At 44.6% G+C, this 230686-nt stretch carries 222 protein-coding genes, 2 pseudogenes and 1 riboswitch (1 of these 225 running past the window's edge); of the genes and pseudogenes, 44 read left to right on the top strand and 180 right to left on the bottom strand.

Annotated features, from left to right (window positions below):
• Positions 1–598, top strand: the 3' portion of a protein-coding gene (locus CYJ37_RS02010; RefSeq protein ID WP_101547708.1) for a two-component system sensor histidine kinase NtrB. 539 nt of this gene lie to the left of the window's left edge; only the last 598 of its 1137 coding nucleotides appear in the window; its start codon lies off the left edge, out of view; its stop codon occupies positions 596–598.
• A 244-nt stretch (positions 599–842) separates the two neighbouring features.
• Here the strand turns inward: CYJ37_RS02010 and CYJ37_RS02005 are convergent, their stop codons facing one another.
• Entirely contained in the window at positions 843–1427 is a 585-nt protein-coding gene (locus CYJ37_RS02005; protein ID WP_101547707.1) for a GNAT family N-acetyltransferase, read from the bottom strand.
• A 718-nt stretch (positions 1428–2145) separates the two neighbouring features.
• Positions 2146–2406: a hypothetical protein gene (locus CYJ37_RS02000; RefSeq protein ID WP_129612246.1), complete on the bottom strand. Its 261-nt coding sequence runs from the start codon at positions 2404–2406 to the stop codon at positions 2146–2148.
• A gap of 236 nt (positions 2407–2642) precedes the next feature.
• Here CYJ37_RS02000 and CYJ37_RS01995 point away from each other — a divergent pair, with 236 nt between their 5' ends.
• Entirely contained in the window at positions 2643–2933 is a 291-nt protein-coding gene (locus tag CYJ37_RS01995; protein ID WP_101547705.1) for a HesB/YadR/YfhF family protein, read from the top strand.
• A gap of 40 nt (positions 2934–2973) precedes the next feature.
• Here the strand turns inward: CYJ37_RS01995 and CYJ37_RS01990 are convergent, their stop codons facing one another.
• The 10 genes from CYJ37_RS01990 to acnA all read right to left on the bottom strand — a co-directional run bounded on the left by CYJ37_RS01990 (position 2974) and on the right by acnA (position 12012).
• Positions 2974–3264 (bottom strand): hypothetical protein, encoded by a 291-nt coding sequence (locus CYJ37_RS01990; RefSeq protein WP_101547704.1) that lies wholly within the window; start codon positions 3262–3264, stop codon positions 2974–2976.
• Positions 3265–3272: 8 nt separating this feature from the next.
• Positions 3273–3707, bottom strand: a complete 435-nt coding sequence (locus CYJ37_RS01985) for an acyl-CoA thioesterase (protein ID WP_101547703.1) — start codon at positions 3705–3707, stop codon at positions 3273–3275.
• On the bottom strand, positions 3682–6045 hold the full coding sequence (locus CYJ37_RS01980) for an AAA family ATPase (RefSeq protein ID WP_101547702.1): 2364 nt from the start codon (positions 6043–6045) through the stop codon (positions 3682–3684). The genes CYJ37_RS01985 and CYJ37_RS01980 overlap by 26 nt, the downstream gene beginning before the upstream one ends.
• Before the next feature lie 157 nt (positions 6046–6202).
• Positions 6203–6439: a small acid-soluble spore protein Tlp gene (gene tlp / locus CYJ37_RS01975; protein WP_101547701.1), complete on the bottom strand. Its 237-nt coding sequence runs from the start codon at positions 6437–6439 to the stop codon at positions 6203–6205.
• A gap of 176 nt (positions 6440–6615) precedes the next feature.
• Positions 6616–6759, bottom strand: coding sequence for an acid-soluble spore protein N (locus tag CYJ37_RS01970; protein ID WP_009790921.1), 144 nt, complete (start codon positions 6757–6759; stop codon positions 6616–6618).
• A 56-nt stretch (positions 6760–6815) separates the two neighbouring features.
• On the bottom strand, positions 6816–6947 hold the full coding sequence (locus CYJ37_RS01965; RefSeq protein ID WP_022543828.1) for an FbpB family small basic protein: 132 nt from the start codon (positions 6945–6947) through the stop codon (positions 6816–6818).
• A 136-nt stretch (positions 6948–7083) separates the two neighbouring features.
• Complete coding sequence (locus CYJ37_RS01960; RefSeq protein ID WP_101547700.1) at positions 7084–7596, bottom strand: peroxiredoxin family protein; 513 nt, start codon at positions 7594–7596, stop codon at positions 7084–7086.
• Between the two features lie 24 nt (positions 7597–7620).
• Positions 7621–8037 carry a hypothetical protein gene (locus CYJ37_RS01955; protein WP_101547699.1) on the bottom strand — a complete coding sequence of 139 codons (417 nt, stop codon included), beginning with the start codon at positions 8035–8037 and terminating at the stop codon, positions 7621–7623.
• Positions 8038–8121: 84 nt separating this feature from the next.
• The gene (gene mtnA / locus CYJ37_RS01950; RefSeq protein ID WP_101547698.1) at positions 8122–9171 is read right to left on the bottom strand and encodes an S-methyl-5-thioribose-1-phosphate isomerase; all 1050 of its coding nucleotides are present in this window, start codon (positions 9169–9171) and stop codon (positions 8122–8124) included.
• Positions 9172–9303: 132 nt separating this feature from the next.
• Complete coding sequence (acnA, locus tag CYJ37_RS01945) at positions 9304–12012, bottom strand: aconitate hydratase AcnA (RefSeq protein ID WP_101547697.1); 2709 nt, start codon at positions 12010–12012, stop codon at positions 9304–9306.
• A gap of 331 nt (positions 12013–12343) precedes the next feature.
• Between acnA and sspO the strand changes: the two genes are divergently transcribed.
• A complete protein-coding gene (gene sspO, locus CYJ37_RS01940; RefSeq protein ID WP_101547696.1) occupies positions 12344–12493 on the top strand; it encodes a small acid-soluble spore protein O in 150 nt (49 codons plus the stop codon).
• 71 nt (positions 12494–12564) lie between these two features.
• Here the strand turns inward: sspO and CYJ37_RS01935 are convergent, their stop codons facing one another.
• Positions 12565–12825, bottom strand: a complete 261-nt coding sequence (locus CYJ37_RS01935) for a hypothetical protein (RefSeq protein WP_101547695.1) — start codon at positions 12823–12825, stop codon at positions 12565–12567.
• 110 nt (positions 12826–12935) lie between these two features.
• Between CYJ37_RS01935 and CYJ37_RS01930 the strand changes: the two genes are divergently transcribed.
• Entirely contained in the window at positions 12936–13079 is a 144-nt protein-coding gene (locus CYJ37_RS01930; protein ID WP_101547694.1) for a small acid-soluble spore protein P, read from the top strand.
• 23 nt (positions 13080–13102) lie between these two features.
• On the opposite strand, the gene selA is transcribed toward CYJ37_RS01930, so the two are convergent.
• The gene (gene selA, locus CYJ37_RS01925; protein ID WP_101547693.1) at positions 13103–14527 is read right to left on the bottom strand and encodes an L-seryl-tRNA(Sec) selenium transferase; all 1425 of its coding nucleotides are present in this window, start codon (positions 14525–14527) and stop codon (positions 13103–13105) included.
• Positions 14528–14623: 96 nt separating this feature from the next.
• Between selA and CYJ37_RS01920 the strand changes: the two genes are divergently transcribed.
• Positions 14624–14995, top strand: a complete 372-nt coding sequence (locus CYJ37_RS01920; RefSeq protein ID WP_101547692.1) for an Hsp20/alpha crystallin family protein — start codon at positions 14624–14626, stop codon at positions 14993–14995.
• A gap of 67 nt (positions 14996–15062) precedes the next feature.
• Here CYJ37_RS01920 and CYJ37_RS01915 read toward each other — a convergent pair.
• Positions 15063–15242: pseudogene (locus tag CYJ37_RS01915) on the bottom strand (Rdx family protein); the annotation flags it as partial.
• 337 nt (positions 15243–15579) lie between these two features.
• Between CYJ37_RS01915 and CYJ37_RS01910 the strand changes: the two are divergent.
• Positions 15580–16320 (top strand): arylamine N-acetyltransferase family protein, encoded by a 741-nt coding sequence (locus tag CYJ37_RS01910; RefSeq protein ID WP_101547691.1) that lies wholly within the window; start codon positions 15580–15582, stop codon positions 16318–16320.
• A gap of 57 nt (positions 16321–16377) precedes the next feature.
• Here the strand turns inward: CYJ37_RS01910 and CYJ37_RS01905 are convergent, their stop codons facing one another.
• From CYJ37_RS01905 to CYJ37_RS01890, 4 genes are all read right to left on the bottom strand, one after another.
• Entirely contained in the window at positions 16378–17325 is a 948-nt protein-coding gene (locus CYJ37_RS01905) for an L-threonine 3-dehydrogenase (protein WP_101547690.1), read from the bottom strand.
• 46 nt (positions 17326–17371) lie between these two features.
• Complete coding sequence (locus CYJ37_RS01900) at positions 17372–18562, bottom strand: glycine C-acetyltransferase (protein ID WP_101547689.1); 1191 nt, start codon at positions 18560–18562, stop codon at positions 17372–17374.
• Between the two features lie 625 nt (positions 18563–19187).
• Entirely contained in the window at positions 19188–19508 is a 321-nt protein-coding gene (locus CYJ37_RS01895) for an 8-amino-7-oxononanoate synthase (RefSeq protein WP_165352537.1), read from the bottom strand.
• Positions 19509–19523: 15 nt separating this feature from the next.
• On the bottom strand, positions 19524–20420 hold the full coding sequence (locus tag CYJ37_RS01890; protein WP_101547688.1) for an HD domain-containing phosphohydrolase: 897 nt from the start codon (positions 20418–20420) through the stop codon (positions 19524–19526).
• A 388-nt stretch (positions 20421–20808) separates the two neighbouring features.
• On the opposite strand from CYJ37_RS01890, the gene arcA reads away from it, so the two are divergent.
• The gene (gene arcA, locus CYJ37_RS01885; RefSeq protein ID WP_101547687.1) at positions 20809–22038 is read left to right on the top strand and encodes an arginine deiminase; all 1230 of its coding nucleotides are present in this window, start codon (positions 20809–20811) and stop codon (positions 22036–22038) included.
• Between the two features lie 31 nt (positions 22039–22069).
• On the opposite strand, the gene pdxR (CYJ37_RS01880) is transcribed toward arcA, so the two are convergent.
• Positions 22070–23446: a MocR-like pyridoxine biosynthesis transcription factor PdxR gene (pdxR, locus tag CYJ37_RS01880; RefSeq protein WP_101547686.1), complete on the bottom strand. Its 1377-nt coding sequence runs from the start codon at positions 23444–23446 to the stop codon at positions 22070–22072.
• A 106-nt stretch (positions 23447–23552) separates the two neighbouring features.
• Here pdxR (CYJ37_RS01880) and CYJ37_RS01875 point away from each other — a divergent pair, with 106 nt between their 5' ends.
• Positions 23553–24101, top strand: coding sequence for a pyridoxamine 5'-phosphate oxidase family protein (locus tag CYJ37_RS01875; RefSeq protein ID WP_101547685.1), 549 nt, complete (start codon positions 23553–23555; stop codon positions 24099–24101).
• A gap of 77 nt (positions 24102–24178) precedes the next feature.
• Here the strand turns inward: CYJ37_RS01875 and trhO are convergent, their stop codons facing one another.
• A complete protein-coding gene (trhO, locus tag CYJ37_RS01870) occupies positions 24179–25144 on the bottom strand; it encodes an oxygen-dependent tRNA uridine(34) hydroxylase TrhO (protein WP_101547684.1) in 966 nt (321 codons plus the stop codon).
• Positions 25145–25387: 243 nt separating this feature from the next.
• Between trhO and CYJ37_RS01865 the strand changes: the two genes are divergently transcribed.
• The 4 genes from CYJ37_RS01865 to CYJ37_RS01850 all read left to right on the top strand — a co-directional run bounded on the left by CYJ37_RS01865 (position 25388) and on the right by CYJ37_RS01850 (position 29011).
• Positions 25388–26947, top strand: coding sequence for an ABC-F family ATP-binding cassette domain-containing protein (locus CYJ37_RS01865; RefSeq protein ID WP_101547683.1), 1560 nt, complete (start codon positions 25388–25390; stop codon positions 26945–26947).
• Between the two features lie 179 nt (positions 26948–27126).
• Positions 27127–27342: a YuzF family protein gene (locus CYJ37_RS01860; protein WP_101547682.1), complete on the top strand. Its 216-nt coding sequence runs from the start codon at positions 27127–27129 to the stop codon at positions 27340–27342.
• Positions 27343–27363: 21 nt separating this feature from the next.
• Positions 27364–28254, top strand: coding sequence for a manganese catalase family protein (locus tag CYJ37_RS01855; RefSeq protein ID WP_101547681.1), 891 nt, complete (start codon positions 27364–27366; stop codon positions 28252–28254).
• A 67-nt stretch (positions 28255–28321) separates the two neighbouring features.
• Positions 28322–29011, top strand: a complete 690-nt coding sequence (locus tag CYJ37_RS01850) for a DUF421 domain-containing protein (protein ID WP_101547680.1) — start codon at positions 28322–28324, stop codon at positions 29009–29011.
• A gap of 39 nt (positions 29012–29050) precedes the next feature.
• On the opposite strand, the gene CYJ37_RS01845 is transcribed toward CYJ37_RS01850, so the two are convergent.
• Genes CYJ37_RS01845 through CYJ37_RS01830 form a run of 4 tightly spaced genes read right to left on the bottom strand, consistent with a single transcriptional unit; the run spans position 29051 to position 33794 of the window.
• Positions 29051–30610 carry a fatty acid--CoA ligase gene (locus tag CYJ37_RS01845; protein ID WP_101547679.1) on the bottom strand — a complete coding sequence of 520 codons (1560 nt, stop codon included), beginning with the start codon at positions 30608–30610 and terminating at the stop codon, positions 29051–29053.
• A gap of 42 nt (positions 30611–30652) precedes the next feature.
• Complete coding sequence (locus CYJ37_RS01840) at positions 30653–31801, bottom strand: thiolase family protein (RefSeq protein ID WP_101547678.1); 1149 nt, start codon at positions 31799–31801, stop codon at positions 30653–30655.
• Positions 31802–31829: 28 nt separating this feature from the next.
• A complete protein-coding gene (locus tag CYJ37_RS01835) occupies positions 31830–32981 on the bottom strand; it encodes an acyl-CoA dehydrogenase family protein (protein WP_101547677.1) in 1152 nt (383 codons plus the stop codon).
• A 45-nt stretch (positions 32982–33026) separates the two neighbouring features.
• Positions 33027–33794 (bottom strand): 3-hydroxyacyl-CoA dehydrogenase, encoded by a 768-nt coding sequence (locus CYJ37_RS01830; protein ID WP_101547676.1) that lies wholly within the window; start codon positions 33792–33794, stop codon positions 33027–33029.
• Positions 33795–34005: 211 nt separating this feature from the next.
• Here CYJ37_RS01830 and CYJ37_RS01825 point away from each other — a divergent pair, with 211 nt between their 5' ends.
• Positions 34006–34857 (top strand): DegV family protein, encoded by an 852-nt coding sequence (locus CYJ37_RS01825; RefSeq protein ID WP_101547675.1) that lies wholly within the window; start codon positions 34006–34008, stop codon positions 34855–34857.
• Between the two features lie 100 nt (positions 34858–34957).
• A complete protein-coding gene (locus CYJ37_RS01820; RefSeq protein ID WP_101547674.1) occupies positions 34958–35704 on the top strand; it encodes a metallophosphoesterase family protein in 747 nt (248 codons plus the stop codon).
• A gap of 421 nt (positions 35705–36125) precedes the next feature.
• On the opposite strand, the gene CYJ37_RS01815 is transcribed toward CYJ37_RS01820, so the two are convergent.
• The 15 genes from CYJ37_RS01815 to CYJ37_RS01745 all read right to left on the bottom strand — a co-directional run bounded on the left by CYJ37_RS01815 (position 36126) and on the right by CYJ37_RS01745 (position 51626).
• Positions 36126–37262, bottom strand: coding sequence for a homogentisate 1,2-dioxygenase (locus CYJ37_RS01815; RefSeq protein ID WP_180827256.1), 1137 nt, complete (start codon positions 37260–37262; stop codon positions 36126–36128).
• Between the two features lie 29 nt (positions 37263–37291).
• A complete protein-coding gene (locus CYJ37_RS01810) occupies positions 37292–38209 on the bottom strand; it encodes a fumarylacetoacetate hydrolase family protein (protein WP_101547672.1) in 918 nt (305 codons plus the stop codon).
• A 4-nt stretch (positions 38210–38213) separates the two neighbouring features.
• Entirely contained in the window at positions 38214–38834 is a 621-nt protein-coding gene (locus CYJ37_RS01805; protein WP_101547671.1) for a flavin reductase family protein, read from the bottom strand.
• A gap of 3 nt (positions 38835–38837) precedes the next feature.
• Entirely contained in the window at positions 38838–39929 is a 1092-nt protein-coding gene (gene hisC / locus CYJ37_RS01800) for a histidinol-phosphate transaminase (protein WP_257964154.1), read from the bottom strand.
• 28 nt (positions 39930–39957) lie between these two features.
• The gene (hppD, locus tag CYJ37_RS01795; RefSeq protein WP_101547670.1) at positions 39958–41073 is read right to left on the bottom strand and encodes a 4-hydroxyphenylpyruvate dioxygenase; all 1116 of its coding nucleotides are present in this window, start codon (positions 41071–41073) and stop codon (positions 39958–39960) included.
• Positions 41074–41174: 101 nt separating this feature from the next.
• A complete protein-coding gene (gene lpdA, locus CYJ37_RS01790) occupies positions 41175–42605 on the bottom strand; it encodes a dihydrolipoyl dehydrogenase (RefSeq protein WP_101547669.1) in 1431 nt (476 codons plus the stop codon).
• On the bottom strand, positions 42605–43774 hold the full coding sequence (locus CYJ37_RS01785) for a dihydrolipoamide acetyltransferase family protein (protein ID WP_101547668.1): 1170 nt from the start codon (positions 43772–43774) through the stop codon (positions 42605–42607). The genes lpdA and CYJ37_RS01785 overlap by 1 nt, the downstream gene beginning before the upstream one ends.
• Before the next feature lie 39 nt (positions 43775–43813).
• Positions 43814–44809 carry an alpha-ketoacid dehydrogenase subunit beta gene (locus CYJ37_RS01780; protein WP_101547667.1) on the bottom strand — a complete coding sequence of 332 codons (996 nt, stop codon included), beginning with the start codon at positions 44807–44809 and terminating at the stop codon, positions 43814–43816.
• A gap of 2 nt (positions 44810–44811) precedes the next feature.
• Positions 44812–45876, bottom strand: a complete 1065-nt coding sequence (pdhA, locus tag CYJ37_RS01775; RefSeq protein ID WP_101547666.1) for a pyruvate dehydrogenase (acetyl-transferring) E1 component subunit alpha — start codon at positions 45874–45876, stop codon at positions 44812–44814.
• Between the two features lie 34 nt (positions 45877–45910).
• The gene (locus CYJ37_RS01770) at positions 45911–47017 is read right to left on the bottom strand and encodes a Leu/Phe/Val dehydrogenase (protein WP_101547665.1); all 1107 of its coding nucleotides are present in this window, start codon (positions 47015–47017) and stop codon (positions 45911–45913) included.
• Between the two features lie 55 nt (positions 47018–47072).
• Entirely contained in the window at positions 47073–47471 is a 399-nt protein-coding gene (locus tag CYJ37_RS01765; RefSeq protein ID WP_180827226.1) for a thioesterase family protein, read from the bottom strand.
• Between the two features lie 161 nt (positions 47472–47632).
• The gene (locus tag CYJ37_RS01760; protein WP_101547664.1) at positions 47633–48427 is read right to left on the bottom strand and encodes an ABC transporter ATP-binding protein; all 795 of its coding nucleotides are present in this window, start codon (positions 48425–48427) and stop codon (positions 47633–47635) included.
• A complete protein-coding gene (locus CYJ37_RS01755; RefSeq protein ID WP_101547663.1) occupies positions 48411–49433 on the bottom strand; it encodes an ABC transporter permease in 1023 nt (340 codons plus the stop codon). Before CYJ37_RS01755 ends, CYJ37_RS01760 begins: the two co-directional genes overlap by 17 nt.
• Before the next feature lie 19 nt (positions 49434–49452).
• A complete protein-coding gene (locus tag CYJ37_RS01750; RefSeq protein WP_101547662.1) occupies positions 49453–50460 on the bottom strand; it encodes an ABC transporter substrate-binding protein in 1008 nt (335 codons plus the stop codon).
• 170 nt (positions 50461–50630) lie between these two features.
• Entirely contained in the window at positions 50631–51626 is a 996-nt protein-coding gene (locus CYJ37_RS01745; RefSeq protein WP_101547661.1) for an NAD(P)H-dependent flavin oxidoreductase, read from the bottom strand.
• 653 nt (positions 51627–52279) lie between these two features.
• Between CYJ37_RS01745 and CYJ37_RS01740 the strand changes: the two genes are divergently transcribed.
• Complete coding sequence (locus CYJ37_RS01740; RefSeq protein ID WP_101547660.1) at positions 52280–53791, top strand: glycine betaine uptake BCCT transporter; 1512 nt, start codon at positions 52280–52282, stop codon at positions 53789–53791.
• Positions 53792–54280: 489 nt separating this feature from the next.
• Here the strand turns inward: CYJ37_RS01740 and paaX are convergent, their stop codons facing one another.
• The 13 genes from paaX to CYJ37_RS01675 form a co-directional block, all read right to left on the bottom strand.
• Entirely contained in the window at positions 54281–55156 is an 876-nt protein-coding gene (paaX, locus tag CYJ37_RS01735; RefSeq protein WP_101547659.1) for a phenylacetic acid degradation operon negative regulatory protein PaaX, read from the bottom strand.
• A 126-nt stretch (positions 55157–55282) separates the two neighbouring features.
• Entirely contained in the window at positions 55283–56482 is a 1200-nt protein-coding gene (locus CYJ37_RS01730) for an acetyl-CoA C-acyltransferase (protein WP_101547658.1), read from the bottom strand.
• Positions 56479–57342 (bottom strand): 3-hydroxyacyl-CoA dehydrogenase, encoded by an 864-nt coding sequence (locus CYJ37_RS01725; RefSeq protein ID WP_101547657.1) that lies wholly within the window; start codon positions 57340–57342, stop codon positions 56479–56481. The genes CYJ37_RS01730 and CYJ37_RS01725 overlap by 4 nt, the downstream gene beginning before the upstream one ends.
• 71 nt (positions 57343–57413) lie before the next feature.
• A complete protein-coding gene (locus CYJ37_RS01720; RefSeq protein WP_101547656.1) occupies positions 57414–58187 on the bottom strand; it encodes an enoyl-CoA hydratase/isomerase family protein in 774 nt (257 codons plus the stop codon).
• Positions 58188–58200: 13 nt separating this feature from the next.
• Positions 58201–58509, bottom strand: a complete 309-nt coding sequence (locus tag CYJ37_RS01715) for an EthD family reductase (protein WP_101547655.1) — start codon at positions 58507–58509, stop codon at positions 58201–58203.
• A gap of 36 nt (positions 58510–58545) precedes the next feature.
• Positions 58546–59046, bottom strand: a complete 501-nt coding sequence (paaD, locus tag CYJ37_RS01710; protein WP_101547654.1) for a 1,2-phenylacetyl-CoA epoxidase subunit PaaD — start codon at positions 59044–59046, stop codon at positions 58546–58548.
• A 16-nt stretch (positions 59047–59062) separates the two neighbouring features.
• Entirely contained in the window at positions 59063–59881 is an 819-nt protein-coding gene (gene paaC / locus CYJ37_RS01705) for a 1,2-phenylacetyl-CoA epoxidase subunit PaaC (RefSeq protein ID WP_101547653.1), read from the bottom strand.
• Positions 59859–60224, bottom strand: coding sequence for a 1,2-phenylacetyl-CoA epoxidase subunit PaaB (paaB, locus tag CYJ37_RS01700; protein WP_101547652.1), 366 nt, complete (start codon positions 60222–60224; stop codon positions 59859–59861). The genes paaC and paaB overlap by 23 nt, the downstream gene beginning before the upstream one ends.
• Before the next feature lie 15 nt (positions 60225–60239).
• On the bottom strand, positions 60240–61196 hold the full coding sequence (paaA, locus tag CYJ37_RS01695) for a 1,2-phenylacetyl-CoA epoxidase subunit PaaA (RefSeq protein ID WP_101547651.1): 957 nt from the start codon (positions 61194–61196) through the stop codon (positions 60240–60242).
• 18 nt (positions 61197–61214) lie between these two features.
• Positions 61215–62549 carry a phenylacetate--CoA ligase family protein gene (locus CYJ37_RS01690; protein WP_101547650.1) on the bottom strand — a complete coding sequence of 445 codons (1335 nt, stop codon included), beginning with the start codon at positions 62547–62549 and terminating at the stop codon, positions 61215–61217.
• A 254-nt stretch (positions 62550–62803) separates the two neighbouring features.
• Entirely contained in the window at positions 62804–63232 is a 429-nt protein-coding gene (locus CYJ37_RS01685; RefSeq protein ID WP_101547649.1) for a hypothetical protein, read from the bottom strand.
• Between the two features lie 840 nt (positions 63233–64072).
• Positions 64073–64828, bottom strand: a complete 756-nt coding sequence (locus tag CYJ37_RS01680) for a TraR/DksA C4-type zinc finger protein (RefSeq protein ID WP_101547648.1) — start codon at positions 64826–64828, stop codon at positions 64073–64075.
• Positions 64829–64948: 120 nt separating this feature from the next.
• The gene (locus CYJ37_RS01675; protein WP_101547647.1) at positions 64949–68362 is read right to left on the bottom strand and encodes a hypothetical protein; all 3414 of its coding nucleotides are present in this window, start codon (positions 68360–68362) and stop codon (positions 64949–64951) included.
• 217 nt (positions 68363–68579) lie between these two features.
• Here CYJ37_RS01675 and CYJ37_RS01670 point away from each other — a divergent pair, with 217 nt between their 5' ends.
• Entirely contained in the window at positions 68580–69956 is a 1377-nt protein-coding gene (locus CYJ37_RS01670) for a dipeptidase (protein ID WP_101547646.1), read from the top strand.
• 35 nt (positions 69957–69991) lie between these two features.
• Here CYJ37_RS01670 and CYJ37_RS01665 read toward each other — a convergent pair whose 3' ends face one another.
• The 9 genes from CYJ37_RS01665 to CYJ37_RS01625 all read right to left on the bottom strand — a co-directional run bounded on the left by CYJ37_RS01665 (position 69992) and on the right by CYJ37_RS01625 (position 79521).
• Positions 69992–70183, bottom strand: a complete 192-nt coding sequence (locus CYJ37_RS01665) for a hypothetical protein (protein ID WP_009790816.1) — start codon at positions 70181–70183, stop codon at positions 69992–69994.
• Positions 70184–70252: 69 nt separating this feature from the next.
• Positions 70253–70600: a hypothetical protein gene (locus CYJ37_RS01660; protein WP_101547645.1), complete on the bottom strand. Its 348-nt coding sequence runs from the start codon at positions 70598–70600 to the stop codon at positions 70253–70255.
• Positions 70601–70726: 126 nt separating this feature from the next.
• Positions 70727–73048 carry an RNA polymerase recycling motor HelD gene (gene helD, locus CYJ37_RS01655; protein ID WP_101547644.1) on the bottom strand — a complete coding sequence of 774 codons (2322 nt, stop codon included), beginning with the start codon at positions 73046–73048 and terminating at the stop codon, positions 70727–70729.
• A 273-nt stretch (positions 73049–73321) separates the two neighbouring features.
• Positions 73322–74020 (bottom strand): tryptophan 2,3-dioxygenase family protein, encoded by a 699-nt coding sequence (locus CYJ37_RS01650; RefSeq protein WP_101547643.1) that lies wholly within the window; start codon positions 74018–74020, stop codon positions 73322–73324.
• A gap of 15 nt (positions 74021–74035) precedes the next feature.
• Entirely contained in the window at positions 74036–74659 is a 624-nt protein-coding gene (kynB, locus tag CYJ37_RS01645; RefSeq protein WP_101547642.1) for an arylformamidase, read from the bottom strand.
• Between the two features lie 13 nt (positions 74660–74672).
• A complete protein-coding gene (kynU, locus tag CYJ37_RS01640) occupies positions 74673–75944 on the bottom strand; it encodes a kynureninase (protein WP_101547641.1) in 1272 nt (423 codons plus the stop codon).
• Positions 75945–76061: 117 nt separating this feature from the next.
• Complete coding sequence (locus CYJ37_RS01635; RefSeq protein WP_101547640.1) at positions 76062–77660, bottom strand: MDR family MFS transporter; 1599 nt, start codon at positions 77658–77660, stop codon at positions 76062–76064.
• Positions 77661–77689: 29 nt separating this feature from the next.
• Entirely contained in the window at positions 77690–78088 is a 399-nt protein-coding gene (locus CYJ37_RS01630) for a MarR family winged helix-turn-helix transcriptional regulator (RefSeq protein WP_022543799.1), read from the bottom strand.
• 152 nt (positions 78089–78240) lie between these two features.
• Positions 78241–79521: an MFS transporter gene (locus tag CYJ37_RS01625; RefSeq protein ID WP_101547639.1), complete on the bottom strand. Its 1281-nt coding sequence runs from the start codon at positions 79519–79521 to the stop codon at positions 78241–78243.
• Between the two features lie 142 nt (positions 79522–79663).
• On the opposite strand from CYJ37_RS01625, the gene CYJ37_RS01620 reads away from it, so the two are divergent.
• The 3 genes from CYJ37_RS01620 (at position 79664) to CYJ37_RS01610 (ending at position 82801) form a co-directional block, all read left to right on the top strand.
• Entirely contained in the window at positions 79664–80089 is a 426-nt protein-coding gene (locus CYJ37_RS01620) for a VOC family protein (protein ID WP_101547638.1), read from the top strand.
• 148 nt (positions 80090–80237) lie between these two features.
• Positions 80238–81812: a histidine kinase N-terminal 7TM domain-containing diguanylate cyclase gene (locus CYJ37_RS01615; protein ID WP_101547637.1), complete on the top strand. Its 1575-nt coding sequence runs from the start codon at positions 80238–80240 to the stop codon at positions 81810–81812.
• Between the two features lie 71 nt (positions 81813–81883).
• Positions 81884–82801, top strand: coding sequence for a nuclease-related domain-containing protein (locus CYJ37_RS01610; RefSeq protein WP_101547636.1), 918 nt, complete (start codon positions 81884–81886; stop codon positions 82799–82801).
• A 744-nt stretch (positions 82802–83545) separates the two neighbouring features.
• Here the strand turns inward: CYJ37_RS01610 and CYJ37_RS01605 are convergent.
• The 21 genes and pseudogenes from CYJ37_RS01605 to CYJ37_RS27950 form a co-directional block, all read right to left on the bottom strand.
• Entirely contained in the window at positions 83546–84010 is a 465-nt protein-coding gene (locus CYJ37_RS01605; protein WP_101547635.1) for an SRPBCC family protein, read from the bottom strand.
• 241 nt (positions 84011–84251) lie between these two features.
• The gene (locus tag CYJ37_RS01600; protein WP_101547634.1) at positions 84252–84620 is read right to left on the bottom strand and encodes a hypothetical protein; all 369 of its coding nucleotides are present in this window, start codon (positions 84618–84620) and stop codon (positions 84252–84254) included.
• Between the two features lie 62 nt (positions 84621–84682).
• On the bottom strand, positions 84683–85162 hold the full coding sequence (locus CYJ37_RS01595; protein WP_101547633.1) for an NUDIX hydrolase: 480 nt from the start codon (positions 85160–85162) through the stop codon (positions 84683–84685).
• Between the two features lies 1 nt (position 85163).
• Entirely contained in the window at positions 85164–85643 is a 480-nt protein-coding gene (locus CYJ37_RS01590; protein WP_101547632.1) for an NUDIX hydrolase, read from the bottom strand.
• A 73-nt stretch (positions 85644–85716) separates the two neighbouring features.
• On the bottom strand, positions 85717–86973 hold the full coding sequence (locus CYJ37_RS01585) for an MFS transporter (protein WP_101547631.1): 1257 nt from the start codon (positions 86971–86973) through the stop codon (positions 85717–85719).
• A 17-nt stretch (positions 86974–86990) separates the two neighbouring features.
• Positions 86991–87476: an ArsR/SmtB family transcription factor gene (locus CYJ37_RS01580; RefSeq protein ID WP_257964153.1), complete on the bottom strand. Its 486-nt coding sequence runs from the start codon at positions 87474–87476 to the stop codon at positions 86991–86993.
• Positions 87477–87616: 140 nt separating this feature from the next.
• Positions 87617–88870, bottom strand: coding sequence for an MFS transporter (locus CYJ37_RS01575; protein ID WP_148949579.1), 1254 nt, complete (start codon positions 88868–88870; stop codon positions 87617–87619).
• 54 nt (positions 88871–88924) lie between these two features.
• Positions 88925–89332, bottom strand: a complete 408-nt coding sequence (locus CYJ37_RS01570; protein WP_101547628.1) for a GNAT family N-acetyltransferase — start codon at positions 89330–89332, stop codon at positions 88925–88927.
• A gap of 146 nt (positions 89333–89478) precedes the next feature.
• Positions 89479–89925 carry a GNAT family N-acetyltransferase gene (locus tag CYJ37_RS01565; protein ID WP_009790796.1) on the bottom strand — a complete coding sequence of 149 codons (447 nt, stop codon included), beginning with the start codon at positions 89923–89925 and terminating at the stop codon, positions 89479–89481.
• Positions 89916–90845 carry an aminoglycoside phosphotransferase family protein gene (locus CYJ37_RS01560; protein WP_101547627.1) on the bottom strand — a complete coding sequence of 310 codons (930 nt, stop codon included), beginning with the start codon at positions 90843–90845 and terminating at the stop codon, positions 89916–89918. Before CYJ37_RS01560 ends, CYJ37_RS01565 begins: the two co-directional genes overlap by 10 nt.
• Positions 90846–90904: 59 nt before the next feature.
• Positions 90905–91753, bottom strand: coding sequence for a GNAT family N-acetyltransferase (locus CYJ37_RS01555; RefSeq protein ID WP_101547626.1), 849 nt, complete (start codon positions 91751–91753; stop codon positions 90905–90907).
• 23 nt (positions 91754–91776) lie between these two features.
• Positions 91777–92724, bottom strand: a complete 948-nt coding sequence (locus CYJ37_RS01550) for a Gfo/Idh/MocA family protein (RefSeq protein ID WP_101547625.1) — start codon at positions 92722–92724, stop codon at positions 91777–91779.
• A gap of 109 nt (positions 92725–92833) precedes the next feature.
• Positions 92834–93724: a phosphotransferase family protein gene (locus CYJ37_RS01545; RefSeq protein ID WP_101547624.1), complete on the bottom strand. Its 891-nt coding sequence runs from the start codon at positions 93722–93724 to the stop codon at positions 92834–92836.
• Positions 93725–93734: 10 nt separating this feature from the next.
• Positions 93735–94451: a class I SAM-dependent methyltransferase gene (locus CYJ37_RS01540; RefSeq protein ID WP_101547623.1), complete on the bottom strand. Its 717-nt coding sequence runs from the start codon at positions 94449–94451 to the stop codon at positions 93735–93737.
• 13 nt (positions 94452–94464) lie between these two features.
• The gene (locus CYJ37_RS01535) at positions 94465–95517 is read right to left on the bottom strand and encodes an ArsR family transcriptional regulator (protein ID WP_101547622.1); all 1053 of its coding nucleotides are present in this window, start codon (positions 95515–95517) and stop codon (positions 94465–94467) included.
• A gap of 222 nt (positions 95518–95739) precedes the next feature.
• Positions 95740–96612, bottom strand: a complete 873-nt coding sequence (sdaAA, locus tag CYJ37_RS01530) for an L-serine ammonia-lyase, iron-sulfur-dependent, subunit alpha (protein ID WP_009790789.1) — start codon at positions 96610–96612, stop codon at positions 95740–95742.
• A gap of 26 nt (positions 96613–96638) precedes the next feature.
• Positions 96639–97298: an L-serine ammonia-lyase, iron-sulfur-dependent subunit beta gene (gene sdaAB / locus CYJ37_RS01525; RefSeq protein ID WP_094767293.1), complete on the bottom strand. Its 660-nt coding sequence runs from the start codon at positions 97296–97298 to the stop codon at positions 96639–96641.
• A 29-nt stretch (positions 97299–97327) separates the two neighbouring features.
• The gene (locus CYJ37_RS01520) at positions 97328–98371 is read right to left on the bottom strand and encodes a PTS sugar transporter subunit IIC (protein ID WP_101547621.1); all 1044 of its coding nucleotides are present in this window, start codon (positions 98369–98371) and stop codon (positions 97328–97330) included.
• 39 nt (positions 98372–98410) lie between these two features.
• Positions 98411–99067 (bottom strand): helix-turn-helix transcriptional regulator, encoded by a 657-nt coding sequence (locus CYJ37_RS01515; protein WP_224951842.1) that lies wholly within the window; start codon positions 99065–99067, stop codon positions 98411–98413.
• Positions 99068–99290: 223 nt separating this feature from the next.
• Complete coding sequence (locus CYJ37_RS27955) at positions 99291–99785, bottom strand: methyl-accepting chemotaxis protein (RefSeq protein ID WP_232217730.1); 495 nt, start codon at positions 99783–99785, stop codon at positions 99291–99293.
• A 48-nt stretch (positions 99786–99833) separates the two neighbouring features.
• Positions 99834–100226 (bottom strand): annotated as a pseudogene (locus CYJ37_RS27950) (PAS domain-containing protein); the annotation flags it as partial.
• Between the two features lie 703 nt (positions 100227–100929).
• On the opposite strand from CYJ37_RS27950, the gene CYJ37_RS01505 reads away from it, so the two are divergent.
• Complete coding sequence (locus tag CYJ37_RS01505) at positions 100930–101556, top strand: FMN-dependent NADH-azoreductase (protein WP_101547620.1); 627 nt, start codon at positions 100930–100932, stop codon at positions 101554–101556.
• A 46-nt stretch (positions 101557–101602) separates the two neighbouring features.
• Here the strand turns inward: CYJ37_RS01505 and CYJ37_RS01500 are convergent, their stop codons facing one another.
• The 9 genes from CYJ37_RS01500 to CYJ37_RS01455 form a co-directional block, all read right to left on the bottom strand.
• Complete coding sequence (locus CYJ37_RS01500) at positions 101603–102238, bottom strand: FMN-dependent NADH-azoreductase (protein WP_009791632.1); 636 nt, start codon at positions 102236–102238, stop codon at positions 101603–101605.
• 86 nt (positions 102239–102324) lie between these two features.
• A complete protein-coding gene (locus tag CYJ37_RS01495; RefSeq protein WP_101547619.1) occupies positions 102325–102699 on the bottom strand; it encodes a permease in 375 nt (124 codons plus the stop codon).
• Positions 102700–102703: 4 nt separating this feature from the next.
• The gene (locus tag CYJ37_RS01490) at positions 102704–102919 is read right to left on the bottom strand and encodes a helix-turn-helix transcriptional regulator (protein WP_101547618.1); all 216 of its coding nucleotides are present in this window, start codon (positions 102917–102919) and stop codon (positions 102704–102706) included.
• A 794-nt stretch (positions 102920–103713) separates the two neighbouring features.
• A complete protein-coding gene (locus CYJ37_RS01485; RefSeq protein WP_101547617.1) occupies positions 103714–104898 on the bottom strand; it encodes an alanyl-tRNA editing protein in 1185 nt (394 codons plus the stop codon).
• A 34-nt stretch (positions 104899–104932) separates the two neighbouring features.
• A complete protein-coding gene (locus tag CYJ37_RS01480) occupies positions 104933–105655 on the bottom strand; it encodes a nucleotidyltransferase domain-containing protein (protein WP_101547616.1) in 723 nt (240 codons plus the stop codon).
• A gap of 22 nt (positions 105656–105677) precedes the next feature.
• Complete coding sequence (locus CYJ37_RS01475) at positions 105678–106049, bottom strand: VOC family protein (protein ID WP_101547615.1); 372 nt, start codon at positions 106047–106049, stop codon at positions 105678–105680.
• A 91-nt stretch (positions 106050–106140) separates the two neighbouring features.
• A complete protein-coding gene (locus CYJ37_RS01470) occupies positions 106141–107103 on the bottom strand; it encodes an RNA polymerase sigma factor (protein WP_101547614.1) in 963 nt (320 codons plus the stop codon).
• 444 nt (positions 107104–107547) lie between these two features.
• Positions 107548–107781 (bottom strand): hypothetical protein, encoded by a 234-nt coding sequence (locus CYJ37_RS01460; RefSeq protein ID WP_009791624.1) that lies wholly within the window; start codon positions 107779–107781, stop codon positions 107548–107550.
• A 133-nt stretch (positions 107782–107914) separates the two neighbouring features.
• Entirely contained in the window at positions 107915–109885 is a 1971-nt protein-coding gene (locus CYJ37_RS01455) for an LTA synthase family protein (RefSeq protein WP_094767303.1), read from the bottom strand.
• A gap of 369 nt (positions 109886–110254) precedes the next feature.
• Between CYJ37_RS01455 and CYJ37_RS01450 the strand changes: the two genes are divergently transcribed.
• Complete coding sequence (locus tag CYJ37_RS01450) at positions 110255–110869, top strand: YczE/YyaS/YitT family protein (protein ID WP_094767304.1); 615 nt, start codon at positions 110255–110257, stop codon at positions 110867–110869.
• Positions 110870–111444: 575 nt separating this feature from the next.
• On the opposite strand, the gene CYJ37_RS01445 is transcribed toward CYJ37_RS01450, so the two are convergent.
• The 4 genes from CYJ37_RS01445 to CYJ37_RS01430 form a co-directional block, all read right to left on the bottom strand.
• A complete protein-coding gene (locus CYJ37_RS01445; protein ID WP_101547613.1) occupies positions 111445–112410 on the bottom strand; it encodes an ATP-grasp domain-containing protein in 966 nt (321 codons plus the stop codon).
• 14 nt (positions 112411–112424) lie between these two features.
• Positions 112425–113471, bottom strand: coding sequence for an LLM class flavin-dependent oxidoreductase (locus CYJ37_RS01440; protein ID WP_009791620.1), 1047 nt, complete (start codon positions 113469–113471; stop codon positions 112425–112427).
• An 80-nt stretch (positions 113472–113551) separates the two neighbouring features.
• A riboswitch (SAM riboswitch) is annotated at positions 113552–113658 on the bottom strand.
• A 102-nt stretch (positions 113659–113760) separates the two neighbouring features.
• Positions 113761–116052 carry a helicase C-terminal domain-containing protein gene (locus CYJ37_RS01435; protein ID WP_101547612.1) on the bottom strand — a complete coding sequence of 764 codons (2292 nt, stop codon included), beginning with the start codon at positions 116050–116052 and terminating at the stop codon, positions 113761–113763.
• Positions 116053–116155: 103 nt separating this feature from the next.
• Positions 116156–116602 carry a C40 family peptidase gene (locus CYJ37_RS01430; RefSeq protein ID WP_009791082.1) on the bottom strand — a complete coding sequence of 149 codons (447 nt, stop codon included), beginning with the start codon at positions 116600–116602 and terminating at the stop codon, positions 116156–116158.
• A gap of 215 nt (positions 116603–116817) precedes the next feature.
• Here CYJ37_RS01430 and CYJ37_RS01425 point away from each other — a divergent pair, with 215 nt between their 5' ends.
• Positions 116818–117009: a hypothetical protein gene (locus tag CYJ37_RS01425; protein WP_009791081.1), complete on the top strand. Its 192-nt coding sequence runs from the start codon at positions 116818–116820 to the stop codon at positions 117007–117009.
• Between the two features lie 47 nt (positions 117010–117056).
• Here the strand turns inward: CYJ37_RS01425 and CYJ37_RS01420 are convergent, their stop codons facing one another.
• Positions 117057–118091 (bottom strand): mechanosensitive ion channel family protein, encoded by a 1035-nt coding sequence (locus CYJ37_RS01420; protein ID WP_094767308.1) that lies wholly within the window; start codon positions 118089–118091, stop codon positions 117057–117059.
• Positions 118092–118256: 165 nt separating this feature from the next.
• On the opposite strand from CYJ37_RS01420, the gene CYJ37_RS01415 reads away from it, so the two are divergent.
• Positions 118257–119342 carry an AI-2E family transporter gene (locus CYJ37_RS01415; protein ID WP_101547611.1) on the top strand — a complete coding sequence of 362 codons (1086 nt, stop codon included), beginning with the start codon at positions 118257–118259 and terminating at the stop codon, positions 119340–119342.
• Between the two features lie 63 nt (positions 119343–119405).
• Here CYJ37_RS01415 and CYJ37_RS01410 read toward each other — a convergent pair whose 3' ends face one another.
• Complete coding sequence (locus CYJ37_RS01410; RefSeq protein ID WP_101547610.1) at positions 119406–120830, bottom strand: PAS domain-containing sensor histidine kinase; 1425 nt, start codon at positions 120828–120830, stop codon at positions 119406–119408.
• A gap of 156 nt (positions 120831–120986) precedes the next feature.
• On the opposite strand from CYJ37_RS01410, the gene CYJ37_RS01405 reads away from it, so the two are divergent.
• Complete coding sequence (locus tag CYJ37_RS01405) at positions 120987–122036, top strand: M42 family metallopeptidase (protein WP_101547609.1); 1050 nt, start codon at positions 120987–120989, stop codon at positions 122034–122036.
• A 35-nt stretch (positions 122037–122071) separates the two neighbouring features.
• Here CYJ37_RS01405 and CYJ37_RS01400 read toward each other — a convergent pair whose 3' ends face one another.
• Together CYJ37_RS01400 and CYJ37_RS01390 are read right to left on the bottom strand one after the other, a co-directional pair.
• A complete protein-coding gene (locus tag CYJ37_RS01400) occupies positions 122072–122581 on the bottom strand; it encodes a M15 family metallopeptidase (protein WP_232217729.1) in 510 nt (169 codons plus the stop codon).
• 471 nt (positions 122582–123052) lie between these two features.
• Positions 123053–124042: a C40 family peptidase gene (locus CYJ37_RS01390; protein ID WP_101547606.1), complete on the bottom strand. Its 990-nt coding sequence runs from the start codon at positions 124040–124042 to the stop codon at positions 123053–123055.
• A gap of 417 nt (positions 124043–124459) precedes the next feature.
• Between CYJ37_RS01390 and CYJ37_RS01385 the strand changes: the two genes are divergently transcribed.
• On the top strand, positions 124460–125854 hold the full coding sequence (locus CYJ37_RS01385) for a M28 family peptidase (RefSeq protein ID WP_101547605.1): 1395 nt from the start codon (positions 124460–124462) through the stop codon (positions 125852–125854).
• A 30-nt stretch (positions 125855–125884) separates the two neighbouring features.
• On the opposite strand, the gene selB is transcribed toward CYJ37_RS01385, so the two are convergent.
• The 7 genes from selB to CYJ37_RS01350 form a co-directional block, all read right to left on the bottom strand.
• Complete coding sequence (gene selB, locus CYJ37_RS01380) at positions 125885–127768, bottom strand: selenocysteine-specific translation elongation factor (protein ID WP_101547604.1); 1884 nt, start codon at positions 127766–127768, stop codon at positions 125885–125887.
• A gap of 36 nt (positions 127769–127804) precedes the next feature.
• A complete protein-coding gene (locus tag CYJ37_RS01375) occupies positions 127805–128641 on the bottom strand; it encodes a type II pantothenate kinase (RefSeq protein WP_257964152.1) in 837 nt (278 codons plus the stop codon).
• Positions 128642–128771: 130 nt separating this feature from the next.
• Positions 128772–128993 carry a hypothetical protein gene (locus tag CYJ37_RS01370; protein WP_009791070.1) on the bottom strand — a complete coding sequence of 74 codons (222 nt, stop codon included), beginning with the start codon at positions 128991–128993 and terminating at the stop codon, positions 128772–128774.
• A gap of 60 nt (positions 128994–129053) precedes the next feature.
• A complete protein-coding gene (locus tag CYJ37_RS01365) occupies positions 129054–129806 on the bottom strand; it encodes a hypothetical protein (RefSeq protein WP_101547602.1) in 753 nt (250 codons plus the stop codon).
• Between the two features lie 671 nt (positions 129807–130477).
• Positions 130478–131185 carry a YwaF family protein gene (locus CYJ37_RS01360; RefSeq protein ID WP_101547601.1) on the bottom strand — a complete coding sequence of 236 codons (708 nt, stop codon included), beginning with the start codon at positions 131183–131185 and terminating at the stop codon, positions 130478–130480.
• Between the two features lie 24 nt (positions 131186–131209).
• Positions 131210–131887 carry a hypothetical protein gene (locus tag CYJ37_RS01355; protein WP_101547600.1) on the bottom strand — a complete coding sequence of 226 codons (678 nt, stop codon included), beginning with the start codon at positions 131885–131887 and terminating at the stop codon, positions 131210–131212.
• A gap of 99 nt (positions 131888–131986) precedes the next feature.
• Positions 131987–132868, bottom strand: a complete 882-nt coding sequence (locus CYJ37_RS01350; protein ID WP_101547599.1) for a TetR/AcrR family transcriptional regulator — start codon at positions 132866–132868, stop codon at positions 131987–131989.
• A gap of 174 nt (positions 132869–133042) precedes the next feature.
• On the opposite strand from CYJ37_RS01350, the gene CYJ37_RS01345 reads away from it, so the two are divergent.
• Both CYJ37_RS01345 and CYJ37_RS26985 read left to right on the top strand, forming a co-directional pair.
• Entirely contained in the window at positions 133043–136096 is a 3054-nt protein-coding gene (locus CYJ37_RS01345; protein ID WP_101547598.1) for an efflux RND transporter permease subunit, read from the top strand.
• 63 nt (positions 136097–136159) lie between these two features.
• Positions 136160–136381, top strand: coding sequence for a hypothetical protein (locus CYJ37_RS26985; protein WP_180827224.1), 222 nt, complete (start codon positions 136160–136162; stop codon positions 136379–136381).
• 425 nt (positions 136382–136806) lie between these two features.
• Here CYJ37_RS26985 and CYJ37_RS01335 read toward each other — a convergent pair whose 3' ends face one another.
• Positions 136807–139947 carry an SbcC/MukB-like Walker B domain-containing protein gene (locus CYJ37_RS01335; RefSeq protein WP_101547596.1) on the bottom strand — a complete coding sequence of 1047 codons (3141 nt, stop codon included), beginning with the start codon at positions 139945–139947 and terminating at the stop codon, positions 136807–136809.
• The gene (locus CYJ37_RS01330; protein ID WP_009791061.1) at positions 139944–141089 is read right to left on the bottom strand and encodes an exonuclease SbcCD subunit D; all 1146 of its coding nucleotides are present in this window, start codon (positions 141087–141089) and stop codon (positions 139944–139946) included. The genes CYJ37_RS01335 and CYJ37_RS01330 overlap by 4 nt, the downstream gene beginning before the upstream one ends.
• A gap of 255 nt (positions 141090–141344) precedes the next feature.
• Between CYJ37_RS01330 and CYJ37_RS26980 the strand changes: the two genes are divergently transcribed.
• Entirely contained in the window at positions 141345–141497 is a 153-nt protein-coding gene (locus CYJ37_RS26980) for a hypothetical protein (protein WP_009791060.1), read from the top strand.
• 69 nt (positions 141498–141566) lie between these two features.
• Here the strand turns inward: CYJ37_RS26980 and CYJ37_RS01325 are convergent, their stop codons facing one another.
• From CYJ37_RS01325 to CYJ37_RS01285, 8 genes are all read right to left on the bottom strand, one after another.
• The gene (locus CYJ37_RS01325; protein ID WP_009791059.1) at positions 141567–141767 is read right to left on the bottom strand and encodes a cold-shock protein; all 201 of its coding nucleotides are present in this window, start codon (positions 141765–141767) and stop codon (positions 141567–141569) included.
• Positions 141768–141967: 200 nt separating this feature from the next.
• Positions 141968–142135, bottom strand: coding sequence for a YvrJ family protein (locus CYJ37_RS01320; protein WP_101547595.1), 168 nt, complete (start codon positions 142133–142135; stop codon positions 141968–141970).
• Positions 142136–142223: 88 nt separating this feature from the next.
• Positions 142224–142442, bottom strand: a complete 219-nt coding sequence (locus tag CYJ37_RS01315; protein WP_094767324.1) for a DUF2922 domain-containing protein — start codon at positions 142440–142442, stop codon at positions 142224–142226.
• A gap of 30 nt (positions 142443–142472) precedes the next feature.
• Positions 142473–142691 carry a DUF1659 domain-containing protein gene (locus tag CYJ37_RS01310; RefSeq protein ID WP_094767325.1) on the bottom strand — a complete coding sequence of 73 codons (219 nt, stop codon included), beginning with the start codon at positions 142689–142691 and terminating at the stop codon, positions 142473–142475.
• Positions 142692–143168: 477 nt separating this feature from the next.
• Positions 143169–143462 (bottom strand): DUF3817 domain-containing protein, encoded by a 294-nt coding sequence (locus tag CYJ37_RS01300; RefSeq protein WP_022543779.1) that lies wholly within the window; start codon positions 143460–143462, stop codon positions 143169–143171.
• A gap of 96 nt (positions 143463–143558) precedes the next feature.
• Complete coding sequence (locus tag CYJ37_RS01295) at positions 143559–144512, bottom strand: ArsA family ATPase (protein WP_180827223.1); 954 nt, start codon at positions 144510–144512, stop codon at positions 143559–143561.
• Between the two features lie 10 nt (positions 144513–144522).
• Positions 144523–144786 carry a cory-CC-star protein gene (locus CYJ37_RS01290; RefSeq protein ID WP_180827222.1) on the bottom strand — a complete coding sequence of 88 codons (264 nt, stop codon included), beginning with the start codon at positions 144784–144786 and terminating at the stop codon, positions 144523–144525.
• Positions 144787–144841: 55 nt separating this feature from the next.
• Complete coding sequence (locus CYJ37_RS01285; RefSeq protein WP_009791052.1) at positions 144842–146587, bottom strand: carbon starvation CstA family protein; 1746 nt, start codon at positions 146585–146587, stop codon at positions 144842–144844.
• A gap of 204 nt (positions 146588–146791) precedes the next feature.
• Here CYJ37_RS01285 and CYJ37_RS01280 point away from each other — a divergent pair, with 204 nt between their 5' ends.
• Both CYJ37_RS01280 and CYJ37_RS01275 read left to right on the top strand, forming a co-directional pair.
• The gene (locus CYJ37_RS01280; RefSeq protein WP_371931605.1) at positions 146792–147085 is read left to right on the top strand and encodes a phage holin family protein; all 294 of its coding nucleotides are present in this window, start codon (positions 146792–146794) and stop codon (positions 147083–147085) included.
• Between the two features lie 322 nt (positions 147086–147407).
• Positions 147408–147650: a hypothetical protein gene (locus tag CYJ37_RS01275; protein WP_094767328.1), complete on the top strand. Its 243-nt coding sequence runs from the start codon at positions 147408–147410 to the stop codon at positions 147648–147650.
• Between the two features lie 54 nt (positions 147651–147704).
• Here the strand turns inward: CYJ37_RS01275 and CYJ37_RS01270 are convergent, their stop codons facing one another.
• From CYJ37_RS01270 to CYJ37_RS01250, 5 genes are all read right to left on the bottom strand, one after another.
• Positions 147705–148010, bottom strand: a complete 306-nt coding sequence (locus CYJ37_RS01270; RefSeq protein ID WP_101547593.1) for a DUF3219 family protein — start codon at positions 148008–148010, stop codon at positions 147705–147707.
• Positions 148011–148352: 342 nt separating this feature from the next.
• Positions 148353–149363, bottom strand: coding sequence for a VanW family protein (locus CYJ37_RS01265; protein WP_224951806.1), 1011 nt, complete (start codon positions 149361–149363; stop codon positions 148353–148355).
• A gap of 249 nt (positions 149364–149612) precedes the next feature.
• Positions 149613–150560 (bottom strand): aldo/keto reductase family protein, encoded by a 948-nt coding sequence (locus tag CYJ37_RS01260; protein WP_101547592.1) that lies wholly within the window; start codon positions 150558–150560, stop codon positions 149613–149615.
• Between the two features lie 111 nt (positions 150561–150671).
• Positions 150672–151436, bottom strand: a complete 765-nt coding sequence (locus tag CYJ37_RS01255; RefSeq protein WP_101547591.1) for a Nif3-like dinuclear metal center hexameric protein — start codon at positions 151434–151436, stop codon at positions 150672–150674.
• Positions 151437–151644: 208 nt separating this feature from the next.
• Positions 151645–152340 carry an aspartate/glutamate racemase family protein gene (locus CYJ37_RS01250; protein ID WP_094767333.1) on the bottom strand — a complete coding sequence of 232 codons (696 nt, stop codon included), beginning with the start codon at positions 152338–152340 and terminating at the stop codon, positions 151645–151647.
• A 107-nt stretch (positions 152341–152447) separates the two neighbouring features.
• Between CYJ37_RS01250 and pdxR (CYJ37_RS01245) the strand changes: the two genes are divergently transcribed.
• A complete protein-coding gene (pdxR, locus tag CYJ37_RS01245; protein ID WP_374703145.1) occupies positions 152448–153851 on the top strand; it encodes a MocR-like pyridoxine biosynthesis transcription factor PdxR in 1404 nt (467 codons plus the stop codon).
• 42 nt (positions 153852–153893) lie between these two features.
• Here pdxR (CYJ37_RS01245) and CYJ37_RS01240 read toward each other — a convergent pair whose 3' ends face one another.
• The 6 genes from CYJ37_RS01240 to CYJ37_RS01215 all read right to left on the bottom strand — a co-directional run bounded on the left by CYJ37_RS01240 (position 153894) and on the right by CYJ37_RS01215 (position 160785).
• Positions 153894–155579, bottom strand: a complete 1686-nt coding sequence (locus CYJ37_RS01240; protein WP_101547589.1) for a methyl-accepting chemotaxis protein — start codon at positions 155577–155579, stop codon at positions 153894–153896.
• Between the two features lie 284 nt (positions 155580–155863).
• On the bottom strand, positions 155864–156667 hold the full coding sequence (locus tag CYJ37_RS01235) for a zinc-dependent metalloprotease (protein WP_022543762.1): 804 nt from the start codon (positions 156665–156667) through the stop codon (positions 155864–155866).
• 332 nt (positions 156668–156999) lie between these two features.
• On the bottom strand, positions 157000–157269 hold the full coding sequence (locus CYJ37_RS01230; protein ID WP_374703138.1) for an SDR family oxidoreductase: 270 nt from the start codon (positions 157267–157269) through the stop codon (positions 157000–157002).
• Between the two features lie 143 nt (positions 157270–157412).
• On the bottom strand, positions 157413–158855 hold the full coding sequence (locus CYJ37_RS01225; RefSeq protein WP_101547588.1) for a YcdB/YcdC domain-containing protein: 1443 nt from the start codon (positions 158853–158855) through the stop codon (positions 157413–157415).
• A gap of 121 nt (positions 158856–158976) precedes the next feature.
• On the bottom strand, positions 158977–159438 hold the full coding sequence (locus CYJ37_RS01220; RefSeq protein WP_257964151.1) for a FixH family protein: 462 nt from the start codon (positions 159436–159438) through the stop codon (positions 158977–158979).
• A 12-nt stretch (positions 159439–159450) separates the two neighbouring features.
• Positions 159451–160785: a PepSY-associated TM helix domain-containing protein gene (locus CYJ37_RS01215; RefSeq protein WP_257964150.1), complete on the bottom strand. Its 1335-nt coding sequence runs from the start codon at positions 160783–160785 to the stop codon at positions 159451–159453.
• 229 nt (positions 160786–161014) lie between these two features.
• On the opposite strand from CYJ37_RS01215, the gene CYJ37_RS01210 reads away from it, so the two are divergent.
• Positions 161015–162010, top strand: a complete 996-nt coding sequence (locus CYJ37_RS01210) for a linear amide C-N hydrolase (RefSeq protein WP_101547586.1) — start codon at positions 161015–161017, stop codon at positions 162008–162010.
• An 80-nt stretch (positions 162011–162090) separates the two neighbouring features.
• Here the strand turns inward: CYJ37_RS01210 and CYJ37_RS01205 are convergent, their stop codons facing one another.
• The 21 genes from CYJ37_RS01205 to CYJ37_RS01105 form a co-directional block, all read right to left on the bottom strand.
• Complete coding sequence (locus CYJ37_RS01205; RefSeq protein ID WP_101547585.1) at positions 162091–163296, bottom strand: YecA family protein; 1206 nt, start codon at positions 163294–163296, stop codon at positions 162091–162093.
• Between the two features lie 637 nt (positions 163297–163933).
• A complete protein-coding gene (locus CYJ37_RS01200) occupies positions 163934–164509 on the bottom strand; it encodes a class I SAM-dependent methyltransferase (protein ID WP_101547584.1) in 576 nt (191 codons plus the stop codon).
• A gap of 23 nt (positions 164510–164532) precedes the next feature.
• Positions 164533–165444, bottom strand: coding sequence for an NAD(P)/FAD-dependent oxidoreductase (locus CYJ37_RS01195; RefSeq protein WP_101547583.1), 912 nt, complete (start codon positions 165442–165444; stop codon positions 164533–164535).
• Between the two features lie 34 nt (positions 165445–165478).
• Positions 165479–165880, bottom strand: a complete 402-nt coding sequence (locus CYJ37_RS01190) for an Rrf2 family transcriptional regulator (RefSeq protein ID WP_009791002.1) — start codon at positions 165878–165880, stop codon at positions 165479–165481.
• Between the two features lie 235 nt (positions 165881–166115).
• Positions 166116–167246: a sensor histidine kinase gene (locus CYJ37_RS01185; RefSeq protein WP_101547582.1), complete on the bottom strand. Its 1131-nt coding sequence runs from the start codon at positions 167244–167246 to the stop codon at positions 166116–166118.
• Complete coding sequence (locus CYJ37_RS01180; RefSeq protein ID WP_141195005.1) at positions 167236–167943, bottom strand: response regulator transcription factor; 708 nt, start codon at positions 167941–167943, stop codon at positions 167236–167238. The genes CYJ37_RS01185 and CYJ37_RS01180 overlap by 11 nt, the downstream gene beginning before the upstream one ends.
• Positions 167897–168499, bottom strand: a complete 603-nt coding sequence (locus CYJ37_RS01175) for a VanZ family protein (RefSeq protein WP_094767344.1) — start codon at positions 168497–168499, stop codon at positions 167897–167899. Before CYJ37_RS01175 ends, CYJ37_RS01180 begins: the two co-directional genes overlap by 47 nt.
• Before the next feature lie 218 nt (positions 168500–168717).
• A complete protein-coding gene (locus tag CYJ37_RS01170; protein WP_180827221.1) occupies positions 168718–169182 on the bottom strand; it encodes an NUDIX hydrolase in 465 nt (154 codons plus the stop codon).
• Between the two features lie 99 nt (positions 169183–169281).
• On the bottom strand, positions 169282–170871 hold the full coding sequence (locus tag CYJ37_RS01165) for a malate:quinone oxidoreductase (RefSeq protein WP_094767346.1): 1590 nt from the start codon (positions 170869–170871) through the stop codon (positions 169282–169284).
• A 307-nt stretch (positions 170872–171178) separates the two neighbouring features.
• Positions 171179–171826, bottom strand: a complete 648-nt coding sequence (locus CYJ37_RS01160) for an SGNH/GDSL hydrolase family protein (RefSeq protein ID WP_101547580.1) — start codon at positions 171824–171826, stop codon at positions 171179–171181.
• A gap of 70 nt (positions 171827–171896) precedes the next feature.
• Positions 171897–173432, bottom strand: a complete 1536-nt coding sequence (locus CYJ37_RS01155; RefSeq protein WP_101547579.1) for a hypothetical protein — start codon at positions 173430–173432, stop codon at positions 171897–171899.
• Between the two features lie 18 nt (positions 173433–173450).
• Positions 173451–175295 carry a hypothetical protein gene (locus CYJ37_RS01150; protein ID WP_142385210.1) on the bottom strand — a complete coding sequence of 615 codons (1845 nt, stop codon included), beginning with the start codon at positions 175293–175295 and terminating at the stop codon, positions 173451–173453.
• 15 nt (positions 175296–175310) lie between these two features.
• Positions 175311–176888, bottom strand: a complete 1578-nt coding sequence (locus tag CYJ37_RS01145) for an FAD-dependent oxidoreductase (RefSeq protein ID WP_101547577.1) — start codon at positions 176886–176888, stop codon at positions 175311–175313.
• Positions 176889–176911: 23 nt separating this feature from the next.
• Positions 176912–177829 (bottom strand): ROK family protein, encoded by a 918-nt coding sequence (locus CYJ37_RS01140; RefSeq protein WP_101547576.1) that lies wholly within the window; start codon positions 177827–177829, stop codon positions 176912–176914.
• 13 nt (positions 177830–177842) lie between these two features.
• Entirely contained in the window at positions 177843–178526 is a 684-nt protein-coding gene (locus CYJ37_RS01135) for an N-acetylmannosamine-6-phosphate 2-epimerase (RefSeq protein ID WP_101547575.1), read from the bottom strand.
• Positions 178527–178577: 51 nt separating this feature from the next.
• Positions 178578–179549, bottom strand: a complete 972-nt coding sequence (locus CYJ37_RS01130) for a Gfo/Idh/MocA family protein (RefSeq protein WP_101547574.1) — start codon at positions 179547–179549, stop codon at positions 178578–178580.
• Positions 179546–180556, bottom strand: coding sequence for a Gfo/Idh/MocA family protein (locus CYJ37_RS01125; RefSeq protein WP_101547573.1), 1011 nt, complete (start codon positions 180554–180556; stop codon positions 179546–179548). Before CYJ37_RS01125 ends, CYJ37_RS01130 begins: the two co-directional genes overlap by 4 nt.
• Before the next feature lie 71 nt (positions 180557–180627).
• Positions 180628–182508: a beta-N-acetylhexosaminidase gene (locus CYJ37_RS01120; RefSeq protein WP_101547572.1), complete on the bottom strand. Its 1881-nt coding sequence runs from the start codon at positions 182506–182508 to the stop codon at positions 180628–180630.
• A gap of 148 nt (positions 182509–182656) precedes the next feature.
• Positions 182657–183664 (bottom strand): zinc-dependent alcohol dehydrogenase, encoded by a 1008-nt coding sequence (locus CYJ37_RS01115; protein WP_101547571.1) that lies wholly within the window; start codon positions 183662–183664, stop codon positions 182657–182659.
• Positions 183665–183682: 18 nt separating this feature from the next.
• On the bottom strand, positions 183683–184738 hold the full coding sequence (locus CYJ37_RS01110; RefSeq protein ID WP_180827220.1) for a dihydrodipicolinate synthase family protein: 1056 nt from the start codon (positions 184736–184738) through the stop codon (positions 183683–183685).
• Positions 184738–185754 (bottom strand): NAD-dependent epimerase/dehydratase family protein, encoded by a 1017-nt coding sequence (locus CYJ37_RS01105; protein ID WP_101547570.1) that lies wholly within the window; start codon positions 185752–185754, stop codon positions 184738–184740. The genes CYJ37_RS01110 and CYJ37_RS01105 overlap by 1 nt, the downstream gene beginning before the upstream one ends.
• A gap of 202 nt (positions 185755–185956) precedes the next feature.
• Between CYJ37_RS01105 and CYJ37_RS01100 the strand changes: the two genes are divergently transcribed.
• Entirely contained in the window at positions 185957–187327 is a 1371-nt protein-coding gene (locus tag CYJ37_RS01100; RefSeq protein ID WP_101547569.1) for a hypothetical protein, read from the top strand.
• 65 nt (positions 187328–187392) lie between these two features.
• Here CYJ37_RS01100 and CYJ37_RS01095 read toward each other — a convergent pair whose 3' ends face one another.
• The 4 genes from CYJ37_RS01095 to CYJ37_RS01080 all read right to left on the bottom strand — a co-directional run bounded on the left by CYJ37_RS01095 (position 187393) and on the right by CYJ37_RS01080 (position 191505).
• Positions 187393–188292, bottom strand: a complete 900-nt coding sequence (locus tag CYJ37_RS01095) for a Gfo/Idh/MocA family protein (protein ID WP_101547568.1) — start codon at positions 188290–188292, stop codon at positions 187393–187395.
• Positions 188293–188319: 27 nt separating this feature from the next.
• Positions 188320–189126 carry a carbohydrate ABC transporter permease gene (locus CYJ37_RS01090; RefSeq protein WP_101547567.1) on the bottom strand — a complete coding sequence of 269 codons (807 nt, stop codon included), beginning with the start codon at positions 189124–189126 and terminating at the stop codon, positions 188320–188322.
• Between the two features lie 33 nt (positions 189127–189159).
• Positions 189160–190095: a carbohydrate ABC transporter permease gene (locus tag CYJ37_RS01085; protein WP_257964181.1), complete on the bottom strand. Its 936-nt coding sequence runs from the start codon at positions 190093–190095 to the stop codon at positions 189160–189162.
• Positions 190096–190239: 144 nt separating this feature from the next.
• Positions 190240–191505 carry a sugar ABC transporter substrate-binding protein gene (locus CYJ37_RS01080; RefSeq protein WP_180827219.1) on the bottom strand — a complete coding sequence of 422 codons (1266 nt, stop codon included), beginning with the start codon at positions 191503–191505 and terminating at the stop codon, positions 190240–190242.
• A gap of 335 nt (positions 191506–191840) precedes the next feature.
• On the opposite strand from CYJ37_RS01080, the gene CYJ37_RS01075 reads away from it, so the two are divergent.
• From CYJ37_RS01075 to CYJ37_RS01065, 3 genes are all read left to right on the top strand, one after another.
• Positions 191841–192470, top strand: coding sequence for a YesL family protein (locus CYJ37_RS01075; RefSeq protein ID WP_101547566.1), 630 nt, complete (start codon positions 191841–191843; stop codon positions 192468–192470).
• Positions 192471–192660: 190 nt separating this feature from the next.
• Complete coding sequence (locus tag CYJ37_RS01070; protein WP_101547565.1) at positions 192661–194253, top strand: FAD-dependent oxidoreductase; 1593 nt, start codon at positions 192661–192663, stop codon at positions 194251–194253.
• A gap of 244 nt (positions 194254–194497) precedes the next feature.
• Positions 194498–197539 (top strand): FIMAH domain-containing protein, encoded by a 3042-nt coding sequence (locus CYJ37_RS01065; RefSeq protein WP_101547564.1) that lies wholly within the window; start codon positions 194498–194500, stop codon positions 197537–197539.
• A gap of 86 nt (positions 197540–197625) precedes the next feature.
• On the opposite strand, the gene CYJ37_RS01060 is transcribed toward CYJ37_RS01065, so the two are convergent.
• The 20 genes from CYJ37_RS01060 to CYJ37_RS00965 form a co-directional block, all read right to left on the bottom strand.
• The gene (locus tag CYJ37_RS01060; protein WP_022543758.1) at positions 197626–198066 is read right to left on the bottom strand and encodes a cell wall hydrolase; all 441 of its coding nucleotides are present in this window, start codon (positions 198064–198066) and stop codon (positions 197626–197628) included.
• A 131-nt stretch (positions 198067–198197) separates the two neighbouring features.
• Positions 198198–199301, bottom strand: coding sequence for a 5-methyltetrahydropteroyltriglutamate--homocysteine S-methyltransferase (locus CYJ37_RS01055; protein ID WP_101547563.1), 1104 nt, complete (start codon positions 199299–199301; stop codon positions 198198–198200).
• A 140-nt stretch (positions 199302–199441) separates the two neighbouring features.
• On the bottom strand, positions 199442–200359 hold the full coding sequence (locus tag CYJ37_RS01050; protein WP_101547562.1) for a LysR family transcriptional regulator: 918 nt from the start codon (positions 200357–200359) through the stop codon (positions 199442–199444).
• A gap of 211 nt (positions 200360–200570) precedes the next feature.
• Positions 200571–201899 carry a 6-phospho-beta-glucosidase gene (locus CYJ37_RS01045; RefSeq protein WP_101547561.1) on the bottom strand — a complete coding sequence of 443 codons (1329 nt, stop codon included), beginning with the start codon at positions 201897–201899 and terminating at the stop codon, positions 200571–200573.
• On the bottom strand, positions 201896–202225 hold the full coding sequence (locus tag CYJ37_RS01040) for a PTS lactose/cellobiose transporter subunit IIA (RefSeq protein WP_101547560.1): 330 nt from the start codon (positions 202223–202225) through the stop codon (positions 201896–201898). Before CYJ37_RS01040 ends, CYJ37_RS01045 begins: the two co-directional genes overlap by 4 nt.
• A gap of 83 nt (positions 202226–202308) precedes the next feature.
• Positions 202309–202623 (bottom strand): PTS sugar transporter subunit IIB, encoded by a 315-nt coding sequence (locus tag CYJ37_RS01035; RefSeq protein ID WP_022543756.1) that lies wholly within the window; start codon positions 202621–202623, stop codon positions 202309–202311.
• A gap of 132 nt (positions 202624–202755) precedes the next feature.
• Entirely contained in the window at positions 202756–203499 is a 744-nt protein-coding gene (chbG, locus tag CYJ37_RS01030) for a chitin disaccharide deacetylase (protein ID WP_101547559.1), read from the bottom strand.
• Between the two features lie 12 nt (positions 203500–203511).
• Positions 203512–204861, bottom strand: a complete 1350-nt coding sequence (gene celB / locus CYJ37_RS01025) for a PTS cellobiose transporter subunit IIC (protein ID WP_101547558.1) — start codon at positions 204859–204861, stop codon at positions 203512–203514.
• 14 nt (positions 204862–204875) lie between these two features.
• Positions 204876–205181 (bottom strand): PTS sugar transporter subunit IIB, encoded by a 306-nt coding sequence (locus CYJ37_RS01020; protein WP_022543755.1) that lies wholly within the window; start codon positions 205179–205181, stop codon positions 204876–204878.
• A 240-nt stretch (positions 205182–205421) separates the two neighbouring features.
• Positions 205422–207362 (bottom strand): BglG family transcription antiterminator, encoded by a 1941-nt coding sequence (locus tag CYJ37_RS01015; protein ID WP_101547557.1) that lies wholly within the window; start codon positions 207360–207362, stop codon positions 205422–205424.
• A 306-nt stretch (positions 207363–207668) separates the two neighbouring features.
• Positions 207669–207947 (bottom strand): hypothetical protein, encoded by a 279-nt coding sequence (locus tag CYJ37_RS01010; protein ID WP_101547556.1) that lies wholly within the window; start codon positions 207945–207947, stop codon positions 207669–207671.
• A 95-nt stretch (positions 207948–208042) separates the two neighbouring features.
• Positions 208043–208783 carry a GntR family transcriptional regulator gene (locus CYJ37_RS01005; protein WP_094767352.1) on the bottom strand — a complete coding sequence of 247 codons (741 nt, stop codon included), beginning with the start codon at positions 208781–208783 and terminating at the stop codon, positions 208043–208045.
• 65 nt (positions 208784–208848) lie between these two features.
• Positions 208849–209670: a PfkB family carbohydrate kinase gene (locus CYJ37_RS01000; protein WP_101547555.1), complete on the bottom strand. Its 822-nt coding sequence runs from the start codon at positions 209668–209670 to the stop codon at positions 208849–208851.
• Entirely contained in the window at positions 209670–210560 is an 891-nt protein-coding gene (locus CYJ37_RS00995; protein ID WP_094767354.1) for a carbohydrate ABC transporter permease, read from the bottom strand. The genes CYJ37_RS01000 and CYJ37_RS00995 overlap by 1 nt, the downstream gene beginning before the upstream one ends.
• Positions 210560–211444, bottom strand: coding sequence for a carbohydrate ABC transporter permease (locus CYJ37_RS00990; RefSeq protein WP_101547554.1), 885 nt, complete (start codon positions 211442–211444; stop codon positions 210560–210562). The genes CYJ37_RS00995 and CYJ37_RS00990 overlap by 1 nt, the downstream gene beginning before the upstream one ends.
• 64 nt (positions 211445–211508) lie before the next feature.
• Positions 211509–212789, bottom strand: coding sequence for an ABC transporter substrate-binding protein (locus tag CYJ37_RS00985; protein WP_101547553.1), 1281 nt, complete (start codon positions 212787–212789; stop codon positions 211509–211511).
• Between the two features lie 56 nt (positions 212790–212845).
• Entirely contained in the window at positions 212846–213820 is a 975-nt protein-coding gene (locus CYJ37_RS00980; protein ID WP_094767357.1) for an SIS domain-containing protein, read from the bottom strand.
• 315 nt (positions 213821–214135) lie between these two features.
• Positions 214136–214393 carry a hypothetical protein gene (locus CYJ37_RS00975; protein WP_009790976.1) on the bottom strand — a complete coding sequence of 86 codons (258 nt, stop codon included), beginning with the start codon at positions 214391–214393 and terminating at the stop codon, positions 214136–214138.
• Between the two features lie 220 nt (positions 214394–214613).
• Entirely contained in the window at positions 214614–215582 is a 969-nt protein-coding gene (locus tag CYJ37_RS00970) for a tRNA dihydrouridine synthase (RefSeq protein ID WP_101547552.1), read from the bottom strand.
• Positions 215583–215786: 204 nt separating this feature from the next.
• Positions 215787–217481, bottom strand: coding sequence for a M3 family oligoendopeptidase (locus CYJ37_RS00965; protein ID WP_101547551.1), 1695 nt, complete (start codon positions 217479–217481; stop codon positions 215787–215789).
• 427 nt (positions 217482–217908) lie between these two features.
• Here CYJ37_RS00965 and CYJ37_RS00960 point away from each other — a divergent pair, with 427 nt between their 5' ends.
• Entirely contained in the window at positions 217909–218739 is an 831-nt protein-coding gene (locus tag CYJ37_RS00960) for a protein-glutamine gamma-glutamyltransferase (RefSeq protein ID WP_101547550.1), read from the top strand.
• Between the two features lie 189 nt (positions 218740–218928).
• Positions 218929–219087 carry a YjcZ family sporulation protein gene (locus tag CYJ37_RS27890; RefSeq protein WP_101548383.1) on the top strand — a complete coding sequence of 53 codons (159 nt, stop codon included), beginning with the start codon at positions 218929–218931 and terminating at the stop codon, positions 219085–219087.
• 1052 nt (positions 219088–220139) lie between these two features.
• Here CYJ37_RS27890 and CYJ37_RS00945 read toward each other — a convergent pair.
• Entirely contained in the window at positions 220140–221120 is a 981-nt protein-coding gene (locus CYJ37_RS00945; protein WP_374703144.1) for an SDR family oxidoreductase, read from the bottom strand.
• A gap of 1081 nt (positions 221121–222201) precedes the next feature.
• On the opposite strand from CYJ37_RS00945, the gene CYJ37_RS00940 reads away from it, so the two are divergent.
• Genes CYJ37_RS00940 through CYJ37_RS00920 form a run of 5 tightly spaced genes read left to right on the top strand, consistent with a single transcriptional unit; the run spans position 222202 to position 224517 of the window.
• Positions 222202–222447 (top strand): spore gernimation protein GerQ, encoded by a 246-nt coding sequence (locus CYJ37_RS00940; RefSeq protein ID WP_094767369.1) that lies wholly within the window; start codon positions 222202–222204, stop codon positions 222445–222447.
• 16 nt (positions 222448–222463) lie between these two features.
• Positions 222464–222832 carry a spore coat protein gene (locus CYJ37_RS00935; protein ID WP_094767370.1) on the top strand — a complete coding sequence of 123 codons (369 nt, stop codon included), beginning with the start codon at positions 222464–222466 and terminating at the stop codon, positions 222830–222832.
• An 18-nt stretch (positions 222833–222850) separates the two neighbouring features.
• Positions 222851–223987: a zinc-dependent alcohol dehydrogenase gene (locus CYJ37_RS00930; protein WP_094767371.1), complete on the top strand. Its 1137-nt coding sequence runs from the start codon at positions 222851–222853 to the stop codon at positions 223985–223987.
• A gap of 17 nt (positions 223988–224004) precedes the next feature.
• Entirely contained in the window at positions 224005–224199 is a 195-nt protein-coding gene (locus tag CYJ37_RS00925) for a hypothetical protein (protein ID WP_094767372.1), read from the top strand.
• A gap of 18 nt (positions 224200–224217) precedes the next feature.
• A complete protein-coding gene (locus CYJ37_RS00920) occupies positions 224218–224517 on the top strand; it encodes a spore coat protein (RefSeq protein WP_094767373.1) in 300 nt (99 codons plus the stop codon).
• Between the two features lie 166 nt (positions 224518–224683).
• Here the strand turns inward: CYJ37_RS00920 and CYJ37_RS00915 are convergent, their stop codons facing one another.
• Positions 224684–225556 (bottom strand): SDR family oxidoreductase, encoded by an 873-nt coding sequence (locus CYJ37_RS00915; RefSeq protein ID WP_101547549.1) that lies wholly within the window; start codon positions 225554–225556, stop codon positions 224684–224686.
• A gap of 173 nt (positions 225557–225729) precedes the next feature.
• On the opposite strand from CYJ37_RS00915, the gene CYJ37_RS00910 reads away from it, so the two are divergent.
• A complete protein-coding gene (locus CYJ37_RS00910) occupies positions 225730–226167 on the top strand; it encodes an Rrf2 family transcriptional regulator (RefSeq protein ID WP_101547548.1) in 438 nt (145 codons plus the stop codon).
• A 220-nt stretch (positions 226168–226387) separates the two neighbouring features.
• Here the strand turns inward: CYJ37_RS00910 and CYJ37_RS00905 are convergent, their stop codons facing one another.
• From CYJ37_RS00905 to CYJ37_RS00885, 5 genes are all read right to left on the bottom strand, one after another.
• Entirely contained in the window at positions 226388–226723 is a 336-nt protein-coding gene (locus tag CYJ37_RS00905) for an IDEAL domain-containing protein (RefSeq protein ID WP_101547547.1), read from the bottom strand.
• Positions 226724–226803: 80 nt separating this feature from the next.
• Positions 226804–227826: an LLM class flavin-dependent oxidoreductase gene (locus tag CYJ37_RS00900; RefSeq protein ID WP_101547546.1), complete on the bottom strand. Its 1023-nt coding sequence runs from the start codon at positions 227824–227826 to the stop codon at positions 226804–226806.
• Between the two features lie 37 nt (positions 227827–227863).
• Positions 227864–228829 carry a TIGR03571 family LLM class oxidoreductase gene (locus CYJ37_RS00895; protein WP_101547545.1) on the bottom strand — a complete coding sequence of 322 codons (966 nt, stop codon included), beginning with the start codon at positions 228827–228829 and terminating at the stop codon, positions 227864–227866.
• A gap of 11 nt (positions 228830–228840) precedes the next feature.
• Positions 228841–229092: an ArsR/SmtB family transcription factor gene (locus CYJ37_RS00890; RefSeq protein WP_374703143.1), complete on the bottom strand. Its 252-nt coding sequence runs from the start codon at positions 229090–229092 to the stop codon at positions 228841–228843.
• Between the two features lie 416 nt (positions 229093–229508).
• Positions 229509–230603: an L-dopachrome tautomerase-related protein gene (locus CYJ37_RS00885; protein ID WP_101547543.1), complete on the bottom strand. Its 1095-nt coding sequence runs from the start codon at positions 230601–230603 to the stop codon at positions 229509–229511.
• Between the last annotated feature and the right edge of the window lie 83 nt (positions 230604–230686).

The following is a 230686-nucleotide window of genomic DNA, read 5'->3' as shown; positions in this document are numbered from 1 at the left end:
AGAGGAATATGCCAGTATCGCTTTAGGGGAAATCAGCCGTGCTAATGAAATTATCGGCAGTTTCCTGAATGCCAATAAACCTTCCGAGAATAAAATAAAAAAAGTGCATATCAATCAGATTGTCAGAGAAATTGTCATGCTTTACGAAAGCGAAGCTGTTTTAAGGGGAAGCCTGCTTATATTCGAACCTTCCCCCGATGATCCCACATTGGCGGCTGTTCCAGGCGAGCTGAAGCAGGTGCTTTCCAATCTGTTCAAAAATGCAATGGAAGCAATGACAATTGAGAGCACGGCCGGCTCTGTCCAGGCAAAGGTCGAATGCTTCAGCCAGCATGCTGTCATTACGATTCAGGATAATGGATGCGGCATGTCGGAAGAAACACTGCAAAGGATTTATGAGCCGTTTTATACGACAAAAGAAACCGGCACAGGCATCGGCATGTCGGTCTGCAAGAAAATTGTCGAGGAACTGGGCGGAAGCATTGAAATATCAAGCAGGCCGGGAGAAGGGACATTGGTGAAGCTTATTCTTCCTGCAGATACTGCAGATACGGATAAAGAGGTGAAGCCTGAAGCTGATTTGGAGAGTCGCAAATAAACCCAGCCGCAAATCAAACCGTGAGAATTGCCGGCGCAATGGAGTATCAAGATTAAGACTAGATAAAGCAGATGCTTCCTGGAGAGAGCAGTTCAGTTATGGTGGAGAAAAAAATATCAAAGCTGCAGGGTAGATTATACAATAGACAGCAAGGAAATAGCTCAGAGCATACTGCTCCGAGCTAGTCTTTTTTTATGAACATGTTTCGATTGCAGCTCTCTATAAATTTAGAGCAAACACTTACTTAATGTTTCTTCCACATTGACTTACTCAATATATAGTGATTATAACGTTCATTTTCTAACGTCAGTTGACCTTGATAGGTAAATTTACATTTTTCAATTACTTTATTTGATGAGACGTTGTTAATTAAAGCTACTGCATTAAGGATCTCTACATTCGTATTTGTAAACAAATAGTCAATCAAACCTATAGACGCTTTGGTTGCGTAACCCTTCCTTTGATAGTCATTTGAAATGGCGTACATAATTTCTCTATTTGGTATAGGAAGCTCATCTTTAATACCCGTACAGCACCACCCAATCAATTCATTCGTTTCCTTAATAAATACCCCTAGTTTTAAAAAGTGACCTTCAATGTTGGCAGTTCTTTTGGCTGCATCAAGAAATGCTTTATTTGCTGGCATCTCGTAATTGGTGACCCAATCTATCCTTTGTTCCTTGGTTGATTTCCAGTCAGGCAGGAACTTAAATATTTCTGGCTGATTTGATATTCTGTATATATGAATTGCATCTTCAATTGAAAACTCTTGAAGATAAATATCTTCACAATCTATTCTAAATAATTCCTCTGACGCCTTTTGCTTCATAACTTTTCCCCTTAAAATTCCTATTTTTATTAATCCTTAAAAAGCGCTTGTTCCAATAACCTGCTCTTTAATGAAACTTGACCTACTTTGTTGCTGAAAAATATTTTAACATTAAGTTTTTAATCCTCTTGTTCTTTAATAGCAAAAATACAATCTTAATGAAACCCGAATCAATAGGATGAAGATAGCTATTGTCATGCTGATTAATAGGCTATTTCACTTGTTAATCTGGTAATGAAAACAGGAATAACACTTACCTGTCAATAAAAAATCGAGCATAAATCCTTTGCGATTTTATGCTCGATTTCTAATGCTATTTTTTTGTTTTTCCACATGATCGGACTGTTTACTGGTGGAGACACGCGCTTTTTTCCCTTATAGAGCTATAACTTAATCAATTGAAACTTTGCATTTCCAAATACATCTTTTACATAATCAAGTTTAGTATGATCAAAATAGACAAAATCCTTATTATGGATCAAAACAGAAAGATCGCCGAATTCAAAGGTTTTATCATCGGTAATAGGCTGCTCTTCCAGAGACAGCTTAAGCTGAGGGCCGCCTCAGCCGATCCCCATTGAAAGTCGTACATACAGCTTCTCATCCTCAGTCTTTCTTTCCTTTTCTACTGCCTCAAGCAGTTTATCGGCTGCAGCTCCAGTCATTTTAAACATCGGGCCACCCCCTTTTACAGTAATTTGAATGTATCGGTTTTCTTCTAGTGATGTGATCCGAAGAAGTATCCCTGCAGAAAAATCATGCTGACCGCCAAGACTGCCAGCACACCGATAACTGGTATAAAAATGTTCCGGTTTTTCTCGCAGATTGCAGCAAGAACAAAATAAATGACAGCCATGACAGCGGCAAAAGCGCCTGCTTCAATGGCCTTCTCTGCTTTATCTGTCTGGAGAACGACAAGAAGCGCTATTCCGCCAAAAATAAAGATGCCGATCATATTCATTAACCGATATTGAGTCAAGCTGACACATCCTTCACTTTATTTTTTCTTTACCCTGCCCTTCCAACCTGTTAAACGGCCTGGCAGGAATCGCAGAGCTTGTGAAAATCACCCTGATAAGGGGTATTTTTTGCAAATAAAACATAAAGTATAAATAGGCCTGTTTCACTAATGCAGCCTGATTCAATTATTCGCTTTACACCGCATAGTCCTTTATAATGATTATGGAAAACAGATTGCGGGAAAGGAGACTTCTCATGAACATACATATAAATGACGATGCCGCACAATGGTATAAAGATGAACTTTCACTGGAAAAAGGTGACCATCTCCGTTTCTTTGCCCGCTACGGGGGCTGCAGCACTGTCCAGCAGGGATTCTCTCTCGGGGTTGCCAATGAAGAGCCGGTCAATGCAGGTGCAGTAACAGAAAAAAACGGCATCTTATTCTTTATTGAAGAAAAAGATCTTTGGTTTTTTAATGACCAAAACCTGTATGTTGAAATGAATCACAAGGCCAATGAGCCTGTATTCAAATATGAAGAGTAAGCAGCCGCCTTTCTAAGCGGCTGTTTTTTTCTATTTCAATTCAGTCCAGGGGATTGCGGATTCCTTCTTTGGCAAGAATCTGTTTCTGCCTGTCTCCCAGCAAATCAAAATGAGAATAGCCGTCTTTTCTAATATCAATCCATTCCGGCTTAAGGCCATGGGAAATCCCCCATTTTTTCAGCTTTTCCAAATCATTGCAGCCTACCTTTGTCACTGTTTTGCAGCCGGGGAAGCGGTCATCCAGCCAGTAATGAGTCAGGAAAGCAATTTCCCCTTTATCAATTTTATCTTTCCATTCTTTCAATTCTTTTTTTCCAATCCCAAATGCCACTGGATCACCTACTCAGCCGCTTCAGGAGCTTTTTTCGCTTTTTCATAGGCTTCGTGCCAATCAGGATATTTCCGCTTGATTGAAATGGGGCGGAAATTTTCCTTTTTCACACAAACATGCTTGGATATGCCTTCTACTGACAATTCGCCGGCCTCTGTCAATATTTCATAGCCATATGTGACACGGAATCCGTCATATTCTTCAATCCAAGTCTTGATGACAGCTTTTTCACCATATCTGACAGGCTTTTTATAGGAAGCGGCAATATCGATTACAGGAGAAATGATTCCGTCTTTTTCAAGCTCTGCATAATTGAAGCCAAGCTCCTCGATCAGCCTGGTGCGGCCAAGCTCCATCCAGACAAGATAATTGGCATGGTATACCACACCCATTTGATCGGTTTCAGCATATCGGACTTCAATTTCTTTCGTTGATATCAGCATCTTTATTCCCCTTTGTGATTTTCTTTACCGCCTTCTCAAAATCCTCTTTCTCTAGAAGGGATGCATTCTCCTTCAATTGATTCTCATCGCCTTCCATGAGCCTGAAGGCTTGGAACTGGATGGATTCATCAGCCAGATTGGCTGCAAGGCGCCCGTTGCCTCCGGCCTTTATGCCGGGCAATGCTTCATCCAAATAAGCAATTGCTCCTGCAGTCAAATCATACTTATATTGAGCGGCGTAATTCTTGATGATCTGGATAAGTTCTTCTGTATTATAATCTTTAAAATGAAAGAACTTCTTAAAGCGGGATTTCAGGCCTGGGTTGCTCTGCAGCAGCCTTTCCATTTCATTGGAATAGCCGGCAAGGACGACAACCAGATTTTCATTATGCTTTGTCATTTCATCAACCAGTGTGTCGATGGCTTCTTTGCCAAAATCCCCAGGCGATTCACTTAAAAGGGAGTAAGCTTCGTCTATAAAAAGAACACCGCCCAATGCTTCCCTGATGATTTTCTTCGTCTTGATCGCTGTTTGGCCTACATAGCCTGCAACAAGATCTGAACGGCCGGCAATGATGAGATGTCCTCTTTTCAGCATCCCGCATTTATGAAGCAGCTCTGCATAAATCTTCGCCACTGTCGTCTTCCCTGTGCCGGGATTGCCGGTAAATACGGAATGAAGCTGTACAGGCACTGATGGGAGATCCTGTTCGCGGCGGTACTGCTGCATTTTTACAAACGATATCAGCGACTCTACTTCTTCTTTGATGTTTTCAAGTCCGACAAGCCTTTCCAGCTGCTTCTCAGGGTTACTTCGTTTCCCATCATCCTGGTGAAGGATGAAGTCCTCTTTTTCGAGCAGTGTATAAGGAAGCAGGTGATCAGTGGCTTCGGTTTGCGCCCCTTTTTCAAAAATGGCGTCGAGGACGATATTTTTGGCTGTCCGCGCATTTCCGAAAGTGTCATCCACTTTTTCCTTCTCAAGCCTGCCTTTAAGCTCTGATTTTGCTTCATCAGTAAGGATATAATCATTGTCCTTCGCTATTCTATCAGCAATTTCCACAAGTTCATCCTCTGTATAATCCGGAAGATGGAGCTGGTTGGATTGAGGGAAGCGGCTCCTGAGACCTGGATTGGCGTCAAGGAACTGCCGCATTTCTTCCGGATAGCCTGCCAGAATCACTGCAAACTTGCCGCCATATTCCGCCCCGGTCATCATTGATACTAAAGTATCAATTGCTGTCTGGCCATAATCATTCCCTGTCTGGCCTTCCCGTTTCAGACTGTATGCTTCGTCAATGAAAAGAACGCCGCCGAGCGCTCTCTCAACAGCCGAGCGGACGTTTTCCTCTGTCTGGCCGACATATGCTCCTACAAGCTGGGAGCGGTCTGCTTCCACCACTTCTTCCCGCGGCAGGACGCCAAGTTCATGATAAATTTTTGCAAGCAGCCTTGCGAGTGTGGTTTTTCCTGTTCCCGGATTGCCCGTCAAAATCATATGGAGGCTCATTTCATCTTTGATCTGAAACCCCAGCTGCTTTCTTTTTTTCTGGTATTTCAGGAATTTATAGAAATCATTGACCCGGCTTTTTACCTTTTCCATGCCGATCATACTGTTAAGACTATCAAGTGCACTGATTTCTTCGGTTTCCTCTTCTTCAGTCTGGAATAAAGCATGCCACTCTTCTTTCAGTCCGGCAATTCGGTCAATATGCTTTTTCATGTCATTGACATGGGTTGCTGTATGGAAAACTCCTGAAATTGACTCTTCATATTCTTCAGCAGCCTTCAGCAGCAAAGATGTTTCATCAACAGCCGCATCGAGCAGGCTGATCAGGCTGGAGTATATATCTTCAAACTTCTTGTCTGTCAGTTCCTCTGACACTTCCCTCTTGCCTGATAGCCTTTCCTTCTCTTCTTCAGATGCATCCAGGAAGCTGCGGGAAATGCTGATATACTGCTCGGCGATTTTACGCTTTGCTGTCCGGTTGTCTGTTTCCCTGATAGAGGGAAAGACAAGCATATCAAGAAGCTCACGATGCTTCTTCCAATCCCTCTGGGCCATAAATCTCCGTGCCTGACCATTTTGCGGATCCAGCTCTAAAGCTTTGTCCATCCAGGCAGCGGCAAGGCTGTCGTCTTTATTTCTGCCAAGCCTTGAAAGAGCGGCAAGCGTAAGAATGGCTGAAACAGATCCGGGATCTTCATCACTGTTTATTTCCTTCAGCAGGCTTAACAGTCTGCCTTCATTGGATATATATCCGTTCTCGCTGTACTCTTTTTCCCATTCCGCAATACGGGCGAAGTTAGGGGAAGCATTTTGTTTCCTTTGATTCATCACTATCACATCTTCTTTTACAAAAATTATTTACTCTCCGCTTACGCGTCCGCTATCATTTTACCATATATTCATGTATGTACTAAGTAATCTGCCGCACTGGCCAGAGTATGAAAATGGCCCGGGTTCTGATGAATATCCCGGGCCAATGGCTTCATTATTCTATTCCGTTTTCCTGCTGTGCGCGATATTCGTCCTTAACCTCTGAACGGAAAGCGTCCAGGCTGTCCCGGCGGCGCTCGTTCTTAGCTTCGATCCGCTTTTTGTCTTCTTCGTTTGCAAACTCCATCGAAGCCTCTGCTTCCTGCATATTCTCAATTGTATGGACTATCATCGATTGAAGCTTCTCAACGTTATCGCTTCTGTCATCGGGATTTGGCCTGTTGTGTGCCATAACGGAACCCTCCTTGGCGGTAGTGGATTGTTGCCTGATTAGTTTGCGGAATATGTTGTTTTTTCATGTTGGAAATGAGTGGGTAAAAGGGTGGCCTGGCATATGCACATAAGGAAAAAATATCTGGTCATACAAACAAACAGCCGGCCCGATAAGGGACGGCTGTGATTTATCATTTATTCGCCTTTTGTTTGAATAACCTGAGCATGCTTGCCTGATGTATCCTGCATTTTCTTGCCTTTGTTGCCGCCGAATCCTCTTGATTTAGTTCCTATGTGGTTCGGCACAAACTGGCTGCTGTCTTTTTTCGGATTGCCCATGCTTATCCCTCCTCCCTTTTAATATCTCCTTAAGAGGGGGAGTTACGAATGGGAATTTATTCAGCTTTGCCCATACGTTTTTCTTCAAGCCTTACTTCAATGCGATCTATAGCAGCCTGATCTTTCAGAAGCTGGCGCTTGTTTTCAAGGACAAGCTCTGCAAATGTCTGTTTTCTCGGTTTTCTCATTTCTTTCACCTTCCTTATTTCCTATTCTAACAGTTAATATGCCCAAAAATTCCTGCAATTATTACAACTTTTTGAAAATTTAATCAGGACAGTAAAAAATCCTATACCTAAATAAAAAAGCACCCCATCAGGATGCTCATTTTTGCTTCATTTTTTCAGTCATTTCCCACATGGTTTCTGCTTCCATCGCTGATAAATATTTATCCCGAATTATACCTTTATCATCAATGAAATAAGTAGCAGGTACCGTCATGACTTTATACTGGGTATTAACCTCATCCTTGGCATCCAGCAGGATTGGAAAGGTGATTCCCATCTTCTCAATAAATTTCGCCGAGTTATATTGCGGATCGATATTGACAGCCAGGATGCTGATCTCATTCCCGGCTGCTTCATGGAATTTTTGCATCTCAGGCATCTCCTGTTTGCAGGGAGGGCACCATGGAGCCCAAAAATTCAGCATGACCTTTTTTCCGCGGAAATCTGAGAGCTTAACAATATTTCCCTGAAGATCCTTCAGCTGAAAATCAGGTGCCTCAGTACCCGCTGCAAGACCAGGCAAGTCCGCTTTAGCAGCATCGAGCGGCAATATGCCTGATATATGGAACAAAACTAAGAAGGCCATCAGCTGCATTACTTTTTTGGCCATAGCCAATACTCCTCCTTTAAAAGCTTATTTGATAAAAAAGTAAAGAATGCTTAACAGCCAAAATCCGCATAAAAAAGTGATGAGCGCATAGATAATCAAATAGACCGCTTCCCTGCCAGCCCAGCCATGCTTCCTGCACTGTCCGGCAAAATAAAGAGCGGCACCGAGTAAACCGAGAACAGCTTCTTTTACCCCTCCATTGAAATAAAGCAAGCCCAGGGGATTAGTCCATAAAAGTGACGGCTGGAAAAGCAGCCTGCCAAACTTATATATAAGAAACCAAATCAGCACTGCTGTAAAAAGCTTGTCCTCGAAGGTTTTTCGAAACTCTTGTCTATTTTTAAGATGAAAGAGGAAAAACAGATGGACGATCAGCAGCGAAAGAAGAGAAACCAGCAAGTCAATCTTGAGGCTGAACGACCCTAATTCAATTGTCTCCATTATTACGTTGCCCCCGTCAGAAAAATATATGAGCAGAAAGAGCTCACAGACAAAAAGCAAGCATTGCTGCTTGCTTTCTTGAAATTATGAATGAAAAAGCTTCTTTAACTCTTCGGGATAATTCCCTTGAATGATCCCTTTTTCGGTGATGATGGCTGTTATCAGCTCAGCAGGTGTTACATCAAATGCCGGATTGAAAACCTTGACTCCTTCCGGTGCAGTGGCTTTGCCGAACCCATGCGTAAGTTCTTCGGAGCCTCTCATTTCAATCGGGATAGCATCTCCTGATTCTGTCTTCATGTCAATGGTAGATGTAGGCGCTGCTACGTAAAACGGAATGTTATGTGCCTTGGCAAGCAGGGCAAGCCCGTATGTCCCAATTTTATTGGCAGTGTCCCCATTGGCGGCCACCCGGTCACAGCCGACAAAGACAGCTTCAGCCATGCCTTGTTGCATGACCATGGCAGCCATGCTGTCTGTGATAAGAGTCACATCAATGCCTGCCTGCTGGAGTTCCCATGCTGTCAGCCTTGCACCTTGAAGGAGCGGCCGCGTTTCATCTGCATACACCTTAAGTTCCCAGCCTTTTTCCTTTGCGAGATAGAAAGGCGCCAGCGCCGTCCCGTACCTTGCAGTGGCAATGCCGCCTGCATTGCAATGTGTCAGCACACCCATCCCGTCTTTCAAAAGGGCCAGCCCGTTGATGCCGATCATGCGGCATACTTCCTCATCCTCTTTTCTGATCAGGTGTGCTTCTTCCTCAAGCTTTTTCTTTATCCTGGCAACTGGCTGGTCTTTTTCCGCCAGGGCACGCTCATCCATTCTCTGTAACGCCCAGAAAAGATTAACGGCAGTAGGACGGGAGCTTGCCAGGTACTCAAGATTTTCTTTGAATTCTTTGTAAAATGATGAGAAATCTCCCTCAGGAGCCTTGTTGGCGGCCAGTACAAGTCCGTAAGCAGCGGCAATCCCAATGGCCGGAGCCCCTCTGACTTTCAGCTGCTTGATGGCGTCCCAGGCATCCTCCACCTTGGTGATTTCAAGAAATTCTGTGACAGATGGCAGCAGGGTCTGATCCAATATATATAATGTGCCGTTATCATATGTAACGGATTGAAGGAATGTCTGTTCCATTTTTGTTCCCCTCTCGAAGACTATTCAAATTTTTCTGATGCTACAAGCTATTGTAGCAAGAATTATGTATGAAGCATATATTTTTTTTACAGAAAAAAGCGCCGCAGCAATGCCGCGGCGCCTACACTTTTATTAGTTTTTAAGTCTTTCGCGCAGAACCATCTGCAGGATTCCGCCATGGCGGTAGTAGTCGATTTCAACTTCAGAGTCGAAACGGACAAGCACTTCAAAAGTTAGCTTGTTTCCATCTTCGTCTGTTGCTGTTACCTTAACAAAATCGCGTGGCCTTACATTTTCATCGATTTGGACATCGAATGTTTCCTTGCCAGTCAGGCCAAGGACCTCTGCATTTTCTCCTGCTTTAAATTGAAGCGGGAGAACACCCATAAGCACAAGATTGGAACGGTGGATACGCTCATAGCTCTCAGCGATGACTGTCTTGATGCCCAGAAGATTTGTGCCTTTGGCTGCCCAGTCACGGGAAGAGCCCATTCCATAGTCTTTGCCTGCAAGAACTGCAAGGCCAGTTCCGTCTTCCTTGTACTTCATGCAAGCATCATAGATGCTTGTTACTTCGCCAGTAGGCCAGTAAGTCGTGAAGCCGCCTTCAGTGCCAGGGGCAACCTGGTTGCGGATGCGGATATTCGCGAATGTTCCGCGCATCATAACTTCATGGTTACCGCGGCGTGAGCCATAAGAGTTGAAATCGCGCGGCTCAACGCCATTTTCGCGCAGATATCTGCCTGCTGGTGTATCCTTGCCGATCGCGCCTGCTGGTGAAATGTGGTCAGTTGTAACAGAGTCGCCGAATTTACCTACTACACGCAGTCCGTTAAGCGGCTTGACTTCATCCGCATTTGGCGTAAGCCCTTCAAAGAACGGCGGGTTTTGGATGTAAGTTGAGTTTTCATCGAAAGAATATAATGGTTCATTGCTGGTCTGGATTTCATTCCAGCGCTCGTTGTCGCTGAATACATGCTCGTATTCTTTCTTAAACAGCTCAGGTGTTACAGTCCTGCTGACAACCTCGTTCACTTCAGCAGTAGATGGCCAGATATCCTTGAAGAATACATCGTTTCCATCTTTATCTTTTCCGAGCGATTCATTTTGAAGATCGATGTCGACAGTTCCAGCCAGTGCATAAGCGACTACAAGCGGCGGTGAAGCCAGGTAGTTTCCTTTTACAAGCGGATGGATACGGCCTTCAAAGTTCCTGTTTCCTGAAAGGACGGAAGTGACAAGAAGATCACTGTCAGCTACTGCCTTCTCAATTTCCTCTCTCAGCGGTCCGGAATTCCCGATGCAGGTTGTGCAGCCGTAACCGACAAGGTTGAAGCCGATCTGCTCAAGGTATGGAAGCAATCCGGAATCACGCAGGTAGCCTGTAACTACCTTAGACCCAGGCGCAAGTGAAGTTTTTACATATTTAGGCACTTCAAGGCCAAGCTCGACCGCTTTCTTTGCCACAAGGCCGGCGCCGACAAGCACGTATGGATTTGAGGTATTTGTACAGCTTGTGATCGCAGCAATTGCGATAGCCCCAGTTTTCATTTTTGTTGAGTCTCCGTTTTGGAAATCAACGGTTACTTCTTTATTGATCTCTTTCTTGCTTAAGCCGAAGCCCTGGTTCCCTTGAGGAGCCGTAAGCGCCTGATTGAATTCTTCTTTCATGGCAGAAAGAGGAATCAGATCCTGAGGGCGTTTAGGGCCGGAAAGGTTTGCTTCAATTTCAGCAAGGTTGATTTCAACTACTTCAGTGTATACCGGTTCAAGTGAAGGATCGAAGAACAATCCATTCTCTCTGCAGTATTTTTCAACAAGCTTGATCTGCTCTTCAGATCTGCCTGTCAGGCGCATGTAGTTAAGTGATTCTGAATCAACCGGGAAGAATCCGCAAGTTGCACCATATTCAGGAGCCATGTTGGCAATTGTCGCACGGTCAGCAAGCGGCAGTGCCGTTACACCTGATCCAAAGAACTCGACAAATTTTCCGACAACCCCCTGCTGGCGGAGAACCTGTGTCACCTTAAGTGCAAGGTCTGTTGCTGTAGCCCCGTTAGGAAGCTCTCCAGTCAGCTTGACACCTACTACTTCAGGCACTGGGAAATATGAAGGCTGGCCAAGCATTCCTGCTTCAGCTTCAATTCCGCCTACACCCCAGCCAAGTACGCCGATTCCGTTGATCATCGTGGTATGGGAATCTGTACCTACAAGTGAATCAGGGAAAGCTTCGAAATCGCCATCCGGCGTTTCAACTGCCTGAACCACGTTTGCAAGGAATTCCAGGTTAACCTGGTGAACGATCCCGGTTGCCGGCGGAACAGCACGGTAGTTGTCAAATGCTTTCTGAGCCCAGCTAAGGAACTGGTAACGCTCGGCATTTCGTTCAAATTCAAGAACCATATTTGCTTCCAGGGAATCAGGAGTACCATACTTATCAACCTGTACTGAGTGGTCGATAACCAGGTCAACTGGCTTCTCCGGATTGATTTTGTCAGGATCTCCGCCCATGTCAGCCATTGCTTTCCTTAATGAAGCAAGGTCAACAACCGCAGGAACGCCTGTGAAATCCTGAAGGATGACGCGTGAAGGCTTGAATGGAACGTCTACTTCCTTCACTTGGTCAGATCCCCATTTTGCCAGGTTCTCTACATGCTCCTGTGTAATAACGCGTCCGTCAAACTGGCGCAGGACAGACTCAAGCAATACTTTAATGGAATAAGGCAACCTTGATACGCTGCCGATTCCTGCTTCTTCCAAAGCTGCTAATTGATAGTAATGATAGCGTTTACCGTCTAGTTCAAATGATTTCCTTGAATTAAAAACATCATTTTTAGACATATGTATTACCCCCTCTAATGATAATCATATACCAAAATTATAATAATTGTCGAAAAGTTTGAATTGTCATTTCCATCGCCACTTTTCTCACAATTCTTATCTTAATACAACCTTTTATATAAGTAAATAACAAGAAAGTTATTGTTTTTGATAAGTTTTACTTATTATATTTTTGATTGCAATTAATTTTGGCGGGATTGGACAGCTAACAGAGTCAATTTCTATATACCTTTTTGGGGTTTTTTAAAACAAATATTATTGCAAAAAAGCAATTTTTTACCGAATGAGGGCTGGTTTACAGGCAAAAGATATGAATGCGGAGGTGAGAATTTTGGCGAAACGAAAAGCAAACCATGTACGTCCAGGCATGAACGCAGCTAAAAGCCAGGGGCAGGGAGCCGGCTTTAACGAGGAATATTCAAATGAGCCATTGACAGAAGCCCAGAAACAAAACAATAAAAAACGCAAGAAAAACCAGTGACATCATCTGGTGGCTTGGTCCCCAAAATATAACAACAAAAAACCCCTTGAAAAGGGGTTTTTGCGTGATGATTAGTCAACAGCATTGACTTCCTGGATGATCCTTGACAAATCGCGCTGAAATTGCTCAAGCTGGCCCCGTTGATGTTCACTCGCTGTTTCAAGAGCATTTTCGATTTGTGCAAATGCTTCATTGACCTCATTTTGCAGGTGCTTCAGCTGATGGCCGTAGCTTGCGCTGTCGCGCACGATTTCATTATATAAGCCGCTGGCTTCGGCGAATCCTTGCTCTGCCGCCTGAAAAGCCTGCTGTTTGTCTTTATGGTATGGCATGTTTTCACTCCTGTTAATCAAGATGTAGTGTTAAATTGTGCAGTCGGCCGGGAAAATATTCGGTATAAAAACAACTGCAAAAAACATCCTAATGTTAGGAGGGATGGCAAATGAACAAAAACGACAGCAAAGATATGCACAAAAACGCCCCAAAAGGGGACAATACAGGTCAGCCTGAACCGTTAAGCGGCTCTAAGAAAGTGAAAAACCGCAACCATACAAGACAAAAGCATAATTCCGGGCACGATATGTAGAACATGGCAAAGAGGCTTGTCCCCTACTCTGGAGACAAGCCTTTTTCAATTTTGCTCAGGCAGGCAGCAATGATCCCTGCCTCTTCTTCAGAAACGGTCCGGAGATCAAATATCGTTTCTTCCTGGCGAATCCTTGCTATGATCGGCACCCCATCCTGCTCCCTTAGTTTTACGGCAAGCTCATCTGCAGTAATGCCTGGCATCCTGACCGCCGCTGCAAAGGTCGGCAGCTCAACATCCGGCATCGTCCCCCCTCCGACCATGCTGGTGCTTTCCATCACCCTCACCTCGGAATCAGGGCAGCCTAAACGTACTTCAGCAGCAAATGCTTCTGCCCTCTTCTTAAGGTCATCCTCACCGGCTAGCATATCGCGGATGACAGGAATCTCCATTAATGCCTTCTCATCTTTTACATATGCTGAAAGCGTTGCTTCCAAAGCCGCCAAGGTCATCTTATCCACTCTTAGAACTCTTGCCAGCTGATGCTTTTTCAGCTTATCGATTAAATCTTTCCGTCCTGCGATGATTCCTGCCTGGGGCCCACCGAGCAGCTTATCACCGCTGAAAGACACAATGCTCGCGCCGGCTTTCAGAACCTCGCTTACCACAGGCTCTTCCCCAATCCCATGCTTGCTGTAATCATACAGCACCCCGCTTCCGAGATCTTCGTAATAGATAAGCCCGCTCTTTGCGGCTTCTTCTGCCAGTTCACCGGCAGGAACACTTTTGGTAAAGCCGACGATCTTGAAGTTGCTCGTATGTACCTTCATCAGCATCGCGGTATCCTCTGTTACTGCTTCCTTATAATCCCGGAGATGAGTTTTATTCGTCGTTCCCACTTCTACCAGCCTGGCCCCTGATTCCTCCATAATGGAAGAAATCCGAAAAGAACCGCCAATTTCAACAAGCTCGCCCCGGGAAACAATGACCTCGCTGCCAGAAGCCAGCGCCCTCAGAACGAGGAATACGGCAGCCGCATTGTTATTGACGATCATTGCCGCTTCTGCACCCGTGATCTCCTTAACCAAACCTTCAACGAGATCATGGCGGGACCCCCTGCTGCCTTTTTCCAAATTGTATTCAAGGTTAGAGTAGCTCCTGGCAATGCTGGACATATGTTCAACAGCAGCCTCTGAAAGCCTTGCCCTTCCCAGATTGGTGTGAAGAATGGTGCCTGTTGCATTGATCACTTTTTGTAAGGCAAAGCTGTATTTTTGCTCAGCGGCAGCTTCGATATTATTAAATAAACGGATCAGAAATTCCTTGCTTCCCGGCTCGGGACCGCTGTAGTTCCCTGCCAGGATCGCCTGTCTTACTGAGTCAAGCGCCTCCTTGATCAGCTCGGCAAAACGGCCGTGCTCAAGCCCCAGCCTTTCCTGCAGGCTAAGTGCCCTTTCATCCCTCTGCATCTCGTGTACAGGGGGGATCTGTCTGAGAATATTGTTCACTTTTTTAATCCTCCAGCATATTAATTAGAAGTATTATATCATTTTCACCCTGTGCGGTTCTAATGAATATAATGGTCGCAACAAGGGGGCATTATTATGGGAAAGAACAGCGAAGATAATCCATTCAAGGAAATGGAAAAATGGATGGAGCATTTCTTTCTTGATCCGCTGACTTCTTATCTTGATCAATCAGCTTTCCGGATCGACATTTATGAGACGGATGCGGAATATATTGTGGAAGCCTTGCTGACAGATTTCACAGCTGCGATGCTTTCCGTCATATTAAACGGCCATGAGCTGATCATCAGGGCAGAAAAGGATAAAGAAACAGTCAGCCGGGAAGTCGATTTTCCATTTCTTATAACAGAAAAACTGGTTACCTCCCGATTTTCCTGCGGCATACTGGAAGTATTCATTTCCAAAACCAGTAAAGGCTCCGGCAAAGATCGCAAGGTGCCTGTACAATAACCGGCCATTTAGAGGTTAAATATAACGGAAGCCCCGCTCCAAAAAGAAGGCGGGGCTGTTCCTATTGTCATTTCATTTTATCAATGATTTCCTGGCTTTTAGGAAAGACGCCTGTCTCAAGCTTTGAATAGATTTTGCTTCCATTCACTGTCACTTCAAAGGCGCCGCCTGAACTGGGGACCAGCTCCATTTTTCCTACTTCAGACCGGAAATGATTAAATAGGTCCTCCGCGAAACTCGCGGCTTTTGGTGCGTAGTTTCACATCATGCAGAATTCTACCTTCACTTCATACTTTGCCATCAATTATCCTCCTCTCCTGCCAAGTTTGTATTTATTGTAGTACAAGCATCCCGGGGCCTGCAACCGTGCTGTCTTTCTCTCATTTTCATTTTTGAGGAATATGGGCTTCGCGCAATCGAAATACAGCATACTTTTTTTAGAACATGAGCTGTTAGATTTATAAAGGCTAAACAGACAGCAGGCAGTATACGATCCTTATATCGGACAGCATGTTAGAATAGTAATAGGGACCAGCCCGATACAGTATAAATCTAATTTTTTTTAGCATAGAAGGTGAAAATATATGAATATTGACCGTTATCTAGCCAGGATTAAGGCAGATATAAAGGAACCGGGACTGGAAGCGCTGGCACATCTGCAAAAAAGGCATATGCTAAGCATACCTTTTGAAAATCTGGATGTTATCAGGAAGGTCCCGATCAGTTTGGACAGGGATCAGTTTTACAAAAAAGTAGTGGAAAACAACAGGGGCGGTTTTTGCTATGAGCTGAACGGCCTTTTCCAAACCCTTCTTTCCAAGATGGGCTACAGCTCAGCCCTTATCTCCGGTACAGTCAAAACACCGGGCGGATGGGCCAGGGAAAACAGCCATGCTGCCATACTGGTCTATCTAGACCAGCCGTATTTGACAGATGTAGGCTTCGGGGACTCTGCCAGGCAGCCTATACCGCTTGATGGCACTGAGAAGGAGGATACGAGCGGTAAATATAAAGTCAGGAGTCTGGGAGGCGGCTGCTACGATTTGATGCATTATGCCAGCGGGGAATGGGTCATCAAGTACCGGTTTACTGATGAAAAAAGAGACTTGGATTTTTTCCAAGGTTCCTGCAGCTTCAATCAAACGTCAGCAGAATCGCCATTCACCAAAGATGATATTATTACGATTGCCACAGTAAACGGAAGAATCACGCTATCAGGGCACACACTGGTAAAAACAGAGAACGGGGAAAAGTCTAAAACAGATTTAGACAAGACTTCAAAACTGGTGGCGCTAAAAGAGTTCTTTGGAATAGTAGCGGAATAATTGCTTCATATAGAAAAAGCTGGCGGAGATGGTCTCCTGCCAGCTTTTTTCACCTGATTAAACGGTTATAACTTTCAGCTTTTCCAGCATATCTGCCGTCATTTTAGCAAGATCGTATTCAGCCTTAAAGCCCCATTCTTCTTTTGCTGCTGTGCAATCTATTGAATTCGGCCAGCTGTCAGCAATTGCCTGGCGGACTGGATCCACTTCATAGCTAAGTTCAAATGAAGGAATATGCTGGCGGATGGCTTCAGCAATCTCTTCAGGCTCAAAGCTCATTGCCGCAACATTGAATGAGTTGCGGTGCTTGAGCCGGCCTGCATCAGCTTCCATCAAATTGATAATAGCATCAAGGGCATCCGGCATATACATCATATCCATATATGTCCCTTTATCGATATAAGAGGTGTACTTGCCTTCTTCGATCGCTTTATAATAAATTTCCACAGCATAATCGGTAGTCCCGCCGCCTGGAGGAGTCACATAAGAGATCAGGCCTGGGAAGCGCAAGCCTCTCGTATCCAGGCCGAATTTATGAAAATAATAATCGCAAAGGAGCTCGCCGGCAACTTTATTGACCCCGTACATTGTCGTTGGACGCTGAATGGTATCCTGCGGAGTAGAATCCTTTGGCGTAGATGGACCGAAAGCGCCGATTGAGCTTGGCGTAAAGAACTGGCTATTCAGCTCCCGTGCAGCTTCCAGTGCATTCATCAGGCCGCCCATATTAAGGTTCCACGCAAAAACCGGGTTTGCCTCAGCCGTCGCAGACAGCAATGCTGCCATATGAATGACTGTATCAGCATTATGCTTCTTTGCTGTATCAAACATAGATTTAGCATCCGTAACATCCACGATTTCAAAAGGGCCGGACTGGGCCGCCTCAGAATCATTCCTGCGGATATCAGTTGCAATGACATTATCGGTACCATATATATTTCTAAGCTTGACAGTCAGCTCTGAACCGATCTGGCCAAGAGCACCTGTAATAAAGATCTTTTTCATCGTTTTCCTCCACCTAAATCCGTCGTTTCATATCTATATTTGATTCTTAAATGATACCCATTTCCTTGCCGACCTTTTTGTAGATCGAAAGTGCCTGGTCCAGCATATCCTTCGTATGTGCAGCTGTTGGCATATTGCGGACACGCCCGGTGCCCCGCGGAACAGTTGGGAACACGATTGATTTAGCATAAACGCCTTCATCATTTAATCGTTTGCTGAATTCCTGGGTAGCCACTTCATCCCCGATAATGCAAGGAGTGATAGGCGTTTCACTGTCTCCAATATTGAAGCCGAGCTCCTTCAGCCCCTTTTTCAGATAATCGGCATTTTCCCAAAGCTTCTCGTTCAGCTCAGTGCTTTCCATAAGGATGCTAATAGATTCGATGCAAGCAGCTACATCTGCAGGTGTAAGGGACGTTGAAAATAAGAATGGGCGGCTTCTGACTTTCAGCCAGTCAATCAGCTGTTTCTTCCCGGCCACATATCCGCCGACAACTCCAATGGCCTTGGAGAGCGTACCGATTTGGAAGTCCACTTTATCGGATAATCCAAAATGTTTAACTGTACCTGCGCCTTTGCCGAGTACACCAGATCCATGTGCATCGTCAACATATGTGATCAGGTCGAACTCTTCAGCTATTTCCACGATTTCAGGGAGCTTCGCAATATCTCCATCCATGGAGAATACTCCATCGGTGATGACCATGACTTTATTATATTGTCCGGACTCTGTCGCTTCCTTTGCTTTCGCACGCAGATCTTCCATATCAGAGTGGTTGAAGCGGATGATTTTCGCACGGGACAGCCTGCAGCCGTCAATGATGGAAGCGTGGTTCAGTTCATCGGAAAGAATAGCATCATTTTTGTCCATGACTGCAGAGATGGCAGCCATATTACAGTTAAAGCCTGATTGGTAAGCAATGGCTGCTTCTGTATGCTTGAATTCTGCCAGTTTTTCTTCCAATTTGATATGGATATCCATTGTGCCGTTGATTGTCCTGACAGCACCTGCTCCTACACCGTATGTATCAATTGCCTTTTTGGCACTATTTTTGAGCCTGTCGCTTGTAGCAAGGCCCAGGTAATTATTTGAGGATAAATTAATTAATTCTCTTCCATTAATTTTGATCATTGGACCGTTCGGGCTTTCCAGCGGGTCAATTACATTATAAAGGCCCCTGCTTTTCAGATCCTCGAGATTTTCATTTAAAAAGCTATCCAAGGTTTTGCTGGACATAATAATCCCTCTCTTTATATAGAATTTAATGTCATCTGTAAATATACATCTGTACTCCTCATAAAGACATTTCGACATTCGAAAAAGACTTGTATATCAAGGAGTTCCATACTGATTACTTTAACATATTTGATTGAATTGTACACATGAAAAGGACAATATAGAAGGTGCTTTTATTTTTCCCAATAGGAATTAATCTTAGTTGTAAATTAAAGAGGAAACCTTCAAGCTTCCTCAGAATTGAAGACAGATCAAAATGCCATTTGTCTTCAATTTTGGCTGAAAAATGGGGCTGCTGATTTTCGTTACAGGCACTTCGCTTTCCGCGGGGCGGCGCTGAGCCTCCTCTTCGCTTTGCTCATGCGGGGTCTCAGCTTTGCCGCTATTTCCCGCAGGAGTCTTCGTGCCTTCCACTACAATCAACAGGTTTTAATGACATTTATTCTATGTAAAACCAAACTTCTTTTGATTAGGAAACTGCCCTTTGAATGAATAATTCTACCTGACCTAATTGATGATTTTTGTATTAGATATGTCTTTCAACTGCTAGTTTTATTGTCTCTTTAAATTGTTAATTTTATATTAAAAAAAAACTTGCCTGAAATTAAATCAGGCAAGTTTCTTCTTAGTATTGTGGTACTGGAGGATCAAATCCTAAAACTTTTTCACCATCAACTGTCAGCCATACATAATAATGGTCAATTTCAGTTTTAAGTAATTTTTCAAGCTTCTTGATAATTTTCTCTTGAGCTTCAAAAGTAATTTGGGCTGTTTCCTCTCCGAGCTCGATACCCTGTAATCCAAGCATATCAGCAATCGCTCTTGCTTCATCATAAGATACCTCTACATATTTGTCGTACTCAGGCAGATAAGCTGCTTCTGCAGGCTTAATGCTGAAAACTGCACCAATTAATAGTGCCATGACCAAAACGCTGATCTTTTTCATTATTTTTCCCCCTTTTTAAATTTTGTCTTTCATTTTAAGGAAAATATCAACAATGTACGGATTGTACATAGTTCCTTTGCATCTGAGTATTTCTTGTAATGCCTCATCTTTTGTTTTTCCTTTTCGATAGACTCTATCGCTTATGATGGCATCATAGGAATCTACAACTGCTATAATAGAAGCTTCGACGGAAATTTCTTCGCCTTTCAGTCCGTATGGATAGCCCTTGCCATCATGTCTTTCATGATGCTGCTCTACTATCTTTCCTGCCTGAATTAAGATTGGCAGGCCAGTCTGCTCAAGAATTTCTTTCCCGAACTCGGAATGTTTTTTCATGATTTCCCATTCCTCATTAGTCAATTTCCCTGGCTTTCTCAAGATCTCAAGAGGTATTTTCAACTTGCCAACATCATGCAGAAAGGAGGCTATATTTAGACTCATCAGCTGTTTGGAATTAAAACCCAAATATTCACCAAACAACATAGACAGCTTATTAATCCTGCTGCAGTGGTCAACGGTGTATCCATCTTTTTCTTCTATTGATACAGCCAGATCCATCAGGTTTTTAGTTATCATGCTGTAATGGTGGAAAACCGGCTGGGATGTAACATATAAGAATTCTGTCGTTTCTTCAGCCTGAAAGTAATAATGCTCCTTGACAGGAGTTTTATAAAAGGAATCTCCAGCTTTATACGATTTCTTAGGATTATCTGATTGGAGAATCAGCTCTCCTGAAAGAATATGTATAAATTCCATAGCATTCCAATCTTCCTGTGGTTCAAGGCCCCATCTCGTATCGGCATGCAGCTTATGATATATAACCTCTGTACCATCGCCAGATGCGATCAGGGAAATCTGCAAGCCTTTCATGTGGACTGTTTCAATGAAACGATCTTCATTTATAATGCCCACTGTATTACCCTCATTTCTATTTCTAAGATTGCTGTCGAATCAAGAAGAAAAGATTGTCAAATTTCTTCTATTCTCCAACATTATAATACATAAAGTTAAATAGTAATATAGAGAATTAGAAAAATAAACAAGAATTTACATATATTTTTTGGTAAATAATGAGAAAGTCCTATAAACAGCGCACCAGCAGACATTAAACTGCCAATCTTTGCTGCAGCAGGTACCAAAAGAAGCAGTATTTTCACTGTTATCTTGGCTTTTCGCTTAACAACTTTTGAATAAACATACAAAAAATTGATTAGTTTACTCACATTGCTTTAAAGGAAAATGAACAGTAGACATGAAACCAGACAAAACTGGCTCGTATACATATTTGGAGGTTATATAAATGAAGCATCCGTTAAATGTTACTTCGGAGATAGGGGAATTAAAGTCGGTCCTTCTGCACAGACCCGGCAAGGAGGTAGAAAACCTTACCCCTCAATACTTAAAGAGGCTGTTATTTGATGATATACCCTATTTGCCGGCGATTCAAAAGGAACATGATTATTTTGCAGGAGTTCTGAGCAATCGGGGCATTGAAGTTCTTTATCTTGATAAGCTGATGACAGAGACGCTTGCACAGCCTGAAATCCGCAGCCGGTTCACGGAACAGATCCTGATGGAAAGCCAATCCAATGTAAATGGCTCTTTTGAGGCGGTCTCTGAGTATTTGAATTCATTGCCGGCTGATGAACTGGTGAGGAAAGTGATGGCCGGGGTACGAAAGAATGAAATTGATTTAAAAGAAAAAGTGCACCTTCATGAAATCATGGCGGATTCTTACCCTTTCTTCCTTGATCCAATGCCGAATTTATATTTTACAAGAGATCCTGCAGCAGTCATCGGCAAAGGCATAACCATTAACAATATGAATGAACCGGCCAGAAGACGCGAATCAATTTTCATGGATTATATCATCAAGCACCACCCTCGCTTTAAAGAGCATGATATTCCCGTTTTCTTTAATCGGGATGAACATTATACACTCGAAGGCGGAGATGAGCTGGTGCTGAGCAGAGAAGTTGCTGCTATAGGTGTCAGTGCCAGGACATCTGCACAGGGAATTGAAAAGCTGGCAAGGGAATTGTTTGCCCGCCAGGAGGATATTAAGAAAGTAGTAGCTGTCGAGATTCCTAAATCACGGGCCTTCATGCATCTGGATACTGTGTTTACAATGATTGATCATGATAAATTCACCTATCATCCTGCGATTGAGAACAGCGACGGGAAAATGAAAATTTATATTCTCGAGCAGGGGAATTCTGGTGAACTGAAAATCACAGAAAAGGACAGCCTTGTGGAAACCCTGAAGGAAGTCCTGAATCTTCCAGAACTGGTCCTCCTGCCATGCGGCGGTGGAGATGTCATTGCAGCAGCCAGGGAGCAATGGAATGACGGCTCCAATACCCTGGCAATCGCCCCTGGAGTAGTAGTTACCTATGACCGCAACTATGTTTCCAATGATATGATGAGGCAAAATGGGATCGAGGTGCTCGAGATCATGAGCTCTGAACTTTCACGCGGCAGAGGCGGCCCGCGCTGTATGAGTATGCCGATTGTCAGAGGAGAACTGTAAAAGGGCCTGGATGGCCCTTTTCTTTTGCTCTTTATTCAAACCACGCCTCGGTAAGAATCTTTATCCCTTCTGCAATTTCTTCGGCAGAAAGTCCTCCAAATCCCAGCATGATCGAATCATCACCATCTCCATTTGCCCAATACTGGTTCGCAGAATACACTTTCACACCATTTTTGGCAGCCTTGGCAGCAAGCTCTTCACTTTTCCTCCCTTCCAGCTTTATGAGGATATGAAGCCCTGCCTTTTGTCCAATCACAGCCGCTTTATTTCCCATCATAGAACTTACCGACTCCAGCAGCACTTTATGCTTTGCCTGATAAAGGACACGCATTTTCCGGATATGCTGGTCAAAGTCTCCTTCCTTCAAGAAGCGTGCTGCAGCTTCTTGCATTATGGGAGAGACTGGCTGGCTGTACAGGCTGAAGTCCCTTTTATAGCCAGCTATAAGGGCCGGCGGCAAAACTATGAAGCTCAGTCTGGCTGCAGGAAGAAAGGATTTTGAAAAAGTCCCAAGGTAAATGACGCGATCATTTTGATCCAGACTTTTAAGCGGCGGAATCGGCTGTCCCTGATATCTGAACTCGCTGTCATAATCATCCTCCACAATATAACCACCAGTTTCAGCAGCCCATTTCAGCAGCTTCAGCCGTTTATTGATTGATAGGACCATACCGAGCGGAAATTGATGGGAAGGTGTCACATAAACCGCTTTTGCCCTCTTTTCTGCAAGCTCTTCAACACTGATTCCATCTTCCTCCACAGAGACGGGTTCTACTTTTCCTCCCTGATGCATCAGCACTTTCCTCACCCCATCATAGCCTGGGTTTTCCATCGCTATCACTTCTCCGCGAAGCTCGAGTATACTCATAATCACTGAAATGCTATTTTGCGTTCCTGAAGTGATGATGATTTGTTCTGGAGTGCACTCTATCCCCCTTGATCTGTACAAATACCCTGTCAGCTCGGTCCTCAGGGACAATTGGCCTTGCTTGTCTCCATATTGCAGAAAAGAGAGATCGAATGCTGCTTCAGACAGGGCGTTTTTCCATCTCCTGGCTGGGAAAGCAATTGCATCAATATGGCCATATTGAAAATCAATTTTTGGTTTTGCCTGCTCTTTTTTTAAAATAACAGGCAATTGTTCTTTAACCTGTTTCAAGGGAAATTCATCTATTTTGTTTACAACGATTCCGCTCTTCGGCCTGCTCTCGGCATACCCTTCTGCAATCAGCTGGTGATACGCCTCTTCTACTGTATTTTTGCTTACGTCCAGAAATCGGGAAAACTTGCGGATGGAAGGGAGCTTTTCCCCTGGCTTCATTTTTCCTGACTCGATTTCCGACTTGATATACTGATATAGCTGCACATATAAAGGCAGCTGGCTTTCCCTGTCTAAAAACGGCGTCATCGTACACTCCCATCTGACCCTTTAAGATTATATGAAACTGTCACTTTAAAGATGGTCAAATTGATATTAATCTGAATATACCATAAATATCTAAGGAGTGGAGTATATGTTTCCAATGCGCCAATCAATGCTAGAAGTCAAAGATCCTGAAAAAATCAGCACCTTCCTTAAGCAGGCCAGAACAGGATATCTTGGACTCAATGACAGTTCTTACCCTTATGTGGTGCCTCTTAATTATATTTGGCAGGATGATTGTATCTATTTTCATGGAGCCTCAGAAGGAAGGAAAATGGAGCTGCTGAATAATAGTCCTCATGTCTGCTTTACAGTAAGCGAAGATTTTGGCACACTGACCGACCCCGTCCCCGCAAAAACAGATACAGCTTATATGAGTGTAATGGTTTTTGGGAAAGCATTTGTGCTAGCCAATGTAGATGAAGCAACTAGGGTTATGCAGAACATGCTGGACAAGTATGTACCCGGCTACTTCCAGTCACCTCTGCCAAAAGCCCATCTAGAAAAATACCGCTCCTCGCTTGGAAGCAGGACGGCCGTCATTAAAATCATTCCTGACATTATAACTGCGAAAGAGAATGCAGCAGAAAATGAAAAAAAGTACTATCCAGGCAAAACAGCGGCTGTCGACCTTAGGTGAAGAATATTAAAACATTCGGGGGATTTCAGTCTTAACTTCCATATAAAAAAGACGTGCAGCCTCCTGCACGTCTTTTATCAAGATTGAACAGCTTCTTCTTCAAGCTTCTTCATTCTCTCAGACACTTCCTCTTCTGTAAGGCCGTGTTCACTGATATAGCGGTTGCGCGGATGCACCCGGCATTCATGGCTGCAGCTACGCAGATACTTATGCTCATTTTCTTCAGAGGTCAGAATTTGCTTGTTGCATTCAGGGTTTGCGCATCTTACATACCTCTCGCAAGGTTCGTTTGTGTAATAATCGCGGCCGACGATGACATGCTCCTCCTGATTGACAGGAACGCTGATCCGGTCATCGAACACATAGCATTGGCCGTCCCACAGCTTGCCGCGCACCTCAGGATCTTTACCGTACGTCACGATTCCTCCGTGCAGCTGGCCGACGTCCTCAAAACCTTCTTTTAGAAGCCATCCTGAGAACTTTTCGCAGCGGACGCCTCCAGTACAATAAGTCAGGATCTTCTTGCCTTCAAACTTATCTTTATTTTCCTTGATCCATTCAGGAAGGTCGCGGAAATTTTGGATATCCGGCTTAATCGCCCCCTTGAAATGTCCAAGGTCGTATTCATAGTCATTTCGTGCATCAAGGACGACAGTATCAGGGTCCTGCATCTTTTCAAAGAATTCTTTTGGTTCTAAGTGTGTCCCTGTTAGCTTTAATGGATCGACATCATCTTCAAGGCTCAAGTTCACTAGTTCTTTTCTCACTCTGACGCGCATTTTTCTGAATGCATGCCCTTCTGCTTCATCAATCTTGAAAACTGTGCCTTCGAATAAAGGATGATTGTCCATCATGTCGATATAGGCCTGTGTCTGCTCCACTGTGCCTGACACAGTGCCGTTGATGCCCTCTTCAGAAATCAGCACGCGCCCCTTAAGGCCGATGCCGTTGCAGAAATTCAAGTGCTCTTCTCTTTGTGCCGCAGGATCTTCTATATGAACATATTTGTAATAAAGCAAAATTCTATATGATTGTGTATCCATGATTTTTTCTTTCCTTTCCAGACCAAATGCAAGATTCTGTTCCGGCAGGCAGCCCTATACCGGATTTTTCAACACATTCTATTATAACAGCCATATAAAGGGTGTCAAAAACTTTGTTTCCCCTTACCCGGGAAAAATGGACTGCCTCTAATGATAATTGGCATCTAACACACCTGGTTTACACTATTGTTTTTTAGTATGATGTAATAATGGATTATACATGCAAAGCGAGGAATATAAACGATGAGTTTATTAAATGTAGATCATTTAAGCCATACTTTTGGCGATAGAACTTTATTCAAAGATGTGTCCTTCCGCCTTCTGCAGGAAGACCATGTCGGACTTGTAGGCGCAAACGGAGTAGGAAAATCGACTCTTATGAATATCATAACCAATCAGCTGATCCACGACAGCGGCAAAGTGGAATGGACTCCAAATGTGCATTACGGCTATTTGGACCAGCATACAATCCTTACTCCTGGCAGGACCATGCGCGATGTGCTGAAGGATGCATTCCTTCCATTATTCGAACAGGAAAAAGCCCTTAATGAAGTGACAGCCAAGATGGCTGACGCTGCACCCGAAGAGCTTGAAGAGCTTCTTGAGCAGATGGGGGAAATCCAGGACAGGCTGGATGCCGGCGGGTTCTACTCTCTTGATATCAAGATTGAGGAAGCTGCGCGGGGGCTGGGCCTTGACGCAATCGGCCTTGACCGCGATGTTGCTGCACTGAGCGGCGGACAGCGTACAAAGGTTCTTCTGGCCAAGCTTCTTCTCGAGCAGCCGCAGGTCCTTTTGCTTGATGAGCCTACCAACTATCTTGATGTAGAGCATATCCGCTGGCTCACCGGCTACCTGAAGGAATATCCTTATGCATTCATGCTGATATCCCATGATACAGAATTCATGAATTCCGTATCAAATGTCATTTTCCATCTGGAATTTTCGAAGCTCAGCAGATATACCGCCAGCTATGATAAATTCCTCGAGCTTGCTGAAATCAATAAAAATCAGCATATCAATGCATATGAAAAACAGCAGGAGTTCATTAAAAAGCAGGAAGATTTCATCTCTAAAAATAAAGCCCGCTATTCAACAACAGGCCGGGCAAAAAGCCGCCAGAAGCAGCTTGACCGGATGGAAAGGATCGACCGCCCGGAAACTGCCGTTAAGCCTGCCTTCGAATTCAAGGAATCCCGCAGCAGCAGCCGGTATGTATTTGAAGGCAAAGATTTTGAAATCGGCTATTCCGATCCGCTCCTTCCAAAACTGAATATGACAGTTGAACGAGGCGAAAAGATTGCGATCGTTGGCTGCAACGGAGTGGGTAAATCCACGCTCCTGAAAACAATGCTCGGCAAAATTTCCCCTCTCAGCGGAAAAATCGAGCGCGGGGATTTCTTATTCCCTTCCTATTTTGAACAGGAAGTAAAAGCTGGCAACATCACTCCGATCGACGATGTATGGAGCGAGTTCCCAAGCCTTGACCAGCACCAGGTCCGTGCAGCATTGGCGAGATGCGGGCTGAAAAATGAACATATCTCACGCCCGCTGAATCAATTGAGCGGCGGCGAGCAGGCGAAGGTCCGCCTTTGCAAACTCCTAATGAATGAAAGCAACTGGCTATTATTTGACGAGCCGACAAACCACCTGGATATTACAGCAAAAGAAGAGCTGAAGCGTGCGCTGAAGGCTTATAAAGGCACTGTTGTGCTGGTATGCCATGAGCCTGACTTTTATGAAGACTGGGTAACTAAGACTTGGAACGTTGAAGAATGGTCCAAAAAAAAGAATCAGGCATAACCATTATCCCCCCTGCTGAAAGGCATGGGGGATTTTTTTTCCTCCACTGCCTTTTGTTTCACACAAAATTATATTCCAATAAAACCTCCGCCCTCCTGTCCTTCTTTCACGGACATATTCTGAAACTTCATTGACGCTCATAGGCTTATGATAGATTTTGGCGAAAAGGAGCTGAAAAGATGGACGGTACAGCTGTCTCTTTTAATTCAAGCTTTGATCCATATGTATATCAGGCCGCCCTTTCTTTGATAGGAGATTCTATAACGGTGCAGACAACTCATGGATCAGTAAGGGGCGTCTTGATTAATGCCCTGCCGGACCATCTGGTAGTCAAGTCTGCCAATACACCTTTCTATATCCGCATTCAGCAGATTGTCTGGATATTTCCAGGCTAACAACCCAGTGGAGGGAAAAATATGTTCAAAAGAATAAACAGGCTTGCGATCGAACTCCCTGAGCCGTCTCATGGCGACATGAATGCTGCAGCTGCCGTCCAGGAACTGCTCGGGGGCAAGTTTGGCGAAATGTCTACTCTCAATAACTATATGTTTCAATCCTTTAACTTCCGGAGTAAAAAGAAACTGAAGCCATTTTACGATCTGGTCGCCAGCATCACCGCAGAAGAGTTTGGCCATGTGGAGCTTGTGACAAATGCAATTAATCTGCTCTCGAAAGGAAATACCTTTCCTGGTGATCCGGATATTGCACCTCTGCAGAACGGGAAAGATGCACGGAACACCTATCATTTTATAGCCTCTGCCCAGACAGGTCTTCCCGGCGATTCAATGGGAAGGGCATGGACCGGGGACAATGTGTTCAGCAGCGGCAATCTCGTGCTGGATCTTCTTCATAATTTTTTCCTGGAGGTTGGTGCCAGAACCCATAAAATGCGGGTGTATGAAATGACAGACCATCCTGTTGCCAGAGAAATGATCGGCTATCTTCTGGTAAGGGGAGGTACGCACATATTAGCCTACGCTAAGGCGCTCGATATCGCGACAGGCGTCGACTTAACAAAGATGCTGCCAATTCCCGACTTAAACAATTCCCGTTTTGATGCGGCGCGCAAGTTTGAAGAAAAAGGGCTCAGCAATGTCCTCTATACATGGAGCGACACGGATTTCAAGGGAATAGGACAGATATGGAAAGGGACGAACCCGGAAAACGGCGAGCCATTGAAGGTTATTTACGGCACGCCTGAGGGCGGCCCGGTCCCTGACCTTGATGAGCTTCCGGAAGAATTTGCACCTGGCATTACAAAGGATGACTATGAAAGGATCGCCAAAAGACTGCTGGAGGGACTGTAAAGAAGGCTTAAACAGATTAAAACTGGGAAAACTGACATTATCTTTTTTAGCGTTGGGAGAGGTCATTTTGTTCCTGTTTATAAAAATTCTGGTATTATACCTTGTAACGATCGCAATCATGCGGCTGATGGGGAAGTCTTCCATTGTCCAGATGACACCTTATGACCTTGTCGCCATTATCATTGTCGGCACGGTCGCATCTGAACCCTTGATCAGCACAGAATTCTGGCCTACCCTCGGTTCCCTGGCCATCCTGGTTGTGCTTCATATCTGCTTTTCTTACTTAACCCTGAATCAAATCGGGAACAGGTTCTTTCTGGGTGAGCCTTCTATCCTGATTAAGGATGGAGAAATCATTGAGGATCAGCTGGAAAAAGCGCATTTGTCAGTCTCACAGGTTTTATCAATCCTGCGGAGCAAAGGATTTCCAAAAGTATCTGATGTCGAATACGCTGTACTGGAACCTATCGGGGAAATCAGCGTTATTCCTAAAACGGCAAACACCCCTGTTACTGTCGAGCATCTCAATATTAATATTCAGGATGAAGGCCTGCCTATTTCTGTCATAGTCGACGGAAAGATCCAGCTCAGAAATTTAAAACTGCTGCATCTTACAAAAGAATGGCTGACAAAAAAGCTGGATGAAAACAGCCTTTCAGCTAAAGAGATCCTCTATGCTTTTGTAAATGAGAAGACAAAGACCCTGATTGTCAACAAAAGAGGAAAAGGCAAACTAACGATCAAGGATCACCTCTAACAAGTAAAGGAGCCGCCTTTTTACAGGCAGCTCCTATTTTCATGTTTGTGCTGATTGGGACAATTCACTCCTCAAAACAAATTTCTGCAGCTTTCCGCTTGCATTACGCGGCAGGCTTTCACAGAAGATGTATTTTCTCGGCCGCTTATAATTGGCGAGCCTGCTGCTTTCCTTGCACCAGCTGTCCAATTCTTCCTCTGTAACTGAAGGATCTTTTTTTACAACGAATGCCGTCACAGTCTCTCCCCACCTGTCATTCGGCTGGCCGATGACTGCTGCATCCAGTACTCCGCTATGTTCAAACAGCACATCCTCAATTTCCCTCGGATAGATATTTTCACCGCCGCTGATGATCATATCATCCACCCTGTCCCTTACCCATAGATAGCCTTCTTCATCGAGAGCACCGATGTCGCCTGAATGGTACCATCCTTTATATAAAGCTTTTTCTGTCGCTTCTTCCATATTGTAATAGCCTTTCATCATACTTGGGCCCCTCACGATAATTTCCCCTGACTCCCCTGCCGGGAGGATATGTTCAGGATCTGATGGACCATTATCGTTCGGTCTGACAATCCTGATTTCATGATTCAGGCATGCCTGGCCGGCAGAGCCTGCTTTAGAAAGCTGATCATGCTCAGAAAGGAAGGTGATGGCCGGCCCCATCTCTGTCATTCCGTAAGCCTGGACCAATAAGATCCCAAGCTTCTCCCTGCACAGCTTAACAAGTGCAGGGGCCATCGGGGCCGCCCCGTAAAGGCCAAGCTTCAGGCTGTCCAGGCAGTAAGCCAGCAGATCTTCCTGCAATAGCATATTCCACATTGTAGGGGCGGCAAAAAATTTAGTGACCCCCTCCTCCTCAATCAGCTGAAGCACCTTTTTCGGATTAAACTGATGAAGGATGACATTTCCAGCACCAACATGGATACGGGGAAGAAAGGCGCAATGCAGCTCTGCACAATGAAACATCGGTGCTGTGACCAGCCCTTTATCGGATGGTTCAAGCTTTGTTGCTGCGATCACTGTCATGCTCTGTTCAGCCATATGCCTGTGTGTATGGATCACTCCTTTAGGCCGGCCGGTCGTTCCGCTTGTATACATGATTGCATAATCATCATTTTCGCTGACATCAGCAAAAACAGGGCTGTCAGAGGCTTGAGAGACTTTTTTATCAAAGGAGGCCGCATAGGAAGGCGGTTCGTCATCAATATACCAGAAAGCAGTTGCAGGAAATTGTTCTTCAATAGTGGAAACCACGCTTTCAAGAGCCTTCTCAAAAACAAGAACCTTCGGGCGTGCATCTCTTAGGATATATGCTGTTTCTTCAGCCTGGAGGCGGAAATTGATTGGATTAAAAACGGCCCCGATTTTAGCACAGGCGAAAAAGACTGCCGCCAATTCCTCTGTGTTATATAAAAAAACAGAAACCCTGTCTCCCTTGCTGACACCTTCAGCAGCAAGCGCATGTGCGACCCGGTTGATGCGCATATTCCATTCACTATAAGTGTAACGCCTGTTACTCCTGACATCGTATACGGCCTCTTTTGACGGAAATTTCATTACAGCAAGATCTAAAATCCTTCCTATCGTCACTGTCATTGCGTACCTCCTGAACTTTTTTTTCAGAACCTTTCCAGTCTGTCACAATCGTTCTATGATGGTCGCATTTGCCATTCCATAGCCTTCGCACATCGTCTGCAGCCCGTACCTTCCTCCTGTCCTTTCCAGTTCGGAAATCAGTCCTGCCATGATCCTGGCGCCGCTTGCGCCGAGCGGATGGCCGAGTGCAATGGCTCCGCCATTTGGATTCAGCTTAGCAGGATCGGCTCCAGTCTCCTTCAGCCACGCAAGAGGCACTGAAGCAAAGGCTTCATTCACTTCGAAAATATCAATATCCCGGATTGAGAGCCCTGCTTTTCGCAGCGCCTTTTCCGTTGCAGGAATCGGACCAGTCAGCATAAGTGTCGGATCTGACCCTACAACCGTTCTTGTCAGGATGCGGAACCTCGGACGAAGCCCCAAGCTTTCTGCCCTCTCCCTTGACATGATCAAGAGGGCCGCTGCCCCATCGCTTATCTGGCTGGAATTGCCTGCGTGAATCCTGCCGTTCTCCATGAATGCCGGCTTCAAGGTTCCCAGCAGCTCAAGCGATGTGTCCCTCCGCGGGCCGGAATCCTCTGATGCAACAAGCATTGTCCCATCATCCTGCACCGCCTCGATTGGTGCAATCTCACTTTCAAATCTGCCCTCTGCCTGTGCTTTTAGCGCTTTCTCGTGGCTTTTGAGAGAATATTCATCAAGCTGCTGCCGGGAGAATCCGTATTTTTCTGCGATTCTCTCTGCTGAAAGGCCCTGGTGGATCATCTCATGCTTCCTTTTAAGATTTTCACTTAATTTGGCTCCCTGAAAGCTCGAGCCAATCGGAACACGGGACATGCTCTCCACTCCGCCGGCTATTACGATATCCATATCTCCCGCTAATATGGCCTGCGCTGCAAAATGGACTGCCTGCTGGCTTGAACCGCACTGCCTGTCAATGGAAACACCGGGTACCTCAACAGGGAATCCGGCAATCAAAGAGGCAATCCTCGCTATATCACCGGCCTGCTCCCCGGTTTGGCTGACACAGCCCACAATAACATCATCAACAAAAGAAGGATCGAGGCCCGCCCTCTCAGTCAGCTTATTCAATATGAAAGCAGCCAGCTCATCTGGCCTGATATTCTTCAAAATGCCGTTTTTCTTTCCAATCGGCGTCCGCACAGCTTCAATGATAACAGCTTCCCTCATCCGCCCATCACCTTTCTTTCTCGTGTTTCTAAAGGCCAAGCCCTTTGGCTATGATTGATTTCATGATTTCATTGGTACCGGCATAAATGCTCGCAACCGGGATATCCCTGTACCTTCTCGCAATCTCATATTCTTCCATATAACCATAGCCGCCATGAAGCTGAAGGCATTCAGAAGCTATCCTTCTGGCATTGTCGGTCAGCTTCCATTTAGCCATTGAAACTTTTTGGGTGATATCCTTGCCATGCATATGCTCCCTATTCAGGGTGTCCAGAAAGCTTCTGCCCATTTCGATATCAGTGGCCATTTCTGCCATTTTAAATTGGGTATTCTGAAATTGTCCGACCTGCCTGCCGAAGGCCTCCCTGCTTTTTACGTAAGATAAGGTGAGCTCCAGCATAACTTCTGAAGCAGCTTGTGCGGCTATAGCAACTACAAGCCTTTCCTGCTGCAGCTTTTTCATCATATATTGAAACCCTTTCCCCTCTTCTCCGATCAGATTTTCTTTAGGCACAAGACAGTCTTCAAAAATAAGCTCGGCAGTATCCTGGCAGTGAAGGCCGATTTTATCCAGCTTTCTTCCTCTGGAAAAACCCTCGCATCCCCTTTCAACCGCAAGCAGGCTGATTCCCTTATGTTTGGGGACCGCATGAGTATCCGTCTTGCAGGCAACAATGACCAGATCGGCGTGCATCCCGTTCGTAATGAATGTTTTTTGCCCGTTGAGACGATAATAGTCTCCTTCGTCCACCGCTGTTGTACTAATGCCTGCAAGGTCGGAACCTGCACCAGGCTCTGTCATCGCAATCGCTGTAATGATATCTCCGGCAGCACACTTGGAGAGCCACCGGTTTTTCTGTTTTTCAGAACCAAATTCAGAAAGATATGGAACAGCTATGTCATTATGCAGCCCGATGCCAACCAGCCCTGAACCTACTCTTTCCAATTCTTCATTTATAATGACGGAGAAGCCCCAGTCAGTACCGCTTCCTCCGTATACCTCATCTACATCAGGGCACAGAAACCCCTGCTCCCCCATCTTCCTCCAAAAATCCCTTGGTATAAGCCGCTCTTGCTCCCATTGACTGTAAAAGGGATAGGCCTCCCTCTCCAGAAATTTCTTTAGCGCCTTTCGAAAAATCTGATGTTCCTCTTTAAGAAATCCTGTTGTCTTCTCCATGCCCCTTCCCCCCTTTTGGAAAACGCTTACAAAAATAATTTTATTTCACTTTGGCTGCATGCGGATTGCCCCGTCAAGCCTGATGGTCTCTCCATTGAGCATCGGGTTTTCTATGATGCTCTGTACCAGCATTGCAAATTCTTCTGGAAAGCCAAGACGGCGGGGAAAGGGAACTGTATTTCCAAGTGCAGACTTTGCTTCCACAGGCAAAGAATCAAACATAGGGGTATGAAACAGACCAGGAGCAATCGCCATCACCCTGACGCCGTATTCAGCCAGTTCCCTGGCAATCGGAAGGGTCATGCTTGCCACGCCTCCTTTGGAAGCACTGTAGGCTGCCTGCCCGATCTGCCCTTCAAAGGCAGCAACAGATGAGGTACTGATGATAACTCCTCTTTCCCCTTGTTCATTTGGTTCATTATCCTTCATTTTCTCTGCCGCCAGCCGGATCATATTGAAGGTGCCTGTCAAGTTAACTGATATGACTTTGGAAAATAAATCGAGTTCGTGCACCCCTTTTTTGCCAAGCACCTTTTGAGCAGCAGCAATTCCCGCACAATTGATGCACACATTAATGAAACCCAGTTTCTCAAAGGCCAAATTGACCGCGTCGGAAGCCTGCCGGGCATCAGTTATATCTGCTTTCACAAACAGGGAGCTGCTGCCAAGCTCTTTTTGAATATTAGTTCCATTTTCCTCGTCCATGTCAACGATGCAGACCCGGCCGCCCCTATCCAGTATTCTTCTTGCAGCCGCCTCCCCTAGTCCCGATGCTCCGCCAGTCACAAGGGCACAAATATTTTCCATCTGTATACAACCCCTCCCTTTTTTAAAAGAATATTCTGAATATATAGTTCTAGCTCCCTGCTGCTTTCTCCTTTTTCTTCATTTAAAATATTGCCGTTTCCTCTGTTTAAAGTTACCAAAGGCCGTTCACAAAACTTTTAAAACATTCATAGAGAAGTTCGTGTATAATGAAATGGCTTACACCATCATTACAAACTTTCTGAAAAGGATAGGCTAAATGACCAATAAACGAATAGCTTGGATTACAGACAGCACAGCATTTATCACCAAGGAGCTTGAGCAGCATCAGGATGTTTATGTAATGCCTCTGACCATTGCATTTTCATCGGGCACCTATGAGGATGGAATCGATTTATCCTCTGATGATTTATATATGAAACTAAAAGCTGAAAAAGAAGTTCCGAAAACATCACAGCCTTCTGTCGGCAAATTCGCCGAGCTGTTTGAAAAATTAAAAGCTGATTATGACTGCGCAATCGCTGTCCACATCTCTTCCAAATTGAGCGGAACCCTGAACAGCTGCATGCAGGGCGCAGAGATTGCAGGCTTTCCAGTCGAAACAGTAGACTCAAAAATGATGTCTTACATCATTACCGGACTGCTGAATAAGGGGATCGAGCTTCAATCCAAAGATATGGACTGGAAAGAAATCGCCCGTACACTGAGGCTTGAAGCCAATCAGTATGAGAATTATATCCTGCTGGGCAATCTTGACCAATTCTATAAGGGCGGAAGAATGTCCGGAACTCAGTATCTCCTGGGAAGCATATTAAAGGTAAAGCCGATCATCCACGTTGACCGGAATGGAGAATTCCAGCTTTTTGATAAGGTGCGCTCGGAGAAAAAAGCCATAAGGCGGATGATGGAGCTTCTTGAAGAATCTGCAGAGAAACACAGGATAGAGCAGGTTCAGATCATGCATGGGAATGTCCTTGAAAAGGCAAAGGATATTGAAAAAGAAATTTTATCCAGGTTTCCTCAAATGGGCACCTTCATCGGCGAAATCAGCTCAACAATTGCTGTGCATGCCGGGGAAGGCACGGTTGCAGTCGTCTGGCATTTTGAATAAACACAAAAACCTTCCAACGGGAATCTACTTGTTCGGGAAGGTTTTTTTATATAAGAAGCGAAACTATTAGTATGATATGCAGCAAAGGGAGATGAACGAGATGAGCATTGCAGTAATTTCAGACATTCACGGAAATATCACTGCACTCGATCAGGTGCTTGATTATTTAGAGGAGCGGCAAATTGACAGGATCTTCTGTCTTGGCGATCTCGTCGGTAAAGGGCCGAATTCAAAGAAAGCAATAGAGCGGGTGAAAGAAACTTGTGAGGTTGTTGTTCGCGGAAATTGGGATGACTTTATCCAGAAGCCGGCCGACTTCGCTGAACTGCAGTGGCATCAGGAACAGATTGGCCAGGAAGGAATGGACTATTTAAGCACCCTGCCATTTCACCATGACTTTAAAATGAGCGGAAAGTATGTCAGGCTTTTTCACGCTTCTGCAAAAAGCATCTACCACCGGGTGGTGCCGATGCGCCATCCAATTGAAGAACGCGAGGCTATGTTCGGGCCAAGTGAATTCATTAATGAAGAAAAAAGGGGAATCATTCCTGATGTAGTCGGGTATGGGGATATCCACGCGGCCATGCTGGAGCCGATAGATCCTAAAAAGGTCTTATTCAACACTGGAAGCGTCGGCAATCCGCTTGATGTGCCGGAAGCCTCTTTTGTTATCCTGCATGGTACATATCTTTCAGAGGAGCCTGCACCTTTTTCAATCGAAATGGTCCGCCTTCCTTATGATATTGAAAAAGAAATCAGCATGGCCCGCGAAATGGGCATGCCAAACCTCGAACCCTATGCGCTGGAATTGAGGGAGGCTATTTATAGAGGCAGGCAGAAGGTTTAGGCTGGATCAAGAAATGTCTGCTGGAGCTAAGGGAAGTTTATTCTTGTTGGAATGTAGATATTGAACTCCTTGGCAACAGTCTGGGAAACTATCAAGGTATGGATGTTAAACTTAACAATGTTTTCAAAGAATATAAAAAGAGAATAGGATTGCGAAAAATAAGAGAAACTCTTAGCTTGCAACGATATTACTGCACATAAACTTTAAAAACCCTGTTGCTTGGAGTGGAAGGCACGCAGACTCCTGCGGGATTGCAGCGGCAATGCTGAGACCCCGCAGGAGCTCGCTCCGAGGAGGCTCAGCGCCGCCCCGCGGAAAGCGAAGTGCCTGGAACGGAAAGCAACAGCCCCATCCTAAAAAAAAAACAGACTGTACACAAATAGTATACAGTCCTTACCTTTTTATAAAATCACAGCTCTTCTCACTTCTCCAGCCAGGAATACATATAATTCTCATCCTCATAGTCCCGCGCTTTCTTCACAACCTTCAATGGCCTGAAAGTATCTATCATGACAGCCAGCTCCAGTGTTTCTTTTTTGCCGATGCTTGCCTCTGTCTTCCCCGGGTGCGGCCCATGCGGTATTCCACCGGGGTGAAGGGTGATGGATCCTTCCTTGATCCCTTTTCGGCTCATAAAGTTCCCTTCGACATAATACAAGAGCTCATCACTGTTTACATTGCTGTGGTAATAGGGTGCCGGGATGCTTTCCGGATGATAGTCATATAATCGCGGGACAAATGAGCAGACAACAAAGTTATGCCCTTCAAATGTCTGATGGACTGGCGGCGGCTGGTGGACCCGGCCGGTGATCGGTTCAAAATCGGAAATATTGAAGGCCCATGGGTATAGATACCCGTCCCACCCCTCAACATCAAGCGGATGATGCCCAAGAATATGATCATGAAGATGGCCCCTCGTTTTTGTGACTACCTTATGAGGCCCTCTTTCTGTATAAGTCTCCAGTTTTTCAGGCCCTCTGATATCCCGCTCACAGAACGGGCTGTGCTCAAGCAGCTGTCCATACTCATTCCGGTACCTTTTTGGAGTCGTAATCTGGCTGAATGATTCAACAATAAGAGCCTTAGTTTCTTTTTCAGGAAGAATCCTGAAAATCGTGCCGATCGGAATGACGATGTAGTCCCCTGGCCCATAGCTGACTGTGCCGAACATTGTTTCAAACCGGCCGGTTCCGTAATGGATGTAGTACATCTCATCTCCATCGCTGTTCCGGTAATAATCCTGCATGTTTTCTGAAATATTGGCCGAGGCAATCAGCAGATCATCATTTCCAAGCAGATATTCCCTGGCTTGAAGGGCATCTCCTCTGTGATTAATGTTCTCTGTAAGCAGATGCCGGTGTTTAAGCGCAGCCATCTCCTCATATTCAGGCAGATAGCTTCCTGAGAGGTACACCTCTTCTGTCTCTGTCGGCATATAATGATGATATAAAATCGACTGTGTCCCCGAAAAGCCCTTTGTTCCCATGACTTGCTCCCTGAACAGGGACCCGTCTGCTTTCTTGAACATCGTGTGGCGTTTGTGCGGAATCCTCCCCATTTGCCTGTAGTACAAGCCTGCTCCCCCTTTCAGTCTGTAATCGTATTGAACAGCTTTCCAAGACCAGTTATTTCCAGCTCTACCCTGTCGCCTGGCTTCAGCCAGCGGTGGACATCTTCCCCGAGCTCAAGGATGCAGCCGGTCCCCACTGTACCTGAACCGATCAGCTCTCCCGGGTAAAGTGTGGTATTCTCTGAAGCTTTCTCTATCATTTCATTGAATGAATAATAGATATCCTTAAGATTGCCGTCTGACAGCAGGACGCCGTTCACTTTTGCTGTCATATCCAAATCATAGCCATTTTCCACCCGATAGCTCTCCAGCTCATCCTTTGTCACAATATAAGGGCCGATCGAGGTGGCAAAATCCTTTCCTTTTGCCGGTCCAAGACCGACCTTCATTTCTTTTCTTTGAATATCCCTGGCACTCCAGTCATTTAAGATGCAGTAGCCAAAAATATATCCGTCCGCCTCTTTGGCAGAAATATTTTGGCCTTCTTTGCCGATGATGCAGGCAATTTCCAGTTCATAGTCCAGATTGCTGCAGCCGGCAGGCAAATGAATGGGCTCACCTGTCCCTTTTATGGCAAGGTGATTGGAAAAATAGAAGACCGGCAGCTCATACCATTCTTTTATCATTTCCAGGCCCCTGTTTTCCCGGGCTGTTTTGACATGCTCCTCAAAAGCATAAAAGTCGCGAAAGCTTTTTGGATAAGGAAGCGGAGCCTTCAGTGTTACTTCCTCTATAGGGTAAGCACCGCTGCCCGATTCTTTCCATTCATGATGAGACTCGATCTGCTCCATGAAAAATTGATGATTTTCTATAAATGCCAATAATGTTTTTGGCAGGATTCCCTTTGAAGCTTCATACATATCTATTGCAGCAGTGCCCTCCAGCCAGCCGGACCGGACCGATCCATCCTGCTTTTGAAAGGTTATGAACTTCATTCCATCACCCCGGATCTGATTTTCTGATAATCTCGAAAGCATCTGCAAGCGGGCCAGTATACATATGCCCCGCCAGCCTTCCAACCGGATCCAGCTTTTCAGTATCGATTTTCCCATTATGATACAAATCATCATTCACCTGCACATGTTCAACCCTGCCAATCACCAGGCTCCCGGACCCCGGACCGTCTCCAAAGTGCAGGAGCTGATGGACTGTGCATTCAAGATGGACTTGGGAACGCTTGATTCTCGGCGGCTTGACATATGTGCTTTTTTCCTGCTCCAGCCCCGCCTGTTCCAGTTCATTTACTTCACGGGCATAATCGGCTGCACATATATTCATTTTCTCTGCCATGCTTCTGCTTACTATATTGATGACAAACTCCCCGGTTTCTTCAATGTTAAGAAGTGTATCTTTCTTTTTTCCGTCAGTCCCCTTTCGCATAGGTGAAAAGCAAATGAGAAGCGGATCCGCACATATGGCTGTAAAAAAGCTGAAAGGTGCTGCATTGACGGTGCCGCTATGATCTATGGTGGTCACAAAGGCAATTGGACGGGGAAGAATGGAGCCTGACAGGATTTTATACCCCTCCTGCCAGGAGAGGGAAGACACAGGGATTTCCATTTTTTACACCCTCTTCCCGCTCACGGCCTGGCCGATAGCTTCCAGGACTGCATCATTATCTTCCTCCGTACCGATTGTTAGTCTGATAGCCTCTTCTGGAAAGTGTTTATGAGAAAATTTCCTGACGATGATGCCTGACTCCAGTAGCATTTCAGCAAGCGGCCCTAGAATAAAAAGAAAATTGGATTCAGAGGCAAAACACTTGAATCCCAGCTCTTCAATCCGGCAGCGCATTCTTTCCCTTTCCGTTCTATTCTTTTCTGCACACATCTGTACAAAATACTGGTCCTTCAGCGCTGCAATGGCTGCGGCCTGGGATAGGGCATTCACATTGAATACCTCCCGCACTTTGTCCAGCTCTGCTATGATCGATGGATGCATCATCCCATATCCTGCCCGGAGCGCTGCAAGCCCGTATGCTTTTGAAAATGTCCTCAATATTGCAAGGTTATCGTGGAAGGTCAGCAGCTTTTCTGCCTCTGTCCTTTTTTCATGGTTCATATATTCATAATAGGCTTCATCCAGTACGATAAGTATATGTGCCGGTACAGAAGCGATGAATTGCTGGATAGCCTCTTTGCTTACTGCTGTACCGGACGGGTTGTTCGGATTACAGATAAAGATCATTTTGGTGCTTGGGCCTATGCGGCCTGCCATCTCCACAAGATCATGTACTCCATCCTTGAGCGGGACTTCAACAGCCTTTCCGCCTTCAATCACTACATTTGCCTTATATCTCGGAAAGGTAAGGTCTGCCATGATCGCTTCATCGCCTGCGTGGATATAGGCTCTTGCCAGAAGCCTGATGATTTCCTCAGAACCGTTTCCTATTGCAATATACTCAGGAGGAAGCTTGAGGAATTTGCCCAATGTCCGTTTGATTGCTGAACATGAACCATCAGGGTAGCGGGAGAGGTTCCCGGACTGTTCCGTTAAAGCGCGGCCGACAAGCTGTGAGCATCCATAGGCATTTTCATTATCTGCGAGACTTCTGACGAAGGAGAGCTTATATTTTTCCTTTACCTGTTCTGCAGTCATCCCCAAAGGGTAAGGAGTAATCCCCCTGATGCTTTCCTTCGTTAAGATCCGATCCACAGGAGAACCCCCTTTCTGTGTATGCGGTTTATAGGTTTCCGCGTCTTTCCTGCTCTCTTTCGATCGACTCGAACAGCGCCTTGAAATTGCCTTCTCCAAACCCTCTTGCTCCTTTGCGCTGGATGATTTCGATGAATAAAGTCGGCCTGTCGACGATCGGCTTTGTAAAAATCTGCAGCAGATAGCCTTCATCATCCCTGTCTACAAGAATGCTCAGCTCTTTCAGCTTATCAATCTCTTCGTCTATTTTGCCGACCCTCTCAGACAGCATTTCATAATAGGAAGAAGGAGTGTCAAGGAACTCTACTCCATTTTTTCTGAGGATAGAAACCGTCTGGACAATATCCTCTGTCAGGATGGCGAGATGCTGCACGCCTGCCCCATTATAGAATTCCAGGAACTCCTGGATCTGCGATTTCCTCTTGCCTTCCGCCGGTTCATTGATGGGGAACTTGATTCTTCCGCCGTTATGCATCACTTTAGACATGAGTGCGGAATATTCTGTGCTGATATCAGAATCGGTGAAATGCTTCATTTCCTTGAATCCCATGACATTGGCGTAATAGTTCACCCATTCTTCCATTTCTTCCACATTTCCGACTACATGATCGATGCCAATGAATCCGGCATCCTCGAATGGGGCCTTTGTTTCGTAGGGCTCATATCCCGGCATAAAGGCACCCTTATAATCATTCCGTTCCACCAGTGTGTGTATGGTATCTCCATATGTACCAATTACCGCCTTCTTCAGCTTGCCGTGTTCATCCTCCAGCTCAAATGGCGGAATCAGTTCTATTGCCCCTCGCTCTATTGCACCTTTGTAAGCACTTACAACATCATCAACCGCAAGGGCGATATCCTTGACGCCGTCGCCGTGCTTCTTCACAAATGCAGCCACCTTTGTTTCCTCTGTTAGCGACCCAGTCACTACCAGCCTGATTTTACGCTGCTGAAGTACATACGACACCGTTTCCCTGTTTCCTGTCTCAAGTCCGGAATAAGCGACAGGCTTGAACCCAAAGCATGTGCAGAGATAATGGCTGGCCTGTTTGGCATTCCCTGTATAGATTTCAAGATAATCGACTTCCTTGACTGGAAAAATTTCCTCTGCCTTTTGTGATGGCGAAACAGTTCTTTGTTCCATATTAACCCCTCCAAATATTTTAATTTTCAGACTTATCTTAAAATATTTCTTTTCCTCCTAGCAAGAGCGCTGTGTGAAGCATTGCTGCTGTAAAGCAGCTCTTATGTTTTCGCTTTTTCCCTCGCAGGGAGATGGATGCTTCTCGCTTTAACAGACTCCACCGCTTCCAGCAGGGCTTCGGCTGAGCTTGGATGGGCATACACGGGGAACAGCATATCTTCTTCCCTTGCAGCCATTTCAAGCAGCGAGACACCGGCATGTATCAGTTCCTGTGCACCTTCCCCTATCATATGGACCCCTAAAAGAAAGCCGGTTTCCTTTTCAAAAATTACTTTGGCCATTCCTTCCCTGCTCCCCTTCACACTTGCATAGCCCAAAGAAGAAAAAGGAAAGGTGCCTGCTTCTATTTTATAACCCGCTTCCAGTGCCTCTTGCTCGGTCAGGCCTGTATAAGCAATAGGAGGCTGGGTATGGACGACAGCCGGGGCGAAGCGGAAATCAGCTTCCGTTTTCAAGCCTGCAATTATTTCAGCTGCTGCCTTTCCCTGTCTGATCGCCTTTGAAGCGAGAGGCGGTCCATCCACGACGTCCCCTGCAGCAAAGATATGGCTGACAGATGTTTTCCCTTGCTGGTCTATCCTAATAAAACCGGCTGAGTCTATCTCCACCCCCGCTCTTTCAAGCCCCAGGTTCGCAGTATTGGGCCGGAATCCGGCTGATGCTAAGAAACAGCTTCCTTCCAGCTGGTTAATTTCTCCGCCCGCCTCATAGATAATCCTGACCCCCGACTGGTTCTCTTCCGCAGACAGCAGCTTTGCCCCGCGGTAGACTTTGATTCTATTTTTCTTTAAAATTCTGCTGAGCTCCCTATTTATGCTCTCATCAAATCCAAAATCCTCTTTTTCCTGATCCAGCATAATCGATGCCTTGGCACCGAAAGCCTGAAAGCTCATAGCCAGCTCCAAGGCTATATAGCCGCTACCGTAAATGATGAACTCATCAGGAAGCTTCTCCATTGAAAATACAGACCAGCAGTCCAAAAGCTTTTCTGAACGCGGTGAGATTCCGGATGGCCATACTGGTGTGCTTCCTGTTGCTATGAGGCAGTGTTTGAAACGGAATACCTGATACGATTCTCCATTTTCAATGCCCACCCGGTCAGATGAAAGAAAAAAGGCATTCCCTCTCACAATTTCTATTTCATTGCTTTTGCACAGCTCTTCAACACCCTTTTTCAGCTGTGCTGTTTTCCGGTCTTTTACATCAATAAGCTTTTCCAGCTGGAAAGCGGAAAAAGACAGTTCGATCCCGTATTCACCCGCAGCCTTTATCTTCCTGATCCGGTCAGCTGCTTCAGTATATAGCTTGGAAGGAATGCATCCCTTATGGAGGCACACACCGCCAAGGTCCGCTTTTTCAATCAGTGTCACCTTTCTGCCAAGCTGTGCCGCCCTGATGGCTGCCTGATAGCCGCCAGGTCCCCCTCCAATGATAACAACGTCCTTTTCATAAGCCAGTTCCCCTACAACCATTAGACCAGCTCCAATAACATCAGTTTTGGATTTTCGATCAGTTCTGAAAAATGGTTCGTAAAACCGACAGCAGCAGCGCCATCTGCTATCCTGTGATCAAATGACATGGAAAGCTTCATGATGGAGCGGATGACAATCTGATCGTCATTATCGACCACCGGCATTTTCTTCGTCTTATGCAAGGATATAATGCTTGTCTGCGGGTGGAGGATGATCGGGGTTGCGCCGGTGCTGCCGTTCAGCGGCCCGACATTGCTTACTGTGAAAGTGCCTCCGGCCGTTTCCTTTGGCATCAGGCTGCCATCCAGCGCCTTCCTCGTCAAATGCTGCAGATCCAAAGCAATTTCGGCAATCGTCTTTTCCTCCACATTCCTTATGACAGGCACGACCAGCCCTTCCTGAGCATTGACGGCAACACCAATATGGTGCTCGGGCAGCAAATGGATCAGTCCAGCCTTCTCATCAAGCCTGCTGTTGAAAACAGGGAAGCGTTTAAGAGCCATTGATAAAGCTTTTATATAAAAAGCTGTGGCTGTCACTGGTTTTTCCTTTTTTTTGAGCTCTTCCCGGAAAACGGAAAGTTCTGTTACATCCACGTCCTCAAAATGGGTGCAGTGGGGAATAAGGGAAAGCGACTGAACCATTTTCTCGGCGGTCTTTTTCCGTCTTCCGGAGTAAGAGATGCTAGTACTGTTGGCAGCTGTATAATTCTCTGTATCTTTTTTAATCTCTTGAGGAGATGCTTCTTCTCTGATACTTTTATTTCCCTGCCCTGCCATCCTGAAAATATCCTCGTCAACCACTCTTCCGCCAGGACCTGATCCCTCAATATCTTCTATATTTATATCATTCTCTCTTGCCAGCTTCCTTGTGTAAGGGGAGGCAAGAATTCTTTTCGGCATTTTCCTGTTATTCTTTCCTGCTGCTTCCGGGCTGTTTTCAGGCTCCAGCAGAAGCAGGACAGCTCCAACCGCTACCGTTTCCCCTGGTTTTACGATGAACTCACGTACAATGCCGGCTCTGGGCGCAGGTATTTCTGCTGTCATTTTATCGGTCTGAACCTCGACCAGGGGCTCATCCTCGCTCACAAAATCACCCTGTTTTACAAGGAAACAATTGATTTCTGCTTCTGACATCCCTTCCCCGATATCATATAGCTTCACTTCCATCTTATAAAAACACCTCCTCATAAAAGTTCAGTTGATCGCTTAGAAGGTCCAGACTTTTTCAATCGCTTTGCAGACCCGGTCAGACGTCGGCAGATAATGGTCTTCAAAACCGAAATATGGAACAGGAGCATCAAATCCTGCAACCAATTCGGCAGGTGCTTTTTGGTATAAAAAGGAGGTATCATTGATAATCCCCAGAACATCCTTGCCGACTGAGGTTGAAGCATGAGCCTCCTGGACGATGACCGTGCGTCCTGTTTTTTGCACCGATTCCGCAATAATATCCTTATCCAGCGGATACAGGGTGCGGAGGTCAATTACGTCACATGAAATCCCTTTTTCCTTCATTGCCTCAGCCGCCTTCAAGGCAATCGGCACCATGGCTCCCCAGGCGATGACAGTCACATCATCTCCGTCCACCAATTTATTGCCTTTGCCGATTTCGATGGTATACCTTCCCTCCGGCACCTCAGCACGCAGTGACCGATAGCTTTTCATCGGCTCTAAAAACAGGACTGGGTCAGGATCCTCGATTGCGGCAATCAAAAGCCCTTTAGCATCAGCCGGGCTGGACGGACAGACGACTTTGATGCCAGGCATATGGGTGAAAAGCGCCTCTGTGCTGTCGCAGTGGATTTCCGGGGCCCTGACACCTGCACCATATGGGGCCCTTATCACGAGAGGGACGGTATAATGCCCCATCGTTCTCATGCGGAGCCGGGAAGCATGTGTCATGATTTGCTCAAAGGCAGGATAGATAAAGCCCAGAAACTGAATTTCTGCCACCGGCCTGAATCCGTTGACGGCCAATCCGATGCTTGCGCCGATGAATCCTGCTTCACTCAGCGGGGTGTCCATAACCCTCTCTTCCCCATACTTTTCCTGAAGGCCTTCCGTTGCCCGGAACACCCCTCCATTTTTCCCGATATCCTCTCCAAGCACCAGAAGGTCATCATTTTCTGCCAGCATGATATCAAGAGCTTCATTGACCGCCTGTACAAGTGTCTTGGTACTGGTCTTGACTGCAGTTTCCATGATTAAACACCCCCAAGCTGAGATAGATATTTGTCCTTCTGTTCCTTAAGCGGCCATATCAGCTCAGCAAACACATGGTCAAAAATATCAGCGGGATCTGCAGGCGGGAACGCCTCCATTTCTGCAATGGCCTCATCAATTTCAGCGGAAGCTTCCTCTTCCATTCCCTTTGTCCGGCTTTCCTCATACAGCCCCTGATTTTTCATCCACCGTTCAAGTCTCAGGATAGGATCGATTTTTTCTCTCAAAGAGCTGCTTTCCTGCTGGTCCCTGTATTTGGCGGGATCATCTGCTGTGGTATGGGCCCCGTATCTCCATGTTACCGCCTCTATCAGAGTCGGCCCTCCGCCTTCCCTGGCCCTTTCAAGTGCTTTTTTTGTCTCATTGTAGACAGCAAATACATCATTTCCATCAACCCGGACGCCTGGGATATCATATGCCAGGCTTTTCTGGGCAATTGTCTTGGTATTCATCTGCTTTGAGAGCGGAACGGAAATCGCATATTGATTGTTTTGATTGAAAAAGACGACAGGCGCCTTAACGATGCTGGCAAAATTGAGACCCTCATGAAAATCTCCTTCAGACGTCGCCCCGTCACCAAAATAAACAATAGCCGCTTTTTTCGTTCCTTTAAGTTTTTCCGCATATGCCGCCCCGGCTGCATGGGGAATCTGAGTGGCGATCGGAATTGCTGGAGGGAAGATATTCTTTCCTTCAGGAGGGATGCACCCTTCATTTCGTCCGTTCCAGAATAGCAGCACGTTTCTCATTGAATGCCCGAAAGCCAAAGCTGCACCATGGTCCCGATAGGTAGGGAACATCCAATCCGATTCTTCGAGCGCCATCGCGCTCCCTATCTGGGCAGCTTCCTGGCCTTCAAACGGGGCATATGTCCCTATCCTTCCCTGGCGCTGCAGGCTGACCGCTTTCCGGTCAAAGATCCTGATCCGGACAAGCTGCCTGTAGAACTCCAGAGCAAGCTTGTGGTCCGGGGTGATCCCTGCAGTACCGGATATTTCGTTTCCGTTTTCATCAATTATCCTATTGATTGGAAATTGGCTCTCCATCCTCTCACCCTTTGCAATAAAGTCATTAATACAGTTATGTCCGGACTGCCCATTTCGGCCGCTTCATATGGGAAAAAAAGCTGTTCCTCCTTGTTCTTGCTTCAATCCGCTGCTCACAGAACTGGTTGGCAGCCTCAATGGTCGTGATACCTTCTGCTGCAGAATAGTCGTACACATTAAGCAGCGCACTATATATCGCCTTCGTTTTCCGGAGGACCCTTTCTTTATTTGGAGAATACAGCTCATCTGCCACCTGGATAAGGCCGCCTGCATTAACAATATAGTCCGGTGCATAAAGGATCCCTTTTTGCTGGAGCATGCCGCCATGCCTTAATTCAAGCAGCTGATTGTTGGCTGATCCGGCAACCGCCCTGACCCGCAGCCGCTCAATCGTCTCATCGTTTAGGATACCTCCCAAAGCACAGGGTACAAAGACATCTGCATCTGCTCGAAAAATGTCATTACTGCTGACAGCTTTAAGACCCGCCCCCATTTTTCCCGCTTTTACCACCAGCTCATTGATGGCTTTCTCGTTGATGTCTGCAACATATAGATCAGCGCCTTCCTCCAGCAGCCTTTCAGCCACTTTGAACCCGACCTTGCCGAGTCCCTGAATGCTGTAGGACCGTCCGCCAAGGGCCGATGTTCCATATAGAACCTGGTTTGTAGCTTTAAGCCCATAGATTACTCCTTGGGCAGTTGGAACAGAAGAGTCCCCGCTTCCCCCATATTCTTCGTCTGCACCGACAATGCAATTGGTTTCCTTCATAGCGTGGACAAAGTCTTCAGGAGTGGTTCCCATATCTGTGCCTGTGTAGAACCTTCCATTCAAAGATTCAACGAACTGTCCAAATGCCCTGAAAAGCTCTGGCGTTTTATCCTTTGAAGGATCGCCGATGATGACAGCCTTCCCTCCGCCAAAATCGACGTCTGCTGCAGCGCACTTATAGGTCATCCCCTTGGACAGACGCAGTACATCTTCGAGTGCTGCGTCTGCAGAAGGATAGGGAAACATCCTGCAGCCGCCCAGGGCCGGGCCGAGCCTTGTGCTATGGATTGCAATGATTGCCTTAAGTCCTGTTGCTTCGTCATTGCAGAACACCACCTGTTCGTGCTCGCGGATCGTATTAAACATATCCATCGTCTCTCATCCCCCTCTTAATGTTAGCGCTTTCATTTAATGATGCATAAAAGCTTTAGTCCAGCTGGATCTTCTCTGAAAATCTTTTAATCCTGCTTCGCGGAAGGATTGCCTGTGTGACTTCCCCCTCGCCAATCACTTCATTACCATGTAAAGCCTTGACGGATGTGCAAATTAAATTCCGTTCCAGCCTGATGACCTCCGCAGCAATATTCAGCAGGCTTCCTTCTGCAGCCGGTGCAAGATGTCTGATTGAAACGGCTGTCCCCATCCCTTCTTCATCTTCTTCTAAGAAGGGGAGGATTACTTTTCTTGATGCCCACTCCATATAATAGACCATGCTGGCTGTGGAAAAGAGCGGGTGGACAACCTCACCGCCAAATTGTGCAAACATTTCATGTCCGACTGTCAGCTGTATGGATGCAGCCGCTCCTTTATTTAAACCCTGCTTCACTAAACAACACCCTTAAATATGTATGACGTATTTTTAACGTTATAATAACATTTTGACAAATTAATAGTCAATCAATTGAAAATATTCTTAATTTATCCAGCAAAAGAAAAAGGATTAACTTAAGGCATATTGCCGCCCCTTAATCCTTTTTCATCATATCGCTACGAGAGAAGAGCCCTGTCGCTTGCCAGCTGCCGGCCGCGGATCCGCTGAAACTCGTTGAGCAAATCTTCAATCCCTAATTTTTTCTTTTTGTCTTCTTCAATTTCCAGGATGATTTGTCCTTTATCCATCATGATAAGCCGGTTCCCGAGATCCAGGGCCTGCTGCATATTATGGGTGACCATAATGGTGGTCAGCTTGTAATTGCTGACAATTTCCTTCGTAAGGCGGGTGATCAGCTCTGCCCTTGCAGGATCAAGAGCGGCAGTGTGTTCATCAAGCAAAAGGATGGAAGGCTCCGTAAAGGTTGCCATAAGCAGGGATAAAGCCTGTCTTTCTCCCCCTGATAAGAGACCGACCTTTGCATTCAGCCTATTTTCCAGCCCCAGATGAAGGGTCTCTAGGACATCCCTGAAATTTTCCCGGCGCTTTTTGGTGACTCCCCGTTTAAGAGTCCTGCTTTTATTCCTGGAATAGGCCATGGCCAGATTTTCTTCTATCGTCATACTTGGTGCTGTTCCTGCCATTGGATCCTGAAAGACCCTCCCAATCAGAAATGACCTTTTATGCTCCGGCATCATGGCCACGTTTTTCCCATTGATCTTTACGCTGCCGGCATCTGGAATCATCACGCCTGAAATAATATTCATAAGTGTCGACTTACCCGCCCCGTTTGAACCAATGACAGTGACAAAATCGCCGGCAGTTAAAGAAAGGTTTACACTGTCAAGAGCATTTTTTTCATCAGGCGTCCCTTCATTGAAGATTTTGCTGATGTTATTTAGCTGCAGCACGCTGATCCTCCTCCCTTTCTCCGGAAAGATAGCCTTCACCAGGCTGAGCGCGGAGTCTCTTGGCCTTTCTTCTCCCTTCTCTTACCCGATCAAGTGTTTTAGGCATGATCAGGGCAATGATGACAATCACCGCTGTAATGACCTTCATGTCCCCCGGTTGAAGAAAATCGACACGCAGGGCAAGGGTGACGACGATCCGGTAGATGATTGCGCCGCCAATCACGGCAAGAGTAGTTCTCGCAATAGTCTTTGTGCCAAATAAAGCTTCCCCGATGATGACAGATGCCAGTCCGATTATGATCATCCCGATCCCCATCCCGACATCTGCAAATCCGCCCTGCTGGGCTATCAGGGCGCCGGAGAAAGCGACAAGGCTGTTAGAAAGCCCGAGGCCGAGTATAACCATCAGATTCGTATCGGCTGACAGGCTTCTAATCATTCTTTTGTTGTCGCCGGTTGCCCTTAAAGCAAGGCCGATCTCCGTTTTCAGGAACTGATCCGCCAGAAGCTTAATGGCAAATGCAGTAAACAGCATCAATACAAGGATCCCCCATGTCCTTGGAAGGCTGTCCCCAAGCCCAACGGCTGCAAGGAGGCTATTCAGCATCCCGTCGATTCCTGTTTTTTCCCAGGCATCCCTGATGCTTGTCATTGCTGTCTCTGTATTCAGAAGCGGTACATTGGACTTCCCCATGATCCTCAAATTGATGGAATACAAGGCGATCATCATCAGGATACCGGAAAGCAGGCTGTTTATTTTTCCATAAGCATGCAGGATTCCGGTAAGGCAGCCGGCGGCAAAGCCTGCGATAAGGGCAGCACCTGTAGCAAGGAAGGGATTGGCGCCGCTCACGATCAGGGTCGCCGCAACTGCAGCACCCGTCACAAAGCTGCCGTCTACCGTAAGATCCGGAAAATCCAGCACTCTAAAAGAAAGATAGACACCGAGCGCCATGATGCTATAGATGATGCCCGACTCAAATGCTCCAAAGATTGCTGTAAACATCTAGAGACCACGCCCTTCGCTATTCTTCATAAAATTCGGCTAAGTCCTTCCATTCTTCCTTGATCTCAAGTCCTTGTTCTTCTGCAGCTTTTGGATTAAACACAAGTTTAATATTTTCAGGAAGACCTACCGGAATATCACTTGGCTTCTTATCGCCCTTAAGGATGTCGGCTGCCATTTTGCCGGTCTGATAGCCGATTTCGAAATAATCAAATCCGCTCGCCGCTACCCCGCCGCGCTTCAGGGAATCAAGTTCCCCTACAAAGAGAGGAATTTTCTTGCTTTGTGCTACAGCTATAACTGATTCAAGTGCGGAAACGACCGTATTATCTGTCGGGACATATATGGCATCTGCCCTTCCTACTAAAGACTCCGCAGCCTGCTTTACTTCTGCTGAAGTGGACACGGACGCCTCTACCACCTCGGCCCCATTTTTTTCTGCCAGTTCTTTGACTTTTTCGACCTGAACTTCAGAGTTCTGCTCTCCGGCATTGAAAATGACGCCAATCTTTTTGGCACCTGCTTCCTTTGTCATGAAATCGATCGTCTTGCCGGTAGCATCAGGATGATTATCTGTCGTTCCGGTGATATTTTCGCCCGGCTCATCAAATGACTTAACTAGCCCGGCACCGACAGGGTCTGTAACAGATGTAAATACGATGGGTATATCCTTTGTCGCATTCAATGCACTGACCGCACTTGGCGTGGCATTGGCAAAAATAAGGTCCACCTGGTCCCCTGCGAAATTATTGGCAATGGTCTGTGTGTTATTCATATCTGCCTGGGCATTCTGGAAGTCATATTCCACATTATCGCCTTCTTTGAAGCCAGCATCCTCAAGCGCCTTTTTGAAGCCTTCTGTTGCTGCATCCAGTGAAGGATGCTCGGCAAATTGAGTCATTCCAATCTGATACACCTTCTTGTCCCCGCCTTTTCCATCACCGCCTGAAGCCTCATCGCTCCCGCAGCCAGCCAGGAGCATGCTTCCTGCCAGCAGTAAAGAAGCAGCTTTGATCGATTTTTTCATGACAATCCCCCTCGCAAGATTTGTTGGCACTTCACACTGACTTTCTCTCCCGCTGCCATTATGTAATCGCTTACATAATAATATGATAAATTATCTCATCAGCGTTTTCACAACGTTATATTATCACCTGGTTTCAAAAAAAGTCAATAATATTCTAAAGATTTAGTCAATTAAAGCTGGTTATTTTCGTCTTCTTTATGATAGCCGGGCTTTATTGAAAACGGTCTAAACTGGCATGCTGTTTTTTCGATAGCTTCCTGTGCCTCTTCCATCATCCGCTTAAACAGATCGGCAACCGCGGGAACATCTGCAATAAGCCCGGCGGTCTGTCCGGCATTCATGAACCCATTTGCCGCATCTCCTTCAAGAGCCCCTTTTTTATGATAATCTTCATGAGTAAAACGGCTGAATTCAGAAGGATCTTCTGTTTCTTTATGCAGCAGAAAATCGGCATATTCGGTATGCAGTATTCTTCGGATCTGCCCTGCGCTTCTGCCAACTATGACCGTGCTTGAATCACTGGCTTCGAGCAGCGCATTTTTATAATTTTGGTGGAAAGGGGCCTCTTTGACTGCAATGAGGCGCGTACCGATCTGCACACCGCTTGCACCCAGCATGAATACAGATGCCATCCCCCTGCCATCGCTGATCCCCCCTGCAGCTGCCACCGGAATCTTGACCCTGCCGCAAATTTGGGGAATAAGAGAAAGGGTTGTCGTTTCCAGCCTGGAATTGATGCCTGCTGCTTCATAGCCTTCAGCAGTTAGAATGTCAGCTCCTAATGCTTCTGCCTTTTCAGCCTGTCTGACTGATGCAGTGACAGCAATGATTTTAATTCCTTTAGTTTTCAGCCGGCTTATATATGGTGCAGGGTTCCCGGCAGACAGCGATACCGCTGCTGCCCCATATTTTTCAGCCAGCTCCATTGCTTCTTCGGCAAAGGGAGACACACTGATGGGAATATTGACAGCGAAAGGCATGCTGGTAAGGTTCTTCAGCGCAAGCAGCTTTGCCTCAATTTCTTTCGGGTGCATAGTCCCTATACCGATGGTGCCCAGCCCTCCGGCATTGGAAACGGCGGCAGCAAGCCGGCTGCTGCTTATATTCCCCATGCCTCCTTGAATAATTGGATAGCGGATATTTAAAATCTCAGTCAATCTGTTCAACCAGATACCCCTCCCCTGAATAAATGTACTATTTTGAAAATTATCATAATACTCTTAAAACCGCAATAGCACGCCCCTGTTGCTGTGTGGCATGCAAACAGGAGAAACTGCCCGGCAATGTGAAAGGCTTTAATAATTTCCCTATCCACTTTAGATTATTCTAGTGCAGTTCAGCGCAAAAGTTTCTTCAGGGATGAACGCCGGTATTCTCTAGATAGGACAACGAGACGATGGCTCTTCTGCCTTCATTATATTCTGACAGCTGCCGCTTAAGCTCTGAGCTGTTTTACGTCTTTTGTTCATATGCAAGGATGATGATTGATGCAAAACCAGTAAGGACTCGCGATTAATCGGTTTATCGGCCGGCTGCAGATCCTCCGGCAGGGTAAGACTCAGGATCGCAGAATCTCTTCCCGCCATAATCAGTCGCCGAGAGGTTTTTGCAGTTCTATTGGAGGGTATCAAGAAACGACGCTGCCTAACTTGCCTGCAGCTGAAAAGCCCCCTTCCTTTTATTTTTCAGGGGGCTTTGCTAAAATACTTTAGATGAGGGCCTTTCTTTATTACATAATCCATCAGCGTTCGAAAACAATATACATATGCTCGACTGATGAAGAAGGCCTGTTCATCTGTGAAAGAAGGGAGAATAAATTTTGAAGCAAAAACTCGCGGTATTCTACATATCCGTACTATTATTACTTGTACTTGTACTTGTTGGAATTTTTGCACCAAATCAGCTTGAAAATGCGACTGCCGGACTTCAGGACTTCATCAGCAACGCTTTCGGATGGTATTATCTCATTCTGGTTACACTGCTGGTCATTGTCTGCCTCTACTTCCTGATCAGCCCGATTGGAAGGCTGAAGCTTGGAAAACCTGAGGACAAGCCTGAGTTTTCAAGGGTTACCTGGCTTGCCATGCTGTTCAGCGCAGGGATGGGGATAGGATTGGTCTTCTGGGGAGCGGCCGAACCTCTTTCCCATTACGCAGTCAGCTCGCCAACCGGAGAAACCGGCACTGCAGAAGCACTGAAAGATTCTATGAGGTTTACCTACTTCCATTGGGGAATCCACGCCTGGGCTATTTATGGGATTGTCGCACTCGTACTTGCCTATTTTAATTTCAGGCATGGCGAACCCGGACTGATCAGCGCAACTCTGAAGCCCATTTTCGGCGATGCCGTTAAAGGCCCGCTGGGCAAGGTCATCGATGTTATCGCTGTCCTTGCTACCGTGATTGGTGTAGCCACCACCCTTGGTTTTGGAGCTGTCCAGATAAACGGAGGCTTGTCCTTCCTTTTTGACATCCCTTCCAATTTCGTTGTGCAGCTGATCATCATATCCATCGTGACAGTACTTTTCATGATTTCCGCCTGGTCCGGACTTGGGAAAGGCATCAAGATTCTCAGTAACGCGAACATGGGTCTGGCCCTTGTCTTATTCGTTCTCATGTTTTTCATTGGCCCCACCCTGTTCATCCTGAACCTGTTCACCAATACAATCGGGACCTATCTGCAGTCTCTCCTTCAGATGAGCTTCCGGATTGCGCCATTGGATCCCGGCACACGTGAGTGGATCAACGGATGGACAATCTTTTATTGGGCCTGGTGGATTGCCTGGTCGCCTTTCGTCGGCATATTCATTGCCCGCGTTTCGAAGGGGCGCAGCATCAGGGAGTTTGTATTTGGCGTCCTTCTCGTGCCGACTGTCATCGGTTTTCTGTGGTTTTCCACGTTCGGCGGCTCGGCGATGTATCTTGAGCATGTGAAGAATATTTCAATCTCAGGACTGGCAACTGAGGAAACCCTTTTCGCTGTTTTCTCAAACTTTCCGCTTGGAATGGTTCTTTCCATCATTGCCATCATTCTTGTCAGTACATTCTTCATTACGTCAGCTGACTCCGGCACCTATGTCCTTGGCATGATGACAACCAATGGGTCCCATACTCCAGGCAACAGAATAAAACTTACATGGGGCATCCTGCTTGCCGTCATTTCTCTTGTACTCCTGTACAGCGGCGGGCTGCAGGCACTTCAAAATACCATGATTATCGCCGCCCTGCCGTTCTCGGTCATCATGGCCCTTATGACTATATCCCTTATCAAAGCATTGTACAAGGAATCCAAAGAACTGGGGATCGGTCAGATTAAAAGACGGAAACAGTAGAAATGCGGAGGCGACTGTTTAGGTGCGACAAGCATAAGACGAGCCGGACGGAAGGTTGTTCTTTAACCTTCTGGCCTGATTGGCTTATGACTCGAGCACCTAGGAGCCGGAGCTGGACAATAGAAAAGCGGAGGGCGCTTGCTCAGAATTAAGGAACGCAGGCTAAAGGCGCCACGTCCTGTGGCAACGCCTGCATGACCCGCGTCCTGCGGGCCCAGCTTAAGCCAAGCAGAGCGGAAGGTTGTCCTTTAATCTTCTGATCTGATTGGCTTAAGACTCGAGGGGCTAGCGCCCGGAGCTGGACAAGTAGAAATGCGGAAGCGGCTTGCCCAGAGCCGACAAGCATAAGACACGCAAGAATAAAAGGCGTTCTTTGCCTTTAATTCTTGTGTGGCTTATGACTCGAGGCTCTAGCCGCTGGAGCTGGACAATAAAAAGCGGAGGGCGCTTGCTCTCATAAAAAAAGAGACCTTTGCGGGTCTCTTTTTTTCATTCAAGGATATAGGGATGATCCAAAACGTCATAATCATCTTCCCTGCTGCCGATTTCATTGCCGTCTTTGAATACAGCTTCAAAAAAGCGGGATGCGGGTTCTGCGAGTTCTTTATAATAGTCGCTAAACAGCGAAGCTGCATGGGCTCCGAGCCACTGATCGGGAAGAAGCTCCGCAGGCAGGCCTGGATCGACGAAAAGAAATTTCCTGTATTCATGGACCAGCTTTGTCCTTTCCACGAAACAGTCTCCATCTGTCATAAGCCCTTTCTGGATCCTGCTCTTTGCGATAATGTATTTCTCGCTGTATTCACTGATGAACTTCTGGTATTTCCCATTGATTTCGTCCAGGTCCCAGCTTTTTCCGACAATTCTTCTGTTCTCATGCGGACCTTCATATTCGGCGATGAAAAAGTCCACATATTCTTCAATTTTATATTTATCAATCAGATCGGAAACCTGCTTCTCCAGGTTATTCGCTGAAATCCAGCAGCTGCTGGAAAAAGAGCCGAATCCGCTCCAGACCAGCTCTTTTCTCAGTTCATCCCTGACAGATCTGATTTCCTCCGGTATCGTGTACATAAGCATGCGCCATTTGCCGTCCCATTCTTCCGGCTTCAGCTTGAAGATCCGTTTCCCGGCCTCTTCTATTCTTTTACGGCCCCGCTCAGTCAGAGAATAATAGCTCTTATTGCCTGCCTTTTCGGCTTGCACCCAGCCTTGCTTATTCATCCTGGAAATAGCTGCCCTCACCGACTGGTCATTATGCCCGAATTCACTTAAAAGCCTGATCAGGCTGCCTATCCAGATTTTGCTTCCGTAGTGGGAGATATAATCTCCATACAATGTAAATATCATTGATCTTGTATTCAAAGCTTCTTCATCCTTTTCTTTCCTTCTGCCATATGCTGTCCAATGCTGCAGAGACGGATGACCCGGCCTCTTTTGTGCAACATATATATATTACATGAAAATTCTTATTTTTGAAACAGAGGGATCTTATTGTTCCCACCGCTCCAGGATCGACGCGATCCCCTGCCCTACACCCACGCACATCGCCGCCATGGCATAGCGGCTGTTCCTTCTTTTCATTTCATGGACAAGTGAAGTCAAAATCCTTGCCCCGCTTGCTCCAAGGGGATGGCCAAACGCGATGGCGCCTCCATTTACATTAACGCGGGCAGGATCAAGGCCAAGCTGTTCAATGCAGGCAATCGACTGGGCTGCAAAAGCTTCGTTCAACTCAATGAGGTCTATCTCATTAATTGAAATGCCAGCCCGTTCAATGGCCTTTCTGGCAGCCGGCACAGGGCCGATTCCCATGATAGAAGGCTCAACGCCTGCAACAGCAGAAGCTGTGTATTTTGCCAGCGGCTTGAGCCCTAATGCCAGCGCTTTGTCCGCACTCGTCAGCAAGAGGGCAGATGCCCCATCATTGATGCCGGATGAATTTCCTGCAGTTACAGTCCCTCCGGAAAACAGCGGCTTCAGCTGGCCCAGCTTCTCAAAGGTAGTATTTGGCCGGGGATGCTCATCAGCCGAGACAGTTTTTGCCTCACCTTTGTTTAAGCTTACCGGGATTATTTCATCTGTCAGCCTTCCCTCCGCTATCGCTGCCTTCGCTTTCATCTGGCTTTCAAAAGCGAATAGATCCTGCTTTTCCCTGGATATCCCGAATTTATTTGCTACATTTTCAGCAGTTTCCGGCATCGATTCTGCTCCATACATCTCCATTAATGCAGGATTTGTAAATCGCCAGCCGATTGTGGTGTCATATAGTTGCATGTTCCCCCTCTGGAACTCATTTTCCGGCTTACACATGACAAAGGGAGCTCTTGTCATGCTTTCTGTCCCTCCTGCAATAAAAATATCACCTTCCCCAGCCAATATAGCCCTTGCCGCATAATTAACCGCATCAAGACCTGAACCGCAAAGCCGATTAACTGTTGTACCGGCTGTTGCGACCGGCAGCCCTGCCAGAAGGGCTGCCATCCTGGCCACATTCCGGTTATCTTCACCGGCCTGGTTGGCATTTCCCAACACGACTTCCTCAATGTCCCCTGGCTGTACCTGTGGATTTCTTGCCAGCAATCCTTTTATGGCAACAGCTGCAAGATCATCCGGGCGGACAGATTTCAGGAGCCCTTTAAACCTGCCGATCGGGGTGCGTACAGCATCGATGATGACGGCTTCCCTCATTGCTTCAGCTCCTTTATACCGTATTCATAAACGCCGCGTCCTGATTTCCTTCCAAGCCGGCCTGCTTTAACGTACTGCTCAAGAAGAGGTGCCGGCCTGTATTTTTCACCAAGCTTTTCATGAAGATATTTGAGATTGTTCAGCCTTGTATCAAGACCTACCAAGTCCCCCAGTTCAAATGGGCCCATCGGGTAATTGAGCCCCAACTTTACCGCTTTGTCGATTTCCTCAGGAGTCCCTACCCCTTCCTGAAGCATATAGAAAGCTTCGTTGCCGACAAGAGCGCTGATACGGCTGGTAACAAACCCTGGGAATTCATTGATGATGACGGTTTCTTTGCCCATTTCTGCTGCAGTCTGCCGTATATATTCAACACACTCATCGCTCGTCTCAAGCCCTTTTACAATCTCCACAAGCGGCATCCTGTGAACCGGATTAAAAAAGTGCATGGCCAGCACCCTGTCCGGCCTGCCGGTAAATGAACCGATTTCCGTTGGACTCATTGTGCTGGTATTGCTTGCAAAGATGCAGTGCGGCGGCGCATGCTGATCAATCACCTCGAATATATTCCTCTTGATTTCAAGCCTTTCAGGGACAGCCTCAATGATGAGGTCGGCCTCGGCAGCATTAGCTGCAAGGCTGACTGAAAAATGCAGCTTCTCCCAGGTACCAGAAACCTCATTTGCTGTCAGCTTCCCCCTCTGCACACCCTTATGCATAATTGATGAAATTTCTTTTTCAGCATCCTTGAGCTGGGAATCGCTGATGTCAACCAGGACAGTCTGAAAACCGCTGGATGCACTGACATAAGCAATGCCCCTGCCCATGACTCCGGAGCCGATGACCACTATCTTTTTCATTCTTATCCCCCCGTACTCGATTTGAATAGAAAAAGCACCCAGGAGCGAGTGCCAAAATTTCAAGTGTGAAGCTACATGCCTATAAAAGCTGCCTTCCTCTTCTCGAGAAAAGCCTGAACACCTTCCTGATGGTCTCTTGTAAGCCCGGCCAAGCGCTGTCCTTTTGCATCCTCTTCCAGGTAATCGGCGAGATTCAGTTCCCAGCAATCCTTCAGCTGCTTTTTAATCAAGCCTGCGGCTGCAGTCGGGAGAGCTGCTGCTCTATCAGCGAACAGTCTTACACCCTCCTCCCAGCTTTCGTGGGGAATCACCCTGGTCGCCAGTCCAAGACGCAAAGCTTCTTCAGCTGTCACTTTTTCCCCCAGAAGGGCAAGCTCAAGCGCTTTTGCCTGGCCAATCAGCCTGGGCAGGAAGAACATATTGCCTGCATCAGGAATCAGGCCAACATGTATAAAAGATTGAATGAAGCTTGCCTTATCGGAGACAAGCCGGAAATCGCAGGCGAGCGCCAGGCTCATTCCTGCCCCTGCTGCAACACCATTTACTGCTGCCATGACTGGCTTTTCACAATGATACAGCTCCATGACCATAGGATTGTACCTTTTCCGCAAAATTTCTCCATGATCTGTATTTTCGCTGACACTAGCTAGATCCTCGCCCGAACAGAAAGCCCTGCCTTCGCCGGTTATGACAATCGCTCTTATCTTAGGGTCAGATCCGGCCTCCCGCAAAGCCTGCCCAATTTCACTGTTGAGTTCAGCTGTAAAAGCGTTCAGCTTTTCGGGCCTGTTGAGCCTGATCCAGGCAATTTTTCCTTCAGCTTCATAAATAATTGTCTGATACATGGGCCACGCCCCCTTATTCTGCTGTTTCCTCACCAATCATCAGGGTGATGAGATCTCCAGCAAAAGACATGGCATCCTTGCCGGAGGCTTTTCCTTCATCAGTTTTCATTGCAGCTTTAAGCGCTTCGTGACTGTCATAAAACATTTCGCACATAAGATAATACTTGCCTTCTCCACCCATGGGACTGCCGGTTATTCTCGTAACCTTCATTTCACGAAGCCCCGGGATCTTGGCTGTGAGGGGTACATGCGTTTGAAAATAATGCTCATCGAAAGCTTCCTTATTTTCCGGGTGCTTGTAAAGCGCGATCAATTTTACCATTTCTATCATCCTTTCAATCTATAAGTTTAATTATGCCTATAAAAGGCTGGATACCGGCTTCATTGCTTCAAAAGGATTCTTGCATGCACGGCAGTACAGCAGGCTCCTGCAGGCAGTCGGCCCGAATATATTTTCAAGAGTGGTGTAAGGAGAGCTGCAGTAAGGGCAATCCACCTTCCATTCTCCGGTTTCTTCCATTCTTTCCGGAGCCGGCGCGATGCCGAATTCCTTCAGATGCGTTTTGCCTGTCTCGGAAATACGGTCAGAAGTCCAGGGAGGATCATAGATGAAACGCACTTCAAAGGACTGTTCGAGTTCCAAGTCTCCGAGTTTTTCTTCAACGCTCCTCTGAATCATTTCAAGGGCAGGGCATCCCAGAAAAGTGGGCAAAAGCTCAATCACTATTCTTTCTTTCTCCGCCTGCACTTTTTCGACCATTCCAAGTTCAATAATGGAGACAGCCGGAATTTCCGGATCTTTGACTAGATCTAACGCTCCGAGAATAGATTGCTCGATCTCGCTTCTGGCTTTGTCCATATATGCACTTCCTTTTTTACCAGCTAGCTGCCGGGTCGCTTCTGTACACTTCAGAGAGTGTGTCCAAAGCTTCTGTTAAGTCTTTGGTATGCCGGCCTTCTCTCCCATTCCCAAGTTCGAGCCCAAATTGGCGCGGAACAAGAGAGCCGGCTGCTTCAAATACAGATGACAGTTTTGCTTCCAGACTTTTTAATAGCTGGTCTTCCCCGGCTATCAGACCCTCGGCCTGCATTTCTTCTGCAAGCGGACCCAGATTCAGGAGGTCCCCCATCATGGTATAGATGCTGGATGCCGCTTCCTCCATGCGCCTCCTGGCCTCCCCGCCGGCCTGCATCAGCTGCAGGAACCAGGTTTTCCAATGAAGGAGATGGTAGTGCAGTTCCATGCTTATTTTCACAGCAGCTGTCCGGAGCGGAAGAAAGGAGGAAGTTTTCAGCGATTCCATTTTCACTTTCTTTGCGTATACATAGAGAAAATTACGGACGACAGCAAAAGCCCAATCATACTGCGGATTCTGCAGATAATGGCCTGGCCCATTCGCTCTTTCGGCGAGTATGCTGTTCCTTCTTTCTTCAGCCTTTCTTAAATGGGCCAGATCATCTGAGTTTCCTTCCCCCGCTTCCTCCAGGATCTGATAAAACATAGCGGCATGACCCATGGTGTCCTGGCTTATAGAGGAAAAAGCAACATCCTCTTCAATATGCGGGGCTAGGCCGAGCCACTCTGATCCTCGGTATGAAAGGATGAAATCGTCATCAGCAAGCTGGTATAATAGTTCAATGGCAGCCCTGGAAGCTTTTTTTCCGGGCAGCTCAGCCTTCAGTTCGACTGTCAAGGTTCCCGTTCCCTCCCCAAGAAAGAATTTCTTTCTCATCAAGCATATTCTGTTCGTACTGGCGCCATTTCTTCTTTAAATATCCGTATCCCTTTGCAGTCCTGTAATCCTTGTTATCGAGCCGCTGAAGGGTGAGCCTCTCCTCCGGATCCATCTTGCGGATTTTGGAACGCTTGACGACCCAGATGTCGGCCACCTGCTCTCTTCTCATGAAATTTTCCTGTGCAAAAACTAGGGCAAGCTCTTCGTTTGGAGCCAGCAGCGAAAACTGATGCTGCATAGGTGACGTATCCGTTTTTTTGCTGAACACTTCGTATTCACTGTAAAATTCAGAAGCAGGCACATGCTCCCTCCTTTCTTAATTAGCCTGCACACTCAGTGCATCCCGGACCCATTGGGAGGACCGATAGGCATCACGGCGCAGACTCAGCCTTTCAGCCGATTTTGGCCCGCTGTTGCTGATAATTTCCTTAAAGCGGCTCCAGTCAGGCTGTTTATATTTCCATCCTGTATCTTCACTGTATCCCAGGGTCGGATCCGGTATGGTCAATCCTAGTGAGAGAATCCTTGGCACATACTTGGAAAAGAAATCCTGGCGCAGCTCTTCATTTGTTTTCGTCCTGATTTTGTACTTAATCGTAATATCCTGCTTGGACGTGCCGGTCGCCCGGGCATCTGCCGGGCCGAAAAACATCAATAATGCTTCCCACCAGCGATTGACAGCATCCTGAACCATTTCTCTCTGCTTTTCTGTCCCCTCGGCCAATGCCATGATGATCGCCTCACCATGCTGGGCATGGAAAACCTCTTCAGCGCAGATTCGTTTTAATGCTCTTGCATAAGGTCCATAAGATGAACCAAGCATATTCGTTTGGGTGATGATCGCTGCACCGTCGACCAGCCAGCCTATAAGCCCGGCGTCCCCCCATGTAGGAGCCTCCATATGAAAGACATTGTGGAATTTGAGCTTCCCTGTAAAAAGATCTTCCATTATATGTTCCCTGCTTTTGCTAAGCGGCAGCATCAGATCCTCTGCAACCCGAAGCAAAAGCTGTCCGTGGCCCATTTCATCCTGGACCTTGGCCATGATGCCAAGCTTCCTTTTTAGAGTCGGCGCTTTAGGGACCCATTCCTTTTCAGGCAGGGCACCCATGATTTCGCTTATTCCGTGCATGCTGATCAGCTTGATGAGTGTGAGCCTGTAATCATCGGGCATCCAGTCATCCGCCTCTATTTTTTCCCCATTAGAAATCCTTTCCATAAAGTTTCCCAGCTTCTCTTCTTCGGTTAAAGAAGAATACAGCTGTCCTGCCATATTGTCAGCCTCCTTCTATTAAATCCCGCTTATAGCTTCAGGAGCATTTTTGTTATTAATTATTCTCACAGCTTTCCCCTCGGACCGGGGAATGCTTTTCGGCGGATGAAGTTCAACGGAAATGGAAATATAGCATTGAGATTGTAAATGGTTTTTAAGCCTCATTCGGATAGCTTCCGCATAATCGGACTGTAAATCGCCGCCCATCTTTGAATAGGACCTTTCCTCCAATTCAAGATGCAGGACAAGTGATTTGAGCGCCTTGCCGGAATGAAGTGCAATCTGATAGTGGGGGGAGATATCTTCCTGGCCAACCAGACAGCTTTCTATCTGGGAAGGAAAAACATTCACGCCATTAATGTTCAGCATATCGTCGATCCTGCCCCTTATTCTCGACATCCTGGCAGTGGTCCTTCCGCACTTGCACGTTTCCTTTGACAGGCTGGCAATGTCACCGGTCCGGTAGCGGATAACAGGAAAGGCTTCTTTTGAAATGCTTGTGAAGACCAGCTCCCCTTCACTCCCAAAAGGAAGCGCTTCCAAAGTTTCCGGATCGATCACCTCCGCAATGAAATGATCCTCAGCGATATGCAGCCCATCCTGTGCCTCATGGCATTCCATGCTGATGCCAGGACCCATAACCTCGCTTAAGCCGTAAATGTCGCAGGCTTTAATGGCGAGCTTCATCTCCAGAACTTTACGCATTTCTTCCGACCAGGCCTCTGCTCCGAATATGCCGTATTTCAGCGAAGTACTTGCAGGATCGATACCCATTTCCTCCATCTTTTCAGCAAGACTTAATATATAAGAAGGAGTCCCGCATATAACGGAAGGTTTAAAATCCTGAATGAGCATGATCTGCCGTTCCGTGTTGCCGCCTGAGACAGGTACAGTGGCCATTCCGAGATGTTCGCTGCCATAATGCAATCCAAGGCCCCCCGTAAAAAGGCCGTATCCATATGCATTATGCAGCCGTTCGCCAGGTCTTCCGCCACCCAGCGCAATGGCACGGGCGACCAGCTCTGTCCAAATCTCAATATCCTTCTTTGTATAGCCGACAACCGTCGGCTTTCCGCTCGTGCCAGAAGAAGCATGCAGACGGACCACTTTATCCATCGGAGCAGCAAAAAGGCCGAACGGGTACTGGCTCCTTAAATCTGCTTTCTCTGTAAATGGCAGTTTTTTTAGATCTTCTAGCGTCTGAATATCCTGTGGCACCAGGTTAGCTTCAGAAAATCTTTGCCTGTAAAATGGCACTTCGTGAAAAACTCTTGCTGCTGTAATCTTAAGCCCTTCCAATTGAACGGCTTCAATCACATCTCTGCCCGATTTTTCAATGCTATGAAGAATCAAAGGGCACCCTCCTATTCCCTTTCCGTCATATAACGTAAAAAAATCGTCTCGTTTAATATCTGTTATACCATTAAGATAACCTGAAAAAAATCCGTTGTCAAATTATTTTTCAGAAAATTCAATCCTCGTTAAATATTATGCCAGATGGAGGATTCTTTTTTTCTCAGTCTTCAGTCACTCATTCGAAGCTTCCTTATAGAATCTAAAAGCCGGCAGGAGAATTTGATCTCCTGCCGGCTATATGATTGAACTCACTATTCCCCGCATTGGTCTTGGGTTGTACATAATTCCTGCAGAGAAAAGTCCCCTTCAGGCAGTGAAATAAAGGTAAACCCATCCTCACTGTATAATTCCCATCCCTCAAAATGGCAGCTGTCATGAAATAAGTCAAGAACTATTGAGCCGGAAAAAGCGATGCGCAGCATTTTAACTTCCTCCATAAAAATCACTTCAATTACCTGACAGCCGATGAGAGACTCTTTCAGCTGAACATTGGCAGGAACCTCACGGGAATCACTGCTTCCAGCCATGATTTTATTTTCGCGCTGGAGCCTCCATGGACACTCAGCGACAAGGCCGCCTGCTGTCAGCTCCAGTTCAAGCAGAGAATTTGAGCCAATAATAACATTGACAATGGATTGCTTTTCAAAATGCGAAAAATCGATACCGCTTAATTTGCTCATATAGTTGTATTCTCCCAGCTTTGTATACTTCTTTTAAAACATCGCAGCACTGGTCTGTAAGCACCTTCCATTTTTTTAAAAGTAATGTAATCATTTTTGTATGTATGTTATCAGGATTATATGGTTTCAATAAAAAGCAGCCTGTTTGGATGGAAGCTTTTTGTATTTTTTAGCAGAAGGGGGTGAGTTTGACCGTTGGAGGACCTCTGATTTAATTATTTCAGTTTAGAGGGTTCCATTCCGCTCTTTTGAGGCCCTCTGATTTGATTTTTTCGGTTTAGAAGGTTCCATTTCGCTCGTTTGAGACCCTCTGATTTGATTATTTCAGTTTAGAGGGTTCCATTTCGCTCTTTTGAGGCCCTCTGATTTGATTATTTCAGTTTAGAAGGTTCCATTTCGCTCTTTTGAGACCCTCTGATTTGATTATTTCAGTTTAGAGGGTTCCATTTCGCTCGTTTGAGGCCCTCTGATTTGATTATTTTAGTTTAGAGGGTTCCATTCCGCTCGTTTGAGGCCCTCTGATTTGATTTTTTCGGTTTAGAGGGTCCTATTCCGCTCCGTTAAGACCCTCTATACCTCTTTTTCCTGCTTAGGGGGTTCTAGTCTGCTCCTCTAAGACCCTCTGTACGGCTTTTTCCTTGTTCAGAATGTTCCAGTTCCCTTTTGGCTAAAAATTATCTTTCATCCCTTTATGTTTCTTTTATTATATCGTTGAAAAAATACCATGCCAAATCATTAACCCCTGTTTTCGGCAGATACGGTGTATCTGTTGAGCCACAAAGAAAACGGAAAACTACTTGTCCTGCACCCTTCACATAAAAAAAAGCCAACTCCTAAGAGTCAGCTTTCGTCTTCGACATATGGATCATGTTCATAGGCAGGAAGGTCGCCGAAGGTTGTCATGATGCCTTCTTCATCAAGGGCCTCTTCATACCTTTCATGCTGTGCACTTGGGTATACTGTGATGTTCTTGCCTTCAATATCGGTACCGATGAAGTTTTCATAATCCTCAACATAACCGATATTTTCCTCTGCTTCTATATTGGTATCGTTATAATGGTCATGCGGAACAATAAAGTCGGAAGGCGTTTCGGAGTTCCCCCAGCTTTCGACTTCCTGCCATGCGTCCTCTGCATCGAATGAAACATTTTCATCCTGTTCGTCCATATCGAATTTACCGAAAGGAGGCATCAGCACACCTTCTTCGATCGGCCTTTCATGGGAAGTAACCTGGTCAGGGCTGTGCTCCTTGCAGTACGTTGTGTTCGGCAGAGCTTCCAGGCGTTCTTTTGGAATTTCTTTATGGCATACTTCACAAATGCCATAGGTCCCCTGGTCAATCGCCTGCAGCGCTTTGAGTATATTGCTCAGTTCAAGCTTATAGTGCTCATTCAGCGCCAGGTCTTTCTCGCGTTCGTACAGCTCAGTTCCTTCGTCGCCAGGATGGTTATCGTAGCTGGACAGCTCCCCGACGGATTCATGGGGATGGTCCCTTGTCAGGTCGAAATTGTCATTGGACTGAAATCTTTCTTCGAGATCTTTTTTTTCATGCAATAGCTGGGAACGGAACGCTGCTATTTCGTCTTTAGTAAGCAAGATTCCATCTCTCCCTTCTGTTTTGTTCTACCTATATTTTGGGATGTACGGTGCAATCTCATGAGTGTTAAATAGTGTTAAATGAACAAAAAAGGAAAGGCCGCTGGGCCCTCCCTTTCTTTATTTCCATTTTTTCAGACCCTGGATGATCCTTTTTCGGAAACGTTCCAGTACGCCAGTCTCACCTTTTGCCACTTTCTGCTTATTCCATTCATAATAGCTTGCAGCTGCAATCAAAAGGCTTCCGGCGATCAGAAGGTACGCCCACCATGGCAGATTGCCCCAAAACGGCCTGGATTGCATCAATACATTAAGTAAAAGAACGGCAAAGCCTGTGAAGAAATATGATTTGATCTTCCAGATCAGCCCGCCAAAAATGGACAGCAGCGATAAAATTCCAATGATCAGGGCATCCTGAATGGTCGAGCCTGCAAGAGCGTCCTCCACTAGAAGAACGGCTGACACAGCAAGCACTGCCCATTGAAGCTTGCTGATGAAGTCCGGGAAACGCCCCTTCAGGATCAGTCTTATCAGTATGCTAACTGCAATGAAAGGAAGCACATATGCCTCCCTGCTGAGCACTTGAGGGATCGGCAAATATTCTACAAGGGCAAAGTATGGTTGAAGCAAAAACACTGCACCGGCAGCGGGAGGAATCCAGCCCCATTCCTGCGGCATCCGCCTGCCTTGAGACCATAATGCCAAAGAAATGAGAATGCCCGGCAGCATTTCCGTAAGAATTCCGCCTTCCGCCGGATACATTCCTGCCAGGAAAAGCAGGCCGGCGGGTGTATAGCTGTCAAACCTCAAACTCCGTTCCGTTATTTCATAAAGCTGTTTGGAAAGAAATTGGCCGATAAAGATCAACACAGCCCCCATTCCGCCCATAACCAGCATCCAGAGTACAGATCCCATACCAGATGCTGTAACATACATCATAGATGCAAACCACATGAGGACCAGCGGAACACCATTCAGGAGCTCCCACCTTCTGCTGTGGATATAATATAAGATAGCAGCACCATATATCACAGATAAGGAGAAATCCGCCAGTCCAAAAGGATACACCAGCACCGAGGATGCAAGGCCGATTAAGGAGAATGGGACAAGATAATAAGGCAGCCGCTTTTGATCTTCCTCTGACATTAGGCGTGAAAGCCCGTAGGTCACAAAGCTTGAGAGCAGAAAAACATACTGCCTGCTGCTTCCCTCAAAAATCAAAAGGTCAAGCGAATAGAAAAACAAAAACAGCGATAAACAAGCACTATATAAGAAGGCTTTCGTTTGCCACTCACGATAGGATTGCCGGGAACTGATCCAATATACCGCACCTGCAGCAGCCAAGCTGATGAAAGCATGCTCACTATGTAGCAGCCAGGTCAAAACCAATGCAAAAGGAAGATAAATATGGGCTGACCATGCAAAAGAACGAAATAGCATTTGTTCTTTATTCCTTAAGAAAGCCGAAATTCCGGCAAGGACAATGCCCGGCATGACAATCTCTGTCCATCGGACTATTTCAGGCAAGAGCACAGCCTTGCTGACGGCAGTTAAAAGAGCAAAATATGCTGCAAACACGATTGCCGGCATCAGATAAGATGACAGCCTATTTTTCACTGCTTTATGAAGCCTGAAATAAATCCCTATTCCGCAAACCAATACCGCTGCTCTGGCCCACTCATTCAGCGGGAGGAAGATTGCAGATAGAACGGCTGCCGAATAAAAGGCCTGTGAAATAAAAAACATATATTTACTCATTGCCGGCTCAATTTTCCTATTCAGCAGCATGCCTGTCGCCAAACTGGCTGCAGCCAGGATTGCATTCATCGCAAATCCGAGTGTCTCTCTGTAAAATGGCCAGCTGGTCCGCAGCCATTCCCCCCAGGAGAAGAAGGCAAGTGCAAAGGACAAAGGAACTGCCCATGACAAAGCTTCGTTGAACTCCTGCCTTTTTTCAGCGGTTCGGGACATCCAGAACAGGACGCTGAGAAGCATCAGCATAACGCCTAGCCTGCCCCAGCAGGCAAAGCTTGCGGACAGCACCATGCAGATGCCCATTACACCCAGTCCGATATCACGCGAACTTTGGCTGATAACACGAAGAAATACCGGTGTTTTAAGGATGCCGAATATAACATATATAACAGCGCCCGATAGAAAAACAGGCAATAGAAAATTTTTGAATGAGAAAAATCTATCAGCCAATAACAGCAGCTCCCATGATGCCGCGAATAGAAAAACAGGGCTAAAATAAGCAAATAAACCATTTTTTCCTTCAGCCAAAAACAAAAACTGGCCGGAAAGAATCAGGTAAGCGAGGAGCATGCTAATGGACGGTTCATTCAATCCTGCCAGCGCTGCCTCTGCACTTATCAATAAGAAGACAAAAAGAGACACAGCTGCACTCGTCCAGTTGAATATCTTCTTCCAGCCTTCATCTTCCCTGAGCAGTTTTGGCAGGAACATAAACCCTGCACCGGCAGCCGCATAAACTGCCGGGCTAAGAAGCTCCAGCAGGGAATTTTCCGTCAGCTGGTATATCCCCATAACAATCAGCAGTGTGAACGCATAATGATATTCCTTCCTGCCGGAAACATACACACTCGCCATAAAGAGAACAGCTGCAAGAAGCAGATTGATGCCAACACTAAAAGTATTCTGATAAAAAGCCAGCATCATAACAGTAGACAAAATCAGGCTTGCCTGGACGATATAAGCCAGCTCCCCAAAGAACAGGGGAGAAATACTCTTTTTCCGCCCCTTCAGGAACAGGGCAATCAGTCCCGCATTATAAATCATCATGCCTAAATAAAAGGTATCCTGCCTTGCCCCCAGTGCAAGCAGCAGGAAGCCGGCAGCAGATATTAATGCAGAGAAAGAAAACCAGACGAAAAGCCTCGAACCCATTTGCCGGGCAAGGAAACCATAAAACGGAGCCAGGATTAAAGCTCCTGCAGCAGCAAAAAAATAGCTCCCCTCACCATAAAAAGATAAATACTCGCCCATGAGACCGAACCAGCTTACCGACAGCAGAAAGATGGGCAGAAACAAGCTCCCCAGCACATTGAAGGCAAGAGCAGTCTTTTGTATTCCAAGAAGCTTCCCGGCTGCAAGGGAGATCCCGAAGAACAGCAATGAAACAAGTGCGATGGAACCGCTCTTCATCCAGTCGCTCATTTCATCCCAATTGCTGGTTGCGACAAAAAGCCCTCCAACCAGGAGCAGCACAACACCGAGATTCAGCGTCATTGATATATTCCGTTCCCGCACTTCCTCGGGGCTCCGTGTTTTTTCTTCAGCAGAAGGCTTTTCAGGTACAGATACAGGCACAGGTGCAGTGATCACCTTCTCTTCCTTTTTCGGCTGCTCAGCCGTTTTCAATTCCACTTCATCCAATTCCAGTGACTGATAGTAGGAAAGATGGGCTTCAAGCACCCGGCTGTAATCGTCCGGACCAATGAATTCCTGCTTTTTCAGTTTATACAGTTCTTTTTGGAAAATTTGCTTTTCATGCTCTTTGGTAAGAGAACCCAAGGATATGCCCCCTTCTATGGATAAAATTCCATCATATTCATTTAGTGTAATATTACACCAAATGAATCCTTTTTAAAACTATTTTTTAAAAAATTGACAGAATTTTTGCAAGAGGGAGGTTTTCTTAACCGCTATGGAGAATATAAAGTATTTATTTGCGAAGGCTCTGCCGGCTGCGGGAATATACCCAGCCCGTCCAGAGAAATAGGAGGCTGCTATGCTAAACAATGTATTCGATTATTTGAAAAAAGAACGCGACACCCACCTGCAGGAGCTGACCGAGTTTTTATCGATTCCAAGCATCAGCGCCCTGCCTGAACATAAGGAAGATGTCAGAAAGGCAGCAGAATGGACGGCGAGAGCGCTTGAAAAAGCTGGTGCTGAGAATGTCAATATCTATGATACTTCCGGCCATCCGGTTGTATACGGAGACTATATAAGGGATGAAAGCAGACCGACTGTCCTGATATATGGCCATTATGATGTCCAGCCGGCCGATCCGCTTGAGCTCTGGGAAAGTGCGCCTTTCGATCCCGAAATCAGGGATGAGAAAATATTTGCCAGGGGAGCGAGCGATGATAAAGGACAGGTCTTCATGCATATAAAAGCTTTTGAAGCACTGTTGAAAGTGACTGGAAATGCACCTGTCAATTTTAAGTTTTGCATAGAAGGTGAAGAGGAAATCGGGAGTCCGAATCTGCCAAAATTCGCTGAGGAGCATAGAGAGCTCCTTTCTGCAGATGCAGCGGTGATTTCGGATACCAGCATGATGGAAAAAGGCAGGCCCTCCATATGCTATGGACTAAGGGGGCTCTGCGGGCTGCAGATTGACTTGAAAGGAGCAAATGCTGATCTGCATTCAGGTTTATATGGAGGAGCGGTGCAAAATCCGATACATGCCTTGGCTAAAATTGTGTCTTCCTTTCATGATTTTGACGGTAAAATATTGGTCGACGGCTTCTATGATCAGGTGGAAACATTGACCGAGCAGGAAAAAGAGGCTTATGATGCACTTGGCTTAGAGGATGACAGCTTTAAATCACAAGCCGGCGTAAAGGAGCTGTTTGGGGAATCGGGGTACTCAACTGTTGAGAGGCTTTGGGTCAGGCCTACTTTGGAAGTGAATGGAATCGGCGGAGGCTTCCAGGGTGAAGGGATCAAAACGGTCATCCCTTCCCGGGCATCAGCCAAAATCACCTGCCGCCTTGTCCCCAACCAGGACCCAGATGAAATCGCCCGCCTGCTCGAGGAACATATCAAAAAGCATACTCCTCCTGGTGTAGAACTGAGCGTTACCTTATTTGACAAAGGAGCGCCTTATGTTACTCCGTTTGACCACCCGGCCATCCAGACTGCCGGAAAAGCTTATGAAAAAGTATACGGTGTGCCGGCGGCGTTCACCCGCGGAGGGGGATCGATCCCGATCGTTTCCGTTTTCGACCAGCTTCTGGGTCTGCCCGTCGTCCTGATGGGCTTTGGTCTGCCGGAAGAAAATTTCCATGCTCCCAATGAGCACTTTCATCTTGAGAACTTTGATAAAGGCATGCAGACCCTCTGCCATTACTGGGCTGACCTGTCGGAAGAAAGGTTTTGAGACCATAGGAAAAGGCGCTTTTCAGCGCCTTTTCTTTATTTCCTGATAGAAACCAATTTTACATCATCAAAGCTGAAACGGTGGTAATTTTCCTCTTTGTCGGTAAACTCAATAAATCCTTCAAGGTCCTTGATCCTTCCAATAACTTCAGAACGGCTTTCGGCCTCAATCTCCTCAATGACCTCCAGGCCTTTCTCAAATGTGTAAACAATTTTGAAATTTTCCATTGCTAACATCTCCTCTTTTATTCTATATGATTGCCTTCACCGGAAGGAAGGTCTCCAAACCGCGATAGTTCAGTTTGTTTTTAAGAGTACAAGCAGCCCATCTTCTGCATACCCCAGGACTTCCCGGGCGTCCACGTCTGACAGGCCAAGGTCTGAAAGTCTCCCAAGAACACTGGAAAGAGCCGGTTCTTCTCCATCCGGTTCAAACGCTGTAGCAAGATTCCGGAAGACCGGACCATCATTTGAAGGTGAATGTTTAACCATTTCAACCTGCAATCCTGTTTTCTCTTTCAGCTTGTCACCCTCTTCACTATCCCTGCACACCACTATATAGCTTTCTGCGGATGAAGCATCCGCTGCTTTCCCGATGATTTCATCTGCAGAAGAAAATACGCCTGCCACTTTTGATTCAGCCATTATGTATCTTCACTCTCCTTCCGGCATCTCTTTCGCATTTTTCCCTAATGGAAACGCCCAAAACCTCTTTTTAATCTGCAAAACATGGAAAAAGGCATTGAGTCTGTGCTCAACGCCTTCAAGAAATTACTTAGTCGTATATAATTTCGGGTCCACTTCAAGGATAAAATCATTTTTCCTGCCTGTATATAGAATATCAAGCTCATGCATGGCCCTCGTGCAGGCAGTATAAAAAATGGTCCGGTCACTTTCATGATCATAGGCAGAAGCATCATAAATAATGACAGTGTCAAACTCGATGCCTTTTGCCAAATAAGCCGGAATGATGGTGACGCCTTTTTCATAGGAGAGGGTTCCCTTTTCGATCAGCCGCACATCCGGCAGCAGTTCCTTCAAGCCTTCAAACGCTTCCTTGCTCTCTTTTGCCGTTCTGCAGATAATGCTGATTGATTTATGAGCCTCTTTCAGCTGCCTATTCACTGTTTCAGCAATCTTAGCATGAAGAGCTTCCCTGTCTTCTTCAAATATTACAGCAGGAAGCCTTCCTTCCCGATTGAATGGCTCAACAAGATCCCCGCCGCTGATAAAAGATCTTGTAAATTCTACAATTGGCCTGGAAGAGCGGTAGCTTTTTGTCAGCACGATGGTCTTCGCTTCTTCCTCATGGCCATGGTACAGCGTCGTAGCACCGATGGAATGAGTATACACCGCCTGGTTCACATCGCCCAAAAGAGTGAGCCTGCTGTAGGGAAACAGCTCTTTGATATAAGCAAACTGGAAAGGAGAATAATCCTGTGCTTCATCAATGAACACATGCCTGATCCCCGTATCCTGCTTTCTCCCCTCCAGGAGATGCTGCAAATATAAATATGGTGTGGCATCTTCATAAGGGATTTTTTCTTTGCTCAGATTTGCTGCAGTAATCTTGCATACAGCATCCCAGTTTTCCGGATAGAGGGAATCACCCAATACATGATCTTTACAGAAGAGCTGCTCATAAGTGGCAAATACATCAAGGAACTTTAAGTTCTTCACCCTGCTTTTCAGCCCTTTGAACCTTTTGTTGACAACCATGTTCTCGAGGAACTTCTGCTCTTGCTCAAACTCATCGAAATTCTCTCCGTTTTTATTTTGCTTCTGCTGTGCTTTTTTAAAGGCTTCCAGATAATCCACTTTATCGAGAAGCTGAATTTCCTCTTCCACCCATTCTTTTTTCCGCTCAGCTTTTTGGATTTTCCGGAGCTCCTGAAGCAGCCAATCCTTTGTCAGCTGCATCCTGTTTGGAATGGAAATGGAATGATCCAGCGAATAGAAATAATGGCTGATCTCTTCATGGGTAAAAAGAGTCTCCCCGCGGAAACGCAAATCTTCAAATTGCAGCCCTTCCACAGAAAGCTTGCCGGTATACGATTTTATCATTTCGACAAATCCGGTATCAGATTTGAACCTGATTGCCTTCTTCCTCATCTCTTTTTCAGGCGTGTTTTCTTCTGAGAGGATGGATTCCAGCTGATCAAAAGGATCTTCTACACCAAGCTCCCTGCCGAGGCTTCGAGTTATATATTCCTGATAGGTTGCCTGTGACATATTTTCCTCGCCAAGTTCAGGAAGGACGGTGGAAACATAGCTGTTAAAAAGAGAATTGGGAGAAAACAGCATAATATTGTCCGCCTGAAGGGTGCCTCTGTGCCTGTAAAGCAGATAGGCCACACGCTGGAGCGCAGCCGATGTTTTCCCGCTTCCGGCGACTCCCTGGACAATCAGCACCTTGCTGTTTTCATTGCGGATGATCTCATTCTGTTCTTTTTGGATCGTCGCTACAATCGACTTCATTTGGGTGCTCGCCTTATTGCCGAGAACTTCCTGGAGAAGCTGGTCCCCAATCGTCAGCCCTGTATCAAACATTCCCTCAATCTTTCCGCCTTTGATGATAAACTGCCGCTTCAGCAGCATTTCTCCTTCAATAGTTCCTTCCGGGGTATTATAATGGGCAGGACCGGGAGCATAATCATAATACATGCTTGAGATCGGAGCCCGCCAATCATAGACGAGAAAATTTTCATCCTCTTCATCCATAAGAGAGGATATTCCGAGATAGATGACATCTTCCTCTTTTTCTCCTTCCTCATGAAAATCAATCCTTCCGAAATAAGGAGAATTCTTGATTTTTGCCAATGTACTCAACTGCCGGTCAAGCTGGCTTTTGGTCCTTTCCCTTTCAGATAAAAGTTCAGCCTGCTGCTTGATGCTCGTAAATGTCTCAATCACATCATCCGGCTCATCCAGATTAACTGTAACATCTTCCCAGAATGTTTTTTTGAGTTCAAGCACATCTGAGCCTGCTGCAGACCCTTTACCCAAAAGCTTGTGCATCTTGCTGTCTGCAATCCCGATGATCTCTTTAACCCGATGCTGTTCCATTTCTTTGCTATCGCCTGGTTTGCTCATAAAAAAAACACTCCCCGGAAAAAATTACGGCCGTTTTTAGTTGACACCACTTGTGTTTCTGTGTTACTATTTAATTAGATAATAATATATATTTTCAAATGGCTTTTTTTAGACCGCTCTTCATTGTAACACTAATACATATATTAAACAAGACCGCTGTTTTTAGCCGGTCTTGTTTTTTTGTATTTTTGAATCTGCTCTATTCAGTTCACTTTTTCAATAAAAACTAATGCCAGGGCTCCTGCAAAACAGCAGGAGCCCTATTTTCACTATCTATAAAGGCTTAGGATCATAGCTGGATCCTGTAAGATCAGTCAGCTCGCAGACAGCATCCCAGGCAAGCGGATAAAATTCATGCCTGGCACCGCGCTCCAGGGCCTGGGCTGGAATGCCCTTCAGGCTTTTCGTCCGCAGGCCGATCATCCTTTTGACCAGCTGGATGTGAGAATGGCGGAAAGTCTGGAAATACTCGTCAAATGTAAGCATAGTCTTCAGAAGCCGATAAAGCGTCCGATTGCCGTCAGGTGTTTCTAAAAGCTGGAGCAGAGTCCTGTTTTCCTTCTTTAACAGCCTTTCGAACGGTTCCCAAAGCTTAGGTCCTTCTTTTAAAATAGCATTAAATCCCGGCGAGTCCTGGCCGCTGCCCCTTCCAAGGAACAGCCTGATCGTATGATAATCGGCAGGTGTGATGGCTTTTACGAGATCGAAAACAGGCGGAAGCTGGCGCAAATGCTCATTGATCCGGTCAATCATAAGACTTGCCCCTTCGGCATCTCCTTTTTGCATGCTCTTGCATGACCGGTCCAAATATTGAAGGATCAGTTTGAAGTGCAGCTCCGCAATCTGGTGGACTGTCTGAAAAGTAAGCTCATCCTCGCAGCAGAGCTCTTCTTCTTCCTTCTGAAGGCTGAGCAGTTCTTGTGTGCGGATGTATTTTTCATAGTCAGACAGCTGTTTGCTTTCCTCTTTCACTGTATCACTCCCATTTCAATCAGGATATTTTCTGAGGACTGCGCGCACCGGGCTTCCATCGGCATATTCAATCGGAAGGGGAAGTGCGATCAATTCGTAGACCCCCGGCTCTGCTTCACTTAAATCCAGCCCCTCGAGTATATGGATCCCGCATCGCTGGAGCTCATGATGGGCGGGAAGCTCCTTACTGTCCAGCCTATCGACAGAAGGCACATCCACGCCAATAAGCTTGACGCCTTTTTCAGCCAAAAATGGTGCAATATCAGGATTTAAAAAAGTGATTTCTTCCGGAAATACAGAGGCATCCTTCCATGACTCCGTCCTTAATAGAAGCCTCTCAGCGCCGTGAAGATCAATTCCTTCAAGCTCTTTTTTCCCGATGCTGGCTGCGCCTGCAAGATCGGCAACTAACGCTTTTCCTATATATACTTCAAGCGCTATATCGGTCATCCGATTCCCTTCTGAGTCAAAATGGAAAGGGGAATCCACATGAGTACCTGTGTGTATGCTCATGGTCAGCTTCCCGACATTCACAGAGCCGCTCTCTTCCTTTGGCCAGCTGACTTCATAGGCAAACGCTGTGTCTCCCGGCCAGACAGGCATCCCCTTGTGAAGCTTCCTTGAAATATCAATGATCATCTTTTATGACTCCTTATGCGATGATTTCTCGCTTGTTTTCATATTTTTCGTATAATCTGTTCTCCATGATGTCCTTTAGAATCGACACAGCCCTCCAGATATCATTGTACGAAGTATAAAAGGCTACCGGTGCGAGCCTGATGATATTAGGAGAACGGAAGTCCGGCACCACACCTTTTTCTTTTAAGGCTTTGCAGATCCTTGCGGCATCCGGGTGTTCAAGAGCAACATGCCCTCCCCGCCGCATATCTTCTCTCGGCGTTCCGATTGTAAGCCCATAACCGGACAGATAAGTTTCTGCCAATTCTATCAGGTAGCCGGTAGCTTTCAAGGATTTCTCTCTGATTCTATCGATGCCGGCTTCCTCAAACATATCGAGCGAGCCTAATAGCGGAGCGGCACTTAAAATATGAGGCGTCCCAATTTGAAAAGCGCCTGCATCATGAGCTGGTGTGAAAGTATGCTCCATATCGAACTGCCGGCTTTTATCCGATCCGAACCAGCCGGATAAGCCCGGCATTTTGCCAAAATGCTTTTTATTCACATAAAGGCCTCCGATTCCCCCAGGCCCGCTGTTCATATATTTATAGCTGCACCAATAAGCAAAATCTGTGCCCCATTCTGAAAAATGGTGCGGAACCGCCCCAGCTGAGTGGCACGCATCAAAGCCGATAAGGATGCCCCTCTTGTGGGCTTCCTTTGTCAGCCGTTCTATATCCAGAAGCTGTCCGCTTCTATATAAAACAGTAGGAAGGATGATCAGGCAGATTTCATCCGTCATCGCCTCTATGATATCTTCCTCGGTGATTGTTCTGCCATCCCTGCTCTTTACCTGGACGAGATGCTCTTCAGGCGGCAGACCCTTCAATTGGAGCTGCGACTGCAAAGCATAAATATCTGATGGAAAATTCAATTCGTCGGCCAATATTTTGGTCCGCTTGCCTTCCGGTTTGAAAAAGGTTGCGGCAAGCTGGTGCAAATTCGTTGTAGTGGAAGCGGTTGCAATCACTTCTTCAGGCTCTCCTCCAACCAATGCTGCTGACCTATGTCCCAATCTTTCGGATACATAGTACCAAGGATTCTCCCCACTCATCCATCCGTCTATGCCTAAGTTTTTCCAAGAATCAAGCATGTCGAAGAGTGTTTTTTCTGCCCTTGCCGATAAAAGCCCGAGTGAATTGCCATCCAGATAAATCATATTTTCTTTTATGTAAAATTCTTCTGCAAATTTGCGGAGCGGATCCTGGCTATCCAAATAATCTGCTCTCTCTCTTAATTGTTCCAAGTGATTCCCTCCCTGCTCTTCTTAAAAGGTAAGCCAGAATAAGGGTATTGTCAATATTCTGAATTAACCCGGTAAATGGAAAAAGAACCTGGCTCAGCCAGGTCCCCATCTTTTTATTTATTCGCTTTTTGCAGGCTCGGGCGCCTTTGAATCCGCTGCACTCCTGAGAGGAATTTCCTTCAGGAAGAAGGTAAGAATGACTGCCACCAGCATCGTGATGGTGACAAATAAGAACACGCCCGACAATGCATAGCTGAGCGCCTCCCTGAGCATTGAAATGATATGCTCGAACAGGGAAGCAGCTTCTGCCGGCAGCGAAGACTTAACCTGGGCCAGTTTCTCATGATCCAGGAGAAGCTGAGGGTTCTTCAATGACTCCAGTTTCCCTGCAAGCTCAGGAGAAGCAGCCATATTATTGGTATTCTGATTCTGTGACATGGTGGTCATTTTGTCTTCCATGCGGTTATTCAAAAGTGTTCCCATTATAGCAACACCTACAGTTCCGCCGACTGAGCGGAAAAGCTGGGATGTCGCGGTGGCAACCCCCAGGAATTTCTGCTCAACCGCATTCTGGACAGTCAGCGTGAATACCGTCATGCCGATCCCGATACCAAATCCTACAAGAATCAGAAATCCAACAAGTGCATATTGGGAAGTATCTGCATCCATCCGTGATAATAAGTACAATCCTACTGCAGAGATGCATAACCCAATGATTGCCTGCAGCTTATATTTGCCTGTCTTAGAAATGATCTGGCCGCCAAGGGCACTTGCGAAAACCAGCCCCAGAGTCATGGCCATCGTCAGGAAGCTTGAGTGTGTGGCTGAATATCCAAGAACACCCTGGATGAAATAAGGTACATACATGACGCCGCCAAACATGGATACACCGATGACGAAGCCAATGATATTCGAGATTGTAAAGATACCGTTCTTAAATAAATATAGCGGCAGAATCGGTGTTTTGACTTTTCTTTCGATTATGATGAACAAGATGAGTGCAATCACAGCGCCGCCGAACAGCATGATAATCTGTGATGAACCCCAGTCATATTTTGTTCCTGCCCAGGAGAATCCTAATAAAGTGAGAACGATGGTGGCTGTCAAAAATACTGCCCCAACATAATCGACGCTTTCCCCTTTTTTCTTTTCCTGTGACGGAAACAGCTTCCAAATCAATGCAAGTGCGACAATGCCAAGCGGCAGGAATACCCAGAATACCCATTTCCACTCCAGGTTATCAACTATATAACCGCCGAGCGTCGGCCCGAAAACACTTGATATACCGAACACGGCGCTCATCGCCCCCTGCCACTTCCCTCTCTCGCGGGGCGCAAAAAGGTCCCCTACGGCAGTAAAGGCAGTAGACATGATCATACCGGCCCCAAAGCCCTGGATGCCGCGGTATGTAATCAGATCAAAGATATCAGAGGACGTTCCCGATAAAAAGGCGCCGATAGAAAAGATAATAATTCCAATTAAAATAAATGGCTTCCGTCCATAAATATCAGACAGTTTCCCGACAAGTATGGTTGTAATGGCGCTGGTCAGCATATAAATCGTGAAAACCCAGCTGTAATAATCCAGTCCGCCCAGGTCAGATATGATTTTTGGAAGGGCGTTGCCTACGATTGTCTGATTGACTGCGGCAAAGAACATTGCGGCAATGATGGCGATCATAATCGTAATTTTTTCTTTTTGGCTCAAATGTTCCATTATTTGCTTCACCTCTTATGATGTCTCTTTTAGTGGACCCTGCCCAGCAGGCTGCTTGTCAGAGCAAGCTCTTCATCCGATAAATCACGGAGCTTTTCTTCAAAATAATCCTTGGAAACCTGCTCCAGCTCTGCTGCCATCTTTCTTCCCTCATTTGTCAGGGACAAGCATACAATTCTTCTGTCGTGTTCGCTTCCGCCCCGCACGATCAGTCCTTTGCTAAGCAGCTTTTCGCTGACTGCTGTTATATGGCTGCTCGAGACCCCGAGCTCACCCGCCAGCTGGGAGACCTTACTTTCCCCTTTTTCTGCAAGCTTCCTGAGAACAAGGAATTCATTAAAAGGAATATACCCGTCAAACAGGCCATGAAAATCTGCTTTTGATTTCTTCACAGTTCCTCTCACTGTTGCAATCAGGTCGTAAATCAATCTATCCCTGCTAATTGGTATCCCCCCTGCTTCCATTTACCAGATAAATAATTAACTTTGTGAACTATTAACTTAAGCAACTATAATCCTATGCTTTCTTTTTGTCAACATAAAAAAACCAAAAGCTTTTCAAGCTTTTGGTTTTGGTTATTTTAAAAAATATTTCTGGCTAGTTTTAATGAATGTCCCTTTGATTTCCTTAAATAGACGAATAGGCACAAGAAGAATATCGCACCTGCTCCTCTCAGGACTGAAGAAACTGTCATAGCAGCATTCATGCCGGCCGCTTCAAGAAGGAATACACCAAACTGCGGCGCAATGAAGGCGACGAGGGCCAGCAGAATATTATAGTTCGAAATACAGATGCTGCGTGTTTCCTCTTCAGTTACCTCCAGCAGCTGGTTGAAGAGCAGCAGCACGGTGCCTGAAACAAACAGACCGGAAAAGAAATTGACGATAACCAGATACACCATATTCGGCGAGAGGATTGTCAGCACAGGTGCCGATGCCATACCCAAAGATACAAGAATCATCATTTTCGCATTAGTGTGTTTATCAGCCATCCTTCCCCACCATTTAAAGCTCACAATCTGGGCAAGCTGATTCGCAACAGTGAAAAGGCTGATCCAAAGTGCCGTGGCGCCGGCAATTTTGATCTGATAGATGCTGAAAAGCGACCAGGCCATCTGCCACCCGAAATTAAAGAAAAGACTGCAGATGATAAAATACAAGAAAGGCTTGTGCCTGAAAACATGAAGGCCGATGCTTAGTTTTTTCTCCGCTTTCCTGCTGGACTTTGGCTCTTCATGCTTGAACAAATAGTACACTTCCGCCAGTCCGATCAAAAACGCGGCAAAAAATAAAACCTGGAAAGGCAGAGAATTGGACTGGTCAAACTGCTGCAGAAGAATGCCGATGGCGAAAGTTGAAAGCATGCCGACAATGGTCATTACTTTGTTCCGCTCGGAGAAGAAACCGCTCCGGCGGCTGTCAGGTATCAGATCGCCGATGAAGGACTGCCAGCTCAAATTGGCAATCGAACCTGGAAAATTCATCAGGCCGACAAGGAGGACAAATATCCACCCTCTCATCTCCTCAGGCAGATACACAAGCAAAAACATCGCTAAAAGGAAAAAACGCGCGGCCAGGAAGGAGTATGCGGTAAGCCGCTTCTTTTCTTCCATCCTGCCTATAAGCAGGGAGCCGATCACCATGGCAAAAATTCCTATAAACTGAGGCAGGGAGCTGATCAATCCAACCTGGTAGTTCGAAACGCCAAGTACACTGATCGCAAACAGAGGAAAATAATTGGTGCTGATGTTCAAAATGACAGTAGTAGCAATCCCATTGCGGATGCTGAGCTTCTCATTTGCATCGACAGCCGAAGCTGATCGGGCCATATATACATCTTCTTTCATTGTAGAATTTTTCATAAACAATAATTTCCTTAGCTATCATAGTCTCTCAGCAAAACCGTTGCAAGTGCTTTTTATACATTTTTTGTGAATTTTTCAGATGAATTGTAAACAAGGCTTCCTTCCTTTACACTGTTAGGGAATGAAAGGAGCCATACTTGTGGAAAAAATAATGGATCATATTGGAATAGCCGTACGAGATATAGACAGCACCCTCAAATTTTACACACACATATTGGATGCTGAACTGATTGACAGATATGTAAGTGAAGCAGCAGGAGTCGAAAGCGAAGTCTGCATACTAGAGGTTAATGGCGACCGGATCGAACTCCTGGCACCTACCAATAATACAACCTCCCCCATCGCCCGGTTCATCAAGCAAAAAGGGAAAGGCGTCCACCATATCGCCTACCGGGTGCCTGATTTAATGGAGGCAATCGCTGACCTGAAAACGAGAGGTATCCGAATCCTTGAGGACTCCCTCCGGACAAACAAGCATGGCAGGAGGCTCGTGTATCTGAATCCTGCTGATACAGAAGGAACCATCATTGAGTACTGTGATTATCCAGGGATCGCAAATGAATAAGCAAAACCGCCTTCTCATTTAAAAAGGAGGCGGTTTTTTCTTTTTCATCCTTTAAATGACAAAAGTCCTTTCCTGTCTCATAGGTCTTCAAGTATACTTTATATGATTAATAATCTATCAAAAGATTTATACTACTGGAGTATATAACATGACCAATGAATTGATTTTATATAAATCGCTAGTCGCTCTTTCAGGAGTTTTGAGCTTATGTTTATGCCTATTTGCCTTCTATAAGCTAAAAGGCGCTCCAGGTGTTAAACCATATATCATCGCGACCATCTTATCGTCGCTCTTTTCCTTTTTCTATGTATTTGAACTGTCCAGTTCCACACTGAAGGGCATCAAACTATGGTTAAGTATGGAATATCTTGTCATGCCCTTTATTCCTGCCTTTATCTTCTTAATGTGTGCTGAATATGCCGGGCAAAAGCTGAAGCCCTGGGTCATTTATATTCTTTTCCTTTTACCCAGTGCAACCATCTTCATGCATGCCACAAATGGCCTTCACCATCTGTACTATAAGGCTGTTGAGCTGAGAAATGATGCCCCCTTCCCGATTGCCGATCTGGAATATGGCCCTTTCTTTTATGTTCACGCTTTTTATATGTTCATCTGTCTGACGGTCAGTGTCCTGACATTGCTTCTTCGGCTAAAAGGTGCATCCCTCCTGTTCAGAATCCAATTAATGGCCATGGCTGCCGGTCTGGTATTCCCGATTCTTGCAAATTATTTTAACTTAAACGACCTGAGCCCCTATGGCATTGATCTTGGACCCGTTTCCATGAGCTTATCTTATCTTTTCCACTGGGTCGCTTTGATGTCTTTCAAAATGTTCGATGTTACCCCGATATTAAGAGATACTGTTTTTGACAGAATGAAAGAAGGCGTGATTGTTCTGAACCGGAAGGGAGCCATCCTTGATTACAACTCAGCGATGGTTCCTATCATGCCCTTCCTCAAGCCTTCTGTGATCGGCAAGCCATTTAAAGAGGCATTTTCCGGATTCCGCATACTTGAGGAAATTATAGAGAATGGGATGGACTGCGATTATGAGTGGATTCAGGATGGAAAAAAAATCCACCACCAGGTTCAAATGTCAGATGTCGAGGATAAAAATGGCCATCAAATTGGGCGGATTATTTCATTTGTTAACATTACTGAAAAAATCCTGATACAGGAACAACTGAAGGAACTCGCTTCCATTGACGGCCTGACACAAGTTTACAACCGGACTTATTTTATGAAGCAATCGCTGGAATCACTGGGGGGCATCAGTCCCAATGGGGGGGATGTCTCCTTAATCATGTTTGACATCGACCATTTTAAAAAAATTAATGATGAATATGGCCATGAGACTGGGGATTTGGTACTCTCCCATGTTGCGAGGGTTGCCAAAGAGAGCATTCGCGCTGCGGATGTGATAGGCAGATACGGAGGGGAAGAATTTATCATTCTGCTGCCGGATACTTCCTTTGACGAAGCCTATGATTTAGCTGAAGCGATACGACTCAATGTTTCAGAACAGTACACCAAGTTGGGCCAGGTTAATGTGCATGCAACGCTTAGTTTAGGAGTTTCACATATGTTTCTTTTTCCGCAGGTTTTGGACGATCCTATTCAATTTCTGATGAGAGAAGCAGACCAGGCTTTGTATGCTGCCAAAAGGAATGGAAGAAATAATGTTCAGCGGTTTGTGAGGGAAACAGAGTTGACGGAAGTATAGGCGGGAACAGGCTTTTATTTGCACCTGTTCTTTTTAATTATGTTAAAATATGACAAAAGGAGTGATGATGATTGATTGTAAAAACCCGGACAGAACCCCGTGAGTTGCGTCTTTTCAGGGCATTGAATTCCCGTATGGATTTGTCAACTAAGGATGAGACTTACTATTCTAATTTAGAGAAAGGCTACCAGGGCGAACTTCAATTTGATGAATGGCTGCTCTCTGCAGCAGAAGGAGGCCTGATTTTAAACGATTTGCTGCTGGAAATGAACAACACCTTATTTCAAATCGACTCTTTGCTGATCACCGCATACATCGTTTATCTCTTTGAAGTCAAAAACTTCGAAGGCGACTTTGTGGCCGAAGGAGACCAATGGTTCACCGCCTCAAAAACCGAAATCAAAAACCCCCTCCTGCAGCTCAAAAGAAACGAGCAGCTGTTCCGCCGGCTCCTCCAGGAAATAGGCTGCAAAACCAAAATCCAATCCCACCTCATCTTCATCAACCCGGAATTCCAGCTCTATCAAGCCCCTCTCAACCTCCCTGCCGTATTCCACCCGCAGCTCAACCGCTTTGCCGGTCCTCTAAAGAAGGATACCTCACTGAAACTGTCATCAGCACATACCAAACTCGCAGACAGACTGGCCGCTGCCCACCTTGATAAATCACCTTTTTCATCTGTGCCAGAGTATGGGTGGGAGGGGTTGAGGAAGGGGATTGGGTGTAGGGGGTGTGGGGTGCTGTATGAGTACTTTGATGGGAAAAATCTGAAATGCAATCACTGCGGAGGAAAAGAAAGCTATGCCACAGCGATTATACGTGCTGCAGAAGAATATAAGCTACTTTTTCCGGATAGGAAAGTAACGACTAATGGTATTTATGAGTGGTGTGAGGTTATTAAAAACAGGAAAACCATTCGTAAAGCACTAACCGGCACCTATGATCGCCTAGGAAGCAGTAAATCTTCCTATTTTGTCGACCGTTCATAGGCAGTTGGAAGACTGGTTTTGATTATTCCGCTTGCGCCATTTGTTGCTTGAATATGAGATAAGAGGGTATCGTTTTCTGAACTGGTACCCTCTGTTTCTTGTTTTTGGGTTAAGAGGGTCTTAGTTTACTCGACTAGTACCCTCTGATTCTTGTTTTTGGATATAGAGGGTCTTAGTTTGCTAGACTAGTACCCTCTGTTCCCCTTTTTTGGGTTTAGAGGGTCTTAGTCCTCTCGACTAGCACCCTCTTTTTCCTTTTTTGGAGTTTAGACGGTCTTAGTCCTTCCGACTAGTACCCTCTTTTTCCCGTTTTTGGGTTTAGAGGGTCTTAGTATTCCCGACTAGCACCCTCTGTTTCCTTTTTTTGAGTTTAGACGGTCTTAGTCCTTCCGACTAGCACCCTCTGTTTTCCTTTTTTGGGTTTAGAGGGTCTTAGTCCAATCCACTAGCACCCTCTATTTCCTTTTTTGGAGTTTAGAGGGTATTAGTCCTTCCGACTAGTACCCTCTTTTTCCCGTTTTTGGGTTTAGAGGGTCTTAGTCCTCCCGGCTAGCACCCTCTGATTCTTATTTTTGGATTCAGAGGGTCTTAGTCCAATCCACTAGTACCCTCTTTTTCCCGTTTTTGAGTTTAGATGGCCTTAGTCCGATCCACTAGCACCCTCTGTTTTCTGTTTTTGAGTTTAGACGGTCTTAGTCCGATCCACTAGCACCCTCTGTTTTCTGTTTTTGAGTTTAGACGGTCTTAGTCCAATCCACTCTCCTTCTCAGCCAACTCCCTCAACCCCTCAGCCCTAAACACTATAAACTCCCGCATATACCTCTCCAAAAACAGCTTATCAGCAGCAATTCCCAGCAGTCCCAAAGGCGATTCATATTGGAAAGTATTAATCATTACCGTTCCTTCAGCTTCCTCGAAAAATTCATGAGTATGAACAAACGACTTGAAAGCGCCTTTCACCATGATATCGACAAAACGAAAAGGCTTTTCCATAACTGTCACTTTGGCCGTCAGCCTCTGTCTGATACCGAAATGCACGGCCTCCCAAGTTACCATATCGCCTTTTTCAAGCAATCCGCTGGTCACTCCCCCAACTGCCCTTTCCTGTGTTCTTGATGTTGTTTGCGTATGTACTTCAACACTTCTAGCAAGGTCAAAACATATTTTAATTGGTGCTTTGATGAATTGTGAATGTCTGATGGTTGGCATAATGGAGACTCCTCATTTTTTTCATTAATACTATTTTAACTCAACAACAAAAAAAGGACAGTCTTCCAAAGAGGACTGTTCTTTCCAGTTTAGGAGTTCAAATAATTTTTCCAAATAAATTTTCTTCTTAATGAGGTGTATAGATATTCCTTGCATGGTCTCTGAAAGCACTAACTAATACATGATGTCCTTACCTGCTAACAGCTATATCTGTTTGTACTCAGCTAAAGAAAATAAGAACCTACTCCTGCCTGCTTAACACTCTCCCAATCTTATCAACGGACCGACGGGAAAGTGCATAGATTTTATGTGTATCATCAATATTCATAATTGTCCCATGACCTTCACCAATCCAGAGAAAATAAATCTTATTCCCCATAGCTACTTTGTAATCCGGCTCCGCCACATCTGCGATACCAGGTTGTTTCTTAGCGTTCCTGAAGGCATTCCTAAATATCTGGACTGATTTAGAGTCGGAAATTGTAATGGACTTTTCCCCTTCTGATGCATGCATCTTATACACTTCCACTTTCTCAACCTTCTCCGGCCACAGGTTCCAGCCGGCTAAAAGAACAAATGCCGCCAAAATAATCAGGAGTCTTTTTTTCAAAAAAATCACCTCTAATAGGTTAGACGTTTTTCCATTCAAGAGGTTACTTCAAGATTTTTCGACTAGCCCTTCACTTCCCACTCATCATAACACTCTGCATCAACACTCAGCTTTTCAGTCCTAAGCCATTCAAAAGCTTTGAGCACCAATGGTGAAGCACTGTCCAAGCCTGCTTCATGCTCAGTAATCCACAAGGCTCCAAGCGAATCCTGACCATCAAACTCCAGCGGCTGAGTCAGTCTGCCAGTCCCCTCGACTTCATAAAAAACACAGATATGATGCACATGGGTATATTCCTTCCAACCCCAAGGAAGCATGAAATCAATAACGCCGATATTCCGGATGATTTCTATCTCTAAGCCTGTTTCTTCAAGAAACTCTCTCCTTAAAGCCATAGCCAGGCTTTCTGAATCCTCAAGGCTTCCTCCCGGCAGATCATAGCGATTGGTGTATGGACCGCCTTTTTTGTTTATCACCAGGAGTTTGTTTTTCTTGAAAAAGAGGCCATACACACCATAAGCCCGGTGCATTTTTGATTTCATATCAGCGGGCTACCACCAGTTTGCCTGCACGTAAAAAGTCAGGAGGACTCTTTTTAGCAAAGTGTCTTTCCACACTCATCAAAACCGCATCATTCCCCGGCAATGAGGCGGTTTCAATCGCTTCCGCAAATGACATCCATCTATAAGCTGAATGTTCATGATTTAAGATAACTTCCTGATGCTCCGGAACATAGCCGACAAAAACAGGCGCCATGTAAATATAATTGTCTTTCGCAGAGTATATCTGATCATATTGGTTGGATACATAAAGATAGGGCAGCGAGATGCCTGTCTCTTCTTTTATCTCTCTTAAAGCCGCTTTCCAGGCGGTTTCCCCTTCCTCTATGCTGCCGCCAATATAGCACCAGGCATCCGGCAGCACAGTTCCGGCTCTCTTTAAAAGTAATACCTTGCTTTCCTTCTCGAGCTTTTTAATTAAGATTGCTGCAATGCCTGTGCATCTTATAGGAACTCCTTGCATTATTAAATTCCTCCCAAAATCCGGTCTATTTTAACCAGTTCTTCCATTTTGTAAAAAATCGCGGTACATTGAGCTACGCTCCATATCCAACCACCTTCCCCACCTCAAAAACAGTAGAATCAATCTCCTTTGAAGGCGGCAGCTTCCTTGTCACAGGATCTATGATCCAGGCGATTCCTGTAAGAAAGGTTATGATACCGCTGATCAATATGATTAATTCAGCACCAATAACGACACCCAAAGTTCCTCCAGCCAAGCCTCCAAGTGGAAAAGCGATTCCGCTTAAGCTCATCACGGCTGAAAATACCCTCCCAAGCAGCTTTTCGGGGATAGCTTTTTGAATAACTGTGTTGATCGCAATATTGGTAACAGCACCGGGTATAAAAGCAAGGCCGAAAAGCCCAATTGCCAGCCAATTCCATGAGGAGAAAATAGACAGCCCCCAGGCGATTCCGCTTAGGCAAAAAGCAGCAGCATATAATTTTCCGATTGGAATATAATCCAGCTTTATGTAAGGAGCTGCCATTGCGCCTGCAAGGCTTCCGATTGCCTGGGCGGTCAGAAGCAGTCCATAGGTTTCAGCACCACCCATTATTTTTCCAAAAGCAGGGAGAACAACAAATGTAGCCCCCATTGCCAGATTTACAAGTATAATCCCGTACAGCAGTCTTGCCAGGGGGGTAAAAAGGATCATTCTCACACCATCTTTTAGCTCGGAAAAATATTTCGGTTTAGTTTCTGTAATAACTGGAACAGCTTTTTTACTTGGTATTTGAATCAAGGAAAAAACATAGGCTCCCAACAAAAATGCCGCAGCATCTAGAACATAAATAGTAATCGCTCCAGCCATAACGATCAGAATACCTGACACCGCGTTGCATGCAATGTCAATTCCTTGATAGGCTAAAGTAAATAGAGAATTTCCTCTGCTTAAATCTTTTTCCTCAACGAATGTCGGCAATGCAGCCATCTGGGCGGGAAACATGAACATATTCATTGTGGTTAATATAGGAGTGATTATTAAAACAAGTGCAACAGTAAGATGATCAAAATAAGAAGCGATAGGAACAATCAGAAGCAATACTGCTTGAATTAGCTGGGAGTATACCAACAAGGACCTGATGGGAATACGGTCTACGAACGGGCCTGCAAGGAGTTGAACAATCCTGGGGAAAAAAGATAGAAATCCTGCAAGTCCAGTATAAAAAGTCGATCCGCCCAAATCGTATACCAGCCACATAGCGGCAACAGCATACAGACTGTCTCCGATATTGGAAACAATTCTGCCTAAAAACAGCAATGTAAAGTTCTTATTCTTAAATATCCCCATCGCCGGATTCTCCTATCTTAATGATCTTCTTTCTTCAAGGCTTCCACCAGCCTTAATCCAACTGCATATTCCTGCATTTCATCTACATTGCTGAGGTCCGAGTTTTTGACCCACTTTTCAAGCAGGTTTTTAACATCTTCAAGGAATCTATCTCTATCTTCTTCTTTTAGAAATAGCCGCAGGCTCAGATTCGTAGAATAGCCTTGATCATTTTCTGCACTTAAAGCCGAATCCAGCTCAATGCCGCCTTTTGCCTGATACCATTTCGATTTCGCTTTATAATACTTTTCAATAATCCCTCCTGAAACTTTGGTTTCGACAAGCTCGATCAGGCCTCCTTCATTCAGCTTTTGAATGTGGTAATGAACACTTCCTGGTGAGTTTCCTAATAACTCGGATACTTGCTTAGAAGTAAGCGGCTTCTCCTGCAGAACGCTTATAATCTTGATGCGCAAAGCATTTCCTAATAACTTGGACTGCTCAACAGAAATTTGATGAGGCATTTTATCCTTCTTTTCCATGAAAACCCACTCTCATTCTAAAAAATTAAATCAATCTAAAAAATTAGATTATCTTTTAAGACTACCTTACTGGAAAAAATTTCATTTGTAAAGTTTTTTCCAAAAACAGGCAGTCAAAATATTCACTCCACACTAAAAACAGTTTTCTTTTCTACACGCTCTTGGACATTCTCAGAATAGGCAAAATGATAAACCCTCCAATAAACCCCCACCAAAAAAATCCCCATTCCTACAAAAATAAAAGTAATCCCTATTTCCGGTATATATGCCATTGCCCAGATAAATAAACTGGAGATCATCCCTCCAACCGCCCCCACCAGTCCAAGGACTGATAGATGCTTTCCTCTTGAATGGGCAGGAAGCGATTTAGCGGTGATGGCCTGAAGGGTTGGCAGATAGATGAGCCCGCCGGCAGAAATGAAAAGCATACCCAGCATTAAGAGGGCTGGATGAATGAAATAGCTTAGGCAGATATAGCCCAGTACAAAAAGCAGCAAGCCCAGCATGAGGGACATTTTTTCCGAAAGCCTTTTGGTCAGTTTGAATATGAAGCCTGCTGCTATGGTGATGATGATCGTTTCTTCCAGATTTAAATAGCCGATCATCTTGTATCCTGAAATATCAATATCCCCAACAGGATATTTTGACACGATCCTGATGCTTAAATAATTGGGGAATTGTTCTTTCAATATATTGATAAGCAGCTGTCCTATGCATAAGAAAAGAAATAATTGTGAGGCAAAAATACTTAGTTTCTTTGCCGGTGCGGCTGGCAGCTCAGTGATTGCATCAGCAGCTTTAAGAGGAATGTCTTTTATCAGCAGGGAGGTCAATACAGCGGATAATATGGAAGTCAGGCCAACTATAAAGAACAGCATGGAAGAATGATTTTCAAAAAAGAATCCGCCCAATAAGCTTCCGCCGGCAAATGCAGTACTTGTAATCCACATAAAGTAGGTATAGATGATTTTTCTGTCCTTCTCATTGCTCGCATCAATGATCAAAGCAGAATAGGCGGGATTTGAGGCACTTTCAAAGAAATAAATAAAGCTGAATGCAACTACAATGGGAATGGCGTAAAAATGGTGGAGTGAATCAAAACAGTACACAATTAAAAAGCCGATTCCAGTCATCATTTCACTGGTGATGATGACTCTTTTCCGTCCGATCCGGTCAGCTGCTTGTCCGCCTAAAAGATATCCTATGATACTAATGATTCCAATGATGATAATCATCATAGTTGTTAAAGAAGGGCCAATTTTCGCTGCAAAATAGACAACCGTGTAAGGCATGACCATCGTATGAGCAAGCACGGTGAAAAATTTCAATAGCATTCTTACCCGGATGGTTACATCAAAAGATAAAAATTGTTTCATATATTTCTCCTCGCTCATTTAGAAAAAAGCACAGAGTATACCCCTGTGCTCCCCCTATTCTACACCTGATTGCCTCTCATAATTTCTGAATACCATTCCGCCGGCCCTAGTCATTCCCGCCTTCTCATAGAACGGAGCATGGGAATCATCACAAAGCAGATCAATCATATAAAGGCCATCAAGTTCTTTAAGCATCCTGTTTAACAGCTCTTTTCCTATCCCTTGGTGCTGATATTCCGGGAGGACTTCGAGCAATGGGATATACGCAGATAGAACATTGTCACTGATGGCAGTGATGAAGCCGGCTGCCTGCTCCGCTTTTTCATCAATGGCAAGGATCACTTTAAAGCTGTTTTCCAGCAATTTCAGATGCGTGTCCGGGGAGGGAGGATTCGGCCAATCTGCAAAAAAACCATTCAGCATGTCAGATGAAATGCCCTTTAAGGAAGATGTATAGATCATAAGAATTCAACTCCTGTCATTTATTAGGTATGTTGATTTCCCGGATCTCAATAAAATAATAAGAACACTGTCTACCTCCGAAATGTGTAATAAGGAATATTTCGACAAAAAACAGCCAAAACCTTTTTCTTCCATAAATAATTTTGCTAGTCCCGCAGCTTTTTCTCAAGGATGATTTTATGCATCCCTTTTTCATCTATGTATGTTTCCATTACATCAAATCCGTGCTTTATGTTCAGGATCAGCATGTCCCGCCACTTGTTCATCGTTTTTGTCCGGACCAGCCTGTACCCCCGCCGCTTGATATATTCATGCTGCATCTCCATCAGCCTGGAAGCAATTCCACTTCCTCTGAACTCCTCATCAACACCGCCGAGCCAGCTGTAAAACTTGCTCTCCTCTAATTCATAGCCCATCTTGTAGCCAATTACCCGTTCTTGACAGGCAGCAACTGCAACAAGCAGCTTAGGCTTATCAGCCATCTTACTTTCCAGCTGGCCCGATTCCCCGAAAATGGAAGCATGCAATGGAAGGATTTTGTCCAGCATTTCCTGTTTTGGCATTCCGGCATAAATTTGATAGTTTACTTCCACTGGCGCTGTCCCCCCTGATGCAAATCGTACCACTTAGGCCTCATTTTAGAAAAATAATCATGGTCTTCCAAAAACAGATACACTTTTTCCATCATCCCCTCAAGGTTTTCAGGGGTATGTTTTAATGTCCAGATAACCGTGGAAAAAGCACACATTCCCAGATAAACGGAATATAAGGTCCAAAACGCCTCTCCCGGTTCTTCCTGATCATGGTAGCCTTTTATTTGGCCAATTGAAAAAGGAATGCTTATATTACGGCTGAAGATGCCGATTTTTAGAAATTCATGTATCGGATCTCCCCAGTCAAACCGGTTAAAGTCAATAATGCCGGCCAGCCTTTTATTTTGAATAATCAGGTTACCAGGATGGTAGTCATCATGCTGAAAAAGGCTGGGACGTTTTTTCATCCTGTGAAGGTTTTTTTCAATAAACTGGATGATTTTATCATCATGTTTGATTTTTACACCGCATGAAGAATATGCTTCCATATACTTCTTATGCTTTTCTGCTTTCCTTTTATACCAGGAAGGCATTCCTTCAGGAGCATGAAGCTGATGCATTTTCCTCAATTGACTTCCGGCCTCTAACCCTATTGCATACTGATCCTGATCAGAAAGGAGCTTTATTTCTTCCTCCGCATCCTTCCCCTCGATAAAGGTGGTGATCATATATCCTCTCCCTCCTGCTTCGCCAATCTCTACTGGCTGGGAGCAGGGGATAGCATAACCATGCATTTTTTCTAAAATCGTGAACTCTTGTCTTTTTGATGGAAGTCCTGACAAATCAAAGAGCCTCAGAAGTAATTTGCTTTTATCCAAAGAAACCATATACTTCTCATCTTGTGAAAATCCTTTCTGTAAACGGACAATTCCGATGCTCTTCTTGAGCAGCGGTATTTCCTCTGCCAGCCTTTCCAGCATCCTGTCACCTCCGATGATAAAAAGGCCAAATCTCCGTGATTTGGCCTTCCGTTTTCAATTTAAACCCACTTCAGCATCACAGAATCAGCTGCCGGCTTATAGCCGATTTCCTGGTAGATATGATTGGAGGTTGGATTGGCTAAATCTGTGTAGAGTGAGCAAAACTTATAGGATTTCAGCAATTCCCTGCTCAATGCCGCCACACAGGCCGAAGCATAGCCTTTCTTCCGCTCCTCATCAGGCGTATAGACGAGATTGACAACAACACCATGTTTGGTTGGCCTTGCTTTTTTCGCCATGGAAACCGGCCTGCCATCCTTTAGCCATAAATAAAGGGATCTTTCCGAGATAAACTGCCGCGCCTTTTTCCTTCCCTCTTCTATGCTCAGGGTATTTTCAGGAGTGGCTCTGCTGAAATCGGATATCCAGCCTGCAGCGAGCTCCTCATCCTTTTCAGAAGCCAGTGCCAATGTTCCGCCTGCATATGGAAGATCGTTCACTTTCTCCAGGATATAAATCCTCTGATCCATCACAGTTTCGCTGCCTGCACCGGTCAATTTCTTCCATTCCGCTTCAGCCTTCCGCGCTGTTTCCTTTGGTGCCACGATTCCGGGAAAAGATATGTTTCTTTCAAAAAACTCGCGCAGGACCAAAGCAGCCGCTTCATCAGGAATGTCTCCTGCAGACCATATCAGATAGTGCGGCGGTGTCATGATCAGTGCTGCTATGATTTCTGCCTCCCTTTCTGCCAATGCTAGGAAGGGATTTTTATAAGGGCTGTCAGGTTCTGCAGCCTGGTACAGCAGCCCAAGCGGAAGATTGTTTTCAGCTTCACGTTTAAGCAGGAACCTTTCTGTTCTCTGCAGAAATTCCTGCGGGTTTTCATATATAGTAAAACGCAGACCCATTCTGCTTCCCCCAAGTCCTTTAATTATGTATTCAGCAGCTGCTCAAGGACTTCCTGCACTTTGTATCCTTGATTAAAGCTGACTATCCTTGCTTTTCCCCCATCAATGCTATGGCAGATTTCGCTGACAAGATCCATATCATTTTCACGCTCGACAGGCAGCATTTCTGCTTCAGCATCAATCGTGCTTTCAGCAAGCTGGCTCCAGTTTTGCAGATCAATGGTCCCTTTTTCTCCAAAAATCTTGAAAGAAATCTTTTCCTGCTGGCCGATCCCGCTCGCACCGTTGAAGACGACAGGAATATTCTCGCCAGCCGTCATTACTGCCACAAAACCTGTCTCGCATAAATCCGTATCTTCAGGATAGTCAACAAAGGAACGGACATCCTTAATATCGCCGAAAACGTCCATGATCATTTGGATATAGTGCGGCCCGACTTCGCGGATGAATCCGCCCTGCTCCCTGCCGGCGATCCAATTATTCTTCTGCCATTTCCTTGGCCATTCAGTGAAATGAAGATTTACTTCCACACGCTTAATTTCACCGAGCGACCCATCTGCTGCTTTTTCCTTGAAAAGGCGGAACACATTGCTGTACATCATTGGAAAATTGATTGCATTGACGATGCCGGCCGCCTCTGCAGCCTCTGCCATTTCCTTTGCTTCCTCAATTGAATTGGCAAGCGGCTTTTCACAAAGAATATGTTTTCCTTTTTTAATTGCATCCAAAGCGATCTGATGGTGGAATTTTGGAGGCACGGCTATGTATACTAGTTCGATTTCTTCATTATTTAATAGTTCCTCATAGTTGCTGTACAAAGCAACTTCCCCTAGTTCGCTTTTAAGAGCTTCGAGCCGGGTTTCGTTCGTATCGCAAAGTGCTGCGACTCTTGTTCCTTCATTATACTGAAAATTTCTCAGCACTCTCTCTCCGATGGCACCGAGTCCGATAATCCCCACATTTTTAGACATGCTAACACTCCTATTTCTAATCTTTTGACAATTTCTATTATAGCTTATTGCGGCTGAAATGGGGATTGGAATGTTTGAGCCTTTGTAGTTTACATAATAATATTATAAACTACAATAGATAGGCTATTCTTCTATGAAGCTCCTTAACTCTTAGCCCCGCTGCTTCCCCCTGTTTTGGATCAATGCTTTCAGTATGAAATAACACGGCAAGCATTGCGGCTGTATCAAACTGATAAAGATACTGAACAGCCTCTGGCACCCTTGCTATTTCCAACTCCGCCCCTGCATATCCCAGGATAAATTCATCTGTCAGAAGCCCATAATCTTTTATTCTCATAAGCTCCAGGACAGGATCTCCAATCAGCGCATTTGTCCAGTCGATGACAGCAGCCGCCTTTCCTTTTTGGAAAATAAGGTTTTCCGGCCTCAGATCCATATGCAGCAGCCGCTTTTTATGCTTGAATGAAGATAAGATTCCGAAAATATCTTCCGGGTCAGGCAGCGGCAGACTGCACTTTAAAACCCTTTCAGCTGCTTTTGCCCTGATGGCTATCCTCTCAGCCAATGACTGGTGTACATCCTGCTCAGAGATGCCGGTCTCAGGCAAGATTTCAATGCTGTGCAGCTCCATTGCAATTCTTCCTATTTCTTCAATGGAGACACTCTGATCTCCCTCCACAAATTCCTGAACCAGAAAATCTGCTGTTTCACCAAGGTGCAGATGGCAGATGGCCGGCACCGGCAGGCCATACTTTCTGCCATGGCCAGTCAATGCATACTCTTTCAGCAATCCCACCCTTGAATCGCTGATGGTATCTGTTTCCCTATCAATCTGCCGGGACCAGGGAGTCCGGATGGCTACCTTTCCCCACTCAGGTGAATAGCCCTTGAACACGCAATTTTCAACACCAAAAGCAAATGGTTCAATATCTGAAATGTGGGTTCTTCCTTCGCATTCTTCCTGTACATTCTTTAATAATCCTTTTATTCTCTCATCCATAGCAGGTCTCCTATTCTTTCTTTTGAAAAAGCGCAGTCAGCAGGCCGGAAACACCGAACTCTGCATCATCCCCGTTCTTCTTTTTCATCGGTCTGATTTCAACTGCTCTGTAATCGCTGAATAAATGGAGGAGTTTTTCCTCTGTGAAGCCGAGTCCGCCCTTCATGCTGCGTTCTCTATAGACATCCCAGTCTGATTGAGACGAGCCGCCCAGCTCACCGTTTTTTTCAAAGCATGTTAGCGCAAAAAAGCCATTTGGCTTCAGCCTGTCACGCAAGATGGCAAAGTAATCGGCTCTCCGATGCGGCGGGATATGGTGAAAGCAGCCTGAATCGTAAATAAAATCGTATCCGGCAAAGCTCTGGTCCAGCTGGAAAATATCCGCTTCAATGAAACGTATATTCGCAAGATTCTCCCTCGTTCTCTCCCTTGCCCAATTCAGTGCTTCTTTAGAAGAATCTACAGCATCCACCGTGCACCCTCTTTCTGCCATGTAAATGGCGTTCCTTCCTGGTCCGCAGCCGAGTTCCAGCACCCTGCCTGCTCTCACCTGTCCCTTATTGAAATATGCAGCCAAATTCTCATCAGGAACATTCCTGAAAAATGGGACATGGTTTTCCCTTCTTTCATAAAATTGGTCCCATTGAAATGAAGTTTTCTCTTTAAGCAGGAGATCCAGCATGTTCATTACATCTTCTGCTGTTCTAATCGTTTCTAAGCCAGACATCTTTCTTCCCCCTTCATTGCAGAGACACTAATAAATCTGGGTAAAGTCCCTGCAGCTCGTTTATTTTTCCCTCCAGCTTTGCAGCATTAAATCCACTCTTAAACACTTTTTTATCCGGCAGAAAGGTGATGCTCGTTCCCGTTTCATTTGTTTCCCCTATAGGAACCACCCGGGTAAGAGCCTTGCCATATTGATATTCCTGACTGTAAATCATCGTGTCCTTTTTGATCAGGACTGTCAGCTTTTCTGAAAAAGCGTTGATTGCCGCAACAGGAATACCGGCTCTTTCATTCGATGAATCTTCCAGATAGTTTTTCTCAACATCTGTCAGCACGTCCTGCAGCCTGCTCATGGAGGTTCCCTCCAGCAGGGAAACCGGGATGCCGCGGCCATCATCGGAAACAGTCGCACTTCCATCACTATGCAGGTATATATTTATTCTGGACGCGAAACCTGCTTCATGCTCCTGGACTGCGTGATGGATGAGTGAAAACAGCAATATGTTTGCGTCAAAATCTCCTTCAGTTTTCATGTCCATTTTTTCTGGTTCTTCCCTAAGCGCTTCCAGTGCTGAATAGCGGCTGCTCTCAAACATTTCTGCTGCGCCAGCCAACTGGAGAAGTATTGGAAGAATTTTATCGCCTGCGATTGAATAGCTTCCTCCCCTTTCCTTCTGTTCAATAATGCCGGCATGCAGCAGCGGCTTCATGTGGTGGTAGAGCTGGCCGGTCGTCCCCATCCCGAGTTCTTTGACTAATTCCGCTGCATTCTTCGGCTCCTGCAGGAGAGACTTGATTATTTCTATTCTTTGTTTGTGGCCAAGAGAGGAGAGAATATTCGCAAGGCTGCCGCTGTCTGGCGCCAGCACTTCCCCGAGGGTTTTGGACGCCGGCCTCCATTTTCTCCTTCCTTCATCGGTTGTTATTGTCCCTCTATAGGAGATACTGGTAAACAGGCTCTCTTCTTCACTTTCTTGGATCAAAGAAACTGCATCTATGCTGTCTGCTTTCTTTATAAGAATCTCCAGCTGCTGCTTGATATGGTTAAGTTCTTCTTTGAATGGCATAATGACCTCCGTAGTTCCGCATCACCTTTTATGTTATTACGTAATTACATAATAGCATAATATCTACAAATGATCTTAATTTTTCAGAAAGTTTTATTTGTTTTCAACAAGGAATGTTTTTTTAAATATTTGATGACCATTCCGCTTGCTTACCTACCTTTAATTACGGTTATAAAACAAAAAAATCCCCCGCTTATAAAAGCAGAGGATTTCTCCAGCATATTATTTTCCAAATATTTCGGCCTGCAGCCTTTTTCCTGTTGGAGTGGCGGCAAGCCCGCCCTCTGCTGTTTCACGCAGTGAGGATGGCATTGTCAGTCCGATTTTATACATAGCAATGATGACTTCATCGCATGGAATCCGGCTGGTGATGCCGGCAAGAGCCATGTCTGCAGCCGTCATGGCGTTCGATGCTCCCATAGCGTTTCTTTTTACACATGGGACTTCAACCAGACCTGCAACTGGGTCGCAGACAAGGCCGAGCATATTCTTCAAGGTGATGGCCATAGCCTCTGCTGCCTGGGAAGGAGTTCCCCCTGCCAGCTCGACAATGGCAGCCGCAGCCATTCCGCTCGCTGAGCCCACTTCAGCCTGGCACCCGCCGGCAGCTCCGGAAATGGAAGCATTGTTGGCGACAACAAATCCAAAGGCTGCTGATGTGAACAGGAATTCAATCATTTCCTGCCTTGTCGGGTTCAGCTTTTCTTTTACTGCGAACAGGGTGCCAGGCACTACACCAGCTGATCCGGCTGTCGGTGTGGCACAGATGACGCCCATTGCGGCATTGACTTCGTTGGTGGCAACCGCTTTGCTGACAGCATCAAGCAGCAGGTTTCCGGATAAAGCTTTTCCACTTTTGATATAATTCTGCAAGAGGACCGCGTCTCCGCCTGTAAGGCCGGAAACCGACTTGACGCCTTTCAGGCCGCGTTCGACCGCTTCTTCCATTACGGTCAGGTTACGGTCCATCTGGGCAATGATTTCCTCGCGTGTCCGCCCTGATACTTCTATTTCCTGCTGAATCATGATTTCAGCTATTTTAACGCCCTTGCTTTCGGCAAGTTCGACTACTTCTGCTACATTGCGAAATAACATTGTATTCCCTCCCGGCTCCTAATCTTCTATTCTGCCATTCTGATGATTTGTGTGATATTAGGAAGCTGTTCCAATTCTCTGATCACGTCCAGATCGATGCGCTGATCCACTTCAATGACCATCATTGCCATCTGGCCCTTTTCTTTGCGGGAAACTTCCATATGGCCGATATTGATCCGGTGCATCGCCAGTACATGAGTGACAGCGGATATGGCGCCGAATTGGTCGTTGTGGATGACCAGTATGGCAGGATTTCCAGAAAGCTTTAGTTTGAACGAGTTAAGCTCTGTAATTTCTATAGTGCCACCGCCGATGGAGATGCCTGTCAGGTCAAGCTCATGCTTACCATCAGTCAAGTGAATGGATACAGTATTCGGATGGTCCATGACAGTGTCTTCTATTCTGAATTCAATGTCAAGGCCGGCTTCCTTTGCCAGGCCCAAGGACTGCGGAATCCTTTCATCGAATGTGTCGAAATCGAGAAGCCCGCCTACAATGGCCACATCTGTTCCATGCCCTTTATATGTTTTGGCGAATGAACCGTACAGGGAAATGACCGCTTTGTTTGGCATGTTTCCAAAAAGGGTCCTTGCCACCCTGCCGATGCGTGCAGCACCAGCAGTATGTGAGCTCGATGGACCAATCATGACCGGACCAATAATATCAAACGCAGATCTATATTTCATTTTGCAACCCTCGCAATATCAGATGATTTTCAGGCAACTTCCTGAACACTTTGGTTTTTTCCTTCTTTTAGTTCAGCTACGGTTCTTATTTTATAATTTTTAAACAAGATTGACCCAACAAGGCCGCTGACTGCTCCGGCAGCTGCACATGATAGGGCAATGATTGTCACTTTTACAGGGTCATTAAAACCATACATAACAGCCAGGCCGGCAATTGGAGTCGCTGTTCCTGTCGCATTATTGATCAAGCCTGACAAGGCAACAATAACGCCGGCAGCAGCGCCTCCAATGAAATTTGTCACATACACCGGAATTGGATTGGCTGAAATGATATGTGCCTGTGTCAGTGGCTCGATGGCTACGGAAATCGTTGTCTTGCGGTCACCGAATTTTAAGCGGCTGAACAGCACATAGTTCATGAAAGATGAGCCGAACACTGCGAGTGCCCCGATGGCCATGGGAACCCCGGTCAGCCCCAGCATGGCTGTAAGCGCCATGGAGCTTAATGGGGCTGTTGCCACGACAGTAATGACTCCTCCGAGTATGATGCCCATAAGAATCGGGCTGCTGCTGGCTGTTTCTGTAATGATACCGCCGATATTCAATAGTGTAGCATCTACAACAGGCTTTAGATATACGGCAATCAGCCTGACTAAAGGCGCCGCCACAATGATGGTCACAATTAAGTCAAAGCCCGCAGGCACTTTTTCTTCTATCTTTTTCACAATAAACGCTACCAGATATCCTGCAATAAATCCAGGCAATAGTCCGAGCCCGGCACAAGATACCCCAAGCATTAAAGCATACACCGGAGAGACGCCGATTGCAAGCGCCACGAGTGCTGCAGCTGCAACTCCGCCCATGCTCCCGGCTGCATCCCCTACTTCCCCCAGGAAAGCAATCCCGAGGAGATCGCCCCCAACATATCGCTGAAAAGCTTCTACCAAAAAGGCAGCTACTGCAGCACTGGCAAGAGCCCCCATCGCTTTCATCCCTTTAGGTGCTTTAAAGCTGAATAGTGAAAAGAAGGCTAGTACAATTAATAATAAGACTGTTCCTTTTAAGATTTCCATTGCAAACACTCCTCTAAGCTGTCATAGTCCTGCTGCTGTTCACTGCTTTTGAAATTCACTTTCGGTGCGGATTTTCTGCAGATAGTTGTAGACCGTGAACTTGGAAACTCCCAGTACATTCGCTACATAATCTGTTGCTCCTTTTATTAAAAAGGCGCCTTTTTCCTCAAGCTGCCGGACGCATTCTACTTTTTCTTCCAGCTGCATGATAGAGGGAGATTTCTTAAACCCGTTAAGCACCTGTTCTACCATCCCGTGGATTACGTCCTGCACAGACGAATAAAAATTCTCTTCTTTTGTTTCGCCCGAATGGATAGAAATAAAATCTTCTATTTCCCCTCCGAATTGCATGAATAGACTAATGTCATAATTGATGCAAAGGGCGCCGACCACATGATTCTCCCCATCTCTCAGGAAAATGGTAGAGGATTTTAAAATCGCCCCTTTTTTTGTCTGTGTGCGGTAGTTTGGGATGTCATCAACTTTATCTTTTTTCTTTGCCAATTCATTCAGCACCAGATCTGTAATAGGCGATCCGATCTGACGGCCTGTCAGGTCGCCTGCTATATACACAAGCGAGTTCTTCAGGCTCGAAAAATCATGGACGGCTACTTCACAGCGCTTCCCGAACATGGCAACCAGCATGTCTGCTGTTCTCGAGGCTAAATCAAATACAGGCTTAGCAGACTCCTTCACAGCATTGCACCTCAATTCCTGTAATCGCTTTCAAATTATCGCAGGTTCATAATATCATAGATTCTATAAAGTTAAAATAATTTTTTAACCGTTACAAAAAAATTGTAACATTCAAAAGAAAAAGAATCTCCATCAATGGAAATTCTCAGGCTGTCGAGAAACTCTCGGCAGCTAAAACCGGCTGCCTGTCAGCAGGCAGCCGGTCTTCTTTCCGTTAAATTACTTACTTCAAAATGTCCTTGAATGCCTTTGCCCTGCTATCAAGCGATCGGGCTGCACTCTCTATGCCCTTGAATTCCGCCATTGCCTGTTCGTTCAGCAGCCTGCTTTTTTCAATTCCGTCCCTTGACTGCCTGGTTGCTTCACTGATATTTTTTACCTCGCCTGAAATGCCTTCGATATGGGCGTTCACTTCACCGATGGATTCCTGGACCCTGGTGGCAAGCTTTCTGACCTCGCCGGCAACAACATTGAACCCTCTCCCATGCTCGCCTGCACGGGCTGCCTCGATGGCTGCATTGAGTGCAAGAAGATTTGTCTGGGCAGCTATTTCGCGGATTGTTTTGACAATATCGCCAATGGACAGTGCCTGCGTTTTAAGAGTATCCAGCATTTTCAGATTCTCTCTTGAATCTCCAGCAAGCTTCTCGGATGCTTCCGCAGCTTCTTCGCTCCTGGTAATCCCGAGCTCGGCCCGATTTAGCAGCTCTCCCGCCATGTTTTGGAGTTCGTTTGCAACTGCAACCGTATTGCTTTCTCTTTCATTTATATTTGTAGCCAGTTTTACCACGGCGATGACATTTCCTTCTTCATCTCTCACTGGGGTATATGTAGCTTCAAGCCAAATCAGGTTTCCTCTCTTCGTCACACGCTGGATTTTTTCCTGAAAGCTTTTGCCGCTCCGTAAGTTTTTCCATAGTACAGAATAAGCGGGACTGCTGGCAAATTCATCTGTACAAAATTTCCGGTGATGCATGCCCTTCATTTCGTTCACATCATATTCCATGGTACTTGCAAAATGATGATTTGCCCATAGCACAGTGCCTTGCGGGCTGAACTCAATCATCGCATGTGACCTTTCAATGGCAGCCAATACGGCTCCCTCGTCCAGAACCTGTGATGTGCTTGGAATATTGTTAGCTGGGACAGTCAATGTCATGCTTTTCCTCTTCTCCTTATATTTAGGCCGATGCTTCTGCGGCAGAGTCTCCGAGGAAGCATGTCAGCCTGATCCTGCAGGCCGGCTGCACTGCCGGCTCCTGCTCATGAAAGCGCCGAAACATACGTAAACTCCACGCCTCCACCTATATAAGACTATTGTACTAGCCAGTGTAAGCAGTAAACAACCAGGAGTGTTCCGCTAAATGTAACAAAACAGCTACACAGCTAGATTTGACATGCCATTTTTAAAACTATTCTCTCACATCTCAAAATAGATTTTCGCCTTTCAAAGCAGGACTGTCTCTTACCCTCTGCAGGTTTGTCCCCGGCACTGAAAGGGAATAGAAATGGAAATAAACCGAGGAGGTATCCCGCTATGAAGAAATTGGTGAAAAATATCATTAAATGGGCTCCTATAGCCTATCCGATCGTGAAAAAAATGTGGGGAAAAAGGAAAGCGCGCCAGTTAAAAGCATCGTCATAGTTGTGAGTAATCGAAGGAAGTCGGGCCGGGAGACCGGCGCCTTCTTTTTTTATTGACAGCTTCAGGATTGGAGAGGAGTTAGATGTTTTTTGGATAAGCAGATGCTTTGACCCATTCAGCCTGACTAGCTATAATAGCCAATATCCGCTTATTATCTTGAATTAAAAGTATTTAATCTGCGGAAAACTTCTTAGTAACTAACGGAGGAATTATTCTTATGTCAAACGTATTATTCATCAAAGCAAACTCACGCCCAGCTGATCAGGCAGTCAGCGTGCAAATGTACGATGCATTCCTAAGCAGCTATAAGGAGAACCACCCGGAAGATACCGTCACTGAACTGGATTTGTTTGAAGAAAATCTTCCTTATTATGATAATCTTCATATTACAGCAATGTACAAGCTAGGCCAGGGCATGGAGCTGACTGCAGAAGAAGAAGCTGCTGCAGCCCGCGTCACAAAGTATTTGAACCAATTCCTTGAGGCGGATAAAGCTGTGTTCGCATTCCCGCTCTGGAACTTTACGGTCCCAGCTGTCCTTCACACATACTTTGACTATCTGGCACAAGCCGGCAAAACATTCAAATACACTGAAAACGGTGCTGTAGGACTTCTTACTGATAAAAAAGTCGCTCTCTTGAATGCAAGGGGCGGAGTTTATTCAGAAGGCCCTGCTGCAGAGGTCGAAATGTCTGAGAAGTATGTAAGTACACTTCTGGCTTTCTTCGGAGTACAGGACGTCACTTCCATCGTGACCGAGGGGCACAACCAGTTCCCTGATAAAGCGGAAGAAATCATTTCTGAAGGCATCAAGCAGGCTGCTGATACAGCTGCAAAATTCTAAATACAAGAAGAGATTTCTGCCTGGCAGAAATCTCTTTTTTTCATGCTTAAAAGGTTTTGGCTTTCTCTTTCGCCTTTGCCACGCCTTCTTCTTTAATTTGCTGGGCGCGGTCCGGGAATTGATTGTGGCCTTCGATAAAAATGCCTTCAAAAGAAGGAATCCCAAAGAACTGCATAATGATTCCGATATAGCGGTGGCCCATTTCCATCTCTGCAGCCGGACCCTCGGAATAGATCCCGCCGCGCGCCTGGATATGAAGGGCCTTCTTATCAGGAAGAAGACCTACCGGCCCCTGTTCTGTATATTTGAATGTCTTCCCTGCTGTACAAACAGAATCAAGATATGCCTTCATCACTGGAGGAAATGAGAAGTTCCACAAAGGAGTAACAAAAACATATTTATCCGCAGAAACAAATTGCTCAGTCAGTTCAGAAAGCCTGTTCACTTTTTCTTTTTCTTCCTGAGACAAGTCATCAAAAGAGCTTCCCGTGCGAAGCTTGCCCCATCCGCTGAATACATCTGCATCAATCTGGGGAATATGCTCTTTATACAGATCAAGCCTTATGACTTCATCCCCTGGATTGGATTCACGGTAAGATTCAATAAATGCCGTTCCGGCAGCCATGCTGAATGATTGTGTTTCATCATGGGGATGTGCAGTGATATATAATAAAGTTGCCATAGAATACCCGCCTTTTTATTGAGATTTACCTTTTTAGCTTTCTCAAAATGGCAGGATTTCAGTTCTGTTAAATTCCGCCGTCCCTGTCAAATCCTTTTAGAAACGTATACCATGGACAAAAAGACCGTACTGATTGTCAGGCCGGATAAAATTTGCAGCAGCTCAAGCGCAGAAATATCAATAATCCCAAGACCAAGCAGCAGAAAAAAGATGAAGAAATAGACAATGAGGGCAAAATAAGCGTAAAAGAGGCCTTTCTGGCGGATCATCTTCATTCTTTCGTCCTTTTGCTTGAATTGAGGATAAAGGTATCCCATTGAAAAGCTCATAACTGTCATCGAAAGAAGTGTCCATGTCTGCGGCAGGATGCTTTCCCCTGCCGATATGCCGATGACGGCCATAAAGAGGGTCATGATTAAAAATAAGCCCCCGCATATATAGAAAGTCAGTCTTGATTCCATCCGTTCATTCTCCTTTCTTGTTTGTTTCTTCTTCATAGATAAAAATATGTTCAATCGTTGTATCAAAGGTCTTCGCAATTTGAAATGCAAGCGGAAGAGAAGGTGAATATTTTCCTTTTTCAATGCTAATGATCGTCTGCCTTGAGACACCCAGCCTGGCCGCAAGCCGGTCCTGCGAAAAACCATGCTTCTTTCTCAGCTCTGCCAAATTATTTTTCATAAACGCCCTCCTTGGTTTTACTATATTGTAAAGGGAACTTTACGTCAAGCGTGCTTTACATATGATACTGAGGGGTGGACAGTAATCACTATTTCTGCGAATAGCCATAATTGTGGTTCTAGGCATGCTCGCTGGGACCACTATTTCTGTGTAAAGCTAAAATAGTGGTTCTAGCCACGCTCGCTGGGACCACTATTTCTGTGTAAAGCTAAAATAGCGGTTCCAGCCATGCTCGCTGGAACCACTATTTCTGTGTAAAGCTAAAATAGCGGTTCTAGCCATGCTCGCTGGAACCACTATTTACGCGTAAAGCCAAAATAGCGGTTCTAGCCACGCTCGCTGGGTCCACTATTTCTGTGTAAAGCTAAAATAGTGGTTCTAGCCACGCTCGCTGGGTCCACTATTTCTGTGTAAAGCTAAAATAGCGGTTCTAGCCACGCCCGCTGGAACCACTATTTCTGTGCAAAGCCAAAATAGTGGTTCTAGCCATGCTCGCTGGGACCACTATTTACGCGTAAAGCCAAAATAGCGGTTCTAGCCACGCTCGCTGGGACCACTATTTCTGTGTAAAGCTAAAATAGCGGTTCCAGCCACGCTCGCTGTAACCACTATTTCTGCGAATAGCCAAAATAGCGGTTCCAGGCTAACACGCTGGGTCCACTACTTCGCTGAAAGACCACTAAAATAGCCAGCCATACTCCCAAAAATCACTTTTCTGACAAAAGAAAAGCTGAAAACAACACATCAAAAAAAGGAAGACCCCATATTTCCCAGGACCTTCCACAAAATATCAATCAAAGACTATCCCCCATCAGCTCAAGAAGCCTTTCTCCGCTCATTTCAGTTTCTCCGCCTCCCTGGGCAAAATGCTTGTTTCCCCCGCCTCTGCCCTGAATGGCAGGAAGAATGGACTGGATGATCTTTTTCATATCTGCCTCCGTTTTTGTTCCGCTCGCACATACGGCCTGCAGCTGCCGGCCGTTTTCCGCTGCAAACAAGACAATCGCCTGGTCATTTTGAATGGCAATAGACTTGGCCAGTTTCTGAAGCTCCTTAACATTTCTATCGCGAAAAACCTTCCGGATGATGGGTGATCCATCAAGGATGCTTCTGGCATATTCCTTTCCTTCCTGCTCAAGCAGCTGGTTCTTTAGTTCCTCCAGTTCTTTTTCCATCTGTTTCTGCGTATCGAGCAGCTTGATGATGGCATCGGGTATTTCACCCTCAGGCGAACTGACCAGCTGGCTTGTCCGATTCACAATTACATTCTTAGTGTGCAGCTGCTTCAGCACCCTGCCGCCGCAGACAAATTCTACCCTGGTCTGCTTCTTCTGCCGGCTCCAGCCGAGAATTTTTATCGCCTGGACTTCCCCGGTAGCTCTTGGGTGGGTTCCGCCGCAGCCGTTATAGTCAAATTCAGGAATGATAACAAGGCGGATATTCTCTTTTACCTTAGTTTCTTTTCTTAATGTGTAGGCCGCAAGCTCACTCTCACTGACCCATTTGGTTTCGATCGGAAGATTATCGGTAATAATTTCATTCGCTTTTCTTTCTGCCCTTGCTGCTTCTTCCTCACTCAGGTTCTCTGTTTCAATATCGATAGTCAAAGTCTCTTTTCCAAGATGAAAGCTGACAGTCCTGTACCCAAACAGCTCATCAAAGGCAGCAGATAGAATATGCTGGCCTGAATGCTGCTGCATATGATCGAATCTTCTCTGCCAGTTAACCCTTCCATCGACTTCTCCTGATTCCGGAAGCCTCTCTTCAAGATAATGCCTGATTTCGCCTTCTTCTTCTTCAACATCAGTTACAGAGATACCGTGAATCGTCCCTGTATCAAAGGGCTGGCCTCCTCCGGTCGGATAAAAAGCAGTCCGGTCAAGAACTGCATACCACTTACCGTCAGAGTTCTGATCCTGGCAGATGACCGAAGCTGTAAATTCTTTTATGTAAGGATCTTGATAATATAACTTTTCCATCTGGGTTTTCATTCCTTTTTATTATTTCTTATGATTATTTCCCACTTAGCGAAAAACCGTCAAAGCATCTGCCGCCAAATGGCTTCATGATGTCATCCACAAGCTCAATGACGGGCTGTTTTTCCCCGAATTGATAAAAGCCGTCGAAGCATTCCGCAAACCTGTATGCCAGAGCTTGATCATAATAGGATAATTCCCTGTAAATCCATTTAGACTGGCCAATCCATTGTTTATTGGTTCTAAGAAGAAATTCATGCGCCAGCTCAGCCAGCTTTCCAGCAATAAAAAGAGATTCATGCCTTTTGGCGCTGCCGATGAAATCCTCCAGTGCATCAGTCAGGAAATAGCGCTTAAATGTCAGCTCAGCATCTGTCCACAGAGCAGGGCCCGCAGCCATCAAGGCGGCAGCTTCCTTCCTAACCCCGCCAAGAAAGTCCTTACCTCTAAGCACCAACCCTTCCGCCACCATCCGTGGAAGCGTCGGCCTGGCCCTTTCTGCATCCTTCTGGAAATATCCCCTGCACGAATCTTTGGTGTGTACAAAAAGCTCAACCGGCCATCCTTTATAATAGAAGGATTCTCTTCTGACAGAACCAGTTTTATCATAGATTACAATGATATCCAGATCTGAAGTGGAGGTTGCTTCTCCCCTTACGACACTTCCTCCAAGGATGGCCCCACTGCAGTCCGGGAATCTTTCATTGATGAGCATTTGTGCAGTTTCGACCGCAGGCAGCCTTACTATTATCTCTGTCATTTTTTCTGTCTCCCCATGCTTTTTATCCTGTACAAATCATAATGATATGGCCGTCAGGATCTTTTACGTTGAAAAAGCTGAAATCGTCAAAGCGGGTTATCTCTGGGTCAACGGCAAAACCCTCGCTTTCCATCCAGCTGTATGCCTCTTGAATGTCCTCAGTATGCAGGTTGAACAATGGATAAAGCCCTGCCTGCGGTCTTTCCCTTTCACCGTAAGGTCCTGCATCCAGGGTAAGACCGGTTGCCCCATTCATTTTTACATTATATACCGGGTTCTCAACCGGCTCTGTGACTTTCTGGCCAAGAAGCTTACAGTACCATCCTGCTGACTTTTCCAGATCTGCCACATGTACAAAAACGGTATTCATCCTATTGACTATAGGTGTTTTCATCTTCCCATCTCTCCCTGTCTTTTAAATAGAACCTGAACAACAGCTCTTCAAGATCTATAACGGGAAAAAGATGCCAAATTATACGCGGGATTTAAAAAATATGATAAAAATATTCAGCTCCCAGTTTCACATCCAGCTCTTTTGCAGCTGCATTCATTAAATCCCAGGAAAAGCAATAAAATTTCCAATACACTATTTTATCATTTTCCAGTTCCATAAAGTGAATGTTCTGCAGCAGCTTCTCTCCGGATTTAAGAGCAAACTCCAAAATGACCTGCCTGCCCCATAGCGTCGTGATGGCGGCTTCGGCCCCTTCCTGCCTGGATACCACCTCTGCCCAGTCTTTGAGCGAATTTCGTTCTGTTTCTCTTTTTCCAAATTCCACTCCAGCATGGGTAATATCTGTGAGAAGATTCTCGTCAAGAAGAGAAGCAATCATGGCCATGTCTTTTCTTCGGAAGCCTTCGAGCAGGGTGCTGATTGTTTTGTCAAGTGAGGCAGATATAGCTATCCCTTCCTGCAGTCTATGATTCTGCTCTCTTTCAGGGATATTCTTCAACACATCTCTTGCTCTCTGTACATTTGCATAGACAGCACCAGGCGAAAGACTGACGATATCTGCAGCCTCTTTTGCTGTAAAAAGAAAAACGTCTGTAAGCAGAAGGCAGACAAATTGCTTCAGACTCAGCTGGCGGGCCAGATAATCGAGGGCTGGGAGAATCTCAAGCTCCTTCTCGCTGCCGCTTTCCAGAATTTCTACAGGGTATGAATCTGTATAGGCAATCCGATTTCTTCTTTGCTGATCGATCCATGTATTAGTGGCGATTTTGAATAAGTAGGATTTTACATTCAGCTCTTGAAAGACCTTTGAGAGCATAGCCAGGGATTTCAGCAATGTATCCTGGACGAGGTCTTCTGCATCCCATGGAGAGCCCGTCAGTCTGTAGCAATATCTCCACAGTAAAGAGCGATAAGGTTCTATCTCCTGCTTGAATCTTTTTTCCAGGTCTTTGATTTCCGTGCTTATTGTGTGTAAACCTTGATTACCTTCCATGGAGACTCCTTTGTTAAAATGAAAAAATTCGTTTTTTTGCTTCTCACCTAACAACTTCGACGATTTTCGGCAATTTCCTTTAACAGACAGCAAAAAAGAGCCATTGTGGCTCTTTTTGATACTCAGAAAATTATAAGTATGGTTTTAAAATTTGTTTTACTTTTAAATGGGGCTGGTGTTTTCCGTTCCAGGCACTTCGCTTTCCGCGGGGCGAAGCCTAAGCCTCCTCGCGCCGCGCGCTGCGGGGTCTCAACTCTTCCGCTATTTCCCGCAGGAGTCTGTGTGCCTTCCACTGCAAACACCAGGGCTTTTTTAATTATATGGCGATTTTGCAGCTGTATGAAGCTCACTTCTTCAAACATAGATAGCTGCTCATATCACTGTGGCTATTTAAAAATACATGATGCATTCTTAACCCGATTACAGCAGCTCTCTAATCTGCTGTTAGACATTATTAACAACCAAATACAGCCTTCTCTCCCGTTCTTCCTTCTCGTCTTCAGAAGCCAGGTCATATTTCTTCAATAGATGAAATACGTCATTCAGGATTTCCTGTGTGTGTTCTTTTTGCAGGAATTCTTCCATCAGCGGCTGGAGCTGGCTGGGGAGATGTTCCTTTTGCTGTTCATATTTATTTTTAACATCTTCTGCTGAATGGTTCAGTTGGCATTCACTCATGTTTACCTCTCCTTCCTGTTATATAAAGTCTGTGGCTATTTAGATAGCTTCCCTATTTTAAGGGGATTTACACCTGCCTTGGAGTATCCTAACATGGAAAAAGCAGAAGCCGGGGCTTCTGCTTTTTGGTGTTTTATTTTTGAAGCCCTGTCATTGGGTTCGCTTCCTCGGCAGGCTCTTCTTTGATATATTTGTAATCCTTGCGGTTGATTGGTTCAAAGCCTTCTGGATTGTGGAATCTCAGCAGATCTTTGTACACGATATTGTCAGACATCAGCAGTTCTTTTTTCGCCTGTTCTGACAGCCTTACACAAGCACTGCCTTCCTCAAGCTCTTCACCGGTTTCCGTGGAGTAACATTTTTCATCAACAGAAGTGTATTCCGGGCTGATGAAGTCGCCGTTGCGGAAAGGAATAACTTCCCGGTGGGTTTCAGACAATAAATCTGAACCGATCTGCATATAGTCTTTTGTGCTGACGCCAAGAAGATGCATCAGGGTCGGCATTACATCCACCGCGCCACCGTATGTGTCCATCGCGCCGCCTTTTACCCCAGGTACGTGGATGAAAAGAGGGACTCTCTGCAGCTGGGCATATTCAAAGGAATCGATTTCCTTGCCTAGAACCTGCTCCATTGCAGGGTTGTGATTTTCAGAAATGCCATAATGGTCACCATACATGACGATCACTGTATTATCATACAGGCCGGATGCTTTAAGGTCGTTAAAGAACTGCTCAAGCGCCTGGTCCATATAATTGGCAGAAGTAAAGTAATGGTTAACAACACTGTCTTCTGTTTCTGCCGGCTGGAATTCTGTGTCCCCTTCATCCATTTTGAATGGGAAGTGGTTGGACAGAGTGATGAACTTTGTATAGAACGGCTGCTTCAGGCTTTCCAGCATCGGCATGGATTCTTTAAAGAAAGGCTTATCCTTCAGGCCATAGTTCTTGGTGTTCTCATCTGTCATGTTGTAATATTCGGCATCAAAGAAATGGTCATAGCCGAAGGATTTGTAAATTTCATTCCGGTTCCAGAACGTTTTATAATTCCCGTGAAAAGAGGCCGACGTATAGCCGCGCGTCTTCAGTATCGCAGGTGCTGCCTGGTAGGTGTTCTGGGCCTTGTTGACAAAAACAGCCCCCTGGGACATCGGATACAGTGAATTCTCCATCATGAACTCGGCATCGGATGTTTTACCTTGCCCTGTCTGGTGGAAATAGTTCTTAAAGTAAAAAGTCTGTCCATTATGAGCCAGCGAATTCAGGAACGGTGTTACTTCCTGGCCGTCCAGCTTATAGTCGATCAGGAATGTCTGGAAAGATTCCAGTGAAACATAGATCACATTCATGCCTTTTGCTTTTCCGAAATAATCAGGATTCGGTTCTGCATAATTGGCTTTCACATAGTTTTCAACCTCTGTGATATCACTGCTGTCTGCCATGGCGCGCTGACTGGCAGATCTGGCATTTTGAATAATGTCATAAACCGTGAAATTATAGGCGCCCAGATACTTGACCAGATAATTGCGGTCAAATGAGCGTGTCAGGAGTTCAGGACGGTCTTTTTCAGCAAGCCCAAGATTAATGAAGAATGTGATGACAGCAGCAGCAATCACCAGGCTTGCCGTCATTCTCTTCCGTGTATGCTTCGCCGGTCTGTACCATTTGACTGCTGCCAGCACAACCAAAAGGATCGTGTCGGCAAAGTACAGGATATCAAACGGTGACATCAGCGAAAGTGCACTGTCTCCAAGCTGTCCGGCATTTGTTTTTGTCTGCATAAGGACAGGTACTGTAATAAAGTCATTGAAGAAACGGTAGTACACCACATTGGCGTACAGCAGGAAAGACAGCAGAAACTGAACAGCAATCAGTACGCCTGACTGTATCTTTCCTTTAAAAAATAGTGCGATCCCCAAGAATAGAAGGGATGAGCTCAGCGGGTTCAGGAAAAGCAAAAATTCCTGCATGCTGTTGTCGATTCCTAAATTGAATTCAATCTGGTATGCAGCATATGTTTTCAGCCACAGCAAAACAACTGCCAGGAAAAAAACGCTCATGCTGTTTTTAAATAGCTCCTTAGGCGATTTTAAGATCGATTTCATCCTTTTACACCTCTTAATTTGTAAAGTTATTGCAAGAGCACAAATTCCTATTTCATACTTCCTGCCAAAACTAGAAAAACTTAGCAGCCGCTAAGTTCGGAAAAACGTTATACTCCAAACCCACGGGCTCAGAACCTAGTTTTTGTAAAAGATTCGTTAATTAATAGTGAACGAATGTTAAATACTATACCATATTTTAACCCACTTGAAAACATTCATCAAATTTGAAGCAAAGTTTATGTTGGGAAAAAATTAATCTTTTCATAAGGCAAATGGTGATGATACAATGTATCTTCCGCATGAATCCGCTTTCTCTCATGCGGCTAAAACAGGAAAATAAGGTGTAACAGCCTGATAAAGGAGAACAACATGAAGGAAAGAATTTTATTTTTTGCAGCAGGGCTGCTTGTCCTCACGTTAGGTGTGGCGCTTATTATCAAATCTGCCCTCGGCGCCTCTGCTTGGGATGCACTGGCAGTTGGCGAGTCCCATCTTTTCGGGCTGACCGTAGGGACTTGTGTATTCATAAATGGAATTGCTCTGATCATCATCAACTCTATATTATTGAAGAAAAAGCCGGAAATCCTGGCGGCAGGAACCATTCTGGTCATTGGTGCTTTGATTGATTTCTGGCTGCTGGCAGTATTCAAGGACTTTTCTCCAAGCATGCTGCTCACCCAGTCCTGTACTTTGCTCTCAGGCATATTGACAATGGGTCTGGGGATCGCCGTCTACCTTCAGGCAAAATTCCCTCCAAGCCCGATGGATACCTTGATGGTCGCCGTTCACACCAGGTTTGGCCTTTCTTTAAGGACTTCCCGTATAGCCAGTGAAGGATTTGCCCTTATTCTGGCGTTTCTTTTCCAGGGAGCGATCGGCCCTGGAACCATCCTGGTCACACTGACACTCGGCCTAGTGGTGCAGTATTTCCATCCTAAGCTGGAAATTATAATGGCAAATGGGTTGAAGAAAGCTGTTGTATAAAATATTTCGGGTTCTGTCAGTATAAAGTCCGAATTGGCAGTACTTGCAGCAGACTCTTTAGCAGTGAAATTAGCACACAAAAAGCTCGGAGCTATAATGCTCTGAGCTTTTTTTATAGAGATTGCACTTTGTTGAAGATAAGCAACCGTATGTTCAATTAACGATTTTGTTGTGAGGCAGGAATACCAGCTAAAAGAGCAATTTTTCCCCACCCCACCCTACTAAAAGAGCTGGCCTTCCAGGGACAGGATGAGGTTCAGCGCGGTTTGACAAATTAGCGGAGAAATTCCCGTTAATTTCAAAAGAGCTCTAAAAACAGCTTAAATAGAGGGAGAAATTCCGGCTATCGACCCGAAAAAAAGGAAAATTCACCATTTTGCTTCGCTTAACCGGAAAATCTCCGCTTATTTATACCCTTTCGAGCCCTATTATCAATTTAACCGGAAAATCTCCGCTTATTAATTTTTTGTTGGCAACCCACTCCATTCCTTCACTATCCTGCTCCTTCCATCCGGAATTGAAGTCACACTATCAAAAAAGGCCGCTCCCAAATGAGCGGCCTTCTTCTATTATTATCACACTCTGCTGTATTCCCTAACCTTAGCCTGTTCTTTTTCAAGCTCGGCACCGAGGAATTTGGCGGCTTCAAGCATGCCGTATTTGCCTGCTTTTGCCTCTGCGTCAGAATTATAATTTGTGTTTGTGTTGACATCATACGTATAAATATCCCCATTGGCATTTTTAATAAATTCAATGCCGGCGATTTGAATGCCGTTATTCCTGAGGAAGGTTTCGTATTTTTCAATGATCGGGTCGTTGAAGCCTTCAATGATCTTAAACTTTGGCTTTTCTTCCACCTCTTCGCCAACAGGACAGAACAGATCCCCGATTTGGCAGGCATCGGCCGGGCAAAGCTCAAAGCCTTCTGATGTATCCACCTGGACGGCATAGACGAATTTTCCGCCCACGAATTCGCATCTGGTAATATATGATTCTGGCGACTCAATATATTCCTGGATCAGAGTGATGCCATCGACAGGCTCTTCAAAATTCGGCCCTTCGACATATTCCCTCAATGCGTCCAGAGAATGGAACAGCTGGACGCCGAGCCCTTTGCCTGCGCGGTTATGCTTCGTGATGAACGGAGCGCTGTCGAGCTTTACAGCTGCTTCAAGAATTTGATTTTTTCCGACAGCTGCTATTGTTTTCGGAGTGGCGATTCCTGCAGCATTCAGCGCTGTATATTGATTGACTTTGCTGACCTCCAGCCTTAAAGCGCGGCTTCCGTTGAAAACGGTGCGGCCATGCTGCTCAAGCCATGACAGGACAGATTCCGTCAGCTCCGGTGCAAAGCGGTTCCCCCTTGTGTGGGAAGATGCGCTCATCCTGCTGTAGAAAATCCCCTCCGGAGGTGCACTGGTCAGGTCAACAATCCCTTCATTCAAAAACCATTCCTCATAAGGAAGACCCAGCTCTTCCAGCCTTTTTGTCAAATGGGCAGTCCATTCGCTGTTTTCGTGTATGATGTGTATTTTGCTCATATGTTCTCCCTCTTTTACTTTAAGATTTTCCTTTTGGCTTCAACCAGCGGCATGACTTTTTCCGAAAATCTCTGCATTTCCTCCAGCTGTGGAGAGAACTGAAGCAGAAGCAGATCGACGCCGGCTTCTTCATAAGCAATAATCTGTTCAGCAATCTGTTCAGGGGTTCCGATCAGATTTGGCCTGAGGCCCCGGTTGGAAACGGAATAATCGTACAGCTTTACCTGCTGCTCAAGCTGCGATTTGCCTACAAAATCTTTGTAGCCTGCATAGCCGCTTGATTCTTTTACATTGGTGATGCGGGCAAGCTCTTCCTGCGCCTCTTCTTCTGTGTCGCGGCAGACAATGTAGGCTGCCATGCCAAAAGACTTAAATGGCTCATTCCCGCTTTCCTGCCTGCGTGCTCTCATGTCATCAATTTTAGTTTTTACTTCTTCAACTGTCCCGCCGTGCATCACATAGGCATCGCAGTGATTAACAATTGCTTCCTTGCCGCGGGGGCTTTCTCCGCCTGCATAAAGGATCGGATTCGGCCTTTGCACCGGCTTAGGGGACAAATGGGCGTTTTTAATAGAATAATAGCTGCCGTCAAAATTAAAGGTTTCTTCTTCCCATAAACCCTTCATGACCTTGACGAATTCTTCTGTCCGGTCATAGCGCTCATCATGTTCAGTAAAGATGCCGGCATACTGGCGCGCCTCTTCCTCCCACCATGCGGATACAACATTCAGGGTAAAACGGCCATTGCTGATATGGTCGATATTGCTTGCCATTTTTGCCGTCACCGCAGGATTATGGAAGCCTGGGCGGACAGCCGTCATAATTTCTATTTTCTCAGTCACCGCAGCAAGAGCGGCCGCAGTTGACCATGCTTCAAGTGAATCCTGCTCCGGGCCTTTTATATCATTCAAGTAAAGTTCTGCTATTAATGTGGTATCATATCCCCACTTCTCTGCTGCCTGGATGACTTCTTTCGCGTAGCTGAAGGTCGGGGGCATCTTCTCGTCTTCTACATTGCGCAGCCAGCCGCCAAAGATCGGCAGCCAAAATCCGTATTTCATCTGTCTCTTCTCCTCTCACTTGCACCTTGTTGTCAGCAATAAAAAAAACTTCTCCGATAAGAAGAAGTTTGTATGCCTCTATCTTATCTGCCAAAGCATTGCGCTTTGCTGGATTTAGCACCATTCTGACTAAGTCAGCGGCTGCCGGGTATCACAGGGCCAGTCCCTCCACCACTCTCGATAAGAAATATTCAATTGATTTCATAGTAATCCTACAACAAAGGTCGGCTTTCTGTCAACTGACTAGTCTAACTATTTTTAAAAATGTTTTTTTTTCTGCAAGCCTTTTTTATCGTGTGAGCCTTTTTAGCGGAAACCATTCTGCAGGGAGCAGTTGTTCATATCTTTTTTGAAGGAAGCGGTCATCAATCAGCAGGATGGTTCCTGTGTCTTCCTCTGAACGGATGAGGCGCCCGCCAGCCTGGGCTGCTTTATTGGCTCCCGGAAAAGTATACGCATAATCATAGCCGTTTTTTCCTTCAGCCTGAAAATAATCTTTAATCAGATTACGCTCAAGACTCAGCTGTGGAAGCCCCACACCAACAATAATGACACCGCCGAGCCGGGTTCCCTTCAAGTTGATCCCTTCTGAAAAAATTCCGCCCAGCACAGCGAACCCAAGAAGGCTTTCTTCAGGTTCCTCCTTAAAGGAAGACAAAAATTCTTCTTTTTCTCCCTCTGCCATCCCCTGTTCCTGTACCATCATCCTGATAGTGCTGGATTCTTTCATTTGTTCATGGATTTCCCTCATATATTGGTAAGACGGAAAAAAGATTAAGTAATTCCCGGGCCGTTCAGCTGCCAGCTTTTCTACCGATCGGATCAAAGCTTCACCTGTCGCGCTTCTGTCCTTATATCTAGTTGAAAGCGGCAAAGCAAGAACTTCTGCATTTTCTTTCGGGAACGGGGAAGGCAATGACAGGGAATAATGATCCTCATTCCAGCCCAGCATGTTCTTGAAATAATCGAATGGCTGGAAGGTAGCCGAAAAAAAGAGTTTGCTGCGGAAGCCCTTGCCCATTTTCTGGACAAGATAGGATGGATCTAAACAAAACAGCTTGAGTACTACATCCTTTCCGGACTTTTCTGTATAAATGACAAATCGCTCATCTGCCAGCCTTGATATCCTCAGGAAAGCCTGTACAGAAAAATAAGTATCAAGCAGCAGTTCCTGGCCCTCATCTCCCCTGCCGCTGATCAGCTCCTTTTCTGAGCAATGAGCAAAGTCCTCAAGATGCTCCAGCAGATTTTCCGGCAGCTCTTCGTGAATGCGATAGCTTTCCTCCTTTAATTCTCTATTGAAAGAGATAAAAACATCATTCATCTTTTTAGCTGCTGCAGAAAGCTGCGGGGCCGTGTTTTTATAAGCCCTTTTCAGCTGAAGGAAATTCTGCTTCCCCAGATCCGCCGAAAACATATCCCTCGCCCGGTCCACCAGATTATGCGCCTCATCGATCAGAAGAGCTGTCTTTTTCTTGCCTTCTGTATGAAGCCTTTTCAGGGACACCCGGGGATCAAAGATATAATTGTAATCGCATATGACTGCGTCTGCGGCATATGCAAGTTCCAGGGAAAATTCAAACGGGCAGACTGTGTGCTTCATGGCATATTTTTCAATAACACTCCGGTCAATGATGGATTCATGAGAGAGGATATCAAGGACTGCTTCATTGAGGCGGTCATAAAACCCGTCAGCGAACGGACAATGCTCTTTCTGGCAGACCGTCTGCTCCTGAAAGCATATTTTGTCCTTGGCCGTTATTGTTACCGTGTGCATATGGAGGCCTTTTTGCTGCATCAATGAAAAAGCTTCTTCGGCTGCCTGCCTTGTGATAGTTTTGGCTGTAAGATAGACCATCCTTGACAGCAGCCCCTCTCCCATCGCCTTGATGGCGGGAAAAGCAGTTGAAATGGTCTTTCCTGTCCCGGTCGGCGCCTGGGCAAACAAGTCCTTTTCATCCAGAATTGATTTGTACACAGCTTTTGCAAGCCTTCGCTGTCCCTTCCTGTATTCCGGAAAGGGAAAAGGCAGGGCTTTAATGCTGGTATCCCTTTTTTCCCTATGATGGAGCATGAGCCGTGCGTAAGGATAAAAGTCAGCAATCAGCCCCTTCACATAACCTTCGAGGAAGGATAAAGTCTCCACCTTCCTGAAGCGCTTTTCTTCTTCAGTGTGGATCTGCAAGTAGGTAAGCTGAACGGTGATTCTCTCAAGCCCGCGCTCTTTTGCAAGCATAAAAGCATAGCATCTTGCCTGAGCCCAATGCACAGGATGGGTATCTTCATCGAAAGCTGACAAATCCTTTGCCGTCGACTTGATTTCATCTACAACCAGTTCCCCATCCTCCTGAATAATCCCGTCACATCGCCCCTCAAGAAGGAACTCAATCTCCTCATGCTGAAGTGCTTCCTTCAAGAAAACCTCATATTCATCTTCTTCCTTATAAGTACTCTGAATTTTCTTGTGCGCTTTCGTTCCTTCAGCCATCGAGGAAGCTGCTGCAAACCCGGACTCAATGCTTCCGGAACGATAGACATATTCCGCCAGGCTTCTGGCAGAAATTCTCCAGCTTTTAGTCATCACAAGGTCTCCTTGCCATCTATGATAGTACCATTATAGCACATATGTTCCCGGATTCAGGCAAACAAAAAGGGCGGGATTGTCCCGCCCTTGGTTATCATAATTAAATTCGTTTAGCTCCATAATAGGCTTTGCTCCAATAAGGATTGGACATAGAATCAATCTTAACGCCCTTAGAGCTTGACGCATGGATGAATTTGTTGCCTCCAAGGTAAAGGCCGACATGTGATGGACCTTTTTTATAGGTGCTGAAAAAAACGACGTCCCCTTTTTTCAGGCTTTTCTTTTGTACGGCTTGTCCCGTTTTATAAAGCTGCCCGGTAGTTCTGGGAATCTTTTTTCCGGCTTTGCTGTAGGTGAATCCGACAAGGCCGGAACAGTCGAAGCCCTTAGGCGAAGTGCCGCCCCATTTATAAGGAACTCCTATGTATTTTTGGGCCACTGCAGCCGCAGAAGAACCATAGGAAGCCGCTTCTGTATTTTCTCCCCCAAACAATCCGGCAAAAAGCAGGCTAGTGCAAAGAAAAACGCTTGTGATCAGCTTCTTCATGTTGTCCCCCAAGTAATTTTCTCTCTCTGTTTTGTGATGAACTTAGTTTCTCACATGCTTCCTGAAAAATAATTTACAAAAACATGTTTGTTATGTAACAAAAGGATTACAAATATTGACGTTTTTCGACCAATAAAATTATAGTAAGCGATTACAAAGTACCCAATCCTCCAATTTAGTAGATACATATACTGTAAATAAAGGAGGTGTTCTTAGTGCAGCAGCTTCCCCTTCTATATCTTGCCTGCATCCTTGCAGGGTATGCACTGATTCAAACAGCCGGACTGGCTTTTGTGACAGGGGGCTTTGCCGCATTTATTACCGCTGTTGGTGTAACAGCCATGATAATATTTGCAGCTGCCCTGCTTTTCCTCGGCTTGAAGGCTTTATTGGGCCGCAAGCTTTAGTTTTGATTACTTGCAAAAAACAGAGGCCAGGTGCCCTGGCCTCTGTTTTACATACCTGCCTCTTTCTCTGCAGCAGGAAAGGAGGCAAGGCTGATATCATGTTCATAAAAGATGCCGGCTATAGCATGGCGCAGGCGGCTTTCATATTTTTGCTTAGTATCGAAATTTTTGACCGGGACCTCGATTAAAAACAGCATCGTATCATACTTAAAGTCAACCAGCCTGATTTCAGCAAGGTTTACTTTTAAATACGCTGAAAAATGATCAGCTTCCTGAAGGACCGCCTCTTTCAGCAAGTTTTCAATTCTGCCTGTATCTTCTCCGAATTTTATATTGACCTCCACAGAAGCAAGCATTTCCGATCCAGTCCGGTTTTTGATGATCTGTTCAATAAAATGCTGGTTTGGAACGATCAGCGTTCCCTCTTTCGCAGTTCTTACTATCGTGGAACGAAGCCGTATGCTTTCAATGGTTCCGATTTTATTATTGATCTCAATCAGTTCCCCTACTTCCACAGGCCGTTCAAACAGGATGATGATGCCTGAAATGAAGTTGCCGGCAATATTCCTCATCCCAAAGCCGATTCCGATCCCCAGCACCCCGAGAGCCGCTCCTGCCGCAGTAAGGTCAAGACCGACCGTTGTCAGGCTGACGGCAACCGCCGCTATCATGATCGCATAATAGATGAAGCGGTTGAATGTATATCTCAGCCCCCTGTCGACATGATAATGTTCATAGACAGAAGACAGAATCTGCAGCGTAAGAACCCTGACAAACTTATTCGCCAGAGAAACAATAAGGAAGGCCGTAAATATCAGCCGCAGTGAGACTTTAACGTCCCCTGCCTGATAGAGCGTATAATTCAGCCAGTCCTGCGTTGAAAAAAAGTTCAGGAACAGTATCAGGGAAGCGTAAAAGGCCGCCCAATTGAGGACCGAGAGCATGCCTTCTTTTGCTTCCGGCTGGGCCCATCGCCTTCTTGCAGCAAAAAATTGCAGGATGAACTTTAGAAGCCAAATAGCCGCAAACCAGGAGAAAAACTGAATATATTCTTCTCTTGTTAATTCTTTAAAAAAGTCCATTGCCGTTCACCTTTACTTCTTTTATTTCTCTTTGTATTCCTTATAGGGCCGCTTTCTAAACAGGGATAATTTTAAAAGCCGATAAAAGAAGGGGTTTCGGTCCCGGCGGCAAGGGAAAAAAGGAAGGATACTATCAATTGAATTCAGGGATTCCAGGGGGATAATATGTGGATTAAAAAGCCGTTTTTTATGTATATAACAGGAGCCATACTCGTGCTGGTTGTTATTTTTCTATTGGGTAAGATCGATTGGTTCATCTGGCCATTCCGGAAGCTTGTGGCGACCATTTTCTTCCCCATCCTGATATCGGGTCTTCTTTATTATATCCTCAGGCCAGTCATCCGCTGGCTGAGCGGCTATATGCCGAAGACCGCTTCCATCCTTATTGTATTCGGTACGCTGATTGGCATTGGAACCGGAATTTTTTATTTCGGCGGAAGCCTGATAGCAGAACAGATCACCCAAATATCAGACTCTTTCCCTGACAAAATGGAGGATCTTACATCAGAGACAAAGGAAATGGTGGATGAGAATGACTTTGGCTTCCTTTCCTATGAGGAGATCGAGCAGAAGGTCCTTTCCTATTCGCAATCATTCATTAATACAGTCGGCAGCAACCTTACCGGGATCATTTCAGCCATAACCAGCATCGCAACCGTCCTGGTAGTTGTTCCCTTCATTCTTTTCTATTTTTCAAAAGATGACGAAAAACTCCGGCCGAAACTGCTGAAATGGATACCGGATGAGCATAAAATAGAAGGCAACCGGATTTTGCTGGACATCGACAAAACCTTATCAACTTATATTATCGGCCAGTTTATCATAGCTTTTGCCGATGGTGTCCTGATGTATATCGGTTATCTGATCATCGGCCTGGATTATGCTTTAGTGCTGGCATTGTTCGCCACGTTCCTGACAGTCGTCCCTTTTCTCGGACCGCTTCTAGGCATCATTCCTGCCATTTTTGTCGGTTTGATGCAGGAACCTTTCATGGTGATTAAAATCCTGATTGTCCTTGTTGCGGTCCAGCAGCTGGAGGGGAATCTCATAACACCGCAGGTAATGGGAAAAAGACTGAACATCCATCCGCTGACAGTCATCCTTGTCCTGCTGGTGGCAGGTTCCCTTTATGGCTTCATCGGCATTCTGGTGGCCATTCCATTTTATTCTGTTGTTAAGGTGATTGTGAGGGATTTCTGGAAGTTCTACAGGCTCCGCCACCTGGCAGGCTCAATTGGAAACAAAGAATGATAGATAGAACAAGAACCGCCTGGAGACGCAGCCAGGCGGTTCTTGTTCTTTTTCGAGGTTTTTTCACATACCGTGGACCGGAAAATATACTCTTACCGTAGTCCCTTTGCCCTCATCGCTTTCGACTTTCACCCTCCCATGATGATCGTCAGCGATTTTGTAGCTTGTCATCAGGCCAAGGCCGGTTCCTTTCTCCTTTGTTGAATAAAAAGGCTCTCCCAGGTTTGCAAGCCTTTCTGCCGGGATGCCGCATCCGCTGTCCTTGATGATGGCGCATAACTCCCCATCCGCCTTTACCGTGCTAATGATGCTGCTCCCTTTTTCTTCGATGGCATCAAGCGCATTTTGAATGATATTGATAAAAAGCTGCTTTAATGAATTAGGATCTCCAAGCAGTGGATACGGTCCATTTCCTGGCTCGAATGTGAGTTCTTTATTGTTCATGAGCGCCTGCGGCATCATCAGGTCAACAACATGCCTGATGACATCATTTAAATCAAGAACTTCGACCTTTGTGCTGTGGGGCTTTGCAAGAGCCAGAAATTCAGTGATGATATTGTCTATTCTGTTGATTTCATTGATGATGATGGAAGAAAAAGCAGGATTGAAGCTCCGGCCATCTGAAAACAGCTGCATGAATCCCTTGATAGGCGTCAGCGGATTCCTGATTTCATGTGCAACTGCAGCAGCCATCTGGCCTACAACAGCCAGCTTTTCTGACCTTCTCAGCAGTTCATTGGTCTCAATCCTTTGCTGAATGTCCCGGGAAACGGATAAAATCTGAGCGCCGCTTTCAAATGTATATTCATCTATTCCTTTAACATGGGATTCCATCCAGATGTAGCTCCCATCCTTCTTTTTTACACGATGAGTGATTAATAACGGCTCTCTGATTCTCAGCATAAGCTGATATCTTCTGCGGACTTCTTCAATATCATCAGGATGAATGAGCTTAAAGGCATTCAGCTCCAGCATCTCGTCAGGCTCATACCCCAAGATCCGGTTCACTGATGGTGAAGCATATAAATACGTAGCGTCATATTTGTGCAGGATAATCAAATCAGAGATATTGTCTGCCAGAAGCCGGTAATTCTGCTCGCTTTCTTCTCTTTTACTTTCCAATCGCTTTTGTTCGGTAATATCCACGATCTGGCCGAACATATATTGATCATCGGCACTTTCTCCCTTAACAAGGGATAGATTGAGCTGCCCTGTCTTATGTGAGCCATCCTTGCAAATGTAACGCTTTTCCAGCTCATATTCTGTCCGTTTTCCGTCCAGGATTTCATTGAGCAGCTCCAAATCTTTTTTATAATCATCCGGGTGGCTTATGTCCTCAATTGTAAGGCCTGCCCACTCTTCCATTGAATAGCCGAGAAATTTGCAGAATGCCTCATTTACAATCACTTGGTCTATATGGCCGATCACTACAGTCTGCGGGATCCTGGATTGATAAAACAGCTGCATAAACATGTTAGAATTCTTCATATTGCCTCCGATAAACCTCTAAGCGTTACTCTCATCTTACTAAATATTAACCTTTTCACTCAATCATAATCTGGAAAACCTGAATATCATCAGATTTAACAAAAGTTTTTTTCCTAGTATAATGGAAAGGAATCCAATCATATTAGGAGTGATCTTTTGACTAACAGCAATGTAAAGCAAACGGCAGACCTGATCAGGGAACTCGTTTCCATACCCAGTCCATCCGGGAATACCAGCGAAGTAATTTCCTTTGTCCAGAACTATCTTGAACAGCTTGGCGTACATACATACCAAAACAGGAAAGGCGGCCTGATCGCCACACTTCCAGGAAAAAATGAAAAGCAGCACCGGATGCTTACGGCTCATGTTGACACATTAGGGGCGATTGTAAAGGAAATCAAACCAAATGGCAGGCTTAAAATCGATTTGATCGGCGGATTTACATACAACTCGATTGAAGGCGAATACTGCGAGATTGAAACGGCAGAAGGAAATAAATATACCGGCACCATCCTCATGAAGCAAACCTCTGTACATGTGTATAAGGATGCTGCGAAAGCTGAAAGAAATCAGCAGAACATGGAAGTGCGCATAGACGAAAAGGTTCACAGCAAAGAGGATGTACTTGCTCTTGGCATTGAAGTGGGAGATTTTGTATCTTTTGATCCGCGTGTCCAGGAAACAGAATCCGGATATATCAAATCGCGCCACCTGGATGATAAAGCCAGCGTCGCGATCCTGCTTCAGCTGATCAGGACTTTAAAAGAAAAGAATATCGAGCTGCCTTACACGACCCACTTCCTGATTTCGAACAACGAGGAAATCGGCTATGGCGGAAACTCCAATATTACACCGGAGACTGTTGAATACCTGGCTGTCGATATGGGCGCGATGGGTGAAGGCCAGTCAACAGATGAATATACGGTGTCCATCTGTGTGAAAGATGCAAGCGGTCCGTATCATTATGGATTGAGGAAGAATCTTATTAAGATTGCAAAGGACAATCATATCGATTACAAGCTTGACATCTACCCTTATTATGGGTCTGATGCTTCTGCTGCCATCCGTTCCGGTCATGATATTATTCACGGACTGATCGGGCCGGGGATCGACTCCTCGCATGCCTATGAGAGGACCCACATGGAATCCCTGGACAACACAGCAAGACTGCTGTTCCATTATGTACAATCTGAGCTTGTCAACTAATGCAAAAGAGGATGCGTTTCGGCGCATCCTCCTTTTTATTCCTCCTCAGGAGGCCTCTTCCCTCTCTGAAGCTCCCATATGCTCAGCCCGAAATCATATTGCAGATGAGGGTAATCTTTGAAGCTGCGCCAATCGCCGCCCCATTCAAATCCGAGACCCTTTGCGATCTCGACGACCTCATCCCAGTCAGCACGGGAATTGCCGTTGCCGTCATAATTCATATCCCATATGACAGCTCCGTTTAAGGAAAGAAGGGCAAAATCAATGGCGAGGCCGAAATTATGGTATGACTCCCCGCCTTTGGCATTTGTCACGATTTCTCCTTCTGCCGTCCTGCCTTTTGCGTATAATTCATTCTGCTCTTCAATGCTGCGGAAATCCTGTGTAATGACAATATTGATCCCTTTATCCGCCGCCAGGCTGATCAGTTCATCCTTTTTGGCACTTACCACCGGATGAAGCTGGACCGGCAGGGGCGCATCCTCATCAAAGCCATTATCCATATCAATATGAAAATCAATTTCCGGAAATTGCTCTGCCTTCATGAGAAAAAGCAGATAAATTATCCCGGCAATCAATATAAAAATCCAGAAGCCTGATCTTTTAACCGGCACTTTGTCAGTCCTTTCTATATATAAGGCTGTGTTAAACAATGCTGTTGAATAAAGCCGTATACAAATAAATATAAAAAAAGATGCGGGGCATCATCTGGAAATATGCCTTACATCTTGTTTCTTATTATACTAGGAAATTGTTTATTCAGTCTAGAATGAAGCTGCTTAGCGTGCTGGCTGTAAAATTTCAGGTAAATAAAATGGCGTTTCTGATTAAAAGGGATATATGAAGGAATCTTTTGCAGCTGAATTATTATAAAAAAAGACAGCTCTTTCGAAAAGAGCCTGTCTAATGTAATTCCCATAAATTTTATTGCAGCTAATTGTATCTTTCTCCGATTTTTTTCTTTTTGCCCGTAGCTTAACACTGCAAAGCTTCAACACTAGAATACTTGCAGCCCATTACAGCAAAGACTTTGCCCCAAGATACCTAGTCTTCCAATAAGATAAATTCATATCGCTGATTGTTACACCCGTGGAAGAGCCAGAATGGATGAATTTGTTTCCGCCAAGATAGATGCCTGCATGTGAAGGGCCTGTCCCGGTCTCAAAGAAGACGATATCTCCCGGTGACGGTGAAGATACCGCTTTTCCGGCGCCCCAGATCGTTGCAACAGTTCTTGGGATTGATACTCCCGACTGCTTGAAGACATAGTTGATATAGCCGCTGCAGTCAAAACCTGCCGGTGTGCTTCCTGCCCATTTGTACGGGACGCCGATATACTTTTTCGCTTCGCTGATAATCGCATCGGCTTTGGAGGAAACAGATACTGGTGCTGGAGGCTTTGCAGCTGCTGCTGTGCCATTCAATTGAAGCTTCTGCCCTGCATAGATTGTATCGCTGGATAGATTATTCAATGCTTTTAATTGAAGTACAGAGGTATTGTTCCTGCTGCTAATGCTCCAAAGCGAATCTCCTTTTTGCACAGTATAACTTGACCCTGTTTGGGCTGGTGCCGGATTCAGCACTGGAGCATTGGCAGAGCTGCTTGCAGAAGCGCTGATTGAGAGCTTCTGGCCTTTATAAATCGTATCAGTTGACAGACGATTCCATTGCTTTAGGGATGCGACACTGACATCGTATTTCAGGCTGATTCCCCATAGCGTGTCCCCTGCCTGCACAGTATGTACTGTGGTGCCTGATGCTGCAGGCTGAGATGTGTGGCTGTGCGGAGCAATGACGGAAAGCTCCTGCCCCGGATAGATGACAGCACCGCTAAGCTTATTCCAGCTTTGAAGCTCGCCTACATTTATATTGTATTGCCTCGAGATCTTCCAAAGCGTATCTCCGGAGGCTACTTTATGTGTCTTTTCATGTGCGCTTGCTGAACCTTGAAAAGGAGTCAGCATCAAGCCTGCTGCGGCTGCCATTGTTATAAGTTGTTTTTTCATGGTGTACACTCCTTTAATTTCTTTCACATCCTAATTTTAGTAATCATTACACTAGAATAGTATGTGTAAAAAATGGAGTGCTTGGAATTAACTATTTTTATAGGTTAATTAAGGAATATCATCTTCTATTTCCCACAAACAAATAGGTTATATACCCCATGCTTTCATCTTCTAAACTTATACAAAAATAATTTCTACCTTCTTAAGACTCAAATTTTACGACAATATCCGGAAGGAAATTTATTCCTTAATGAATTTTCTAGTCAGCACCTCCTGATTAAATAGTCGCTCCAGCAGGATGCCGGCCGAAAAATGAATGCAAAGGACTAAAAAATGCAGGAGTTTTTTACCTTATAGAAAAATTGAGAATATTCTAGACTATTAGTTGCCTATTAATTTTATCCAGGGAGGAATACTATGAAAAAAACTTTTGTTTCTATGTCATTAGCAGGCGTTTTGGCCTTTGGGGCAGTACATGTTCCTGCGCTGGCCCAGCCAAAGGAAGCTCCGAAGCTGGAAGCTATTCATGGCCTTGAGAATAGTCTTATCAAAAGGATATCAGCGGAAAAAATCTATCAATCCATCACAGATCTCTCGCAGTCTCCGCGCGTGGCAGGAACTGCGTCAGAAGATCAGGCAGTACAGTATATAAAGCAAAAATTCGAAAGTTATGGCTATAAAACAGAAATCCAGCCTTTCACCTTCTATGGCTATACGCCGCCTGAGAAGATTGAATTAACCGTCCAGGGAGCGGAAGAGCCATTATCCCCTGCCCCTTTCACTTATACAGTCAACGGGAATGTCACTGCTGAATTGGCAGAAGCAGGCCTGGGAACAAAGGAGGACGCTGCAGCTGCTGATCTGGAGGGTAAGATTGCACTGATCCAAAGAGGGGAAATCAGCTTTGCCGAAAAGGTATTGAATGCAGCTGAACAAGGTGCTGCAGGCGTTCTGATCTATAATAATGCTGATGGCCCTCTCAGCGGGACACTTGGAGAAGCCAATGAGGAGTACATACCTGCTGCAGCTTTATCAAAAGCTGAAGGTGAAAGCCTGTCAGCAAGACTTGCAGAGGGAGAAACCTTCACAGCAAACCTTGTCATTGAGGGAGCTGACGCCGGTGAAAAAACATCTCATAATGTAATTGCCGTTAAAAAACCAACTAATAAGAAGAAAGATACAGGAGAAGTCATTGTGCTTGGCGCACACCATGACTCTGTCGCAGGTGCACCGGGAGCGAATGATGATGCATCAGGCACAGCGATGACACTGGAATTGGCAAGAGTGTTCAAAAATATTCCCACTGATTCAGAAATCCGCTTTGTCACATTTGGTGCTGAAGAGCTCGGCTTGCTTGGATCACGTCATTATGTAGAGAATCTGTCAGACAAGGAGCAGGATAGCATCATTGCCAATTTCAACCTTGATATGGTCGGAAGCAGGGATGCAGGCGACCTGGTGATGCTGACGGCTGATGGCGAACCGAATCTGGTGACAGAACTTGCCCAGAAATCCAGCTTAAAGCTGAATGGCACAGCAACACCGTATGGACAGGGAGGACGGAGCGACCATGTGCCTTTTGCAGAAGCAGGGATTCCGGCAGCACTTTTCATCCACAGCCCGAGTGAGCCATGGTACCACACACCGGAAGACACCATTGATAAAATCAGCAAGGACAAGCTTCAGGATGTAGCTGAAATTGTGGGATCAGCAATTTATGATCAGGCAAAATTCGACCGGAAGCTGCCTAAGCCGAAAAAAGGGAAAAAGCATAAAACGCCTCATTTATATCAAGAACAGGAAGTAAAATAATAGAAAAGCACCCTCACTGGGTGCTTTTCTCTATTTTTTCCAGATCCTTTTATTATCTTCCCGCACGGTCAGCTTCAGCTCATCAAGCCGCTCAAGGAGAGGGATGATATATTTCCTCGATAAGCCCAAAAGATCTTTAGCCACACCTACATCAAAGCTGCCTCCGGTTCCAGCCTTCAGCTTTTCAACCGCTTCATTGAAAATGTCTGCATGATAGTAATACTGGCCATCAATCGGCACGATTTTATCAGTATCTGTCAGAAAGCGGATCATATCTGGCTTTAAATCTCCCGGAATACCCGATTTGGCGAAGTAGTCGTCTAGGTATTGAACCTGCAGTCCATCTTCCCTTAACTGGTCCAGCATATTGCCAGCCCGTTTTTGCCAGCTTTTCGGAATATTCCTTTCAAAGGTTGAAGAAAACAGCCACTGCTCTTCTTTTATCCATTTTCCATCCAGGATCCCTTTTTCAACCGTAAAACCCACCAGGCTTTTGCCGTAGGTGCCAGCCAGCGACTGGACCAGCTCTGCTTTAAGGATCCCTTTCCTCATCGGAAAAGCAGAGTGGAATTCGCCAAGCTTCCCTGCTGCTTCCATGAAGGCGTTCTGCACCGTTTCGCTGTGAGCAAAGTCATTGGGCCCGATTTTTACAAAGCCGTCTTCCTGAAGCACCTGCAGGACAGTTTCTTCGTCCACACCGGTTAAATGGGCAAGCTCTGAAGGCTTCATGCTGCTGTTTATTCTAAGGGCATCGCTGATCCTTTCGTGGGGAGAACCTTGTTTTTTCTTATCGAGAAGCTCAACGGTATGCTTGCCAAACTTATATTTCCGGCCATGAGGATCAATGACCCATCCTCCGCCGATGGTTTCAGCCGGGCTGGGCCTCCTGAGGATGAACCGGTCTCCCCGCTTTGTAACCACCTCTTCGTCCAGCCTGATCTGGCACAAGATTTCTTCTTTATCTTCCTTGAGCTCGTTGCGGTCAAAAAATACAATCCGGCCCATCACTTCTGCAGTTCCGATATGGCATTTGACAGGCATCCGCTGCTTGATGGCAGACTCCAGCCCCTCTGCTGTCCTGATGCTTGCATCAAACACATTTGTCACTGTAAAACTGTCAGCGGAGACAAGGACCTGCCCCCTGGCGGCATCTTCTTTTGCGACCCCGGATAAGTTGATGGCTGTCCGCTGCCCTGCAAATGCCTTTTCTGCCTGCTTCCGGTGCACCTGGATCTGCCTTGCCCTCGTTTCAATGCCTGAGGGCAGGATCTTCAGCTGCTGGCCTTCTTCAACAGATCCTTCATAGACGGTTCCGCGGACCACAGTCCCCTGCCCCTTTACCGAAAAGGCCTGATCGATCGGCAGCCTGAAGGCGCCTGTTGTGCCGCGGGGGGTGATTTCTTTGAGTTCATCCTCAATCAGCACTTTCAGTTCTTCTATCCCTCTTAGAGAAAGGCTGTCCACGAGAACCGAAGGCGAGCCTTCAAAGACCGTTCCTTCAAGCTCCAGCAGAATCTCCTCCTCAACAAGGCCGATGAATTCTTCATCCACCCGATCAGCTTTAGATATAACGACGATTCCTTTCTCAATGCCAAGGAACCCAAGAATCTGGAGATGCTCTTTTGTCTGCGGCATCACACCCTCGTCGGCTGCAACGACGAGGATCACAAGATCAATGCCCGCTACTCCGGCAATCATCTGCCTGATGAACCGCTCATGCCCTGGGACATCAATAACAGATACTTCCAAATCCTCATCTTCATACAAGGGAGCAAATCCCGGCTCAATGGATATCTGCCTTTCTTTTTCTTCCTTCAGCCTGTCTGTATCTATATTGGTCAACGCTTTGGTCAGCGATGTTTTGCCATGGTCAATATGGCCGGCCATACCAATCGTAAAGTATTTCTTTCCCACAAATGTGCACCTACTTTAATTCATTAATTTATCATTTCAACTGGATAAGTACGCACCAAGTGCACCGCTGTATTCCCCATTAGGCAGAAAGGCGGCATCCAGGCCTGTCATCCTGCTGTATGTAAGAAGTCCCTTTTTCAGTATTTCATTACCCTGCAGGGAACTTCCGATATAATAAATCTTTTCAGAATGATGGATATCAGCAGCCCCTTTGGTCAAAAGAACCGTTGTTTCGGCAATCATGTTAGCAGCCGCTGCCATAAGATCCTCTTCGGAAGGCTCACCCGTGATATTGGCAAAATTGCCTGCCGTCAGCTTGCCGTCAATAGGAGCTTCAACATCCTTTACCCTTTTATTCTGGCCTGCTGTCGAAGGAAGCCAGCTTCTGTCTCCATAAATATCGCTCACCAGCAGGTCGGCCTTTTCCCTGTTACCTTCAGCTGCCAGCCCGGCCAGCCTCTGATGGTCCGCTTTTCCAGTGAAAATCCTGCCAAGCCCCATAAAAGTACCTCCGCCCACACCGCTGCCCAGGATTCTTTCATGCTTTCCATCCTCTATTTTATACCAGGAAGTCCCTGTGCCGATGTTAACGAGCAGCAATCTTTTATGCGGGTGGCCCGCTTCCTTGATCAGATGGAGAGCCCCTTCACAAGTGGCCGTAAATTCAGGGATGATAGCGGCTTCGGGAAAAAAGGCCTCCTTAAGGATGGCGGCTTTACCGCCAGTAAGGACATAATCCGCAGAAGGAGCCAACGTCTTAAGCCAATTCAGCGCCTGCTCAGCCTCATTATATTCAATTCTTTTAAAATGAAGGCCATTTTCTTCGTAAACGATCTTAATCAGAGTCCCGCCAGCATCAATCCCTATTCTCACACGAATGCCTCCCCTGAATATATTAACCTCATTATAAGCAATCTTAGGAGGGGCCTGCCAGCATTAAGGCCTTTATCCAGTGATAGTTCTCGCTAAAAATAAAACCCCCTTGCAGAAAGGGGGCCAATTACTACTCCAGCATCTCGCCGGTCTGATAATCCTTCATGAAGCTCTCAATTGTTTCTTCGATCATGCCGCTTTCATCAGGAACCTGGACAATCACTTCATTTCTGCCCGTAACCGGTGTTACACTCACATTCTGATAGCGGTTGACATCCAGCTGGACGCGGAGGTCTTTTGCAATCTGCGCACTTTCCGCTCCATCTTTCAATAAAAAACGAAGGTTTTTCATGTAGGCAAAGCTCCTTCCAACTCAGTTTCTAACGCTTATTATTGGGCCGGAAGAGACAAACTATACTTTCTGCTCTGCCTGATTTCCCGCTTTATTGTTCTTTCTAAAAATGTAAATCAACCCAGCAGCAGCAATCAAAATGCAGGCTGCTGCAGCAGTCCAGACCACTGAAGCCTGCCCGCGCTGCTCAACCGCAATCCCAATATATCCCCATATGAATACGAGCGGGTAGATGATATCTTTTTGCAGCAGCATAAAGCCAATAGCAAGCAAAGCTCCCGCAATAAGCATGATGTTTGTCCACCCCAGCTCTCCTATAGCAAGGAACTCCCCGATGCCAAAGTCTGTAAACTGCTGAAAGATAATCACAATAACAGCAATGGAGGTCCATCCAAGATAGAATGAGAACGGAACTCTGAAAAAAGTCCGATGGTATTGGCTTTTCTTGATTTTTACATAAACCATACAAAGTGCTGCCAGTGAAGCAATGAGCAGAATGGCATCTAGACCTTTTACAGCCAATCCAGCTGTAATCGACAGCCCGCTCAAGACGGCGCTGATTGAAAACCAAGGTGCTGTGCCCCTATAAAGCTCCCTTTCATCTCCTGATGAGAGAAATCCCCTGACCAGCCAGATGGCGATCAGCACATATATCAGCCCCCAGATGGAAAAAGCATAGGGCGCCGGCTGGAATAGCGTTTCATTCATCTGCCTGTTATCCCCGCTCTCTGATACTGGAGACAAAAAAGAAGCCCATAAAACGAAAAGGAATGCCAGGCAGCTGATGCTGTGCAGGATGTAAAATTTCTTCATATGCACCCTTCTTTCTAAAATGATTTCATCTTGGCTGTTTCTCCTGCTCTACCCCAGCAAGATGCCTTCTAATCCCGGCATGTGCAGTCAGCCTGCCGTAAATAGCATATTTTGCCACCCTTAAAAAAGGTGCTAAAATACTCTTCCAGGAGGCGGATGCTGCTCGTGCTTGCTAACATTCAACTACCATACCCTTCCTGCATGAGGTATAAAAAGCCGCCACTGCTATGATGGAATGACTGTATTTCTTATTACGAAATAACTCCCGTTTGTTCATTAAGCTAGTTGATGGGTCATTCCCCCGTACTGACATAAAAGAGCAGACTAGAAGAGGAAGTCCGGGACAGGGTAAAAATAAACGGAGAAATTCCCCCTAATTTCGAAAAACATCTAAAAATAGCTCAAATAGACGGAGAAATTCCGGCTATCAACTCAAAAACTGGAAAATAGGCTACTGCGTTTCGTTTAAGCGGAAATTCTCCCTTTATTTACACCCACTAGTGCCATTTTCAACAGCTTAACCGAAAATTCTCCGCTTATTTAATGGCCTGCTGGTCACTCACTCAAATAAGGTTAAGACTTTTTGCAAAATCATTCCTTCCTCTCTTCCTTAACAACGCTCTTACCAAAAGAGCCAAAATTAAAACCCTGCCAGAGGCAGAGCTTTTCTTTTACTTTCTCTTCCGAAAACCAAACGGAGCAAGCAGCACATAAAATAAGAAAAGTGCAATCCCTTCAAGGGACAGGATATAAAATGGATAAGGCCCCAGAAAATCAATCAGCGAGCCATTGGAAGGCTTATAGGCAAGAAACATATAATTTCCCCCGGTCCATTTATTGGCCAGATATGCAATGCCTGCAGATAAATTTAGGAACAGGAAACTCAGCCACATCCCTTTATGATCAGGTGCAAAGCCCTTTGCAAATACATAGAAAAGGCAGGTCCATATGATCAGTATATGAGTGATGAAAAATTGGAAATAACGAAAATGCGGATAGCCAAAAAATAATTCTGGCGTCAGCACCGCCATTAAGGCACCTGCTATCCCGATAAAATAAACAATGTTAAAAACGAGTCTTGATCCTGATGCGAGAAGGATCAGGCAAAGAATCAGGCTGATGGAGCACAGCTGAAGCGGCAGTGTGAATGAAACATCCCATATTCCTGCACGATACAGCCAATAGTGATAAAGCGACTCCAGGACGAATAAGCCTGAAAAGAACGTCCATCTGACCGCTAATTCATTTGCTGCAAAAAACTGCCGGTAATAGTATAAAGCAAAAGAGCCTGCCGCAAACACAAACAGCATGGTCCAATGGCCTGCCGAAAAAGCCGCAAAAGGATAGAGATCCGAATTTTGCCCGAATAGCTCTGCCACAGGGGGATCCTCCTTACTTATGTATTAAGCTTTTTCTTTTAAAGCGAAGTTTTCAAGCTCAAGCCGCTTCGTTGTCTCCAGCTGAATAATTTCTCCAGTGTCAAAGCTGACTTTTTTAAGGAATAGAGGGCCGTCATAGACAAAAGTATGATATTCCCCTGCTTCACCCATCGGACAGCTGGCTGTATCTTTAATATCCCTGGCAAAGGATGCATCCACTTCGCGGCCAAGCCACTCAGTAGCAAGAATCTCATCTCTTATCCTGATCACTTTAGCCTTGTATCCAGAATCCGTGAATGCTTCCAGGGCTGATGGCGCTTCCTCTTTTTTCATCCATAAGGGATAGGATGCTTCCAGGCCTGCCGCTGCCGCCGCCTTTTCGCCCCAATCTCTGTGCTCATCTAAATAAAGATCCCCAAACGCAATCGCATCAAGGCCGTATTCCTTTTTTGCCTCTTTTAAAGCCGCGACAAAGGAATCCGTATATCCGTCAAACGTGCATTCTATGAAGCGGACCGGAATCCCGAGAGCTTCCCCCTGAAGGGATATAAGCTCCTGCTTCTCACCATGTCCAAAAGTCCTTCCCAGCTCTTTAGGGACTGTTGTCAGAAGGCACTCAACCTTTATCCCTTTCTTGACCATTAGATCAAGAGCCATGCAGCCGTCCTTGCCTCCGCTCCACGAAAGTGCTGCTTTCTTCATCTTTCCAACTCCCTGTTATTTGAAACTTCTGCCACCATTTTACCATGAAAAGGCACTGTATGGCAGAACAGTGTTGACTGCCTGTATTCACTTCCACAGTCAGTCATTCAGGATTTCCCTTTCCAGTTCCTTGGCTTCCTTCCGGATATCTTCCTCACCCTTCAGCAAAGCAAACAGCCCTTCCAGGATGATTTGTTCAGGATTGGATTTTTTGGTTTCTTCGGAAATCCGGTTTGCGATCTCTTTTAACCATGAAGATTTCTGCGGTTCCAGACTGTTCAGCTTTTGATAAAGATCCTTCCATGCCTGTTCCCTTTTTTCAAATGATACAAAAGCGCCTTCCTTATCCATATGAACGACAAAATGCTTCATCATTTCATCCGTAAGAACCGGATATCCGCCCTTTTCAAGAAAATCATTCGCCACCGCATCAAGCTGCCGGACTAAATGGACGCCGATCTCATCCGGTTCGATCTTTGCCTGGTCAGACACCATCAGCATCATATATGTCCGATAGATTGATTGAATCATGAACAGCAGATCCCATTGATAAGTCCTGATTCTTTCCCCATACAGCTCCAGCAGGCTTTTTTGAAGCCAGGAAAACAATCTTCCCCTCATCCTGTGCTCCATCCCTGCAATCTTTTCGCTGTTAACAGCCGTCTCTCCCCTCATCTGCATCTTCATGTAAGCCTTATATTCCAGAATCCCTTCAAACTGGGCACTGAACTGCTTCTCCAGCTTATGCTTAGGCTCCAAGTCCCCATCCAGTCCGATGACAAGGACTCTTTCAAAGACGAGCTGCTGGTAATGCTCATAAATGGAAATAATCAGATCTTCCTTTGATGAAAAAAAAGAATACAGTGATCCTTTTGCAATCCCTACACCGTCCGCAATTTCCTGCATGGATGTCTGGCTGTACCCTTTTTCAGCAAAAAGTTCAACAGCTGTTTCTAAAATCGCTTCGCGTTTGTTCATCATCACACCTCATATCTTTATGCCAGCACATTCTATAAACACATTCATTCTTGACTATTTAAATGGAGTCATGCAAAAATGACCATGTAGTCAAGAGTTTTCCCCTTGATAATATTAGATTTCATTTTACATTAAACAAAATTTGACCGACCAGTCAAACCTCAGGAGGAATGCATTATGCTTGAATGGATACTAAAGAGATCCAAAATCTTTATCATTTTGTTCTTATTATTTATTATCGTTGGCGTCTTCACTTTTCTTCAGCTTCCGCAAAGGGAAATTCCCGAGACTTCCATCAATATCGGAACGGTCAGCACCGTCTATCCTGGAGCAACGGTCGATAGTGTGGAAAGAAATATTACCAACCCGATAGAAACAAAGCTGCAGTCCATTGAGGGAATCGAGGAACTAAGCTCATCCTCAAGCGCAGGCTTTTCTTCTATTATCGTAACGGTTGCCGACGGAGAAGACAAAAAAGAAGTGTTCGGCAATGTGCGCCAGGCTATCTCTGACCTTACAGCTTCTTTCCCGGAAGAAGCCTTTGAACCGGAAGTCAGTGAAGCAAATGTCAAGATGCCAATTGTATCTTACCATTTGACGGGCAGCGACAGTGAAAGCCTTTTTGCTCTTCAGGACGAACTTTCACGCTGGAAAGAAGAGGTTGAATCTGTACCTGGGATTTCGGGCGCTGTAATCAAAGGCCTGCCTGACGAGAAAATTTCTATTGAGCTGGATCCCGAGCTGCTGAAGGAGAAAGGCATTATTCTGCCGGATGTAATCAGCAGCATCAATGATGAATTCTATCCTGCACCATTAGGAAAGCAGGAAATGGATCAGGAAATCGTGCAGCTTACATTAGAGCATTACAGCTCTGTTGAGGATATGGAAAAATTATTTGTCGGCAAATCGCCGCAGGGTGAATCCGTTTTGCTTGGCGACATCGGAAAAGCTGAAGTCGTGCAGCAGGAAACGGAGGATATTGTCACTATTGATGGAAAGCCTTCTATATCTTTTACTGCCTTTGTCGAAGCAGGACAGGATATCCCCTCCGTTGACGAATCAGTCAGCAGCCTGGTCGAAGATTTGGGAAAAGGACTGCCTGACGATATTGAACTTCAGCCATATTATTCACAGGCAGATCAGGTATCCGATATTTTTGACGGCCTCTATTTGTCTCTTGCCATATCAGTTGCGGCAGTCATCCTGACTACGGCTCTTGGACTGACCGCCTCAGGGGCATTCGTCGTTGCACTCGCTGTCCCGATTTCCGTATTGATGGGGCTGATCCCCCTTCCGTTCGCCGATGTCGACTTGAACCAGATTTCCGTCATCGGGGCGATCATCGCGCTAGGTATCCTTGTTGATGACAGTATCGTCGTCAATGATAATATCCAAAGGCGCTATAAAATGGGTGAAGGGGCGATGCTTGGCGCAATCAATGGCACAAAGGAGATTTGGGTTTCCATCGTCACATCATCGCTGGCGATTGTTTTCACCTTCCTTCCACTCGTCTTTCTTTCCGGGGGGAACGGGGCTTTCATACGAGCTTTGCCGACCGTTTTAATAACGACCATTTTGGCATCAACACTCGTCGCATTGATATTCGTGCCAATGATGCGCTTTATGCTTTACCGGAAAACGAGCAAAAAAGTTTCTGACGCTCCCGGGCTGCTCGGGAGGCCGCTCAATCTAATGGCAGATATTTATGCAGACAAAATCCTTAAGCCATTTTCCAAAAGGCCGAAGCTTGTCGGTTTTCTTGGCTTAATTTTTACAACGGCGATCTTTGGGCTCGCTGTACTGACTCCCTTTGAGTTCTTCCCAGCCGCCGACCGTGAAGAGGTGACCATTGACGTTACACTCCCAATCGGTGTGACCCTCGAGGACACAGCCGGGCAGCTTAGGGACATTGAAGAAATGCTGCTGACTGACCCTGGCGTCAAGGAAACAAGCGTATTTGCCGGAACCGGCCTGCCTAACCTTTTCAACAGCTCCCTGCAGGCAACCGGAGAGAATACGGGGCAGATCGTCGCAAGGGTTGACCGCAAGAACCAGACTGCCCAGGGGCTTATTGACGACTGGTCATCTGTTCTGAGGGAAAAATATCCAGATGCTGAAATATTCATGGAAACCATCCAGCAGGGCCCTCCTGCAGGCGCCCCTGTCACAGTCACGGTAAAGGGGCCTGAAATAGAAAGGCTCCTTGAGCTCAGGGATACACTGTCCGGGAAAATAGAAGACGCTGGGGCAGACTTTGTAGTCGACAATATCGGAACTCCAGAGCCGGCTGTAAAATATGTCCCTGACCGTGCCAAATTAGAAGAATACGGCATTACCATCAACCAGATCAGCGAACAGATCAGCCTTGCAACTGAAGGCATTCCGCTGCAGGCATTTGATAATGGTGTATCTAAGCGCGATATGAATATCATTCTTGGGGACCCTGAAGAACCCCTGAACCTTGAAGAACTCGAGATTCCGGCTGCCGGCAGCACACAGGCCGGGCCGCCGGAACTTGTTCCTGTCTCAGAGCTTGTGGATGAGGAAAGGACTGAAGAAATTCAGCGCATCCCCCACCAGGATGGAGACCGGGCAATCACCATAAGGGCCTTCCCTAAAGAGGAGGAAGGCTTCAAGGAGAATGTCCAGAAAATCGTAGAGGAAGAGCGGGAAGCTTTGGACAGCAATGATTACAGCATCCAATTAGGCGGAGAGAACCAGGCGCAAAATGACTTCTTTGCCGAAATCACCGTTCTGTTCATCATTGTCATCTTCCTGGTGTATCTGCTGATCGCCTTCCAATTCAATTCACTGGGCCTTCCGTTCCTGGTTCTGACAGCCGTTTACCTGGCAATTGCCGGCAGCATCCTCGGCCTGTTCGTTACACAGACGCCGATCTCTTTCCTCGCTGTCATGGGAATGGTTTCACTGACGGGAATCGTTGTCCGCAACTCTGTCGTCCTGATCGAATTTATGGAACAGGGCCTGCGTGAAGGAATGGCCATTAAGGATGCTGTAGTGGAAGCAGGCCGTGTGAGACTGAGGCCGATCCTTCTGACTGCTTTAACATCCATCGTGGCGCTGATACCAGTCGCAGTCAGCGGTGATGCCCTCTTTACACCGCTGGCCATAACGATCATTTCAGGGATACTGTTCTCAGTTATCCTTACTGTCATCATCGTGCCGATGCTTTATCTTGGATTTAAGAAAGTGCCGGCTGAGAGCAAGTAGAATGGGAAAAACATCCTGCGGTGTGCTGCAGGATGTTTTTTTGATATGGAGAGGATGATGTGGTTGGAATTGATGGAATTTGGCTTTTTCAATACAGTTGGGGATTTGTACGTGGATCTTGCTTTGATTTGGATTCTTTCTATGCATGATTGGATTTCCTTACGATATTGGTGCATTGATTTTGTTTTATTCTATGCGTGGCTTGGCTCTTTTCAGGGGACTCATGCATTGATTGTGCCCTATTCTATGCATGGCTTAGCTGCCTTCAGGGGGCTCATGCATTGATTGTGCCCTATTCTATGCATGGCTTAGCTGCCTTCAGGGGGCTCATGCATTGATTGTGCTCTATTCTATGCATGATGGAGCTTTTCTCGCGAGTCTCATGCATCGATTACTCTCTTTTCTATGCATGACGCAGCTTTTCTCACGGGTATCATGCATTGATTACTCTCTATTCTATACATGACTCTGCCCGGTCTAATGCACACATGCATCGATTACCCTCTATTCTATGCATGTGTCGGCTCTCTCCATTGCACTCATGCATCGATTACTCTCTATTCTATAAATGACTCTGCTCTTTCCCCTTACACTCGTTCATCAATTACACTTTTCTATATAAAACAACACCCTTGCCCTTCCTGCTCCAATCATCAAACATCCCAACGCAAACCAAACAGGGCAGGAATCCAATTCCTGCCCCGTTCATTTTATCCGTTTAAAAAGTGGAATTCAGTCCTGCTTCCCTGCTGGGTTGCGGTGACTTCAAGCCTGACATCGATGCGCTCCTTCAGTTCAGGCACATGGGAGATGATGCCCACAAGCCTTCCTGTGCTCTGGATGTCGATCAGTGCTTCTATGGCCTGGTCAAGTGATTCAGGATCAAGCGTCCCGAACCCTTCGTCGATGAACATCGTTTCAAGGGAGACACCGCCAGCATATTGCTGGACAACTTCTGCCAGACCCAGCGCAAGCGACAATGCCGCCTTAAAGCTCTCCCCGCCAGACAGTGTCTTTACATGGCGCTCCTGGCCTGTGTACTGGTCAAAAATGAGCAGTTCAAGTCCGCTTTGAACATTTCCTTTGGAACGGTCCGTCTTCCTTAGAAGCCGGTATCTGCCGCTCGTCATTTTGCCCAGCCTGCCATTTGCTTCACGAAGGATATCATCAAGGAAAGCTGCAAGCACATAGCGCTCAAATGTAATCCTGAATGTATTCTGTCCCTTGGAAATCTCAAACAGATGGCCAAGGAGATGATACTGCTCCTCAAGCTGTTTGATGTCTTCGTTGATTTCTGTGACCTTTTTGTGAATTTCCCCATTTTCCCGCTTTTTCACGAGCAGGCCGGTATACTGCTCCTGCAGTGCAGCCAGCAGCTTGCCCACTTCCCCGAATTGCTCCTTCAGGGCCTGGATATCAGGCTCCTTAACATCCTTCAGCAATTCTGTAAGCTCATGGTACCTGTCGGCAGCGGAGCGGAGTTCTTCCCGATAGCTTCTGAGCTCTGCCTGCAGGCCCTCAAGCTCCCTTTCATTCCTTTTGGCATGATGATAGTCCTGGTATACAGTAAAGCCCTGCCCGACCATCCTGTCCCGGAACAGCTCCCGCTCGGCGGAGAGCTTATCGCCGGTCTGCTTCAGCTGGTTTTCCGCCACCTCAAGGCGAGTCTTCTCATTAGAATGCTTTTCCCTTGTATCGGTATAGGCAGCCTGTGCCTCTTCCAGCCTCTGAGTAAGTTTTTGCTGATGCTGTTGGGCCGCCTGCAGCTCTTCCTCATATGCCTGGCGGGAGCGGAGGTTTTCAGGAACAGTTTCCATCATTCTGGAAAGCACTGTATTTTTCTCCGCAAAAAGAATGCCTGCTTCCTGATTGTCCGCTGCGGCCCGGCGAAGCTCATCAGCTTGCCTGCTTTTCTCACTTTCAGCTCTTTTGATTTCCTGCTCAAGCCTGTCAGCCTGAGCCGCTTTTCTGCGGAACCCTGCAAGCTCACTTTCCATCCTGCTACTTTCCGAGAGGAGCTCCTGTTTATAGGACGTGATGCTATCCTCTGAAAGCCCCGGTTTTTGTTCTGCCACTCTGGCACCAAGTTCAGCAATCGACTCTTTCAGGCTGGTGGCTGCCGACTGGATTTCATAATAGCGTGACTCTGCCTTCGAGCGGTCTTCCTCGCAAGAGAGCTGCTGCTTCTTTGCTGCCTCAATATCCTTTTCATCGGGAAAATCCAGGCCGCCGGATACGGCAGGCAATGGATGCTCCATGGATCCGCATACAGGGCATGCTTCTCCATCCTGAAGCTTGCCGGCAAGTATGGCCGCCTGGCCATGCAGCCATTTCTGCTCAAGCTCTGCCACCAGCTGCCTGGCATCTTCAGCGCGGGCCTGCTGCTTTTCCAGCAGCTGTTTTTGCTGTTCCAATTTTTCAAGAGAATCAGCCAGCTTCTGTTCCTGACTCTCATATTTATTGATATTTTCAAGAAGAGATTGGGAGCCTTCAAGCTTCCTCTCCATTTCCACGGATTGCAGGAGGCTTCCATCGGCCTCTTTTTTCTCAGCATTGAGCCTTTTTAATGTTTCCTCCCACTGCTTCTGGCCTGCTTCAAGATTCTCTATTGTTTGTCTCGAGGAATCGAGCCTCTTTTTCAGTATTTCAGCCTCTGATTTAGTTTTGGACAGGGCGAGGACATCTTCTTTCATCGCCTGCAGCCTTGAGACTGCTTCCGCTGACTCGTTTCTTTCAGCTTCCCTGTTCTTTTCATGCTGATATGCGGCTTCTTTTTGCTGAAGAAGCTGATATAATGCCTCCGTACTTTTCTCGAGCCGTTCAAATTCAGCTTTGCAAGAGTCCAAATCACTCTTCAGCTTATGGCACAGCTCTTCCTGCTGCTCAAGTATTGCCGCCTTTTGAGCGAGGATGATTTCCTGCTCTTTTGCTTCTGACCATTCCTTCCGGCTTTCCAGCTCTTCTTTTTTCGCCTTGAGCTCCTCTTTTTGAGCCAGCTGCTTCAGGACTGCTTCTGCCTCATAGATTTTCTGCTGGAGAGAATCCCTTTCCTCCTGCTTCTTACGGCCCTCATAGACAAGCTTATCCATTTCCCCGTTTAAAAGCTCGATCTCTTTTTCGAGCAGCCGGAGGATTCTGCTGTCATTCAGCGTATCTTCTTCCAGAGCTTCGATCAGGTCTTTCTGATAGGAGGCATGGATTCCATGCAGAAGATGGTTTCTCCTGTCAGCCTGCTTTTCGACACTCTTCCTCAGCTCTGTCGCTTCAGTCCTGAGCTTTTCTTCGATTTTTTTATAGATTTCCGTATGGAACAGCCTTTGGAGGATAACCTCTTTTTCTTTGCTGTCTGATGTGAGCAGCTTGCGGAATTCCCCCTGTGGAATCATCAGAATCTGCCGGAATTGGCTGCTGTCGATGAGCATGATCTCTTTTATCTTCTCATCCACATCCCTGACATTGGCAGCGAGCAGCACTTTCTCATTTTTTTCATCATACATATAAAGCTCGGCCCTGGCGCCGATAGTTGTAAAGCCTTCGCCCCGCTCCTTCTTTTTTTCCTGCTGTGGAGAACGTGTGATATAGTAGGTGCGGTCTCGGAGTGAGAATTGAAGCGACACCTCTGTCAGCAGATTATTTTCAGCGAATTGGCTTCTAAGCTCGGGGCCATTTCTGTCTTCCCCGCTTGCTTTTCCATAAATGGCATAGCTGATGCCGTCAAAGATCGTGGTTTTGCCCGCTCCGGTCTTGCCTGAGATCACGAACATGGTTTTGCTGCCGAGCGAGGAAAAATCAATCTCTTCGGTCCCTGCATAAGGCCCGAATGCCTGCATTGCCAGCTTCAAAGGCTTCATTTCAATCCCTCCTCCTTCAGCACAGACTGGATGATATCCGCCATCGCTGACTTTTTATCCTCTGTGAATTCAGCTTCTGTCATTTCTTTATAAAATTGCTCAAAAAGATCCAGTTCGGATTTTTTCTCTTCTTTCACAGCCTGGAAGGCTATTTTCCTTTTCAGGTCGGTCTGTTCGATTTTTCTGTCCAGATGGAGGACGTTCGGATATAACTGCCGCAGTTTGCCCATCGGATCAATGAGGCTGCCGTCATCCAGCAGGGTGATTTTCAGATAATCCAAATGATTCTGCCCTTCCGCAAACGATGGATCGAGAAGCTCCTCCAGATAGCCTTCCACCTCGCGCATATCCTGCTTGGGAGCAAGAGAATGTTCGCGGATGTCAAAAGAGCCATTATCATTCATCTCAATGATGGAAACTGACTTTTTCTGCTTAGCTTCAGAAAAAGAGTACTTCAGCAGTGAGCCGGCATACCTGACTGTATCATGCTTGATGGCGTCCGGGCTGTGAAGATGGCCGAGCGCCGTATAGGAGAAAGGCGCAAAAAGATCCGCAGTGACGCAGCCGGAACCGCCGACAGATAAAGTCCTTTCAGAATCGCTGGTTTGTCCTCCCAGCACGAAGGCATGGCCGACAAGCACATTCGGTTCATTAGGATTGATTGTTTCTTCCATTTTTCCGATAAGGCTCTTCATGGCATCCTGATGGGAGTGGATGGAATCGTCTCCCAATAGCTGCCTGACAGTACCGGGTTCTGCATAAGGGACCAGGTAGAAGTTAACGCCATTTATATGTACAGGACGAAAGCTGGCTTCAATATTGCCGTTCAGATAAAACTGGCTGTGCTGATACCACGAGCTGCCGAAAGACAGTCGTTCAGCACTGTCATGGTTCCCGGAAATCGCCACAATCGGCGTTTTAAGATCAATATTAAGCTTAAACAGGGTTTCGTCCAGCAGGCGTACAGCATCTGTCGGCGGGACAGAACGGTCATAAAGGTCGCCTGCTATAACAATGGCGTCCGGCTTTTCTTCCTCCACCAGTTTGACAAACTGCTGCAGCACCTCCCGCTGATCATCTGTCATATACACACCATGGACAAGCTTGCCCAGATGCCAGTCTGCCGTATGGATAAACTTCATGATTCTCCCCCTCTTTTAACCTTATTGCTTCTATTTCAGAATCCTATCATTATATCAAAAAGAGGATAGTGATGGTTTCTGAAAAAATAGGAAGCTTTCATCCAGAATGTTTGTTCTCTTATTTTAACAGAAAACGCACTTTCTCACCGAGGAAATTTTTCCAGAAAAGACTGAATTTACTTAGGCAGGTTTCAAATGGCTCATGATGGGTATATAGTAGTAGTAATATAAGACTAAAATGGAGGCAGAGAAAAAATGACAGAACAAATGATTTTTTTAAATGAATTGAAAGAGTTATTGAATGAATACTGCCGCTGCAATGTAAAGCCGGTCAAAAAGGCTATTTATAAAGATATCCTTCTGATCTGCAGGGCATTTGCCAATATGGATGAAGGCCGCGCCGCTTGAAGCCCCTGCTTTTTAAATAAAAAAACAGTCCAGCCGCGGAGGCTGAACTGCGATATATGGTATTTCTAATTATAGTTTAGTAACGTTAGCCGCTTGAGGTCCGCGAGCTCCTTCAACAACTTCGAAAGAAACTTCTTGGCCTTCTTCCAGGGATTTAAAACCTTCTGATTGGATAGCAGAATAGTGAACGAATACATCGTTTCCGTCTTCAGCTTCGATGAAACCAAAACCTTTTTCTGCATTAAACCATTTTACTTTACCGTTTTTCATAAGAAAAATCCTCCTAATGGCCAGCTTCAGCCATGTGTAAATTCACCATTTACAGCGCATATAGCTTTTACGAATCTTCACTTCTCCAAACAAGTATTAACCTCTGGAACAAGCAGCTTTGCAAATCTATCACGGTGCAGAACGGCTGATTTAAATGTAGCATTATTCCAATTTACTGTCAAGGATTGGCACCTGTTTCATTATAGGCCGGAAGCACTGTCATGCCTGGCTTTTTCCTTTAAACTGCCGGGCAGATTCTGTATGGATTGCACCACTGAATCCAGCTTCGCCTCAATCCTGTGAAGCAGATACAAAGTGACAATAATCGGGAATCCTACATCGCTGATTAATGGAATTAATTGGTCCATACTGTTCCTCCTAAGGCTTTTGGTCTCTTCTTCAAAGAGTTGTAAAAAAGAAAGAGGCCGGCCCATGACGGCACCGGCCCTGCTTCTATTACACTAGTTCATAGTCAGTTACATTGCGGTCAATTACTCTGGCTCCTTTGACAGAAACCAGCTTTCCGCTGGGCCCTGTAAAAATGTCAGCTGCGATCAGCTCTTCCATTGCCTGCTTCACGGCGGCCGTATCGATTGGTTCTTTTGGTGAATCTACTGTCAGGGATGCGGTTTTGCCGTTTTCAGTGAGAAATTGGATTTCCAGTGTTTTAGCCATCATCTCACCTCCTTTCCCGATTCATTTTTATTAGGCGATTACATCAAAGCTGTCGTTTCTTTGAACAGAGTTGACAGGATGTTCGCTTAGAGATCCGAACGCCTGGGCTGCCTGGTGAAGCTGGTCAGCGGTAGCTGAGTTTTTTACATTGGACAATGTCTTGGACTTGTAAATCGGATCGCCTTTTTCGTTCATTCCTGTTTCGAAGTAGATTCGAAGGCTGGTAGCTGTTGCAACTGTTTGTGCCATCGTGCATCACCTCCTTTCACCTTCTATATATAGATTTGCCGGCGAAAAGGACATGGGTGATGATAAATTTTTCAAAAAGGGTTATCTGGGATGTGTGTGAAAGAGAGTTTCAAGGGGCAGGCGTAATGGCGGGGTAAGCCGTCGAAGAAAATGAATTTGTCTGCGAATCTAAAAAAATATAAGCTATGAGGGAACGCTATCGAATTCTAGAAGCCCTGCTGATTGGAGTGGAAGGCACGTAGACTCCTGCGGGATTGCAGCGGCAGAGCTGAGACCCCGCAGGAGGTACGACGAGGAGGCTCAGCGCCGCCCCGCGGAAAGCGAAGTGCCTGGAACGCAAATCAGCAGCCCCCTTTAATAAATATAACTATTACTTCAATGTATTGAAGCTGCTGTAGGTTGATCAAGCACTGATCATTATCCATAGGACTTACAATTTAAAAATTTCAAAACAAAAAAAGCCGGGAAACCGGCTTTTCAGGCAAATCTCGATTTTCTCAGCCTAGAATCCAAAACGAAATTGCCGAATGGGATAAAAGCTACGGCCAATGCACTTGCGACCCATATAAAGGACCAGCGGACCTTAAAGGTCACATAGGCGATGATGAACAGGTATGTAACAAACAAAAATCCATGCAGGGAACCTACTACAGTAACCGCTTCCGGAAATCCGGCAAAATACTTCAAAGGCATCGCGATAAACAGCAGGACCAGCAGCGAGCCTCCCTCAAGAAACCCCATGATGCGAAAGCGTCCTATCGGTGTGTTCATGGTCAATCCTCCCCTTTCCAATCAAGGTCAAAGCCCTTTCATTGCTATCATATAGGCTTGCTTACAAAAAATCCAGTGGCTCTTGAACCACTCCTGTTATTCTATGCTTTTCACCAGTTCGGAGCTTAAATGCCTGGCAAACACGCCTAGATGAGCAGGCTCTGATATATCATGATGAAACAGGGGAATATGGATATTCTTCATAGCAGAGAACACCTTTGTGATCTCATTAAGATGCTGATTTTCATTTTCTTTTCTCATCTTCATGAAACGGCCGTCTGCTTCTTCCGGTATCACTTTATTGACTATGACTGCCTCCGTATGAAGTCCATGGCCAGCCAGGACCCTAACCGCTTTTTCTGTTTCGAGGATCGGGAGACGCTCGGCATTCAGGACGAACAGGCAGGCTGCAGACTGGCTGTCCAAGAGGATTTCCCGCACTTTGGCAAACTTATTTTTGCGGCTGAGAAGCTTTTCGTATATGGGATCCTCAACTGGTTCCCCGTCATTCATCCATTGGGCGAAGTTATCGTTATTTTTCTTTCTTCTTTGAAGCAGCCCATCTATCCAGGCACTCATCAGCTCAGGAAGTGTCAGCAGCCGGATTGTATGTCCTGTCGGGGCAGTATCAAACACAATGGTATCGTAGGCGGCCATTTCATCAAGCAGCAGGGAAGTGATCCGGTCGAATACGGCAGCTTCATCGGCGCCTGGAGAAGATGCGGCCAAATCGATCTGGCGGTATACCTCTTCAGCCATAGACGCTTTGACCAAGCCTTTGAGATTGCCTTTTACCTCTTCAATATATCTTTTAGCTTCACTCTCAGAATTAATTTCAAGAATATCGAGGTTCCGGCTGACATTCATGATACCCTGACCCGGCTTAAGATGGAACAGGTCCCCAGTATTATGGGCAGGATCCGTTGAAACGAGCAGAACCTTTTTTCCTTTTTCTGAAAGCAGCAGGGCAAGCGCCGCAGAACAGGTGCTTTTCCCTACTCCCCCTTTTCCTCCGACAAAATAAACCTTTTTATCCAGTATCAGTTTCATAGCCTCCTTTTCAGCAGCAGCGGATTCCGTCAAGCGGGGACTTTTCCATCCCCATCCGGAGATGCCACTCATGGAATTTCTTGATGATATGCGGATAAAGCTCCAGCGTGTAATAAAAAGCTGGATTGGGCAGCCCTGCCATTTCCGAGAAGCATAACAGAATGAATAAATCCTCTTCATCCCTGAGCTCCCTAGCAATTTCGGCCCGATGCGGGAGCCTTAGCACCTCATCATAAAAAGCAGCAGCCTTTTTCAGCTGTGACAGCAAGTCCATCACTTTCGCCTCCTCTCAGTCAGAAAAAGCAATGGCCGGCAATGCCGGCCAGGCTTTAGAAATGATGGGTTGTGTCTGCTGGCGGGGCATCCCTTCTGAAAGCTGCAAATGCTTCCAGGATGATCCAGAAAACAAACACAAGTATCAGCCCTCCCAAAATAAACAGAAGCATATTGGCGTCTGCTGTACCTAATCCTGACCAGTCAAATACAACCTGCTTGATCATTGCCCACAGAGTCATAATGAATACAAAAACCATCGGTATGAAAGTAACGAGGAAATTCCTGCCCTGGCGCTTCAGCCAGATGCTGATCAGCAAAAGGCTGACTCCTGCCAGAAGCTGATTGCTTGTTCCGAAGAGCGGCCATAGCAGATACCCTCCTGAACCAAAGCCATTCGGACCCTTAGGAAGCAGGACCAATGCTGCACTTGCAACAACAGCTGCCGATGTGGCGACATGGGCTTTTGTGAGCGGCTTGAAATTGTATTCTTCGCCTATTTCCGCAATGATATAGCGCATCAGCCGGACTGATGTATCAAGCGTTGTCGCAGCAAAACTGACGACAATGACAGAAACAATCGTCTTTGCAATATCAGCAGGTATCCAGACGCCGGTTGCCAGCTGGGCTGCTCCATTGATGAATGACCCGAGCCCTCCTGAGCTTGCAGCGGCAAAGCTGCTGTAAGCAGCCGTGAAGTCACCCTGTGAGGCGAATAAGGTAATGACAGCGATGATGGAGATTAAGGCAAGTGCCCCTTCCCCTACTGCCCCAAGGTAGCCAACAAACCTGGCATCAGTTTCTTTATCAAGCTGCTTGGAAGAAGTACCGGAGGAAACTAGCCCGTGAAAGCCTGAAATCGCACCGCAGGCAATCGTGATGAATAATAGCGGCAGCCAGGAAGGGTCCGCAGCGCTCGCATTAACAGCAGGTGCTGTCACCTTCGGCTGCAGGAATACAAGTCCCGCATACATGATGACAAGGCCGACGACAAGCTGATGGGAGTTGATATAGTCCCGAGGCTGCAGCAGCTTCCATACCGGGAGAATTGAAGCGATATAGCAATACACCATTAAAATGACGATCCAGATAAAAAATGACATGGCAACGCCGTCAAGGCCAAAAAGGACCTCAGCTTCCGCTCCGCCAAAGTATTTCGGCAAATCGATCTGCAGGGCAGGCACCATGCTCGCAAGTACGGCGGTTCCGTACATGACAACGAGGGCAATGATGGAGGGAATAAGCATTTCTTTTTTCCGCTTGTATACGGCATACCCGATCCAGATGGCGAGGGGTATTTCGATGAACACTGGCAGGACGCTCGCAGGAAACTGGATGAAAAGGTTTGAAATAACCCAGGCAAATACAGCATTCACCATAAGGACTAAAATTAAGATAATGAATAAGAACATCATTTTTGCTCTTTTGCCTATTAATTTGCTTGTGATGGTTCCAATTGACTGCCCTTTATTCCGGACAGAGAGTACGAGTGTGCCGAAATCGTGGATTCCTGCTGCAAAAACAGTCCCGAGAATGACCCACAAAAAGGCAGGCAGCCACCCCCAATATACTGCAATTGCTGGTCCCACAATCGGGGCAGCCCCTGCAACTGATGTAAAATGATGGCCCCAAAGGACAAATTTATTGGTGGGCACAAAGTCAACCCCATCCTGGTATTGATGAGCAGGAGTGACATAGTTGGGATCAAGTCTGTAAATCTTTTCTGCCACCCATTTTGAGTAATACCTGTAGCCTGCCGCAAAAACAAGCATGCCGATAACAGCCAGCCAAATCGAATTCAATTCTATAACCTCCTTTTATCACCTGGTATCAATTACATCATAATGAAAGCGCCTTCTTATAGTCAATATATTCCGAATATTTTTATAGATTCACTCATTATTGATGCTTACGGCATACGGCAATAAAACAGGCAAAAAATCACAGCAGGCATAGGATGTACCATTAGCAGCATATCTTACCGGCATTCGCATACCATGAAGGAGGTGGCTATTTTGGACTTGCTTCAATTTCTGAACCAGAAATATATCATGCTTGTGCCGGCGCTATGGGTCATTGGATTGGCTTTGAAGCACACACCCTGGGTTCCTGACTGGACCATCATCTGGATTCTTTTGCTGCTGTCAGTCGGCTTTGGGGCGTTTGCCTTTGGCTTTTCCATCAACGGGATCCTGAACGGCGTTATTGCTGCAGGGGTCGCTGTGCTTGGACATCAAATGTACAAGCAGTCATTTCTCGGCAAACCTGCAAACAGGAAAAAAGACAAGCATAAAGACTAAGGGGAGGCTTGCTGTTTTTTAGATATGATCAGTGAATACCGGAGATATGCTGCTCTTTTGATTTCAAAAAAAAACACCATAAAAGCATTCAGCTTTCATGGTGCCCGTCTATAAAGACGGCAGCTCAGCACCTGCAGCAGCAGATACTGAAATATACGGAGGAGATCTTCCCTAACAATATATTTCAATTCTTCGGAAAAAGTGTGGACAAATCATCTCAACGTTTTCATTAATTTTCGGTTGTTATTCAGCAAAACGGCTTATAATTAGAGAAATGGGGGTAAAAATGGAACAGCACCGTAGAGACATAAGAGGTGATGCTATGGAATGGAGAGGTTTATTCATCAATAACCCGGACAGGCAGATAGAAATATCCATTTACCCTGCAGGGAACACGAAAGATGGAGAGGAAGGGTATGTTGCCATGGCCAGGGAACAGATCCGGCAAATTACCGTCCAGGAGTTCTCAAAAAGCCGGCTGAAGGCTGTAAGGATGGCATTATCCCTTCTTGAAGATGAAATCCTATTGCATTTAAAATACGACCAGGACAATACTCCGCAATAATCAGGCAAGAAGAAGGGAAACAGACTGCAGCGCTCTGATTCCCGCTTTTTGTTTTCAGTCCTCTTCCCCGTCTGTTTCCTTCAGCTCCAGGTGGAATTCCCCGATAGCATCTTCCTCGTACAGATTCGTTAAAGAGGTATAATATTTATCGATCATTCCCCGAAACTCCAATGCATCCTCAGGCACCGATACATCAAAATACAGATCATATAACAGGGTAGTGATATCATGATATTCCTGATGGCTCACTTTGAAGTCAAAAGAGAGATGAATGGCCTGCTCCCCTTTTTCAGCCAGTGTTTCCTCTTTATAGTTGTATACATCAATCCGGTTCCCATTCAGGATTACCTGCTTGGCCATGAACGAATTCCTCCTTTTTCTTATTCATCTTGAAACGGACAAGATTGGCTTATTTTTATTTAAGAATTCTTGGTTAAATGAATCGTACACCTTTATTTACAGGAATTCAAACAACTTGATTTCCAAAAAAAAAAGAGCTCCAAAGGGGAAGCTCTTTCTCATTCGTCTTCTTCTGGCGTATTCATATGTTCTTCTTCATCTATCAGGTAAGTCCAGTCGCTTTTTATCATATTGTCCCAGAGTTTTTCAATGATTTTCATGGATGAATCCCTCTCTTCGGTGAATTGTTACTACATAATTACCCGATTTTTGGAAGAGATAACATCCAATTTATAGAAATAATCAAGTTCTCTTCTTAATGACATCTGCATACTGCTTGGAGGTCCGGACCTCAACGGTCAGCTGTCCGTTTGCCATGACAGTTTTCAGCAGGAACGGGGCCCCGGCTTTATTCTGAAATCGGAAATCCTTGCCGCCGTAGGAAACAGTGGCATCCCTGCCGACGGGCACATAACCGACCGTAACAGAATGATGGTGCTTCTCTACATAGTCTACCCCCACCTGATCGACTGCATTGAAGAGGGTTGACGAAGTCTGGCAGATTCCGCCGCCTATGCCCATGACCAGTTTTCCATTGATAGCCTCCTGAGCCGGCTGATAGCCATGTGCCTCATCGCTTGGCCCTACTGTTGTGTTAAAGGAGAAATAATCGTCGACGCCCACAATCACATTTTGAATTGCCTGGGCAGACAACTCGATATTCTTAGTCCTTCCTGCTACAGAACTATTAAACTTGGTTGTATAAGAGGCAACCACCACTTCGCTTAAATGGGCAGCGTCCTCCGGCTTATAGCCGCTTTCGGAAACGATGAGCGGCAGTTCAACATTTCCCCCCTCAGCAGAAGCCTCAATCACCTTTGCGGTCAGCTCCGCTTCTTCGAGGATCGTCCTTGGATTCCCTTTTACAATCCCACCGTTCGCATCGATCCGGTCAGGGAACATCCTTTTGTCATAGCCGGGACTTGCATCTGTCCCTCTTGCCAGGCCCTTCGCCCATTGGCTGATTTGCTGCTTATACTTTTCCAGATCATTTTCATAGCCCATTTCCTCGGGTTTAAACGTCTTAATGATTGCTTTCGTGTTCGGATCTATCACCTGGACCACTACCGGTTCTTTTGCTTCTTCAGCCAGTTTTTCCTGTTCCTGCTTTTCTTTCTCCTTCTGAAGCTGGCTTTCGGGTTCATTCACATTTTCCTTTAGGTTCTCCTCTTTGGATGCCTGGTCCGCACACCCGCCCAAAACTGCCAAACTGCCAATCAACAAAGCTGCCATCCATCTTCTGCTTTTTGTCATGAGTCCCCCAACCCTGTTTTTTATTTCCAAAAACCACAAACTTCTATCCTAAAAACAGCTTCCGCTTATCATCTTATTCTTCAATATTGAAGGTATTCCCGGTGCAGCTAGGAACTATCTACTATTTTACAATAAAATGGATTCTTTATAAAGAATTAGGGGAGTTGGGAATGAAAGGAAACGGTGCGATAACCTAATAAAAAGCACTGTCGGTTAACAGTGCTTTGTTTGAAACTGCCAGATTATCAATTAAGCTGACAGGATATCCTCAATCTGCTGGATGGTTTCTTCGGATAATTTCACGCCGGATGCTTTTACATTTTCCTCAAGCTGCTCCGGGCGGCTTGCCCCGACAAGGGCGCTTGCTACGTTCGGCTGTCTAAGGATCCAGGCAAGCGCTAGCTGGGAGAGTGTAAGATCTTCCTGCTGGGCAATCCTTCCCAGGCTCTCTGCCTTTTCAAGATTTGTGTCGTTCAGGACACCGTAAAGTGTACCGAGGTCCTTTTGCGAAGCGCGGCTTCCTTCAGGAGGAGCTTCTCCCTTTTTATACTTCCCAGTCAGCACGCCCTGGGCAAGCGGCGAGAACACGACCTGGCCGATCCCATGCTTTTCGCTGACAGGGATGATTTCTTTTTCAATATTCCGGTGCAGCATGCTGTAATTCGGCTGGTTCACGACAATCCGGTCCCAAAGCCTTTTATCTGCAAGATGAACAGCTTCGGTCATCTGCTCTGCCGTCCATTCGCTTACACCTGCATACAAGATCTTTCCTTGCCTGATCAGATCATCAAGGGCTCGCAGGGTTTCTTCAAGAGGGGTTTCCGGATGAAATCGATGGCAATAATAAATGTCGACATAATCAAGCCCGAGCCGCTTCAGGCTTGCATCCGCCTGTTCCATAATGTGCTTGCGCGAAAGCCCTGAATCATTGGGACCGTCCCCCATCTTGCCGAAAACTTTCGTTGCAAGCACATAAGAGCTCCTGTCATACTTGGCAAGTGCCTTACCAACAACCTTTTCTGCCTCTCCGCGCATATACACGTTCGCCGTATCAAAAAAATTGATGCCGAGCTCATATGCTTTATCTATAGAAGATGATGCCTTCTGCTCCTCCACATACCCGCCATAAGTGAGCCAGCTGCCGAGGCTGATTTCGCTGACCTTAAGGCCTGTATTACCAAGACGCCGATATTCCATATTCATTAGCTCCTTTTTATATGTATTAATAGAGTTTTTAGAAAACTCTATGTATTTCAGTCTATCACCCTTAAAGAATATTTTCTTTTTAGATGCTCAGAGAATCTTTCTTCAGGTTGCAGGATTGAGCTCAAAATGTGATTCCTCAAGCTTCAAAATTTTGACTTCCGGAAAGCTCAGTTTCACTTTCCCTGCAAAAGTTTCCACACCAAAAATTTCCGTGAAAGTATGGCTGCCTACAAGGAGGTTCAACCCGGCAAATTGTGCGTACTGAATGGTATATAAAGAAGCTTCGCCAGTAATATAAGTATCACACCCGCCATCGAGAGCAAGCTTCAAATAATCAGTAGAATGGCCGGCTCCTGTCATAATCCCCACTCTTTTAACTTCTTTGCCGTTATTCCTCCAGCTTCTTACCGGTTCATCCAATAGGCAGCTGAGCCTGTAGGCCAATCTATCAAAACTTAATGGTTCCTTGAATTCACCGATGCCCGGAATGCCCTCATTGTTAAAAATGGAATACTGAATGATTTCGTCTATTCCGATTTTCTCCATCAATGAAGTACAGGTCCCAAAGCTGGCATAATCCAGGGGACCGTGAATCCAAAAGTGGCTGATCTGATGCTTTTGCAATTCCTTCCTGCATTCTTCACCCATCCCGAAAATGAAGTCCCAGGCATCATGATGGGTGATCATTAAATCCACCTGGCTGCTGACAGCCTGTTCAATTGTTTCTGGTGAGAGATTCACAGCATATCCGACAGTTCTAATTTTCTTTTCTGTTATATGCGTAAAGCCGTAATCATCTGAAAACTCTTCCAGCAGCTCTTTCCCAAACCATTCTTCGAGCAATAAACTAAACTGGTCTAAATCCACTTTACTGCACCTCGTCTTTTTTCTATCATTCTATCACAAATAAATTCCGTTATCTTCCAAATGCGTACACAAAAAACTGGCCTTTTAGCAGAGCCAGTTTCATTTTTTGCTTATGATTCCTGTATCAAATTGCACCGGCAGCCTAACAACCTTTCCTATTTAGAAAAGTAGTGTGAGTCTATCCGCCATGAAAGCCAGCTAAATTATTTTAGACCTTCCCGAGCGCAAACTCTACAGCTTTCGATGCATGTATGAGGGTTGTATCAAAAATTGGTATATGGGTGTCTTCCTGGCTTACCAGCATTGGAATCTCCGTGCATCCTAAAATAATGCCCTTCGCTCCATTTGCTCCCAAACGCCCGATTATATCGAGATAAGCAGCCTTTGAGTCTTCCTTGAATTTACCCCTGCATAATTCCTCAAAAATCACCTCATGAACCCGTTCCCGGTCACCTTCCTCTGGAACGAGAACCTTAATGCCATGTTCCTCAAGAATTTTTTTATAAAAAGTCTGCTCCATTGTGAATTTGGTGCCGAGCAGGCCAACTGCCTCTATGCCTTGCTTTTTAATCTCCTCAACCACGCATTCTACAATATGTATGACGGGAATCCTGCAGGCTTTTTGCAGATCTTCTGCCATCAGATGCATAGTATTGGTGCAAATAACGATGCAGTCTGCTCCTCCCGTTTCAAGGAACCTTGCTGCTTCAATCATTTTTTCAGTCGCCTTTTCCCAGTTCCCGCTTCTTTGCAGGGCAGCAATTTCTTCAAAATCAAAAGAGTAAAGCAGGCAGCGGGCTGAATGGATCCCGCCCAGTTTTTCCTGGACAAGGCGGTTGATATATGAATAATACACGCTTGTCGATTCCCAGCTCATTCCCCCGATTAATCCAATTGTTTTCATTTCAATCATCCTCCTTATGGTACTGTAAAGATATCATGATATACTGGATGAAAATAGAGCCACAATTAGATGACTTTTATAGTACCAGTTGACAGATTGGAGAGAAGATTATGTGGTTTCAAATTGTTCGGGATGGCCCAAAGTCGTTGACTCAGCAGATTTATGAGAAGCTGAGATCATATATTTTAAATGGGGAATTGCAGGAAGGCGAAAAGGTTCCGTCAACACGCGAGCTTTCAGCCTCTTTGCAGGTCTCCCGAAATATTACACTGGAAGTCTATGACCAGCTGGCATCAGAAGGATATTTGGAGGTTCGGCCAAAGTCAGGGACATATATAGCTGCTGGCGCAGCCTTTCTCCGGCCAGAAATGGCCCATCGGCGGAAAGAAAAGGAGAAAGTGAACGATGACTTAGAGAATATGATAGACTTCAAAGCTTCTACACCGGCCATGGATCATTTCCCCAGAAAAGTGTGGGGCAAGCTGGCAAAGGATGTATGCATTAATGCTGATGAACAGGCATTTGGCTATCTTGATTCTTCAGGCCTGCAGGAGCTTAGGGAAGAATTGTCCAGATACCTGTATCATACACGCGGCGTGAATTGCACGGCAGACAATATTGTCATTACAAGCGGTGCCACGCAGGCGCTCTCGCTTATAACCGAACTGCTGGTCAAAAATAAGCAATCGATAGCTGTTGAAGATCCTGTTACCGATGAAATGAGGAATATTTTCAGCTATCATGGAGCAGACTTGGTGCCTATTCCTGCGGATGAAAAAGGACTTAAGCCTGAACATCTTCCTATGGATACGCCACCAGGCTTTATTTTCACCCTTCCTTCACATCAATTTCCGCTGGGCAGTACGTTGACCATTCAAAGAAGGATCCAGCTCATCGAGTATGCGCGCAGACACAACACTTATATAGTAGAAGACGATTATGACAGCGAGTTCACTTATGAAGGTTCTCAGGTCCACAGCATTCAGGGGTTGGATCCTGAGAGGGTCATTTATGTAGGGACTTTCAGCAAAATTCTTTCGCCTGGCCTCAGGATTGGCTACGCTGTCCTGCCCGCTGATTTACTGGCGGATTTCAAGAGGCTTAAATGGTATTCCGACCGCCATCACTCAGGTATAGAGCAACTGATCCTTGCGCGTTTTTTAAAAGACGGCCACTTTGACAAGCATATAAGAAAGATGAAAAGAATCTACAGGCAGCGGCGGCAGGCTTTGGTGGACAGCTTGAAAGAACACTTTCCTGACTGCCGTATCTGGGGGCATGCTGCTGGAATGCATCTGGTTGCTGAATTCCCTTCCACTGTTTTTGAAGGGGAACTGCTGGAATGGATCTTCTGTCATTCTGTTCGTGTGTATCCGGTAGAGCAGTACAGCATCATCAAAGGAAACCATAAGAATAAGATTGTGCTGGGGTATGGGAGCTTGACGCCTGATAGGATAGAAGAAGGGATTGCGAGGCTGAAAAAAGCAATCAGTAGCTTCCCGGAAAAGTGAAAAAAGAGGAGAGCAAACGATAAAGTCTGCTCCCCCCTTTTATTATGATTTAAATCGTGAAATCATTTCCTGCAATTCCTCTGCCAATCGGGCAAGGGATTGTGTTGCATTTGATACGTCTTCTGAAGAAGCAAGCTGCTGCTGGCTTGCAGCTGCTGCGTTTTCAGAGCTTTCTAGCGTCTCTTGGGAACCTGCCGCTATTCCTACAATGGTATCGTGGACTCCTTCAAACTCGTCCGTCAAATACCTGGTGGCTGCAGCTGCCTCTTGAATTTGAGAGGTTACCTGCTCAATCTGCGCAAGAATCCTATTAAAATTAGAGACTGTTTCTTCCGAGAGGCTGATGCCTGCAGAGACATTTTCTTTTACCAGACGGATATCCCGAACCGTCCCGCTTGACTCGGCTTGGATCGTTGCCACCAGCTTATGGATCTGCTCGGCCGAAGCATTGGTCTCATCTGCCAGCTTTCTGACTTCTTCGGCAACGACCGCAAAACCTTTTCCTTGCTCGCCAGCCCTTGCCGCTTCAATCGCTGCATTAAGGGCTAAAAGGTTTGTCTGCCCCGAGATATCAGCAATCAGCGAGGAAATCTTTTGTATCTCCCCGGCGCTAGAAACCAGTGAAGTTACCCCTTCCCCAGCCCGATCGACTGACTGGCTGATGGAGTTCATTTGCGATAGCATTTCTTTGACGGAAGAAGCCCCATCCTCCGCCTGCTCCCTTACTTCTGATGAAACCTCTGCTGCTTTATCTGTATTGGCAGCTACAGTTTTCAGGCCGCCAAGGGAATCTGCTACAGTTTTCAGGCTGCTGGCAGTCATTTCCGTTTGTCTATGGTTATGAGTGGATATAGTCTGCATTGTTTCTGCTATATGCCCTGACGCCGCTTTTGACTGCTCCGCACTTGCAGAGAGCTCTTCAGATGCAGCAGCCACTTGTTCAGAGGACGAGCCTATGTGGGTAATCATCCCTCTAAGCGAACCTACAAAAGCATTAAAAGAGTGGGCAAGCTGGCCGAATTCATTCTTGCCCTTTACATCCACCGTTTGTGTTAAGTCGGCATCTCCTGATGCAATATTATTTAATTGCCTGTTGAGTGCCCCTAATGGAATGAGTATGGACCGGAGCAGCATGAAGCTTAAAATGCCGCCTGCCACCGATGCTGCAACTGCCAGGAAGATAAGGATATCCTTACTTCCCTCAGAATTTTCTTCTTTAATTTTATTAATCTGTTCAAGTTCTTTATTCAGCACAGAAACAAGTTCATTCACAGCCGGGTCGAGCACATCCTTTCTGAGCATGCGTTCTTCTCCGAAATGAAGGTCCCTGGCTGCCTCCGGATCAGTCTCATAAAGCCCAATGACTTTTTGATTGATATCCCAAAACAGGTTGAAGCTGGACTCCATTTTCTCGACCTGCTCAAGATTCTTTTTTTCAAGCGCTTTGCCCTCTGCCTGCCTGATCAGGGACTGGACATCCTCAGCCTTCTCATTCATACTCACTGCATACTGCTTATCGCCCGTCATAAGCAAAGCTCTTTCATCGTTTGAAATCCCGGCGAGGCGGTATTGGATTTTTATGATATCTTTTTGAAAATCCATTTTATCCTGAAGCAGGTCAGTTCTTTTTACCTGTGCGTTAATTACATAGATTGAAAAACTGCCAAGCAGGATAATTGACCCTACCAGGATTGAAATAGTTGTGATTAACCGCGTTTTAATTTTCACTAGTTTCCTCCAAATACATTATATTAAGGATAATTTCTTAACCTTAATATCGTCATTGGAACAAGGTTTTTTAGAGTGAACAGCCAAATAAAAACAAGGATATATTTGGAAATAAAAAATATAATCAGTATAAAACGCATCTTTAAAACTATTTTAAAATAATTTAATGCAACTCTTTTCTGAACCCGTCAATCCCCGCCACTAATGCTCTTTTTCCTTTCAGGAAGGATCCAATTCATTCTCCAGAAAAATAAAAGCTCCCCCTAATTGGAGGAGCAAGTCTGCTAATTCCCGTACCAATATTTATTCGCTGCAATCTGTGAATTATGCTGGGAGTGCCAGTAGTCGACGGAATAAGAATAGTCGTAGTTCATGATGCAGCGTATCCCGCTTCCCTGTGCATCATGCCCGAGGCCAAAATTATGGGAGAATTCATGCTGTGCCGCTTTGGCAGTATTGGCTGTCCCTTGGTCCAGGTTCACACTGATCGCGCTGCCAGATGGAGCTGCCTGGTACACATAGGCGATTCCACCCGCATCAAATGCAGCATCTCTAGTAAAACCGGCAACGAAATCATAGCCTCTTCCATCCCAGTCCCTTTGAAGGTCGCTGAGGATCTGCGAGCTGTTTGATCCCTGCGAGCTCCAGCTTGCGACCGCCTGGACAACAAAATCAACGCCGTGGTCCCTATTAAAAGCATTATCCGCGGTTTCTATAATATTTTGGATCCGGGTCTGCCAATCGCTATAGGCGCTCCGGTATTCTTCATCTGCCACCGCAAGGACCGTCACTTTCCTGGCTCCCGTATCCTGAGGCGAGGCCTTTCCGTTCTGTGTATTTTTGTTAGACTTCATAATACCAGTCACAGTCCCCTTTTCATTGAGGATGCTGACTGAAGTATCTCTTTCAACAACGGCTTCATCTTCAAGATCCTTGAAATCCGCCGCTTTCGGCAAGGAATCGCCCATGTATTGTAAGGCGTCTGTCGGATGCTCATGATGGTGCTCCCCGGATCCGGCATAAGCACTTGAGCTGATTACAAGGGTGCTGAGCAATGATAATGATAAGACCTTCAACTGTTTTTTCATAGATATACCTCCTTGAATTTTAATACAAAGGAGATATTCTTCTATTTCTTCCAGTTTCCTCTCATTATTGAATTGGGAAATCAATGATAGGACAATGGAAAGAATACCTGCAGTTTTATAGTGGAAAGAATCGGTTTCTAAAAAAAGAGAAATAAAAAATATTAGGATTTTACTAATTTTATGAAAGGTGTCATTAAAAAGTTGGGAAAACTCCTTTTTTTGAGGCTTTTTTGGTAAAAGATAAATTACTTGAGAATAAGAAGGAGGACTTTTTCACTGAAATAAAAATTGGCCTCCGGAAGGAAGAAATTCTTCCTTCAAAGACCTCTTCCTTAAAATGCCGTCCACACGGCATCACCAGTATTGACAGTCCTATTCACAAAGCTGGAATCTTCCCATGTCAGGAACAGAGCAATTTGAGCCATTTCATCAGGCTTGCCTACACGCGGATTGACAGCCAATCCGGGATGATTCCGGCTCATTCCGAACGGACTGACATTGGTCATGGAGCTGCTGATATTGGTTTCAACGCTGCCCGGTGCAACCGCATTGCAGCGGATGCCTTCATTCGCACATAATGCCTGTATTTTTTGTGATGCCACTGACTGCATGCAGTATAGGCTGCAACTTCCCGCAGGCCGCCTGCTGAAGCTACATTGATGATGACGCCTGACTTTTTCTCCAAGAGACCTGATATGGCTTTAACAGGTTTGTTTTTTGATGGCGAAGAAATGAAAACCTTCCCTTAATCCAGAAACATTGCATCACCGACATCCACATACATTGCTTTCCCTGTAACAGCATCTATTGAACGGATATGGCCCACTGTTTCTGGGAATGAAGGCGTGTAAGAGAGGGAATAGACAGATTTCCCGGTTTCATCATAATCCCTCGTGAACATCTTTTCCATCTTGACAAATTTCCGGTATATATCTTTTGCTTCCTGAAGGCTGATGGCAGGTTTGGCCGGCAAATGCCTATATAGCTCATCAGGCAGACTATCAAGATGAAAATGAGTGACTTTCCCGGAAAACTTCCCGACTTCAATTACCGTCGCATGCTGTCCCGCCCTAATTCCCTTGTAATACAGGTGAAAATAAAAGGTGTAGGCAGGCTCCTGTTCAATAAAATCCTTATCCCGGCCATCCAGGTCTGTTTCTTCTCTCTCTTCTTCAAGGTTCTCCGGCTGATCCTCTTCCTCGTCTATGTTAACCTCCAGCCGGAATCTTTCATGGGCATCAGGATACAGCTTGAACATAAGCTCAACTGCCTTTTTCCTGGCAGCTTCCTGCCCGATCTCTTCTCCGCCGCCGGCATGCAGCTCCCCGCTTACAGCACTCAGAAGCATACCAGACATTTGTTCAAAGGATAGCTTCAGAACATGGTGATCTGCCTCTTCCATTTCAAAAGAATACGACCCGGCATCTTCCTTAGTCCAAACCTCGACCTTCTTGCCTTCATTCTCCCTTGTTTCCATGAGCTTGTAATCCTGGTTAATCCCGAACAAACCATAAATGGTTTCATTACTGTGCTCAACACTAGAGATCGCCATATCAGCAGCAGGCTCCGCCCAGATGGGATTATAATCAGATCCATCAATCGGGAGCTCCGTGAACGGCTCAATAATCTCATAGGCAAGATGGTATAGATGATCCCCATTCTTGAAAATCTCTTTGTCAAAATGCGCAATACAAAGCTCAAAAGTTACTCCCTGGAGATATTTCTCCAATGCCTCTTTCTCGGAAACTGCTTCTTCTGAGTACTTGACTTCATACTCCTCCCCGCTGCAGTGAAAACGCATCACCTGGCCGGCAGTCGAAACGGAAACAGTAAATCCTGTACTATGTAAAAATAACCCGTACTTTTCATCTCTTTTTTCATAAACAGCCCAATAAGGATTTCCCAGATCGAGGACTGCAGAAAGCTCAAACTCCTTCTGATCCTGATAAATGGCTCCAATGAACCCTTCTGCAATATCTGCAATCTCTTCTTTGGAAAGATTCCCTGCACGAGGTTCCCCCTCTATTTCAAAATGGATAAGCTTGCCGTTTTCACCCAGTGAATAGCTCCCAATTATTTCTGAAGTACCTGAATCCAGAAGATCATAAATCTGTTCCTCATTTTCCGCCAACCTATTGATTATGCCCGGCGGAACAAATGTCAGCAGTTTTTCCCATACTTCACTCACCCTTAACCCACCTTTCACGCTATTTATCTTCAAATATCATACCATCTAATAACCTTCAAAAATGTGGCAGAATAGGAAAAAGACCCATTGGATTTGTCAATGGATCCTGCTATTTTACACCTTAATGATGTCCCTCATGACTGCCGGAAGGCGCCTCCCCTTCTCTCATCAGCTCCTCCAGCCCGGCTTCGGTAAGCTCCCCGACAACAAATTGCTTTTGCGGCATGATGAGCGAGCCGGCGCTGCTGGCATGCACTTTAATTATATAGACGCCATCCTGATCAAACTTTTTGGTAAGCTGATAAACACCTTCACCTTCATCAGCGGCTTCTTCCATTGGATAATGAACGCTGCCGTCCCGCTTCCAGATTTCAAAATGGACATAATCTGCACCTGCCACTTTTTCTCCGTTCTGTGTAAGCACTGCCCGGATTGGTACATCTTCACCTGCAGCAAATGAGTCAGGGAGCATGATTTCTGCCTGAAGCGGCTGCTCTATTTTATATAATTCCTCCGCATTATCATCAAGGGAGCAGCCGCCAAGCAGCACTCCCATTACGATTAAAAATAAAACTCTTTTCACAATAAGACTCCCTTATGCATTCATAAATTTTTTGACAGCTGGAATCCGCCTGATGATGAGCCAGTCCACAAGCCAGACCGCAATGAGCGACAGGCCGACAAGCGGAAAAATGATCCCCAGTGCAATCAATATAAGCAGGAACATCTTCATTTTTAATGCTGAAGGACCTGCAGGGGCGCCCATCCCTTTTTTCGGCTTCCGCTTCAGCCAGAGATACAGCCCGCTTGCGGCGACAAGAATGATGCCCAGACAAATGAACAGGCTTATCAGCTGATTGATCAGTCCAAACTGGGTTCCTTTATGAAGGGTGATTCCCCAGGCAACCAGCTTCCCGATAAAGCCATAATTGTCATAACGGTAATCGGCAAGCACCGCACCCGAATACTGATCCAGATGGATGGTGGCTTCATCCTGGGCCTTTGCCGGAAAAGCAGAAAGTGTAAAAACGCCTTCCTTCGTTGAAGGGAATATGATTGTATAGCCCGGATCCATGCCTTCATACTGGGCAATCGTGACTGCATCATTAATAGAAAGCGGGATTAAGCCTTCCACTTCCGATTTTGGCACCTCGAGGTTCTCGGCGGCCCAAGGTACTTCTGCAATGTCTTTTGTCAATATTTCCGATTCAGGAGCACTCCCGGTCCAGACGGAAGGCGGGTATCCTTCCCCTGTGTTCGTGGCCCAGTTCTGGAAGTTCACTCCCCAGAAGCCTGACCAGGGCAGGCCGGTCATGATTAAGAAAAGCATTCCTGCTGTCACCCAAAATGCAGGCACAGCGTGCAGATCTCTTCTGAAAACTCTTTTTCCCTTATTCAAACGGAGAAGCAGCACGCCTGCCAGCCCTTTTGTTTTCCTCGGAAACCATAAATATAGGCCCGTAACAATCAGGACAACCGCCCAGCAGGCAGCCAATTCGACAACCCGGTCGCCAAGGGTTCCTGCCATCAATTCTCCATGGATTTCCTCAATTTTATCCATGATCCGGTCCTCATTGTTCAATGTTCCCAATGACTTTCCTGTATAAGGATCAATAAATACGGTAAGTGACTCTTCCCCATTCATGATGCTTACTTCAGTAGAACGGGCGTCTCCCTCCCCTGGCCGGTATTTCGATATAAAAGCATCAGGATACAGCCTCTTAACTTCTTCAAGCTGTTCTGAAGGAAGAATGCGATCCCCCTGCGGCTGGACTTCATAATATTCCTTGTAGATCACCTGTTCAATCTGCGGCTTGAACAGGTAGACCGATCCTGTCACTGCCAGAATGATCAGGAACGGTGCAAAAATAATGCCGGCATAAAAATGCCATCGCCAAACCGTTTTATAGAGGGAGCCCTCCGGTTTCATTTTTTTCTCCATAGAAGCTGTATTCCTTTCATCTTGAAAATCTCTTAATCTGCTGCTCGAAAAATACTATAAAGGGCAAATGTGAGGGATGAATGAAGTTTTTGCAGTGAAAGAATTAAATTGGCCAATGAAATGTGAACATTTCCGCCTTTCGCCTGCTGAATTGGTACAAGCAGTTTTTAAAAGAGCGAATAACATATTCATAAGACATTGATTTAGGAGAGATAGCATGTGCACGAATATATCATTTCCACGGTCAGGAAAAAATTGCTCTCTGATTTCAGGCAGGACCTGGGATTGGGCTGAACGGTATCCCACAAAGGTAACCTTTGTCCCCAGAGGCCAATCTTTTCCTGCAATAGAAAGGCCTGAAGAAATAAAATGGGAAAACGAGCTTGCTTTTGTCGGGGTGAGCTATCAGCCTGCCGATGGCCGGATACGCATATTTTATGATGGAATAAATGAGGCTGGCCTTTCAGCTTCAGGTTTATCGCTATTTTGCAGTGAATATCCAGATCCGGACCCTGGCAAACCGCTGCTTTATAATAACAATCTGGTTTCCTATGTACTAGGCAGCTTCAGAACAGTAGAGGAAGCTGAAAACGGACTCTCACAGCTAAGCATCACAAGAGCAGTCCCTAATGTATCAAGAAACCTTCACTATATCATCAGTGACGCTTCAGGCAGCCATTTAGTTGTCGAATTTATTGATGGAAAGATGAAAACCTATACAACAAGTCTGGGCGTTTTGACGAATGACCCTCCGTATGAGTGGCATCTTGCCAATTTAAGTTTGTATGAGCAACTGAGTCTGACGGATAAGCAGAATTCTCTCTGCGGCGTCGAACTGGGCGGGAGCGGCCAGCTTGGAATCCCGGGTGACCCTACCCCGCAATCCCGTTTTGTCCGGGCAGAATTCTTCAGCAAAACGAGGTTTTATCCAAGGAATACCCAGCAGAGTATTGGAGAAGCCAGGCAAATCTTACAGACTTTATCAGTACCAGCAGGGGCTGTTTACCTGAGAGAATATCCCGGCATCTACAGCTGGACCCAATGGAGTGTGATACGAGACCATACGAACAGAAGCTATTATTTTTACACAGATTTCAACAGTAATCTATATGCTATCCATTTAAACGAGCTGGACCTGAATTCACAAGAGCTAAAACAGATTGATATCCGCCAGCCCGACTGGCATCAGGACCTTTCAGGGAAGCTCTGCTGATTTTTCGTTATGAAAAAAAGAGGCAGCCCCTGCTGTGAAAAAATCAGTCCAGGGCAGCCTCTTCATTTATGTTGATAGAGTTATATTGATCTGCCGCAGCATTTTTTGTACTTTTTCCCGCTTCCGCAAGGACAGGGGTCATTTCTGCCCACTTTTGCGTCGGCATTAGTGTCTTTATCGGCAGCCGGCAGCGGCTTTAACTGCTTTTTCTCCATGCTGCTAAGCTCCAGGGAGGTATAGCCTTTGAGGAACCATTCCCTTGTGCTGTTCATCAGTTCCACCACTATGTCCATCAGTGCCTGCAGTTTCTCAACACTGTCGAACTTAAACATGCTTGTTAAGTATTTCATCAGATCTTCAGGTGTATCGCCTACCCTTGTTGCAAAAATACACTCTTCGGCGACCTGGTCTGCATCTTCTTTAGAAATTTCAAAATGCTGCGACAGGAATTGGACGAGCTGCATATAGCTTTTATTTCTTTCCACAAAACCAGGCTCACCAGCGGCCAGCAGCTGCTGTTTGGTAAAAGGATAGTATGATAGGCTCTTCCTTGCCTGATGCTCCTGGATCACTCGTTTAGCATCAAATACCCTGCGATTAGAATAGCCATCCCCATTAATCTGCAGCTCCGTACGGAATGAGTTGGCATCACGGATTACATTAAGATATTCCCTTAGGTGTACTGGATGTTTTAGATATTTTTCCAGAAATTCAGCCAGCTGAACAATTGACAGGGTTCCATAATAATACAGAAGCCCGCCTGTAAGCCTGATCCATTCTGTGTTTTTATTGACGGCAGATCTGATATGTATACTGTTCTTTAGTTCTTTTACTTTATCAATCAGTTCGTTTGGTACAGCGAGAACTGGCTCCCCTTCAATAATACCGCTGTAAATAATCCCGGTTCCGCGGAAGTATTCGATCTGCTGCGCCTCTATATGTGGTGCAGGCATCAGTCCGCCGCTTTCGGCAATATCCAGCAGCAGCTGGAATCTTTCACTGTCCCAGTTAAGAGGAATGCTTTCAAGATTTTCAGCAATTTTCTCCTGTAGCAGGATGATCAGCTCCGCCTTTTTCAGGCTGCTCGCATTTTTAATGGCCAGATTTTTTCTTATTGTATCAAGTTCACCTTTCGTGAAACGACTCAGCCCTTCATTCAGTGTAAAAGGAACACTCAATTCACTCCAGTGCTTTTTGAACTGCTTCACTTCCTGGCTTTTCTTCAAATCTTTCAATCCGTCCAGGATATTATTTTTCTGTTTTTCAAGTACTGCATTTCCGCTCATGTATATGTACTCCTTTCTCTCTTATTCATTCACAATCAATCATCGATTTTTCATTCATGAATACATGTACATTTCCAATCTACTATTATACACACAAGAGCCTGCCTGGATAAAATAAATCAAAATAGAAAATAGTCCGTCAATAATGATAAACCCTTGATTTGAAGGGATTTAAAGGATTATGCTGTCAAAAATTAACGTCTCCTATAGTCAGTATGTAGTACCAGTCCTTTCCGGACCTGAATGAGGGAATCAGTGGCAGGCTGAAAAATAAGCGGAGAAATTCCCTCTAATTTCAATAAAACTATAAATATAGCCAAAATAGACGGAGAAATTCCGGCTATCGACTCAAATAACAGGAAAATAGGTGACTACGCTCCTCTTAACCGGAATTTCTCCGCTTATTTACACCCACTCGTGCCATATTCAGCAGCCTAACCGGAAAATCTCCGCTTATTTTAAGGCTTGCGGTTGGGTCGGTCTCCTATAATTCGTTCCCAGGTTTGATGTATATTGTTTGCCTAGTTTGTGACATAAGAAAAGGGTCTCCCCTCTATTTAAGGAAAGACCACGTAACTTTTTCAATTAAATACTTTAAAGACACTTAATATCCTTAATTAGTTAAAAAAATAAGTACTTACTCCGTTCTCTGTGCAATTAGCATGTATAAAGATGATGCTGGAAAGGATTTCTCAGTTACTGTAAATCCTGCTTCTTTCATTTCACGCTCCATCCCTTCCATGGAAATTCTCGGCGCTTTCCCAGAACTTTTCTTTGGTTCAAGTTCCAGACAAATTAGATAACCTTCTTTTTTCAGGACATTTTTCATTTGCTGTAATAGCGGTGCGAGTGGCTGAATTTCATGCAGGACCAGAGAAGCGATAATGATATCAATAGAACTGTCTTTTAGAGGAAGTGCCTCCATACTCCCCAGCACTGGGACAATATTTGTCACCTGTTCCTCCAATGCTTTCTCTTTTATGATTTCCAGCATAGCCGCATCGATATCCAGCGCATATACGCTGCCATTGATCCTTTTCGCTGCAGGGATGGAAAAATAACCGGTCCCAGCGCCAAAATCCAGCATGCTATCATTTTCCTTTAAAGGAATCATGTTCAGTAATTGTTCGGGAGATAATACCTTTCTTCGCTCGGGGCTTTCCAGGTATGATACTTTTCCTTTATCGTGCTTGCCATGAGAATGATGGTTCATATAAATCCTCCTATTTTTGACTTCTATTTATCCTGGCTATATTTCTCTTCTATAAGAGCTGCATTCACAGCTATGGCAGCCATACTGCCTTCCGCTGCCGCAATGATTAACTGGGAAGCACCGGCAATTCGCGTATCCCCGCAGGCATACAGCCCTTCTGTGTTCGTGCGCTGCCAACTGTCAGTTGTAATCCCTCCCTGCTCATTCAGTGTGTAGCCGAGTGAATCAAAAGAAGCAGCTTGTTTCCATTCCGAGGCAATAAACCCTCCTTCACGAAGCACTGAGGTTCCATCATCAAGCTGGATTTTTTCCAGCAGCCCCTCTTTTCCAATGAGTGAGGAAATCTTCTTTTCGTTAATACCGATGCCATTATTTTTGAGCAATGCTTTTTCTTCGAGCGAAAGGACTTTCCTGCCGTTCGTAAAAATAATTAAATCATTCGTCCAGTTAGACACCACCTTCGCCATATGAAACGCCGCCTGCTGCTCTTCAGCGATCACCGCCAGCGGCCGATCTCTTAATTCCCAGCCATCACAGTAAGGACAGCCGAACAGGCTCTTGCCATAGAACTCTTTCGCCTTTGGAATATCTGGAAGAATTTCCTTGAAGCCTGTGGCGATTATAATTTTTTTGGCACTATATACTTCCGCGTTTTCTGTCTCTATTTGAAACAAATTGTTTTCTTTATTTATACGATGCACCCGCTGCCGTTCAAGCCTCACGTTCGGGTACTTGCTTAATTCTCCTTGAGCAATCTTTTTGAATTCCTGCGGATGTATACCATCCCTTGTGATAAACCCATGGGACGTAGAAGTTACCGCATTTCTCGGTTTGTTGTCATCAAACAGGATCGTTTTACGTCTTGATCTTCCGAGCACTAAAGCAGCATTCAACCCAGCCGGGCCTCCGCCAATCACCGCGCAGTCTAATACCATTTTGTTCACTCCCTCAATGAATTTAGATATTTTCTTATTTCCGTTGTGATTCTGCCTCTTTAGCGATATCGATTAGAAGCTTTGATGCCAGTTCACTTTTCATATTTTCCTCTGCCTGTCTCATGACGTTCTCAATCAAGCAGCCTTCATGGTGAATGGAGCAATCGAATAAACTAGTCTCCCCTTCAATCGCGTGGATGACATCCAAAAAGGATATTTCATGTTTTTTTCTGGAAATTTTATAGCCTCCCTTTGCACCAGGAGTTGATTCGATCAAGCCCGCTTTCGCAAGTTTGGTTAAAACCTTAGAAAGGTACGTCGGGGAGAGGTGCTGCATTTCTGCTAATTCCTGTACTCCCACTGTGCCCTCCCCAGGCTCCAGCATTAGATGGACCATCGTATGAAGAGCATAGTTTGTCGCGTTTGAATATTTCATAATAACCTCCTCTAATAAAAAGATATTAAAGATTCTTAATATCTGTAATTGTGTCGATTTTATCACTTGAGGTAAAGAAAGTCAACGAGAATTACATTTTTTATATCCAGTAACTGGCGATACCAGGAAAATAAAAGAAGACCAAATCATAAGCGATTGGTCTGTTAATTCATATGCCACTTCAAATTTTTCTCCCTAAACCCGACTACTTATACTGACCGGGAGCCGAAATTTATTAGTTCCTTTGCCGTTCATCACTATATCCTCTTGGCAGACTGATAATAAATGCTGTCCTTCCCGGGCTGCTTGCTGCTTCAATTGTTCCTTCGTGCAGCTCAATGATGCTCTTTGCTATTGCCAGTCCGAGACCAGCCCCTCCAGTAAAATGCGATCTAGATTTCTCGACCCGGAAAAATCTCTCAAAAATATGAGGCAGGTCAGCCCCAGGGATGGCAGTTCCGTAATTGACAACCTGTATTTCGACAATATTGCCTGTGCCTCCAAATATGATATCCAGATACTTTCCTTCTCTGCCATACCGGACAGCGTTTTGGATCAGGTTCTCAAAGACCCGGATCAGCTTCCCTCCATCCCCGGGAACAATAGGGGGTTCATCTCCTTCCAGGAACTGCCGCCACTCCATTCCTGCGTCCTCCAGCTGCACACGGGATTGAACCGCAAGCTGATTCATCAATTCCTCCAGGTCGATCGGATGCTTTTCAAAGAGTGCCTGCTGGTTCTGCATGTATGTGTATTCGAAAATGTCGTCTACCAAGGAGTGCAAACCTGCTGTCTTATCAGTGATGACTTGAATATAATGGCGCAGCTCCACCTCATCCTGATAGCGGTCTTCATTGATTAAATTTAAATAGCCGATGATGGAAGTGAGCGGAGACCGCAAATCATGTGCTACATTTGTCACCAGCTCATTTTTCAGCTGCTCTGCTTTTCTTACTTCGCCAATAGCCTGCTCCGACTTAGTGAAGATCTCCTGAATCCCTTCAGCCAGCCTGCTGAATTCTCCATTGCCGGATAATACAGCTGAGCCCTTTTCAAAAGCCAGCTGCTGCACCTCTTTTGTCAGCTTTTTCACATAAAAGCTGAGGTACCTTTTTCTTTCGTACAGGTAAAAAAGCAGCAGGAACCCTGTCATCAGGATTGCATAAAAAACGAGAAGCACCAATGATCTTCCGTATGATAAAAGGAACAGCAGGCTTTCAGCAAATCTCGAATTGTCCTCTATATACCAGACAGCCGGCAATAGGAGGGCGGCAACAGCCAGTGCAAGGAAAAAAGAGAGGATGATATACATCGCAATCTTCCACTTTGGAATGAACCTGAGGATATGCTTAAGATTATCTTTCAATTTTATACCCCACTCCCCATACCGTGTGAATGATTTTTTCGCCTGGTAAAGCTGCTTCAAGCTTTTCGCGCAGATTGCTTATATGGACCATAACTGTCTTATTGGACCCTTCACCTGGTTCATTCCAAACACTTTCAAATATTTCTTCAGATGAAAAAACACGGCCCTGGTTTCTTGCCAGCAGATAAAGGATCTCAAACTCAATGGAAGTCAGCTTTATGCTATTCCCTTCGGCCAGCACATGATGCTTTTGTTTATCGATTGCAAGCGGGCCGATTTGGAGAACAGCATCGCCCTTTTCTGGCTGGGAGTAGTTTGCTCTCCTGAGAAGAGCCTTCACTCTTGCTGTGAGCTCCAGCGGATTAAATGGCTTGCTCATATAGTCATCGGCACCAGTCATCAGACCCACGATTTTGTCCATATCCTCTACCTTTGCACTCACCATCAGAATAGGCACCTGGCTGCTCTTCCTCACCTGCGTGCAAAAAGACAGCCCGTCCATCTCAGGCATCATAATATCCAGAATGATCAAATCCGGCTGGCTTTTGACAAAGAAATTCAATGCCTCAACCCCATTGCCAGCTATACTGATCTCATAGCCTTCATTCTTTAAATACACCTCAATCAGCTCAGCAATATGCTGATCATCATCAACAATCAATATTCTCGTCAATGACTGACTCTCCCCTCTTTTCATGCAGCTGAAACTGCTTCAGCAGACCGCCAATAAGCTTCATTTTAAATAAGCTTTTCACTATGAAAAATCCAATTATAGCTCCTGCTGTATTTGCCAGCAGATCATTCACATCCGTACTTCTGCCGCTTCCAAGCGTAACCCTGATCAGCAGCTGAACCAATTCAAAAGCAAGACTCAATGCAAAGCCGTGCTTTGCAGCGTCTTTAAAGGAAACTATTCTTCTTTTCAGGAACGGCAGGTACATCCCGAATGGCACAAGCATAAGTACATTCAGCATAAAAGTCGTTATATCAATTGTCAGCACAGGTATAAAGTTCACAGTCTGATACCACTTTGTTTGATTCGCATACTTTCCTATATTCACCTCTATCGGGAAAAACACAAGATGGATCACGCAAAGCAAGTAGATTCCAAATGACAATAAAACAACGTATTGAGCTATGGTCACCTTCCTTTCTTTACGCTTTCCCCAGACCGCCAGGACCAGAAGCCCCATTAAATAGAGCGGGCCAAGCACATACCATGATTCAATAGTGAACATAATCGATTTTTCCATTTTCTTTCCTCCTAATCATTCTCTTAACAAAACTCAGTATAGGAGGAAATGTTAAAGAAATTTTAAAGAAAGAATTAAGGATGACTAAATTATTCAGGGATTTAATGGGTCTGTCTGCGGATTGCTTGTACATATAGAAAAGCCCCGCAATTTTGCAGGGTTTTCAAATATCAGATACTCCTTCAGTTGGATGCCTGTATACAGATTACTCTTTCATTTTAATCCAGTACAGGCGTCTTCTTCCCCTCCGCCCAATCTTGAATAAACTCTTTCTGCCTTGGATTTAAATTGCCTGGCAGGCCGTTCTTCTCAAAATACCGATGCTCCCTGCTTTCGTCTCCCGTTTGCTTTAAGGTCCCGCTGAAAGAGCTGGTTTTGAATATAATCTGGACACTGAATACCCTGTCTTTATTGGGATATTCAACAAAGCATTTTTCCCCTGAGTAAATCCCGAACAGCTCAAGCTCCTGAACCTCAAGTCCTGTTTCTTCAAAGGTTTCTCTTTTAGCTGTCTTCTCAAATGTTTCGCCCAGCTCCATCACTCCGCCGGGTATGCACCAATTATCTTCGTCTGTACGGTGCTGAAGAAGGATTTTTCCCTCGTTCTCAATGATAACGCCGCAGCCGACAGTGAACAGCGTTTCGTTTCCAATCCATTTTCGCATTGTTTTTATATAATCCATTTTCCTTCCCACTTTCCTTCTCATTTAAATAGAAAAAGAACCTCTAATCTTATCATGATTAAAGGTTCTAGTTGATTTTGAAGTTGACATAATATTTTTCTAGGAAACCAGTTCTTTTTTCCTTAAGCCAAGTGTCTCGGCTGTTGAAGTCTGGATCTCATGGAAAAGTGCTGGATTGCTGGCCAGCGACACACCGAATGACGGAATCATTTCTTTGATTTTCGGCTGCCATTTCTGCATATGCTCAGGGAAGCATTTCTCTAGCACTTCAAGCATGACCTGTACGGCAGTTGATGCACCTGGAGATGCGCCGAGCAAGGCAGCAACCGAACCGTCTGAAGCACTTACAACCTCTGTCCCAAATTGCAGCGTTCCTTTGCCGCCTGCTTCTGTGTCCTTGATGACCTGAACACGCTGGCCGGCTACAACTGTATCCCAATCACCGCTCTTGGCATTCGGGATGAACTCGCGCAGTTCCTGGATCCGCTTTTCATGCGACAGCAGTACCTGCTCGATCAAATACTTCGTCAAAGGGAATTCCTTCATTCCCGCTGCCAGCATGGTAAAGACATTATTCGGTTTAACAGAACCGATCAGATCGAAATTGGAACCAGTTTTCAGGAACTTAGGAGAGAATCCGGCAAAAGGCCCGAACAGCAGGGACTTCTTGTTATCGATATACCTTGTATCAAGATGTGGAACCGACATCGGCGGCGCTCCGACCTTTGCTTTCCCGTATACCTTGGCATGGTGCCTGGCAATGATCTCCGGGTTATTGCAGACAAGGAAAAGTCCGCTGACAGGGAAGCCGCCAATACGCTTCGACTCAGGAATCCCGGTTTTCTGCAGCAGCGGCAGACTGCCGCCCCCGCCACCGATGAACACGAACTTGGCAGTATGGTGTTCCACAGCACCGCTCTCAAGATTCTTTACCTTCACGTCCCACAAGCCCTGGCTGTTGCGCTTGATATCCTTTACCGTATGCTTGTAATTCATTTCTACATTTTGCTTTTTTAAATAGTCGAACAGCATCCTTGTCAAAGCACCGAAGTTCACATCAGTACCGGAATCAATTTTCGTGGCGGCGATCGGTTCGGTTGATTTCCGGTCCTCCATGATAAGAGGAATCCATTCCTTCAATTTCCTTGGATCACTTGAGAATTCCATGCCCTGAAACAGCGGGACACCTGAAAGCGCTTTAAATCGTTTTTGCAGGAATTCTACATTTTTCTCACCTTCCACAAGGCTCATATGCGGTATAGGCATGATGAATTCCTGAGGATTGCGGATAAGGTCCTTTTTGACTAAATAAGACCAAAACTGGCGCGACAGCTGGAATTGTTCGTTAATATTAATCGCTTTCTTTATATCGATAGAGCCATCCGGCTTCTCTGGCGTATAATTCAGCTCGCACAAGGCAGCATGGCCTGTACCCGCATTATTCCACTCATTCGAGCTTTCTTCCCCTGCACCCGCAAGCTTCTCAAAAACCTTGATCTCCCACTCAGGAGCAAGCTCCTTCAGAAAAGAACCCAATGTTGCGCTCATGATCCCGGCACCAATTAAGATTACGTCTGTTGCTTTCTGTACGCTGCTCATAATACGTTCTTTGCCTCCTATATGTGAAAAAAGATTGTGCGCTATTTCACCTAGAAATTCACTTTTCCGTTTCAAATAAAACCCTTTCATATTCTATTATAATGATTTATTGGGTAATTTATCTACTATTATCTGATAATTATATATTATTTTTCGTTAGGAAAAAAGTGCAAAGGTTCACTTTATACTGGAAAAATCAAAAATTCTGTACTTTTATTATTATATCAGGATTGGAAATTTATATATATTATATTCCTATATTAAAATAAAAAGTAAGCGTTAACAAGTCTGGGGTATTGCGTATTAAGAATAAAAAGCGCACAAACAAGTTCTGCTGATCAGAATTGTTTATGCGCCTGGAAAATATATTAATCAATCTTTTTGGGATCCAATTCGTTTATTTCGATTCATTTGGGATTAAAACATTTAATTTTAAAATATCCTTTACAGCATCTAACCAGGTCTTGGCCATCAGCATATTCCCAAATGCATTCATGTGTACTCCATCAATGGTGAGCGGCTGATTTTTCCTCTTTTCCAAATAAGATATAAATGCCTGGTGTGTTGGAACAGTAGCTGCTCCAAAGCTCTTCGCTGTTTTATGAATGATGCCAATATACGGCTTGAGCTTCAAATTCCCAACCGAAGTGATATCTTCTTTTATCACTGTGGGCTCCATCAAAATGATTCGCGCATTCGTACGCTTTTTGACCTCTTCAAGGAGATCTGCAAGGATTGATTCAAACTTATCAGGAAGCATTTGATCTATGTCCGGTGAATCCATCTGCCTTGCCACATCATTTATGCCAATTGAGATTGACAGGATATCTGGGTTCAACTGTATGACATCCCTTTCCCACCTTTCGGCAAGATCGATGATCCGATCACCGCTTACCCCTTTATTGTGTATCTCAAAGTCCTGCCCGGGGCAGGTGACCGTCAGATAATCATGAATTAAGCGTACATAGCCGTTGCCAATGCTGTCATCTTCACTAACTCCCGACCATGTAATACTATCACCAATAAAAACTACCTTCTTTTTCATGGTTCCCCCCCTATTTGATCCCGGTTTCTTACTAAACCCTTCTATAAAATACAGCCCCTCTGATACCCTCTTATTTTTTCTCCCACATTGTTATATATCTTGTTAATTTTTGTTTGATAAAATCAATATAAAAAACTGCCATACTGTATACCTCATTCGTGTTTTCGGTTGGTTTCAAACTGATTTGTTCTATCTCAATTTTCCACTTTTTCATATCATTCAGCACTTTTGGTATATCATTATATTTTGTTACTTTTTCCGGATCGATTATCCGCTGTGGAAATAATGGAACATTCATTTTAGATGCTTCAGAAAGTATTTCTTCCACTTTTTCATAAGCTTCCTTAATCTCTGCTTGTTTATTGCCAAAGATAGAATAAAAATCATTCTTAATCTCGTGTAAGTCATCACCCCATGCCAATCTGGCAAAAAAATAGCTGTTCATCAGCTGGATCGATTGCCAAGGATAAAAATGATCCATCTCAGCAGCTGATTCTTTTGGGATAAATGGGACGATCAGATTTACGATCCTCTTTATCCCCATTCTGCTGAACAATTCAATATCCGCCTGGATACGGTGAAACAGCGGCGGATATAAATCACCCAGCATGAAGTGATCGCTATAATATTCAAATATGCTAATCTGATTATTGCTTTCCTTCACCTGATGGCACCAATTTTGCAGGGCTTTGTACGCTCTTACTTCATCTGCGAATGACTGTTTATAGTTTCTGCCCCAGTATGCAAATAAGGTATCAACTTTTTCGGCACCTTCCAGGTCTTCTGGAAGCTCCAGCATATTCCAGGATAATCCTGCATTATAGGCAATATGCTCCACTTCAAGGTGTGGCAGCTGTCTTTTAATCGTTTCAGTGAATTCGATATATTGGGCTATAAAATGCTGATCCCCACCAATTCCAACATCCGCGGGCCATAATGATACCCGCTTAATGGAAGCTGAATCTTCACATGTTTCCCTGATTTTTTTAAGCAGGCGGCGTTTCCAGGTATCGTCCCGGAAATCGAACTGTTTTTTTTCCGATGCACTCCCCCCTGCCAGGTAGTGCATGCTATGGCCGCCAATTGTGACAGTCAGGCCGCGTTTCTCAATCTCTGGAGCCAAAATATTCTTCACTTTATCCCAGAGCATAAATGTAAAAAATAAATCATTGATATAATGCTTTGCCGCCCAGTCAACCAGCTTGATGAGAAAAGCAGCATCGTTGTAATTTTCAACAACCAGCCCTCTTCGTTCCATTTTTCCCTTATGAGAAATCTTATCAAAATGGAAAAGAGAATCACTTAAAGACTCAGCAGATAAGAAGCTTACCCATTTATATCCGAATAGCTTTTTGCAGGCATGATAGACGCCAAAAAGGACAGACCGGGGATTTGATCCTATTATATGGATCTCCTCCCCCTTTTTTAGAAGTTTAAAAGAATCCGTTCTAACGTGATCTGAGAGGGATTTACCTTCAGTTTCTATATCCAGCACGAAAGAGTATGGAATTTCCATACGTGCTGCTTCTGCATACTTCTTCAATTCTTCTTTTGCAAAAATGATAGTCTTTTCGTTTTTTAAAATGGAACATTGAATGCTTGTCACTCAGACACCTTCCAACCTTTAAAGTAACGATTGATTCATCTTCTTTAACAGCAACCCTGATAAGATGATGGCATTTGTCCATCCGCTTTCGATGACATATGCCCCCCACCCTGTATCGCCATTATTCCCAAAATACTCGCCGCTGTCTAAATGAAAAGAACGCATCCACCCGCCATTGAATTCATTTTTTGCTGAGTTGATTTGAATTCGGGTGATAAAGGTTTCCAGATTATCATGAAGATCTCTTATACGCTGATCACCTGTTGCCTTCCAGGCCTCCCACGCATTCATCATTAAGAAATTATTTGTATACAGCTGATCAGCGATTCCCTCGTGATTCTGCCTGAAGACGCCTGTGTCCTCTGTCCCATACCTTTCCGGATCCGGGTTATCACTTTCTTCAATACCGCCAAGCACATGCTGATTGGCTTTCAAATAATCAATTGTTTCATACAAACCTTCTTTTATTCGATCATCCTTTGTTACAGCAAATAGATGGGCCAATGATAAAAGAAAACGGCTGCAGCCTGCTGTTTGACTGTACATATACGTTAATTCTGCTTTATTCTCCAGCAAAGCCAGTGTACCCAGATAGGCTGTTTGAAGGAATGCTTCGTCTTTTGTTACGTAATACGCTTGAATAAAGGCAGCGTGCACGATTGATTCAAAATGCGGGTTCATGCTGGCTTGTGCAGACGTTTTAAAGTAATCAGCCCCTTTTTCTATTAATTCTTTTTCACGGATACATTCGGGACGGAGACCGTTTTCGTTTTGCGTGCTTAATAAAGCTCTCGCAGTCATCAGTCCTCTTCGCCTATATTCTTTATTGCCTGTTTTCCGGTACAGATAGAGGAGAACCAGCGCAACCCAGCTATTGTCATCAGAAAACATTTGATCCGGCTTTTCCTTTGGACTCTGGAACCATTTCCAAAAACCATAAGTTGCTGATTCGGGGTCGCTGTCCTGGTAACCGGACTCAAACAAATAGGATAGTATATTATCAGACATGGCATTCCATTTTCGTTCTTTTGTGTACTCTCCATATAAGTAAAAAAATAATGCAGTATGTGCATGGCAATCAGGGCGAAGATCCTTGCTGATATCACTGCGGATTGAATGGACATTTTCATATACTCCCAAACTGCCATTATCCTTCGGGAGAATGCCTGAGTGCAAAAACCACTCCACCCCTTTTTTCAAAGCCTTATCAACATCCTGAGATCCGGATAAAAGGATGACAGGCTCCAGCTCTGTGATAGGCAATCCATACTCTTCATTCAGCCAGGCAATCACTTTATTCCATGCCCAATTAGGCCTTAAAACCCAGCTCTTTTCAGTTCCCAGGAAAGAAAAACTCGAGAAAATTGCCTTCCCTTCCCCATATTTTTTTGTGACAATACCAGGGTAGCTGTCAGCTTTCCTTACTTCAGTAAGGTGAGTTTCCTTAAAATGGCCGATATCTATCAATCTTTCTGTATCAAAGGTGAAGCCTGTTAAAAAGGGCCCCTGCCATTCCAGCAGCTGGCCTTTGCAGGCAAATGGATTATCGCGGGATATAATTAATTTCTCAAGGCGGCGGCTGGTGATGCCAAAGTCCTGTTTAAACCCAAAAAGGCGTGAAGCCGGGAAATTCTCACAATTGATCAATTCACCATATAAGATACCGCCTTGCTCAACAAAATGATAGAGCTTTTCAATCAATGGATAAGAAAGCAGCTGCGGGCGCCCATTTTGATTTCCATTGATTAGTATTACCTTAAACTTTTGCAGATTTTCATCCAGCAGCTGCTCCGGCGAAGAGTAGTAGTCGGTAAAACGGACACGGTCTTTCATTTGCATGCTTCCATCTACTAACGCGATCAAGTCGGTATCCCCCATTCACACTTGATGAACTTTCGGCCATTCCAATTCAATCCCTGCTTTTACTAGACGAGCCTGAAAATCTCTCAACCGCATCTCATTTTTTCTGACTTCACTGGGAATAAGATCGTTCTCGATGCAATAGGCTGCTAAATGGCCAGCAGACTCGCCAACATTCCATTCAACTGGATGCAGACGGTAACATCCGTTCGTTAGATGAGTCGTACCTATATTTTTGCCGGCAGGAAGGACGTTTTTTACCCTTACAGGTATGAGGCTGCCGAGAGGGATCTGGAAAGGAAATGCGGCTATATCAATATACGTATCCAACCCTGTACTTGGATGAAGGTCAAGGCGGTAGCATCCAATGCCAATACTGTCCTCAAAGAATGCTGCATTCTCCTTCCCTTCTGCTTCAGCGCTTATATGCTGCTCCTTCACAGTAAATTCTGCTTTTATCCTTCTTGATTCACGGACGTATGGGTACATGGCGAGACCATCTTCTGTACCCAGTACATCTTTGCGGAGACGGATGCCCGGAAAACCAAAGCCGCCATCCGGACGCGGTGCTTCCGTTTGCATCCAATAAAGCAGAGACAAGCTCAATTGTTTTGCATTGTATAAATGCTTTTTCTGTTCTTCCTCAGCAACATCAATGATAGGTCCCAGCCAATAATCATTCTGCGGCCAATTCACAATGGTTATATCACTATTAAATGTTCCCGCTTCAAAGTTGTTTTTGTCGATGATTCGGCGGTAATTCCATAATGAAAACCGGTCCGGCTCGTAAAAAAAGGAATACTCTATCGGTTCCAGCGTGTGGGGCACCACTCCCCACCAGCTTAGCTGCTTAGCTGGCCAAAAGGCTGCCTGATAATCTTTCCAGAAGTCATATTGTTCAGGTTTTTCGATTGTATGGTCTTCATTTTCTTGATAGTCTATTGCAAAACAATAGGTAAATGCCTGCATATTGAATGGCTGAGGATTTGGCGGAGCATGTTTTTCCCCGGTTTCCGCCTGTGCCTCTGCTCCAGTTACGTATTCTACATTCGCAAGAGGCAGCAAATCACCCATTTCAGAAGCGTCCATAAAGAATTTACCTTGTAGAAGATATGTACGGCCTGTACTTACATTCTGTACTGCCACAGCCTGCACTTGATCGCCCAGTGTTTCCGCATTTACAGCCTTATATTCGGTCAGAAGCGTGAGTTTCCCTGTGCTCAAATAGGGTGCTAACATTTCGTGGAACACTTGCAATGCCGCTCTGGGTTCGTGGCTGATGCTGCTGACCAAGGCATTCCCGGGATTAAAGCGATCATTCAAGCGTTCACTATTCTTCACCGGAAAACTGCGCAAATAGTATTCTCTAATTTTTTTTCGAAAGGTGCGGTAATTTCTCGTAGCACCAAAGCTTTCAATCCAAGGATGTTCATCAGGAGGGACACCCTGGCTTGTGATTTGGCCACCTATCCATTTGGTTTCCTCTGTCATGATGACTGACTTTCCTGATTCCAGCGCTGCCAGAGAAGCAGCTATTCCACCGAGGCCCCCGCCTATGATAATTAGATCTGCATATAAATTATGAGAGACATTCATTTTTGCCAACTCCTTCTTTAAAGCTATAGACCCCCTGCATCTGCCGGGATGGCGGCAGAGCTGTGATCCGTGCTGCTCAGCATTAGAGCAGCCCCTATCATTCCTGCATCATTTTTCAGAATAGCTTTCTTAACAATTGGCGCAGTTATGGATATGCTTTGCAGCTTACCCAGAAGAGAATTCCACCAATACTGGCTTGAATTAATGACGCCTCCTCCTACCACAATTAACTGCAGATCCAATATGCTTTGAAGAGAAATAATTCCTGTAGCCAGGTTCGTAAGATAACTATCGACAATGTGGGCAGCATCGGGATGCTTCTCTCCCGCCAGCCTGAAGACTTTTTCCGGGGTGACTTCCCCCTCAAAGGACTTCCTGATTTCCGATTCCAAAGCAGTGCCAGAGACATACTGCTCCCAGCATCCTTTTTTTCCGCAATTGCATGGGATGCCGTTTGGCATATAAATCATATGACCAATATCCCCTGCACCGCCTTTTTCCCCGTGTAATAATTGTCCATTGATTATGATTCCCGCTCCAACGCCGGTTCCCAGTGTTAGGCAAATAAAATTATTAGTATATTTTGCAGCTCCCAATTTCATCTCTGCATATGCAGCACAATTGGCATCATTGTCAACACAGACAGGTATTCGATAGCGTTTTTCAACTAACTCCTTCACTTTAGTACCAGTCCAGCCAGGCAGATTGGGAGTTGCATAATGAATTGTGCCCTTTTCTGCATCCACCATCCCTGCAGAGGCAATCCCGATCCCCCCGAAGTCATTATCTTTGCCGGCCAGCCTATCTAATAATGAAAATACCTGATCCATAAGTCTTTTCTTATCAGTTCGTTCTTCAAGGTGAGCAATTATCCGGCCTTCCTGGTTGATTACACCTGCCTTTATCTTTGTACCGCCTATATCAACCCCTAATGTAAGCATGCTACACTTCCTTTTAAGAATTCATTTCCCTTACGAAGCTCTTTGTGATTTCCTGGGGCCTGGTTATCGCAGAGCCTACTACAACCGCATGGGCCCCTATTTTTATACATTCCGAAGCAAGGGAAGGAGTAGAAATTCTGCCTTCTGCAATGATGGGTACATCGGTTTTCTGCAGCAGTTCTGCTAATAGATGTTTGCAGAATGTGCCGATATGCGCTGTATAAGGGGTATAGCCGCAAAGTGTGGTGGAGATGAGATCTACTCCTAAACGGGCTGCCAATATACCTTCCACAAGTGTTGATATATCAGCCATCAGCAAATGGCCGGGATAGCATTGCCTTATTTCTTTAATGAAATCAGTAAGCACCTGGCCTTCGGGGCGGACTCGGCCAGTCGCATCAAAGGCAATGATATCTGCACCCGCCTCCACTGCCTCGTGAACCTCTCTCAGAGTAGGAGTAATATAGATTTCACTGTCTACATAATTTCTTTTCACCAAGCCGACAACAGGAAGTTCAACCATTTTTTTTATCTCAATAATATCTGGACCGGTATTCGCCCTGATTGCAGCAGCTCCACCCTCCGCGGCGGCCAGCGCCATTTTTCCCATCATGGATGAGCCGTAAAGAGGTTCATGTTCAAGAGCCTGGCAGGAGACGATCAAGCCGCCCTTTAGATTTTCCAATATAGAATCCATGTTACGCCTCCTTCGGCTGTCATAAGCACTGAAACTCTGATCTCTGCCTGCTTATAACTTTATGGGTTCCTTCTTTTCGTATGATTCATAGGCTGCCAATGCTGCCTCAACAGCCTTCAAGCCTGAATATCCAGAAGCCAGCGGTGATCGCCCTTCCTTTATGCAGGACACGAAGTCCCTGATGAGGGCAGCATCCATATCGTCTCCCCAGCTAAGCCATTTGACTCCATCCTGGTTGGAATATAGATCTACCTTCTGCGAGAAAGCATCCACTTTAAGCGTTCCCGCAGTTCCGATGATTTCTATTGTTACATCGCCCCAAGTGGGGTAGCTGGTATTCCTTGACCAGCTGCAATCCAATGTAGCAAACATTCCATTTGTAAATTCCATAGTAAGGATTCCGCAATCGTCAATAGGATGGCCGGTAAAGACAGAGCCAATTTCAGCGTAGACTTCCTTTACCTCAGCACCCGTGAACCACCTCATAATGTCAACGACATGCACAGTATGGTCAAGGACCGCTCCGCCTCCTGACTTTTCTTTTTCTATGAACCATCCCCCTGGGTTGGAGCCCCGATTCGTTCCTTTTATAGCCAGTATGGTTCCAAGGTCACCTCTATCAATCAATTCTTTAGCATGCTGAATTGGGGTATTAAAGCGGACAGGAAAGGCGGTCCCCAGAAAAACATTGTTTTGTCGGCATGATTGAATCATCTCTTCCATATCCTGCATATTGACACCAAGAGGTTTTTCGCACAGCACATGCTTCCCGGCATTTGCCGCAGCAAGCACATGCTGAAGGTGGAGGCTGTTCTCGGATGTAACGATCACTCCATCAATATCAGTTTTCAGCAATTCCCGGTAGTCTTTGTAGTAGGCAGTTCTAAATTGCTGCGAATACTCTAGACCCCGCTCTTCGTCTTCATCAGCAATTCCTGCCAGTATCACGCCATCCAGCTCTTTTATCGCTGTCGCATAGCTGATGGCATGCATATGGGCAAAACTTATGATTCCTATCTTCAATCCTGCTCGCCACCTTTTTGTTCCAGGTACACAGGCTTCCCTGTTTTTAATGACTGGAGTGCTGCTGCAGATATTTCCATTGCCTTTAATGCATCTTCAGCTGTGACAAGAGGCTCTTCATTTTGCTTTATGCAGTACAGGAAATGCTCCAGCTCGATAAAATACGGCGATTTCTTTAAAGGGCTGTATGGGACAGCCACTCCCACTTTTTCAGCAGGAGCCTTTCTGGGAGAAAATAAGACTGGCTCTTCCTTGGAGCTGTCATATTCAATAATGCCGCTTTTACCGGCTATTTCAAATTGAGTAGAAAAAGTCTGATGAGCCCAAGAGCCCTCTATATGTGCAATGACTCCTGATTTGAAGACTATGGTTGCCAGCGCATAATCCAGATGTTTTAGCTTGTGTTCAGCAAGCCCCTTTGCAAATACCCTCTCAACTTCTCCAAAAGTCCAGCGCAGGAAATCGAAATCGTGAATCATTAGATCGAGGATAACACCCCCGCTCATCCCCAGGTCTGAGTACCAATCATCCCAGCCAGCCGGGAAGCTTCCACCTCGTTTGGTGCGTACTACACCAATTTCCCCGATCGTCCCTTTCAGTACTAGCTCACGTGCCTTGCTGTATTGAGGGAAGAATCGCACCACATGCCCTACAAACAATTTCACATTCTTTTCCCGGCAATACTCTATCATCTCTCTGGCGTCCTGTGCCCTGTATGCAAGAGGCTTTTCGCAAATGATATTGATCCCCAAGTCTGCCGCCTGTAAAACAAATTCCTTATGGAAGGGAGTCGGAACACAAATATCGATTACATCGATTTGAGCCAGGAGTTTAACTGCTTCTTCCAATGTTTGAAAAACCCTTGTTTCATGGTGTTCAATAAGATTTTGTGCTTGTTCGGTGCGTATATCGACTATGCCGGCAATATGGACATCTTTCATTGAATAATAGTGGGCAGCATGCTCCATCCCCATTGTTCCTGCACCTATCAATAATATATTTTGCATCCCTATGCCCCCCATTCAGCCAATCGGTTTTATCCGTTAAACTAAAAGCAATGGAACGAATTGACGTTAATTCAGTTCATGCTTCCCGCTGTCACAATACGGTAATAGAAATGGTTGCCTAAGGATCCTTCGGGGATTCCATTAGGGCCATCATGCTTCAGTCTGGTTTCTTCCAACTCTTCGATTTTATTAATCTCGCCTTCCAGCCACTGCTGAATGCGGAAGCGTGCTGTTTTCAGCCGCGCTGCAAGGCCGCCATAACGAAGCTCGATAATTTCCCAGCCAAACGGCTTATTCAATGAAAACCATATGGCCCTGTGTAAAGCATGCAAGGTTTCCGCCATATTTATCAGCTTTTGGATAGTTCCTGAAAGACCAGCCATAGCAGATTTATCTCCCTGATCATAGGCTGACTTTACCTGGATGCCGATTTCTGACTTCAGACTCAGCAAGACAGCAAGCTGTTCATAAAATCCAAATATTTCTGATGCCCCTGGATTTCTATCTTTTGCTGCTTTAAGCATAGGTACAAGATTTTTGTAGTGTTCATTCATTTCCAGCCCCTTGATGTTTTCATCGAATAGTCCAATTAATACATCCTGCCATAATAAAAATTTTGAAGCGTTTGAAGAGTAAAGATTATTTGCCATGACACCTGGCGTTTCATCAAGACTGTTTAATAGAAGGAAATCATCTAAATAACAGCCCGTACAAAATAGAAAACGTTCTCTGATCCGCTCCATACTAACTGTTTTTTTGTAGGTATGTTCAGCAAAAAGCTGCATGACTGGCAATGCCGCTGTAAGTGGGGTTTCAGCACCATTGTCACCCCATAATGTTGTAAAGATTTCTTGAATCCCTTCCTTTTTGCAGGCTGATAAAGCCGATTCAGTTGTTTTAAAAGCCCTGCCGTAATTGGGAGCGATTCCATTCCAAGTCCATGCACCGCCAGCAAACACCGTATTCCTTCCCAGCTCTGTATGCTTTTTAATGAAGCTTCGGTAAAATTCTTCATCATCATGATAGTAATCCCAATAAACCAGTTGAACATTGGCAGGGATGGACTCCGCTGCATCTTTGGGAATGCATGCGTCAGGGTCATAATATTCCCCTTCTTTTGAGCCTAGGCGGAAGTACATATCACTCCAGATCATAGGGCTCAAGCCTAGACGATCTGCAATTGAAACAACTTCCTCCAAATGCTGATTCATAATATCAAAACGATTTTTATATCCATTCTGTTTTAAAAAATGCCCGAGCCCAAGCTGATGCGCTTCATCCATTCCTACATGGATCCGCTTGGACTTAAATGGGCGTGAAGCGGCAGCCATCATATTTTCGATAAATTGATAGGTCTTAGGATTCCCAGCCAGTAAAATATCATAAGTATCCCTGATTTCCTGTGCATAGCCCCATTTTAAAGCCATTGCCAGATGACCGAGAGTCTGAATGCAGGGGATCATTTCAATTCCAAATAAATCCGCATATTCATCACATTGCCGCAGCTCTTCCTCCGTATATCTGCCCCGCATATAACCAAAATAAGGATAATCAGGGATCTCGTAGGTATCCTCGGTATAGAGCATTGCGACATTCAGGCCCATAATTGCCATATGCCTCAACAGTCTTTGTACTTCTTCAACCTTTAAAACTGCGTTTCGGGATACATCCAGCATGACACCGCTGGTCTGAAATTGCGGCTGTTCTGAAAGGCTGAATTCACCAATCTTCTGATATTGCTCTATCCAAAGCCCGATGGCCCTAAAGAAATGAATTTTTTCCTGAAAGTATATTTCACCTTTTCCGCCATTATTGCTGATAGTAATTGGACCAGCCCTTTGTTTAACTTCAATCGGATATCCCTCATTATGTAATTGAATATCCAGCTGATCTGCCAAAGATTCCAGGCCTTCTATTATTGCAACTATGTCTCCCGTCAAATTAATTTGCATACAGACACCCCTCTTTCCTTCTTAAGGTAACCCTCTAAACAAAGATTTGGTCAAACAACAAGAATAAAAGAACTCACTCTATTAAACCAGCAGTGGATGTCGGCAGATAATGCTGGTATATTGATACAAATGGCTTTGGCAGTCTATGCTACTGATAGTATCGTATTAATGCCGTAAGGGTAGTAGAATTCTTATCCAATAACTTTTCAAATTCCCCTGGAGCATGATCGGCCTCAATGACTTTTGATATGAAGGGTTGAACATTGATGCGCCTTTCATGAACCAATCTAATGTATTCCTGTATATTCCTTCCTTCAGTCCAGCGGACATATTCATAAGGATAATCAATTGCTTCCCGTTCATAAACAGCATCATATCTCCCCGGTCCACCCGCTCTGGAAATCAGCAGCTGTGCTTCTTTAGCAAACATTAGGCTTCTGGGGAAATCCGGCTCTATATCCCCTACAATAACTGCTTTCCCTTTAACACGTATCCATTTCAGGCATTCATGGGTAAGCGGAGAATGTTTCCCCCCCGTACATAATAGGACGGCATCAGCTCCCCGGCCATCTGTTTCAGCCTGTATCGCACCTTCCATTTCGTCAACTGATCGATATGCTTTGATATTTTCCTGCTGCAGCATCTCGACCCGGCTTTCCTGCAGATCATACGCAATTACGTTATATGCTGCTGCATGTGCAATTTGGGCAATCAACTGACCCAGTACACCTAAACCGACGATTACGGCCGTCTCTCCAAATTGGAGTCCGGCGATTCTGAGTGCATGAATTGCAATCGCACCTAAACCGCCTAACGCTGCTTCTTTAGGATCAACTGTTTCCGGCACACTGGCACAAAGGGTCTTCGGAACGAGCAGATACTCATCATGATGAACATAGGGCGCGCCATAGCAGGCTACCAGATCTCCTTTTTTCATACTGGTAATCTCTTCTCCGCACTCGACTACTTCTCCGACTGCGCTATAACCAAGGTGAACAGGTTTATCTTCACTATTAGATAGTATCGTCAGTTCGGTACCGGGTGAAATGACGGAATATAATGTTTTAATAAGCACATAAGACGGTTTTGTCTCAATACTTGGCATCGCTTCCTCAATAACTTCCACTCGCTTGTTTCGTGCTACAATCCTCTTCATCCGGGACAGCCTCCCCAATTATTCACTCAGCCATTTAGATAAATTTGCTTTAACGAATTCGTCGTCATGCAAATGCGGATAGCTGGCATATATACGATTCAGTTCTTCTGCCTGGCCTGGACTTAATACTTCTCGTTCAGACAAACACCAGTTTCCTTTCAATAACCCCTGCCGGGATAAAACCTCATTTATTCCTGCAATGCTTCCTTTAAAACTGTTTTTTGCATCAAAAATTGCTGCATTGGCATCTGTTATCTGTTGTCCCAAGATGAGCAGATCCTTAGGTATCATGGACTGTGTTTGTGTTTTTTTTATTTCTTCAAATATTTCAACTGCCTGTTTTGTCCAGACAGACCAATGACCAAGCAAACCGCCGACAATTTGCTTCTGAACCTTCTGCCCTTCTACATTAAATTCATAATTGGCTGTAAGATCATTTACGATATTATCATCATTTCCTGTATATAAAGCGATTTCCTTGTTGCGGGCAGAATGGCAAACCGCCCGGACTACATCAATTGAAAAATACCGATCAAAAGGTGCAATTTTTATCGCAAAAACATTTGAAAGTGAGGCGAAGCGCTCCCAAAAATTAAATGAAAACACCCTTCCTCCTACTGCCGGCTGCAAATAAAAACCGAATAAGGGAATGATTTCTCCGACTCTTTCAGCCCGATCCAGCAGTTCGTCCTCAGACAAATGATCCAGCCCGCCCATACTTAAGAGACCTAAATCATAGCCTATCGATTTACTGTACTTTGCTTCGTTAATCGCTTCTTCTGTCTCACCGCAAATACCCGCCACCTTAATAAAGTCATCGGGCACATTGGCCCGCTTTGTTTCTTCCAGGGCTATGGCAAGCACTTTTTCATAGAGGCCAAACCTTGAATCGCGAATTTCGAACTGAGTGGTATGGACCCCGACGGCTATTCCTCCCACTCCGGCATCAATATAATAGCGCGTTAAGGCCCTCTGGCTAGCTTCATCCAGCTGCCTGTTTTCTGTCAAAGCAAGTGGATGAGCCGGAATGATTGTTCCTGAATAAAGCTTCCTTTTAACAGCTTCCTTCAGCATTAAAAAGCACCTTCTCTTTCTTGAAAATGAGTCGGCTTGTTGATGGTGTGACCTCCTTTGACCACCCAGTCTGCAATCAGATCAATCATCTGCTGGACGGTTACCTTTGGATAGCCAAATAATTTGTGAGCATTTGAAGCATTATTCAGCAAGGCAGTCGGACTTTCCGAGTGAATGAATAAAGGTTCCTTGCCCATCCGTTTACCAAACTCCTTTGCCAGCCATTTTATTGATAAAGTTTCCGGTCCGGTCGCATTTACTATTTTAGGAGGATGATTTGTATGCAATAACGAGCGGATGGCATATTCATTTGCATCACCTTGCCAAATGACATTAACATTCCCCATGGTTAAATCGATTTGCTTATCGTGATAAACCTGCTTTGCGACTTCAAGGAGCACACCATAGCGAAGATCAATGCTATAATTCAATCTAAAAATCACCATCGGTGTTTCATATTTCTTTGAGAAATACGTAAGAATCCGTTCTCTGCCCAAGCATGACTGTGCATACTCGCCTACAGGGTTTGGCGGAATATCCTCTGTACAGTCATTGCTTGCAACATTCGTGAATGGATACACATTACCTGTTGAGAAAGAAACAATGCGTGAGTCTTTGAATTTTTCAGCAACTCTTCCAGGGAGATAAGCGTTCATTGCCCATGTATAATGCTCATTGCCGACAGTTCCAAACTTGGTTCCAGCCATATAGATTATATTTTTGGCATATGGAAGGCTGCTGAGATCGTCTTCCTTTAAAAGGTCTGCCCTGATTGTCTCAATGCCCAAGCTCTCTAATTCTTCCTGTAAACTTTTTTCGGAAAATCTTGCAACCCCAATTACTTTTTTCTCAATACCAGATTGGTCTACTGCTCTTTTTGTCATCTTTGCCAGCGTTGGCCCCATCTTACCGCTAACACCCAAAATCATGATGTCTCCATCAACCTGCTCTATATCTTTGACTAACTGTTTACTTGGTTCAGTCATAAAATCCTCTAATTCTTCGATTGTTCGCATTTTTCCAATGCCTCCTATTTTTACGGATAATTTAGAATTATTTTAATTCTATATAGGGCTTTAATAAAAGACAAGTCACTTAAAGGTCTTTTAATGAACGCCAGAACTCTAAATAATTTGACAATTGCAAAAATTAAACCTAATCTTGTATTATAATAATTAAAGACATTTCTTTAAAAAGTCTTTTAATGGAGTGAACAATATGAAAAACAGCCATTTTATCGATTACGGTACTGAAATTATCATTGGCATTGTAGGTCCAGAGGCATTAAAAAAGGAAATGTTGAAAGCACTGGAAGCTTTCCCGAATTTCAAGCCTGTCTTTCTCGAAGCAACATCTTCAACGATTGAACAAGGAATATTGTCTTCACTGATTTCGCAAGTAGAAGTCCTGCTGTTCACCGAATTTCCATGCTATTCTAAAGCTAAGCAGCTTGTAAATTTTCCGATTCCGGCTCAATATGTACCGCTCATGGGAACAGGTCTTTACCGCTCTTTATTCCTAATTAAGACGCATAATGAATTTAATCATTTTTCAATTGATACCGTAGAAGAAAAATATATCCAAAGAATCCTCTTTGAATTAAAAGCAGACAAATATGAATGGAAATCTTATTTACCTGATTATGATCATCCTGAATCAATTGAATCAATTATTGCTTTTCACCAGGAAAACCATGAAAAGTTCGATTCCATTGCAATTACCGGTATCCTTGAAGTTTCCGTGCAGCTCACTCTACTCGGAGTTCCCAACGAATGGGTGACACCAACTTATCAGGATCTAATGGTTTCACTTGAAAGGGCATTGCTGGCAACAGAAGCAAGGAAAAATAAAGAATCTCAAATAGTATTCGGTATCATCGACATTGATAAGTTTGATAAAGCTACAGAGAAATATACGACAGAACATGAGGTGCAATTATTTAAGCTGAAGTTCCAGCAAATCATGTTGAATTATACAAAACTCCTGGATGGACATTTAATCAATTCAGGGGGAGATGAATTCTCATTCATCACTACACGCGGAATCTTCGAAAGAGAAACACGCGGGTATAAATATATACCGCTGCTAAATTCAGTCAAAAGCCAGCTTGGAGTAACAATCAGCATAGGAGTCGGTTTCGGCCGTTCTGCAGCGGAAGCAGGCAACCATGCCAGGCTTGCACTGCGCCAATCAAAAGAATTGAATGGGAACGTCTGCTATATAGTCCGTGAAGATCAAAGTGTCATTGGCCCGGTAGATATAATCACAGACAACCAATATGAAAAATATGACCTTTCCATTACTGATGCCGAATTGCTTGAAAAAGCAGAAAAAGCTGGGATGTCGGCAGCATATATGACTAAGCTGATGGCTCGTGTGGCACGGCACAAGAAATACGATTACACAGCACAGGAATTGGCCGATACGCTAAATATCACTATCCGGAGCGCTCACCGGATTCTGCTAAAATGGATGGATGCCAACCTGGTAGATATTGCCGGAGAAGAAAAAATCACTTATAAAGGAAGGCCAAGACGCATTTATTCCCTCAGCTTCATTATCGATAAGCATCAGAAAGAAAACTGGTAAAAGAGTTACAAAAGGAGGAAGCTGCATACTTATCGCTGCTGAATCCTTTTCTCCCCCAAATCCTTTTACAGAAATACCCTCATTCCTGTCTTTCTGCTCTTATTGGCTGCTTCAATAAAACGGATAATATCCAGGATTTCTTCCAAAGGGACAGCTGTTTTTCCAGTAGAAAAGAAATGAATAATATGCTCCAGAAGACTTGCATAGAAAGGCTTTGCAGATGAATCAACCAAGATATATTCACTTCCTTGCTCATGGTGTATAACCGCTCCAAAACTGTAATTGCCTCTTCTATTTCCCCTAACCGTACCGATTTTTTCATTTTCCCATTGGGCTGCAATCAGATCATGATCTCTATTGCCTACAGCTGTAATATGATGAACACCTCTCCCTAAAATGGCATAAAGCATTTCAATGGCATGGATTCCGTACCAGAAATACCCAGGCTGAGTCACAGCCATTTCCATGGGTCCAAAGCAGTCTGCCCCAATGATTTCACGTTTTTCCAAAGCAGCCAGGGACTTCTGCAGCGCTTCGGCAAAACGCAAAGCAGATGCACTCATAATAGGAGCCTGATTCTGCTCTGCTATCTCTATCATTCTTACTGCATCAGCTGCACTTAAACAAAATGGCTTATCAATGAAAAGCGGCTTCTGAAAAGGAGCGAGTCTGCTGACCTGCTCTAAATGAGCTCTTCCATCTACAGACTCAACCAATATGGCATCGCACTTTTCTGCCACCTCTTCAATAGATTTAACTATCTCTACATCATAAGCTGCAACTTCCTTTGTAATCCCCTCTATACGAGAGCAGCTTAAGTCAAAGTCCGGTGATCCGGCGGGACTGGCAATGACCACTTTTCCACCACCAACATGGAATGCCTCCTTAGGGTCATTCAGCAGTTTTGTGAATATAGCAGCATGGGAGGTATCCAGTCCAATCATACCTAAGTTAAGTGTCGACATATTGTATATTCCTCCAGGTTTGAAGACTTATTTTAGCCCTGATAACTGGATACCCTCTGTAAAATATTTCTGGAAGAACAAGAATATCAGGAAAGTTGGAATGAAGGATATGGTAGCTCCTGCCATTTCAATCCCGAAATTCCCTTCTTTGTTTAAAGTTGAGGCGAGCCCTACTGTAATAGGGTACATTTTTTCATTTGTCATATAAATCAATGGCTGAAAAAGATCATTCCAGTTGCTTACAAAAGCAAATGTCCCTACAGTTGCAATGGCCGGGAATGCCAATGGCATATAAACCCTGCGGAACACCTGAAGATCATTGGCCCCGTCCATCCTGGCTGCCTCATCAAGTTCCATAGGAATTCCCTGCATAAATTGACGGACCAGAAAAACTCCCATGATCGCCCACAATTCAGGAACAATTAATGCTTGATATTCATTTATCCAGCCAAACTTAGAGAACATGATGAATTTCGGAATGATTAATAATTGGGAAGGGATCATAATGACCGCCATGAACGTCCAGAATATTACTTCCCTTCCAATGAATTGCTTTCTGGCAAAAATATAACCCAGTATCCCGGCAAAGAACATTTGAGAAAAAACTGGGATTACCGTCACAATAATAGAGTTTAAGATCCATCGAAGAAAATTGTCATTCCTGAACAGGTAGGCAAAGTTGCTCCATGAAGGATCTGTCGGGATCCAAAACAAGGGATCCAATGCAGCAAAAGTTGTTACTTTAAATGAACTCAAGACCATGATTAAAAAAGGAAGCAGGAAACAAAAAGCCAGAAAGAATGTCAATAAATACTTCAGTGTCTTTTTTCCCAAAACGGATTCATCCCCCTTACTGCCACACTGCTGTTAATAAATGCTTTGATCATTACCAAAATATTTCCTCTGGATAAGCGATATAATTAAAATGATGATAAATAGTACATAAGATAATACCGCCGCATAGCTGAAGTTCAGATTTGTAAAGCCGATCGAATATAGGTAATAAACGATTGTACTGGTTGAGAAATTCGGTCCCCCATTCGTTAACAAAAATGCCGAGTCAAAGATTTGGAAGGAACCAATCGTTGTAATGATCAGCACATAGAAATGGATTGGTTTCAACAATGGGAATGTAATCATCCAAAAAGATTTAAACGCAGAAGCCCCATCAATCTTTGCTGCTTCATACATATCTTTAGGTATTGACTGCAGCCCGGCAAAATAATAAATCATGGTGCTTCCAGATACTTTGAAAATGCTTAAACCAGCTAATACAATAAGAGCCTGTGAAGAATCAGAAAGAAATAATTGGGTATCCACACCAAAAAAACCAAGTAAAAAATTAATAAAGCCTGAATCTGTCCCTGAAAAAAGCCATTCCCAAATGCCAGCCACAACAACGAATGAAGTGACGACCGGAAGGAAGAAAATCCCTTTAAAAAATTTTGTGAACCGGACCCCGGATTTCAGAACGAGTGCAAGGATCAGTCCTAACGCCATTGTTGGCGCAATATAATAAAATGAAAATAAAACTGTATTCCATATGGATTTCCATGCTATTTTATCCTGGAATAACTGCTTCCAATTTTGCAGTCCTACAAATTCAGAAGTACCGATTATACGGTAATTCAGGAAAGTCAAAATAAAGCTGTAAACAAACGGGAAAACCTGAAAGATAAGAAAATGGATGAGGATGGGCACGAGAATAATATAAACAAGAGCATTCTTCCTCCATTCATCCTTTATTCTTTTTGCCAGAGGCTTCTTTGCTATGAGTGGCACCCTGCTATCATTTGCTAAGATCTTTTCCAAGGAATCACCTAATTTCAATTTTTAATAGACAGTCAGCTGAGGGAATGAAAACTGCCCAATTCATGAACAATGGAATTAAGCAATAGAGAGCTTTATCCACAATGGAATAAAACCCTCTAAGCTTAGACCATAATTCTACGGCTTAGCCAGCTCTGCCTCGATTTGCTCAGCCGCTGCGTCTGCTGCTTCCTGAGGAGTCTTCTCTCCTGCCATCATTGATTGTACCTCTGCCTGGATAAATGGCATGATTGCCCGGCCTTTTGGATGGATAACTCCTGGAAGAGCATATTGGGTATATCCGGATAGCTGATTCATATATTCGTTAGAATCAAAGATATCTTTTGCTTCTTCCTGAGTCGGGATATACTGAGTTACAGTGTTGAATATCCGCTGATTATCTGCATTCGTGACAGCTTTTACAAATTCCGCTGCCGCATCAGGATTATCACTATTAGATGGTACTGTGAACATTCCTGTAGTTCCGTAGGTTAATTGCTCTTTATTTTTTAAAGGAGGCGCAATAGCAAAATCGAATTTTCCCTCTTTTTGAAGCATGGTAATATCAATTCCGGATCCAAGAATCGCCAGTATTTTCCCGCCGAACCACAGTTCATTGTGGTTGCTTGCTGTTACTGAGTCTTCAGGAATATATTTATTCTTATACATATTGTTTACCATTTCGAAGGCTTTGACACTCTCATCGCTATTGATAAGTACTTTGTTATCTTCAGTCACAACATCTCCGCCAGCCTGCCAGATCCATGGATAGATCGTACCATTCATGGAACCTCCGCCAGCATAAGACAATGCATAGAAATCTTTTGCTTTTGCCTTTGCAGCCCAATCTTCGAATTCATCCCATGTTGTTGGAAGCTTGGATGGGTCTTCCCCAATCGCTTTAACAACATCCAGGTTATAGAAGAATGTATAAGCTTCCTGTAAAATTGGCAGCCCATATTTTTTATCCTTCCATGTTGTTGATACCAAAGAAGACTCAACAAACCCTTCTAGGTCACTATCTTCCAGGTAAGGATCCAATTCTAACAGCATTCCTGCATCAGCATACTGAGGCATTTGGTCAGGGATGGCATAGAAAACATCCGGACCGTTATTAGCTGCTAGTGCAGTAAGGACTTTTTGATCCCGGTTAGACCATGGAATCGTTTCAATATTTACTTTTACATCGGGAAAGTCTTTATTGTAATTAGCAACGATTTCTTTCCACATTTCTTCTTCTTTCTTGGCATCACCTGTATAAGGATGAACCCAGACAGTGATCTCCCCGCCTAACTTGCCGTCCGACTTCTCATCAGATGTTGTTCCAGTTTCATTATTGCACCCTGCCATTACCAGGCAGAATGCCATCAAAAGAGCCAAAAACCATATTTTTTTCTTTTTCATTAAGAAACCCCCCATTATTGGATTCAAAAGCTTTACATCTTTTAAACTTAAATCCAAACTTCTTCTGATCCCTCCTTGAAAATAGCTTTTCACTCCATGAAAGCAATAACAATAAATCAACAAATCTTATTAAACCCATTTTATTTTTTTCTTAATATTGTGACAAGTCTATAAAGGGTCTTTAATTCAAAATTATCAAAAAACATATCAGCTGGTTTATTTGTCATTTCGAACTAAACAAAATCAAATTCCCTGTTACTAAGTCCATGTTATAATAATTACATTGAATTTGTAATTTATGTAAAATGATCATGAAAGGAAATGGAGGAAACTTCTTGGGTGGTTGGGAAAAGTTCAATGTCTTTTCAATTTGGATGCTAAAGGCTGCTTACTTGAATATTCTATGGATCGGCTTTACTTTGTTAGGTTTTGGCTTATTTGGTTTATTTCCAGCCACTGGTGCCATGTTTGCCATTACACGTCAATGGCTGCTGAAAGAGCCGGTGGAAAAGATTTTTTCTGTGTTTTGGAATACCTATAAGAAAGAGTTTTTCACTCTTAATAAGTTTGGTTTGTTTTTTATTGTAATTGGCTATATTTTAGTTTATGACTTTTTATTTTTGCACATAAATGGTTTTAATCTGCAATTCTTTCTCCCGCTAATTATCTGCGTGGCTCTTACATATATCATTACGCTTCTCTACTTCTTCCCAGTTTACAATCAATTTAATTTAAATTTTTTTCAGTATGTTAAACAATCTTTCCTCATCGGGGCAACATGTATAGTTGAAACGTTACTTATATTTATTGCTGTGATGGGGCTAATGGTGATTTCAAGGTTAATACCAGGCATTATTCCTTTATTTACCGGAAGCGTAATGGCATTATCGATAACCTGGTGCAGCAACCGGGCCCTGTGCAGGATAGCAGCACGTAAAAATATGATTAATAATCCATCAGCTTAGCAGCGCCAAACGATTGACACTCCTTTTCAGAAAATTTCAAACAAAGGATTTAAAGACCCATTATAGTCTTGAAAAATGACTTTTTTCTTTTAGACTTTAGTATAAAATCCATTGATTCGCCGAGTGCGATTAAAGTTATACTCTATTCTTCTTCAGAGTATCGTGGATTCCATGCTAAGGAGGTTTATAGATGGATTTCAGCAAGCTTTATTATTATAAGCCCGTCCCAAAAGTGTCTGACCTTGTAGTGAAAAGGGATGTTATTGTGTATGGTGCAACTCCGTCAGGCATTACAGCAGCCATACAAGCAGCAAAGATGGGCGCATCAGTGGTGATAGCTGAATTTGGAAGGCATATTGGAGGGATTACTGCAAGTGGACTGGGTGCTTCTGATTGTGGGGCAAAGGAAGCCATTGGCGGATTATCAAGAGAGTTCTTCCGCGAGTTAGGATATTATTACAGCACTGATGAACAATGGACTTTTGAACCTCAGGCAGCTAAATATGTTTTTGATCATTGGATTAAAAAATATAAAATTGAAGTCATTTACAACCAGCATTTAGAGACAGTAATAACTAAGGGCCAAAGAATCACTGAAGCTATCATGGAGGACGGGACTGCATACAAAGGAAGTTATTTCATAGATGCCAGCTATGAAGGCGATCTGATGGCTAAATCGAATGTTTCTTACTTTGTAGGAAGAGAGTCAAACTCCACCTACAAAGAAACATATAATGGAATCCAATTCGGCCACCCGCATCATCAATTTGAAAAATGGGTCGATCCATATATCGTTGAAGGTGATCCATCTAGCGGGATTCTTCAAGGAATCACTGAAAACAGACCTGACACTATAGGATATCAAGGACAAGGTGACCATCGGATTCAGGCCTATAATTTCCGTATCTGCCTGACAAAAAACAGGAAAAACCTGATTCCATTTCCAAAACCGCCTTCCTACAGCAGGGATCGTTTCAAGCTATTGCTGCGTTATATAAAGGCAGGGGTATGGGATGCCATGAATCTGCATACTATGCTCCCAAACGAAAAAACAGACTTGAATAACTATGGAGGATTCTCCACTGATAATATTGGCCGGAATTATGAGTGGCCTGAAGGAAGCTATGAAACCCGGGAAAAAATATTCCAGGATCATTTTGTATATAATCTTGGCATGCTGTACTTTTTGGCCAATGATGATGAGGTTCCTCAACATATAAAAGATGAAGTAAGAAAATGGGGACTGGCCCAGGACGAATTTACAGATACCGGCAACTGGCCTCACCAGCTCTACATCCGGGAAGCAAGGAGAATGATATCAGACTATATAATGACTGACCATAATTGCCTGGGAGAAGCCTTGGTGACAGATTCAATCGGCCTTGCCTCCTATCAGATGGACTCCCATCATTGCAGAAGAATGGTCATAGACGGCAGAGTTTATAATGAAGGTGATGTGGAAATTCCAATTTCCCCCTACCCAATCTCTTATCGTTCCATCCTTCCAAAGGCAGAGGAATGTACAAATTTACTTGTTCCCGTTTGTTTATCCAGTTCGCATATCGCTTATGGATCAATCAGGATGGAGCCTGTCTTCATGATACTCGGCCAATCTGCCGGCGCAGCTGCAGCTTTAGCTCTTCGAACGGATTCAGCGGTTCAAGCAGTTCCATATGAACTATTGAAAGATGAGCTGATCAAATATGGGCAGGTGCTTGAGTGGGATGAGACAATTGAGGATGATCCAGTCCAGCGTATGGAATCAACATTTGGTAAATCATAAAAATTGATAAAGGCCACCTTTTTTATGGTGGCCTTTTATCATTTTAATCTGGACAGCATAAAGAGGCCTTTTTTAGACGTTTTAAAGACAAGGCACTTTATATATTCTTGAATTAAATCTGAATTTTCAAAACTCAATATTAACTAGACAAGAAATCGAGGTGATCTCTAGAATAGCTTACCATGTGGGATCAAAAAAATCATGATCTTATTTGATTAAAGATTATAGGAGGGTATCCATAAAAATGCATTTAAATAAAAATTCCCTATGTTTATTGCTTTTTATAATATTAATACTAACTTCTATCTCCTTTACTCCCCTTCCCACCTCTGCTGAAAATAAAATAGGAAAGGAAATCCTGGTTCCAAATGGCGATTTTGAAGCCGAATCCACTCCAGCATCAGAGATTCCATTATGGGATTATTGGACTGGCGGATATCGTTCGGGTATGTCGGTATCAAAGGAAGTCGTAAATACAGGCAATCAAAGTCTGTCTGTACAAAACTCTGGAGTGGTTGGTTTGTTCAGCCAGGAAATTTCAATCAAAGAAGGAAGTAAATATCAACTTTCTGCAAAAATTTATGTTGAAGAATTAAAAGGAAGGCCAGGAATTTGGCTCCGCTGGATAAATGAGCAAGGAAAGATTATGTCTGACACTCCGCAATACTTCGATATTAGCTCTTTTAACGAATGGAAAAGTGTTGATATTAAAGCGACCGCCCCAACTGGCGCCAAAGGTTTAAAGGTTTTTATCTATCAATCCTCTACAGCAGCAATGAAAGGGTATTATGATGATATTAAACTATTCGAACTGGAATCAGATGCACTTGAATTTCCAATAGAATATGGAGAAACCATTAATCACGGCCCGGCTGCGCTTGCTGCAAAGTCACAAGGCGTAGCCATTGGTGAAGGTGAATTGTATTACGCTACTAACGGCTCCCCTTCGACCTTCTATGCTGCAGACGCCATTACTGGCAAGAAAATTTTCTCTCAAAGCCTGCCCGGGAATGATGTCATTTGGGGAATGGTTATCGGTTCCGATAACAATGTTTATTTTGCCGGCACTCAAAACGGCATCCTTTACAGATATTTGGTTAAAGAGCAGCGAATTGAGCAGCTGGGGAAAAACCCTTCTGACAATTGGGTCTGGCAGCTGGAGGCTTCGCACGATGGGGCCATTTATGGCGCAACATATCCGAACGCAAAAGTCTTTAAGTTTGATATAGCAAGTGGTGAATTCACTGATTTAGGCACGTTTTATGAAGGGCAGCAGTATGCCAGAGGGCTCGGAATTACTAATGAAAATCTTTATGTTGGAACTGGCACCACTGCCTACCTTATGAAAATGAACTTGAAGACAGGCGAGAGAACTGAAATCAGCACACCGATTACCGGAACTTCTACCCAAATATCGAATATATGGGAATATGGCAGCAATATTTTTGTAGCCTATGGAACATCAATGATCACTATAGATAAAACAACTGGAGAAGTTAAAAAAACTATGGGCTGGCAGGATGAGAATGCATTTGACGGTCTGATATCCCCTCCCTCTCCATATAATGAAAATTTAATTTATTATATTAACAAAAACACACAGCAGTTATGGACATATGATATGAGAACGCATGAAACATCAAAAGTGGAACCTGCCTTACAGCTGCCAGCTTCTCCTGCTAAAGCAATCCGCTGGATTAAAGATGAAAACGGCAAAGACGTGCTGGCCATTCTTCACCACCAGATTGAATATTCCCTCTTTGATCCTGAAGAGAAGACGGTTGAAGTAAAGTATCCTGAAGTGGATATGCAAGGCTTGCTGATGCAAAGCCTTGAAATTGGAGAAGACCAGAGGATTTACATGGGTGGCTATCAAGGTTCCTTTGGTATTTTTGATACATCCATAGATAAATACACGCTACATGAACGCGACCCACATCAAATTGAAGGAATAGGCTTTCTGAATGGCGATGTATATTTGGGAACGTATGGCGGTGCCAGGATCTTTAAATTTAATCCTGATTTGCCATTTAATTACTCTAATGGCAGTAATGGGGATAATCCGGAAATGGTTTATGATATGGGTGATGACCAAAGCAGGCCTTTTACTTTTACATCAGGGGATAATAAGCTATTCACAGGAACAATCCCTGATTATGGAAAGTTGGGCGGTGCCTTTACTATTTATGATTCTGTTAATCAAGAATGGAAAACAATCCGCAACATTATAAAAAATCAAGCTATTATTGGCTTAGCCTACCAAAATGGGGTCGTGTTTGGCGGATCAACAATATCAGGCGGCCTGGGGATAGAGCCTACTGAGCCGACCGCAAAAATGTTCCAATACGATGTGAAGACAGAAAAGCATGAAGTCTTTGAACTTAATGTAGAAGGGCTGGCAAAGCCGGAAATGATTGGCGAGCTATCCATTGGCCCTGACGGGAAAGTCTGGGGAATCGCTTGGGGGTTAGATGAAAAAGGTCAATATAACTCTGTTGTTTTTGCAATGGATCCGAAAAGCCGAGAAGTTATAAAAAGCACACAATTATATAAGGGTGAAAATCGCGGAAGCCAATGGCGGCCATTTTTCCTTCGCTGGGATAATGATGGCTATCTTTATACAACAGCAGGCCGAAAATTAACCGTTATAGACCCTAATACTATGAAAAGCAAACAATTGGTTACAGGCACTGTCCAACTAATGGATGTAGACAATGAAGGAAATATATATTATACGGCTGACCATAATTTATATCAATTGCCTGTTAAATTAGATAAAGCTTCATTATCTGCAGAAAATGACGTGCTTATTCAAGGAAGTCAGCAGCAGCTTGAGCTATCTGTCACCCTCTCAAATGGAAATGAAATCAATCTCGCCGGTGCAGAGATTAAGTGGTCTGTATCCAATCCAGTGGCTGCATCCATTAAAGAAGGTAAGCTTAGTGCATTCAATGCTGGAACTACAGAGATATTTGCAGAGGTGTCATATAATGGTGAGAAGGTGATCACCAATAAAATTACCATCACAATTGAAGTAACTGCTGAAAGCTTATCCAGTCAAATACTTGGATTAGAGGAAGCAGGTATCCTTCCACATCCCCTTTCAAAACAGCTGACAAACTCTTTAAAACAGGCTGATCAGCATTACAGGAAAGGAAACTTAAAGCAAGCTATAAAGCATCTTGAAGACTTTCGAAAACATTTGAACAAAAAAAGTACAGACGAAGCCGTTAACAAGATCCTGCACACTAATGTAAATTCTATAGAGCGTTCTTATAAAATTTAACAATAAACAAAAAATGGCGGCCAGACAGCCGGAATAATCTGGCTGTCTGGCCGCCCAACTTATTAGAGATTCGACTCCTTCTTTTTTTAACCACTATAAACAGCCTCACAAGTCCCTGCCTTCGGTTCATAATAACAATGATTCTTAAACTGGCCGGCAAAAGGCTGATCATACCAAGTGGGAGGACAAGGGGCATACGGATTAAAATACCATAGAGCATACTTCCCCGGATGCTGTCTCCAATAATCAAGGTTCTGCTTGGCTAATCGTCTCTCCGCTTCCCTTGCCCTTTGATAAAACACATTGCCCTTTTGAACGGCTTCAAAAGAATAATTTCCGCCCTGCACCTGAAAGATGACATCCCGAACAGATCTCAAATCCTTAAAATCCAAACAATTGGCTAAAAGACGGTTCACAATCACATTTCCCACGTACAGCATACCCTGCTTGCCTTCCCCTTCAGCCTCTGCCCGCATCATCCTGGCCATCAAATCCACATCAGCACTTCGGTAATTCACTCGTGGCATATATCTCACCTCCATGACAGTGTATGATGGGGAGGCCTGTTTGAATGTTAGTGATTGTGGAATGGGGATGTCCTTTTTATAATCGGTACAAAAAAAAGCGAACAGCATCCATAAGCTGTTCGCTAAATATTTTATCCCCAAATTTCCTTAGAAATATCTACAATATACTTCAGCTTAGCCCACTGCTCTTCCTCTGTCAGGATATTGCCGTGATGGGTAGAAGCGAATCCGCATTGAGGGCTGATGCATAATTGCTCCAGCGGTAGATATTTGGTTGCTTCTTCTACACGTGCTTTAATGTTCTCCTTGTCTTCCAAAGTGCCATGCTTGGACGTGAATACACCAAGCACCACCAACGGTCCGCCATTTGGAACGAACTCCAGAGGACCGAAATCGCCGGAACGGTCATCATCGTATTCCAGGAAAAATCCGTTCACCTTCTCTTTTGCAAACAATACAGGTGCAATCTTGGCATAGCTGCCTTCGAATGCCCATTTAGAGCGGTAATTCCCGCGGCAAAGGTGAGTGGTTACAGTCAGATCCTCCGGCTTATCCTCCAGCACACCGTTCACAACTCTTAATGCCAGGCTGATTAATTCCTCACGTGAATAGCCGCTGTCATTGAATGGAATTTCCGGTGCATTCAGGCCGGCGATGTACACATCATCAAATTGAAGGTAGCGGCAGCCTGCATCATAGAAGGCTTTGATGCTATCCTTGTAAGTCTGGATAATATCATTCGCATAATCTTCAACGTCCGGATAGATATCAAGGTTGCGGATGCCTGCGTTAAATAATTGGTTAGGGCTTGGGATGGTCTGCTTTGCAACCGCACGGTCACCGACAATTTCTTTAAATTCGATAAAGTCTTTAATATGCGGATGATCTTGGTTAAACGTAATTTTTCCTGTGACCCTCACATCATATCTTTCCGTTTCTTCCCCTTTGAAGGCAAAGCCATGATCCGGCACGTAGCCCTCCACCCCATTCAAATGTTCAAGGAAATCGGTATGCCAGAACCGGCGGCGGAATTCCCCATCGGTGACAGCCTGAAGGCCGACCTCAATTTGCTTGTCCACAATCTTCTTGATTTCTTCTGTCTCAATAGCATGCAGCTCCTGGGCTGTAATCGTGCCTTCCTGGAACTCCTTCCTGCTCTTATGGATTCTCTCCGGGCGCAATAAGCTTCCTACATGATCTGCTCTGAATGGTGCTTTAACAAGTGTCTTAGTCATAATGAACTCCCTCTCCCCATATATCCAAGGCTTATAAAAATGCTGCCCTGGAACTTGGCTTGTTTTCATTAAAGTAAGTGTAGCACAGGGATTTTCTTATAACGTAACACAATGTTACTATGCCTTGTTATAGCTTAAAGCTATAACCCGCCAAGCTCTTCTTTTATGCTTTCTTTTAAATATTGAATATAGATATTCGCAAGCGGGCTGTTGGTCACATTTTTATGCGTGATATAACCCACATTAATCTTCTCATCCACCTTTAAGGGAATGGCTATGATATCCTTGCTGTTTAATTTATGGCTAATGACTCCTGTAGAAATGGTATAGCCGTCCAGCCCGATCAGCAGATTAAACAGAGTGGCCCGATCCGTCACCCGGATATTCTTCGGCCTGGAAAGGGTGCTGAGAATCTCCTCGGAAAAATAGAAGGAATTATAGTCTCCCTGCTCATATGAGAGATAGGGATAAGGATCCAAATCAGATAAAGTGACATAATCCCTTTCTGCAAGCGGATTTGTGGAGCTGATAAATATATGGGGATCTGCCTCAAACAGCTCATGAAACTCCAGACTTCCTTCCCTCAAAAACTTATATATCACATTTCTATTGAATTCATTCACATACAAAATCCCGATCTCACTGCGCAGATTCTTCACATCATCAATGATTTCATAGGTCTTCGTTTCCCGCAGGCTGAATTCATATTCCTCCGGATCATATTCTTTTAAAAGGCGGACAAACGCACTTACCGCAAAGGCATAGTGCTGGGCAGAAACAGAAAAGTGCTGCTGCGGGGACCGTGCATTCGTATAACGGTTTTCAAGAAGCTCCGCCTGCTCAACCACCTGCCTGGCATAGCCTAGAAATTCTGATCCTTCAGGAGTGATGATAATCCCCTTATTGGACCGCGAAAAAATCGTGATTCCCACTTCCTCCTCCAGCTCTTTCAGTGCATTCGAAAGGCTGGGCTGGCTGATAAACAGCCTTTGTGCCGCTTTGTTGATCGAACGGCTTCTGGCTACTTCGATTACGTATTTTAGCTGTTGTAGTGTCATGGCTACTTCCTTTACAAAGAGTTTTTTGCTTTAAAGCTGCTAAATAGTATATGTGGTGCACAATTCTCCATTATTTCTATCTGGTTTGGAGAAGATTATAAGGCAATCTACAGCAATAATCCATTAAATCCTTCTGGCGCTTACACACTTCTGATCCAGGTGTTGAAGCAAAAGAAAGAATCCAGCCCCAGCAGCCAGATTCTTATGTATTCTATGCTTCTACCTTATTAAAAAACTGCGGCAAATGTTCTTTGTGGGCTTCAAGCATTTCGTCGACAATTTGCTTTGCCAGCTTGTCAGATGCAACTAAAGGATTGATCGTCAGTGCCAGGACAGCTTTATCATAATCTCCTGTGACAGCAGATTCTGCAGCGACTCGTTCAAAAGATTTGATCTGCTGGACCAATCCGCGGACCGGCACAGGGAGGTCACCCATGACAATAGGTCTAGGGCCGTCCTTTGTAATAATACAGCTTACCTCGACTGCTGAATCATCCGGAAGGCTCGCTATCGCTCCATTATTCAATGTATTGACAGGCTGGATATCGCGTTTGTCATTGTACATAGAAGAAATCAACCGGACAGCTGCATCAGAATAGTATGCGCCTCCGCGTTTCTCAAGCTGCGGCGGCTTAATGTCCAGGTTGGGATCCTTATAAAGTTCGAAAAGGTCATTTTCAAGTTTTTGAACTACCTCTGCACGGGTACCTTCCATCTCTGAATTTTTCAAGTCCTTCTCTACCATTTCCCTCGTTTTATAATAATACAGATGGTATGGGCATGGAAGAACGTTTAGGGCTTTAAGAAAAGATGGTTCCCATCCAATTCCCTGAACATTCTTTACAAAGCTGCTATTCTGCGGATCAGTGAGAAGGTCTATTACTTTTCCTTTTACACTCTCCCCATCCAGGTATACATCAAGGCCATATACCATGTGATTCAATCCGGCAAAATCGATACGGATACGGGAATGTTCCACATCAAGCAGTTTAGCGATTCCCATTTCCATTCCTATAGGTACATTGCAGAGGCCGACTACCTTTTTGATATTAGAATAGCGGAGCACCGCTTCCGTTACCATTCCAGCAGGATTTGTAAAGTTAATCAGCCAGGCATCAGGACACAATTCCTCCATATCTCTGCAAATATCCAAAATAACCGGTATAGTCCGCAAGCCCTTGAATAATCCACCAGGACCGTTTGTTTCTTGTCCCAGCACCCCGTATTTTAAAGGGATTCTTTCATCCTTTGCCCGTGCATCTAATAATCCTACCCGAAATTGCGTTGTTACAAAATCTGCATTCTTCAAGGCTTCTTTACGATCAAGGGACAGATGAACTTCAATGGGGAGCCCTGCCTTCTGAACCATCCGTTTAGCGAGATTCCCTACAATCTCGAGCTTCTCTTTTCCAGCTTCTACATCAACCAGCCAGAGCTCACTTACCGGCAGCTCATGATACCTCTTAATAAAGCCTTCAACTAACTCAGGAGTATAACTTGACCCCCCGCCAATGGTAGCTATTTTTATTCCTTTTTTCATGCATTCACACCTCCGGATAGATTTACGTGCTCATACAAGTCTACAAATTCGCCTGCCATGTCTTTTATCGTAATCGCATTCATAAGATGGTCCTGAGCATGCACCATTAACAAAGTAATCTCTGTACTTTCTCCTCTCACTTCCCTTTGGATCAGAGACGTTTGGATAAGATGCGCGCTATTCAGTTCATTAGCAGCTTCCTCAATTTTTTTTCTTGCCCCAGCTATATCCCCGCTCTTGGCAGCAGCAATTGCTTCCATGGCAGAGCTTTTTCCATTGCCGCCGTGAAGGATGATTTGAAAGATTGTCTCTTCGATGCCAGCCATAAAGAAAACATCCCTTCCTTCTATGATTTATTTATAAAAGACAAGTTCTACCTATTTCATGTGCAAGAAGGGAACCTATGAAGCTATCCCTTTTGACCGTTAATCAGATCAATAGCAGCCTTTAAAACTTCCGGTCCATTGCACATTCCATAATGAACAGGATTAATAGAATCTACTGGTATATTTTTTTCCTCGCATAGCTTTTTCATTTGAGGCATCAAATAACGCACCTGCGGACCAAGGAGCAATACATCTGCATTATCAATATGCCGTTTAACTGCATCTGCCCCTTCCGCCCAAATCTTTGCCTCAATGCCCTGGCTTTTAGCTGCTGTTTCCATTTTAGTCACCAATAAGCTTGTAGACATTCCTGCTGCGCAGCATAGCAAAATATTCATCCTCTTATTCCTCCCTGATTTGTTTATCTTGCAAAAAATGTCCTCCATAAAATTCATTAATTCTTTTTTTATCACTGGAATTCATCTAAACAGGTTCCGGACCATGCCAGTCCAGGAACCTGTTCATCCCTTTCAAACCACGGACTTAATAGAAACCTCCCTAAAGGTTATAAGGTCTATGCCCCTGTCAGTAATGGCTTTTTGAACAGCAGGGTCGGTTAATATGGTTAGTTCCCTGACACGCTGCAAAGCATATGAACTGCAAGCATAGACCTGTTCATCAACAAAAGCAGGATGTGTCATTAACTCTGCAGTTTCATAAGGACGTGCTTTATCAAGCAGTTCGAGCAAATACTCTGTCGTCAGCTGATCTCCATAAAATTCATGATTAAAATATTGGACAGGCTGCAATGGGTTTGGATCTGAACTTACTTTTCTAATAGGCAATTGATTTTCCCTGGCTATTTTTTCTACAGCGGGATAAACATTTGGAAGTGAATGCACATGATGATGGCTGTCGATATGAGTGGGTATTATGCCAAAAGAAATGAACTTTTCAAATTGGCTCCTTAATTCAAGTTCAATTTCCTCTGGAATTCCATCCTCCTCTATTGCCGATATCCTGTTAAATTCTCCTTGGCTATTTACAAGCGAGGCCGCTTCATTGCTTACCGGCCTTCCGCAGGTCAACACGAAATGGATTCCCACTCCAAGGCCAGGGTTATTCTTCGCCAGGCCGGCAGCATGTTCTGCTCCAGGCATATTTGCCATTAATGTGGTTGAGGTAACCACACCATTTTGAAAGGCTTCAATGATTCCCAGATTAACTCCTTTTGAATAGCCGAAATCATCGGCATTGATGATTAACTTAGTCATTACTTCAGCTCCTTACATGCTTGCAACTTTTTTATTGGCATCGACTGGAGGCTGAAAACCGCCTTCTTCAACGAGCTTTTGTTTATCCCAGATGCGGAAGAAAGGATAATAGATGGTAAAAGCTAAGGCAAAGTTTATTAATTGCAGGACAGCACCTGACATTTTTCCTCCTGCTGCCAAATATCCCCCGATAATCGGAGGCATTGTCCATGGAACCGCAATGCCTGCCGGTTTTGCGACCAGCCCTGTACTCATGCCAATATAGGTGGTTAAGACCATTACAAGCGGTGTAAGTACAAACGGAACGATCAAAATAGGGTTCATCACAATTGGCATTCCAAATACGACAGGTTCGTTAATATTGAACAGTCCCGGCCCGATAGCTAGACGGCCTAATTGCTTCATTTGCTTGCTTCGTGCCCTCAAAATCATCGCAAGCACCAATGCTAACGTTGCGCCGCTTCCTCCTATATATACAAAGATATCGAAAAATTGCTGTGTGAATATATTCGGCAAAGTGTCGCCCCCCTGGAACGCAAGGCGGTTGGCATCCATTGCTGAGAGCCAAATTGGCCCCATTACTCCTCCAACAATGGAAGCTCCATGTAATCCACAGGACCATAACAGCTGTACAAGAAATACTGCAACCAGGCTGCCAATCAAACTTCCGCCCAGAATGCCAAGTGGTTTTCCAAGCACTTCGCCAATGATATTATGCAAGCTCTGAAAATCCGTCTGCTCTACCAGCAGGCGAAGAACCCAAATGACCGTGATAACAATAAAACCTGGAATGAGTGCAACGAATGATTTGCTGACAGCAGGCGGTACGCCATCAGGCATTTTTATAATGATATTTTTTTGGATGATAAATCGGTATATTTCCGTTGAGAGCATGGCAATAAGCATCGCTACAAAAAGTCCCTTGCTTCCCATTAAAGCGGCCGGGATCGCTCCTCCTACAAGTACTGCTTCTGATGCTCCGTCTGGCGTAAAGGAGACCTGGTACGGTGTTGCCAAAAGAAATGCCGCAACAGAAATTGCACCTGCAGACAGCGCATCCACTCCATATTTTTCAGCAAGGCGGTAAGCTATGCCAAAGGCGGCAATCAAGGCCATAATATCGAAGGTCGCACCCACTGGATACATCAGCTTTGTCAGCCATTGATCACCGAATGTATTTGCCATGAAGTCGTCATAGCCGGGAATAGGCAAGAAACCCAGAATCAGGAATAATGAACCGACAATAATCAGCGGCATCGTCAGGATAATTCCATCACGGAGTGCCTGAAGATGGCGCTGGCCCGCTACCCTGCCTGCAACAGGCATCACCTTATTTTCAAGGAAATCATTCATTTTGCTCATTAAACTCACTCCCCCTATTTATTTACTAATTTTTCTGCAAAGCTTAATACTTCGGTCCCATTGCATGTGCCATAGTGAACGATATTAATTACGTCAACCGGGATCTTTTTTTCTTCACCCAGCTTCTTCAATTGAGGAAGCATAAAACGCACTTGAGGGCCTAGAAGCAGCACATCCGCCCTGTCAATATGATGGTGCACCGCATCACTTGAAACAGCCCAAATGGTATATTCTTTATCTTGTTCTCTTGCACTTTTCTCCATCTTTGTAACTAATAGACTTGTAGACATCCCGGCTGAACAGCACAGCAATATGTTCACTTTATCACCCCTCTTTTAAGTGGAATCTCCTTGCTCGTACCTTAATATTAAATTGAAAACGCTTCCATTAACACATACACTTTTTCCGTTGAGCAACGGAAATTTTTTATTAGACAATTCTGACTATTTCAGATTTCCTTCAGCTGAAGTAATTTTTTTAAACTTTATCTTCTTCGTCATTTCGTTTGTTTACAAACTTAAAAACACCATGCCAAGTTGACTGGCATGGTGGAACTGCATTTATTTTTTTTTGCTTAGAAAAACAGAGATAAACTCTTTATAGGTTTTACATTTCAATAAATGATGTACCAGAGTGCTGTCCTCTACTACTTCTATCAGGAGCTTGTACATATTGACCAAGTCTTCTTTACTGTTTTTTCTTACACATAGCAAACAAACAAATTGAACCCGCTTATCATCCCAGTCGACAGGTTTCTGAAGTGTGCATATAGCCCAGAATGTTTCATCCGTTCGCGGCATAATCGGATGAGGTATGGCAACCAGGTTTCCAAAGCAAGTTGGAGAAACTTCCTCCCTTTCCAAAACAGCAGGCAAGAAGTGTTCATCAGTCAAACCTAGATCTGTTAATTCACGTGCCAGAAACTTTAAAACTTCTTCCTTTGTTTCAAATTCCTTCTGCAGGAAAACCAGCTCTTTTCTTGTATAAGCGAAAGACTGTCCGGTATAATCATCCAGTACTCTTTCAATCTTTAATAAATCTGTTCCCCCAAGTATGGTGTTCACCTGAATGACCGGGACTGGAAGCTCAGAGGCAATGGGAACTGTACTGACAATAAAATCGATCGTATCCAGCGGGATTTCATTTATTTTATAATATTCTGTTGTTCCTGCCAGCTCCAGCCTGGAACCAAATTGGGACTCCAGCTTGTGGTATAAAAGCCGGGCACTGCCGACTCCTGAAGCACAGACAATCAGACAGCGTTTGACTGAATGGTTTGCTTTGACTCTCTCCATCGCCGCACCAAAGTGAAGAGCCAGATAGGCAACCTCGCTTTCACCAATTTGGTATCCATATTCTTCTTTGATACAAATTCCAGCCAGGACGCCTGCCTGAAAGGCTACCGGATAGTTAGCTTTTATCGCATCCAGCATCGGGTTCCGGATATTCATGCCGAATCGGAACCGATTTAATGCGGGCTTAAGATGCAAACACATGCTAACAAACAATTCTTTATCATTTTTAATGCCCAGCTTTAGCTTTTGTTCAATCATACTCAGGATTTTTTTTGCCAGATTAAAGACTTCCTCATCAACAAGACTGCGTATTTCTGTTTCATTCAAATGAAAATGAGCAATCATTCTGATCCCCATTAAATGAATGGCTATATAGGCAATTTCCGACTCTGGAAACTCTACGAAAAGATGTTTATTTATTTCCTGGACTATTTCAGAAGCTACTATATACTCCTTTTGGTTTATGATTTCATGCATGTCTTTCGGGAATATCATTACATATTTTTCACATCGTATTCTGCAGCAGGCAATGGCAATATGAGTGATCAAATTATTCAGGCCCATGTCGGAAAGTGATATACCGCTTACCCTGACTTGATCAAGAATAATTTTTCGGATCAGCTGGACTTCTTCTTTTGGCAGAATGGACATGCGGCTTTCAAATAGGTCAAGGACCGTTTTTTCCCGATTGTAAATATACTGGGACATGCAAAAGCGAAGTTTAACTTCATCTCCCTTTAACTTGAGACCATAATTCGGCCGCTTCTCAACTGTAATAGCATACTGCTGTAAAATCCTTTTGGCCTCTCTTAAATCATTTTGAATGGAAGACTTGCTGATGAATAATTCTTCAGCCAGGTCATCCAGTTTCACATATTTATCAGCAAAAAGAAGCCGCTTGATCAGAAACTGGACACGATCTTCCGGAAGGTTCGGTATATGCCCGCTTTTTAATGAATCTTCTCCTGCAATTTGAGCCAGCAAATTTTGAAATTTGGCATCATCCCCAACAGTCAATTTATATCCAGTTCCGCGGACCGATTTAATTTCAGCGCCATTTTCAGCAAGCAGCATATTTAACTCTTTTATTGAATTCCTGATTGTACGGGAAGTAACCTGTATGATATTTGCCAAGTACTCGCTTGTGATTACATCATCTGTTTCTATTAAAGCTTTTAGAATACTGCTCATTCGGGTATTCAGCATTCTAATCTTCCCCCCACCAACAGTATTTTTTATCTATTTTGTAATTCTTTAGAACTATTGTTATAAGTAAACATCTGGAAGTTATTTTCCAGGATCCAAATACTTGTCATAAAAAAAATGCTTAGTTATCTAAATTATCAGAAATATGTTAAGTTAATACCATTTTAATAGAAAAAAGTTTAATTTGGGCACTTTCACAAAAAAAATTGGGGTAAATAGACCATTAACCCATCACCCGGCAAAATAAATAGGGAGCTGCTCAGAGCAGTCTCCCTATAAGTGCTATCAATCAAAAAAATTTTAGTATTATGGCAAAAATGGCGCAAAATACACCAATAAATCCTGTTGCTTATTATAAGCAAAATATGTACACGGCTGCTGCCCAATTGGTGATGGAAAAATAACTTTCCCGCAAAGTGGGCAATTGCCTTTTAGTCTAAATTGATGTTTTACTCCTACTGGGAAAGGATGGCTATCATTGCCAAGCAGGAAAACAAAAGCCTTGCCATCCACTTCAAAATTGATTTCAAATCCCTTAAATCCAGAGGATCTTGTGATATTGTAATTTGCTATTTCAAACTCCACTTATCTCATCCGCCCCCCTGAAGAAGTACTTTTACCCATAACTTCCAGTAACGTTCGTTTCTAAGGGGTTTTCAGTCCGGATGTATAGTTATAGATCATTCAGGATTAATAATATGCTCTAACCTCAACTGTACACGTTCAGCAATCAGATAGTACTTTGAATAGTGGACAGGCAGATCCTGTTCACCATAAATCACTTTATCCACCAGGACAAGTAAATTGAAATTATTCACTTTTAAGTGTGTTTGCAATTCTTCGTCTGGATAGACAAATTCCAGGTTTTTGCGGACTCTTTTAAACTTAACAGCATACTCATCATGAATAATAGCAAAAGTAGAACTTTCTGGCGTTATTTTTTCTTCGATGCCTGGATAAAGATCAACAGGCAAATAGGCGTAATCTACGCTTAGCGCCTGGTCATTGCGGTAGACTTTTCGCACAAGTTCAATATACTCCTTATACCGGCTGTTAAAAATCTTGTCTAAATCCGGATTGCTTTTGATTTTCTGGATGGAAATGATATCTTTCGTTATCGTGTCATTTTCGGTTGTTAATCCTTCGGTAAAACCCTGCAGGTCCAATAAATGAATTTCTTTTCTTGGGGCACTTACAAAAGTGCCCTTGCCTCTGACAATTGTAAGAGTACCTTCGTCAACTAATTCCTTGATGGCGCGTCTGATAGATATGCGGCTGGCTTTGAATAAATCTCCCAATTCTTTCTCGGTGGGGATTCGATCTCCCTCTTTTAGTCCATGGCTTTTAATATAGTGCATGAGTCCGGTCATGATCTCTTCGTATAAATAAAGCTGATCTCGATTTAGATTGTCTTTTTCCATTGTCAACGCCTCAATATCTCAATTTTACAATAATTATACATGAATCCGCCCGTAAATAAAAAGAATCACATGTTTGCGGGATACCCAAATCCCCCATATTCCTGGCATGTCTTTTCAGCAGAAAGGGTTCCTTTTTCAAGAGCCTTTTCTACATCGCCGCTCGTGGCATATTCAGTCAGAAAGCCTGCAATCAAGCTGTCTCCTGCCCCCATTGTATCGACAACATTAATTTTCCTCAGTTTCTGCTTATAGATTTTCTCTTGATGGACGAATACAGCCGGCTCTCCTCCCCGCGTCAGACCTATAATCTCAAAACCGAAAGGGGCAAGTTCTGCAATAAATCCATTTAGTTCTGCTTCAGATAATTCTGCAGCTGAGAAAAAGGCATAAGTGATAGATGGGGCTATTGATGAAATATATTCCAGGTCTTTCCGGTTTGAAAAATCATACGAAACTTTAATCTCTTTAGCGATCTTTGCCAGTTCGCTTTCCATCGACGAATAGCAGCTCACATGGCAAACATCAAATTGCTTGATATAATCAATTTCCTCCGGAATCAGCTGAATTTTGAACCGGTGCTGGACAGTGTCTTTAGGCCCTCCCACAAACACCCGGTCATTGTCCTCCGTCAGCGCGACTTTGGGCTGTCCTGTGATGCCAATAGCATCCCTGGAAAACTGAAAGTCGACCCCCTCCTGCTGAAGTGCATGCTTTATATGCCGGGCAGGTTCATCTGTTGCAAATATCCCAATATAGCCGACACGGCTAGCACCGTTCCGCTTGGCATTTACAGCGACATTCACACAATTGCCGCCAGGAAAATATTCGTTCCGGTCCAAATAGCAGTCTACAACATTGTCACCCACAGCCATTAAATTCATCGTCATTATCCTTTCACCGAGCCTTCTGCAAGGCCTCGTACTAAATATTTTTGGAGAGCAATCAATAATAGAACCATTGGGACTGATGCTATGACCATGCCTGATAACAGGACACCCCAATCCGTTCGCAATGCATCACGGAAGACCATCAGCCCTGATGGAATCGTCTTCAGTTCGCTGGAATTAATAAATACTGTTGCAAATAAGAACTCGTTCCAAGCATAAAAGGCGTTAATAATAACAGAAGTTATCACAATCGGAATGGACAGCGGCAAGTATATCCTCCAATAGATTCCTACCTCACTGCAGCCATCGATCAAGGCAGATTCTGACAGCTCATGAGGTATGGTAATGAAGAAAGCGCGGATCAGTATAATGGTAAGGGGCAATCGATAAGCGACATACGTCAGGATTAAAGCCCATCTTGTATCGATTAGATTAAACAGGGATAAAATCTCAAATAAAGGAATGAGAGCCACCTGTGGATTCATCATTAAACCGCCAATGATAAATAGAAGAGCTGCATCTATCCAGCGGCTGCGGTATCTGGCCAGAACAAAGGCTGCCATTGTACCTGTCATAACTGTAAGCAGAATGGAAAAGCCAGTAACATAAGCACTGTTCAAAAAGTAATTTTGAATCCCTTTTTCCCATGCTAATGCATAATTTTCAAAGTGCCATTCGCTTGGGAGCGCCCAAACATTTGAATAAATCTCCTTATAGCTTTTAAATGAAGAGATCACCATCCAAAAAAGCGGGTAGAGGATCATGATGGCGAAAATGAGTAATCCCAGGAAAACTAAATTTCTGGATAGCCGCGTTTTACGAGTCAGCTGCCTTTTTTTTACGGCCGGGAAAGTTAACTCTTGGGTTTGAAGATTTTCTATTTTCATCATCAATCTTCCTTTCCTGTTTTAGACACTTTAATCTGAATTAAAGCAAAGATTGCCGACAGCAGAAACATGGTTGTGGCGATTGAAGAAGCATAGCCCATATTGTCTTTGAAGAATCCATTCTGATACATATGAACCGCCAATGTCATCGAGCTGTTCCCTGGCCCCCCATTAGTCAGGATATAGGGCTCATTAAAGACCAGAATGGAGCCAGTAACGGTAATCAGCAGATTGACAAACATCGTTTCCTTAACCTGGGGAAGAGTAATGTGAAAAAACTGGCGTATTTTTCCTGCGCCATCTATATGGGATGCCTCATATAAGTCATGAGGGATCTTTTGAATGGCTACAATGAAAAGCATTGTAATTAAACCGATACTCTGCCATTGGGACATGGCAATAACGCTATAAATAGCCGTTGTCGAATTGCCAAGCCATGGTTTTCCAAGATCGCCGAGTCCAATTAACTCGAGGAAGCTATTTAACAATCCAATTTGCGGATTATATACAAAACCAAACAGCAGGGCGATAACAGAAATGGAGATCATCACAGGGATAAAGTAGATGATTCTGAGGGCTGGAGCGACTCTGCGAAACAACTTATCTTCAAGAATACTTGCCAGGATTAAGGCAAAGAATATTTGAAAAATCACTGAAATAACTCCATATTTCACATTGTTCCATAATGCGATTCCGACAACTTCATCTTCAAATAATTGCTTTATATGACTCATGCCCACAAAGGATTTTGAATCTGAAAATACGTTGAAATCAAAGAAGCTGTTATAAAAGTTCTGAATGAGTGGTATGTAGATGAAAATGCCCAGGAATAGTACAGTTGGCAAAAGAAAGAGAATTGGCGTCAAAGACATTTTTCTTAATTTCATACTTATTACCCACTTTCCCGATAATTAGAAAGCCCTGACACCCGAATGTCAGGGCCATCCTCTGTTACTCGCTCTTTTTCGCTGCTTCTTTTTGAACCTCTTTCATAATATCTTCCGGCGTTTTTTGTTTCGTAGCCAGCTCCTGGCCGCCGCGCATAAAGATGTCGGCAATCGTAATATCAACGGCATTGTCAAACCATGGTGCTGTCGATGCTGCATCCAGCACTATTTGATAGGCTTCATAGCTGGTAGGACTTGTGTTTTCCTCAGTCACGCCATTCTTTACAGCATTCAGCTGGCCATCTGTTTTCGTAAATTCCTGAGCCGTTTCCTCGGAAGTCAGGAATTTCAAAAATTCAACCGCTTCTTTAGGAGCATCCTTGCTAAGCATCCAGCCTTCAGGCGCACCAGTCAGCGAATCAGCCCGTCCTGCCCCATCCGTAACTTCCGGAAAGTTGAAAAATCCAATGTCTACATCGCCAATGTCCTGAACCAATCCTACTTCAGCAAATTGCATATACAAAATTGGCACTTCTCCAGCAGCAAACATATTTCTGGCAGCTTCATGGTCAATAGCGGTAGATACATCTCCCATAAAACCAGTCAGCTCCTGGAATATTTCTAAACCGCGGATATATCCTTCATCTGTGTATGGTGTATCACTTTCCAGATTATAGTCTGCCTCCCGCACTTCAGGATCTACTACTCTATCAAAAATGGTACCCAAGTAGTGTGAGATAGCCCAGGCATTCGTCAGCCCTTCGACAACAGGCGTTTCATAACCCGCAGACTTTAATTGCTCTAATACATCCACCAGTTCATCGTATGTTTTTGGAACCTTAATATTATTTTCCTCAAAGATCTCCTTATTGTAGAAGAAGGCTTTTCCATCTACTGTAAAAGGAATGCCGTATGTGCTGTCATCAAAAGTAAATCCGGCATATTGGGACTCAAGAATACTGCCGCTCCACTCTGTGTCTTCATTCATGATGTCATTAAGTTCCTTAATCCGGCCGGAACTTACCAGATTTTCAGCGAAAGAGTCTGACCAGGAAGAGAAAATATCCGGAAGGCCATCATTTGATACTAAAACCCGTATCTTTTCTTTATAAGAATCATTCAAGACAGAATCTACATTAATAGTGACACCTGGATGTGATTCCTCAAACTCTTTGATTTTTTGATCATAGAATGATTTTCTTGGTTCATTTGGCCAGCGGTGGAAGAAATCAATAACTACATCATCGCCATTCGATTTTGAGCCTGAGTCAACAGATGAGTTACATCCTGCCATAATACCGGCCGCGATAATGCCGACTAAAAGAATGCTGAACATTTTTTTCATATGATCGCCTCATTGATATAGTTATTTTTAAAGATTTTACACCAATTCCAATAGAATTAATACTCCATTTTCCACATGTATCTTCTTACTGAAAGAGGATGTCCTGTATGTTCTGCCAGGCCATCAGCATAAAGCCTCATGACGGGACCTGTTAAGGCCGGGCCAAAGTACTCCTTCAAATCCTCATCGACTCCGCTGTAATCAAATTTAGAAGCATCTACTACTTCTACTTTCTCACTGTACTTAGTTACGAAATCCAGTGCCCGCTCATCCAGTGGCCTGCTTGGGCCTTCACCCGCGATCAGAAGGAATGGAACATCAAAGTCTGTAATTTCAAATGGGCCATGGAAATACTCTCCGGAATGAATAGCATTTGAATGAATCCACAGCATTTCCATCAGCAGGCAGCTGGTGAAGGAATAGGCATGGTGGATATAAGCCCCGCTTGCCATCGTATAGATGGTCTTCTCCCTCTTATTGCGTTTGCCGAATTCAAAAGCGGCTTCTTTAAACAGCTGCTGGTTCTTCTCGATCAAATCTCCCAGATTGCTTAACTGTTCAATTCCTCTATCATACTTTTCGTCACCAGTAAATGTCTTTAACAGCTTGAAAATAAATGTGTAATAAATACCGATTTCACCGTCAATGGCATCTGATCCATCTTTGTAATTGTAGTGAAGGACATATTCTGCTTCTTTGCAGAGCGGAGATTCAACTTCCATAGAGATGGCGACAGTCAGTGCGCCTTTACCCCGGGCATATGTAGCTGCTTTAACTGTTTCTGGCGTAGTCCCTGAATGTGAGCGCAGGATAACCAGGCTGTTTTCATTTAGTGCTTTAGGATTTAAATGGACAAATTCATTAGAAGTATAAACAAAGCTCGGTTTCCCCGTATCTTTTGTGATGAAATAATCTCCAAAAGATAGAGACGCCATCGATCCGCCGCAGGCTACGAAAAATACATTCTGAATATTTTTGTTCTCAATGGCTTCAATGGCTAATTGGATTTGATTAGTATGTTCCTGTTTCATTACTCCCCCCTCCTTACTATTGTTTTTGATTGGCGATTTAGAAACTGATTGTGTCATACTAGCACCTCCGGTTTTTTATGATGTCCTATAACATCATATTGATAATTATAGTACGTCATATGATGTTATACGTCAACGGTATATTTGAAATTTTCTTAATATTTTTAATAAATAAATTGCGACAAGTTTTATAACATCTTGTAGGATTTCTTTTGAATTTGTCATATATTGAAAAAAAAGATGCCTGCCACTTCCCTTTTGTCATAGTCGACAAAACGGAAAGCGGCAGACACCACGTCATGAGGTTCTATATAGCTATTCTTCTAATAGCTTATCCATGAATTCATATGCTTCTTCACATTCAATTGAATCGCCATCATATTTCCCAACTCTTGTGCCTCTGGAAAAATACCCTGATTTTCCGTTCCGGCTGGGACATTCATCAAGTGTCTCTAACATTCTGTTCCTATATTCCTCTTCAGTTTCCTGTTCCCAGAAGAAATAATAGTATATTTTTGTACCTAGCCCGATTAAAGCCAGGAAAACCAGCATCAAGACGAGATTTTTTTGCATCCTTCAAACCCTTCTCTGCGCATTTCTAGAGATGTCATTTCTTTTTCATCCGTCGAAAATTTTCCTCTGGATTCATCTCAGTAAATTTCACGTGATGACTCCTGAGCTCCACCGGAAAAAAACAAGACCTCAACATCAGTTGAAGTCTCAGCCTGTTTAGGTGCTGCTGATGAAATGAACCTGTACTCCCCAGTCACTTTGTTTCATATGCTTAAATCTTTTATTCTATCGTCCCCTCAAACCCATCAAGCAGCGTTCGCACATCTTCCGTAGTATCTGTGTTCATCAATTGATTCCTTAATTCACCCGCACCCCGGAACCCTTTCACATAAATCTTGAAAAAGCGGTGAAGAGCCCTGAACGGACGTGCTTCCAGTTCTTTCGAATATTTATCATGAAGATCCAGGTGCAATCTCAAGAGATCAAGCAGTTCCTTAGGAGTATGATCTTTCGGCTCTTTTTCAAAGGCAAATGGATTTTTAAAAATACCGCGCCCAATCATCACACCATCCACACCATATTGATCAACCAGCTGCTGGCCGGCTTGACGGTCAAGAATATCCCCGTTGATGGTCAAAAGAGTATCCGGAGCCACACGGTCACGAAGCTTCTTGATTTCCGGGATCAGCTCCCAGTGTGCATCTACTTCACTCATTTCCTTGCGAGTTCGAAGATGGATCGAAAGATTAGCGATATCCTGTTCCAGTATGTGTGTGAGCCAGTCCTGCCACTCGTCCACCTCTGTGTAGCCAAGCCTTGTCTTCACACTGACAGGCAAGCCGCCCGCTTTTGCTGCCTGCACAATCTCTGCAGCCACATCAGGACGGAGAATCAGGCCGCTGCCCTTTCCTCTCTGGGCTACATTAGGGACCGGACATCCCATGTTGATATCAATGCCGCGGAAACCCTGCTCCGCCACACCAATACTCGTCTGCCGGAAAAACTCTGGCTTGTCTCCCCATATATGGGCAACCATCGGCTGCTCATCTTCGGTAAAAGTCAACCGCCCGCGCACGCTCTGGTTTCCCTCCGGATGGCAATAGCTTTCCGTATTCGTAAACTCGGTAAAAAACACATCAGGCCGAGCGGCTTCGCTCACGACATGCCGGAACACAACATCCGTCACATCTTCCATTGGTGCAAGTATAAAAAATGGCCGTGGCAATTCACGCCAGAAATTGTTGGTCATGTTGACATTCAAATCCTTTCATTATGGGATATTCTATCATACTTTCATCCCAGAACTTAGGCAAAAGTTTTTGCTCCATATACACTTATAGCATGATTGGGCAAGATTAATCAAACTAAAATAAATTTAGAATATTTCCAACTATATTAAGTTGAAGCAAAAAAGGAGATTGGCCCCTCAAACCGGCCAATCCCCTTATACTTTTTAAAGTGCCTTATCATCAACAGTATCCAAATAAGCCTCAATCTCATCAATCACCGACTTCACACACCCATCTTCAAATGGAGAAATCAAGTTCGCCTCTTTGACAAGTTCTGTGAACGATTGGCTTCCGCCCAGCTTGCATAAGTGCAGATAATCTTTCCAGGCTTCTTTATTATTTTCCTGCGTACGCTTCCAGAATTCCAGCGCGCAGATTTGTGCCAGTGTGTAATCAATATAATAGAAAGGAACTTTGTAAATATGTCCCTGCTGCTGCCAGTAACCGCCATTTTCCAAGAATTCATTTCCTTCATAATCGCGATGCGGCAGGTACTTCTTCTCGATTTCTCTCCAAGCCTGCTTGCGCTGGGCTGGAGTTGCCTCCGGGTTGGCATACACAAAATGCTGGAATTCATCGACTGCTACACCATAAGGAATAAACAGAACCGCTTCGCTTAAATGAGAGAACTTGTATTTATCCGTATCTTCCCCGAAGAAGAGGTCCATCCATGGCCAGGCAAAGAATTCCATGCTCATGGAGTGGATTTCACATGCTTCCAGCGTAGGGAACCCGTACTCAGGCACTTCAAATCCACGGCTTTCAAATACCTGGAAAGCATGCCCCACTTCATGCTTTAATACACGAACATCGCCTTTGGTTCCGTTAAAGTTCGCGAAAATGTATGGTGACTTATGCTGGCTGATATAGGTGCAGTATCCGCCGCCAGCTTTACCAGCTTTGCTTAACAGGTCCATCAGGTTGTTTTCCACCATATAAGTGTAAAATTCGTTCGTTTCCGGGGACATTTCCTCGTACATTTTCTTCGCCTGATCGACAATCCACTCCGCATCTCCCTTAGGATCAGGATTTCCTGTCTTAAAGCTGAAGCTGTCATCGTAATACCTGAATGTATCGACGCCGATACGTTCCTGCTGCCTTTGTTTGAGTTTGGTGGCTAATGGAACGATATACTCTTTCACCTGGTCACGGAACTTTGCCACCATTTCAGCATCATAATCAGTACGGGAAAGCCTGGCATAAGCTAACTCTGTAAAAGAAGAAAAACCCAGCTTCTTGGCAATACGGGTACGCACTTTTACAAGCTTGTCGTATAAACCATCCAACTGATCGGCATGCTCAATGAAGAAGCTGTACTTCGCTTCATTGGATTCCTTCCTCACGCTCCGGTCAGGTGACTGGTGGTAAGGAACTAACTGGGCAAGATTTTTCACTTCCCCATCAAACGGAATCTTAGCCGAAGCAAGCAGATCCACATACTCACTAACCAGCCTGTTTTCTTCCTGCATCTCCTTCAGCACATCAGGAGAAAACGTCTTTAACTGACTGTCCGCCAATAGGAATAACTGTTTCCCCCACTTATCCTCCAGCTGAGAGCGGAATTTTGAAGCTGTAAGGGCCTCATAAAAATTTGTGATTAGACCCTTGTAGGCTGGTCCCACTTCATTGAAAAAATCCTTTTCTTTCTTATAAAACTCATCTGTTGTATCAATCGTCTGACGGATCTGCACAATCTGCCTCATGCTGTCAAACTCAGAACGCAGCTCATTGATTTCTTTCATTACGGCGTCCTGGACTTCAAAGGACTCCGCAGATTGGAACTTCTCTAATAATTGATTAAAATTTCTTTCTGCCTCTTCCATATTAGGTCTTGTGTATGGGTAGTCATTAAAATTCATCAAAGATCCTCCTTATGTAGTAAAAATATCATACGTACATATTTCGGCAGAATGAGACAAATTCCTTTTAAATCCGAAAAAAACTTTCGCTTTTCGAAATATAATTTCGCTGCTGTTGTTCCAAACCATCAAGAATGGCTAAGGAAGCGGGATTTAAGCCATCTTCAGAAGAAACGGGTACTTTTCTATTGCTTTTTAATTATTTCCTGATTATAACCTTCTCTGAGCTTAAGTTCCTTAGTATAAGCAAACCAGCTGTACCTTCTTCATTTTCTCAGACTCCTTAATCTGAACATCATTTACCTTAGCGGATTTGTTTGTTGAGCCAAGGGACCTGACCCCTTGGCTCTTTTTAACATGATTCATAAATAAGAGAATACGATAGATATGAGCACAAAGAAAAGCGAAATAGGAATTGGGGGATTGTATGATCCAGATATCAGGGGTACCTTTTCAAATTCAAGAAAATGGCCAGCTTGGAAGTGTTGAGAAGACGATCCTGCAACAGATGCAGTCTGCACCAGTTTTGTATTCTTATAATTCCGAGTATGAATTACTTTTTGAGCTTACAGTGCGCAGGAACATCATTCAAAGCGCGAAAGAAATGGATAAAAGTCAGGCTGTGTTTACAAGCTTTGAATATGCCCGCTGCAATCCCAGGTACTGGCAATTAACAAGAGCAGGCGGGTTCCTTTTGAGGCCTGATGTGCAACCGGCTGATGCCATTATAGATATTTTTCGAAACGGTTCATTTTATGCATTTGAATGCGCGACAGCAATTCCAATCATCTATTACTATGCCATATTGAATAGTATCGGCAGCGAAAGATTTAATTCACTGTTTCAGGATCTATATCTTTACAGCTGGCATACAGATACAGACCTGGGCATCATCACCTTTTACTCTGATCATTTTATACCTGGAGACGTCCTGTACGTAAATAATCCTGACTTTGATCGAAAAACACCGCATTTCAGGGGTGTTAATGCTGTGCTCCTTGAGGATGGCAGGCTGTTTGGACATGGATTTAATATAAGAACATCAGAAGAAATGATTCGGCTCCTTAATGAGACGAGAAAACCGGACAGTCAGCAATCAGCATATATAACAAAATTGGTGACCAGGCCTTCTTTCAAGTATTTATTAAGAGCGGCAGGCTTGCAGAGGAACAGCGCAGCGTACAAACCACAGCGTCCAATCGTGCATCATAACAAAAGCTCCATTTCATATGTACACTATCTCTATTATTCAATCTAATAGCCGGTCAGATCAAATAACCCGGACATTCGCCCATTTTTTTATAGACGGGCTCCAAACTCACCTTCGAGAGTACTATATAGAGAAATTCATTACTCGAGGGAGGTATGATAAATGTATTCAAATCTAAACGCCCCGCCGACTCTTAGTGCAAATGTTCCTCCAAATGTTGCTCCAAATGCCGCTCCAATGCCTGCCTATACATCCCCAGCATATGATTGTGGAGCTCCATATCCTGCATATAGCTACAGCTGCCCTAGTAATCGTAACGATTTTTTCTTAATTGTAGTTCTGTTTATTTTACTTATCATTGTGGGGGCAAGCTTTTACTGCGATAAAAAATGCTAACTTCAGTGCTTATTGCAAAGAATAAGTGAAAATAATGATCAACCTAGGGACTTGGGGAACTCCTCAAGCCTTATTTTTATATAAGAAAAACATTAAACTCATATTCTATTAGGCGTTCATCGTTCTTCCTATCAAAATAACAAAATAAATCGCCATTGCCTGCGTCTGAAAGATTATCAAATGGCATATAAATATCTCTATAATCTTTAAAATTTCTATAAAATAGATTGTCCTTAATCATTTGGGAAGCTGGACAAACCAAAGGACAATTCCAGTTGTCAAACACACCATTTGTTTCATTAAATAAGGCTGTTAATTCTTCTGGTAATTCAACATTTAATTCTTATTGAATTTGAGCAATCTCAAATTTTGATCCGTCTTTTTACTATTCTGCCGGTAATATGGGGCTGTTAATTTCCGTTCCAGGCACTTCGCTTTCCGCGGGGCGACGCTGAGCCTCCTCCCGCTGCGCGCTGCGGGGTCTCAGCATTGCCGCTGCTTTCCCACAGGAGTCTACGTGCCTTGCACTTCAATTAACAGGATTTTTTTAACTTTGTGTGAGTTTAACATGAGTTATGTTGATGTGGGGTCAGGCACCTATTTTTTGTTTTCTTCCTGCATTTCCTACAGGACATCAGGAGAAAAACGTCTTTAATTGACTGTCCGCCAATAAGAAAATCTGTTTCCCCACTTATCCTTCAACTGAGAGCAAAATTTAGAAGCTGTAAGGGCCTCATAAAAGTTTGTGATTAGACCCTTGTAGGCTGGCCTCACTTCATTGAAAAATCCCCTTTCTTTCTAATAAAACTCATCCGTTGTATCAATCGTCTGGCGGATTTGAACAATCTGCCTCATGCTGTCAAACTCAAAACGCAGCTCATTGATTTCTTTCATTACGGCGTCTTGGACTTCAAAGGACTCAGCAGATTGAAACATCTTGTATTTTAAAAAATGGCACTAAGCATGGAACTATAGCCAATAAAAAAACCGATTCCCCCACAATAATTGGAAATCGGCTGTGCTTTACTAGATTTCGGAAATTTAGCTTTCTTTTATGAATGACTAGATTCTCCGCCGTCCACATGCAGCACTTGGCCGGTGACAAAGCGTGAATCATCGGATGCCAAATATACATATGTTGGAGCCAATTCAAATGGATGGGCCACACGCTGCATAGGATTAAAGGCTCCGTATACCGCCACTTGGTCTGACGAAAAGCTCGCAGCGATAAGCGGCGTCCAGATCCGTCCGGGCGCTACTGCATTAACGCGGATTCCCTTTTTCACTACGTTTTTGGCCAGTGCACGGGTAAATCCTACGTTGGCGCCTTTTGTAGCAGTATAATCAATCATTTGTTTTTCGCCAACATAAGTCACAACAGATGAGGTTTGGATGATCGAGCTTCCCGGTTTCATATATGGAAGCGCTGCTCTTGTTGTATAGAAGTGAGAATAGATATTTACCTTAAATGTGTCATCGAATTGCTGATCCGTAATGTCCGTCAAGCTCTTCTGCTGGAACTGGATCCCCACATGGTTACAGAGTATATCCAGGCGGCCGAATGTCCTTACAGTTTGTTCTACAATGGCGACACATTGCCGTTTATCCCGCAAGTCGCCAGGCATTAATAAACAGCGCTGGCCAAGTTGTTCAACCCTCATTCTGGTGCGGTTTGCATCCTCATGTTCATTTAAATAAGCAATGGCTACGTCAGCGCCTTCCTTGGCAAACGCAATCGCTACCGCAGCCCCAATACCGCTGTCACCGCCTGTAATGAGCGCAACCTTTCCCTTTAATTTTCCGCTTCCTTTATAATTGGGATTTTCAATGATCGGCCGGGGCACCATTAACCCTTCCACACCAGGATGGAAAAGCTGGCGTTGTTCAGGTAAATTTAATGGTATTTCCTCATATTGAATGATTTTTCCATAATTAGGATACATCGGGTATGGGTGTTCCACTTTATTGGCATCAAATGCTTGCTGCAGCTGCTGGATCTCCTGCAGCTTCTTTTGCTCCTTCAGGCCCATCATGTTACTCTGCTGATATTTCCCCATCATATCTCCGTATTGATATTGCCCTATACCATTACCAGCATGCTGGCCCATTTGCGGCATAACATATTGGGGCATTTGATTGGTTTGCTGCATTTGAGGCATTGGGTACTGTGGCATCTGATTGGCTTGCTGCATTTGGGGCATATGATAATGGGGAATCTGATTGGCTTGCTGCATCTGATACATTTGAGGTTGATACATTTGCGATTGATTCATTTCCGGCATTTGATCCATCATATCCATTTGATCCGTGAATTCGATGTCTTGCATCTGATCCACTTGCGGCATTTCGCGATTCTGATTTTCTTGACTCATAGGAAACCTCCAGGTTTAAAACTTTATGTTTAACCTATGTTGGGCGTCTGAACGAAGTGCCTGTTTTCCAATAAAGTAAAATCCTCTTTCTATCGGCTCAGATGTTTGTTCATGACCGTTTTAAGAAAGTGGTACATGCTCCATATCCAATTAGTATGAATAAGGTAAAAAGTAAGAAAAAATGTTAAGGAGGCAGCCATTTGAATTTCGAGTTTAGTCCTGAAGTAAAATTATTGCTGGTCAATCATTCAGATCAAAAAGTAAGGATGGATTATATCAACCATTCCTGGCCAATGCCGGAAATTGGTTGGAGACCGCCTTATTATACTAATCCCAGGTATGGTTTTAACTACTCTATTATCTAATATTCAAATTTGGGCGTCATAAAGTTTCGAGTAAAAGAAAATGCCTGTATCTTCAATTAGATTCATGGATACAGGCTTTTTTTAATAGCTATTTTTTCTTTTCTATTTACTGAAAACAGACTTTTTACTTCACTACATAAAACTGAAGAAAAATACAATATATTCATCACTGGGAATATTCAAATAAATACAGTGAATTCATCATTGCCCCCCTCGCTTTTTTGCTTATTCTAATAAATACTGTGCATTTCATTTCTCCTTAAATCTTCTTTTTTCCTCCTGCAGTTTTAACTAAAAAATACCCTAAAAAAATCGGGATAATTTGCTGTAAATTTTGAAACTATATCTTTGTACAAGTTAATAAGGAGGTCACCAGAATGGACGTTCAAAAATTAGCCGATCATGAGTCATTGGATCTGCATGAAGTTATTAACTTTAAAACCCTTTGCCTGGCGAAATCAAAACTAATGCAAGGTCTGGTATTTGATCAGGATTTGAGAGAATTAATGAAAAAAGATGTTGAACAATCTATCCAATCGCTTGGAGAATTACAGGCGATTTATCAGCGTGCACCTTTTGAAGCTCCTGTTCCTCAAAACCGCCCTACACCAATAGTAAATTGAAAAGGAGGCAACTTCATTGAATAATGACTATTTAGACCCTATAAACTCATTACATGTACCTGAACTGGCTGATACCACATTTGCCATGGACTTCCTCCTTCGTGCTAAAGAAGGTGTGCGTAATATTGCTGTCGCATTAACGGAGTCGGCATCACCTGATGTTAGAACCCTCTTACGAAACCAATTAATGCAAGGTATTACCATGCATCAGGAAATTACAGACCTGATGGTCAGCAAAAAATGGTTCCACCCACACGAACTAAGTGAACAGTATAAACTAGATCAGCTCTCTGCCAACAATACACTGATGATTGGCAAAATGAATCTGTTCCCTGTTGAAACCAATAGAAAAGGTATGTTTGACCGGACACCTGATGAACAATAACACTGGAGGCTGTATAACATGAAGGCAGTAACATATCAGGGCATTAAAAATGTTGTAGTCAAAGAAGTTCCAGATCCAAAGATCGAAAAACCAGATGATATGATAATTAAAGTAACGAGTACAGCAATATGCGGATCTGATTTACATTTGATTCATGGAATGATTCCAAACATGCAGGAAGACTATATTATCGGTCATGAACCGATGGGGATTGTTGAAGAGGTTGGACCAAATGTGACGAAAGTAAAAAAAGGGGATCGTGTTATTATTCCTTTTAACATTGCCTGCGGGGAATGTATGTATTGTAAAAACCATTTGGAAAGCCAATGTGATAATTCTAATGATAATGGCGATATGGGTGCATATTTCGGATATTCTGGTACGACTGGCGGCTATCCAGGCGGACAAGCAGAGTATTTAAGAGTGCCGTTTGCCAACTTTACTCATTTCAAAATTCCTGAGACTTGTGAAGAACCAGATGAAAAGTTATCCGTTATTGCCGATGCGATGACTACTGGTTTTTGGAGCGTTGACAATGCAGGCGTAAAAAGTGGAGATACAGTTATTGTATTAGGATGCGGTCCGGTTGGTCTTTTTGCTCAAAAATTCTGCTGGTTAAAAGGTGCAAAGCGTGTCATTGCGGTAGATTATGTCGACTATCGTCTGCAGCATGCCAAACGTACCAACAAAGTTGAAATTGTTAATTTTGAACAATTTGAAAATGCGGGAATGCATTTGAAAGAAATGACAAAGGGCGGCGCTGATGTTGTCATTGATGCAGTTGGTATGGACGGTAAAATGACTGATATGGAATTCCTTGCGAGTGGAATGAAGCTTCAAGGGGGAGCATTAAGTGCGTTTATCATGGCTTCACAAGCAGTGCGTAAAGGCGGGACCATTCAAGTTACGGGCGTTTACGGCGGCAGATATAATGGTTTCCCTTTTGGAGATATTATGCAGCGAAATATCAATATCCGCTCCGGACAGGCTCCTGTCATCCACTATATGCCATACATGTTTGAATTGGTCTCGACTGGCAAGATTGACCCAAGCGATGTAGTAAGTCATGTCCTTCCTCTCAGCGAAGCAAAACATGGATATGAGATATTTGACACAAAAATGGATGAATGTATTAAAGTTGTGCTGAAACCTTAAGGGAGGAGGAATAAAAAATGAACTACGCCTTGCATGAAGTTCTTGAGGTTCATGAGATGGCTGCATTTAAGACCAATTGCCTAACAAAGTCCAAAACGATGAAAGCGTTGGTTACAGACCCTCAATTAAAAGATATTATGCTGCAGGACATTGATGTATCTACGAGACAATTACAAGAATATGCTTCTATCCTTTCGAATGCTAAGCAGTAAATTAGGAGGTGGATGAAAATGAATCCAATCATTGAAAATTTAACTGGCATGAATGCATTATCAGATCAAGTGGTTGCAATGGATCTGCTCATTTCAGCTAAAAGCGGAGTGAGAAATTATGCCATGGCAGTTACGGAGTCAGGAACACCGGAAATTAAAGAAATACTCACCCGCCATTTAGTGGAAGCTCTTGATATGCATGAACAAATATCCACTTATATGGCAGCAAAAGGATGGTATCATGCTTATGATACAAACGAACAGATCAGTTTGGATTTAACTAATATTGATACTGCATTGAACTTACCGACATTATAAAAAATTCAGGGAACAGTTTAACACTTTTGACAGGCCAAGTATTTTTGAAAACATTGCCTGGTGACATCATAAGGGTATATAAAGAAGAAGCCTTCCCACTTTAAAATATTCATGAACATAAAAATCGGCCATTTCTATTAAGAATGGCCGGTTTAATTTTGTTTGTTTATCTTGTCTGGGAGATTTCATTAACCATTTCAGTTAATGCCTCTTTGACAGGTGTGGCAGGACGTCCCAGAGCCTTTTCGAAATCGTTGCTTTCAACTTCCAGAGAGCCGCTGCGAATGCTTTCCTGAATGCCTACCAGGAGCGGGATGATGAACTCAGGGAGACCTGCATCTTTCATGATAGCCGCATAGGCAGTGTCATCCACCTGCTGCACATTGACATCTTTCCCCAGGACATTCCCCAGTTCGGATACAAGTTCTTCCTGGGTCAATAATTTCCCTGACAGTTCGTAGATTGTGTTTTCGTGACCACTACCAAAGAGGACTGCAGCAGCAGCTTCTGCATAATCCTGCTGCGTTGCCCAGCCTACTCTGCCATTACCTGCTGATGTAACCCATGGTGCCCCAGCCAAAACAGCCTGGATGGTTGGAATTTCATTCTCGAGGTACCAGTTATTGCGGAGAAATGAATAAGGGATCCCTGTTTTCTTGATGGCTGCTTCAGTGGCAACATGAGGCGGAGCCATTAGATTGGTGCTTTCAGAAGCTTTGGCTATACTTGTATAAGCAATAAATTTAACACCGGCGCGCTCCGCAGCAGCGACCGCGTTTCCATGCTGGCGGATTCTTGTTTCATTGTCCCCATCAGCAGAAATGATTAACAAGCGGTCAATGCCGGCAAAAGCTGTATCCAATGTTTCCGGGCTATCAAAATCACCCTTACGGACGTCTACTCCGCGAGCTTCTAATCCTGCAGCTTTTTCAGGATTACGGACACTGACAGCCACTTGCTCAGCTGGAACAGTTTTTAATAAAGAATCCACAATTTTTGTTCCAAGTTTTCCTGTGGCGCCTGTCACTAATAATTTCATAATAAAGTCCTCCTAGTTTCACTTTACGGTTGTAACCAATTCAATTACCTGTAATCATTATAATTACAAGAGAGTGTCAAGTCAACATAAACGGTTTGCCCTTTGTTATTCTTCATGATTTTAAGGTATAATAAACCTGTAATCGAATTAATTACAAACGGAAGGGATGCTTTATGTCCATCAGCAGTAGATTTTCTGTAGGAATTCATATATTGTCGTTGATTGAGTTTAATAAGGACGGGATTAGCTCTTCCGATTTTCTGGCCTCTAGCGTTAACACGAACCCTGCTGTAATCAGGAAACTTATGGGGATGTTAAAGAAAGCAGGATTGGTAGAGGTGCACCCAGGAATCGCAGGAGCCAAGCTTGCCAGGGAAATGTCGGAAATTACACTCCTTGACGTATACAAGGCTGTTAATGTTGTACAAGATAATGAGTTGTTTGGAATGCATGAAAATCCTAATCCCGACTGTCCGGTGGGAAGGCACATCCAAAACACAATTGAGCCGATATTTTCAGCTGCACAGTTAGCAATGGAGAAAGTATTGGGTAACGTGCTGCTCGAGGATGTTGTTAAGGATATTGGTGAAAAATCAAATATCGACTGTTAATATAAAGGCATTCATATAGAATGTCTTTTAATTTTTTCCCAAGTTTGGCCGAAAGTAAGTGAACGAAAAAGCACTTTGTCCATTTGGTCTTGCAGCTGAATCACTCCTCACTAAGTTAAGGGAGAATGGCAGATAGGAGAAAAAAAGTGCCTGCCGCTTCCCAGCCTTGCAAGGAACTTACAGACACTCATCCTGCCGAATCGACATTTCTTCTTTTGCGTTATCTAATGGAATCAACAAGCTGCCTCATGGAGTTTATCTGAGAAGAAAGTTCTATAAACCATTCCTCGTCTCCTGTAGAAAGCGCCAAATCAATCAGAAAACGAATTTGCTCTTTGTTTGATACTTTCGTTTCCGGCAATTTCTTCACATCTTTGCTCTGCATTAGAATAGTTTTCCCAACAGCCATATCATTATCAGATGTAACGGCTGTTACTTTCAGAGCCCCACCCTGGGCAGCAAGAGATTCTATATAACCTATTAGCAGCTCCCCATCGATTGACTTTCCCTTTACCCAATCCCCTGCTTTTAAAATGGGATCTTTATGTGCAGTCATTCTTTATTCACCTCTCTAAATTTTTCGGCTAAACCGCGAGTAACTATAACTTTTAGGCTTGATTGCTGATGTCCTCCTTTTTACCGTTCGCTATTTGTGATTTCTGCCAGAAGCTCGTATGATCGCAGGCGGGCTTTGTGATCGTACACTTGGGCAATGGTCATGATTTCATCTGCCTGGCTCTCTTCCAAAAATGTAAGCAGCTTTTCCTTTACCGTCTCCCTGCTGCCGACAATCGATGAGCCTAATTGCTGCTCGAGTGCCTTTAACTGGTAGCTGCCGGCCACTTCGGATATGTCATCTACCGGTGGTTGAAGCGGGATAAGGCTGCCGCTCATCAGATTCAAAAATTGCTGCTGTATGGTGGTAAAAAGGCGCTTTGCCTCTTTATCGGTTTCTGCTGTAATGATATTCAATGCCACTATCGCATACGGCTTATCGAGAACATTCGAAGGCTTAAACGCTTTGCGATAGATCTGCAGTGCACCCAGAGTGTTAAGCGGCGAAAAATGGGCGGCAAACGCGAATGGCAAACCCAGTTCTCCGGCCAGCTGCGCACTGAAGCCGCTTGAACCCAGCAGCCAGATTGGAATATTCAAACCTTCACCAGGAATAGCTTTTATAGGGTTCCCTTGTGCCAGGGATGGATCAAAGTAACCTCGGAGTTCCGCTAATTGCTCAGGAAAGTCATCTCCTGTGCTTCTCAAGTCGCGTCTCAATGCGCGAGCGGTCCCCTGATCTGTACCAGGTGCCCGTCCCAGACCAAGGTCAATTCGCCCCGGGTATAATGATTCAAGAGTGCCAAACTGCTCAGCAATTACCAGCGGGGCATGATTCGGAAGCATGATTCCACCTGAACCAATCCTGATTTTTGATGTACCGGCTGCCACATGGGACATCACAACAGAAGTGGCGGAGCTGGCTATAAACGGCATATTATGGTGTTCTGCCAGCCAAAAACGGTTGTAGCCAAGTTTCTCAGCAAGCTGTGCGAGTTCCAATGTATGGCGGAAAGAGTCAGCAGGAGTACTTCCGGCTGTTATCGGCGAAAGATCAAGCACAGAGAATGGAATTTCGTTTAGTTTATTTGCATGTTTAGACATAAGTTCATCTTCTTTCCTTATCAAATATTTTTAAAAGCTAATCTATTACTGGAATTTCATGAGTCGGAAAGTAAGGCAGCACAAACTCTCCAAGCTCCTGGATGACTTCCTCGGGAGGGCGCCTTGAAAAATACAATACAAAAGCCAGGTGATTGACACCAATGGATTGAAATTGATACAGAATTTCCAATAAGTGTTTGCGCCCTGCACGAAATCCTAACGGAATCGGAACAGGAGATGAATCGGGATTTTCCGATAAATCGATGAATAAAGTCTGGGTGAAAGGCTTAAACACTCCAGGGGCGTGAATTTCCGACAACTCGCGATAATCTTTAATCAATTGAGTTTGCTGTGGCATGTTCCTCGGGTATTGGATCCAGCCGTCCCCATTCTGTGCGATCCATTCAATCGATTGATTTGTGAATCCTGTCACCATGGTCGGAATCGCTGAAAAAGGTTTGGGGAACATTCTCATATCCGTCCCATCGATGATGCCTGAATTGCTGCTGATTGTCGGATTCTCCTCCTTTAACAGCCGTTCAAGGAATGCATAGTTCGTTTTAAACAGCGCTCCACTTTCGAGCTTGGATATTCCCAAAGCTGTAAAATCTTTTTCCCGGTCTCCTGAAGCCACTCCCATGATCAGGCGTTCGGGAAACAGCCGGTCAATAGATGATGCTTCCTTTGCCACCCGGACAGGATGGCGCAGCGGGAGGACCACACTCGCCGTCCCAAGTGCAATATCCTTGGTATAGGCCGCAAGATAGGTCAAATAAATCCATATATCATACATTTGACCATTATCATCAATATTCAAATTCTGAATCGTAATGTCCCGAAGCCACAATGCCGCAAAACCATGGTCTTCAATTTTGCGGGCAAGCGGCAGCTGATTTTCCATTATCGGATATTTAGACATCTTTGCCGTCGGAATCGAGAAACCAAGCGTCATTTTATCCTGCTGGTACAATCTGTTGAATGCTCGATGCTGTAATAGACTCACTTGAATTCTCCTTAAATTTTTGTACCAATGTACTTTTCGAACTTTTTAATCGTCTCCTCATTCCGGCGATAATATGTCCATTGTCCAATTCGCTTCATTTCAACCAGTCCGCTTTGCAGCAGAATCGATAAATACTGTGAAGTTGTGGATTGCGAAATCCCGGCCTTGCTTCGGATATCCCCTACGCAAACTCCGCCTTTAAATCCTTCATCAGCAATAATATGGGCTTGCGGTGAAAAATGACTCTCGGGATCTTTTAACATTTGAAGAATGCTCACCCTCGTCTGGTTCGACAATGCTTTGAAAATTTCAACGGCTTGTTCATCATTTAAGCGTTTCAATTCATGCTTCAATGTCATTTGCCTCTTTCTATATCGATTATCACTATCCCAACGGAAACTGGATAGATGATCTGAAAGCATCACGCCAAATCGGTAATTCGCGATATTAATATATATTACCCCTCCGTTCTGTTTAAATCAAAAGATTTGTTTCGAAGGAGACGAGGAGAATTCTCCCATATAAAAAAACAACAAAAAAACCTGCTAATAACAGGTTTTTCCGACGGTTTCACCACTCTGTCTTAGGTGATGCAAGGTGCAAAATATTGTTCCTGTATTTCTGATAAAGGTGAATAACATCTAAAAGGCCTGCTGCCTGTGAAAGTAGCAGACCATCTTTAAAAGGCTGGAGCAGGTAATTCCCCAATATACATACGAAGTAAACTATAAGGTTTTTCCCGTAAATCTCGCCCATAATGAAATCTTGCCTGCCGATGCAATTGGTTTACAATGACATATAAGTATCCATCAGGGCCAATTGAAAAAGTATCGGGCCATAGTATTCTTGGATCATGTGCAATAGTTTCCATTGCTCCATTCGGAAATATCTTTCGAATACTGTTATTTTCATAGTCCCCAGCATAAACGATTCCTTTTGCATCGGTAATCATTCCATCAGATGCCCCTTTTTCACCCAAATATTCCACATGATAAGGTAAATCCGTGTCAGGTATCTTTCTGTCCCTGAGGGCTTCTGTTGAGATCGAGAACAAGTGACGGCTGGTTAGCGGAGCAAAATATACTATCTTTCCATCGGGAGAAATCGCAAGACTATCCGACGCCAATCTAAATGGAGAAGTGGAACCGTCTTTGTTTCGGTTCATTAAGATTTGGCCTTCTACTTTCGGTATAAAATAGGGATCAGGAGAAGTTGAATGGGCTCCATTCAACCGTCTAAACGCGGTTCCATTTGCTAAATCTACGACGATAATAGCTCCTGGCCCTCTTGAAGAAGAATCCGTTATATAGGCATAACCTGCATTGCCAACACGAAAATCAAATCGGACATCATTCAAATAAGTCGTAGGCAGGACTACATCATCTGTAAAGGTATATACCCTTCTAATTGTATTGGTTTTTAAATCAACAGCAACTAGCTTTGCCCCGCCTTTAATGGGTACAGAAAAATTAGGTGCTCCTGTATCTAATACCCAAAGCGTGCCCAAGCCATCCGCAACTACACTTTGGACACTGATGAAAGTCATTGTGACATTCTCGGGGTTAGCCAAATTGGTTTGTAAATTAGGATAAGGCTGCAATTGATCCCCAACCATTTCTGCCACCGTAAATTTAACATCGTCTCCCCATTTCGGAAAGCAAACGAAAATACGGCCATTTTCTGAAACCGTAACACCTGTAGGCATAGGCCCATAAAATGAAAACACCAATTCTAAATTACCGAAATATTTTTCACTGGGTAATACAGGTTTCATAATATCCTCCTCAAGCATTCAACCGGGATTTTTCCTGTATATGATGTAATTTTATTCTAGTGCATGTTTCTTGGTAAGTTTCT

The organism is Bacillus sp. UMB0728 (assembly GCF_002858875.1).
GTDB lineage: Bacteria > Bacillota > Bacilli > Bacillales > Cytobacillaceae > Bacillus_AB > Bacillus_AB infantis.
This window is presented reverse-complemented; position numbering and strand designations above follow the sequence as displayed.

Excerpts from the sequence above, each read along its gene's own strand:
- CYJ37_RS01275 (WP_094767328.1), top strand. The coding sequence starts at position 147,408 with ATGGAATGGAGAGGTTTATTCATCAATAACCCGGACAGGCAGATAGAA.
- CYJ37_RS01170 (WP_180827221.1), bottom strand. The coding sequence starts at position 169,182 with ATGGATTATATAAAAACAATGCGAAAATGGATTGGAAACGAAACGCTG.
- CYJ37_RS01545 (WP_101547624.1), bottom strand. The coding sequence starts at position 93,724 with ATGGATGAGAGAATAAAAGGATTATTAAAGAATGTACAGGAAGAATGC.
- CYJ37_RS01580 (WP_257964153.1), bottom strand. The coding sequence starts at position 87,476 with ATGCCTCATCAAATTTCTGTTGAGCAGTCCAAGTTATTAGGAAATGCT.
- CYJ37_RS01505 (WP_101547620.1), top strand. The coding sequence starts at position 100,930 with ATGTCAAACGTATTATTCATCAAAGCAAACTCACGCCCAGCTGATCAG.
- tlp (WP_101547701.1), bottom strand. The coding sequence starts at position 6,439 with ATGGCACACAACAGGCCAAATCCCGATGACAGAAGCGATAACGTTGAG.
- CYJ37_RS01210 (WP_101547586.1), top strand. The coding sequence starts at position 161,015 with ATGTGCACGAATATATCATTTCCACGGTCAGGAAAAAATTGCTCTCTG.
- paaA (WP_101547651.1), bottom strand. The coding sequence starts at position 61,196 with ATGGCAGGACAGCTGTATTCTTCTTTAACCGAAGAAGAGAAGCTGGGA.
- CYJ37_RS01095 (WP_101547568.1), bottom strand. The coding sequence starts at position 188,292 with ATGTCGACACTTAACTTAGGTATGATTGGACTGGATACCTCCCATGCT.
- CYJ37_RS01480 (WP_101547616.1), bottom strand. The coding sequence starts at position 105,655 with ATGACAGAGATAATAGTAAGGCTGCCTGCGGTCGAAACTGCACAAATG.
- CYJ37_RS01385 (WP_101547605.1), top strand. The coding sequence starts at position 124,460 with ATGAAAAAAACTTTTGTTTCTATGTCATTAGCAGGCGTTTTGGCCTTT.
- CYJ37_RS01000 (WP_101547555.1), bottom strand. The coding sequence starts at position 209,670 with ATGACGATGAATTTAATGGCTGTGGGTGACAATGTTGTAGACTGCTAT.
- CYJ37_RS01260 (WP_101547592.1), bottom strand. The coding sequence starts at position 150,560 with ATGGAATATCGGCGTCTTGGTAATACAGGCCTTAAGGTCAGCGAAATC.
- CYJ37_RS00995 (WP_094767354.1), bottom strand. The coding sequence starts at position 210,560 with ATGATGAAAATAGAAAATCTTCAAACCCAAGAGTTAACTTTCCCGGCC.
- sdaAB (WP_094767293.1), bottom strand. The coding sequence starts at position 97,298 with ATGAAATATAGATCTGCGTTTGATATTATTGGTCCGGTCATGATTGGT.
- CYJ37_RS01160 (WP_101547580.1), bottom strand. The coding sequence starts at position 171,826 with ATGAAAAAGAAGGTAGTTTTTATTGGTGATAGTATTACATGGTCGGGA.
- CYJ37_RS01435 (WP_101547612.1), bottom strand. The coding sequence starts at position 116,052 with ATGACTAAAAGCTGGAGAATTTCTGCCAGAAGCCTGGCGGAATATGTC.
- CYJ37_RS01825 (WP_101547675.1), top strand. The coding sequence starts at position 34,006 with ATGACCAATAAACGAATAGCTTGGATTACAGACAGCACAGCATTTATC.
- CYJ37_RS27890 (WP_101548383.1), top strand. The coding sequence starts at position 218,929 with ATGCCTGCCTATACATCCCCAGCATATGATTGTGGAGCTCCATATCCT.
- CYJ37_RS01550 (WP_101547625.1), bottom strand. The coding sequence starts at position 92,724 with ATGTCTAAAAATGTGGGGATTATCGGACTCGGTGCCATCGGAGAGAGA.
- CYJ37_RS01965 (WP_022543828.1), bottom strand. The coding sequence starts at position 6,947 with ATGAGAAAACCGAGAAAACAGACATTTGCAGAGCTTGTCCTTGAAAAC.
- CYJ37_RS01930 (WP_101547694.1), top strand. The coding sequence starts at position 12,936 with ATGAACAAAAACGACAGCAAAGATATGCACAAAAACGCCCCAAAAGGG.
- CYJ37_RS01310 (WP_094767325.1), bottom strand. The coding sequence starts at position 142,691 with ATGGCACAAACAGTTGCAACAGCTACCAGCCTTCGAATCTACTTCGAA.
- CYJ37_RS01780 (WP_101547667.1), bottom strand. The coding sequence starts at position 44,809 with ATGGAAACTGCAGTCAAGACCAGTACCAAGACACTTGTACAGGCGGTC.
- CYJ37_RS01475 (WP_101547615.1), bottom strand. The coding sequence starts at position 106,049 with ATGAAAACACCTATAGTCAATAGGATGAATACCGTTTTTGTACATGTG.
- CYJ37_RS01495 (WP_101547619.1), bottom strand. The coding sequence starts at position 102,699 with ATGGAATCAAGACTGACTTTCTATATATGCGGGGGCTTATTTTTAATC.
- CYJ37_RS01560 (WP_101547627.1), bottom strand. The coding sequence starts at position 90,845 with ATGCTGGAAAGGCTGGCAGAGGAAATACCGCTGCTCAAGAAGAGCATC.
- CYJ37_RS01845 (WP_101547679.1), bottom strand. The coding sequence starts at position 30,610 with ATGACAGTGACGATAGGAAGGATTTTAGATCTTGCTGTAATGAAATTT.
- CYJ37_RS01035 (WP_022543756.1), bottom strand. The coding sequence starts at position 202,623 with ATGAATATTTTGCTATGCTGCGCAGCAGGAATGTCTACAAGCTTATTG.
- CYJ37_RS01470 (WP_101547614.1), bottom strand. The coding sequence starts at position 107,103 with ATGGAAGGTAATCAAGGTTTACACACAATAAGCACGGAAATCAAAGAC.
- CYJ37_RS01490 (WP_101547618.1), bottom strand. The coding sequence starts at position 102,919 with ATGAAAAATAATTTGGCAGAGCTGAGAAAGAAGCATGGTTTTTCGCAG.
- CYJ37_RS01355 (WP_101547600.1), bottom strand. The coding sequence starts at position 131,887 with ATGAAGAAAGCAGCACTTTCGTGGAGCGGAGGCAAGGACGGCTGCATG.
- CYJ37_RS00965 (WP_101547551.1), bottom strand. The coding sequence starts at position 217,481 with ATGAATTTTAATGACTACCCATACACAAGACCTAATATGGAAGAGGCA.
- CYJ37_RS01115 (WP_101547571.1), bottom strand. The coding sequence starts at position 183,664 with ATGAAGAGGATTGTAGCACGAAACAAGCGAGTGGAAGTTATTGAGGAA.
- CYJ37_RS01445 (WP_101547613.1), bottom strand. The coding sequence starts at position 112,410 with ATGAGCAAAATACACATCATACACGAAAACAGCGAATGGACTGCCCAT.
- CYJ37_RS00915 (WP_101547549.1), bottom strand. The coding sequence starts at position 225,556 with ATGAAATTATTAGTGACAGGCGCCACAGGAAAACTTGGAACAAAAATT.
- CYJ37_RS00905 (WP_101547547.1), bottom strand. The coding sequence starts at position 226,723 with ATGACTGCACATAAAGATCCCATTTTAAAAGCAGGGGATTGGGTAAAG.
- CYJ37_RS01455 (WP_094767303.1), bottom strand. The coding sequence starts at position 109,885 with ATGAAATCGATCTTAAAATCGCCTAAGGAGCTATTTAAAAACAGCATG.
- CYJ37_RS27955 (WP_232217730.1), bottom strand. The coding sequence starts at position 99,785 with ATGGCGGGAGAGCTGCTAAATCGGGCCGAGCTCGGGATTACCAGGAGC.
- CYJ37_RS01100 (WP_101547569.1), top strand. The coding sequence starts at position 185,957 with ATGAAAAACAGCCATTTTATCGATTACGGTACTGAAATTATCATTGGC.
- CYJ37_RS00975 (WP_009790976.1), bottom strand. The coding sequence starts at position 214,393 with ATGCAAAAAAATCTCGTCTTGATGCTGGTTTTCCTGGCTTTAATCGGG.
- sdaAA (WP_009790789.1), bottom strand. The coding sequence starts at position 96,612 with ATGTTATTTCGCAATGTAGCAGAAGTAGTCGAACTTGCCGAAAGCAAG.
- CYJ37_RS01860 (WP_101547682.1), top strand. The coding sequence starts at position 27,127 with ATGGACGGTACAGCTGTCTCTTTTAATTCAAGCTTTGATCCATATGTA.
- CYJ37_RS01365 (WP_101547602.1), bottom strand. The coding sequence starts at position 129,806 with ATGAAGAAATTTTACATCCTGCACAGCATCAGCTGCCTGGCATTCCTT.
- CYJ37_RS00960 (WP_101547550.1), top strand. The coding sequence starts at position 217,909 with ATGATCCAGATATCAGGGGTACCTTTTCAAATTCAAGAAAATGGCCAG.
- CYJ37_RS01840 (WP_101547678.1), bottom strand. The coding sequence starts at position 31,801 with ATGAGGGAAGCTGTTATCATTGAAGCTGTGCGGACGCCGATTGGAAAG.
- CYJ37_RS26980 (WP_009791060.1), top strand. The coding sequence starts at position 141,345 with ATGACAGAACAAATGATTTTTTTAAATGAATTGAAAGAGTTATTGAAT.
- CYJ37_RS01400 (WP_232217729.1), bottom strand. The coding sequence starts at position 122,581 with ATGAAGGCAGAGCAATTTCCGGAAATTGATTTTCATATTGATATGGAT.
- CYJ37_RS01060 (WP_022543758.1), bottom strand. The coding sequence starts at position 198,066 with ATGCCACGAGTGAATTACCGAAGTGCTGATGTGGATTTGATGGCCAGG.
- CYJ37_RS01325 (WP_009791059.1), bottom strand. The coding sequence starts at position 141,767 with ATGAAAAACGGTAAAGTAAAATGGTTTAATGCAGAAAAAGGTTTTGGT.
- CYJ37_RS01720 (WP_101547656.1), bottom strand. The coding sequence starts at position 58,187 with ATGTATCAGACAATTATTTATGAAGCTGAAGGAAAAATTGCCTGGATC.
- CYJ37_RS01070 (WP_101547565.1), top strand. The coding sequence starts at position 192,661 with ATGGATTTCAGCAAGCTTTATTATTATAAGCCCGTCCCAAAAGTGTCT.
- CYJ37_RS01635 (WP_101547640.1), bottom strand. The coding sequence starts at position 77,660 with ATGGAACATTTGAGCCAAAAAGAAAAAATTACGATTATGATCGCCATC.
- CYJ37_RS01045 (WP_101547561.1), bottom strand. The coding sequence starts at position 201,899 with ATGAAAAAAGGAATAAAAATAGCTACCATTGGCGGGGGGTCAAGTTAT.
- CYJ37_RS01110 (WP_180827220.1), bottom strand. The coding sequence starts at position 184,738 with ATGCTGAAGGAAGCTGTTAAAAGGAAGCTTTATTCAGGAACAATCATT.
- CYJ37_RS01555 (WP_101547626.1), bottom strand. The coding sequence starts at position 91,753 with ATGGGTCTGCGTTTTACTATATATGAAAACCCGCAGGAATTTCTGCAG.
- CYJ37_RS01605 (WP_101547635.1), bottom strand. The coding sequence starts at position 84,010 with ATGCCAACCATCAGACATTCACAATTCATCAAAGCACCAATTAAAATA.
- CYJ37_RS01315 (WP_094767324.1), bottom strand. The coding sequence starts at position 142,442 with ATGGCTAAAACACTGGAAATCCAATTTCTCACTGAAAACGGCAAAACC.
- CYJ37_RS01750 (WP_101547662.1), bottom strand. The coding sequence starts at position 50,460 with ATGAAAAAATCGATCAAAGCTGCTTCTTTACTGCTGGCAGGAAGCATG.
- CYJ37_RS01920 (WP_101547692.1), top strand. The coding sequence starts at position 14,624 with ATGGGAAAGAACAGCGAAGATAATCCATTCAAGGAAATGGAAAAATGG.
- CYJ37_RS01270 (WP_101547593.1), bottom strand. The coding sequence starts at position 148,010 with ATGGCCAAGCAGGTAATCCTGAATGGGAACCGGATTGATGTATACAAC.
- CYJ37_RS01440 (WP_009791620.1), bottom strand. The coding sequence starts at position 113,471 with ATGAAATACGGATTTTGGCTGCCGATCTTTGGCGGCTGGCTGCGCAAT.
- CYJ37_RS01120 (WP_101547572.1), bottom strand. The coding sequence starts at position 182,508 with ATGCAAATTAATTTGACGGGAGACATAGTTGCAATAATAGAAGGCCTG.
- CYJ37_RS01810 (WP_101547672.1), bottom strand. The coding sequence starts at position 38,209 with ATGAAGTTCATAACCTTTCAAAAGCAGGATGGATCGGTCCGGTCCGGC.
- kynB (WP_101547642.1), bottom strand. The coding sequence starts at position 74,659 with ATGATCATTGATATTTCAAGGAAGCTTCACAAGGGGATGCCTGTCTGG.
- CYJ37_RS01140 (WP_101547576.1), bottom strand. The coding sequence starts at position 177,829 with ATGCTTACATTAGGGGTTGATATAGGCGGTACAAAGATAAAGGCAGGT.
- CYJ37_RS01460 (WP_009791624.1), bottom strand. The coding sequence starts at position 107,781 with ATGAGTGAATGCCAACTGAACCATTCAGCAGAAGATGTTAAAAATAAA.
- CYJ37_RS01815 (WP_180827256.1), bottom strand. The coding sequence starts at position 37,262 with ATGGGGAGGATTCCGCACAAACGCCACACGATGTTCAAGAAAGCAGAC.
- CYJ37_RS01935 (WP_101547695.1), bottom strand. The coding sequence starts at position 12,825 with ATGCCATACCATAAAGACAAACAGCAGGCTTTTCAGGCGGCAGAGCAA.
- CYJ37_RS01145 (WP_101547577.1), bottom strand. The coding sequence starts at position 176,888 with ATGAATGTCTCTCATAATTTATATGCAGATCTAATTATCATAGGCGGG.
- CYJ37_RS01665 (WP_009790816.1), bottom strand. The coding sequence starts at position 70,183 with ATGGAAAATTTCAAAATTGTTTACACATTTGAGAAAGGCCTGGAGGTC.
- CYJ37_RS01955 (WP_101547699.1), bottom strand. The coding sequence starts at position 8,037 with ATGGAGACAATTGAATTAGGGTCGTTCAGCCTCAAGATTGACTTGCTG.
- CYJ37_RS01980 (WP_101547702.1), bottom strand. The coding sequence starts at position 6,045 with ATGAATCAAAGGAAACAAAATGCTTCCCCTAACTTCGCCCGTATTGCG.
- CYJ37_RS01165 (WP_094767346.1), bottom strand. The coding sequence starts at position 170,871 with ATGAAAGGGTTTTATTTGAAACGGAAAAGTGAATTTCTAGGTGAAATA.
- CYJ37_RS01415 (WP_101547611.1), top strand. The coding sequence starts at position 118,257 with ATGTGGATTAAAAAGCCGTTTTTTATGTATATAACAGGAGCCATACTC.
- CYJ37_RS01575 (WP_148949579.1), bottom strand. The coding sequence starts at position 88,870 with ATGAAACAATTTTTATCTTTTGATGTAACCATCCGGGTAAGAATGCTA.
- CYJ37_RS01005 (WP_094767352.1), bottom strand. The coding sequence starts at position 208,783 with ATGGAAAAAGACAATCTAAATCGAGATCAGCTTTATTTATACGAAGAG.
- CYJ37_RS01590 (WP_101547632.1), bottom strand. The coding sequence starts at position 85,643 with ATGCAAGGAGTTCCTATAAGATGCACAGGCATTGCAGCAATCTTAATT.
- lpdA (WP_101547669.1), bottom strand. The coding sequence starts at position 42,605 with ATGGTTGTAGGGGAACTGGCTTATGAAAAGGACGTTGTTATCATTGGA.
- helD (WP_101547644.1), bottom strand. The coding sequence starts at position 73,048 with ATGAGCAAACCAGGCGATAGCAAAGAAATGGAACAGCATCGGGTTAAA.
- CYJ37_RS01330 (WP_009791061.1), bottom strand. The coding sequence starts at position 141,089 with ATGAAGTTTATCCATACGGCAGACTGGCATCTGGGCAAGCTTGTCCAT.
- CYJ37_RS01080 (WP_180827219.1), bottom strand. The coding sequence starts at position 191,505 with ATGAAAAAGAAAAAAATATGGTTTTTGGCTCTTTTGATGGCATTCTGC.
- trhO (WP_101547684.1), bottom strand. The coding sequence starts at position 25,144 with ATGGATACACAATCATATAGAATTTTGCTTTATTACAAATATGTTCAT.
- CYJ37_RS01135 (WP_101547575.1), bottom strand. The coding sequence starts at position 178,526 with ATGGATTCTATATTGGAAAATCTAAAGGGCGGCTTGATCGTCTCCTGC.
- CYJ37_RS01420 (WP_094767308.1), bottom strand. The coding sequence starts at position 118,091 with ATGGACTTTTTTAAAGAATTAACAAGAGAAGAATATATTCAGTTTTTC.
- CYJ37_RS01320 (WP_101547595.1), bottom strand. The coding sequence starts at position 142,135 with ATGGACCAATTAATTCCATTAATCAGCGATGTAGGATTCCCGATTATT.
- CYJ37_RS01855 (WP_101547681.1), top strand. The coding sequence starts at position 27,364 with ATGTTCAAAAGAATAAACAGGCTTGCGATCGAACTCCCTGAGCCGTCT.
- CYJ37_RS01685 (WP_101547649.1), bottom strand. The coding sequence starts at position 63,232 with ATGAGCAAATTAAGCGGTATCGATTTTTCGCATTTTGAAAAGCAATCC.
- CYJ37_RS00925 (WP_094767372.1), top strand. The coding sequence starts at position 224,005 with ATGAACTACGCCTTGCATGAAGTTCTTGAGGTTCATGAGATGGCTGCA.
- CYJ37_RS01595 (WP_101547633.1), bottom strand. The coding sequence starts at position 85,162 with ATGAAATCAAAAATGCACCGGGCTTATGGTGTGTATGGCCTCTTTTTC.
- CYJ37_RS00885 (WP_101547543.1), bottom strand. The coding sequence starts at position 230,603 with ATGAAACCTGTATTACCCAGTGAAAAATATTTCGGTAATTTAGAATTG.
- CYJ37_RS01985 (WP_101547703.1), bottom strand. The coding sequence starts at position 3,707 with ATGCTGATATCAACGAAAGAAATTGAAGTCCGATATGCTGAAACCGAT.
- CYJ37_RS01350 (WP_101547599.1), bottom strand. The coding sequence starts at position 132,868 with ATGATGAACAAACGCGAAGCGATTTTAGAAACAGCTGTTGAACTTTTT.
- CYJ37_RS00910 (WP_101547548.1), top strand. The coding sequence starts at position 225,730 with ATGTCCATCAGCAGTAGATTTTCTGTAGGAATTCATATATTGTCGTTG.
- CYJ37_RS01485 (WP_101547617.1), bottom strand. The coding sequence starts at position 104,898 with ATGGAAAAGTTATATTATCAAGATCCTTACATAAAAGAATTTACAGCT.
- CYJ37_RS01540 (WP_101547623.1), bottom strand. The coding sequence starts at position 94,451 with ATGTCTGGCTTAGAAACGATTAGAACAGCAGAAGATGTAATGAACATG.
- mtnA (WP_101547698.1), bottom strand. The coding sequence starts at position 9,171 with ATGGAACAGACATTCCTTCAATCCGTTACATATGATAACGGCACATTA.
- CYJ37_RS01785 (WP_101547668.1), bottom strand. The coding sequence starts at position 43,774 with ATGGAAGTGAAGCTATATGATATCGGGGAAGGGATGTCAGAAGCAGAA.
- CYJ37_RS01450 (WP_094767304.1), top strand. The coding sequence starts at position 110,255 with ATGAAGGAAAGAATTTTATTTTTTGCAGCAGGGCTGCTTGTCCTCACG.
- CYJ37_RS01295 (WP_180827223.1), bottom strand. The coding sequence starts at position 144,512 with ATGAAACTGATACTGGATAAAAAGGTTTATTTTGTCGGAGGAAAAGGG.
- arcA (WP_101547687.1), top strand. The coding sequence starts at position 20,809 with ATGAAGCATCCGTTAAATGTTACTTCGGAGATAGGGGAATTAAAGTCG.
- CYJ37_RS01055 (WP_101547563.1), bottom strand. The coding sequence starts at position 199,301 with ATGACTAAGACACTTGTTAAAGCACCATTCAGAGCAGATCATGTAGGA.
- CYJ37_RS01215 (WP_257964150.1), bottom strand. The coding sequence starts at position 160,785 with ATGAAACCGGAGGGCTCCCTCTATAAAACGGTTTGGCGATGGCATTTT.
- CYJ37_RS01500 (WP_009791632.1), bottom strand. The coding sequence starts at position 102,238 with ATGGCAACTTTATTATATATCACTGCACATCCCCATGATGAAACACAA.
- CYJ37_RS01410 (WP_101547610.1), bottom strand. The coding sequence starts at position 120,830 with ATGAAGAATTCTAACATGTTTATGCAGCTGTTTTATCAATCCAGGATC.
- chbG (WP_101547559.1), bottom strand. The coding sequence starts at position 203,499 with ATGACTAAGTTAATCATCAATGCCGATGATTTCGGCTATTCAAAAGGA.
- CYJ37_RS01195 (WP_101547583.1), bottom strand. The coding sequence starts at position 165,444 with ATGGTATTAGACTGCGCGGTGATTGGCGGAGGCCCGGCTGGGTTGAAT.
- CYJ37_RS00970 (WP_101547552.1), bottom strand. The coding sequence starts at position 215,582 with ATGACCAACAATTTCTGGCGTGAATTGCCACGGCCATTTTTTATACTT.
- CYJ37_RS01520 (WP_101547621.1), bottom strand. The coding sequence starts at position 98,371 with ATGGAAATCTTAAAAGGAACAGTCTTATTATTAATTGTACTAGCCTTC.
- CYJ37_RS00890 (WP_374703143.1), bottom strand. The coding sequence starts at position 229,092 with ATGTTAAAAGATCCCGAGAGTCATTTTTCACCGCAAGCCCATATTATT.
- CYJ37_RS01535 (WP_101547622.1), bottom strand. The coding sequence starts at position 95,517 with ATGCCATTCAAAGAAGAACTTAACCATATCAAGCAGCAGCTGGAGATT.
- CYJ37_RS01895 (WP_165352537.1), bottom strand. The coding sequence starts at position 19,508 with ATGAAAAAGATCAGCGTTTTGGTCATGGCACTATTAATTGGTGCAGTT.
- CYJ37_RS00930 (WP_094767371.1), top strand. The coding sequence starts at position 222,851 with ATGAAGGCAGTAACATATCAGGGCATTAAAAATGTTGTAGTCAAAGAA.
- CYJ37_RS01345 (WP_101547598.1), top strand. The coding sequence starts at position 133,043 with ATGCTTGAATGGATACTAAAGAGATCCAAAATCTTTATCATTTTGTTC.
- CYJ37_RS01865 (WP_101547683.1), top strand. The coding sequence starts at position 25,388 with ATGAGTTTATTAAATGTAGATCATTTAAGCCATACTTTTGGCGATAGA.
- CYJ37_RS01570 (WP_101547628.1), bottom strand. The coding sequence starts at position 89,332 with ATGATCTATACATCTTCCTTAAAGGGCATTTCATCTGACATGCTGAAT.
- CYJ37_RS00985 (WP_101547553.1), bottom strand. The coding sequence starts at position 212,789 with ATGAAAAAAATGTTCAGCATTCTTTTAGTCGGCATTATCGCGGCCGGT.
- CYJ37_RS01970 (WP_009790921.1), bottom strand. The coding sequence starts at position 6,759 with ATGGGCAATCCGAAAAAAGACAGCAGCCAGTTTGTGCCGAACCACATA.
- CYJ37_RS01660 (WP_101547645.1), bottom strand. The coding sequence starts at position 70,600 with ATGGCTGAATCAAAAGTGGCAGGCGTATTTTCTTCTGCAGATGAAATC.
- CYJ37_RS01265 (WP_224951806.1), bottom strand. The coding sequence starts at position 149,363 with ATGACAAAAAGCAGAAGATGGATGGCAGCTTTGTTGATTGGCAGTTTG.
- CYJ37_RS01335 (WP_101547596.1), bottom strand. The coding sequence starts at position 139,947 with ATGAAGCCTTTGAAGCTGGCAATGCAGGCATTCGGGCCTTATGCAGGG.
- paaD (WP_101547654.1), bottom strand. The coding sequence starts at position 59,046 with ATGGACAAAGCCAGAAGCGAGATCGAGCAATCTATTCTCGGAGCGTTA.
- CYJ37_RS01820 (WP_101547674.1), top strand. The coding sequence starts at position 34,958 with ATGAGCATTGCAGTAATTTCAGACATTCACGGAAATATCACTGCACTC.
- CYJ37_RS00900 (WP_101547546.1), bottom strand. The coding sequence starts at position 227,826 with ATGTCTAAACATGCAAATAAACTAAACGAAATTCCATTCTCTGTGCTT.
- CYJ37_RS01755 (WP_101547663.1), bottom strand. The coding sequence starts at position 49,433 with ATGTTTACAGCAATCTTTGGAGCATTTGAGTCGGGCATCATCTATAGC.
- CYJ37_RS01900 (WP_101547689.1), bottom strand. The coding sequence starts at position 18,562 with ATGTCCAGCAAAACCTTGGATAGCTTTTTAAATGAAAATCTCGAGGAT.
- CYJ37_RS01585 (WP_101547631.1), bottom strand. The coding sequence starts at position 86,973 with ATGGGGATATTTAAGAATAAGAACTTTACATTGCTGTTTTTAGGCAGA.
- CYJ37_RS01125 (WP_101547573.1), bottom strand. The coding sequence starts at position 180,556 with ATGCAAAATATATTATTGATAGGTGCAGGAACAATGGGGATGGAGCAT.
- CYJ37_RS01875 (WP_101547685.1), top strand. The coding sequence starts at position 23,553 with ATGTTTCCAATGCGCCAATCAATGCTAGAAGTCAAAGATCCTGAAAAA.
- pdhA (WP_101547666.1), bottom strand. The coding sequence starts at position 45,876 with ATGGAGAGCCAATTTCCAATCAATAGGATAATTGATGAAAACGGAAAC.
- CYJ37_RS01770 (WP_101547665.1), bottom strand. The coding sequence starts at position 47,017 with ATGGATATGTTTAATACGATCCGCGAGCACGAACAGGTGGTGTTCTGC.
- CYJ37_RS01180 (WP_141195005.1), bottom strand. The coding sequence starts at position 167,943 with ATGAAAAGAGGGGAGAGTCAGTCATTGACGAGAATATTGATTGTTGAT.
- CYJ37_RS00940 (WP_094767369.1), top strand. The coding sequence starts at position 222,202 with ATGGACGTTCAAAAATTAGCCGATCATGAGTCATTGGATCTGCATGAA.
- CYJ37_RS01235 (WP_022543762.1), bottom strand. The coding sequence starts at position 156,667 with ATGAAAAAACAGTTGAAGGTCTTATCATTATCATTGCTCAGCACCCTT.
- hppD (WP_101547670.1), bottom strand. The coding sequence starts at position 41,073 with ATGGAACAAAGAACTGTTTCGCCATCACAAAAGGCAGAGGAAATTTTT.
- CYJ37_RS01370 (WP_009791070.1), bottom strand. The coding sequence starts at position 128,993 with ATGAAAAACCTTCGTTTTTTATTGAAAGATGGAGCGGAAAGTGCGCAG.
- CYJ37_RS01730 (WP_101547658.1), bottom strand. The coding sequence starts at position 56,482 with ATGAGGGAAGCCGTCATCATCGATGCTGTACGCACCCCGATCGGCAGG.
- CYJ37_RS01190 (WP_009791002.1), bottom strand. The coding sequence starts at position 165,880 with ATGAAATATTCAAACGCGACAAACTATGCTCTTCATACGATGGTCCAT.
- CYJ37_RS01670 (WP_101547646.1), top strand. The coding sequence starts at position 68,580 with ATGCTAAACAATGTATTCGATTATTTGAAAAAAGAACGCGACACCCAC.
- CYJ37_RS01250 (WP_094767333.1), bottom strand. The coding sequence starts at position 152,340 with ATGAAAACAATTGGATTAATCGGGGGAATGAGCTGGGAATCGACAAGC.
- CYJ37_RS01430 (WP_009791082.1), bottom strand. The coding sequence starts at position 116,602 with ATGAAGAAGCTGATCACAAGCGTTTTTCTTTGCACTAGCCTGCTTTTT.
- CYJ37_RS02005 (WP_101547707.1), bottom strand. The coding sequence starts at position 1,427 with ATGAAGCAAAAGGCGTCAGAGGAATTATTTAGAATAGATTGTGAAGAT.
- CYJ37_RS01105 (WP_101547570.1), bottom strand. The coding sequence starts at position 185,754 with ATGCGAACAATCGAAGAATTAGAGGATTTTATGACTGAACCAAGTAAA.
- CYJ37_RS01625 (WP_101547639.1), bottom strand. The coding sequence starts at position 79,521 with ATGAAAAATTCTACAATGAAAGAAGATGTATATATGGCCCGATCAGCT.
- CYJ37_RS00980 (WP_094767357.1), bottom strand. The coding sequence starts at position 213,820 with ATGAAACAGGAACATACTAATCAAATCCAATTAGCCATTGAAGCCATT.
- CYJ37_RS01065 (WP_101547564.1), top strand. The coding sequence starts at position 194,498 with ATGCATTTAAATAAAAATTCCCTATGTTTATTGCTTTTTATAATATTA.
- CYJ37_RS01205 (WP_101547585.1), bottom strand. The coding sequence starts at position 163,296 with ATGAGCGGAAATGCAGTACTTGAAAAACAGAAAAATAATATCCTGGAC.
- CYJ37_RS01390 (WP_101547606.1), bottom strand. The coding sequence starts at position 124,042 with ATGAAAAAACAACTTATAACAATGGCAGCCGCAGCAGGCTTGATGCTG.
- celB (WP_101547558.1), bottom strand. The coding sequence starts at position 204,861 with ATGAGCAAAATGAATGATTTCCTTGAAAATAAGGTGATGCCTGTTGCA.
- CYJ37_RS01835 (WP_101547677.1), bottom strand. The coding sequence starts at position 32,981 with ATGGAGAAGACAACAGGATTTCTTAAAGAGGAACATCAGATTTTTCGA.
- CYJ37_RS00945 (WP_374703144.1), bottom strand. The coding sequence starts at position 221,120 with ATGATGGGCCTGAAGGAGCAAAAGAAGCTGCAGGAGATCCAGCAGCTG.
- CYJ37_RS01805 (WP_101547671.1), bottom strand. The coding sequence starts at position 38,834 with ATGGAAATCCCTGTGTCTTCCCTCTCCTGGCAGGAGGGGTATAAAATC.
- CYJ37_RS01050 (WP_101547562.1), bottom strand. The coding sequence starts at position 200,359 with ATGACACTACAACAGCTAAAATACGTAATCGAAGTAGCCAGAAGCCGT.
- acnA (WP_101547697.1), bottom strand. The coding sequence starts at position 12,012 with ATGTCTAAAAATGATGTTTTTAATTCAAGGAAATCATTTGAACTAGAC.
- CYJ37_RS01905 (WP_101547690.1), bottom strand. The coding sequence starts at position 17,325 with ATGAAAAAGATCTTTATTACAGGTGCTCTTGGCCAGATCGGTTCAGAG.
- CYJ37_RS01960 (WP_101547700.1), bottom strand. The coding sequence starts at position 7,596 with ATGGCCAAAAAAGTAATGCAGCTGATGGCCTTCTTAGTTTTGTTCCAT.
- CYJ37_RS00990 (WP_101547554.1), bottom strand. The coding sequence starts at position 211,444 with ATGAAATTAAGAAAAATGTCTTTGACGCCAATTCTCTTTCTTTTGCCA.
- CYJ37_RS01300 (WP_022543779.1), bottom strand. The coding sequence starts at position 143,462 with ATGAACACACCGATAGGACGCTTTCGCATCATGGGGTTTCTTGAGGGA.
- CYJ37_RS01290 (WP_180827222.1), bottom strand. The coding sequence starts at position 144,786 with ATGGACTTGCTGTCACAGCTGAAAAAGGCTGCTGCTTTTTATGATGAG.
- CYJ37_RS01910 (WP_101547691.1), top strand. The coding sequence starts at position 15,580 with ATGAATATTGACCGTTATCTAGCCAGGATTAAGGCAGATATAAAGGAA.
- CYJ37_RS01015 (WP_101547557.1), bottom strand. The coding sequence starts at position 207,362 with ATGCTGAATACCCGAATGAGCAGTATTCTAAAAGCTTTAATAGAAACA.
- pdxR (WP_101547686.1), bottom strand. The coding sequence starts at position 23,446 with ATGACGCCGTTTTTAGACAGGGAAAGCCAGCTGCCTTTATATGTGCAG.
- CYJ37_RS01175 (WP_094767344.1), bottom strand. The coding sequence starts at position 168,499 with ATGGAAAAATCGATTATGTTCACTATTGAATCATGGTATGTGCTTGGC.
- CYJ37_RS01725 (WP_101547657.1), bottom strand. The coding sequence starts at position 57,342 with ATGAAAAAGATAGTGGTCATCGGCTCCGGAGTCATGGGCAGGGGCATT.
- CYJ37_RS01995 (WP_101547705.1), top strand. The coding sequence starts at position 2,643 with ATGAACATACATATAAATGACGATGCCGCACAATGGTATAAAGATGAA.
- CYJ37_RS01040 (WP_101547560.1), bottom strand. The coding sequence starts at position 202,225 with ATGGCTGGCATCGAAGAGACAATCTTTCAAATCATCCTTCACGGCGGC.
- CYJ37_RS01615 (WP_101547637.1), top strand. The coding sequence starts at position 80,238 with ATGACCAATGAATTGATTTTATATAAATCGCTAGTCGCTCTTTCAGGA.
- CYJ37_RS01200 (WP_101547584.1), bottom strand. The coding sequence starts at position 164,509 with ATGAACCATCATTCTCATGGCAAGCACGATAAAGGAAAAGTATCATAC.
- CYJ37_RS00920 (WP_094767373.1), top strand. The coding sequence starts at position 224,218 with ATGAATCCAATCATTGAAAATTTAACTGGCATGAATGCATTATCAGAT.
- CYJ37_RS01715 (WP_101547655.1), bottom strand. The coding sequence starts at position 58,509 with ATGGTAAAATTGATCGCGCTTTACAAGCACCCGGAAAATAAGGAAGCT.